Consider the following 226,231-nt stretch of genomic DNA (forward strand, 5'->3'; position numbering starts at 1 on the left):
GTGGTTCTGGGAGCCGCTGATCTCCGAGCTCGGGGAGTTCGACGTGCGCACGGTCGACCTGCCCAGCTGCACCGGATCCCCGGACGAGCTGGGCGGCCTGGAGGACGACGCGGAGACGGTGCGGGCGGCGGTCGCGGCGATCGACGGCCCGGTCGTCGTGGTCGCGCACTCCTACGGCGGGTTGCCGGTGTCGGAGGGGGTCTCTGGTTCTGCCGACGGGCAGGTCTCCCATCTCGTCTACCTCTGTGCGTTCATGCTGGACGCGGGCGAGTCGTTGCTGGCCGCGGCCGGGGGCACCCCGCCGCCGTGGTGGGAGGTGCACGAGCGGCACATCGTCGCGCGGACCCCCGAAGCCGTCTTCTACAACGACCTGGACCCCGCCACCGCGGCGTCGGCGGCCGGGCGGCTCGGGCTGCTGAGCCGGGCCGCCACGGAGACGCCCCTGACCCGGGCCGCCTGGCACGACGTCCCGAGCACCTACGTCGTCTGCGACCGCGACGCGGCGATCCCGTCGTTCGCGCAGGAGGCGATGGCCCAGCGGGCCGGGACCGTCGTGCACCTCGACGCCGGGCACTCCGCGGCCATGTCGCAGCCGCAGGAGGTGGCGTCGGTGGTGCGCGGGGCGGCGTCCTGAGCCGCCGTCAGCTCTCGTCCTCGTCGTCCTTGGCGGCGCCGCGCTTCTTGAGGAAGCCGAAGCCGGGGATGCCGTCGATGGCCTGACGCAGGTCCTTCGTGACGTCGAGCAGCTCGTGGAGGTCCGGTCCGACGCGGTCGAGGGTCGCGAGGATCGGCATGATGTCGGTGACCATGTGCTCGGTGAACTGCGGCATCTCGTCGACGAGCTTGATCAGCGCGTCGACCTCCTCCGGGCTGAGCTCGTCGACGAACCGGCCGGCCAGCGGCGCGGCCCGCTCGAGCATCGGCTGGTAGAGGCCGAGCAGCTCCTGCGCCGACCGGCTCGTCTCCCCGGCGCCCTCGACGATCCCCCGCGCGCCGTCGGTGATCTCCTTGGCGTCACCCACGACGCCCTCGGCGCCGGACGTGATGGACCGGGCGGACTCCACGACCTCGTTCGCGCCGCTGGTGATCGAGCGGGCGGAGGTGACGACCTCGTCGGCGCCGGACGTGATCGAGCGGGCCGAGGTGACGACCTCCTCGGCACCGCCGGTGATGCGACGGGCCGACTCGACGACGTCGTCGGCGCCCAGCGTGATCTTGCGGGCGCTGCCGACGACCTCCTCGGCGCCGGAGGTGATCGAGCGGGCGGAGCCGACGACCTCCTCGGCACCGGACGTGATCGACCGGGCGCTCCCGACCACCTCGTTCGCGCCCTCGGTGATCCGCCGGGCCTCGCCCAGGACGCCGTCGACGCGCTCCATGACGCCGTCGACCCGGACCACGATCCCGTCCGCGCGGTCGACCAGCCCGTCGACGCGGTCGGCGAGCGTGCCGAGCACGCCCACCAGCCGCGTCACCTCGTCGAGCAGCGCGTCCACCCGCCCGGGCAGCCGCGCGCCGACGTCGACGACCTCGCCGACCCAGCCGAGCACCGACCACCCGGTGTCCACCACCTCGCGCGGGGAGGGCACCGCCAGCGGACCGATCCGCACCAACGCCATGTCCACACTCTGCCCGCGCCTGCGGGCGATCACGCCGAAGTCGCTCGCGAGGATGTGGATTTCCTGGCGTCCAGTGCCAGCGTGGACGCAGGGCTTGCATGCCAGTGCTAGGGCGAACGGAGCAGCAGGAGGGCGTAGGCGGCGAGGGTCTGGGCGTCGGTGATCTCGCCGTCGCGGGCCCGGCGCTCGAACTCGGCGCGGGGGACCCAGGCGAAGCGCATGTCGGCCTCGGTGTCCTCGCGCGCCGGCTCGCCGGCGGTGAGGTCGGTGGCGAGGTAGGCCCGCCCGCGCTGGGACGACAGCCCGGGGGCGACGTCGAGCAGGCCGAGGTACGTCCAGCTCGCCGCCGTCAGGCCGGTCTCCTCGCGGAGCTCGCGGGCGGCGAGCTCGGGGGCGGGCATCTCCGCGCGGTCGGGCGCGGTGCCCTGCGGGAACTCCCAGCGCCGCAGGCCCAGCGGGTACCGGTACTGCTCGACCATGGCCAGCCGGTCCCCGTCCAGGGCCACGACCAGCGCGTAGTCGGGCTTGTCGACCACCCCGTAGACGCCCTCGGCCCCGTCCGGGCGGCGGAAGGTGTCCTCGCGCAGGGTCATCCAGGGGTTGGCGTAGACCTCGCGGGTGCTCGTCGTGACGGGGTGCTCCACACCCCGGGATGATCCACCTCGGCCGTCTCCTAGTGTTCGGGTCGTGCGCCTCGTCATCGCCCGATGCACGGTCGACTACGACGGCCGCCTCACCGCCCACCTGCCGAGCGCGCTGCGGCTGTTGCTGGTCAAGGCGGACGGGTCGGTCAGCGTCCACGCCGACGACCGCGCCTACAAGCCGCTGAACTGGATGAGCCCGCCGTGCTGGCTCACGGAAGCTCCCGGCGGGGCGAGCGGAGCGACGGGGATCGACAGCGTCTGGACGGTGAAGAACAAGGCCGACGAGACGCTGACGATCACCCTCGAGGAGATCCAGCACGACTCGTCCCACGAGCTCGGCGTCGACCCCGGGCTGGTGAAGGACGGCGTCGAGGCACACCTCCAGCAGCTGCTCGCCCAGCACGTCACGACGCTGGGGGACGGGTGGACGCTGGTCCGGCGCGAGTACCCCACCGCGATCGGGCCGGTCGACCTGCTCTGCCGCGACGCCGACGGGGGGTCCGTCGCCGTGGAGATCAAGCGCCGCGGCGAGATCGACGGCGTGGAGCAGCTGACCCGCTACCTCGAGCTGCTCAACCGCGACCCGCTGCTCGCCCCGGTGGCCGGCATCTTCGCGGCGCAGCAGATCAAGCCGCAGGCCAAGGTGCTCGCGAACGACCGCGGCATCCGCTGCGTCACGCTCGACTACGACGCCCTGCGCGGCGCCGTCGTGGACGAGTTCCGGCTGTTCTGATGGGAGGGCGCCTGGCGCGGGCGCTCGCGCGACGGCTCGGACGCGGACGACTGCGCGGACGACTGCGCGAACACCTGCCCGCCGAGGTCGACGGCGAGTGCGTCTTCTGCCGCATCGTCGACGGGCGCGGCGACGCGAGCGTCGTGGCGTCCTCCGACCGCGCCGTGGCGTTCCTCGACGTCCAGCCCCTCGTCCCGGGCCACGTGCTCGTCGTGCCCCGGGCGCACGCCGCGCACCTCGCCGACGTCGAGGACGTCGACGGCGCCGCGGTGTGGTCGCTCGCGGGGCGCATCGCCGCGGGCCTGCGGGCGGCGGGCCTCGCCGAGGGCGTCAACCTCATGCTCGCCGACGGCGCGGTCGCCTGGCAGACGGTGTGGCACGTCCACCTGCACGTCATCCCGCGCCGGCGCGGCGACGGGCTGCGCCTCCTGGCCGCCTGGACCCGTCCGGAGCGGGCGCGCCTCGACGCCACGGCCGAACAGATCCGCGCCGCCCTGACCTGAGCGCGGAGCGAGTGCGTGGCCCCATCGGCGTGCTCCCCCTGATCGGACACAGCTGGGTGTCTGCGACGCCACGCCGTTGACATTCCCGAACGGTCGCGCCTGACGGCTACCGGTGCGTAGATTCGCGCCATGACGAGCACCCGCGACGCGGTGTCGGTCCCCGCGAGCGAGCAGCCGGACACCTTCGACTCCCTGGATCCCCGCAACGGCCAGGTGATCGCCAGCTACCCGCGCCACACGCCCGAGCAGGTCGGCGAGGTCGTCGCGCGGGCGCGGCGGGCGTCACGGTGGTGGAACGACCTCGGGTTCGACGGCCGGGCCCGCAAGCTCGCGGCCTGGCGCCAGCTGCTCGACCGCCGGCGCGACGAGCTCGCCGCCGTGGTGAGCCGGGAGACCGGCAAGCCGCTCGACGACGCCCGCATCGAGGGCATCCTCGCGCTCGACCACCTGCACTGGGCGGCCAAGAACGCCGCGAAGGTGCTCGGTCCGCGCAACGCGGCAGCCGGCCTGCTGATGGTCAACCACAAGGCCAGCGTCGAGTACCCGCCGATGGGCGTCGTCGGCGTGCTCGGCCCCTGGAACTACCCCGTCTTCACGCCGATGGGCTCGATCGTCTACGCGCTGGCCGCGGGCAACACCGTGGTGTTCAAGCCCAGCGAGCTCACCCCCGGCGTCGGCAAGTGGCTGGTCGACAGCTTCGCCGAGGCCGTCGGCGAGGACGCGGTGTTCCAGCTGATCACCGGCGAGGGCGAGACCGGGGCCGCGCTGTGCCGCGCCGGCGTCGACAAGCTCGCGTTCACCGGGTCGACGGCCACCGCGAAGAAGGTCATGGCCACCTGCGCCGAGACGCTGACGCCGGTGCTCGTCGAGTGCGGCGGCAAGGACGCCCTGCTCGTGGACGCCGACGCCGACCTCGACGACGCGGCCGCGGCCGTCGTGTGGGGCGCGATGTCCAACGCCGGCCAGACCTGCGTCGGCGTCGAGCGGGTCTACGTCGTCGACGCGGTGGCCGAGGACCTCCTCGACCGGGTCGCCGCCCGGGCGGCGACCATCGCGCCCGGCGGGGCACCCGACGCCCACTACGGGCCGATCACCATGCCCTCGCAGCTCGGCGTCATCTCCGGCCAGATCGACGACGCGCTGTCCCGCGGCGGGCGGGCCGTCGTCGGCGGGCGCGAGTCCGTGCGCGCGCCCTACGTCGAGCCCGTGGTGCTCGCCGACGTCCCCGAGGACAGCTCCGCGGTGACCGACGAGACCTTCGGGCCCACCGTGGTGGTCAACCGCGTCCGCGACATCGACGAGGCCGTGGACCGCGCCAACGCCTCGCGCTACGGCCTGGGCGCCTCGGTGTTCGCCAAGTCCCGCGGTCACGAGGTCGCCCGCCGGCTGCGCGCCGGCATGGTGTCGGTGAACGGGGTCATCGCCTTCGCGGGCATCCCGTCGCTGCCCTTCGGCGGCGTCGGCGACTCCGGCTTCGGGCGCATCCACGGCGTCGACGGGCTGCGCGAGTTCACCCGGCCGCTGGCGATCTCCGAGCGCCGCTTCCGCAGCGTCAACGTCATGACCTTCGACCGTCCCGGCTGGGTCGTGAAGGTCCTGGCCGGGCTGGTCAGCGTGCTGTACGGACGGCGGCGCTGACGGGCACGCTCCCGCTGTGAAGCCCCTGACCGACCTCGCGCCGGGCTTCCGGACGCGGGTCCTGGACGACGGCACCGCGAGCGGCGACGCTGTGCCGCTCGTCCTCCTGCACGGCACGCCGTTCGACGCCGATGCGTGGGACGCGCTCGTGCCCCTGCTCGCCGGCCGGCGCGTCGTGCGCTTCGACGCCCGCGGCCACGGTGTCGCCGCGGCGGTGCCGGTGGCCGACGACCGCCGTCTGGCCGCGGACGTCGTCGCCGTGCTCGACCACCTCGACATCGCGCAGGCGCACGTCGTCGGCCACTCCTGGGGCGGCGAGACCGCGCAGCGGGTCGCGCTCGACCACCCGGACCGCGTCGCCCGGCTGTCGCTGCTGTGCACGCGGGCCTCGCCGTTCCCGCCCTTCACCACCCTCGCCGCCACGCTGCGCTCGGGTGGGGCGGACCTCGAGACCATGCTCGGACGGTGGTTCACCGACGCCGAGCGCGCGGAGCCCGACGGTGTCGCGGCCACCGTGCGCCGGGCGCTGCACGCCGCCGACCCCGAGCGCTGGGCCGAGGCGCTCGACCAGATCGCGGCGTTCGACGACCTCGGAGAGCTGGCGCGGATCCCGGTGCCGGTCGACGTCGTGGCCGCCGAGCTCGACGGGGTGTCCCCGCCGGAGCACATGACCCTGATCGCCGCCGCGGTGCCGTCCGGCGTCCTGCACGTCCTCGCCGGGGCCCGGCACCTCGTCCCGCTGCAGCGACCCGAGGAGGTCGCGCGGATCCTCCGCGCTCCACGGACGGGTGCAGGACTGGAACACCGGGTGCCCGAGTAGCGATGCTTGTCCGGAGACGGTCGGACGGCCGCCCCGGAGAGGACCGCGATGCCCGGCGAGCACACCCTCGGCGACCTCGTCGAGATCGACGACCGCACCGTCCTCGTGATCGGGCAGGAGCTCGACGTCGCCCACGATCAGCCGGACGTCGGCCACGCGCTCGTGCACCGGGCGGGGGACGACCTGGTCCTCGTCGACACGGGCGTGACGGACGCGTTCCGGGCCGCGCTGCGCACGGCGGTCGACCGGGTCGGACCCTGGTCGCGGCTGCTGCTGCTCACCACGCACGGCCACACCGACCACGTCGGCAACAACGACCTCGTCGACGAGCTCGCCGCCGAACGCGGGGTGCCGGCGGAGCACTGGGTCCCGGCGCGCGACCTCGCGCAGATGCGCGACCCGGTCACCTACTGGGAGCACGCCTTCGAGCGGATCGGCGGCGTGGCCGCGCTGCCGGCGCCCCCGGCGCTGTCCGCGAAGAAGATCGTCTCGCTGTTCCAGCCACTGCGACCGTTCGGCGCGACGACCCGGGCCTACGAGGAGCGCCCGCTCGAGCGCCTGACGCTCGGCTCGGCGCGGATGACCGGGTGGTCGTTCGCCGACGGTGCGGTCCGCGTGCTGCGCAGTCAGGGGCACACCGCGGGGCACGTCGTCGTCCACCTGCGCGATGCCGGGCTCGTCCACCTCGGCGACGAGGCCAACGGCGGCTGCGGGGCGATGCCCGACGCCGACCAGCTCAAGCTGCACACGGTCCTGGGCACCGTCGCCACCGCGGTCGCCGAGGGCGCGGTGTCGACCGTGACGCAGGCCCACGACGCCGCCGTCCGGCGGGGGGACAAGGCGGTGGCCCACCTCGACGAGCTCGTCGACCAGGGCGTCGCCCTGCAGGACGCCGCGCTCGAGGTCACCGCCGGTCACGAGCCGATCGATCCCCACCGGTTCCTCGGCGACTTCACCCGGAAGATCTCCGAGGTGGGCGGCGGTGGGCCGAACCCGAACCCGGTGTTCACCGGGATGATGGCGGTGAACGTGCTCGCCGAGCTCGGTCTGCGGCCCGCCCACGGCCACGACGACCAGCTCTGGTCGCGCCCCGCGTCGACGAACCCCGAGCCGGTCGCGGGGATGCCCCACGGCCTCGCCCTCCTCCCGGCCGCCGCGGCGATGGTCGGCTGGAAGCTGCGGGGACGGGACAGGTGAGCGCACCCGGGGGCGAGGCATCGCCCAAGCGGTGGCTGGTCCTCGTCGCGATGACCGGCTCGCTGTCGATGATCATGCTCGACCAGACGGTGGTGTCGGTCGCCCTGCCGACGATGGGGCGCGACCTGTCGCTCTCGCCGGCCGGCCAGCAGTGGGTGGTCAACGCCTACGTCCTGGCGCTCGCGGCCCTCGTCGCCCTGGGCGGCAAGGCCGCGGACCTGCTCGGTCCGCGGCGGGCGTTCCGCTCCGGGGTGAGCCTGTTCTTCCTCGCCTCGGTGGGCTGCGGGCTGGCCCCGGCGGGGGAGTTCGGCGAGGCGACGATCCTCGCCTGCCGGACGCTGCAGGGGGCCGGCGCGGCGCTGATGGTGCCGGTGTCGGGCGCGATCGTGATCGCCTCGTTCGGCCCGGGGGAGCGCGGGCGCGCCATGGCGATCTTCGCCGGCATCAGCCAGATCTTCGTGGCGCTCGGGCCGCTCATCGGCGGGCTCCTCACCGAGTACGTGTCCTGGCGCGCGGTGTTCTTCCTCAACGTCCCGGTCGGCATCACGACGCTCGTGCTCGTCGCGATCGCCCCGGTCCCCGCCGCCCGTGTCCGCGGCACCCGCATCCGACCCCTCGACGTGGTGCTCGTCGTGGCGGGCCTCGCGGCGACGACGTTCGGCATCCAGCTCGCGGGCACCGACGGTCTCTCGTCGCCGCTGGTCCTGGCCCTGCTCGTCGGCGGTCTCGCGACGACGGGCTGGTTCGTCGTGCGCCAGGTGCGGGCGACCGACCCGCTGATCCACGTGCGGCTGTTCACCGACCGTGCCTTCACCGGTGACACCGCCGTCATGGGTTTCGTGCAGTTCGGGCTGCTCGGACTCGTGCTCTACAGCTCGATCTACTTGCAGGAACTGCTCGGCTTCGGGCCCATGGCGGCCGGGCTCGCCGTCCTGCCGCTGATCCTGCCGCTGACCGTGGCCGCCCAGCTCGGGGGTCGCTGGTTCGACCGCGCGGGCGTCCGCGGTCCGGTGATCACCGGGCTGGCCCTCTGCGCGGTCGGGACCGTCCTCTGGCTGCTCGCGCTGCCGGGCCTGGACTACGCCCTCCAGACGCCCGGGATGGCCCTGGTCGGCGTGGGCCTCGGGCTGACGCTGTCGCCGACCAACACCGACGCGCTCGCCCGTGTCGGCGTCTCGGAGCGCACCCAGGCCTCGGGTGTCGTGCAGACGGTCCGCCAGCTCGGCGGCACGCTCGGCATCGCGGTGATCGGTGCCGTGGTGATCGCGGCGGACGGGGAGGCACCGGGGCAGACCGCCGAGCCGTCCGGGATCACCGCCGGGTTCTGGGTCGCGGCGGTGGCGTTCGCGCTCGCCGCGCTGGTCGGGGCCGCCCTGCTGGCCCGGCGCGACACGCCCGTCCCTACCGGAACGGTCAAGCTACCCGCGAGTAGAGACCCATCCCTCGGGTCGGGGTGAGACGCCGCCACGCATGGCAGGATCGCGCCCGGATAACGACTGTCGGCAGGAAGGTCTGACGTGGCGCGCGAATTCGCCCGGGTGGGAGTGGTCGGTCTCGGCACGATGGGGGCGGGCATCGTCGAGGTGTTCGCCCGCGCGGGGATCGAGGTGGTCGCCGTCGAGGTCGAGGCCGCCGCCGCGGACCGCGGCCGCGAGACCATCGAGGCCTCGACCCAGCGGGCCGTGGACCGCTCCAAGCTCGCCGTCGAGGACCGCGAGGCGCTGCTCTCCCGCGTGCGCGTCACCACCAACCTCGACGACCTCGCCGACGCCGACCTCGTGGTCGAGGCCGTCCCCGAGCGCCTCGAGCTCAAGGCCGAGGTGTTCGGCGCGCTGGACAAGGTGTGCGGCCCGGAGACGATCTTCGCGTCCAACACCTCGTCGCTGTCGATCACCGAGCTGTCGGTGCGCACCGAGCGGCCGCACCAGGTCGTCGGCATGCACTTCTTCAACCCCGCGCCCGTGCAGGCACTGGTCGAGGTCGTGCGCACGGTCGTCACCGACCCCGAGGTGCTCTCCGACGTCACCGGCCTGGCCGTGCAGCTCGGCAAGAGCCCGGTGGTGTGCGGCGACCGCGCCGGCTTCATCGCCAACAACCTGCTCTTCACCTACCTCAACCAGGCCGTGGGCATGTTCGAGGCCCACTACGCCGGGCGCGAGGACCTCGACGCGGCCATGCGCTTCGGCTGCGGCTACCCGATGGGCCCGCTCGCACTGATGGACCTCATCGGCCTCGACACGGCCTACGAGATCCTCGACACGATGTACAAGCAGTCGCGCAACCAGCGGCACGCGCCGGCCCCGATCCTCAAGCAGATGATCACCGCAGGCCTGCTGGGCCGGAAGTCCGGGCGCGGCTTCTACACCTACGCCGCCCCCGGGTCGCCCGAGGTCGTCGCCGACTCCCTGACCCCGCCGCCCCCGGGCGAGGAGGGCAGCGACCACCGCACGATCTCGACAGTCGGCGTCGTCGGCACCGGCACGATGGCCACCGGCATCGCCGAGGTGTTCGCCAAGGCCGGGTACGACGTCGTGGTCCGCGCGCGCACCGAGGCCAAGGGCGAGGGCGTCGTCGCCGGCATCCGCAAGTCGCTGGACAAGGCCGTGGTCAAGGGCAAGCTCAGCGAGTCCGCCCGCGACGAGACCCTCGCCCGCGTCCGCCCCACGACGACGTTCGACGACCTCGCGGGCGCCGACCTCGTCGTGGAGGCCGTCGCCGAGGACCTCGAGGTCAAGCAGGCCGTCTTCGGGGCGCTCGACGACGTCTGCAAGCCCGGCGCCATCCTCGCCACCACCACCTCGTCGCTGCCGGTGGTCGAGTGCGCCGCGGCGACGCAGCGCCCCGACGACGTCGTCGGGATGCACTTCTTCAACCCGGCGTCGGTGATGAAGCTGGTCGAGATCGTCAGCCCCATCACGACCTCGCCGGACGTGACGTCGACCGTGCGGGCGGTCACCGCGAAGATCGGCAAGCACCCGGTGCTCTGCGGCGACCGCGCCGGGTTCATCGTCAACGCGCTGCTCTTCCCGTACCTCAACGACGCGACGGCGATGCTCGAGGCGAACTACGCGACCGCCGACGACATCGACTCGGCCATGAAGAACGGCTGCGGCCTGCCCATGGGTCCGTTCGCGCTGCTCGACGTCGTGGGCCTCGACGTGTCGCTCGCGATCGAGCGGTCGCTCTACCTGGAGTTCCGCGTGCCCGGGTTCGCCCCGGCGCCGCTGCTCGAGCACCTCGTCACCGCCGGCCGCCTGGGCCGCAAGACCGGCCAGGGCTTCCGGGACTACCAGAAGAAGTAGGTCTCCCGCGCCCGATGGCCCGCCGCTCGCGTCGCCACCCCGCCCGCCCCGCACCGGCACCCCCGCCGCTGCGGGGCGGTTGGGTGCGCGAGGAGGACGGCTGGAGGGTGCGCTCGATCAGCGGGACGGCCGCGACCAAGACCTACCGCTGCCCGGGCTGCCACCAGGAGATCGTGCCCGGCACGCCGCACGTGGTGGCGTGGCCCGCCGACGAGGTCGACGACGACGACAACGTCGAGCGCCGGCACTGGCACACCGGCTGCTGGCGCCGGGAGCGCGGGCGGTCGGGGTCGCTCTAGCGCGAGGGCGCGCCGGTGCGCTGCTCGGGCGCCTGCGCCCCACCGAGGTCGCCGCCGTGTCCGTTGCCGGCCTCGCCGTGCGGGGTCGGTGAGGGACGCGCGGCGGAGGACGGCGGGTCGGGCAGGACCGGGCGCTGCTCGGAGCCGCCCTCGTCGGGGAACGCGTCGACGGTGGGCAGGGCGCCCAGGGCGGCGCGCAGCGTGTTCAGCTGCCCGCCCACGCGGTCACGCAGACGCCGCATCTCGGCCACCTCGGTGTCGGCCTCGCGCAGCCGGCGGCGGGCCTCCTCGGCGGCGTCCTGCACGTACTTCTCGGCGCGCTCCTTCGAGGCCTGCTCGTCGGCCTCGAGCTGGCGCATCGCCTCGCGGCGACGGGCGGCCATGGCCACCGAGAAGTCGGTCTCGACCTGCTCGCGGGTCGCCCGGCCCTCGGCGTCGAGGCGGTCGCGCTCCTGCTCGGACTCGGTGCGCAGGCGCGCGGCCTCGGCGCGTGCCCCGTCCATGAGGGTGCGGTGCTCCTGCTCCATCGCCTGGCGACGACGGTCGGTCTCGGCGAGGCTCTCGTCGTAGCGCGTGCGGGTCTGCTGCGCCTCCGCCTCGGCGCGCTCGTGCATCTCGCGGGCCTGCCGGCGGGCCTCGTCGAGCGTGCCGCGGGCGTGCTCGTCGGCCTCCGCGACGGTGGCGCGCGCCTGCTCCTCGGCCTGCTCGACGGTGCGGCGTGCGCGGTCCTCGGCTGCCGCGACGACCGTGCGCGCGTGCTCGTCGGCCTCGCCGGTCTTGCGCCGCGCGTACTCGTCGGCGTCGGCCCGCACGCTGCGCGCCGCCTCGGCGGCGTCGTCGCGCATCGAGCGGGTCTCGTCCTGCGCGAGGCGCAGCATGCGCTGGAGGCGCTCCGAGAGCCCCTCCATGGTGTCCGGGGGCGCGGAGAGCCGGTCGACCTGGGCCCGCAGGTCCTCCACGTACGCGCGGTGGTGGTCCAGCGCGCGGGCGAGCTCGGTGGCCTGGGCCACCGCGGCGTCGCGGTCGGCGGTGAGGATCCGCAGGTCGGCCTCGACGCGGTCGAGGTGCTCCTCGACCTGGCCGCGGTCGTAGCCGCGGCGCACGACGTCGAAGCCGGTCCCCAGCGGCAACAGCTCGTGCTCGTCGGACGGCATGCGGGTCACGGTACCGGCGGCGCGGGGGCCGCTCCACGTACGGGTGAGCGCGAACGGATGGTCCTCACTCCCCGCGGAAGCGGTTGATCGAGGACTCGTGCCGCGCGCGCTTCTCGGTGTCGGTGACGCCGAGGCCCTCCTCCGGGGCCAGGCAGAGCACGCCGACCTTGCCCTGGTGGTTGTTGTGGTGCACGTCGTTGGCCGCCTCGCCGGTCTCCTCCAGCGCGTAGGTCTTCGACACCGTCGGGTGGATCTTCCCCTGGGCCACCAGGCGGTTCGCCAGGTAGGCCTCCTTGTAGTTCGCGAAGTGCGACCCGATGATCCGCTTGAGGTTCATCCACAGGTAGCGGTTGTCGTACTGGTGCATGAAGCCCGAGGTGGAGGCGCAGGTGACGATCGTGCCGCCGCGCTTGGCGACGTAGACCGAGGCGCCGAAGGTCTCGCGGCCCGGGTGCTCGAACACGATGTCGGGGTCGTCACCGCCGGTCAGCTCGCGGATCTTCGAGCCGAACCGCTTCCACTCGCGGGGATCCTGGGTCTCGGGGTCCGACCAGAACTTGTAGCCCTCGGCGGAGCGGTCGATGATCAGCTCGGCGCCCATCTTGCGGCAGAGCTCGGCCTTCTCGGGGCTGGAGACGACGCAGACCGGGGTCGCGCCGCCGTTGAGCGCGAACTGGGTGGCGTAGGACCCGAGACCTCCCGACGCGCCCCAGATCAGGACGACGTCGCCCTGGGTCATGTTGGCGCCGTGCGGGCTGACCAGCTGGCGGTACGCGGTGGAGTTCACCAGGCCGGGGGACGCGGACTCCTCCCAGGTGAGGTGCTCCGGCTTCGGCATCAGCTGGTTGGTCTTCACCAGCGCGACGTCGGCGAGGCCGCCGAAGTTCGTCTCGAAGCCCCAGATGCGCTGCTCCGGGTCCATCATCGTGTCGTCGTGGCCGGCGGGGCTCTCGAGCTCCACCGAGAGGCAGTGCGCGACGACCTTGTCGCCCGGCTTCCACATCTGCACGCCCGCGCCGACCTTGAGGACGACGCCGGAGAGGTCGGAGCCGACGACGTGGTACGGCAGGTCGTGGCGCTTGGCGAGCTCGGAGATGCGGCCGTAGCGCTTGAGGAAGCCGAAGGTGGACACCGGCTCGAAGATCGAGGTCCACACGGTGTTGTAGTTGATGGCGCTCGCCATCACGGCGACGAGGGCCTCACCGGGCGCGACCTCGGGCGTCGGCACCTCGTCGAGGTGCAGCGACTTGCGCGGGTCCTTCTCGCGCGAGGCCATCCCCTCGAACATGTCGGCCTCGTCGGCGTGGACGGTGATGCCCCGGTAGGACTCGGGGACCGACAGACCGGCGAGGGCAGCGGTGTCGTCGGCGAGGATGGCGTCGCGGATGTCCTGCACGGTTCTTGCCTCCGGATGTGGGCGGTCGCCGCAGGCTACCGGTGGGTAACGTTTCGCGGGACCGGGGTGTGAGCGGGTCGGTGGCTCGGTGCTCGGCTGCTCAGTGGTGGGCTGCTCAGTGCTCGGCCGCGGGCTCGACGAGCTCGACGAGGACGCCCCCGGCGTCCTTGGGGTGGACGAAGTTGACGCGGGAGCCCGCCGTGCCGCGACGCGGGGCGTCGTAGAGCAGGCGCAGCCCCTTCTCCCGCAGCGCCGCGGCGCTGGCCTCGACGTCGGTGACGCGATAGGCCACCTGCTGGAGCCCGGGGCCGTTGCGGTCCAGGAACTTCGCGATCGTCGACGACTCGTTCGCCGGTGCCAGCAGCTGCACCGCGGGGCCCGCGTCGTCGCCGGGCGCGTGGAGCATCGCCTCGCGCACCCCCTGCTCCTCGTTGACCTCTTGGTGGGTCGCGACGAGGCCGAGGTTCTCGGCGTACCAGGCGATCGCGGCGTCGAGGTCGGGTACGGCGATCCCCACGTGGTCGATCGTCGTGATCCCGCTCGCGCTCAGGTCGTCGGAGGGCATGGCGCGCACCCTAACCATCTGAATCGAACTGCCGACCCCGTGACGCAGCGCACGCTTGATTTCCCAAGCTGCGTCCGGCGATGCGGTCCGGTCGCGGTGGGTAACGTGGCGCGCCGTGGATCTGGACCGTCTGGTGGCCGACGCACGCGAGGGCACGCCGCGGGCGGTGGGGCGCCTGATCTCGCTGGTCGAGGACGGCAGTCCCCGACTCCGGGACCTGGCCGCGGCCCTCGCTCCGCACACCGGGCGCGCCCGTGTGGTGGGCCTGACCGGCTCTCCGGGCGTGGGGAAGTCGACGACGACGTCCGCGCTGGTCTCCGCCCTGCGGGCCGACGACCGGCGCGTCGGCGTGCTCGCGGTCGACCCCAGCTCGCCGTTCTCGGGTGGCGCGCTGCTCGGCGATCGGGTCCGGATGGGTGACCACGCGACGGACCCGGGTGTGTTCATCCGATCGATGGCCACCCGCGGCCATCTGGGTGGTCTGGCCGCCGCGACGCCTCAGGCCCTGCGCGTCCTCGACGCCGCCGGGTGCGACGTGATCCTGGTCGAGACGGTGGGGGTGGGCCAGTCGGAGGTGGAGGTCGTGGCCCTGGCCGACACGACGGTCGTGCTCCTGGCCCCCGGGATGGGGGACTCCGTCCAGGCGGCCAAGGCCGGGATCCTCGAGGTGGCCGACGTCTTCGTGGTCAACAAGGCCGACCGGGACGGCGCGGACGCCACCGTGCAGGAGCTCCAGCACATGATCTCGCTGAACCGTCGCGAGGTCGACGGCCCGTCCTGGCGCCCGCCCGTGGTCCGCACCGTGGCCGCGGCGGGGCAGGGGATCGACGAGCTCGTCGCCGCGCTCGACCGGCACCGCACCTGGGCGGCCGACCACGACCTCCTCGCCGAGGGGCCCCGCCGCCGCGCGCGCGCGAGATCGAGGCCATCGCCCTGGCCGACCTGCGGGGCCGCATCCGCGACATGTCGGGCTCGGCGACGCTGCCGGCCCTCGCCGAGCGTGTGGTCGCCGGGGAGCTCGACCCCTACGCCGCCGCGGACGAGGTCGTCGCGTCGGTGCGGACCTGAGGGCCTCTCCGCTCCGACCCCGTCACTGCAGGCCCGCGGCCGGCAGCGCCGCGGAGAGCCAGGGGATGACGACGGCGACCGTCGGCACGACGACCACCGCGGCGGCCGTGAGGTAGACGCCGGTGGCGAGGCGGCGGTCGCCGCAGCGCAGGGTCCGCACGCGCTCGAGCCGGGCGGCGACCTCGGTGTCGCCGGTGACGACGAACGCCTCGAGCGCGCCGGCCATCGCGGTGTCGGAGGACCTCGTGCGGGCGGCGTCGTCGGCCAGCATCTCGAGCAGCAGGCCCACGGCGTCGCGGGCCTGCCGGCTGCGCACGAGCACGGGGAACGCCTGGTGGAGGGCCACGAAGCTCTCGCGGACGAGGTCGTGGCGGGCGTCGAGGTGCGCCTGCTCGTGGGCGAGGACGGCGCGCAGCTCCTCGGGCGCGAGGGTGTCGAGCGCCGCCCCGGTGACCACGACGCGAGGAGCGCGCCCGGGGACGCAGTAGGCGAAGGGCACGGCGCCGTCGAGGACGCGCAGCACGGCGCGGGCCCCGGAGCTGCCCACCGTGGCGCTGCGCTCGGCGCGGTCGAGCAGGTCGACCATGTCCCGGTGCCGGGCGCGGCGCCGGCGGGTGCGCACGCCCAGCAGGACGAGGACGACCGCCAGGCGCAGCACGATCAGCCCGGCGATCGTCGCGGCGACGGCGACGGCGATCAGCAGCGGGGTGCCGGTGCGCTGCTCCGGGCCCAGGGCGCGCAGCAGCTCCTCGGGCGCGGCGAGGGCGCTGCCCACGGCGGCGAGCACGGCCGCGAGCGCGACGGCCTGCCACAGCACGATCGCGGCGCGCGGCACCCGCGCGGGCCAGCGGGCGCGCGCCAGCGCGGAGGGGACGGGGCCGGCCAGCACGAGGGCCAGCACGGCCAGCCACACCGAGGCCATGGTCGGTCAGTCTGGTCCGGGAGGACACGGAGCGCAGCGGAGCCGGACCATCAGATCGCGCCCGCGATCACGAGTCGGCGGCGCGTTCGTCCCCGTCGACGCGTGGTTGGGGTACCTGCGGCATCGGCGGCATCGGCGGCATCTCAGCGTCGGGGGCAGGCGCCGGCCCGGTCTGGAGGGCCGCGCGCAGGGCGGCGGCCTCCTCCGGGCCCACGCGGTCGACGAAGGCCACGAGGGCGGCCGTGCGGTCGTCGCCGACGTCGCCCAGGGCGTCGAGCATGAGCGACGCGGTCAGCTGCTCACGGGTGGAGGCCGCGGCGTAGCGGTAGGCCTTGCCGTCGCGCTCCTGTCGGACGACGCCCTTCTTCGCGAGACGCCCGAGCACCGTCATCACCGTCGTGTAGGCGAGCTCCCGTTCGAGCCTGTCGTGCACCTCACGCACGGTCAGGGGGCCGGGAGCGGCCCACAACTGCCCCATCACTGCGCGCTCCAGCTCACCGAGGGCCACGGCACTCATCCTAGCCGTGGATCCCCTTGCCAACGCAACCCGTCGTACTACGCTTGGTCGTAGATACGACGTCGTGTCGTAGGTGGGAGGTCGTCATGACCGCACTGGAGCTGTCCCGACTGCAGTTCGCGGTCGTGACCGTGTACCACTACCTGTTCGTCCCGCTGTCGATCTCGCTGGCGACGCTGACGGCGCTGCTGCAGACGTTCGCGTACCGCACGGGCGATCCGAGGTGGCAGCGGTCGACGCTGGTCGCGGGCAAGCTGCTCATGATCACGTTCGCGGTCGGCATCGTCACCGGGCTGGTGCAGGAGTTCCAGTTCGGGCTCTCGTGGTCGGACTTCGCCCGCTTCTACGGCGACGTCTTCGGCCCGACGCTGGCGATCGAGGGGATGCTCGCCTTCTTCCTCGAGGCCACGTTCCTGGGGCTGTGGTGGTTCGGGGCCGACCGGCTGCGTCCCGCGCTGCACCTGGCGACGATCTGGATCGTCGCCGTCGGCACCCTGATCTCGGCGTACGTGATCCTCGCGGCCAACGCGTTCATGCAGCACCCGGTGGCCTACACGCTCGACCCGGTCACCGGCCGGGCGCGCCTCGGCGACTTCACCGACCTGCTGACCAACGAGGTCGTCCTCGCCGCGTTCCCCCACACGATCGCCGGCGCCTTCCTCGGTGGCGGGGCGCTGCTGCTGGCGATCGGGGGGTTCCGGCGCTGGCGCGCGGCCGGGGGCGACGCGACCGGGCAGTGGCGCCTGCTGGTGCGCGTCGGGGCCTGGACGACGCTGGTCTCGGGGACCGCCGTCGCGCTCACCGGCGACCTGCTGGGCAAGGTCATGACCAGCGTGCAGCCGATGAAGATGGCGGCCGCCGAGGCGCTCTACGCCACGCAGGCGGGGGCTCCGTTCTCGCTGTTCGCCGTCGGCGCGCCGGGGGACAAGGAGCCGTTCTTCTCGCTCGACGTGCCGTGGCTGCTCTCGTTCCTCGCGACGGGCGACCCGACGGCCACCGTCGCGGGCATCGACGACCTGCAGGCCCAGTACGTCGCGCAGTTCGGGCCGGGCGACTACGTCCCGGTCGTGCCGATGGCCTACTGGAGCTTCCGCTTCATGATCGGGTTCGGGGTCGTGGCGACGATCGTCGCCGCCTGGGTCCTGTGGCGGATGCGCCGGGGGCGTGACCTCTCGCCCCGTGACCGTGGGCTGTTCGCGCTGGTGGACCGCTGGCTGCTGCGCGGCCTGTGGGTCGTCCCGGTCCTGCCCGCCCTCGCCGCGACCGCCGGATGGCTGTTCACCGAGACCGCCCGCCAGCCCTGGCTCGTCTTCGGCCTGTTCCGCACCGCGGACGGGGTCTCGCCGGGGCTGACACCCGTCGAGATCGTCGCCTCGCTGGCCGGGTTCGCCGCCGTCTACGGCCTGCTCGCCGTGGTCTGGGTCCGGCTCGTGCTGCGGGTGGCCCGCACCGCCTCCGACGAGCCAGATGAGCCCGCAGCGGCCGTCGAGCCCGACCGTCCCCTCGTCCCGTCCTATTAGGAGCCCGCGATGGACCTCCCCACCCTGTGGTTCGCCCTGGCGGTCACCTGCTGGGTGCTGTTCTTCGTGCTCGAGGGCTTCGACTTCGGCGTCGGGGTGCTCGCGGGCGCGCTGGGTCGCGACGACCACGAGCGCGGCGCGGGGGTGACGACGATCGGCCCGGTCTGGGACGGCAACGAGGTGTGGCTCGTGGCCGCGGTCGGCGTCACGTTCGCCGCGTTCCCCGACTGGTACGCCGCGCTGATGAGCGGGCTCTACCTGCCGTTCGTGCTGATCCTGCTCGCGCTGGCCGCACGCGGGGTGGCGCTGGAGTTCCGCTCCAAGGGCGGTACCGCGCGCTGGCGCGCCGTCTGCGACGCGGTGCTCGCGGGCTCGTCGCTGCTGGTCGCGGCCCTGTGGGGCGCGGTGCTCGGGGTGCTCGCGACCGGGCTCGCGCTGGGCGCGGACGGGGAGGTCGTCGGGTCGGGCCTCGGGCGTTCGGTGGCGCCGCTGGTGTCGACGCCCGCGCTGCTCGGTGCGGCGCTGGGTCTCGGCGTCGCGCTGGTGCAGGGGGCGACGTTCCTGGGCCTGCGCACCACGGGCCCGCTGCGGGCCCGGGCACGGGTGGCGGCGCTCGGCGCGCTGGTGCCGGTGGCGGTGCTGGTCGCGGTGGTCGCGCCGCTCGGACTGGTGGCCGTCGCTGTGCTGGCCGTCCTGGTGGTGGCCGTCCTGGTGGTGGCCCGGCGCGAGGTGCTGGCGTTCGCGGCGACCTCGGCGGCCGTGGCCGGCGGCGTCGTCGCGGTGCTCGCCGCGCACCTGCCCGTGGTGCTGCCGAGCACCCTGGACCCGGCGTTCTCGCTGACCGTCGCCGGCGCGGCCGCGAGCCCCGGCGCGCTGCGGCTGATCACGATCGCCGCGGTGCTCGTGCTGCCCGGCGTGGTGGCCTACCAGGCGTTCTCGTACTGGGTGTTCCGCCGGCGCGTGGCCAGTGAGCGGGTGGCGACGTGAGGGGCCCCGTCGATCCCCGGTTGCTGACGCTCGCCCGCGGGGCGTGGCCCGGCGTGACGGGGCTGGTGCTCGTCGGGGTCGCGCAGGCGGCCGGCACCGTGGCGGCGGCGCTGGCGGCGGCCACCGTCGTCACGGCGCTGGTGACGGGCGCCGAGGGCGTCCCGCGCGGCGCGGTGGCCGTGCTCGCTCTCGTCGTGGTCGCCCGGGCGCTGCTGGCGTGGCTCGAGCCGTGGTTCGCGGCGCGCACGGGGGAGCAGGTGGTCGAGCGCGAGCGTGAGCGGCTGCTCGACCGCCTCGGCCACGACGACGCGCCCGCCGTCGTGGGGCTCGCCGGGCACGGTGTCGACGCGCTGCGCGGGTGGTTCACCGCGACCCTGCCCGCGCTGGTGCTCGCGGTGGTGCTGCCGCCGGCGGTGCTGGTGGTGCTCGCGCTCGCGGACCCGACGTCGGCGCTGGTCGTGGCCGCGACGCTGCCCCTGGTGCCGGTGTTCGCGGTGCTGCTGGGGTGGGCCGCGCGGGCCCGGGCGCGCCGCGAGTGGGCGGCCGGCGAGCGGCTGGCCGGGCACTTCCTCGACACCGTCGCGGGCCTCGCCACGCTGCGCCTGTTCGGGCGCGGGCGGCGGGCCGTCGACGCCGTCGCCGCGCTCGGTGAGCGGCACCGCGAGGCGTCGGTGCGCGTGCTGCGCGTGGCGTTCCTGTCGTCGACGGCCCTCGAGCTGCTCGGGACGCTGTCGGTGGGGCTCGTCGCGGTCGGGGCCGGCGTGCGCCTGGTCGAGGGCACGATGGCGCTCTACCCCGCCCTCGTCGCGATCCTGCTCGCGGGTGAGGCCCACCGCCCCGTGCGCGAGGCCGGCGCACGCTTCCACGACACCGCGCGGGCGACGGCGGTGCTCGACGAGCGGGACGCGGTGCTCGCGTCGTCGTCCGTGGCCCTCGAGCGTTCGGTGTCGGCAGGTCCTGCCCGCGTGGCCGTGCGGGACCTGGTCGTCCGCCACCCGGGACGTACCGCGCCGACGCCCCGCCTGGCTGCTCTCGACGGTGCCGGCGGCGAGCTGCTCGTCGTCGCCGGGCCCTCGGGGGTCGGCAAGACGACGCTGCTGCGCGCGCTCGCCGGCACGCTCGACGACGCCGCGTGGGCCATGGGCGAGGTGGACGTGCGCGGGCACCTCGTCGTGCTCGGCCAGCACCCGCAGCTCCCGCACGCCGCGACGGTGGGCGAGGCACTGGGCGACGGCTCGCCGGCCCTGCTGCGGCGCCTGGGCCTCGACCTGGAACCCGCGGCTCCGCTCGCCGAGGCCGGGCGCTCGCTGTCGTCGGGCCAGCGGCGCCGCCTCGCCCTCGCCCGGGTGCTCGGCGAGGCCGTGGTCGACCCGGGGCAGACGGTCCTCCTGCTCGACGAGCCCACGGCGCACCTCGATGCCGCGAGCGAACAGGCCGTCGTCGCCGAGCTGCGGGCCCTGTCGCAGGCGGGGGCCCTCGTGCTCGCCGTCGCCCACCGCGACGCCCTGCGCCGTGCCGCCGACCGCGTGGTCGATCTCGCCTCGGCCTCGGACCCCGTTCCTGTGGCAGCGAACGCGCCGTTCGCTGCTTCTAGGCGCGCAAACGACACTTTCGCTCCCACCGAGGGTGCGCCGGTCCACGCCGCGAACGGGGACTTCGGACGCCTAGAAGCAGCGAACCGCCCGTTCGCTGCGACAACCACGGGGATGCCTCGCGCCATCGCTCTCGGTGCCGGGGCGGCGCTGGCGGGGGTGGCGCTGACGGCGTCGGCGGCGTGGCTGATCGCGCGGGCCGCGGACCAGCCGCCGATCCTCACGCTCTCGATCGCGGTCGTCGCCGTCCGGGGCTTCGCCATCGCGCGCCCGCTGCTGCGCCACCTCGAGCGGGTCGCGGCGCACGCCGACGGTCTCGGCCGGATGGTGCGCTGGCGCCGGGACGTCGTCGCGGCGCTCGCCGAGCGCGTGCCCGGGGCGGTCGCCGGCCGCCGGGGCCACCTGCTCGCCCGGGTCACCGACGACGTCGACGTGCGCCTCGACGGCCTCGTGCGCGGCGTGCTGCCGCTCGCGGTCGCCGCGCTCGCCCTGCCCGTGCTCCTCGGCGCGGCGACGCTGATCGGGCCCGGTGTCGCCGGCGCGCTCCTGCCGGGGCTGGCGCTCGCGGTGATCGGCGCGCCCTGGTCGCCGCGGTGCTGGCGCGCCGCCACGGGCCCGCGGTCGAGCGCGGCACCGACGACCTGCGCGCCGCGGTCGTCGAGACCCACGCCGCCCGCGACGAGCTCGCCGCCCGCGGCCCCGAGGCGCTGCGCGCCGTGCCCGCGCGCGGGCCGCCGCGCTCGCCCGTGCCCGCCGTGGCGACGCCGCCGGTGGGGCCGTCGCCGCCGCGCTCGCGCAGCTCGGCCTCGGCGCCGCCGCGATCGGCGCGGCCCTCGCCGCCCCGGGCGCGGTGTCGCCGGAGCTCGCCGCGGTCGCGGTGCTCGCCCCGCTCGCCCTCGGCGAGACCGTCCTCGCGCTCCCCGCCGCGGCCGCCGCCGTGGTCCGGGGACGGCGCGCCCGGGCCCGGCTCGCCGCCCTGAGCAGGCCGACCCCACCGGCGAGCGAGCCCGAGCACCCGGCGGACGCCCCGCGCCGGGGACGCCTGGTGCTCCACGACGTCACCGCCGGCTGGGGACCCGCGCCGGCCCTGCGCCACCTCGACCTCGACCTCCCCGCCGGCCACCGCCTCGGTATCACCGGCGCCTCGGGCTCGGGCAAGTCGACGCTCGCCGCGGTGCTCACGCGACTGCTCGACCCGGCGGCCGGGAGCATCACGCTCGGCGGGGTGGACGCCGCTGCCGTGTCCGGCGACGGCTGGCGCCGCGCGGTCGCCCTCGTCGGCGAGCACGACCACGTCTTCGCGACGACCCTGCGCGAGAACCTCCGCTTCGCGGACCCGACGGCCACCGACGCCGACCTCGTCGCCGTCCTGCACCGGGTCCGGCTCGGCGACTGGTTCGCCGGCCTGCCCGACGGCCTCGACACCTGGCTGGACGGCGGGCGCATCTCCGGCGGCGAGCGCCGTCGGCTGGCCGCCGCGCGCGCGCTGCTCGTCGACCCGGCCGTGCTCGTGCTCGACGAGCCCACCGAGGGCCTCGACCCGGCCACCGCCCGCGCCCTCGTCGCCGACCTCGTCGACGGGGCGGCGGGTCGCACGGTCGTCCTGCTCGCCCACCGGGGCGAGGGCCTCGACCTCGTCGACGAGGTGGCCCGTCTCGAGGACGGGGTGCTGCGAGCGCGGGTTCAGGCGAAGTCGCCCGCGGCGTGACGCACGCTCGCGAGCAGGCTCGTCAGCATCTCGGTCTGGCCCCCGTCGAGCCCGACCAGCCCGAAATCGACGGCCGTGACCGACGCCGTCGCCGCGGCGCACAGCTCGCGGCCCGCATCGGTGATCTCCACGAGCGTCGTGCGCCCGTCCGTGGGATGCGGGCGGCGGACCACCAGGCCGGACCCCTGGAGGCGGTCGACGATGTTGGTGATCGACGTGGGGTGCAGCTGCAGCCGCTCGCCCATGATCCGCATCGGCAGCGCCCCGGCCCGCGAGAACCGCAGGAGCACCAGCGCCTCGTAGCGGGCGAAGGTCAGGCCGTGCGGGCGCAGCGCCGCGTCGACCGCCTGCTGGAGGATCTGCTGGACCCGCATGACGCTCGTGACCGCCGCCATCGCGCGCGGCTCGCCGATCCTCTCGTTCCAGAGGGACGCGGCCCGCGCGATCGGGTCGAACGGCAGCGGTGCGGACGCGGTCATGGCGTCGGCGAATTTATCAGCGCGGGCGACATGGCAGGCTGGACGCGTGATCGTGGCGTTCAGCGTCTCCCCGTCCGGTGTCGGTGTCGACGGCTCGCCGAGTGAGGACGGGTCGGTCTCCGAGGCCGTCGCGGCGGCGGTGCGCGTCGTGCGCGAGTCGGGCCTGCCGCACGAGACCTCCTCGATGTTCACGTCGATCGAGGGGGAGTGGGACGAGGTGATGGACGTCGTGCGCCGGGCCACCGAGGCGGCCGGGCGCTACGGGTCGCGCGTCTCGCTCGTGCTCAAGGCGGACATCCGCCCCGGCCACACCGGGCAGATGCAGGCGAAGATCGCGCGCGTCGAGCAACGCCTGCAGGGCTGACCACGAGGGCTCGCCGCACCTGGCAGACTCGACGTCGTGGCACGTCCCGATCCCCGCCAGGCGGCCCAGGCCGCAGCGCTCTCGTCCGCGATGGCCGGAGCCGTCGATCTGTCCGGCCTCAAGGCCCGCGCCGAGCAGCGCACCCCCGCCGGCGGCGCCCCGCAGCGTCCCGCCGACCCCTCGGGCGGCGGTGGCCCGCCCGCCGCCGGTGGCGGCGCGCCGGACGTCGTCCTGGACGTCACCGAGGAGACGTTCCAGGCCGAGGTCATCGAGCGCTCGATGCAGGTGCCGGTGGTCGTCGACCTCTGGGCCGAGTGGTGCGGGCCCTGCAAGCAGCTCTCGCCGGTGCTGGAGAAGCTCGCCGCCGAGGGCCGCGGCGCGTGGATCCTCGCGAAGATCGACGTCGACGCGAACCCGCGCATCTCGCAGGCCTTCCAGGTGCAGTCGATCCCGCACGTCGTCGTCGTGGCCGGCGGCCAGCCGGTGACGTCGTTCAACGGCGCCCAGCCCGAGCCGCAGCTGCGCCAGTGGATCACCCAGCTGCTCGACGCGCTGCGCGACCAGATGCCCGGCATCGCGGAGGCCGAGGCCCGCGCCGGCGGCGAGGTCGACGCCGAGCCCGTCGAGGAGCCCGAGGACCCGCGCATCGTCGCGGCCGAGGAGGCCCTGGAGCGCGGCGACTACGCCGCGGCCGCCCAGGCCTACGAGGAGATCCTCGCGAGCGAGCCCGCCCACGCCGAGGCACAGGCCGCGCTGGCGCAGGTGAAGTTCCTCGAGCGCGCCGAGTCGGCGGACCCGTCGGCCATCGGCCGCGCGGACGCCGCGCCCGACGACGTCGACGCCCAGATCGCCGCCGCGGACGCCCAGGTGGCCGCCCAGGACGTCACCGGGGCGTTCGACCGGCTCGTGCAGACGGTCGCGCGCACCGCGGGCGACGACCGCGACCGCGCGCGCACCCACCTCGTCGAGCTGTTCGAGCTCTTCGGCACCGAGGACGAGCGCGTCACCACCGCCCGCCGGGCCTTGGCCCGCGCCCTCTACTAGGCCGTCGCGCCGAGGAGATCGCAGAGACCCGCTCCGGCGGCGCGAACGGGGACTTCGCGCGCATAGAAGCAGCGAACAGCGCGTTCGCTGCGTCCGGCAGGGTGCTCACACCCCGCGCAGGCACGCGTCCGCGCCGCCGGTGACGCCGGCGCGGAAGACGCGGATGCGCTCGTAGCCCGTGGCCGCGGCGGCGACGCCGTCGGTGCCGCGCGAGGCGGTGTCCTCGCCGAGCAGCAGGGTCACCGACTCGTCGAGGTCGCCGGGGGACAGGCCGAACGCGCTGTCGCCCGTGCCGACGGCGGCGCTGTAGGCGCCGGCGAGGCAGAGCGCGGCGCGCCCGCCCTCGGCGCCCGTGGTGGGCCGCCCGAGCGCCGCGAGCGCGGCGGACCCGAAGCGCGAGGCGAGCAGTGTGCCCGTGGAGAAGTCGCCGATCCGGGCGTGGTCGGCGGCCAGCGTGCCACCGGTGTCGATGCGCACCGCCGACGGCTCGCCCTCACCACCGCACCAGGCCACGGGCCCCTGGACGTCGCCGTCCGAGCCGGGGCAGGTCGGGTCGCCGCGCTCGGCACCCGGGGCGGTCCACTGCCCGCCGCGACGCCGGACCTCGTCTCCGAACCAGCGGTCGAGGTCGGGGACCATCGCCCGGATCAGCTCCTCGACGCCGAGGTTGCCCCCGGAGCTCTCGTCGGCGGGGGAGCGGAACGACTGCTGGGTGAAGACCCGCTCGCGGCCCATCGACGTGCAGGCCGCGGGGTCGCCGTCGAAGCCGTCCTGGAACGACGAGACCCGGTCGAAGGCGTTGCCGTGGGCGTCGGCGTTGCGCGGGGAGGTGCCCACCGGATCGCGGAACGTGATCAGCGCGCCCATGGCCCCGTCGATGCCGTTCGCGCCCGTGCGCAGGTCGGGCAGCGCGCCGTCGCGCACGCGGCGCAGGAACACGCCCGCGTAGCAGTCGGCCTGCGCCTCGAGCAGGATCGTCGGCGCGGCGGCCAGGGCACCGTCCTGGTCGAGCCGGCCCTGCACGCTGTGCCCGAACTCGTGGGAGAGCACGACGACCACCGCCGCGTCCCCGAACTCGCGGCGCAGCTGCGGCAGCAGGTTCGTCCGGTCCCAGGCGATGACGTCGGAGCGCGGGCAGTAGAACGCCGTGCCCTCGATCTCCCGCGGGTTGGGCAGGCACGGCACCGGGCGCTCGCCGCGCCCCTGCGGGTCGACCGAGAAGTAGCCGGCCAGCGGCGCGAACGCCCGCCCGCCGGCGAGCGGCGGGAAGGCCTCCCGCCAGAAGCCCTCGAGGTCGCGCATCGTCGCGGCCGCGAGGCGGTCCTCCTCGCTGCCGTTGGTGCCCGAGATGAACGAGGGGTCGGCGCCGACCGTCACCTCGCGGCTGGGGATCGCCCGCCCGTCGACGGGGAACGCGCAGGCCGAGGTGAGCAGCACGGCCAGCACCGCACACGTCACGACCAGTGCTCGCCCGAGCGATCCCCGCACGGCGGACATCATGCCCGGCCCGTCGGCGCCGCGCGTGCGGATCCGGGTCAGAGGGACGGGGAACTGCGGTCGAGGGCCAGCCAGATCACCGCGGACGCCGGGAGGGTGACCTCCGCGGACGCCGGACGACCGTGCCACGGGCTCGACGAGGCGATGACAGCCCCGTAGTTGCCGACCCCACGCCCGCCGTAGACGTCGGCGTCGGTGTTGACGACCTCGCGCCAGCGACCCGCCTGCGGCAGGCCCACCCGGTAGTTCGGGTGGTCGACGCCGGCGAAGTTGACCAGGCACGCCACGGCGTTGCCCTCGCGGTCGTGGCGCAGGAACGACAGCACGTTGCCCGTGGCGTCGTTGGCGTCGATCCACGAGAAGCCCGCGGGGTCGGAGTCGAGCTGGTACATCGCCGGCAGCGACCGGTAGGCCGCGTTGAGGTCGCCCACCAGGCGGCGCAGGCCCCCGTGCCGGGGGTCGTCGAGCAGCTCCCAGTCCAGCGAGCGCTCCTCGGACCACTCGCGGACCTGGCCGAACTCGCCGCCCATGAACACCAGCTGCTTGCCCGGGTGCGCCCACATGTAGCCGAACAGCGCACGCACGCCCGCGGCCTTGCGGTCGTCGTCACCGGGCTGGCGCGTCCACAGCGAGCCCTTGCCGTGCACGACCTCGTCGTGCGACAGCGGCAGCACGTAGTTCTCGCTGTACGCGTACGTCATCGAGAACGTCATCTGGTTGTGGTGGTAACCGCGGTGCACGGGGTCGCGCCCGATGTAGTCGAGCGTGTCGTGCATCCAGCCCATGTTCCACTTGAAGCCGAAGCCGAGCCCACCGAGGTGGGTCGGCCGCGTGACGCCCGGCCAGGCCGTCGACTCCTCGGCGATCGTCACGACGCTCGGGTGGTGCTTGTAGACGGTGGCGTTGACCTCCTGGAGGAACGACACCGCCTCGAGGTTCTCGCGGCCGCCGTAGCGGTTGGGCGTCCAGTCGGTGCGCGAGTAGTCCAGGTAGAGCATGGAGGCGACGGCGTCGACGCGCAGGCCGTCGATGTGGAACTCGTCGAGCCAGTACAGGGCGTTCGCGACGAGGAAGTTCCGCACCTGGGAGCGCCCGAAGTCGAACACGAGCGTGCCCCAGTCGAGCTGCTCGCCGCGGCGCGGGTCGCCGTGCTCGTAGCAGGGCGTGCCGTCGAAGCGCGCCAGCGCCCACTCGTCCTTGGGGAAGTGGGCGGGCACCCAGTCGACGATCACGCCGATGCCCGCGCGGTGCAGGCGGTCGACGAAGTAGCGGAAGTCGTCCGGGGTGCCGAAGCGCGAGGTCGGCGCGTAGTACGAGCTCACCTGGTAGCCCCACGAGCCGCCGAACGGGTGCTCGGCGACCGGCAGCAGCTCGACGTGGGTGAAGCCGGTCTCGGTGAGGTACTCGGCGAGCTCCTCGGCCAGCTCGCGGTAGCCGAGACCCTGGCGCCAGGAGCCCGGGTGCAGCTCGTAGATGCTCATCGGCTCGCTGTGCGGGGCCGAGGCGTCCCGCGCGGTCATCCACGCCTGGTCGGTCCACTCGTGCGTCGACGTGGTGACCACGGACGCCGGCGTGGGCGGCAGGTCGGCGGCGTAGGCCATCGGGTCGGCCTTGTCGAGCCAGTTGCCGTCCGGGGTGAGGATGCGGAAGCCGTAGCGGGCGCCGTCACCGATGCCCGGGATGAACAGCTCCCAGACCCCGGAGCCGAGCGCGCGCATCGGCGTCGCCGTGCCGTCCCAGCCTTCCCAGTCGCCGCACACGCGCACGCCGCGGGCGTGGGGCGCCCACACGGCGAACGACGTGCCCTCGACGGGGCCCGCGGGCGTCGGCCACCGGCGGAAGTGCGCCCCGAGGGCGTCCCAGAGCCGCTCGTGGCGGCCCTCGCCGATGAGGTGCAGGTCGACGGGCCCGAGCACCGGGGAGAACCGGTACGGGTCGTCGGCGATCGTCTCGACGGTCTCGCCGGTGGTCTCGTCGGTGCGCCGGGTCGCGAGGCGGTAGCGCGGCAGCGGCCCGGGCACGCCGGCGGCGAACACCCCGGCCGCGTGCACCGCGGCGAGCGGGTAGCGCCCGGCCGTCGGGCCGTCGTCGATCACGACGTCGACGGCGTCGGCGCCGGGGCGCAGGGCACGCACGATCACGGTGCCCGGCGACTCGGGGTCACGGTGCGGGCCGAGCACCGAGTGGGGGTCGCGGTGCGAGCCCTCCATGAGCAGGTGGACGTCGAGGTCCGAGGGCGCGGGGGTCAGCGGACGGGACCGGGTCATCGCTGGCTCCGCCCCGCGGGCGTGAGCAGCCGGCGCATCGACCGGAGCGGGATCGACACCCACCCCGGCCGGTTCCGGGTCTCGTACAGCACCTCGTACACCGCCTTGTCCAGCTCGTAGGCCCGCAGCAGCTCGGGTGTGTCCCGGGGATCGGTCCCCGTGACCTCGGCGTAGCCGTCGCAGAACGCCGACCGGTTGCGGTCGGCCCACTCCTGCGCGCGGCGCTCGAGCTGCGGATCGGGATCGTCGGTGGCCTGTTCCCGTTCGGAGAGCTGGTGGAACGCGGCGTAGTCGAACGAGCGCAGCATCGCGGCGACGTCGCGCAACGGGGAGTCGGGACGCACCCGGTCGGCCAGCGACTTCGACGGCTCGCCCTCGAAGTCGATCACCAGCCAGCCGGTGGGCGTGCGCAGCTCCTGGCCGAGGTGCAGGTCGCCGTGGATGCGCTGGATCGTCGTCGGGCCCGCGTCGCTCACCCCGCGGAACACGGCGGCGATGGCGTCGCGCTGCTCGGCGACGCCCTCGACGGCGGCCGCGGCGCGGTCGAGCCGCTCGAGCATCCAGGCCTGGACCTCGGTGGCCACCTCCGCGTCGAGCGGGCGGGTGCCAAGCGCCGCGGCGAGCTCGCGGTGCACCGCGCCCACCGTCTTGCCGATCCGGTGGGCCTCGCCGGCGAAGTCACCGCCGACCTCGTCGGGGCGCAGGTCGGCCTCCGCGAGCAGGTCGCGCACGCTGGCCAGGGCCATCGACCAGCCGTCGGCCGAGTTCGCCGCGTACTCCTGCAGCATCGCCACGGTCATCGGCTCGCCGTCCAGCGAGCCCTCGATCGCCCCGAGCAGGGGCGCCACCTCGGCGCTGCCCTCGCGGCGCAGGGCCCGGTGCAGCTCGAGGTCCGGGTTGAGCCCGGTCGTCGCGCGGCGGAAGAGCTTGAGGATGGCGCGCTCGCCGTAGATCACCGAGCTGTTCGACTGCTCGCCCTGCAGCGGGCGCCCGGGGCCCACGATCACCGGCTCGGTGTCGGGCTCGGCGACGAAGCGCAGCGGCTCGCGCGTCGCGTTCTCCGTGATGAGCGCGAGGAACAGCCGGCTGATCCGCCCGTCGGCGAGGCCGTCGTAGACCACGTCGTCGCCGTGGTCGGCCGGGCGTCGGCCGATGACGGCGTGGTCGAGGTCGCCGGGCGGCTGGTGCTGCGCCCCGAGGATCAGCTGGTAGCGCTCCTCGGCGGCCCCGTCGGCGAACGACACGGTGATCACCGCGTGCTCCACGGTCGGCGTCTCACCGGGCTGCGAGATCACCGAGTGGGCGGCGGTGCGCACGCCGGCGACCTGACGGCCCTTCGCGGGGAACCAGCGCTGCGAGGGCAGCCAGGCGATGAGGGCGTCGTGGAGTCCGGCGAGCGGGTCGGGGGACCCGTCGGGCGTCAGTGCGGACATCAGCGCTCCTCGGCCGGGTGGATCGCGAACCAGTAGAAGCCGTGGCCGGGCAGCGTCAACAGGTAGGAGAGCTCACCGATCGGCGGGAAGGGCACCCCGCCGGTGAGTTCCGTGGGGACCATGCCCTTCCAGGCGATGAGGTCGAGCTCCACCGGTTGCGGGAAGCGCGACATGTTGTTCACACACAGCACGACGTCCCGGGTGCCCTCTGCGTCGGTGTGCTCACGCAGGTAGGCGAGGACGCTCGGGTTCGTGCCGCCGAGCTCGTGGAACGAACCGAGGGCGAACGCCGGGTGCTGCTTGCGGATGTCGATCATGCGGCGGTTCCAGTGCAGCAGGCTCGCCGTCGAGTTGGACTGCGCCTCGACGTTCACCGCCTGGTACCCGTAGACCGGGTCCATGATCACCGGCAGGTTGAGCCGGCCCGGGTCGCACCGGGAGAAGCCGGCGTTGCGGTCCGGCGTCCACTGCATCGGGCTGCGGACACCGTCGCGGTCGCCGAGCCAGATGTTGTCGCCCATCCCGATCTCGTCGCCGTAGTAGAGGACGGGGCTGCCGGGCAGGCTCAGGAGCAGGGCGGTGAAGAGCTCGAGCTGGTTGCGGTCGTTGTCGAGGAGCGGGGCCAGACGCCGGCGGATGCCGATGTTGGCCTTCATCCGCGGGTCCTTCGCGTACTCCGCGTACATGTAGTCGCGCTCGTCGTCGGTGACCATCTCGAGCGTCAGCTCGTCGTGGTTGCGCAGGAAGATGCCCCACTGCGCGTTCGACGGTATCTCCGGCGTCTGCGCCAGGATCTCCGAGATCGGGAAGCGCGACTCCCGCCGCACCGCCATGAAGATGCGCGGCATCAGCGGGAAGTGGAACGCCATGTGGCACTCGTCGCCGCCGATCTCGGCGTCGCCGAAGTACTCGACGACGTCAGACGGCCACTGGTTGGCTTCGGCCAGCAGCACGCGGCCCGGGTACTCGTCGTCGACCACCTTGCGCACCCGCTTGAGGAACGCGTGCGTCTCGGGGAGGTTCTCGCCGTTGGTGCCGTCGCGCTCGAAGAGGTAGGGCACCGCGTCGAGGCGGAACCCGTCGATCCCGAGGTCCAGCCAGAACCGCAGCGTGTCGAGCATCGCCTCGCACACCGCGGGGTTGTCGAAGTTCAGGTCGGGCTGGTGGGAGAAGAACCGGTGCCAGTAGAACTGCCCGCGCCGGGAGTCGTAGGTCCAGTTCGACGCCTCGGTGTCGACGAAGATGATCCGGGCCTCGGACCAGCGCGTGTCGTCGTCCGACCAGACGTAGAAGTCGCCGTAGGGCCCCTCGGGGTCGCTGCGGGACTCCTGGAACCAGTGGTGCTGGTCGGAGGTGTGGTTCATGACGAGGTCGGTGATGACGCGGATGCCCCGGGCGTGCGCCTGGTCGAGCAGCTCGACGAAGTCCTCGACGGTGCCGAAATCGCCGAGCACCTTGCGGAAGTCGCGGATGTCGTAGCCGCCGTCACGCAGCGGCGAGTCGTAGAACGGCGGCAGCCACAGGCAGTCGACGCCGAGCCAGGCCAGGTAGTCGAGCTTGTCGATCAGCCCGCGCAGGTCGCCGAAACCGTCGCGGTTGGAGTCGGCGAACGCCCGGACCAGCACCTCGTAGAAGACGGCGCGCTTGTACCAGTCCTCGTCGACGGGAAGCGTCCGCGCGTGCCGGAACGCCGCGGCGCTCGGTTCCTCGACGGCGTGGGCGCCCTTGTCCTCGGTGTGGTCCCGGACGTGGGCGCCCGGCTCCTCGTTCGCCACCGTGTCCGCCTCGGTGCTGACTCCCTCGTTCATCAGGCGTCACGCTAGTGGTCCAGCCCGGCTCGGCGCGGCACCGGGCGGACCGCGGCTCGGCGACCGTCAGGAGTCGGGGTCGTCGGCGGGTCGGGCCTCGATGACCGTGCCGCGGAACGAGCGCGTGCCGGCCGGGTCCGGGCGCGCTCCCCAGGTCGGGCCCGCGGCACCGGCGGGGCCGCCGACGCCGGCGACGGTGACCGTCGGGCCCATCCGCGCGCTACCGGCGCGCACCGCGCGATCGGCGGCGCGGCGCGCGAGCGCCCGGCGCACCGGCGGGACCAGCAGGACGAGCGCGGCGAGGGTGGACAGCAGGCCGGGCACGACCAGCAGGACGCCCGCGAGCGCCACGTACATGCCGTCGGCGACCTCGGCCTCGGCCGGCCGCCCGGAGCGCGCGGCGCGGCCGAGCTCGACCAGCGAGCGCCGGCCCTCGTGTCGCAGGGCCAGGAAGCCGACGACCGCGGACAGCACCAGGACCCCGAGCAGACCCCAGAACCCGATGGCCTGCCCGACCAGGACGAGGACGGTGATCTCCACGGCCAGACCGACCGCCAGGGCGACGAGTACGCGCACTTCTGACCTCCTACCCGGGGACCTCCCAGGGCTCTCGTCCGGTGCAACGCCCCGCGGCCCCGGATCGTGCCCGATGCGCCCGGTTCTCAGCGGGCGCACAGGGTCTGCGGGTCTCCCGGCTACCGGCGCAGCACCGAGATGACGTGCGCGACGTCGCGCCACGGCTCGAGGCGCACGTAGTTCGTCTCGCCCCACTCGAACGTCTGCCCGCTGACCTCGTCGTAGGCCCCGAACCGGTCGTGGCGCTCGAGGCCCAGGGCCGACATGTCGAGGTGCAGGTTGCCCTCCTCGATGCCGAACGGGTTGAGCGTCACGACGCACAGCACCGTGTCCCCGGTGAGCGGGTCGGTCTTCGAGTAGGCGAGCAGCGCCTCGTTGTCGGTGTCGTGGAACCGCACCGTCCGCAGCTGGCGCAGCGCGGGGTGGTCGCGGCGCAGCTGGTTGAGGCGCGTGATCCACGGCTCGAGGCTGCGGCCCTCGGCCAGCGCGCCGGCGAAGTCGCGGGGGCGCAGCTGGTACTTCTCCGAGTCCAGGTACTCCTCGCTGCCCGGGCGCACCGGCTGGTGCTCGAAGAGCTCGAAGCCCGCGTAGACGCCCCAGCTCGGGCTCAGCGTGGCCGCGAGCGCCGCCCGGATCGCGAACATGCCCGGCCCGCCGACCTGCAGCGACTCGTGGAGGATGTCCGGGGTGTTGACGAAGCAGTTCGGTCGGCACTCGTCGAGGCGGTCGCGGTGCAGCTCGAAGAACTCGCGCAGCTCGTCGCGGCCCGTGCGCCACGTGAAGTACGTGTAGCTCTGGCTGAAGCCGGCCTTGGCCAGCCCGAACAGCCGCGCGGGGCGGGTGAACGCCTCGGCCAGGAAGATCACGCCCGGGTCCCGGCGGTGCACCTCGGCGATGAGCCAGTTCCAGAAGTTCGGCGGCTTCGTGTGGGGGTTGTCCACCCGGAAGACGCGGACGCCGTGCTCCATCCAGTACAGGACGATCCGCAGGACCTCGGCGTAGATGCCCTCGGGGTCCGTGTCGAAGTTGACCGGGTAGATGTCCTGGTACTTCTTCGGCGGGTTCTCGGCGTACGCGATCGTCCCGTCGGGGCGGATCGTGAACCACTCCGGGTGCTCGAGGGCCCAGGGGTGGTCCGGCGCGCACTGCAGCGCCAGGTCCAGGGCCACCTCGAGGCCCAGCTCGTGGGCGTGGGAGACGAACGCGTCGAAGTCCTCGATCGTGCCGAGGTTCGGGTCGATCGCGTCGTGACCGCCCGCGGCCGAGCCGATGGCCCACGGGGAGCCGACGTCCTCGGGCCCCGGAGTCAGGGTGTTGTTCGGCCCCTTGCGGTTGACCGTGCCCACCGGGTGGATCGGCGGCAGGTAGGCGATGTCGAAGCCCATCGCCGCCGCGCGGTCCAGCTCGCGGGTGGCGGTGGCGAACGTGCCGTGCACCGCCCGGCCCTCGTCGTCCCAGCCGCCCGTGGAGCGGGGGAAGAACTCGTACCAGGCGCCGGCCAGGGCGAGCGAGCGCTCGACCTGGACGTGGTGGGTCTCGCCCTCGGTCACGAGCTCCCGCACCGGGTACTCGGTCATGGTGCGGTGCACCGGCACCGACAGGGCGAGCCCGACGCGCTGGGGCAGCTCGAGGTCGGTGTCGCGCAGCTCCGCGGCGGCCTTGGTCAGCGTGCGGGCGAGGTCGAGCACCGGGGGCATCGCGATGCCGCCCGTGCGCTCGCTCGCGGGGTCGTCCTCCGCGACGCGGGGGGTGTCGCGCAGGCGCTGCTCGATGCCGTCGGCCGCCCGCTCGAGCAGGCGGGCCCCGGACTCGAGGTCGTTGGACAGCTCGGCGGCGCCCTGGCCGGCCCGCGTCTTGACGTCGACGGCGTGGCGCCACGTCGCCCACGGGTCGCTCCACGCGTCGACGCGGAAGCTCCACAGGCCCTCGACGTCGGGCACCACCTGGCCGGCGAACCGGTCGGTCAGCGGGCCGGTCGGCACCATGCGCGTGCTCCGCGGGGCCTCGTCGCCACACGGGATCGTGGCGTCGGGGTCCTGCCCGTGGCTCCGGGCGGCGCAGCGCTGCCAGACCAGGGTCGCCGCGACGGCGTCGTGGCCCTCGCGCCAGACCGTCGCCTCGACCGGGACGACCTCGCCGACCACGGCCTTCGACGGGAACCGCCCGCCGGAGACCTCCGGCGTGACCTCGTCGATCCCGATCCGGCCCTGCGGCAGGGCGTGCCGGTCGATCGCGTCGGCGGGGATGGCGGCGCGGGGCGCCGGGGTGGTGGGGGCCTCCGTCGTGGCCGGGGCCTCTGTCGTGGTCGAGTCCGGGCTCGTGGCGGGCGCAGCGGCCGTGGGCGAGACCGCGCCGGCGTCCGTCGCGGGGGCGCCGGCCGGCTCCTCGGCCGGGACGTCCGCGCCGTCGGGGTCGGTCACGGTCACGTCGCCGGGGGCGTCGCCGCCGCGGAGGTCGGTATCGGCGGTCGCCGGGGTGTCCGCGGCCGGGACCTCGTCGCGCGGGTGGTCGGGGGCGAGGTGCGGCTCGGGGTGGTCGGTGGGGTCCTCGGCGGGGTCGACCGGCAGCGGTCCGATGCCGAGGGGGTCGTCGTCGTCCGGGACGACGTGACGACCGTGTCCCGAGGACACGGTCGCGGCCGGCGGGTCGGCGGGGTCGGGCGTGCTCGACGAGGGGGTCGGCGTCGGCGGGCCGACGGGCTCGTCGGTCGCCAGGGGTGTGCTCGACGACGACGGGGTCGGGTCGGAGCCGTGTCCCGGGGACACGGTCGTGGCCGGCGGGTCGACGGGGTCGGGGGTGCTCGGCGCGGGCGACCCGAGGCCCGTGGTGTCCGGCCACGGACGCGTGCGGGGCGGAGTGGTGTCCTCCGGCTCGGGGCGATCGTCGGACCTCGAAGCCGCCCTGGCCGCGAGCCCGGCGACGCCCAGGCCCGCGGCGCCCGCGGCGGCGGCTCGCCAGCCCGGGCCGGAGTCGGTGCCGGAGTCGGTGCCGGTGTCAGTGGCGTCGTCGGTCGGGGAGTCGATCGGGGGGTCCTGCGGCGCGTCCCCGGTGGTCACGGTCGTCGTCTCGGGCTCGTCGTTCGCGGGAGCCGCGGAGCCGACGGGCGCGTAGGGCGTCCGGGGCATGAACCAGGACGCGTCGTCGGCGGGGGGCTCGGGTCGATCCGTGAGGGGCCTGTCCGTACCGGGACGGTCCGGGGCAGGACGATCCCCGACCGGAGGGCTCACGCGTCCGGTCGTCTGGTCGGGATCGGGGTCCGACGACGAGGTCATGCCTGGTCCGCTACCCGCAACCGGCGGAATCGATGCGGAGGGCCGGTCGGGGGTCGACGAGGGGCGCGTGGCGGGCCGACCGGTGGCGACGCCCCAGGGCGGGGTCGCGGGCCGGCGCCACGGCGGCAGCGTCGGGGTGGGGAGCCGCCGGTCTCCGTGCCGGGCGGCATGCCGGGCATGTCCCCGCCGACCGCGTGGAAGCCGTTGGGAGGCGTCACCGGGTCGTCCGACGTCGTGCGCGCGGGCCCGTACGTCCCGAACGGCGGGACGACGGGGCGCTCGGGCCGCTCGGTGGGCCGCTCCGATCGCTCGACCGGCGACGGGAAGCCACCCGACGGCGGACCGGCGGGGCGGCCGGGCATCGGGATGCCGCCGGACGGCGGGCCGGCGGTGCGCCCGGGCATCGGGAACGGGCCGGTGGTGGGCCCGTGGGGGCGGGCGTCGGGCGGCGGGGAGGCCCGACCTCGACGTCCTCGGCCGACCCCCAGCCGCGTCGCCTGCGGCGCCAGGAACCCGACGGCGGGCCGGTCTCGACCTCGCCGGTCTCGCTGCCGGTCTCCGTCGCGAAACCGCCGAGGAAGGGCGGGCTGCTGGCCCCGTCGGACCCCACGGTGGCCTGCTCCCCGGTGACGTCGCGGGGCGCCTCCGACGAGGGTTCCGGCGGGGCCTCGTCCCGGCCCTGCGCCTCCTCGGAACGTCGTCCGGACCGCCACCATCTCCCCAACGCACTCACGCCACGCAGCGTAGTCATGGGATCGATCCAGGGAAGGTGGGCCCGCACGGCGCGTCGCGGGTCGAGCCGTAGGCTCCGGCCGCGTGAAGGCTCTGCGTCGCTTCTCCGTCCGTGCCCAGCTCCCGGCCGCTCTCGCGCCCCTCCAGGAGCTCGCGATGAACCTGCGCTGGACGTGGCACGGGCCCACGCAGGACCTGTTCGCGGGCGTCGACGAAGCGGTCTGGCGCTCGTGCGGCGGCGACCCCGTCCGGATGCTCGGCGAGGTCCGTCCCCAGCGCCTGGCCGAGCTGGCCGAGGACGCCGGGTTCGTCGGCCGCGTGCAGGAGCGCGCCGAGGATCTGCGCGCCTACCTCCGCGAGCCGCGCTGGTACCAGGGCCGCGCCTCGGAGGGCCTGCCGTCGGCGATCGGCTACTTCTCGATGGAGTTCGGGGTCAGCGAGGTCCTGCCGAACTACTCGGGCGGGCTCGGCATCCTCGCGGGCGACCACCTCAAGGCGGCGAGCGACCTCGGCGTGCCGCTGGTCGCGGTCGGCCTGCTCTACCGCTCCGGCTACTTCCGCCAGTCGCTCTCGCTCGACGGCTGGCAGCAGGAGCAGTACCCGGCGCTCGACCCCCAGGGCCTGCCGCTGCACCTGCTCGCCGACGCCTCGGGCGAGCAGGTCCTGGTCGGCGTCGCGATGCCCGGCGGCCGGACGCTGCGCGCGCGGGTGTGGGTGGCGTCGGTCGGCCGCGTGCCGCTGCTGCTGCTCGACGCCGACATCGAGGAGAACGACCCCGACCTGCGCCAGATCACCGACCGCCTCTACGGCGGCGACGCGGAGCACCGCATCCGTCAGGAGATCCTCGTCGGCATCGGCGGCGTGCGCGCGGTCCGCGCTTTCTGCGGGCTGACCGGGCACCCCGCGCCCGAGGTCTTCCACACCAACGAGGGTCACGCGGGCTTCCTCGGGCTCGAGCGCATCCGGGAGCTCGTGGCCGACGCCGGCCTCGACTTCGAGCAGGCGCTCGCGACCGTCCGCGCCGGCACCGTCTTCACCACGCACACCCCGGTGCCCGCGGGCATCGACCGCTTCCCGGTCGGCCTCGTCGAGCACTACTTCACCGCCGACATGCTCCCGGGGATCGAGCCCTCGCGGGTGCTCTCCCTGGGTCGCGAACCGGCCGGCGACATGTTCAACATGGCGCACATGGGCCTGCGCCTCGCCCAGCGCTCGAACGGTGTCTCGCAGCTGCACGGCGAGGTCTCGCGCGGGATGTTCCAGTCCCTGTGGGGCGGCTTCGACGCGCCCGAGGTGCCGATCGGCTCGGTGACCAACGGCGTCCACGGCCCCACCTGGACCGCCCGCGAGATCGGCGGGCTCACCGCCGGCGTGGAGGCCTCGGGCAGCCCGGAGCTGTTCGGCGTCTCCGACTCGCTGCTCTGGGAGCTGCGCGGGACGCTGCGCCGGCGTCTCGTCGAGGAGGTCCGCCGGCGGGTGCGGGCCTCGTGGCTGCAGCGCGGCGCGTCCGACCCGGAGCTGGCGTGGACCGAGCGCATCTTCGACCCGGACGTGCTCACCATCGGCTTCGCGCGCCGCGTCCCGACCTACAAGCGGCTGACGCTCATGCTGCGCGACCCCGAGCGGCTCAAGTCGATCCTGCTCGACCCCGAGCGCCCCGTGCAGCTCGTGATCGCGGGCAAGTCGCACCCGGCCGACGAGTCGGGCAAGGCCCTGATCCAGCAGATGGTCCACTTCGCCGACGACAACGGCGTGCGCCACCGGATCGCGTTCCTGCCCGACTACGACATGTCGATGGCGCGCTACCTCTACTGGGGCTGCGACGTCTGGCTGAACAACCCGCTGCGCCCGCTCGAGGCGTGCGGCACGTCGGGGATGAAGTCGGCGCTCAACGGCGGGCTCAACCTGTCGGTGCGCGACGGCTGGTGGGACGAGCTCTACGACGGCCGCAACGGCTGGGCGATCCCCACCGCCGACGGCGTCGACGACCCCGACCGCCGCGACGACATCGAGGCGAACGCCCTGTACGACCTGCTCACGACGCAGGTCGCCCCGCTGTTCTACGACCGTGGCGCCGACGGCGTGCCCGACCGCTGGACCGCACTCGTGCGCCACACCCTCGCGACGCTCTCGCCGAAGGTGCAGGCGACGCGGATGGTCACCGACTACGTCGAGCAGTGGTACGCCCCCGCCGCCCGGTCGGCCGCGCGCGTCGTGGCCGACGGGTGGGCCGGCGCCAAGGAGCTCGCGACCTACCGCGCCCGCCTCGACGCCGCCTGGGCGTCCGTAGCGGTCGCCGAGGTCGACGCCTCGGGCGGCGCGGACACCCCGGTGCTCGGGGCACCGATGACGGTGCGCGCCGAGGTCGTGCTCGGGGGCCTCGACCCCTCCGAGGTGCTCGTCCAGGCCGTCGTGGGCCGCGCCGACGACGCCGACGAGCTCTCGGAGTCGACCGTCCAGCCGATGACCTCGATCGGCCCGGGCCACGACGGCTCGCACCGCTTCGAGGCCGTCGTCGCCCTGCCCCACGCCGGCGTCCTGGGCTACACCGTGCGCGTGCTGCCCCGCCACGACCTCCTCGCCGCTCCCGCGGAGCTGGGCCGGGTCGTGCTGCCGGCGTAGCGGGTGGTGCGACTTCGGTGACGGGATCCGCGCTGAGCGCGGGTTTCGCCACCGAGGACGGATCCGGACGCGGTGTCCCTGCGTCGAAAGGCGTGTGAGCACCCCACAGCTGAACGCCTTCCGCCGACGTATCCGCCACCAGCACGGCGTCATCTCCCTCGACCAGGCCCTCGTGGCGGGGCTGAGCGACGACGCCGTGCGGCGCCGGGTCGCAGCGCAGGCGTGGTTCCCTGCCGGCCCGCGTGTCTTCCAGGTGGCCGAGCACGACGAGACGCCGGCGTCGCGCACTTGGGCGGCGATGTTGTCCCTCGGCGCGGACGCCGTCCTCGTCGGGCGGTCGGCCGCCTGGTGGTACGGCTTCCTCGACGTCGCCCCGGCGCGCGTCGAGGTCGCCGTCGGCCGTGATCACCAGCCGCGTCCCCGCGGTGGCGTCCGCCTGCTCCGGCGGGACGTGGAGCCGGTGGACCGCACCAGGGTGCGCGGGCTGCTCGTCACCACCCGGGCGCCCACCATCCTCGACGCGGCCGTCGGACTCGGCCTCGAGGAGGGCGCGCGGCTGATGGACCGGGCGCTCCTGCGGAAACGGGTCGACCCGACGGCGCTCCGCGAGGTCCACGAACGCCGTCGGGGTCGTCACGGCGCCGTGCTGGCCGAACGGCTGCTGGCCCTCGCCGACGGCGGCGCACGGTCCGAGGCGGAGCGACGGGGCCATCGGCTGGTGCGCCGGGCCGGGCTGCGGGGCTGGCGGGCGAACGCGGAGCTCCTCCTGCCCGGCTACGGGCCCGTCATCGCCGACATGCTCTTCACGCCGAGCGGGTGGTCGTGGAGATCGACGGGTGGGCGTACCACCGGGACCTGCGTGCCTTCCTCGTCGACGGGCCCCGCCAGTCCGCCCTGGTGGCCGCGGGCTGGGTCGTCCTGCGCACCCACTGGTACGAGCTGCACGAGGAGCCCGAGGCGTCCCTCGGTCGTCTTCGGCGGACCCTGGCGTCCCGGAGCCCACTTCGGTGACGAGACCCGCGCTCAGCGCGGTTCTCGCCACCGAAGTCAGCTCGCCGGCACCGCCCGCAGCACCAGGGCCGTGTGCGCCGGGACGGCGAGGGGCTCGCCGGCGGGCAGGGGGTCGGTCGTCGCCGGGGCGCCGCCGGGCGTGCCGGCGTCGAGCACCGGGGTCCAGGCGGCGTCGCCGAAGGCAGCGGGCAGGAGGACGTCGACGGGGGCGTCGCCGGCGTGGAGCACCAGCAGCAGCGACGGCGCCGCGTCGACGCGGACCACGAGCGTCCGGCCGTGGGCGTGGAAGTCGGGCTCGGTGAACTCGCGGCCGTCGGGGTGCAGCCAGGCGATGTCCGGGGCGGCGTCCTCGGGGTCGGTGTCCGCGCGGCCGTAGAAGAAGTCGGTGCGCCGCAGCGCCGGGGTGGCGCGCCGCAGGGACAGCGCGCGGGCGATGAAGTCGACCAGCTCGGGCGAGTCCCACGCGCGCCAGGACGTCTCGTCGTCGAGCGAGTAGACGTTGTTGTTGCCGTGCTGGGTGTGACCGAGCTCGTCGCCACCCAGGAGCATCGGGGTGCCCGCCGAGAGCAGCAACGTGGTGAGCAGGTTGCGCGCCTGCCGGGCCCGCAGCGCCAGGATCGCGGGGTCGGACGTCGGCCCCTCGACGCCGTGGTTGGCGCTGCGGTTGTCGTCGGTGCCGTCACGGCCCTGCTCGCCGTTGGCCTCGTTGTGCTTGTGCTCGTAGGACACGAGGTCGGCGAGGGTGAAGCCGTCGTGCGCGGTGACGAAGTTGACCGACGCGGCCGGGGTGCGGGCGGGCCAGTACAGGTCCGACGAGCCGGCGATGCGGGTGACGATCCCCGAGAGCGGTCCGTGGCCGCGCCAGAAGTCGCGCACGTCGTCGCGGAACCGCCCGTTCCACTCCGCCCAGGCGGGCCCGAAGCCGCCCACCTGGTAGCCCTCGCCGGTCGCGTCCCAGGGTTCGGCGATCAGCTTGACGGTGGAGAGCACCGGGTCCGAGGTGATGTCGGTGAGCAGCGGCGCGGACGGGTCGAAGCCGCCGCCGCGGGGCCGTCCCAGGGTCGAGGCGAGGTCGAAGCGGAAGCCGTCGACGCCCATCGTCGTCACCCAGTGGCGCAGGGAGTCGACGACCAGGCTCCGGACCAGCGGCGACGCCGCGTCGAGGGTGTTGCCGCAGCCGGTGAGGTCGACGTCGCGGCCCCGCGCGTCGAGGGCGTACCAGCCGGCGGCGTCCAGGCCCCGCCACGACAGCGACGGGCCGTCGGCGCCGCCCTCGCAGGTGTGGTTGAACACGACGTCGAGCACGACCTCGAGGCCCGCGGCGTGCAGGGTCGCCACCATCGCCCGGAACTCCTCGACCTCGCGGCCGGGCGTCGACGCGTAGCGCGGCTGCGGGGCGAGGTAGGCGAGCGTCGAGTAGCCCCAGTGGTTGGTGCGCCCGCGGGAGAGCAGGCTCGGCTCGTCGGCGTGGGCGAACACCGGCAGCAGCTCGAGCGTCGTCACCCCGAGCCCGACGAGGTGGTCGATCACCGCGGGGTGGGCGAGCCCGGCGTAGGTGCCGCGGAGGTGCTCGGGGACGGCCGGGTGGCGCATCGTGAGGTCGCGGACGTGGGTCTCGTAGATCACCGTGTCCGGCCACGGCACCCCGGGACGCGCACCCGGGACGGGCTCCAGCGGCGCGGTGACGATCCCGTGCGGCACCGAGCCCGCCGAGTCGTGGTCGTCGGGGCGGGCGGAGAACGGGTCGGTGCCCTCGAAGGCGCGCGCGGCCGCCAGGGAGGTGACCGACCCCTCGACGCGCCGCGTCCAGGGGTCGACGAGGAGCTTCGCGGGGTTCGTGCGCACGCCGCGACCCGGCTCCCACGGGCCGTGGACGCGCAGGCCGTAGGGGTCGCCCGCGGCGACGCCGTCGGCGGTGCCGCGCCACCACCCGTCGCCGGAACGGCCCAGCTCGATGCGCCGCTCGCCGCCCGGGCCGGGCAGACAGAGCTCCACCGCCTCGACGCTGGGCCCGGCGGGGACGCACGCGTGCAGCACCTCACCGTCGAGATGGGCGCCGGGCTGGGGAGCGGTGGTGGACATCGGAGGGGATCGTGCCCGATCGGGGGCGGGCCGTCGCCCGAAGCGGAGTGTGATCCGACAGGATGGTCGGTGACCGAGGTGGACACCGGCGCGAATCCACGGGGTGACCCAGCGAGTGACCGAGCACGTGCCCGACCCGGACACCGTGATCCGCATGACCGGCGTCGGCGTACGGCGCAGCGGCAACGACCTGCTCGCCGACCTCGACTGGACCGTCGAGCTCGACGAGCGCTGGGTGGTGCTGGGACCCAACGGGGCCGGCAAGACGACGCTCCTGCGGCTCGCCGCGGCCGAGATGCACCCGACGACGGGCACCGTCGAGCTGCTCGGCGAGCGGCTCGGGCGTGTCGACGTCTTCGAGCTGCGGCCGCGGATCGGGCTGGCCAGCGCGAGCCTCGCCGGCCGCATCCCCACCGACGAGACCGCCCACGACATCGTGCGCAGCGCCGGCTACGGCGTCCTGGGCAGCTGGCGTGAGCACTACGACCCCGAGGACGACGCGCGCGCCGCGGGCCTGCTCGACGTCATGGGCGCGGCGGCGCTCTCCGGACGGGCGTACGGGACGTTCTCGACCGGCGAGCGCCAGCGCGTGCTCCTGGCCCGCGCGCTGATGACCGATCCCGAGCTCCTGCTGCTCGACGAGCCCGCCGCGGGCCTCGATCTCGGCGGTCGCGAGGACCTGGTGGCGCGTCTCACGGGGCTGGCCGCGGACCCCGAGGGCCCGGCGACGGTCATGGTCACCCACCACGTCGAGGAGATCCCGCCCGGCTGCAGCCACGCGCTGCTCCTGCGCGAGGGCAGGGTGGTCGCCCAGGGCCTGCTCGACGACGTGATGACGTCGGAGAACCTGTCGGCGACGTTCGGGCAGCCGCTCGAGCTCGCGAGCCGCCGCGGTCGCTTCACCGCGATCCGCAGATAGGGTCGCGGCCGGATTCATGCAGATCGAGGAGGCTCATCGGTGACGGAGTTCGTGCGGCTCGAGGTCGAGGGCGGGGTGGGCACCATCCGCCTGGACCGGCCCCCGATGAACGCGGTGAACCGGCAGCTGAACCTGGAGCTGGCCGAGATCTCGGCCGAGGCCGCGGGACGCACCGACGTCCGGGCGGTCGTGGTCTACGGCGGCGAGAAGGTGCTGGCCGCCGGGGCGGACGTCAAGGAGATGGCCGCGCTCACCTACTCCGAGATGGCGGAGCGCGCCCACGAGCTGTCGCACGGCTTCGGCGCCGTCTCGACGATCCCCAAGCCGGTGGTCGCCGCGATCACCGGCTACGCCCTCGGCGGCGGCTTCGAGCTGGCGCTGTCGTGCGACCGCCGGATCGCCGGCGACAACGCCAAGGTCGGCCAGCCCGAGATCCTGCTCGGGATCATCCCCGGCGGCGGTGGGACGCAGCGTCTCGCGCGGCTCATCGGCCCGTCGAAGGCCAAGGACGTGATCTTCACCGGCCGGATGTACAAGGCCGAGGAGGCGCTGGCGCTCGGGATGGTCGACGAGGTCGTCGCCCCCGACGAGGTCTACAGCCGGGCCCACGCGTGGGCGACCCAGTTCGTCAACGGCCCGACGCGCGCGATCGCCGCCGCCAAGGCCGCCATCGACCGCGGGCTCGACACCGACCTGCGCACCGGCCTGAACCTCGAGAGCGAGATGTTCGCCGCGCTGTTCGGCACCGAGGACCAGACGATCGGCATGCGGTCGTTCGCCGAGAACGGGCCCGGCAAGGCCCAGTTCCTGGGCCGATGAGCGTGTCGCACCCGTCGCAGGCCGAGGTCGACGCGGCCCGCGACGACCCCAAGCTCGCGAACGTCCTGTACCACGACTGGGAGTCGGTCTCGTACGACGAGAAGTGGTCGATCTCGTTCGACGAGCGCTGCACGACGTTCGCGGTGGACCGCTTCCGGGCGGTGAACCCGGGAGAAGCGACCTACGACCACGCCCTCGAGCTGGGCTGCGGCACCGGGTTCTTCCTGCTCAACCTGATGCAGGGCGGGATCGCGCGCCGGGGCACGGTCACGGACCTCTCGCCGGGCATGGTCGAGGTGGCGACGCGCAACGCGTCGGCGCTAGGCCTGGACGTCGAGGGTCGCGTGGCCGACGCCGAGACGATCCCGGTGCCCGACGCGTCCGTCGACCTCGTCGTCGGGCACGCGGTACTGCACCACATCCCCGACCTCGACACGGCGTTCCGCGAGATCCTGCGGGTGCTCAAGCCGGGCGGGCGGTTCGTCTTCGCGGGCGAGCCGACGCGCCTCGGCGACCTCTACGCCCGCAAGCTCGGCCAGGCGACGTGGTGGGCGACGACCCGGTTCGCGCCGTCGTCGTGGCTCAAGCCGCAGGCCGAGCTCGACGAGTCGTCGCGGGCGGCGGCGCTCGAGTCGGTGGTCGACCAGCACGTCTTCGACCCCGACCGCCTCGAGCGCTACGCCCACGCCGCGGGGGCCGTCGACGTCCGGGTGGTCACCGAGGAGCTCTCGGCGGCGGTGTTCGGCTGGCCGGTGCGCACGTTCGAGGCCGCGGTGCCGCCCGAGAAGCTGGGCATGGGGTGGGCGATGTTCGCCTACCGCGCCTGGCAGCGTCTCTCGTGGGTCGACGAGCACCTGCTGTCGAAGGTCGTGCCCCGCTCGCTGTTCTACAACGCGCTGGTCACCGGGGTGCGGCCGGCGGACCCGGTGTCGCTCTGACGTACTCCTTCACCCTCGACGACGTCGCCTACCTGGCGTCGTCGGCGGGGCGTGAGGCCGCCCTCCGGGCGTCGGAGCTGGTCGGCGACGACCGGCTGCGGGCGGTGACGGTGCTGCGCGAGCGTCTCGGCGACCGCGCCGCGCCCGTGCTCGAGACCGCGCTGCTGCAGGCGCGGGTCCGCGGGCGCGTCCCCGACGGCTGGCTCCTGACCGCCGACGCCGCCGAGCAGGCCACCGCCGCACCGGTCGCCGCGCACCGGGCGTCACGGCTCGCGGGTCGCGACGTGCACGACGTGACCTGCTCGGTGGGCGCCGAGCTGGACGCCCTGCGGCACACGGCCTCGCGGCTGGTGGGCTCCGATCTCGACCCGGTGCGCCTGGCGATGGCGCGCGTCAACGTGCCCGGCGTGCCCCTGGTGCGCGCCGACGCCCTCGCGCCGGTCACCCGGGGCACGGTGCTCGTCGCCGACCCGGCGCGCCGCACGGCCTCCGGCCGCCGCACCTGGCGCCCCGCCGACTTCGTCCCGCCGCTGGAGGAGCTCGCCCGGCTTTGTCAGCCTGGGGGCCATGCTGGCGTTCAACGTCAGGAAAGCCCCCACGATCTCGTCGTGTCGACCGCCCCGGGCCTCGATCCGGCGCTCGTGCCCTGGGCGGCCGAGGTCGAGCTCGTCAGCCTCGACGGCCGGGTGCGCGAGGCGGCGCTCTGGTCCGCGGGTCTCGCGACGACGCACCGGCGGGCGACCGTGCTCTCGACCCGCGGCCCGGCCTGGCAGATCACCGACGCCGAGGACGACGACTGCCCGGTGGGCCCGGCGGGCGAGTGGATCGTCGACCCCGACGGCGCCGTCGTGCGCGCCGGGCTGGTGCGCCAGTACGGCGCGCGGCACGGGCTGTGGCGGGTCGACGAGCACCTCGCCTACCTGACCGGCGACGCCCCACCGCCGGGCATCCGGGCCTTCCGGGTGCTCGAGCACGGCCGCTACAGCGAGAAGACGCTGCGCACGACCCTGCGCCGGCGCGGCGTGGGCCGCGTCGAGATCCTCGTCCGCGGCCTCGACGTCGACCCGAACGCCCTGCGGCCCCGCCTCAAGCTGGCGGGCTCGCAGGAGGCGACCGTCGTCCTCGCCCGCCTGGAGACGGGGCCGGAGGCGTACGTGTGCGAGGCGGTGAGCGACCGGGTATCCGCAGCCTCCGACCCACGATGAGGAGGCACCAGCCCATGGACGCCGAGAAGGCCCGCCGCGTGCTGAGCGAGGAGCGCGACCGGCTGCGTGAGATGGGCTCGTGGTCCCGCGAGCACGCACCCTCCGCGGACGTGCAGCAGGAGGGATCGCTGGGGCAGCACCCGGGCGACTACGGCTCCGAGGTCGAGGAGGCCATGGAGCGCCAGGGGCTCGCCGACGAGAGCGACCGCCAGATCGCCGACATCGACGCCGCCCTCGCCCGTCTCGACGACGGCACCTGGGGTCGTTGCCGTGTGTGCGGCGCGGACATCGACGACGAGCGTCTCGAGGCGCGCCCACAGGTCGACACGTGCCGGGAGCACGCCGAGGTCGCGTGATGCCGTGCCCGCGGCCCGGCTCTGCGTGACGGCCGGGCCGCGGGTGGATCAGAGCGAGGTGTCGGGGACACCGGTCGCGGGGTTGACCTCGTCGTCGCGCAGACGGACGTCCGGGCCCTCGAGGCGCTCGCCGCCCGAGACCTGGTCGGCGTCCTCGGGGTCGACGATCTCGTCCTCCTCGAGGTCGTGCATCGCGGCCTCCTCGGCGGAGGCGGCACCGCCCGAGATGCCGACGTCGACGGCGGCCAGGGATCGGCCCGGTAACTGGTCGGGGTCGGGCTCCGCGGCGGTGAGACGCCCGGACCGACCCTGTCCGGCTTCGGACCCGATCTCGCCCTCGGAGAGCTCCAGCCCGGGCGCGGTGGCCGCGCCGCCGGTGTCGTCGGGGATCTCCCGCGCGAGACGCTCGTCCACCGTCTCGCGCTCACGCTGCCCTGCGGGCGTGGTGTCGGGGTCGTCGAGACCGAAGGGGCGGTTCGGCGAGACGTAGCCGGCGTCGAGGCCGTCGGTGCCGGGCGGGCCGTCCAGGGACTCGCCCGACTCCAGCTGGATGCTCGCGCCCAGGTCGGGCGACTCGGGGACGTCGTCACGGTGCTCGGGCTCGGTCATGGGTGTGGCTACCCGACCGGTCATCCGGCCATGTCGTCACCGGTCAGGGTCGTCACCGGTCAGGCGCCGGAGCAGGGCGGCGCGGACCGCGTCGACGTCGGTGCGGTCGGGCAGGGCGACGTCGACGGTCCGGCCGCCGGGAGCCCGGCCCCGGCGGTCGGCGTGCACCGTCCCGCGGCCGGGACCGAGCGACGTGTCGACCTCGACCTCCAGCGGCACCGTCGCCAGCGTCCCGGGGGCGATCGCCTCGAGCAGCGCCACCGCGTCGTGGATCGGGACGCGATCCACGCCGAGTGCCTCACCGTGCGCGTAGACGTCACGGGTCGCGGCCAGGGCCTCGCCGACCGGCCCGGACGCGGCGAGCGCGTCGAGCCAGGCGCGGTCGACGGTCACCTCGTGGGTGAGGTCCAGGGGCACGAGCGTCGTCGGCACCCGTTCCTCGACGAGGACGCGGCGCGCGGCCTCGGGGTCGGACCAGACGTTGAACTCCGCGGCCGGGCTCACGTTCCCGCCGGCGCCGATCGAGCCGCCCATGACGACGAGCCGGGCGATCCGCTCAGCGAGGTCGGGACGGGTCGCGAGCAGCAGGGCGACGTCGGTCAGCGGGCCGATGGCGGCGAGGACGACGGGTTCGGCGCTGGTCTCGAGCACGCGGGCGATCACATCGAGCGCCCGTCCGGCCGGCTCGGGACCGAGCGGCCCGAAGCGCTCGGCGACCCCGCCCAGCCCGTCGTCGCCGTGGACGTCGGCGGCCCGCCGCGTGGTGGGGTGGATGAGGGGGCGGTCGGCGCCCACCCCGAGCGGCACGTCCCCGCGCCCGAGCATCCCGAGCAGGCGGCGCGCGTTGGTCGTCGTGGTCGGCAGGTCGACGTTCCCGAAGACGGCGGTGACGGCGCGCAGGTCGACCTCGGGGGCGCGCGCGGCGAGGGCGAGCGCGTAGGCGTCGTCGACGCCGGGGTCGGTGTCGATGATCAGCGGGGCCACGGGACGTCGATCTCCTCGAAGGTCGGCAGCGACGGCTGGGCCCCGGGACGTGTCGCGGTCAGCGCGCCCGCCCGGCAGGCCCGCGTCAGGGCGCTCTCGTCGTCGACGCCGGTGGCCAGCGCGATCGCGAGCGCGGCGGTGAACGCGTCCCCGGCGGCGGTGCCGTCGACGGCGTCGACCGGAGGCGACGCGACGTGGGCGACGACCCGCCCGCGGCGGCGCAGCTCGGCCCCGCGGCGCCGTGGGTGATCGCGACGGCCACGACGTCCTCGAGGTCGGCGTGAGCGGCGAGGGCGCCGTACTCGCCGGCGTTCACGCAGAGCAGGTCGAGCCCGGCGAGCACGTCGCCGGCGACCGCGCGGGCCGGCGCGGCGTTGAGGACCGTGAACCCGGACGCCGCCATCGCCGTCGCGACGGGCTCGTCGGGCACCTCGAGCACGGTGAGCACGACGTCGGCGTCGAGGGCGGCGGGGTCGACGGTCAGGGTCGCGTTGGCGCCGGGGTCGACGACGATCGTGGTCTCGCCGTCGTCGTCGACCTGGATCATCGCGGTGCCCGTCGCGGCGTCGCGGACCCGGCGGACGGACCCGAGGTCGACCCCGCCGGCACGCAGCAGCGTCAGCGCCTCACCCGCGAGGGGGTCGGTGCCGACGGCGGCGAACAGCCGCACGCGCGCGCCGAGCCGGGCCGCGGCGAGGGCCTGGTTGGCGCCCTTCCCGCCGGGGACGCGGGTGACGCTGCGCGCGGTGAGGGTCTCCCCGGGCGCCGGGAGCTGCTCCACGCGGGCGACCAGGTCGAGGTTGACGCTGCCGACCACGGCGACGGTCGGGCCGGATCGGGGGGACGCCACGGCGCGATCGTAGGGTCACACCCGTGAGGTCGGACCCGCGCCAGCCGCGACTGCTCACCTGGGCGTCGTTGCGCTGGATCGTGCGCCACCGCGCGTGGTCGCCGTTCTACCTGGTCCGGTACTGGCGGATGATCAAGGTGCGCGTCCGACAGCCGCACATCGTGCTGCACGGGCTGGTCTTCCTGGGCAAGGGCGTGCGGCTCGAGGCGCGCGAGGGGTTCGGGCGCCTCGAGATCGGCCGGTTCGTGCACATCGGTGACAACACCCGCCTGCGCTGCCACGAGGGCTCGCTGCGCATCGGGGACAAGTCGGTGTTCGGCAACGAGAACACGATCAACTGCTACCTCGACATCGAGTTCGGCGAGGCCACCCTGCTCTCCGACTGGATCTACGTCTGCGACTTCGACCACCGCTACGCCGACGTGCACGTGCCGATCAAGGACCAGGGCATCGTCAAGTCGCCGGTGCGCATCGGGCCGGAGACGTGGATCGGGACCAAGGTGACGGTCCTGCGCGGCGCGCGGGTCGGACGCGGCTGTGTGCTCGGCGCGCACGCTGTGGTGCGGGGCGACGTCCCCGACCACTCCGTGGCCGTCGGAGCGCCGGCCCGGGTCGTGCGCGATCGCCTGGCCGACTACGAGGCCGCGGCCGCCGACCGCGCCGCGCTGGCGGACATCGCGCGCAAGACGGCCCTGGCCGCGGGGCAGGCGATGGCGTCACCGGACGGCGCGCCGGGCACGTCGGCGGGCGAGCCGGCCGTACGTGAGTGATGTTCACGGCTATAGCCGTGAACATCGCTCACGGGGTGCCGAAGACGTTGCCCGTCGGGATCTTGGGGCGGCCGAGGACGCGCGGGGGACCGGGTCTCGTCGCGGCATGGAGGGCGGCCGTCTCGGCGGCGATGGACGGCCAGGCGAAGTCGGTGTCGAGGCGCCGGCGGGCGGCGCCGGCGCGCGCACGGGCCGCCACGGGGTCGTCGAGGCAGCGTGTCACCGCGGCCGCCAGCCCCGGCACGTCGCCGGGCACGAAGGACAGGCCGGTGACGCCGTCGACGACCACCTCGCCCAGCCCGCCCGCCCGGGACGCGACCAGCGGCGCGCCGGCCGCGGCGGCCTCGAGCGCGGTGATGCCGAAGGGCTCGTAGCGGCTGGGGAGCACCGCCGCGTCGGCCCCGGCGAGCAGATCGCGCAGCGTGGCGTCGTCGACGTGGCCGAGCAGCCGCACCGCCCGTCGGACCCGCGCGACCCGTGCGCGTTCGGCGAGCCAGTCCGAGCACGAGCCGGTGCCCGCGACGAGCAGCTGGGTCCCCGGGTGGGCGCGGCGGATCGCGGGGAGGGCGGCGACGAGGTCGTGCACACCTTTCTCCCACTCGAGGCGGCCGACGTAGACGAGGCGCGGCGGGCCGTCGCGATCCGGCGTGGCGCGGCCCGCCCACCCCGAGGGGTCGATGCCGTTGTGCACGACGGCGACGTCGTCCGGGTCGAGGTCGAAGAGCCCCGAGACCTCGGCGCGCATGGCCTGCGAGCAGGTGACGACGGTGTCGGCGCGGCGGGCGAGCCACCACTCCACGGAGTGCACCTGCTGGTTGAGCGGCTGCGAGAGCCAGCCGCCGTGGCGGCCGGCCTCGGTGGCGTGCAGCGTCGCGACCAGCGGCGCCCCGGTGAGGTCCGCGACCGCGATCGCCGCGTGGGCGACGAGCCAGTCGTGGGCGTGGACGACGTCGGGTGTCCAGTCCCGCAGCAGGCCGGCCGTCGCGCGCAGCATCGCGTGGCCCAGCCCGAGGGTCCAGGCGACGAGGTCGCGGACGAACTCCAGGTGCGGCGGGTCCTCGGCCACGCGCAGGACGCGCACGCCGTCGACGCGCTCGATCGCCGTGGGGTGCGTCTCGGCGTCGGTGCCGGCGGGGTGGCGGGAGACGACGACCACGTCGTGCCCCGCGTCACCCAGGGCCGTCGCCAGCGCGTGGACGTGGCGCCCGAGCCCGCCGACCACCACCGGCGGGTACTCCCAGGAGAGCATCAGCACGCGCACGGGCGACCCCGCTCATGATCGTGGGGGGTTTGCTGACGTTGAACGTCAGCATGGCCCCCAGGCTGGTGGATCAGGCGAGCGACCCTACTCCCGAGTAGGTAGGGGCGGCGCGGCGGTCGTCGGTGGGCCGACGGCGCAGGGCGCGGGCGTCGAGGCGCCCGAAGACGTCGTCCTGGGCGGCGAACTCGGCGGCGCGGGACGCCGCGAGGTCGTGCCGGCCGGCGGGGAGCAGGTCGGTCAGCTCGCGGACGCGGTCGCGGTGCTGCGCCGCGCGACGGCGGGCGTAGTGCGCCGCGGAGTCCTTGGTGACCATGAACGCCCAGTCGCTCGAGAGCGCCAGCGCGGCCTGGGTCGCGAGGGTGTCGAGGGTGGCGTCACGGCCCGCGGACGGCGGGGCGCCGTCGATCGCCGCGAGCAGCCGGCGCGCCACGTCCTCGTTGTCGGCCACGAGGTCGCGCACCGCGAGCCCGTCCCACACCCGCCAGTCCTTGCCCGACCCCCACGACGACGCGGGCAGCACCACCGGCTCCTCGACGTGGCCGGCCTCGACCGCGCCGCGCAGGGTCGTCACGCGGACCCCGGCCGCCGGCAGCGCCGCGAGCACCGCCTCGAGCCACGCGGGGCCCTCGTGCCACCAGTGGCCGAACAGCTCGGTGTCGAAGGCGCTGACGACGAGTCCCGGCCGCCCCGCTGCGCCCGCAGCGCCTCGAGCCGCGCCCGGACCACGTCGACGAAGTCCTGCGCGTCGCGCGCCACGGCCGCGGCGGCGCGCGCGGGGTCGTAGGGCTTCTTGTCCCCGGTCACGACCCGCCGGCCGGTGACCCGCGCGGGCTTGAGGCCGGTGTCGTGGTCGTAGGTGTGGAAGTCGCGGTAGTCGGGCCCGCCCGGGTAGCCCGCGCGTGGCGACCACACCCGGTAGGTGACCTCGAGGTCGCGCGCGAAGGCCACGACGTCGGTGCCGTCGACGGGGTGCGCGGCCGCGGTGTCGCCGCGCAGCGCCGGGCCGTCGACGAGGAAGCGCTCGACGCCCGCCGCGGCGTAGTCGTGCTCGAGCCCCAGGGTGTAGCCGCACTCGGGCGCCCAGATCCCCGCCGGGCGGCGGCCCAGCCGCAGCGCGGAGTCGCGCAGGCCGGCGTCGAGCAGGAACCGTCGCACGCGCCCCGGCAGCAGCGGCGCGAACGGGTGCGTGGCGGGCCCGCCGAGCAGCTCGACGACCCCGGCGTCGGCGAGACGCCCCAGCACCGGCGAGGCGCCGTGGCGCCAGTCGCGCTCGAAGACCTCGAGCGCGTGCGCGGCGGCGCGGTGCTCGCGGGTCGACAGCGCGGGGTCCCGCGCCTCGTGTGCGCGCAGCTGCCAGTCCGCGAGCCACGTGTGCATCGACCGCAGCGCCGCGGGGTGGTCGAGCTGGGCGGCGAGCACCGGCGTCACGCCGAGGGTCAGGACGTCACGCTGTCCCCGAGCCGCCAGACGCTCGAGGGTCTCGACGACGGGCAGGTACGCGTGCGCCCACGCCTGGTAGAGCCAGTCCTCGCCCACGGGCCAGGCGCCGTGGCGCAGCAGCCACGGCAGGTGGGAGTGCAGGACCAGGCAGAACGTGCCGACCGGTTCCCTCGACACGTCCGTCCCTCCTGTCGTCCGACCCCCGACGGCAGAGTTTCCCACCGTCCCCGAACGGCGGAGCGACGGCCGGGGCCATCACGGCACCGGGCGCGCCTCGTTGGACCGTGAGCGTCCACAACGACCCCGGAAAGGGACCTCATGCGCAGCACGTCTCGGATCGTCGCCGGAGCACTCGCCACCGTCTCGGCGGGCGGTGCCCTCCTCGGGCTCGCCGGCACGGCCGTCGCCTCGCCCGTCCCGGGCGTCCCGGTGACCACCGCCGAGCAGTGCACGGGCGGCGGCGGGGAGCTCACCGGGGGTGGCCTGACCTGCACCGGCGGCGGCGACACGGGCGACGTGGTGGTCAGCGAGGCCGCGGCGGGCGCGATGCGTCAGGCGCTGCCCGAGGAGGTCGCCGACCCGGCCCTCACGGCCGTCGGACGGCGCTGACCAGCAGGTCCAGCGAGGTGGCGACGTCGTCGGCGCGCAGCTCGAAGTCCCCGGCCGTCACCGCGGCGACGTCGGCGGCGAGCTGATCCGGCCACGGTGCCCCGGAGAGCGCGAGCGCGATCTGCGCGTCGATGAGCGAGCCGCCGTGGCGCGCGTCGAGCGTCCGTAGTGCCGGGCCGTGGTGCAGGCCGGTCAGTGACTCCACGACCAGGCCGGCGTCCGCGACGAGCCCGGCGAGCTCGGGGCCGGTCAGCTCGCGGGTGTGGAACGGGTTGAGCGGACGGTCGTCGGGCCCGGCGCCGGGGGAGAAGGTCAGCCGGTTCGGGGTCGCGCAGAAGAGCCGCCCCCCGGGGCGCAGGACGCGCGCGCACTCGGCGAGGAAGCCCGGCTGGTCCCACAGGTGCTCGATCACCTGCAGCGTCACCAGCGCGTCGACCGTCCCGTCGGCCACCGGCAGGGCCTGCAGGTCGGCGCGCGTCACGCCCACGGCCGGGTAGCGCGCGGCGACGTGGGCGGCGACGGCCGCCTCCAGCTCGACACCGACCACCCGGCGGGCCGACGAGGCCAGCAGCGCCGCCCCGTACCCCTCGCCGACCCCGGCGTCGAGCACCACCGCCCCGGCGCACGCGGGCGCCAGCGCCAGGTAGACGGCCTCGTGGCGCCGGAACCAGTAGTTCTCGACGTCGAGCCCCGGCACCGTGCGCTCGCCGGTGAGGGGGAGGGCCGGCTCCCGCGCGAGATCGCTCATCGCGTCACAGTGTCCGACTCCGCCGTCCGGCCCCACCCCTCAGGGTCGGGACAGGCGGAGCAGCGCGACGCCGAGCACGACCCAGGTGACCCCCCAGATCGCGATGGCGCCGAAGTGCGGGAGGTCGCCGAGGGCCGCGCCGACGGGGATGGTCGCGATCGGCCACACCCCGGTGGCGAGGGTCGCCCACCCGGGCAGGCCGGCCGGGCCGCGGACCATGCCGATCGCCGCGACGATCAGGCTCACCGCGGCGAGCACCATGAAGACGCTGAACAGCAGGATCGCGGTCTCGGCGTCGACAAGGGCGTAAGCGTGGGCGAGGCCGAAGAGCGTCATCGCCACGGCCGCCACGACCAGCGCGACGATGACCGCACCCGAGGCTCCGACCGACCTGGCCCGGCGCTGCAGTCCGACGAGGCCGGCGGCGAACAGGAGCGCGGCCGGGACGACCGTCGCGAACCACACGGCCCCCACGGCCGACGGGGAGAGCGCCCCGATCACCCCGAGGACGGTGACGACGAGGCCCCCCAGGACGGTGACGGCGCCGTACGGACGGACGTCGCTGGCGGGGTGGATCAGGGTGTCGGTCATGACGGCTCCCGGGGTCGCGGTGGATGCGTCACCGAGCGTCGAGGGGGGCTCGTCCCGCGGGGCAGAGCCGGAACGCCCGGGTGCTGCCCGCCGGGACGGGAGGAAGTACCCGGCCCCGCCGGGCGATTCGACCGCAGACAAGCGCCCGCTCGGGTCGCAGGATGGGCGCATGGCCGACCGGGGGGACGCGGGCGGTGTCGGCGGCGACGTCGCTGGTGGGGACCGGCCGCCGTGGCCGGCCGTCGCCCTCGTCGTCCTGGCGGCCGCCGAGACGGTGGCCACGGTCGTCGGGGTGCTCGTCACCGGTGTGACCTTCGCGGCGGCCCGGGACAGCTTCCTCATCAGCAACGCCACCATCGGCACCGTCTGCGCTCTCTGCGGCGGGCTCATCGCCGTCCACCGCCCGCGCAACGCCCTCGGCTGGCTGCTGCTCGGCGTCGCCGTCGCCCAGACGGCGACCGCCGCGATCACGCCGTGGATCATTCACGCCGTCGTCACCGGCGACGCCACGGCGGTGACGTGGACGGCGACCGTGTACTCGGCGGCCTGGCCGTGGGCGGTCGGGCTGTTCCTGCCCCTCGCGGTGCTCGTCTTCCCCGACGGGCGGTTCCCGTGGCGAGCGCGCTGGCCGCTCGGGCTGATCGTCGCCAACGGCGTCCTCCAGGTCCTGACCTTCAGCGCCGATCCGTACCCGCTCGCGCCGGTCGCCGGCTTCGCGCCGGGCGAGGTGTCGCCGGCGTGGTCGCTGATCGCCGTCCCGGGCCTGGACACGAGCCCGCTGGGCGCGATCACGAACATCCTGCTCGCCGCGACCTACCTCGCGGGCGTCGTCACCCTGGTCCTGCGCTACCGCCGGGGCAATGAGCGCACGCGGCGACAGGTGCTCTGGCCGCTGCTCGGCGCGGTCACCACCGTGGTGACGGTGGCCGGGACGAGGGCCGTCTGGTCCGTGGCGCGCCCCGGCACCGGCTTCCCGGTCATCGCCACCCTCGCCGTGGCGCTGATCCCGGTGGCGATCACGATCGCGGTGCTGCGCCACCAGCTCCTCGACATCCGCCTGCTGTGGTCGCGAGCCGTCACCTACCTCGTGCTGACGCTGGCGCTGGTCGCTACGTACGCCGCGGTGGTCGATCTCGTGAGCGGGCTCGCCGGGCCGGCCTCGTCGATCGCCGCGACGGTCGTCGTCGCGGCGGCGTTCAACCCGATCCGCGTCCGTCTCCAGCGCCTCGTCGACGGCCTGCTCTACGGCGACCGGGGCGACCCGGTCCGCGCCGTCTCGTCCGTGACCGAGCAGCTGGCCACCGGGGCGGACCGGCCCCCTGACCTGCTGCCCGCGGTGTGCCAGGCGCTGAAGCTCCCGTGGGCCGCGCTCGTGGTGGCCGGCGAGCGGGTCGGCGAGGTCGGCGCGCGACCCCCGTCCACCGAGACCTTCCCGCTCCGCCACGCGGGACGGACGGTGGGGGAGCTACGGGTGGGGGTCCGCTCGGGGCAGGCACGCCTCGGCTCGTCGGACCGGGCGGTGCTCGAGCTCATGGCGCTCCCGATCGGGGTGGCCCTGCACGCCGAGACGCTGTCCGATGCGGTGCGCCGGTCCCGCCAGGAGATCGTGGCCGCGCGGGAGGAGGAACGGCGCCGCCTGCGCCGCGACCTGCACGACGGGCTCGCCTCGGTCCTCACCGGCGTGGCGTTCCAGGCGGATGCTGTGGTCACGCTGGCCGACGGGAACCGTGACGCCCGCCTGCGCATCGCCGCGCTCGGGGAGGACATCCATGCCGGCGTGACGGGCGCGCTCGCCGACGTCCGCCGCCTGATCAACGAGCTGCACCCGACGGCACTGCACGAGCTCGGCCTCGTCGAGGCGGTGCGCCGGCACGCGCGACGCCTCACGCGCGACGAGCCGGCGCCGCTGGCGTTCGCGCTCCCGGACGAGGCCGCCGACGACGTCGGCGAGCTCCCTGCCGCCGTGGAGGTGGCCGCCTACCGGATCCTGGTCGAGGCCCTCACCAACGTCGCCCGGCACGCCGGGGCGACCCACGCCGAGGTCGAGATCCGTCGCTGCGAGGCCGACCTCGTCGTCGGCGTGCAGGACGACGGTCCGGGCGGCGGCCCGACGTGGTGCGCCGGCGTGGGCCTGCGGTCGATGGTCGAGCGAGCCGAGGAGCTCGGAGGCTCGGTCAGCGCGGCGCCGACACCCGCCGGCGGACGTGTCCGCGCGCGCCTCCCGCTGGTGGCGCGATGACCGCCGGTGCGGTCCGCGTCGTCCTCGCCGACGACCACCCGATCATCCGCGACGGACTCGCCGCACTGCTGGCGGCGGTGGAGGGTATCGAGGTGATCGGCACCGCCGAGACCGGCGACGGGGCGGTGCGGGAGGCGGTGAGTCTGCACCCGGACGTGCTGGTGGTCGACCTGCACATGCCCGGCGGCCTCGACGGGGTGGAGGCGACACGGCAGGTCCGGGCGGCGGCACCCGACGTCGGGATCCTCGTGCTCACGATGCTCGACGATGACGAGTCCGTGCGCGCCGCGATCCACGCCGGCGCGGCCGGCTACGTCCTCAAGGGCGACTCGCGCCAGCAGATCGTCCGCGCCATCCACGCCGTCGCCGGCGGGGCGACGATCCTCGGCTCGGGCGTGACGCACCGGGCGCTCAAGGCCCCGGGTGAGCACCGGCCGTTCGCCGACCTCACGGCCCGCGAGCGCCAGGTCCTCGACCTGCTCGCCGTCGGCACCTCGACGGCCGCGATCGCCGCGCGGCTCGGCGTCGCCACCAAGACGGTCACGAACAACCTCTCGACGATCTTTGCGAAGCTCGGAGTGACCAGCCGCACCGAAGCTGCCCTGCTCGCCCGCGACCACGGTCTCGGCCGGCGCTGACCGGGTACCTCCCCGCGACGTCCCCGTCAGGAAGGTCCGAGACCCATGACCGCCAGCACGACCCCGCCGCTCACCCAGCAGCTGGCCCGGTGGGGGTGGGGCGCCGGCCTCATCCTCGCCGGCACCGGCCACCTCACGTTCGTCCGCGAGGAGTTCCGGTCGCAGGTCCCGCCCTGGGTGCCGATCGACGCCGACGACGTGGTGCTGCTGAGCGGCGCGGTGGAGATCTCGCTCGGTCTCGGCCTGCTGGCCCTGCCGAAGGAGCGCCGGCGGATGTCGGCGCTCGCGACCGCGTTCCTCGTCGCCGTCTTCCCCGGCAACATCGCGCAGTACCGCCAGCAGGTCGACGGCCTCGGGCTCGACACCGACCGCAAGCGGCTCGTGCGCCTGCTCATCGAGCCGGCCCTCTGGGCGACGGCGCTGCACGCCGGTGGCCTGCTCCCGGGTGTGCGCCACCGCTGACCCCGGCTCCGCCGCGCGCCTCCTCCGGGACGCCCCACCGCACCACGCGAACGGCCCACCGCACGCTGCCGTCGAGGACGAAACGTCACGAGGTGTCATCACCGGTTTCGATGCGTCACTCCGGCGAGGTCCCCTCGTTGAGTGGTGGTCGTCACCGCACGGGCCGGATCGGGCTCGCTCGGGAGCGACGGGGGGACGTCGCCGGGAGAAGGCGGCCGGGGCGTCCCGCTCCCCAGAGAAGCAGCGTCCCGAGGAGTCTCATGTTCAAGAAGATGGGTGTCGTCACCGTCGGTGTCGCGGCCGGCCTCATGGTGGCCGCCCCGTTCGCGTCGGCCACCGAGTGCCACGACGACTCCGAGCACCACTCGAGCCACGAGCGCAGCGACGACAACGACTGCAACGTCACGGGCGGCAGCGCCACGGCCAACGGCGGCATCGACGGCGACTCGGCGCTGGGCAACGTCCTCGCCCAGGCGCCCGTCGGCGGCGCCAACCTCGGCAACGTCGCCTGCAACCGGATCCTCAACGACAACCTCAGCGGCAACAACATCGCCATCAGCGTGCTCTGACGAGCTCCCGCGAGGTCCACGACGGGCCCGGCCCCTCTGATCGGGGGGCCGGGCCCGTCGCGTTCCGCGACCGGCGCTGACCCGGAGCCGGCCCGCGTCTACAACACCCCGTGAGCGTGCGACTACGCGATGTGGGAGGACTGACACCGTCGTCGCCCCCTTCGTCCAGTTAGGTTAGGGTTTCCTAACGGTCTGGTGTCGACGCCGGGGAGAACGATGAATCGCGAACCGGGATCTCCCGTGGATGTCGTGGACATCCTCGGGGTGGGGTTCGGGCCCTCGAACCTCGCGCTGGCCCTGGCGGTGCAGGAGCACAACGAGCGCGCGCCCGGCTCGTCGCGGATCCGCGCGTCGTTCGTCGAGCAGCAGGCCGCGTTCGGCTGGCACCGCGGGATGCTCCTCGACGGGGCCACCATGCAGGTGTCGTTCCTCAAGGACCTCGTGACGATGCGGGACCCGACGAGCCCACGCTCGTACCTGAACTACCTGCAGGGCCAGGGCCGGCTGGCCGACTTCATCAACAACAAGTCGCTGTTCCCCTCGCGGGTCGAGTTCCACGACTACCTCGAGTGGTGCGCCGCGGACGTCCGCCACCTCGTCTCGTACGGGACGCGGGCGGTCGCGGTGCACCCCGTCACCGGGTCCGACGGCGAGATCGACCAGATCGACGTCGTCCTGCGCGACGCCCAGGGAGACGGCGCCGGCTCCCGCGTCGTGCGCACCCGCAACCTCGTGGTCGCCACCGGCCTGGTGCCGTGGCTGCCCGAGGGCGTCCAGCGCGGCCGGAGGATCTGGCACAACAGCGAGCTGCTCTCCCGCCTGGGCGAGCTCCCGCCCGCCGGTCCGCGGCGCCGCCGCTACGTCGTCATCGGGGCGGGCCAGAGCGCGGCCGAGACGACGGCGCACCTGCACGACCGCGAGGACGCGGCCGAGGTGCACTCCGTGTTCTCCCGCTACGGCTACAGCCCGGCCGACGACACGTCGTTCGCCAACCGCATCTTCGATCCCGAGGCGGTCGACCACTTCTTCGCGGCCTCCGGCGAGGTCAAGCAGATGCTGCTCGACTACCACGCCAACACGAACTACTCGGTGGTCGACCCGGAGCTGATCGCCGAGCTCTACCGGCGCGCCTACCAGGAGCAGGTCCGCGGGCCGCGCCGCCTGCACGTCCACGGGGCGTCACGGGTGTCGAGCGTGCGCTCCCCGGACCCCGACGTCGACGGCGCCGGGCCGGGCGCGGGTGCCGACGGTCCGGACATCGAGGTCGACGTCGAGGTCCTGACCACGGGTCACCACCACACGATCACCGCCGACGTCGTCGTCTACGCCACCGGCTACCGGCCGATCGACCCGAGCGGGCTGCTCGGCGACGTCGGGGCCTGGTGCCGGCGGGCCGAGGACGGCGAGCTGCTGGTCGACCGCGACTACCGGCTGCACACCGTCGAGCCGCTCACGGCCGGCGTCTACCTGCAGGGACCCACCGAGCACACCCACGGCATCAGCTCCACGCTGCTCTCGACGACGGCCGTACGGGCGGGCGAGATCCTCGACTCGGTGCTCGGGCACCGGCGTCCGGAGCCCGACCTGCCGGTCGCCCACGAGAGCGGCGAGCCCGCCACCGTCGGCCGGCGGTGGGGCGACCCGGGGGTGGTGACGTCGTGACCGCCCTGGTGACGGGCGCCGCCGGCGGCATCGGGCTCGCGGTGTGCCGGCGCCTCGCCGACGCGGGCGCGTCGGTCGCCCTGCTCGACCGCGACGCCGAGGCCGTCGAGGCGGCCGCCGCGACGGTGCGCGAGCACGGCGGCACCGCGATCGCGGTGCCCGCCGACGTCACCGACGCCGCCGCCGTCGAGAAGGCGGTCGAGGCCGCCGAGGAGGCGCTCGGGCCGCTGGACACGCTGGTCAACGTCGCCGGCGTGCTGCACGTCGGCCGGGTCACCGAGCTCGACGACGCCGACTGGCGGCACTGCCTCGACGTCAACGCCACCGGCGTCATGCACGCCTGCCGGGCCGTCGGCGCGCGGCTCGCCGAGCGCGGACGCGGGTCCGTCGTCACCGTCGCGTCCAACGCCGCGGGCGTCCCCCGGACGGGGATGGCCGCGTACGCCGCGTCGAAGGCGGCCGCCGTGGCCCTCACCCGCGTCCTGGGCCTCGAGCTCGCCGGGCAGGGGGTGCGCGCCAACGTCGTGTGCCCGGGGTCGACCGACACCGGGATGCTCGAGGCGATGGGCGACCTGCCCGCCGACCACGCCGCCCTCGTCCGCGGCTCGGCCGAGACGTTCAAGCTCGGCATCCCGCTCGGGCGGATCGCCGACCCGCAGGACGTGGCCGAGGTCGTCGCGTTCCTCGCCTCCGACGCCGCCCGTCACGTCACCCTCCAGACCGTCTACGTCGACGGCGGGGCCTCCCTCGGGCCCTGAGCCGATCTCTCCACCACCTCCACCGCTGCCGTCCCCGCACGCCCGACCACAGCCCTCGGCCCGCATCGTGAGAGGACCCCGATGACCCGCACCCCGACCAGCGCCGGTCCGGAGATCGAGCCCGCGGGGGAGGACGTGTCGGTGGACGTCCCGCCCGGCCCAGGTTCCGGTCCGGGGGCCTTCCTCTTCTCCACCCGGGAGGTGACGCTGCGGACCACCGGGGTGCGGACCCGCGTCCCGGACGCCTCGCCGGGCTCGGTCGGCGCGATGGCCGCGGCGACGCTCGCGGCCGAGCGCGCGGCCGGGAACCCCGACCCGCTGGTGGTCGGGGCGGTCGGGTTCGCGCCCGGCGAGGCCCGCCTCGTGGTCCCGGGGCACGTCCACCGCACGCCGACCATCGCGCGTCAGGAGGGTGACGCCCCGCCCGCGCCGCCGCTCGACGCGCCGCCCTCGGCGCCCGCGTCGGTGGGCACCCGGTGGGACTTCCGTGCCGAGCCGCCGCCGCCGCGGTACGCGGCCGCCGTGCGCCGCGCGCTGGAGATGATCGCCGAGGGCGAGCTGGAGAAGGTCGTGCTCGCCCGCGCGGCGACGCTGACCGCGCCCGCGCCCCTCGACCTGGCCGTGATCCTCGAGCGTCTCGCCGCCCGCAACCCCACGGGGTACGTGTTCGCCGCGGACGTCACCGACCCGGACAAAGACGCCGCCGAGGGCCCCGTCACCCGCACCCTCGTCGGCAACAGTCCGGAGCTGCTCGCGGCCCGGCGCGGCGACCTCGTCGTGTCCCATCCGCTCGCCGGCACGGCCCCCCGCAGCCCCGACCCCGACGAGGACGCGCGCCGCGGCGAGGAGCTCGCGTCGTCCGCCAAGGACCTGCGCGAGCACGCGCTCGTCGTCGACCGGGTCGCCGAGCGACTCGCGCCCTACTGCACGTCGCTGGAGGTCCCCACCACCCCGAGCGTCACCCGGACCGCGTCCCTCTGGCACCTCGGCACCCGCATCGAGGGCACGCTGCGCGACCCCGCGCCGACCTCGCTGCAGCTCGCCGAGGCGCTGCACCCCACCCCCGCGGTGTGCGGGGAGCCGACGGACGCCGCCCGCGCGGCCATCGAGGAGCTCGAGGAGTTCCCCCGCGGCTTCTACTCCGGCCTCGTCGGCTGGTGCGACGCCGACGGCGACGGCGAGTGGGCGGTCACGATCCGCTGCGCCGAGGTCGCCGGGCGCGCGGTGCGCGTCTACGCGGGGGCCGGGGTCGTCGAGGGCTCCCGTCCCGAGGCGGAGCTGGCGGAGACGAGCGCCAAGTTCCGCACGCTGCTCTCGGCGCTCGGGCTGGAGGCGACGCCGTGACGACCACCGCCCGCCCCGTGGAGGAGGGCGTCGTCCCGTACCCGCCGGAGGTCGCCGAGCACTACCGGGCCGCGGGCTACTGGACCGGCCAGACCTTCTCCGGCCTGCTCGACGCCGCCGTCGGCGCGCACGGCCCGCGCACGGCCGTCGTGGGCACCGGTCCGTCGGGACCGCAGCGCTGGACCTACGACGAGCTCGACGCCCGCGCCCGCGGGCTGGCCGCCGGGCTGGCCGAGCTCGGCGTGGCCCCGGGCGACCGCGTCGTCGTGTGGCTGCCGAACGTGCCCGAGTACCTCGAGGTCGTCTTCGCGCTGTTCCGCCTGGGCGCCCTGCCGGTGTTCGCGCTGCCCGCGCACCGCGCCAGCGAGATCCGCTACTTCGCCGAGCACGCCGAGGCGACGGCGATCGTCACCGTCGGCCGGCACGACCGCTTCGACCACGCCGCGGCGGCGCTCGAGGTGGCCGCGACCGTCGACGCCGTGCGCCACGTGGTGGTCGCCGCGCCCTCCGCCGGCGAACTGCCGTCCGGCGTCGTCACCCTCGGCTCGCTGCGCCGCACCCCGCCCGGTGCCCTGCCCGGCGACGACGCCGACCCGTCGTCGATCGCGTTCCTGCAGCTCTCGGGCGGGACGACGGGCCTGCCCAAGCTGATCCCGCGCACCCACGACGACTACCTCTACAGCGTCCGGGCCAGCGCGGAGATCTGCGGGCTGACGCCGGACACCGTGTACCTCGCGGCCCTGCCCGCGTCGCACAACTTCACGATGAGCTCGCCGGGCCTGCTCGGCGTGGTCCACGCCGGCGGCACCGCGGTGCTGGCGCCCTCGCCGGACGCCGACACGTGCTTCGGGCTCATCGAGGCCGAGGGCGTCACGCTGGCCGCCGTCGTGCCGCCGTTGGCGGCGGCGTGGGTGCAGGCCGCCTCGTCGACCGCGCGGGACCTCTCCAGCCTCCAGGAGCTGCAGGTCGGCGGGGCCAAGTGCGCCGCGGAGCTCGCGCGCAGGATCGGGCCGGTGCTGGGGGCCCGCCTGCAGCAGGTCTTCGGGATGGCCGAGGGGCTGGTCAACTACACCCGCGCCGACGACCCGGACGACGTCGTCGTCGAGACCCAGGGCCGCCCGATCTCCCAGGACGACGAGGTCCGCGTGGTCGTGCCCGACGACCCCGAGGAGCGCGACGTCGCCCCGGGCGAGGTGGGCGCGCTGCTGACGCGCGGGCCGTACACGATCCGCGGCTACTACCGCGCGGAGGAGCACAACGCGACCGCGTTCACCGCCGACGGCTTCTACCGCACCGGCGACCTTGTCCGGCTCGACCCGGGCGGGAACATCATCGTCTCGGGCCGCGTGAAGGAGCAGATCAACCGCGGCGGCGAGAAGATCGCGGCCGAGGAGGTGGAGAACCACCTGCTCGCCCACCCGGACGTCGTCGACGCCGCCATCGTCGGCGTGCCGGACGACTTCCTCGGCGAGCGCACCCACGCCTACGTCATCCCGGTGCCCGACCGGGAGCCCCCGCGCCCCGCGGCGCTGCGCCGCTTCGTGCGCGACCGCGGCGTGGCCGCCTACAAGGTGCCCGACACCGTCGAGGTGGTCGACGCCTTCCCCGCGACCGGCGTGGGCAAGACCAGCCGCCGGGCGCTGCGGGCCGCGCTGGCCGACCACGCGCGCCGCCCGACATCCGGAGCCCCCGACCCCGACGAGGAGAGCCCGTCGTGAGCCTGCCGACCATCGCGCCCTACGCCCTTCCGCAGGCCCACGAGCTGCCGGCGAGCCGCCCGGACTGGGCGCCCGACCCCACGCGGGCGGTCCTGCTCGTCCACGACATGCAGCGCTACTTCGTGGCCCCGTTCTCCCGCACCGAGGAGCCGGTGAGCCGCTGCGTCGAGAACATCGCCGCGCTCGCGGCCCGCGCCCGGGTCCTCGGCGTCCCGGTCGTCTACACCGCGCAGCCCGGCGAGCAGCCCCCCGCGGAGCGCGGTCTGCTCGACGACTTCTGGGGCCGCGGCCCGGCCGCCGCCTACGTCGAGGACCCCGGCGTGGTGGCGATCCTCGACGAGCTCGCGCCCGAGCCCGGCGACGAGGTGCTGACCAAGTGGCGCTACAGCGCCTTCCAGCGCAGCAACCTCGCCGAGCTGCTCGCCGCCGCGGGCCGCGACCAGCTGCTGATCACGGGCATCTACGCCCACATCGGCTGCATGGTGACCGCCGTCGAGGCGTTCATGCGCGACGTGCAGCCGTTCCTCGTGGCCGACGCGACGGCCGACTTCTCGCGCGCCCACCACGAGCAGGCGATCACCTGGACCGCGCAGCGCTGCGGGGTCGTCACCTCGACCGACCGGGTGCTCGACGCGCTGGGGTGCGGGCCCGACGTCGTGGCGGCGACGGGTGCCGAGCGGGAGGCGCCGGCGTGACGCTGCCGGACGCCGACACCACCGGCGCCCGGCGCACCGCTCCCGCGCACCCTGCCGCCGCCCGGCGGACCAGCACCCGCGCGGGCGGACTGGTCCTCGCGACCGTCCTGCTGCTGGCAGCCCTGGTGGCGAGCCTCGTCGTCGGCAGCCGGGGCATCCCGCCCGCCGCCGTGCTCGAGGCGCTCCTGCACGGGCCCGCCTCGCCCACCGACACCGACGCCGTCATCGTCCTCGACCAGCGGCTGCCGCGGACCCTGCTCGGGCTGGCCGTGGGCGTCGCCCTGGGCGCGGCCGGCGCGCTCATGCAGGCGCTCACCCGCAACCCGCTGGCCGACCCGGGGGTGCTGGGCATCAACTGGGGCGCCTCGGCGGCGATCGTCGGCGGCATCGTGCTGTTCGGCATCACCACGCTCGACGGCTACGTCTGGTTCTCGCTCGCCGGTGCGGCCGCCGTCGCCGTCCTCGTCTACCTGCTCGGGGCGACGGGACGCAGCGGCGCCACCCCGGTGCGCCTCGCGCTCGCCGGGACCGCGGTCGGCGCCTCGCTGCAGGGCGTCATCTACGCGGTGGCCCTGGTGGACCCCACGACGTTCGACCAGTTCCGGGTGTGGCGCGTCGGGTCCCTCACCGGCCGGGACCCCGGCGCGCTGCTGCAGGTGCTGCCGTTCCTCGCCGTCGGGGCGCTGCTCGCGCTGGCGCTCTCGCGCGCGCTCAACGCGCTGGCGCTGGGGGAGACGACCGCCCGCGCCCTCGGCGTCCCCGTGACCCGCGTCCGGGCGCTGACCGGCGTCGGGATCGTGCTGCTCTGCGGCGGCGCGACCGCGGCCTGCGGGCCGATCGCGTTCGTCGGGCTCGCGGTGCCGCACCTCGCGCGCGGGATCACCGGACCCGACCAGCGCTGGGTCGTGCCCTGGTCGATGGTGCTCGGCGGGCTCCTCGTGGTGGGCGCCGACGTCGTGGGCCGCGTGGTCGTGATCCCGGCCGAGCTCGAGGTCGGGGTCGTGACCGCGTTCGTCGGCGCGCCCGTCTTCCTCGCGATCGCCCGCCGGCGGCGGGTGGTGGAGCTGTGACCGCCACCCCGTACCGCGTCCCGGTGCTCCGGGCGGGCGGCCTGTCGGTCCGGGTCCGGCCCCGCGCCGTCGCCGCCACCCTCGGCCTGCTCGCGGCCGCCGTGGTCCTCGGCGCGCTGGCGATGACGCTCGGGGACTACCAGCTCTCGGTCGGTCAGGTGGTCGGCGCGCTGACCGGCACCGGCTCGCGCGCCCAGCAGTACGTGGTGGTCGACCTGCGCGCGCCCCGGGTGGTGCTCGCGCTCGTCGTGGGCGCGGCGCTCGGGGTGGCCGGGGCACTGTTCCAGTCGCTGGCGCGCAACGACCTCGCGAGCCCGGACCTGCTCGGCTTCACCACCGGCGCGGCGTCGGGCGCCCTCATCGCGATCCTGCTGGCGGGCGGCGGCTCCGCGGGCACGACCGCGGGCGCGCTGATCGGCACCGTCGTCACGATGCTCGCGGTCCAGGCGCTGCTGGGCGGGGCCACCGGCGGCTACCGCCTCGTGCTCGTCGGCATCGGCGTCAACGCGGTGCTCGCCGCGCTCAACAACGTCCTCATCCTGCGCGCCGACCTGCCGGCCGCGGTTGCCGCGCAGAGCTGGCTCGTCGGCACCCTCAACGGGCGCGGCTGGACCGAGGTGCTCGCCACCGCGATCGCGCTGGCCGTCCTCGTGCCCGTCGCGGTGGGCGTGAGCGGGCGCCTCGACCTCCTCGGGATGGGCGACCTGCTCGCCCGCGGGGTGGGCGTGACCGTCGGGCGCACGCGGGTGGTGACGCTGCTGGCCGGCGTCGCGCTCGTCGGGGTGGCGACGGCCGCCGTCGGTCCCGTCGCGTTCGTGGCGCTGGCGGCCCCGCAGCTCGCCCGCAGGCTCGCCGGGACCACGGGGCCGACCGTGATCGCGGCCGGACTGATGGGCGGGGTCCTGCTGCTCGCCGGCGATGTGCTCGGCCAGCGGCTCGTCGCGCCGCTGCAGGTCCCGGCGGGGGCGATGACCGCGGCGATCGGCGGGCTCTACCTCGTGTGGTTGCTCGCCCGCGAGTGGCGGGCGGGCCGATGAGGAGTGCCGATGAGGAGTGCCGGACGACGGCGCCGTCGTCCTCGGCGACCGGTCGCTCCTGGCCCGCTGCCTGCTCGCCCCGGCGGCCCGCCGCCGTGCCCACCCCCTGAGAACCCCGACCCCGAGGAGAGCCCCTGATGGCGACCGCCACGACGTCCCGACCCACGCGCCGACCGACGGTCCGCCCGACAGTGCGCAGCGCACTGTCGCGTCGCGGCTTCCTGGCCGGCACCGGCGGCGCGGCCGCCACGCTCGTGCTCGCCGCGTGCGGCGGCGGGGACGCGGGCGGAGCGGGCGGCGCAACGCGCACGGTCACCGGCGCGTCGGGACCCGTGGAGATCCCCGCGAACCCGCAGCGGATCGTGTGCACCGACTTCTACACGACCTACGCCCTGCTCGACGTCGGCGTGACGCCCGCCGGCACCGCCCAGGCCACGGTCGGCGGGGTGCTGCCGGAGTACCAGCAGGCCTACGACGCGATCCCCAAGGTCGGCACGCCGACCGCGCTGAACTTCGAGGCGATCGCGGCGCAGGCGCCGGACCTCATCCTCGGCACCCTGGTGCCGTCGCTGCCCGCGGACCTCGGCGCCCAGCTGTCGGGGATCGGGCCGACGCTCCTGCTCCCGGCCGCGGCGAACCCGGGCAGCTGGGGCGAGCGGGCGCTGCGGACCGCCGACGCGGTGAACCGGCTGCCGCAGGGCGAGCAGCTCAAGGCGAGCTACGACCAGCACGCGACGCGGATCCGCGAGCAGTACGCCGCCACCCTGGGGCGCACGCGGTGGGCGCTGGTGCGCGGTTCCTCCGGCGGCGGGTTCTTCAGCGACTACCCGACGTCCTGGAGCGGCGTGGTCCTCGCCGACGCGGGCTTCCGGTTCGGGCAGTTCGCGGAGGGCAGGACGGGCGCCGGGGGCCGCCTGTCCTACGAGCAGGCGCCGGCCCAGCTCGAGGACTGCGACGTCGTGCTGCACCTCGCGGACACCCGGGGCGGCGTCGACGCCAACACCCAGACGCTGCTCGCCCAGCCCGCGTTCCAGCAGGTCCGCGCCGTGCGCGAGGGGCGGCTCTTCCCGCTGCCGAACTACTACTGCAGCCACTACGAGCAGGGCGAGGCCGTGCAGAGCTACCTCGAGACGATCGTGCCGCGGGTCTGAGGGAGCACCCGCGGCACGGCGATCGTCGGCGTGGGGCCGATCAGTGGTGGCCGCCGCCGCCCTGGCCGCCCTTGCCGCGGAACTTGTTGAGCATCCCCTGAGCCTTCTCGCGGTTCTTGGGGTCCGACGCGTAGCGCTTCGCCTGGTCGGTGTACTTGCGGCCCTGCGGGCTGCGCAGGAACTCCTGGACCTTCGAGAACAGACCGGGCACGACGACTCCCTGGGGGTGTCGGGGCGGTCCTGTCCGCCCCGGCGTGGGGTCAGGATATCCCCATTTCGGGCGCACCTAAGTTACCCGCCGGTAGGCGCCTACACCCTACTCACCAGTAACATGAGAGGGATACGCCACGCTGCCCTCGTCGTGCCGGCGTGGGAGAGTCGGGACAGAACGCAAGTTACCGCCGAGTAAGCTACCCGTCGGTAGCCACACGTCCGCGGGACGGATGCGAGCACAGGAGGTCGCAGGAGGCCCATGAACATCGTCGTGCTGATCAAGCAGGTGCCCGACACCTGGTCGGAGCGCACCCTCTCCGAGTCCGACAAGACCCTCGACCGCGCGTCGTCCGACGCCGTGCTCGACGAGATCAACGAGCGCGCCGTCGAGGAGGCTCTCAAGATCAAGGAGGCCGGCGACGCGGAGGTCACGATCCTCACCGTCGGCCCCGACCGCGCCACCGACGCCATCCGCAAGGCGCTCTCGATGGGCGCGGATAAGGCCGTGCACGTCAACGACGAGGCCCTCCACGGGTCGGACGCCGTGACCACCGCCAAGGTGCTGGCCAAGGCCGTCGGCACGGTCGGCGACGTCGACCTCGTGCTGGCCGGCAACGAGGCCACCGACGGCCGCAGCGGCGCGATGGCCGGGATGCTCGGTGAGATCCTGGGCTGGCCGTCGCTGACCCATGCCAACGCCCTCACCGTCGAGAACGGCACCGCGAGCGTGAAGCGCGAGACCGACGAGGGCACCTGCGACGTCACCGCGTCGCTGCCCGCCGTCGTCAGCGTCGGCGAGAAGATCAACGAGCCGCGCTACCCCTCGTTCAAGGGGATCATGGCCGCGAAGAAGAAGCCGGTGAGCGCGCTCGGCATCTCCGACCTCGGGCTCGAGGCCGGCGAAGTCGGCCTGGCCGGTTCGCTGGTGCAGGTCGACTCGTTCGCGCCGCGCCCGCCGAAGTCCGGTGGCCAGAAGGTCGAGGACGAGGGCGACGGCGGCCAGAAGATCGCCGAGTTCCTCGTGGGCCAGAAGCTCATCTGATCCGCCCCACCGACACCGCAGAGGAGAACCATGGCTGAGGTCCTGGTCCTCGTCGACCACGTCGACGGGGAGATCAAGAAGAACACGTACGAGATGCTCACGGCGGCCCGCCGCCTGGGCGAGCCGGCGGCCGTCGTCGTCGGCACCCCCGGCACCGCGGCGAAGCTGGCCGAGGGCCTCGCGGCGCACGGCGCCGAGAAGGTCTACGTCGCCGAGTCCGACGACGCGGTGAACTACCTGTCGACCCCGCAGGTCGACGCCCTGGCGGCGCTGGTCGAGCGGGTCTCCCCGCCGGCCGTGCTCATCGCCGCCGGCGCCGACGGCCGCGAGGTGGCCGGGCGTCTGGCCGTCCGCACCAACTCCGGCTGGCTCAACGACCTCGTCGAGGTCGACGGTCAGCGCGAGGGCACCCACTCGATCTTCGGTGGGGCCTTCACCGTGCAGTCGCGCGCGACCACCGACACCGCGGTGATCTCGTGGCGCTCGGGCTCGATCGAGATCGAGGAGAACGCCGGGGCGGGCACGCAGGAGAACGTCGAGGTCCCGGCCATCGACGAGGCGACGTCCGGCAAGGTGTCCAACCGCGCGCCGATCGTCGGCGGCGACCGCCCCGAGCTCACCGAGGCGAACGTCGTCGTGGCCGGCGGCCGCGGCGTCGGCTCGGCGGACAACTTCAACGTCGTCGAGACCCTCGCGGACTCGCTGCACGCCGCGGTCGGCGCCTCGCGCGCCGCCGTCGACTCCGGCTACTACCCCAACCAGTTCCAGGTGGGGCAGACCGGCAAGACGGTCTCGCCGCAGCTCTACATCGCGCTCGGCATCTCCGGTGCGATCCAGCACCGCGCCGGCATGCAGACCTCGAAGACGATCGTCGCGGTCAACAAGGACCCCGAGGCCCCGATCTTCGAGATCGCCGACTTCGGCGTCGTGGGCGACCTCTTCGCGATCAGCCCGCAGCTGACCGAGGAGGTCGGCAAGCGCAGCTCGTAGGCGCGCCCGATTCGTGACCGAAGGGCACCTTCGCTCGATCTATCCGAGCGAAGGTGCCCTTCGCTCGTTCCACGGGGCGTCGTGGAGATCAAAGGTGACGTGGTGCACTGCGGAGCGCCGTCGAGGTGGATGACGTGCTCGTGATCTCCGGCGCGGGCCGGTCTCGCCCGGGCTCCTAGCGGCGCGGCGTGAAGGTCAGCGGGAGGTGGGTCAGCGCCCAGGTCGTGCCGATCTCCTCGACGACGGCCGCCGGGTCCTCGACGGCGATGTCGTCCATCGCCGCCAGGATCTCCTCGACGGCGACCTTGAGCTCGGCGCGCGCCATGTGCATCCCCACGCACAGGTGCGGCCCGAAGCCGTAGGCCATGTGCCGGTTGGGGCGCCGGTCGACGTCGAGCTCCCCGGGACGGTCGAAGGTCCGCGGGTCGTGGTTGGCGCCCGCCCAGTTGAGGTAGACGCGCTCGCCGGCGCGCAGCAGTCGGCCGCCGATCTCGGTGTCGGCGAGCACGGTCCGCGTGTGCGAGCGCGTCGGCGTCGCGAGGCGCATGAGCTCCTCGAGGGCGTCGGGGATGCGCTCGGGGGCGCGGCGCAGCTCGTCCTGGAGATCCGGGTGCTCGGCGAGCAGCAGGAGGACGAAGCTCATCGAGCTCGCCGTGGTCTCGAAGCCCGCCGGCAGCAGGATCACGCAGTAGTCGAGGATCTCCTCCTCGGTGAGCGGGCGCCCGTCGACCGTCGCCGTGGTCAGCGCGGTGACGAGGTCGTCGGCGGGCTCGCGGCGCTTCGCGGCGGCGAGGTCGGTGAAGTACGCGTAGATCGCGTCGGCCTGGTTGCCGCCCTCGGCGCGTCCCCGGACCAGCGCGACGGCGAGGTCGGCGAGGCGCTCGCGGTCGGGGCCGGGCACGCCGAGGGCGTCCATGAGCGCGTGGGCGGTCATCGGGTTACACAGTTCGCCGAACACCTCGCAGCGTCCGCGGTGCAGGAATCGGTCGATGAGGCCGCGGGCGATCGCACGGTAGGCGGGCTCCTTGTCCGCCTGCACCGACCGCGACAGCAGCGGGGCGATGATCTGCTTGTACTGCCGATGCAGCGGCGGGTCGGACTCCATCGGGATCATCGGGCGCGTGTTGCCGAAGTGCTGGAGCAGCACCGGGAACGCGGAGAACGCGGAGTCCTCCCGGCGGTGCAGCTCCTGCAGCTCGGCGTAGCCGGAGACGGTCCAGATGCCGTCGGCGAACCCGTCGGTCCGCGTCACCGGGCACTGCCGCGCCATCTCCCCGGCGATCCGCACGTACCGGCCGCGCGTGAGGGCCTCCGACAGCGGGTCGAAGTGGTCGCGCCGGTGCTCGGCGTCGTCGTGCACGCCCGCCGCGCGCTGCGGCGCCCAGTAACCGGCTGTCTCGTCGCTCACGTCTCGCGTCATGCGACCTCCGGCGCCGGGCGGGCGTGACCGGCCGCGACGCTAGTGCCCGTGCGGCCGGATGACCACGGCGTCCTGCCCCGCAAAGGATCGGGGGAGCCGATCGTGCACGAGGGGATTACGCTGGCCGGTCGATGACCTATCTCGACCACGCGGCGACCACGCCGATGCTGCCGGAGGCGGCGGCCACCCTCACCGAGGCGCTCGGGCGCGTCGGCAATGCGTCGTCCCTGCACTCGGCGGGCCGCCGGGCGCGTCGGGCGATCGAGGAGTCGCGCGAGTCGATCGCCGAGGCCGTGGGCGCCCTGCCGTCCGAGGTCGTGCTGGCCACCGGGGGTACCGAGGCCGACAACCTCGCCGTCAAGGGCCTCTACTGGGCCCGCCGGGCCGCCGACCCCCGCCGCACCCGCGTGCTCGTCTCGGCCGCGGAGCACCACGCGGTGCTCGACGCGGGGGAGTGGCTCGCCGAGCACGAGGGCGCCACCCTCGACGTCCTGGCCGTCGACGCGACGGGCCGGGTGGACGTCGCGACCCTGCGCGAGGCGCTCGCCGCCCACCCCGGCGAGGTCGCCGTGGTCAGCGTCATGTGGGCCAACAACGAGGTCGGCACCGTCAACGACGTCCGCGCGCTGGCCGAGGTCGCGCACGAGTACGGCGTGCCGTTCCACACCGACGCCGTGCAGGCCGTCGGCGCCGTGCCGGTCGACTTCGCCGCCAGTGGCGTCGACGCGCTGTCGCTGACCGGACACAAGCTCGGCGGCCCCGTCGGCGCGGGCGCCCTGCTGCTGCGCCGCGACGCCGCCTGCACCCCGCTGCTGCACGGCGGCGGGCAGGAGCGCGACGTCCGCAGCGGCACCCTCGACGTGCCCGGCGTGATGAGCCTGGCGACGGCCGTACGGGCCGCCGTCGGCGACATCGAGCGGCGCACCGCGACCCTCTCCGCCCTGCGCGACGACCTCGTGGCCCGCGTGATCGCCGAGGTGCCCGACGCGCGCCTCAACGGCGTCCCGCTCGACCGGCCCGGCGAGCGCCTGCCCGGCAACGCGCACCTGTCGTTCCCCGGCTGCGAGGGCGACAGCCTGCTCATGCTGCTCGACGCCCGGGGCATCGAGTGCTCCACCGGCTCGGCCTGCACCGCCGGCGTCGCCCGCCCCAGCCACGTCCTGCTGGCCATGGGCCTCGACGACGACCTCGCCCGCGGCTCGCTGCGCTTCTCGCTCGGCCACAACTCCACGGCCGCCGACGTCGACGCCGTCGTGGAGGCGATCGGCCCCGTCGTCGAGCGCGCCCGCCGCGCCGGGGACGCGCTGGCGCGGTCATGACGGTGGCCTGCGGCCTTGTGAGCACTTCGGAGTGCTGGAGCACTCCGAAGTGCTCACATGCGCGGAGCGCACCATGAGGGTCCTGGCCGCCATGAGCGGCGGCGTCGACTCGGCGGTGGCGGCGGCGCGGCTGCGCGACGCGGGCCACGAGGTCACCGGCGTCCACCTCGCCCTCTCGGCGAAGCCCGCGACGATGCGCGAGGGCGCACGGGGCTGCTGCTCGGTGGAGGACTCCCGCGACGCCCGGCGCTGCGCGGACGTCCTCGACATCCCGTTCTACGTCTGGGACCTCGCGACCCGCTTCCGCGAGGACGTCGTCGAACCCTTCGTCGCCGAGTACGCCGCCGGGCGCACGCCGAACCCGTGCCTGCGGTGCAACGAGAAGATCAAGTTCTCGGCGGTGCTGGAGCGGGCCCGGGCGCTGGGCTTCGACGCGGTCGGGACGGGCCACTACGCCCGGCTCGAGGACGGCCTCCTCCGCCGGGCCGTCGACCCCGACAAGGACCAGTCCTACGTCCTCGGCGTCCTGCGCCCCGACCAGCTCGAGGGCGCGCTCTTCCCCCTCGGCGACAGCCCGAAGGCGCAGGTCCGCGCCGAGGCGGCGGAGCGCGGGCTGGTCGTCGCGGAGAAGCCCGACAGCCACGACATCTGCTTCATCCCCTCCGGCGACACCCAGGCGTTCCTCGCCGAGCGCATCGACGAGGCGCCGGGGGAGATGGTCGACCCGTCCGGGGCGGTCGTCGGGCACCACCGCGGCGTCCACGACTTCACCGTCGGCCAGCGCCACGGCCTCGGCATCGCCCGGCCCGCGCCCGACGGGCGACCGCGCTACGTGCTGGGGCTCGAGCCGGTCAGCCGGACGGTGCGCGTCGGCCCGGCCGAGGATCTCGACATCACGGAGCTCACGGCGTCCGACCCCGTGTGGCTCGTCGAGCCGCCGGTCGGTCCGCTCACCTGCGCCGTCCAGGTCCGCGCCCACGGCGGTCTCGTCGCGGCGACGGTGCGGGTGGGCGACGACGGCGTCGACGTGCTGCTCGAGCAGCCTCTGCGCGGGGTCGCGCCCGGCCAGGCGGCCGTGTTCTACCGGCCGGACGTCCGCGGGGACGTCGTGCTCGGCAGCGCCACGATCGCCGCCACCTCGCGCTGAGCCGCTCCGAGCCGCGCTGAGCCGCCCCGCCCCGCCCCGTCTCGATGATCACCAGGCGGAGAGACACGTCGGGCGGCGGGATCCGGGTGCTTGTCGACCTGGTGATCATCGAGGGGGGACGCGCGTCTAGCGTCAGGAGTAGAATCGGTCTCAGCATGAGCACGCACTGCATCGGCTGCGGCGTCGTCCTCGACGCGGAGCGCGCCGAACTCGGATACACCTACTGCACCGCCCCGGCCTGCCAGGCCGAGTACCGCCGGGGCCCGACCGTCACCGCCGTGGCCGTCAACAAGAGCGGCGACGCCTTCCGCGTCGCCGAGCCCGACGAGATCGCCGCGCGCGCCGCCGCCGGCGAGTTCGCCACGAAGAACACCGGCCTGGGGACCGTGCACGAGGCGACTCCCCACATCCCGGCACCCCGCAGGCCCCGGCAGGCGCGACCGGTCCGCGCCGCCACGCCGTCCTGGACCCCGGCCCAGGAGAACATCGTCCGGCTCTACGCCGACATGGGTCTCTCGCCCCGGAAGATCGTCGAGCGGGCCCGGCAGAACACGCCACGGCTGGGCATCACCGAGTCCCTCGCGGTGCGGATCCTCTCCTCGGCGCGGCGCTCGCCCTAGGCTGCGCGGCCATGGGCTTCGAGGCGGAGAACATCCGCGACTGGCAGGGCAGGTCCGTCGTCGACCCCACGGGCGGCAAGATCGGCAGCCTGGAGGCGATCTACGTCGACACGGTGTCCGACGAGCCCGTGTTCGCGACGGTCGTGGTCGGCATGGTCGGTCGCCGCCGGCTCGCGTTCGTGCCGCTGACCGGGGCGACGGTCGCGCCGGACCACGTGCGCGTGACGGTGGCCAAGGACCTCGCCAAGCACGCGCCGTCCATCGACACCGACGGCGAGCTCGCCGCCGAGGACGAGCCTGCGGTGTTCGAGCACTACGGCCTGCCGGCGGCGTCGGTCGGCGCCGCACGCCGCCTCGCCCGGCGCTGAGCGATCAGACGATCGCGACCGGGTCCAGCATCGAGCCGGTCGCACCCTGGATCTTGAGCGGGAGCGCCACGAAGAGGAACTCGTACGCTCCGGCCCTCGCGAGCTCCTCGAGGTAGATGGACTCGAAGAGATAGATCGCGTGCTCGATGAGCAGCAGGCTGTGGACCGGCTGCGGGTTGGCGGGGTCGCCGTAGTCGGGGGGCGGCTGGACCTCGAAGGTCTCGGTGTCGCTGCCCGCGGCCACGACCCCGCGGTCGAGTAGCCAGCGGGCGGCGGAGAGGTCGGGGCCTGCGGTGGCGTGGCGGGTCATCGCCTCGGTGTCCGGCCAGTGCCCGAGGTAGCCGGTGCGGATGAGCACGACGTCGCCGGCCCGGACCTCGACGCCCTGGTGCGCCGCGACCGCCGCCAGCTCGTCGGCGTCCACCACCGACGACCGCGGCAGGGCGTCCACCCCGCGGTGGCCCGGGACGTCGAGCAGGACGCCGCGGGAGACGAAGGGCGGCAGCTTCGAGGCGTCGCCGTGGCGCGGGCCGCTGTCACCGAGGTGCTCGCGCGGGTTGCCGCCGCCGTACCAGTGGTCGTCGTCGCCGATCGTGACGTGGGCCAGCGCGTCGACGTGGGCGCCGCTGTGCGACGTCGCGCTGAGCAGCTCGGCCATGTACCCGTACCCGACGCCGTTGCGCGGACCCCACGGCTGGGCGCCCTCGGCGCGCAGCCCGCCCGGGGTGCGCGCCATGCTCACCCGGAACGGCGGGTGCGCGCCGAACAGCGGCATGTCGGTGAACCGCGGCACCGCCAGCGAGAAGACCTCGCCGCGTGTGGGCAGTGCCAGCGCGGCGAGGATCTCCTCCGGGCGGCGGAAGGCCGCGGGTCCGCGTTCCGGGTCGGCCACGCTCACCGTCGGCCCTCCCGGGCGTCGGCGACCATCCCCACCACGCGCTCGGGCGTCATGGGCAGCTCGTCCACCCACACCCCGAGGGGACGCAGCGCGTCGTCGACGGCGCTCGCGATCGCCGTCGGGGCCACCAGCCGGCCGCCCTCCCCGGCGCCCTTCACCCCGTAGGTGGTGAACGGCGAGGGCGTCTCGAGGTGCTCGAGCACGATCTCGGGGACCTCGTGCATGCTCGGGAGCAGGTACTCCCGCAGCGTCGGGGTCTCCAGCGTCCCGTCGGTGTCGCCGTAGCGGTACTCCTCCATCAGCGCCGCGCCGATGCCCTGCACGATCCCGCCGACGACCTGCCCCTCGACCAGGGCCGGGTTCATCACGGTGCCGCAGTCGTTGACGACGTAGTAGGCGCGCAGCGTGACCTCGCCCGTCTCCGGGTCGACCTCGACGATCGGGATGTGGCAGGCGTGGGAGACCATCGGGTAGAAGGCGCCCAGGTCGCTGCGGTCGTCGGTGGGCGGCGTGAAGTACGGGTGGTCGTAGGTGTGCACCGCGACGAGGCCGCTGCTCTCGGCCTTGCTCGTGCCGTCGTTGAACAGGTGGGCCCGCATCCCGACCTCGGCCATGGTCATCGACGTGCCCGGCGCCCCCTTCGCGCGGAAGACGCCCTCGACGCACTCGACGTCCTCGGCGTCCATCTCCATGGCGCTCGCCGCGACGCGGATCATCTTGTCCTTGACGGTCCGCGCCGCGCCGCGGGTCGCGCCCGAGAGCATGATCGTCACGCGGCTGCCGCCGGGCCCGGCCGAGATCGCGCCGCTCGTGGAGTCGGCGTAGGCCACCGAGACGGTGGACGGGTCGATGCCGAACTCCTCGGCGACGACCTGACCGACGACGGTCTCGGGGCTGTTGCCCCACAGCGGGCAGCCGATCGTCGCGCGGACGCCGCCCATGGCGTCGACGTCGATCTTGCAGCTCTCCGGGGTGCTGGTCGCCGGGAGCGGTGCCTCGTCGCCGTAGAGGAACCACCACTCCGAGGCGTTGTAGCCCGAGCGCTCCTGGCAGGTCGCCAGGCCGATGCCGAGGTAGCGGCCCTCGGCGCGCAGGCGCTCCTGCTCGGTGCGCCACTGGTCGAGCCCGGCGATCTCGAGCGCGCGGTCGAGGACGGCCTCGTAGTCGCCGCTGTCGTAGATGTTGCCCGTGGGGATCTTGTACGGGAACTGGTCGGGCTGGATGAAGTTCCGCCGACGTAGCTCGACGCGGTCGATGCCCATCTCGAGGGCGGCCTTGTCGACCAGGCGTTCCAGGATGAAGTTGCCCGGGTCGGCGCCCGCGCCGCGGAAGAAGCCCTGCTGGACCTTGTTGGTCAGCACGCACGAGACGTCGTAGCGCAGGCTGCCGATCCGGTAGGGGCCGACGGGCTGGGCCACCGCGTTCCCGTGCTGGCCGTGCGCGAACTGGAAGTAGGCGCCGTAGTCGTCGATGATCCGCAGCACCAGGCCGAGCATCTCGCCGTCCTCGGCCAGCGCCAGCTCCGCGTCGTAGATCCGGTCACAGCCGACGTTGTCGTTCGCCGCGACGTTGTCGGCGCGGTCCTCGAGGTACTGCACGGGACGTCCGCAGGCCTTGCTGAGCGCACCGGTGATCGAGATGACCTTGGTGATCAGGTGCTTGCTGCCGAAGCTGCCGCCGACCGTGCACGGGATCATGCGCAGCCGGTTCGTCGAGACCCGCAGGATCCCGGCGAACGCCCACGGCAGGAAGTTGATGAAGTTGCTGTTGGAGTACACCGTCATCGACTCGCCGAACGGGTCCCAGTGGGCCACCGCCCCGGCCGTCTCGATCGGGTGCGCCCCCATCCGGTGCCACCGCGCGCTCGACCGCACGATCGTGTGCGCCCGGGTCAGGTCGGCGTCCACCTCGCCCCAGTCCAGGCTGCGGTGGAAGACGACGTTCGAGTCCAGGGTCTCGTGCACCCGCGTCGCCCCCGGCTCCATCGCCGCGACCGGGTCGACGAGGGCGGGCAGGACCTCGTACTCGACGCGGATCCGCGCGCACGCGTCCTCGGCGATGTAGCGGTCGGTGGCCGCGACGGCGGCGACGGCCTCGCCGGGGTAGCGCACGCGCTCGACGGCGATCGCGCGCTGCTCCACCGGCTCGGCGCAGAACGCCGGCATCGGGTCGACGTACTCGGTGGCCGTCGCGCCCGTCAGCACCACGACGACGCCGGGCAGCGCCTCGGCCTCCGACGTGTCGATCGAGAGGATGCGGGCGTGTGCGTGCGGGCTGCGCAGCACCGCGCCGTGCAGCATCCCGGGCGGCGACGACGATGTACTTCGACGCGGCCGAGGCGGTGTTCAACGCCGTCACCAAGGCGATCATCTCCGGTGCTCCGCCGGGGTCCGGCTTCGGCGGGCACTACGGGTCGAACATGGGCCTGTTGATGACCGGCAGCACCGCGGCCCCGCCGTCCGGTCCCCGGCGCAACGCGGGCGACGGCGTCGCGGAACGCCTCGCCGCGGCGACCCAGTCGATCCCGGTCGTGCTGGAGGACCCCACCGGGTCGGGGCGCAAGCTGTTCGTCGCGCCGATGCTGGCGCTCGGGGGCTTCGGGGCGTCCGCGGAGGGCGACGGCGAGAACTTCGTCTCGATGAGCCAGCAGAACCTCATGGACATGTCGATCGAGTCGATCGAGGAGGACCACCCCATCGTCGTCCTGCGCAAGGAGTTCGTCGCCGACACCGCCGGACCCGGCGCGCACCGCGGCGGTGCGGGCGTCGTCTACGACCGGATGCTCGTCGGTGACGCCGACGTGTACCCGATGCTCCTGCACCTGCGGATCCTTCCCTGGGGTGCGGACGGCGGGGTCGCCGGTCGCCCCGGCGGGGCCTGGATCGGGGAGCCGGACGGGGGCTCCGACGCCGCCCGGTGGCTGCACTCGTCCGACGAGGACGTCCGCCCGCTGGGCGGGTACTTCACCGACTCGGGGGCGGCCGCGGCGCCGTACGAGGGACGGTGGCACTCCGGCAACGCCGACATCGCCGCCACCCCGGGGACGCTCCTGCGCGTGCGCACGCCGGGGGCCGGGGGCTGGGGAGCGGCGTTCACCCGCGACCCGGAGGCGGTCCTGCGCGACGTGCGCGACGGCTTCGTGACGCAGGACGGCGCCCGCGTCGACTACGGCGTGGTGATCCTGGGCGACGTCGACGAGGGGCCCGACGAGCTGACCGTGGACCGCGAGGCGACGGAGGCGCTGCGGGGAGACGCCGCGCGCCGGGGTCCGACGACGGGGGACGGCTCGTGACCATGCTGTTCGGCCGGCCCGAGGAGCCGGAGCTCACCGTGACGCGGACCGACCTCGACGAGATGTGCCCGTCGTGCGGGGGCACGGCGGTGCAGGGCTACCCGCTGCTCGAGGTGACCGGCTGGTGCCTCGTCGCGCGCTGCACCGACTGCCTGCACGTGCTGCGCCGCGAACCCAGCCCGACGCCGTTCGGCTTCAGCTACGTGCCGTACAGCGTCCACCTGCGCTGACGCTCGTCCGCGCCCGCCGGGCTACCGGGGGGCCCGAACCAGACGGCGGATCCGGGCGAGCAGGGCGCCGAGGGCGAGCCGCAGCGGGCTCGTCCTCGTGGTGGGTGCCTCGCCGGTGCGGGCGGCCTCGTCGACGGCCTCGGCGAACTGCTCGAACAGCCGGCGGGAGACGTCGCCCGCGAGCGCCCGGCCGAACTGCGCGACCCGCCCCGACAGGTGCACGTCGGCGTCGGCCCACAGCACCGTCCCGCCGCCCTCCGCCGGGTCCGCGGCCAGCCGGATGACGGCCTGCGTGCTCGAGCCGCCGCGGTCGATGCCCTGCGCGAGCACCCGCATCCGGCGCGCCGCCGGGTCGTGCTCGACGACGTGCGCGAGCCCGTCGAAGCGCAGCGACACGGGCCCGAGGCCGACGGTCGCGCGGCCCCGGTAGCGGTCGTCGCCGAGGTCGGCGGTCATCTCCGCGCCGGGCAGGCAGGCCGCGAGGCGGTCGAAGTCGGCGAGCACGGCCCACACGTCGTCCACCCCGGACGCGAGCTCGCTGCGGACGTCGACGGTGGCGGTCGGCGGACCCGTGGGCGGCGTGATCTCCGGCGGGGTGTCGGCAGCGGTCCCGGCCAGCGAGGTGTCCGACGAAGCGGATTTCCTGGCGTTCACCGCAAGCGAGGACGCAGGGCTTGCACCGCCGGTGCGACCGACGAGCACCGGCGGCACGGCGGCGCGGGGTGGCGGGACGCCGTCGGGGTGCGTCTCCGCGACGTCGGCCACCGCGGCGAGGATCCCCCGGTAGCCGGTGCAGCGGCAGAGCACGCCGGACATGTCCTCGGCCAGCGTGTCGGGGGAGTAGGTGCCGCCCGCGAGCAGGTCGTAGGAGCTCATGAGCATCCCGGGAGTGCAGAACCCGCACTGCAGCGCGTGGTGGTGGGAGAACGACTGCTGGAGGGGGTGCTGATCGTCGGCGGAGCCCAGGCCCTCGACCGTGGTCAGCGAGGCGCCGTCGCACTGCACGGCGAACAGCAGGCACGCGCGCACCGCCTCGCCGTCGAGCAGGACCGTGCACATCCCGCACACCCCGTGCTCGCACCCGACGTGCGTGCCGGTGAGCCCGAGCCGGTCGCGCAGGACGTCGGAGAGCGTCGTGCGCGGTGCCACGGCGAGCGTCACCTCGCGCCCGTTGACGGTCATGCTCACGTCGACGGTGCCGTCCGCCTCGACCCTCATGCGTGCGCCTCCCGGTACGCGCGGACCAGTTCCCGCGCGGCGAGCACACCGAGCAGGCGGGCCCGATAGCCGCGCGAGCCGTGGGAGTCGCCGGCGGTGTCGACGATCTCGTCGGCCAGGGCGTCGGTCGACGGACGCAGCCCGGCCTCGGTCGGGTCGGTCCCGAGCAGCGCCGTCACGTCGCGCACCACGGGGCGGTCGGAGACCCCGAACGCGGCGAGCGTCGCCCCGCCCTCGCGGCGCACGTGCACGGCCACCCCGGCCAGCGCGTAGTCGCCGTGGCGTCGCGCGATCTCGGCGAAGCCGAACCCGTCCCCAGGCGCCGCCGTCGGGAAGCGCGCCTCGGTGATCAGCTCGTCCGGGCCCGCCGTGGTGGTCATCGCGCCGACGACGAGCTCGCGCGCCGGGACCTGCCGCGTGCCGCGCGGCCCGCGGAGCACGACGGTCGCGTCGAGGCAGGCGGCGACCGCGGGGAGCTCGGCGGCCGGGTCGGCGTGGGCGAGGCTGCCGCAGACGGTGCCGCGACTGCGCAGCTCGCGGTGGCCGACGAAGGGCATCGCGCGCCCGATCAGCGGGACCGCCCGCGCGGCCTCGGACCGCTCCACCGTGCGCTGGCGCACGGCCGCGCCGATCCGCAGGACCCCGCCCGTGACCTCCAGGTCCTCCAGCCCGGGCAGCCGGGTGATGTCGACGAGCGTCCCGGGCCGCCCGAGGCGCATCGCGAGCACCGGGACCAGCGACTGCCCGCCGGCGAGCACCTTGGCGTCCCCGCCGGCCAGCGCGTCCACGGCCTCGTCCACCGAGTCCGGCCGGTGGTAGGCGAAGGGTGCGGCCTTCATCTCAGCGCCCGGTGAACGACGGCGTGCGCTTCTCGCCGAACGCCGCCACGCCCTCGGCGAAGTCGTGGCTCGCGCGCAGCATCGCGTAGGCCTTGCGCTCGAGCTCGATGCCCGAGTAGAGCGGCGCGTCGATCCCGCGGTCGAGCACCTCCTTGGCCGAGCGCAGCGCCATCGGGGAGAAGCCGAGCAGCGTGGTGACCAGGGCCTCGGTCGCCTCGTCCAGCGCCGCGCGGTCGGGGTGGAGCTCGGCGACGACGCCCCAGTCGGCGGCCTCCTGCCCCGTGATGCGTCGCGCGGTCATGATGTGGTGCTTCGCGCGCGAGAGCCCGATCAGCCGGGACAGGCGCTGCGTGCCGCCGGAGCCGGGGATCATGCCGAGGTTCATCTCGGGCAGGGCGAAGCGGCTGCGCTCGGTCGCCAGGCGGATGTCGCAGGACAGCGCGAGCTCGAGACCGACGCCGAAGCAGTAGCCGTCGACGGCGACGACCACCGGCTTGGTGCTGCGCGCCGGGGCCGTCACGTTGTGCCCGAGGTCGGTGAAGTCGACGGGGTCAACCTCCATGAACCCCGCGATGTCGCCGCCGGAGGAGAAGTGCTCACCGTCGGAGCGGATGACCACCACCCGCACGTCGTGGTCGCGGTCGATCTCGGCGAAGCGCTCCGCCATCAGCTGGCGCATCTCCCAGGTGATCACCGTGTAGCGCCCGTGGGACAGGGTCACCTCCGCGACCCGCCCGTCGTGCGACCGCTCGAGCCGCACCTCGCCACCGGTCAGCGCCATGAGACGTCTCCTCTCAGGAGTTGGTGGACGACCTCGCCGTGCAGGGGCAGCGAGTCGATCGTGACGCCGGCGGGCGCGAGGGCGTCCGCGACGGCGTTGGCGTAGGCCACGGGCAGGCTCATGGAGCTCCCTTCGCCGCACCCCTTGGCGCCCAGTGGTGTGAGCGGGGAGGGGGACGAGATGTGATCGGAGACCAGCTCGAACGCCGTCTCGGCGCTGGTCGGGCAGAGGTAGTCCAGGAACGTCGCCGAGGTCGGCTGGCCGGCGGGGGAGTAGCGGAACTCCTCGTACGCGGCGCCGCCGAGCCCGTGGACGAGCGCGCCGAGCACCTGGCCCTCGATCAGCACCGGGTCGAGCACCGTGCCCGCGTCGTGCACCGTCGCGACCCGGTCCAGGGTGACGAGCAGGGTGTCGGGGTCGATGCGCACGCCGACCATCTCCGCGACGAAGCCGTAGCAGAGCGACGAGTTGATCCGGTCCTCCGCGGTCGCCGCGACGGCCTCGGGCGGCACGAACTCGCCCTCGGTCGCCAGCCGCGCGGGCGCCCCCGCCGGCAGCGACCCGGGGTCCCAGTGCACGACCCCGGCCGCGTGCCGGAAGAGGCACGACGCCCCGGACGACGGGTCGCGCACGGAGCCGTCCGCCAGCTCCAGCCCGGCCGGGTCGACGCCGAGCAGGACCGAGGCCCCGGCGCGCACGGTCTCCGCGAGCCGGTCCACCGCGGCGACCACGGCGCTCGTGACCAGCGGCGCGAACCGCGAGGAGTAGCTGCCCGAGGTCACCGTCCACGGCGTGGAGGCGGTGTCCATGTCGACCACCGCGCGCACCTGCTCGACCGGCAGGCCCAGCCGCCGCGCGGCCACGCGCCGGGCCACGGTGGCGTGCCCCTGACCCTGCGGGACCGAGCCGAGCAGCACCGTCACGACGCCCTGCAGGTCCACCGAGGCACGCACGATCTCGGTCGAGCCGGACTTGTCCCGCCCCGGCTTGCGCTCCGACGCCGGGGTCGCGAGCCCGACGTAGCCGATGTTGGTGCCCGACGGATCGACGACCAGCGCCAGCCCGACGCCGTAGTACGCGCCCTCGGCCCGGGCGCTCTCCTGGCGGGCGCGCAGCTCGTCGTACCCGCCCTTGGCGAGCAGCAGGTCCAGCGCGGCCGGGTAGTCGCCGGAGTCGTAGAGCCCGCCGGTCGGGGTGCGGTGCGGGAACGCGCGCACGAGGTTGCGGCGACGGACCTCGGCGACGTCGAGCCCGGTGCGCGCGGCGACCGCGTCCATCAGGCGCTCGAGACCGAAGTAGAGCTGCTGGCCGCCGAAGCCGCGGTTGAGGCCCGTCGGCGCCCGGTTGGTGACGGCGGCGCGCGCCCGGATCGCCACCGCCGGGACGTCGTACGCGCCGGTGATGTTGCCGAAGCAGCGGTAGAGCGTGCTCGGCTCCGGAGGGCGCAGGTAGGCGCCGACGTCGTCGACGAGGTCCACCCGCAACGCCTCGACGGCCCCGTCGCGGGACACGGCGGCGGAGAACGCCATCGCCCGCCCCGCGCCCGACGAGCTGGCCAGCAGGTGCTCGGACCGGTCCTCGGTCCAGCGCACCGGGCGCCCGGCGTGCTTCGACGCCAGCGCCATCAGCACGACGTAGGGGTAGATGCCCGACTTGATGCCGAAGCTGCCGCCGATGTCGGCCGGCACGTGCAGCCGGAACCGCGACACCGGCACGCCGAGCGACCCGGCCGCCACCGGCACCATCGTGAACGGGCCGTGGAAGTTCGCCCAGCACTCGACGGCGGGGCCCTCGGACTCCTCGCGCCACTGCGCCACGACGCCGTAGCACTCCATCGGCACCGAGGAGTAGCGCGGGAAGGTGTACTCGCCGTGCACGACGTGGTCCGCGCGCGCGAAGACGTCGTCGACCGCCCCGAACGAGAACGTGCGGTCGGTGGCGACGTTGGTGCCCGCCTCCGGGTGCAGCAGGACCGCCCCGGGCTCGAGGGCCGCGCGGGTGTCGACGACGACGTCGAGCGGCTCGTAGTCGACCTCGACGAGCTCGGCGGCGTCCTCGGCGACGTAGCGGTCGCCCGCGACGACCACCGCGACGGGCTCGCCGACGTAGCGCGCGGTGTCGACGGCGCTGGGCAGGTACGGCATGGGCGTCGACGTGGACAGGGGGAACGGGCGCACCGCCGCGCCGATCTCCTCGGGGCCGATCACCGCGGCGACGCCGGGGTGCGCGCGGGCCCGGGTGAGGTCGACGCCCCGGATGCGGGCGTGCGGGTGCGGGCTGCGCACGATCGCCGCCACCAGGGTCCCGGGCAGCGGGTCGAGGTCGTCGACGAAACGGCCGGCGCCGCTGACCAGGGCGGCGTCCTCGTCGCGGGCGGGCGTCCAGGTCATCACGCGGCTCCGGCCGTGTCTGCGAGGGCGACGAAGTCCCCGTCGACGAGCACGCGGCGCAGCGTCTTGCCCACTGCGGAGCGGGGCACGGCGTCGACGGCGACCACGCGCTTGGGGCGTCGCAGCGAGGGCAGGATCCGGCGGGCCCAGGCGTCCGTCGCGGCGACGGCCTCGCCGGGGGCGACGTCGGCGGCCGGGACGACGAACGCCGTGACCGCCTGGCCCCAGCGCTCGTCGGGGAGGCCGACCACGACGACGTCGGCGACCGCCGGGCAGCACACGAGCGCCGCCTCGATCTCGTCGGGATACACGTTCTCCCCACCTGTGTTGATCATGTCGTCGACGCGCCCGGAGACCCAAAGGTCGCCGTCGTCGTCGGCCAAGGCGAGGTCGCCGGTGAAGTACCAGCCGTCTCGGACCGCCCGCTCGGTGGCGTCGGGCCGCATCCAGTAGCCGGCGAAGGCCTCCGGGCTCGCCATCGACACGGCCACCTGCCCCGGCTCGCCCGCGGCGACCTCGGCGTCGGGGGAGGCCCCGGGCGACGGGTCGACGAGACGGACCCGGCTGAACATCCCCGGCCGGCCCGCGCAGCCCGGCTTCGCCGCGACGTCCGGGCCGATGGTGAACGTGTAGATCTCGGTGGAGCCGAAGTGGTTGACGAACGTCTCCGGGGCGACGGCCTCGGTGAGCTGCTGGGCCAGCACCGGCGCCATCGCCGCGCCCGCGTAGGCGAGCCGCCGGACGCCCGCGAGTCGGGCAGGGTCGGCGTCGCGCAGCAGTGACCAGAACATCGTCGGGACGAGGTAGAGCGAGCTGATCCGCTCCCGGACGATGAGCTCGGCGGCCTCGGCGGCGTCGAACCGGGCCTGGGGCACCCACGTGCCGCCCACCAGGACGGTGGCGAGCAGCGTGCGCAGGCCCATGGTGTGGAACAGCGGCATCACGCCGAGCGCCACCTCGCCGGAGCGCTGGCCGGTCTGCACGAGGTGCGCGACGGCCGCGGCGTGCTCCGCGCGGTGGGTGCGCGGGACGCCCTTCGGCCGGCCGGTGGTGCCGGAGGTGAAGAGCATGACGCTGAGGTCGTCGGGGCCCGGCGTCACGAGCGGGGCGGCGTCGGACCGGTCGGCGGCCCGGCGCTCGAGCTCGTCGAGGTCGAGGTGGGTCACGGGACGGATGCGCTCGTCGGCGAGGGCCGTCGCCGTCGCCTCGGCGGTGGCGGGCTCGCTCACGACGAGCGCGGGGGCGGCGTCGGCCAGGCAGTGCGCCAGCTCCGGCGGGCCGAACCGGTGGGACAGGGGCGCCGCGATCGCCCCGAGCCGCTGGAGCGCGAGGTGCAGCGACGCCGCGGGCTCGCCGCCGATCAGCACCAGGGCGACCCGGTCGCCGGGCCGGACGCCGAGGTCGGTCAGCGCGTGGGCGAGGCGGGCGGTGCGGGCGTCCCACTCGGCGTAGGTCATCGGTCGCGGCCCGCCGACGGCGCGACGCGTCGGATGGCGCTCGACCGCCCAGGCCCAGGCCGTCGCGAGGTCCATCGGAGCTCGCCTCCCGATCATGCTCCGGCGCATACGATCCGTTTCGGACGGTATGGCACGTATGCTGAGAGGGCAAGGATCGGTACGCTCCGTGCTCGTGGCCGACCGGCTGTCCCCGACCTCGTACGTCGTGCTCGGCACGATCGCGCTCCGCGGCCCGTCGACGTCCTACGACCTCAAGCGGGCCGTCGGGCGGTCCATCGGCTACTTCTGGCACTTCCCGCACGCCCAGCTCTACTCCGAGCCGCAGCGGCTCGTCGAGCTCGGCCTGCTCGACGCCGAGACCGAGGCGCAGGGTCGCCGTCGGCGCACGTTCCGCCTCACGGACGCCGGGCGGGAGGAACTGCGCGCGTGGCTCGCCGAGCCGACGCCCGAGCACTTCCAGATGCGCGACATCGCCGAGCTCAAGCTGTTCTTCAACGAGGTCGGCGAGCCGGGCGACGTCGCCCGGCTCGCACGCGAGCAGGTGGCCGCGCACCGCGACCGGATCGCGGTCTACGAGGACATGCAGGCGCGCTACGCCGACCTCGACGCCGTCGCCAAGCGCATGATCACCCTGCGCCTCGGGCTCGAGATGGAGCACGCCGCGCTGCGTTTCTGGTCGGCGCTGCTCGACGAGGTCGGCTAGGTCATCCCGGACGCGGCGAGCGGGTCGTAGCCCGGCGTGCGCAGGAGGTCCTGGAGCTGACGACGCCGCACGCCGATGTTGCTGCCCTCGATCACCGGGTAGGCGAGCGCCTCGTGGAGGTACTCGACGATCGGGAACGCCTCGTCGTACGCCGTCACCCCGACCAGCTTGACCAGGTCGTTGAGCACCTCCACGCCGGTCTCGGAGCCGAAGACCTTGGCGTGCAGGGCCAGCTCGGGCGCCGCGGGGTGCTGGGACATGACGGCGTCGAGGGCGCGCCAGGTCAGGAGGCGGACGGCCTCGATCTTCCCCTTGGCGTCGGCGAGGACGTCGGACACCGCCTGGTGGTCGATGATCGGGACGGCGCCGCCGCGGGTCTCGGTGGTGGCGAAGCGCAGGGCGAGGTCGAAGGCCCCGCGCATGGCGGCGACGGCGAAGATGCCGATGGACGCGCCGCTGGGCAGGAAGGCGTTGCGGGTCAGGGCCACGCCCTGGCCCTCGGCGCCGAGGAGGTTGGCGCGCGGCACCCGCACGTCGTGCAGGCGGACCCGGGACGTCAGGCACCCGCGCAGGCCCGGCAGGTCGTAGTGCTCCTCGACCTCGATGTGCCCGGCCAGGTGCTCGCGCTCGGCGACGATCAGCGAGACGCCGCCCGGGGCCCGGCAGACGATGGTCATGAGGTCGGGGCCGTCGCCGTCCCAGCCCGAGAGGTGGGACGCCCAGGCCTTGCGGCCGTTGATCACGTAGTGGTCCCCGTCGGGCGTCGCCGTCGTGCGCGTGCCGGTGGGCGCGTCGAAGTTGGCGCTGCCCTCGGGCTCGCTGAAGGCCATCGCCGCCAGCGGCGCGCCGGAGTCGGCGAGGAACGGCGCGACGAAGCGCCGGATCTGCTCCGGCGTCCCGGCCTCGTAGACGGGCGCGAGCGCGATGAGCGGGCCGGCCAGGGAGATCGTGAGGTCGGGGCTGTGCACCGCCCACTCCTCGATGAAGATCGCCGCGTCCACACCGCTGGACGCCGAGCCGCCGAACGGTGCCGGGACCAGGCCCTTGAGGAAGCCCAGCCCGACCGCCTTCTCGATCACCGGGCGAGCCAGCATCGCCCGGGTCAGCGGGTCCGGCTCGGCGCGCACCGCGGCGGCGAGGCCGCGCAGGTGCTCCTCGGCGAAGCCGCGTGCCGCGGCCTTGAGCTGCTCTTGCTCGGGGCTCAGCAGGAACGACACGGCCATGGGGACTCCTCGGGTGCGGGGTCTCCAGCCTGGGCTCCCGGGAGGTCGCCGTCTCGGCCGTGCGTGCAGCGGTGCCGTGCCGTTCGTGCACCGGCGTTCAGGGGCGGATCTCCCGCGGCGACACCCCGAAGCGGCGGCGGAACGCGCGGCTGAACGCCGTGGGGTCGTCGAAGCCGTGCGTCGCGGCGATCTCGAGCACGGTCGCCGCGGTGCCGGGGTCCGCCAGCGCCGCCGCGGCCCGCTCGAGGCGGAGGTTCCGCACCGTGGCGGCGAACGAGGTGTCCGCGTCGGCGAACAGGTTGTGCAGCGTCCGCGGGGAGATCGCGAAGCGGCGGCACACGCCCGCGACGGTGAGGTCGCGGTCGCCGAGGTGGCGCTCCACGTGGGCGAGGACCGCGGCGCGGGTGACGCCGGTGGGGGTGCTCGTCTCGGCACTCGTGGTGCTCGTGGTGCTCGCGGCGACGGCGGTGGCGAAGGAGTCGACGAGCTCGCCGGCGCCGGGAGTGGCGGCGTCGAGCGACCAGAGGGCGGGCATCAGGGCGCGCACCGCCGCGCCGGCCCCGGTCGCGGTCACGGGCCGGCCGAGCTCCGGACGCCGTCCGCGCAGGGCGGCGTCGAGGGCGGCGTGCGGCACCCGGAAGGAGAGCATCTGCCAGGGCCGGTCGAGGTGGAAGAAGTAGGGCTCGGCGGTGTCGACGACGACGATCTCGCCGCGCCGGACGAGGGTGGTGCGGCCCTCGACGGTGGTGATGCAGCGGCCCGCGAGCTGGAGGTTGACGAAGTAGTACGCGCCGTCGGTCCGTGCCACCTCGCGCGGCCCGTGGTCGGTGCGCTGGGGGCGGGAGCGCAGCCGGGCCCGGTTCATCCCCGCGAGGCGACGGGTCTCGACCTTCGCGGCGAAGCCCTCCTCGTCCAGCGTCCGGTGGGGCGTCAGCGGCACGAAGGCCTGGCAGATGACCTCGTGCCAGTAGCTGAACTGCTCCCGCTCGGGCAGGGCCGCGATGTCCCAGACGCCCACGACCCACCGTCCCTCGTGGCGATCCCGCGCGGCGGCTCGATCCGGCGCGACGGGCTCCCGGAGGACGGTACCCAGCACCCGAGCCGTGGCGGAACGGCTGCGACGGCGACGGTTCCGACGACGACGGGCACGTTGCGCATGACCGTCGGACCGGCGGGGCTGCCGAACGTGCCCCTCGAGAATCTCTCGTCGGCGGTCTCGCCGTTCCGGCCCTGGCTGTCAGGGGTCGGTCCTAGGATCGAACACATGAGCGAACGCGTGCTGGGGGTGGGGGAGCGGGAGGCGCTCGACCGCGCCCGCACGCGGATGGTCGCGTTGCGCGCCGCGCAGTACCGCCTGCTCGAGGACATCGCCGAGCTCGAGACCCTCGGTGTGGCCCAGCAGACCGGGGACCGCGCCACCCGGCGCCTGCTGCAGGACCTGAGCACCCTCGATGCGCACGAGGCCACCCGGCTGGCCGAGGAGGCCGCCGATCTCACGCCACGCCGCTCCCTGTCGGGGGAGCTGGTGTCGCCACGTCTGCCGTGCACCGCCGCCGTGGCCGCGGAGGGCGAGGTCGGACCGGGCCACATCGCGATCATCCGCACCACGATGGAACGTCTGGGACGCCTCGAGACCGTGTCGGTGGAGGACTGGGTGGCTGCGGAGCGGTTCCTGGCCGGCGAGGCCACCAGGTTGCCTCCACGGATGCTGCAGCGGGCCGCGACCCGGTTGGTGGCGACGTTCGATCCGGACGGCGCCGCGCCGCCCGACGGGGACGACTGCCGGGACGAGCTGCACGTGGTGCGCCGCAAGGACGGTCGGTTGGAGTTCAAGGGCCGGCTGAACGATCCGGTGGACGGCGACGTGTTCCTCGGGGCCATCGATCCGCTCGCAGAGCCCTGCGGACCCGACGACACCCGCAGCCTCGCGCGGCGTCGTGCTGACGCGCTCAAGGACGTCGTCGAGGGCGCGCAGCGGCCCGGGGGAGTCGCGGCCGGCGTCGGCGACGAGCAGCCGGGGTCGGACGATGACGCACCGATCCCGGCGCCCCGCCGTCCCGGACAGGAGAAGGGCCGTCCGGAGCGTCCGGGGCGGGCCCTGTTGACGATCACGATGGATCTGCGGTGGCTGCAGCTCGCCACCGGTCACGGGGTGCTGGGCTCCGAGGCACTGGTCGACCCGCGCACGGTGCGGCGGTGGGCGTGCGATGCCGAGGTCGTTCCGGTGGTCCTCGGGTCCCGCTCGGAGCCGCTGGACGTCGGGCGGCTGCAGCGCACCGTCACCGATGCGATCCGCCGGGCGCTCAACATCCGCGACGGTGGCTGCGCCTTCCCCAGCTGCGACCGAGCACCCCGGCGCTGCCACGCCCACCACATCCGTTACTGGTTCCACGGTGGGTCGACCTGCCTGGACAACCTGGTGCTGCTCTGCCGCTTCCACCACCAACTCATCCACGCCGGGCACTGGACCGTCGAGATCCGGGACGGACTCCCGTGGTTCACCCCGCCGGCCTGGATCGACCCCGACCAGCAACCCCGCCCCGGCGGACGACCCCGCGTTCCCCTGTAGATCGAGAGAGGCCGACATGACGACACCCCACGCCGACCTGGTGGCCGGCGAGCCGCGCTCCGTGCTGCGCGAGGCGCTCGCGCACATGAGCACGCACCGCCACGAGGACGGGTCGCTCGAGCTCGTCGGCGAGGTGCCGCCCGAGCTCTCGGACCCGCTCGTCCGCGCGCTCGAGACCGTCGCCGACGAGCTTCGTGCCGACGACGAGCGACGGGGGGTGCGGCCCCGCAGCGGCGGGCATCTGCACGCGGACGCGCTGATCGCCCTGCTGCTGCGGGTCACCGACACCGGAGAACCGGATCAGCCCTGACGGGCCTTCCACTGCGGGTTCTTCTTGTTGATCACCAGGACCCGCCCGTGACGGCGCACGACGCTCGATCCCGGCTTCTGCTTGAGGGCCTTCAGTGATGCGCGGACCTTCATGTCGACCTCCTCAGGTCACCAGCTGGACTAGGTCACGCCCGGCAGGTAGCCGGCGTGGGCGTACTCGCGCATCCGCACCCGCGAGAGCCCGAAGGCGCGCAGGAAGCCCCGCGGGCGGCCGTCCACGGCGTCGCGGTTCCGGATGCGCGTGGCGCTCGCGTCGCGCGGCTGGGCGTCGAGCTCGCGCCGGGCCGACGCGCGCTCCTCGTCGGACGTCGCCGGGTGCCTGATCGTCGCGACGAGCTCGGCCCGCCGCGGCGCGAACCGGGCGACGACCGCCTTGCGCCGCTCGTTCGCGGCGATCTTCGACTTCTTCGCCATCAGACACGCTCCCCGGCCGCGCGCGGGCGCGCCACGACGGCGTCGACGCGGCGGCTCATCGCTCCTCGCGGAAGTCGACGTGCCGGCGCACGCGCGGGTCGTACTTGCTGAGCACGAGGCGGTCGGGGTCGTTCCGGCGGTTCTTGCGGGTCACGTAGGTCGTGCCCGTCCCGGCCGTCGAGCGGAGCTTGACGATCGGACGGATGTCGTTGCGGGCCACCGCTTGCCTCCTACTTGAGAATGATTATCGTTCACGTTAACGCAGACGGAGGGAGCTCTATGCCCGCGGGTCCGGAGACCGAGCCGACCGAGCTGACCGTGGTGTGCGGCGTGGACCGGAGGTCCGCGGCGGGCGTCGCGGCGGCGCTGCGCGCGCGGCACACGGGGACGGCCGTGCTCGTCACCCACGACATGCGCGCGCTGGGTGAGGGCGTGGTGCGCCGGCAGATCGTGGAGAACGACGGCGAGCACGTCGCGATGCTCGAGCTGGCCCACGCCTGCGTGTCCTGCACGCTGCGCGAGGACCTGCTGCCGCTGCTGGTCCGTCTCGCCCGCGACCCGGACGTGGCGCAGGTGGTGCTGCTGCTCGACCCGGGCGTGGAGGTCGAGGCGACGTGCGAGGCCCTGCACGGCCTGGTCCCCGAGGGGCTCGACGGCCCGGTCACCGACCTGTACTCCCTGCGCGGTGTGGTCGCCGTGCTCGACGCCGCGCGCTGGCTCGACGACGCGGGCAGCGACGACGCGCTGGTCGAGCGGGGGCTCGCCCTCACCGCCGACGACGAGCGCACGGTCGCGCAGATCGTGGTGGGACAGGCCGAGTTCGCCGACGTCCTGGTCGTCGGCGGGCGCTGTGCCGGCGCCTGGGACCGCGTCCGGCTCGACGCCGTGCTCGCCCGGCTCGCGCCGCGGGGCCGTCAGGTCACGGTGGTCGACGATCCGGGGGAAGGGCGCGCTGCCGACATCGCCGCACGACTCGACGACCTGCTCCACGACCTGTCCGGCGACGCCCGCCGGGGCGCCGCCGACGACGCGCACGTGTCGCTCCTGCGCGGGCAGCCGCCCCTGGCGCGCGACGCCGGGGTCTCGTTGCTGCACGTCGGCCACCGGCGTCCGTTCCACCCCGAGCGCCTGCACGCGGCGTTCGACGTCCTCCTGCACGGCACCATCCGGGTCCGCGGCCGGGTGTGGGTGGCCTCGCAGCCCGAGCACGTGCTGTGGGTCGAGTCCGCCGGCGGCGCGCTGCAGATCGGCGTCGCGGGCCCCTGGTTCGCCGCCGACCCGACGGCGTGGGACGACGCCGACGACGAGCGTCGCGCCGCCGCGTCCCTGTCCTGGCACGAGCGCTGGGGCGACCGCGAGCAGCAGCTCGTGGCCCTCGTGCACGACGCCGACCCGGCGGGGCTCGTCGAGGCCCTCGACGCCGCGCTGCTCACCGACGAGGAGCTGGCCCTCGGCGAGCTCGCCTGGCGTCGCCTCCCCGACCCGTTCGAGCACCGGCACACCGACCCGTGCCCCGACCTCGACACCGACCTCGACACCGACCTCGACACCGGCGTCGAGAGCCGTCGGGGCGAGGGGTGGGGATGAGCGACACCGTCGGCTTCACCGCCGTGCACTGCGGCGCGGCGGGCTGTCCCCACCACCAGCGCCCGGCGCCGGACGCCGAGGCCGTCGGCGACGCCCTCCGGGGCGCGGTGCGCCGCTGCCCGCACGGGGTGCTCGTGCGCGCGTCCTGCCTCACCGCGACGGCGTGCGGCCACGGCACCGCGTCCGTGGGCGCCGGTGCCCTCGTCCTGGTGCAGCCCTGCGACCACGAGCGCACGCCCACGCGCCCGGCGGTGATGGCCGGTCCGTTGCACGAGACGGCCGACGTCGACGACCTGTGCTCCTGGCTGGCCGCGGGCGCTGCCGACCCGCTGCCGCCGCACCTCGACGCGGTCAGCCCACCGTGGCACTGAGGGGATCGAGGACGTCGAGCAGCCGCCTGCGCAGCACCCCGCCCCGCTCGGCGAAGGCGCGCTGGGCGTCGACGTAGGCGGCCTTGCCCTCGGGCGTCTCGATGCGCACCGGCGCGTAGCCGAGGTCGGCGAGGTCGTAGGGCGAAGCGCGCATGTCGAGCTCGCGGATGTCGCGGGCGAGGGTGAACGCGTCGAGCAGGAGCTCGCCGGGCACGAGCGGGCCGAGCTTGTCAGCCCACTTGTAGAGGTCCATCCCGGCGTGCAGGCACCCCGGCTGCTCGAGCTCGACCTGGCTCTCCCGCGTCGGGCGCAGGGTGTTGCGCGGCGCGGCCGTGGGCGTGAAGAAGCGGTAGGCGTCGAAGTGGGAGCAGCGGATCCGGTGGGTCTCGACGACCTCGTCGGTGCCCGCCGCCCCGAGCCGCAGCGCGACGGGGTGCCGTGTGGCGTCGTCGCGGTGCACCATCGCCCACTCGTGCAGGCCGAAGCACCCGAGCTGGGGCGCCCGGTCCGCGGTGGCCCGCAGCAGCCCGGCGACGAAGTCGACGGTGGCGGCCCGCTCGCGGAGCAGGGTCGCGTCGTCGACGCGGACGCCCTCGTCCTCCGCGACGTAGTGCCGCCAACCGGCGCGCTCGCCGGCGCCCACGAGCACGATCCCCGCCCCCGGGTGCCAACGGCGCAGCCGCGAGGGGCGGGTGGGGTAGTAGGTGTAGAGGAAGTCCTCGACGGGGTGGCTCTCGCCCCGCGCCTTCCGCGCCCGGTGCCCGGCGGTCAAGGCGTCGGCCCGGGCGGCGTGCGCGTCCGCCCGCGCCCGCCACGCCCGTTCCGCCAGCACCTCGACCACGTCGCCCATGCTGCCAGCGGTGGCGGCCGCATCGATCCAGGCGGTCGACCGGGGTGTGACGTGGGTAACCCACAGAGGTCCGCCACTCCAGGAGGTCACCGATGACCGACCAGCCCACCGACCGCTCCACCGTCGTCCCGGACGCTGCGCCACTGAGGGGCACGCCCGTGGACCCCGACCAGCCGGACCCCTCCGAGGTCCTGCCCGCCGGGAAGGCGAGCGAGGTCGAGCACCTCGTGGAGGACGACGAACGCTGACGCCGGCCTCGCTTCGGCCCATACCGCAGCGTCGCGCTCCTACGGTCGGGGCATGACCGGAGGCACCCACACCGGAGACACCCAGACCAGAGGCACCCAAACCGGAGGCACCCAGACCAGCGGAGACGTCGACATGGCCGCGGTCGGCGAGCTGCTCGCCGACCGCAGCCGCTGCCGCATGCTGCTGGCGCTCGCGGACGGCCGGGCGCTGCCGGCGAGCGTCCTGGCGTCCGAGGCGGGGGTCGCCCCGTCGACCGCCAGCGGGCACCTCGCGCGGCTGACCGCGCGCGGGCTCACCGAGGTCGTGGCCACCGGGAAGTACCGCTACTACCGGCTCGCCGGCCCCGAGGTCGCCCGGCTCGTGGAGGTCCTCGGACGGATCGCGCCGGCCCGCCCCGTCCGGTCGCTGCGCGAGGGGACGCGCGCGCACGCCCTGCGGATGGCGCGCCGCTGCTACGACCACCTGGCCGGGCGCCTCGGCGTCGCCGTCACCGACGCCCTGCGCGAGCGCGCCTGGATCGAGGGCTCCGACGGCACCGTCGACCCGACGGAGCGCGCCGGGCACCAGCTGCCCGGTCGCCTCCCCGAGGACGGCGCCTACCGCCTCACCGACGCCGGCCGCGACGGGCTCGCGCGGCTCGGCGTCCCGGTGCCCGCGGGCCTCACCGCCGTGCGCTGCTGCGTCGACTGGACCGAGCAGCGCCACCACCTCGCCGGCCCGCTCGCCGAGGGGCTCCTGGCGCGCTTCGACGCGGACGGCTGGCTGCGTTCCACCCCGGCCACCGGGCGCTGCGGGTCACCGACGACGGCGTCGCCGGGCTGGCGGCGAGCCTCGGCGTCGGCTGGCCGCCGCCGGCCGCGGACCTCGCCCGGGTGGGCGGCGGCGGTCGCTGAGTCGACTGGCGAAGGGCGTCCCTCGCCCCTCTATTCGGCCGACGGTGCCCTTCGCGCGGAACGGGCCCGGCCCGCGCGACGCACGGCCGCCCGCCGGGGAGGACGCTGGGGACGTGAGCGAGACGATCGAGCCGACCGACACCGCGGTGACCAGCGCCCCCGCGAGCCGCAGCCCGGCGACCGCGCCACCGGCCTGGGCTCGTGGCCCGGCACCGACCCCGGGAGGTCGCGCGGACGGTGGTCGGCGAGCTCCCGGCCTGCCCCACGTGCCCGAGCTGCCCGCTCGCGGCGTCGGCGCCGACATGATCGGGCGCACCGCGGCCCTCCTGGTCGACATCGCCACCGAGGTCTGGCCGTCGGGCTACCGGGTCGTGCGCCGGCCCGGCGGCGACCACCGGCGCGGGGTCGAGCTGCTCGCCCGCGACGTCGACGCCCTCGACGAGGCGCTGGGCGAGGCGGGCGCGACCCCGGTCGCGGTGAAGTGCCAGGTCGCGGGGCCGTGGACGCTCACCGCCGGCGTGGAGCTGCACTCCGGGCACCGCGTGCTCACCGACCGCGGCGCCGTCACCGAGTTCGCCGCGAGCCTCGCCGAGGGCCTCCGGGTCCACGTCGCGGAGCTCGGCCGGCGGGCCGACGCCCCCGTCGTCGTCCAGATCGACGAGCCGACCCTGCCCGCCGTCCTCGCGGGCTCGCTGCGCACCCCGTCCGGCTACGGCACCGTCGGCGCGGTGCCGGGGGCGAGGCCCGCGCCCTGCTGGCGGACACGGTCGCCGCGGCGCGGGAGGCGGGCGCGGCGCAGGTGGTCGTGCACTGCTGCCACCCCACGCCGCCGTTGGCGCTGCTCGGCGCGGTCGGGGCCGACGCGGTGGCCGTCGACCTGGGGGCGCTCGGTGGCGCGGACGCCCCGAAGGACGTCCTCGACGCCCTGGGCGAGCTCTGGGAGGCCGGCACCGAGCTCTGGCTCGGCATCGTCCCGTCGACCGACCCCGACGCGCCGCCGGCCCTGCACGACCTCGCGATGCCCGCGCTCGGGCTGGCCGACCGCCTCGGCTTCGACCGCGCGCGCCTCGCCGACCGGGCCGTCGTCACCCCGACGTGCGGGCTGGCCGGCGCGAGCCCGCGGTGGGCCCGGACGGCGACGGGCACGACCGTCGAGCTCGCCCGCGCGTTCGTCGACCCACCCGCGAGCTGGTGACCGCGCGGGCGGTGATCCACTGAGAGGCGTGCGGATCGGACTGGTGGGCGGCGGGTTCGCCGCCCTGAGCGGAGCCCTCGCCACGGCGTTCGACGACGTCGGGTGGTCGGGGATCGAGATCGTCGACGTCCCGGTCGACGTGCCCCCGGGCGGGCTCGAGCGGGTCGACGTGCTGTGCCCGATGGGCAGCTCGATCTCCGGCGCGCTGATGGACGCGACGACCCCGCGCATGGTCCAGCAGTTCGGGGTGGGCCTGTCCGGGGTGGACATGCCGGCCGCCGCCGAGCGCGGGATCCCGGTGGACAACGTCTCGGGCGCCGCGTCCGGGAACGCCGTCGCCGTCGCGGAGATCGCGCTGCTGCACCTGCTCGCCCTGCTGCGCCGGTTCACCGAGGCGCAGGCGAACGTCGCGCGCCGTGTCGTCGGGGAGCCGTCGGGCACGACGCTGGCGGGCCGCACGGTCGGCGTCCTGGGGGTCGGCGACATCGGCGCCGAGGTGATCGTGCGGCTGCGCGCGTTCGACGCCGTGCCCGTCGGCATCGGGCGTCGCCCGCGGACCGAGACGCCGCGGGCCGCGACCCTGCTCGACGACGGGCACTACCACCGCACCGCCGACCTGCTCACCGCCCTCGCCCGCTGCGACGACCTCGTCGTGGCCTGCCCGCTCACCGAGGAGACGCGGGGGATCGTCGGTGCCGAGGCGCTGGAGGCGCTCGGTCCCCGGGGTCACGTGGTCAACGTGGCGCGCGGTCCGGTGGTCGACCGCGACGCCCTGCTCGCCGCGCTGCACGCGGGACGGGTGGCCGGCGCGGGCCTCGACGTCACCTGGGTGGAGCCGATCGACCCCGACGAGGAGCTGCTCGCCGAGAACGTCGCGGTCACCCCGCACGTCGGCGGCGTCACCGAGACCTCGTACGCCGGGATCGCACGCGGCTTCGTGGCGTCGGTGGAACGCCACCTCGGGCGCGACCTCTAGCTCACCCCGAGTGGTCGACGTCCTACCGCACGCGCTCCACCTGGAACGACCAGTCCCCGGACGGCCGACCGCGCGTACTCTCCGTACGGATTGGCGGACGCCGGAGGCGGTCATGGCCCGATCGGTGCTGCGCGGCGGCGCGGTCTGCGCCCTGGCGTGGGTGGCGGCTGCGCTGAGCGCCCTGACGGCCGTCCCGCCGGGCGGGCTCGCCCTCGACACCCCGCGCGGCGCCTGGCTCGCCGTGCTGCTCGTGTCGCTCGTCGCGGTGGCCGGGCTCGCGGTGCTCGGCGTCGCGGGTGCGTCGCCGCGCACCGAACGGGCGCTGGTCCTCACCGGCGTCGTGTGCGGCATCGCGTGGGGTGCGTCGATGCGGGCGTTCATGGCCGTCGTGGCCGGGCGGGAATCGACCGTCAGCTGGCTCGGCACGTTCGGCTTCATCCTGCTCACGAGCGCCGTCGTCGGCGGCCTGCTCGGGTACGCCGAGCACCGGCGACGCCTCGGCCGCCCGGGCCGCCGCCTGACGCTCGTACCGCTGATCTTCGCCGTCGACCCGTCCGCGCTGCTCCTCGTGCTCCCGGCGATGGCGGGCGGGTGGGCCCTGGCCGGACGCGGGACTCCTGCGCGGCGACGCCTGGCCTGGGCGGCGATGATCGTCCCGGTCGCGGCCTTCGTGGTCATCGTGGCGCTGGTCGGCGACCTCTCCGGCCTCCTCACCCCCGCGGGCGTCGCCGCGACCGTCCTGCTGTTCTCCGGAGTCGGCGTCCTGACCCTCGCGTGCTCGATCCCGTACCGCGGCGCGCCCCGTCCGGGCCCCGACACGGTCGAGTCGCGGTTCACCGTCGGGGTGCCCGGCTAACCTCGGGCCCGTGACCAGCACGGAACACACCGACGTGCCGACCGACGCAGCCCAGCGCCACCAGGAGCTGTCCGAGGTCGTGGCCGACCACCAGTTCCGCTACTACGTCCTCGACGCCCCGATCGTCACCGACGGGGAGTTCGACGAGCTCTTCGGCGAGCTGCAGGGCCTCGAGGAGCAGCACCCGTCGCTGGTCACGCCCGCCTCGCCCACGCAGCGGGTGGGCGGCGGCTTCTCCACCGACTTCGTCGCGGTGGACCACCTCGAGCGGATGCTCTCGCTCGACAACGCCTTCGCGCCCGAGGAGCTGCGCGAGTGGGTCCTGCGGGTGCAGCGCGAGCTCGACCACCCGACCGAGGAGCTGCTCTACCTCTGCGAGCTCAAGATCGACGGGCTCGCGGTGAACCTGCTCTACGAGGACGGGCACCTCACACGCGCGCTCACCCGCGGTGACGGGCGGACGGGCGAGGACATCACGCTCAACATGCGCACGCTGGCCGACGTGCCCACCGAGCTGACGGGCACCGACGAGTTCCCCGTGCCCGAGCTGATGGAGGTGCGCGGCGAGGTGTTCTTCCGCCTCGCGGACTTCGAGGAGCTCAACGCCGGCCTGGTCGCGGCGGGCAAGCAGCCGTTCGCCAACCCGCGGAACTCCGCGGCGGGCTCGCTGCGCCAGAAGGACCCGCGGGTCACCGCGACGCGCCCGTTGCGGCTGATCTGCCACGGCCTGGGCAAGCGGCGCGGCTTCACCCCGGTGCGCCAGTCGCAGGCCTACGACGCGCTCGCGGCGTGGGGGCTGCCGGTGTCCACGCACACCCGGGTGCTGCACGGCGTCGACGCGGTCATCGAGCACGTCGGGTACTGGGGCGAGCACCGCCACGACGCCGAGCACGAGATCGACGGCGTGGTGGTCAAGGTCGACGACGTCTCCCTGCAGCGCAGGCTCGGGTCGACCTCGCGGGCCCCGCGCTGGGCGATCGCCTACAAGTACCCGCCGGAGCAGGCGACGACGACGCTCAAGGGCATCAGCGTCAACGTCGGACGCACCGGGCGCGTGACGCCGTTCGCCGAGATGGAGCCGGTGCTCGTCGCCGGGTCGACGGTCTCGCTGGCGACGCTGCACAACGCGGGCGAGGTCGAGCGCAAGGGCGTCCTCATCGGCGACCGCGTCATCATCCGCAAGGCGGGCGACGTCATCCCCGAGGTGCTCGGCCCGGTCGTCGAGGCGCGCACCGGCGACGAGTACGCGTTCGTCATGCCGACGCACTGCCCCGAGTGCGGCACCGAGCTGCGGCAGATGCGCGAGGGCGACAAGGACCTCCGCTGCCCCAACGCCCGCTCCTGCCCCGCGCAGCTGCGGGAGCGGCTGTTCCACGTCGCCGGGCGTGGCGCATTCGACATCGAGGTGCTCGGCTACGAGGCCGCCACGGCGCTGCTCGACGCCGGGGTGGTGCAGGACGAGGGCGACGTCTTCCGTCTCACCGAGGACGACCTCGGCCGGGTCGACCTCTTCCGCACCAAGGCCGGCAACGTCTCGGCCAACGGCCGCAAGCTGCTGACCAACCTCGAGACCGCCCGGCACCGCCCGCTGTGGAAGGTGCTCGTGGGCCTCTCGATCCGCCACGTCGGTCCCACCGCGGCCCAGGCCCTGGCGCGGCACTTCCGGTCGGTCGACGCCATCGACGCCGCGAGCGAGGAGGAGCTGGCCGCGGTCGACGGGGTCGGCCCGACCATCGCGCACGCGGTGCGCGAGTGGTTCTCGGTCGACTGGCACCGCGAGGTCGTCGAGAAGTGGCGCGCCGCGGGCGTCGAGCTCGAGGAGGAGGCCGACGAGTCGATGCCCCGCAACCTCGAGGGGCTCTCGATCGTCGTCACCGGGTCGCTGCCCACGCTCTCGCGCGACGAGGCGAAGGAGGCGATCCTCGCCCGCGGCGGGCGCGCGGCCGGCTCGGTGTCGAAGAAGACGGCGTTCGTGGTGGTCGGCGACGAGCCGGGCTCGAAGTACGACAAGGCGATCGCCGCCAAGGTGCCGATCCTCGACGAGGACGGCTTCCGGGTGCTCCTGGAGCAGGGCCCGGACGCGGCGGCCGGTGTCGCGTTGGTCACGGGAACGGACGGGACGGACGAGGCCGAGGGGGTCCCTGGGGACGGTGGGGCGTCGACGGAGGAGGACGCGAACGCCTGAGGGTCGCGGGAGATCACCCGAGGTCCGAGGGCGCCGGGGCATTCGTGGCCGCGTGCGGCACACTCACACCGACGGGTGACGAGGGATGCGACCGTCCGGGTGGCAGTGGCGATTCGGGCCGCTGACGGCGCGACGGCTCGCGGCTCGGCGTTGCCCTCGTCGCCGAGAGCGTCGAAGCTGGACACCAGCTGGAACTCAGGGTCCTGGGTCGCAGGTGGAGGGAGGGTCGCCGCGGTGCTGCAGTGCTGCCTCAACGGTGCCCGACCGGCCGACGTGTACCCCGCGGTCCCCATGAGCCCGCGCCACCTCGCCCGCGACGCCCGCGCCGTGGCCGCCCTCGGCGTCGCCAGCCTGCACGTCCACCCACGTGACCGTGACGGGCAGGAGAGCCTCGACCCACGGGTGATCGGCACGGTCGTCGACGCCATCCGCCGCGAGGCCCCGGAGATCGAGATCGGGATCACCACCGCGCGCTGGGTCGAGCCCGACCCCATGCGGCGCACCGAGATCATCGCCCAGTGGGGCCGCCTGCCCGAGCACGCCCGCCCCGACGTCGCCGCCGTCAACGTCCACGAGCGTGGCTGGCAACGGGTCTGCGAGGCGCTCGACGCCGTCGACATCGGCATCGAGCTGGGCGTCTGGACCACCGGCGACGCCGTGCAGCTCAAGCAGGCCGGCCTCCCGCGCGGCACCGCCCGCGTCCTCGCGGAGGTCACGGTCACCGATCCCGACACCGCGGTGGCCGAGGCCGTGCGCATCCTCAAGGCCCTCGGTCCCGTCCCCGCGCCGATCCTCCTGCACGGCGAGGAGGCGGGCGCCTGGCCGGTGCTCGAGTACGCCAAGCGCAACAACCTCGACACCCGCATCGGCTTCGAGGACACCCTCAAGGGCCCCGACGGCACCTGGCTCGCCACGGGGAACGAGGAGCTCGTGCGCTACGCCCTGGGCAAGGACGTGGCCGGGCGCTACGAGCGTCGCCGCAACGGCACCCGCGCGGGTGGCCTGCGGTCCTCGCCGCTCTGGCCCGGATCCCGGGCCGAGCACCGCCGCTGACGCGAGTTCTCACGGTGCGTCACCATGTCGACGCGGGCCCCTTCGTACTTCTACGTATGGGTCCTCGTCCGGCCCAGCGCGACGATACGGAGAGTCGCGCGGCCGGAGTCCGTCGGGACGCCAGGAGCCCCGGACCCAGATCGCTCCGCTGACGCGCGATCCACGGGGACGGAGCACGACCATGACCTACGTCGTTTCACGGTTCGACGAACTGCGCGCCTCGCTGTCGGGCACCGTCGTCACCCCGGAGGACCCGGGGTACGACGAGGCCCGACGGGTGTGGAACGCCGACATCGACCGGAGACCGGCCGTCGTCGCTTACTGCGCCACCACTGAGGACGTCGCCCAGGCGGTGTCCTTCGCGGGCGACTCCTCGCTCGAGATGTCGGTGCGGAGCGGCGCCCATTCGATGGCGGGGATGTGCGTCGGTGACGCCGGCATCGTGATCGACGTGAGCCGGATGAACGACGTGGACGTGGATGCGGAGGCTCGGCGCGCCACGGTCGGGGGCGGTGCGCTGCTCAGGGACCTCGACGCCGCCACGCAGATCCACGGGCTCGCCGTGCCGTCCGGCGAGGTCGGCCATACGGGCATCGCCGGGATCACCCTCGGCGGGGGCATGGGCTGGCTGACGCGCCAGTACGGGCTGACGATCGACAACCTCGTGTCGGCGCGCGTCGTCCTCGCCGACGCGCGCATCGTGCGGGCGGCGGCCGACGAGAACCCGGATCTGTTCTGGGCGATCCGGGGCGGCGGCGGGAACTTCGGGATCGTCACCGAGTTCGAGTTCGTGCTGCACGAGGTGGGCCCGCAGGTCGACATGGCCATGCTCTTCTACGGCATGGACCAGGCGGCCGACGCCTTCCGGATGGCGCGCGAGGTCATCCCCGATCTCCCGCCCGACGTGAGCTTCGAGGTGGTGGCCATGCACGCGCCCCCCGAACCCTTCGTGCCCGAAGAGCACCACTTCCGCCTCGGGATCGCCCTCATCGCGGTGGGTTTCGGCGGCGAGGAGAGCCACCGGGACGTCGTGGACCGCGTCCGGGACGGACTGCCTCCGCTGTTCGAGATGGTCGCGCCGATGCCCTACACGGCGCTCCAGCAGATGTTCGACGACGGGTTCGCCTGGGGCACTCACGCCTACGAGAAGTCCCTCTACCTCGAGACGTTCACGGACGAGGCCATCGAGGTGATCGTCGAGCGGGTCGCCGAGACCGTGTCCCCGATGTCGGCCGTCCTCTTCTACGTGCTCGGCGGGGCGTTCTCCGCGGCCGACGACGCGAGCACGGCGTTCAGCGGCGGGCGCTCGCCGCGGTTGGCCATGTTCATCGTCGGGATGGCGCCCGACGCCGACGCGCAGTCGGTCGAGCGCGTCTGGGTGCGGGGCTTCTTCGACGCGATCGCGCCCCACGCCATGGGCACGGGCGCCTACGTCAACGGGATGGGCAGCGACGACGCCCACCGCGTACCGGCGGCCTACGGTACGAAGTACGCGCGCCTGCAGCGCATCAAGGCGGCGTACGACCCGGACAACGTGTTCCACCGGAACACGAACATCCTCCCCGCGCCCTGACGGGCGGCTAACCCACGATCGTCGCCACGATCCCGGCGAGGTGGGACAGGCGGGCGAGCTCGGAGGGCCGGAACGCGGGCCCGCCGGGCCGGCCGACGACCAGCGCCCGCTCGGGGCGGCCGACGGGCGCGGCGGCCAGCTCGGTGTCGAGCGCGGTCCAGGCCTCGGGCACGACGTGTCCGCCGGCAGGATCGAGCACGGTCGCCTTGTCCAGCGGCAGCCAGGCGAGCTCGGCGGCCTCGGTCTCCGGCGCGGCGGCGCTCGAGGCCACGCGGCGCACCCTGGCCCCGGTGCCCGTGGCCTCGGTGACCAGTGCCCAGGCCGAGCGGAACAGGCCCGGCACGCCCTCGGCCAGCAGCGTCACGCCCATCTCGGGACGGGCGGCGACGGCCTCCACCAGCTCCAGCTCGCGCGTGGTGTCCAGGGCTCCCGCGAACGGCCGCACCGACTCGACCACCACGCCGTGCACGGACTCCGCGGCGGTGATGAGCACGTCGGGGGGGCGTGAGCTGGGCATGTCCACGACGAGGTCGTCCACGGCCGTCCCTGCGCCGCGCTCGACGACGTCGACGGAGAGGATGTCCGCGCCCTCGGTACCGAGCGCCGAGGCCAGGGCCCCGAGGGTGCCGGGCCTGTCGGGCAGCACCACGCGCAGCAAGTAGGTCACGGCCCTCCTCGACCCCCCGGGACTCCCGCGAGTCCCCCGACACCGACGTGGACCCCGCGTGCGCCCAGGTACCCGCCGCGGACCCGGCGCATCCTCCCAGGCCGACCCCCGCGGGGGCGAGGGACGATCACACGCCGCCTCCCGGCAAACCTCGTCGAGGCCCGGGTCGGCGCGGTCCTAGACTGGGTGTTTCGCGTGCGGGAGACGCAACGGAGCTCGCCCCGACGTCCCGGGAGACGACCTCTCACCCGGCGCCGCGCGGAGCCCGACCCGACCATCGTGCACGACCCCGGAGGGACATGTCCGACATCACCCGCGACGACGTCGCCCACCTCGCCCGCCTGGCCCGCCTCGCGGTGACCGACGACGAGCTGGACACGTTCTCGCGCCAGATCGACGCGATCGTGGACACGGTCTCGGCGGTGGGCGACATCCCGGACGACATCCCGCCGACGGCACAGGTGGTGCCGCAGACGAACGTGCTGCGTCCCGACACCACCGAGCCCTCGCTGCCGCGCGAGGCCGCCCTGGCGGGCGCGCCCGCCGCCGAGGAGGGCCGCTTCCGCGTGCCGCGGATCCTGGGGGAGGAGCTGTGAGAGGGACGGGAGGACAGAGCGAGTTGATCTCCCTCGACGCCGGTGAGCTGGCCCGGCGCATCCACGCCCGCGAGGTCTCGTCGGTCGAGGTCACCCGGGCGCACCTGGAGCGCATCGAGGCCGTCGACGGCGACGGCGGCCCCGACGGCGTGCACGCCTTCCTGCACGTCGACGCCGAGGGCGCCCTCGCGGCGGCCGAGGCGGTCGACCGCGCGCTGGCCGAGGGTGGGCCCGTCTCGCCCCTGGCCGGGGTCCCGGTGGCGGTCAAGGACAACATGACCACCGTCGACATGCCGACCACCTGCGGGTCGGCGATCCTCGACGGTTGGCGCCCGCCCTACGACGCGACCGTCGTCGCCCGGCTGCGGGCGGCCGGCCTGATCCCGCTGGGCAAGACCAACCTCGACGAGTTCGCCATGGGCAGCTCGACCGAGAACTCGGCGTTCGGCACGACCCGGAACCCCTGGGACCTCTCGCGCATCCCGGGGGGCTCCGGGGGCGGGTCGTCGGCGGCGGTCGCGGCGGGCGAGGCGCCGCTGGCCCTCGGTTCGGACACCGGCGGCTCGATCCGCCAGCCCGGCGCCGTCACCGGCACCGTCGGGGTCAAGCCCACCTACGGCACGGTCTCGCGCTACGGGCTCGTCGCGTTCTCGTCGTCGCTGGACCAGATCGGGCCGTGCGCGCGGTCGGTGCTCGACGCCGCGCTGCTCCACGAGGTGATCGGCGGGCACGACCGGCGCGACCAGACCTCGGTCGACGGCCCGCTGCCGCCCGTGGTCGAGGCCGCGCTGGCCGGTGCCCGCGGCGATCTCGCGGGCGTGCGCGTCGGGATCGTCAGCGAGTTCGCCGGCGAGGGCTACCAGCCCGGCGTGCTCGCCGCGTTCACCGACGCCGTGCGCGTGCTGGGTGAGCTGGGCGCGGACGTCGTCGAGGTCTCGTGCCCCTCGTTCTCCTACGCGCTGCCGGCCTACTACCTCATCGCGCCGAGCGAGGCCTCCAGCAACCTGGCCCGCTTCGACGCCATGCGCTACGGGCTGCGCGTCGGCGACGACGGCTCGCAGTCCACGGACGAGGTGATGTCGCAGACGCGCGAGAAGGGCTTCGGCGCCGAGGTCAAGCGCCGCATCATGATCGGGACGCACGCCCTGTCCGCCGGCTCGTACGACGCGCTCTACGGCAAGGCGCTCAAGGCCCGGACGCTGATCGTCCGCGACTTCACCGCCGCGTTCGAGACGTGCGACGTGCTGGTCTCGCCGACGACGCCCACCACGGCGTTCCCCATCGGCGAGCGCACCGACGACCCGCTGGCGATGTACCTCGCCGACCTCTGCACGATCCCGTCGAACCTCGCCGGCAACGCCGCGCTCTCGGTGCCCTGCGGCCTCGCGGCCGACGACCAGCTGCCCGTCGGCATGCAGATCATGGCGCCCGCCCTGGCCGACGACCGCGCCTATCGGGTCGCGGCGGCCTACGAGACGGCGCGGTCCTCGTCCGCCGACGCCGGCCCCCGCATCCCCGAACTCCGTGCTCTGGAGGGCTCCCGATGACGGCTGTGACGACCCCTGGCGTCGAGTCCGCGCCCTACACCGTCGAGGAGGTCTGCGAGCAGTTCGACCCCGTCATGGGGCTCGAGGTGCACGTGGAGCTCAACACCGAGACGAAGATGTTCTGCGGCTGCGCGAACGCCTTCGGCGCGGAGCCCAACACCCACGTCTGCCCGGTGTGCCTGGGCCTGCCGGGCTCGCTGCCGCGGCTGAACGGCACCGCCGTGGAGTCCGCGATCAAGATCGGCCTGGCGCTGAACTGCCAGGTCCGGGAGCGCTCCGGCTTCGCCCGGAAGAACTACTTCTACCCGGACATGCCGAAGAACTTCCAGATCTCCCAGTACGAGGACCCGATTGTCTTCGACGGCTACCTGGACGTACCGCTCGACGACGGCACCACCTGGCGCGTGGAGATCGAGCGCGCGCACATGGAGGAGGACACGGGCAAGTCCCTGCACGTCGGCGGGGCCACCGGGCGCATCCACGGCGCGGACTACTCGCTGCTCGACTACAACCGCTCCGGCGTGCCGCTGATCGAGATCGTCACCAAGCCGATCATCGGGGCCGGCGTCCGCGCCCCCGAGGTGGCGCGCGCCTACGTCACGGCGCTGCGCGACGTCCTGCGCGGCCTCGGGGTCTCCGACGTCCGGATGGACCAGGGCTCGATGCGCTGCGACGCCAACGTGTCCCTGATGCCCAAGGGCGCGACGGAGTTCGGCACCCGCACCGAGACGAAGAACGTCAACTCGCTGCGGTCGGTGGAGCGCGCGGTGCGCTACGAAATGGGCCGTCACGCCGGCGTGCTGCTCTCCGGCGGCACCATCCGGCAGGAGACCCGGCACTTCGACGAACAGTCCGGGACCACCTCGCCGGGGCGGCCGAAGGAGACCTTCGCCGACTACCGCTTCTTCCCCGAGCCCGACCTCCCGCCGCTCGAGCCCTCCCGCGACTGGGTGGAGACGCTGCGCGCCGCCCTGCCCGAGCGCCCCTGGGAGCGCCGCGCGCGCATCCAGACCGACTGGGGCCTCTCGGACGAGGAGCTGCGCGACCTCGTCAACGCCGACGCGCTCGACCTCGTCGCCGACACCGTCGAGGCGGGTGCGCCCCCGGAGGCCGCGCGCTCCTGGTGGGTCTCGTACCTGTCCCAGCAGGCCAACACGGCGGGCGTCGCCCTCACCGGGCTCGCGATCACGCCGGCGCAGGTCGCCCGGGTCATCGCGCTGGTCGAGGACGGGACGCTGACCAACAAGCTGGCGCGCCAGGTCGTCGACGGCGTCCTCGCGGGCGAGGGCGAGCCCGACGACGTCGTCTCCGGGCGGGGTCTGGCCGTGGTCAGCGACGAGAGCGCGCTGACCGCCGCGGTGGACGAGGCGCTGGCGGCCCAGCCCGCCGTGGCCGAGAAGATCCGCGCGGGCAAGACCAAGGCGGCCGGGGCGATCGTCGGCGCGGTGATGAAGGCCACTCGGGGGCAGGCGGACGCCGCGCGTGTCCAGGAGCTGGTGCTCGAGCGCTGTCAGTGACCCGGATTCGTCCGGGCAACATCTTTTTCGAGACCTCCCCGTAACTCGACCGAGATCCCTCCGTTGGGTGATTCAGGAAGCAGCGTGTAGCGGCTTCTGAACCGGGCGTCACCGTCGCTCTGTGCGGTACGACCGTCCGGTTCATCCCCCGAAGCCAGATGAACTACCCAGGAGGGTCGAATGGGTGCACACAGTGCCCGCCAGGCGAGCACGGTCGGCAAGATCGCCGGCCGGGGCGCACTGACCGCCGCCGCCGCGCTCGCGCTGACGGGCGGCACTGCGTCGTTCGCGTTCGCCGCCGAGGCGCCGAACCTCGACAACACGACGTCCACCCTCGAGGACGTGGCGTCCAGCAATGCCGAGGGCCTGCAGGAGCTCCCCGAGACGGACGTGCCCACGACCGTCAAGGGCGGCGAGGAGTTCGTCGGCGGCCACGCGTCCGCCGCCCAGCACGACGTCAACCGCATCACCTCGGCGGTGACCTCGGACCTGCAGACCGCCGCGAACGACAACGGCATTCCGGTCGGCAGCCAGGCGACCGACACCGAGCAGGAGATCTCCGGCTCGGTCAACGAGGTCTCCGGTCAGGTCCACGACGCCACCGGTTCCGGCGCCCAGCAGGTCGACGACGCGATCTCGAGCGGCTCCAGCATGCTCTCGTTCTCCTGATCCGCTCCCCAGATCAGGACGGACCCGCGGCCCCGGTCCTCCTCCCTGCCCGGGGGGAGGACCGGGGCCGCGGTGCGTCCGGGGGTCGGTTCCTTCCGAGGGCGCGCTCCTCGGGCCGCTAGTCGGCCCCGCTGGCTCCGCCCGACGGCGGGCGGATGCGCACGACGCGGTCGTCGGTGGGCGTGACGGGGCCGCCGGCGTCCTTGTTGGCCGTGGTCAACCAGATCAGGCCGTCCGAGGCGACGTCGGTGCCGGTGATCCGCCCGTAGGTGCCCGCCAGCACCGCCTGCGGCGTGCCGACGAACCCGCCCTGGGGTGTGGGGCGCAGGACGAACATCGCGCTCGAGCCCCGGAGCCCGACGACGAGAGTGCCGGGCAGCGCCGCGCACCCGGCCACTCCCGGTCGCTCGGGCCACGTCCAGGCCGGGGCGGCGGCCGCGTTCGGGCCCGGCGCGACCCCGGGCCGCACGGCCAGCAGGACGTCGCGCGGGCCGGCCCGGTCGGTGACCCAGCTGACGCCGGTCGCCGCGTCCGCGCACACGTCGCCGGGGGCGTGCAGGCCGCTGCCCACCACCGGCGACGCCGGGTCCGGCGTGCCCGGGGCCGGCCGGCCGAACGGGTCGATGCGCAGGAGCTTGCCGGCCAGCGACGTGGGCGAGGCCGCGGCCGCCCGGTCGCCGCCGTCGCCCGTGGCGACGAGCAGGGTGCCGTCGGGCTCGACCCCGACCGCGCCGCTGTTGCCCGACGCCCCGCGCGGGATGCCGCCCAGCACGGTCTTGGGCACGTCCCCGGGCGCGATCCGCAGGACGGCGTTGCCGCCCGGGGTGGTGGCGTAGGCGTAGAGGAGCTGGTCCTCCGCGTAGGAGGGGGAGAGCGCCAGCGAGGTGAGCCCTCCGTCGCCCGCCGCGTCGACGGGCACGGTCGCCACGGTCTCCGGGGTCTCCTCGGGAGCGACGCGCAGGATGCGTCCGGTCGTGCGCTCGGCCACCAGGGCGGCGGCCCCGCCCGGCAGCGTGACGACGGCGGACATCGGCGCCAGGCAGGTGGCGACGACCTGGGGATCGGGGTCGACGCACGGCGGGGGCACCGAGGGCCCGTCCGAGTTGGGTGCCGGCGTCGGCTCGCCGGTCTCGGGCAGCTGCGGCTGCGGCGCCCGCTCGGCGGAGAGGTCGGGGCGCTCGCGCCAGGGCTGCTGCCCGGCGTCGGGGAACTGCGCGCAGCCGGCGAGCAGCGCCGCGAGCGTGGTCAGCGCGGCGAGCAGCAGCACGTACCGCGACGGACCGGACACGGCTCGACACACTAGGCGTCCCCTGCTGTGCCGGCCGTGAGACGGGGGCGGCCACCGAACCGTGCGCGACGGTGTTCCCGGGGAGAGGAGGTGGATCCCGATGACCGAGGTGGCGCCCGGCGTCGTGCACCTGCCCGGGTGGCTCGACGTCGAGCGCCGGCGCGGCCTCGTCGCGGCGTGCCGCCGGTGGGCCGCGCACGGGCCCGGGGCGCGCGCGGCGCGGCTGCCCACGGGCGGGCAGATGAGCGTCGAGACGGTGTGCCTGGGCTGGCACTGGATCCCCTACCGCTACTCGCGCACCCGCGACGACCAGGACGGTTCCGCGGTCCTGCCGTTCCCGGCGTGGCTCGCCGACCTGGGGCGCGAGGCCGTGGCCGCCGCCTACGACGACCCGGAGGCCGGGGCCGAGTACCGCCCGGACATCGCCCTGGTCAACTTCTACGGCGCGGACTCGCGCATGGGCATGCACCAGGACCGCGACGAGGCCGCCGACGACCCGGTGGTGTCGCTGAGCCTCGGGGCGGCCTGCGTGTTCCGCATCGGCAACACCGAGAACCGCGGGCGCCCGTACACCGACCTGGTGCTCGACTCCGGCGACCTCGTGGTGTTCGGCCGGGAGCACCGGCTGGCCTACCACGGGGTGCCGAGGATGGTGCCGTCCTTCGCGGTCGAGGACATCGGTCTGCCCGAGGGCCGCATCAACATCACGCTGCGGGTGTCCGGCCTGCAGGACTGACGACGGCGACTACCCTCCCGCCCCGTGAGCGCCGAACCCGTGACCGTGCTGGTGCCCCACGACGAGGGCGAGGCCGCGCTCGCCGACATCGACGGCCTCGAGCTCGTCCGCTACGACGAGCAGGCCGACTCCCTCCCCGACGCCGCGGAGCGGGCCGCGGTGCTCATCCCCGGCTTCCTCGCGACGACCGACGCGTTGAAGCTGGTCGAGCGCTGCCCGAACCTGCGCCTGGTGCAGCTGCTCTCGGCCGGCGCGGAGATGTGGGTGGGCCGGCTCCCCGACGGCGTGCAGCTCTCCGACTGCCAGGGCGCGCACGGCGGGGTCACCGCCGAGTGGGTGCTCGCCGCGACCCTCGCCGTGCTGCGCGAGATCCCGCCGTTCGTGCGCGCCCAGGACGAGGGCCGGTGGGACCAGCACATCACCGACACGCTCACCGGCAAGCGCGTCCTGCTCGTCGGCGCGGGCGACCTCGCCGACCAGACCGCGCGCCGGATGGAGACCTTCGACGTCGCCACCATCACCCGCGTCGGGCGCCGGGCCCGCGAGGGCGTGCACGCCACCTCGGAGCTGCCCGACCTGCTTCCCGACCACGACGTCGTCGTGCTCCTCGTCCCGCTCACCGACGAGACCCGCGGCCTCGTGGACGCCGCGTTCCTCGCCGCGATGCCCGACGGGGCGCTGCTGGTCAACGCGGCGCGCGGGCCCGTGGTCGACACCGACGCCCTGCTCGCCGAGCTGCGCGCCGAGCGCCTGCGGGTGGCTGTCGACGTCGTCGATCCCGAGCCCCTGCCCGCCGACCACCCGTTGTGGTCCGCGCCCAACCTGCTGATCACCCCGCACGTCGGCGGCAGCGTGCCCGGACACCTCGAGCGGGCCTACCGCGTCGTGCACACCCAGCTCGAGGCCGTCGCCCGCGGCGAGGACCCGCCGAACCTGGTGATCAACGGGTACTGACGGCGCTCTTACTTGCTAGGCAGCACGCAAGTATGTAGAAAGGGTGGTACGCCCACGCGCCGAGACGTGGACGACGTCGGAGCGGAGCGGGCGATGACAGCGTGGACGAGCGTCAGCACAGGGGCGGGCGAGGAGATCGTGCGGGTCGACGTCGAGGACGGCGACCCGTTCGCGGTGATGGCCCTGGGCCGGCACACCGTCGTGCTCACGCGCGACGAGTGCCGCCGGATCGCCGACGCGCTGCGCGCGGCGTCGCACCGGTCCCCACCCCGCTGACGAGACCCCGGTGGCGAGACGTCGGTGGCGTGACCTCGGTGGCGAACCCCGCGCTCAGCGCGGGATTCGCCACCGAGGAGGCGACCTAGATCGAGCGGACCGCGCCCGTCGCCCCCGAGGTCACGAGCTTCGCGTAGGCGCGCAGGGCGCTGGTGAGGTGGCGGTGGCGCTCGACGGCGGGCTGCCAGGGGCGCTCCGAGGCCTCCATCTTGGCGCGGCGCTCCGCGAGCACGTCCTCGTCGACGAGCAGCTCGATGCGCCGCGCGTCGACGTCGAGCAGGATCTCGTCGCCTTCCTGGACGAGCCCGATCGTGCCGCCGGCCGCCGCTTCGGGGGAGACGTGCCCGACGGAGATGCCGCTCGAGCCGCCGGAGAACCGGCCGTCGGTGACCAGCGCGCACACCGCGCCGAGACCCGCGCCCTTGAGGAACGCGGTCGGGTGCAGCATCTCCTGCATGCCGGGGCCGCCGGCCGGGCCCTCGTAGCGCACGACGATCACGTCGCCGGGCTGCACCTGCTTCCCGAGGATGATCGAGACGGCCTCCTCCTGGCTCTCGACCACCCGCGCGGGTCCGCGGAAGAACCGCCCGTCCTCGGGCAGGCCTGCGCTCTTGATGACGGCGCCGTCGGGGGACAGGTTGCCGGTGAGCACGGCGAGCCCCCCGTCGGCCGAGAACGCGTGCGCGACGTCGTGGATGACGCCGTCGGTGCCGTCGGTGTCGAGCGAGGACCAGCGGTTGGTCGTCGAGAACGGCTCGACGGTGCGCACCCCGCCGGGGGCGGCGTGGAACAGCGCGAGGGCCTCCTCGGACGGCGAGCCGCCCCGGATGTCCCAGGCGCCGAGCCACGCGTCGAGCGAGGGGGCGTGGACCGCGTGCACGTCGCGGTGCAGCAGGCCGCCCCGGTCGAGCTCGCCGAGGATGGCGGGGATGCCGCCGGCGCGGTGCACGTCCTCCATGTGGTGCGAGGAGTTCGGCGCGACCTTCGAGACGCACGGCACCCGCCGGCTGACGGCGTCGATGTCGGCCAGCGAGAACTCGAGCTCGGCCTCGTGGGCGGCAGCGAGGATGTGCAGCACGGTGTTCGTCGAGCCGCCCATCGCGACGTCGAGGGCCATCGCGTTCTCGAACGCGTGCCGCGACGCGACGTTCCGCGGCAGCACCGAGTCGTCGTCCTCGGCGTAGTAGCGCCGGGCCAGGTCGACGACCGTGCGGCCCGCGTCGAGGAAGAGCTCGCGGCGCGCCGCGTGCGTCGCCAGCGTGGACCCGTTGCCGGGCAGCGAGAGCCCGAGCGCCTCGGTGAGGCAGTTCATCGAGTTCGCCGTGAACATTCCCGAGCACGACCCACAGGTCGGGCAGGCGGAGCGCTCGACCTCGGTCAGGCCCTCGTCGCTGACCTGCGACGACGCGGACGCGGAGATCGCGGTGATGAGGTCGGTCGGGGCCTGGGCGACGCCCTCGACGACGACGGCCTTGCCGGCCTCCATCGGCCCGCCCGACACGAACACCGTCGGGATGTTCAGCCGCAGCGCGGCGTTGAGCATGCCCGGGGTGATCTTGTCGCAGTTCGAGATGCAGACCAGGGCGTCCACGGCGTGGCCCTGCACCATGTGCTCGACGCCGTCGGCGATCACCTCGCGGGACGGCAGCGAGTGCAGCATCCCGCCGTGGCCCATGGCGATGCCGTCGTCCACGGCGATCGTGTGGAACTCGCGCGCGATGCCGCCGGCCTCGCGCACCGCGCCCGCGACCAGCTCGCCCATCTCCTTGAGGTGCACGTGTCCGGGCACGAACTGCGTGTACGAGTTGGCGATCGCGACCAGCGGCTTGCCGAAGTCGGCGTCGGTGAGACCGGTGGCGCGCCAGAGGGCGCGCGCCCCGGCGGCGTTGCGGCCCTGGGTGGTGACGCGCGAGCGGAGCGGCGGCACAGGTGACCTCACAGGACGATCAGGTGGCGGAAACGATCAGGCGACGACCGCCCGAGATTACGCCCGCTCGGATCCCTCGCTCGGGGTCGCGTCGGCGGCGTCCCGGTCGGTCGGCTGCTCGGTCTGCTGGTCGGCCTGCTCGGTCTGCTCGGTCTGCTGGTCGGACCGCTGGTCGGCCTCGCGGAGCCTCGCGATCCGCATCCGGGTGGCCTCGAGCTCGCGCTGGTGCGCGGCGGCGTCCTCGACCTCCTCGGGCGTCGGCATCGTGATCCGCCCGCCGCTGGCCTGTGCGACGCGTCCGAGGTCGCGGGTGCGCACGCCGACCAGCGCCAGCTCGCTCTCGTCCCCGCGGACCGCGCGCACCCACCCGCGCTCGACGACGCGCAGGATGGCGAGGTCGTCCCACGCGAGTCGCTGGGAGCCCCACGCCGAGCGCACCCGCAGGGCCTCGGTGTCGACGGTCGTGCGCGTGCGCACCACCCACCAGCCCAGGCCGAGGGGGAGGAGGAACGCCAGGAACCAGGGGCCGCCGAGGAACGCGATCGGGGAGATGCAGATCGCGACGAAGCCGACGGCGATCAGCGCCGGCATCGGGACGGCCCGGAACGTCGCCGGGCGGGCCGGCACCTCGTCGGCCGTCCCCGCCGTCGTCCCCTGCTCGGTGCTCACTCCCGCGATGGTGCCAGCAGGCCGGTGTCCGGGCGCGGTGTGCCGCCGGAGCGCTCACCCCGGGGTCCGGCGGGCGCCGTAGAGGCCGACGAGGTCGTCGGCGACGACCCGGGCGCGGGCGCACTCGAAGCGGTGGGCCGTCCCGTCGGCGGTGTGGATCGCGACGGTGGGGAAGCGGACCTGGACGACCCGGGTCCGTGCGGTCGGGGTGACCTCGACCGCCACGACCGAGCCGGCCGGGATCGCGCGGATCGTGGGCCCGGGCCGGACCGCGTCGTCGGCGGCCTCGGCGCAGAACACGATCTCGTCGGGGTAGAGGAGCAGGTGCCCCGGCACCAGGTCGGGCTCGCCGGTGCCCTCCGGGGCGCCGAGCCCGGCCTCGAGCAGTGCCGCCTGCCGCCGACGTTCCGGCCTCACCGGACGGCGCGCGCTGCGGGCCAGCGCCTCGCTGTTCTGCGCGGGCGCCGGCTGCCGGTCCGCGGCGGGCGTCGCCGTGCCCCGCGCGTGGCGTTCGCGGTACCAGCGCGGGGCGAACCACGAGGGGCCCCACAGCCCCAGGACGATCACCAGGATCGCGGCGAGCAGCAACGGCGCGGCGATCCGCGACCCGGTCCGGCCCTCCGGGAGGACGAAGGTCGCGGCGTAGTCGAAGGCGAGCAGGGCTCCGGCGGGGAAGACGAAGAGCGGCCCCGACCCCGTCGGGCCGCCCACCCAGCTGCGCCACGTGCCGCGCCAGACCAGCACCGTCACGACGACGCAGCCGAGGCCGAGGGCGAGCGCCACCCACCCCTGGACGGCCGGGGGCTCACCAGGCGTCGACGTCATCGGCCTGCTCCCCGGTCGTGTCGACGGCGTGGTCGTTGACCTCGTCCATCAGCACCGCTCCGCCCCAGCCGCCCAGGGCACCCAGGGCGAACCCGGCGACGGTGCCCGCGCCGGGGAACAGCAGCGTGCCGAGGGCGGCGCCCGCGGCGGCCCCACCGATGGCCCCGACGCCCACCGTCGCCCCTGTGCCGCGGCGCGCCCGGCGCGCTCCGCCGCACTGAAACGGGGGTTGTCGGCGTCGGAGAGCAGCTGCCCGGCGGCGGGGCCGACGAAGGCCAGCCGGTTGCCGAGCGTCGCCATGTCGGCGTACCTCGCGTCGGCCGCGGCCCTCGCCACCGGGTCCATGGCGGCCGCCGCGGCCTCCCGCAGCAGGTTCTGGTGCGCGCCGGCGGCACCCAGCGCGGTCTCGCGGCCGCGCTCGGACGCGCGGCTCCGTGCCCCGGCCCCGAAGGCGGCCAGGACGTCCTCGAGGGGCCCTCGCCGGCCGCGCTCCCGGCGACGGCGGCCGCCGCGGCGACCTCCTCGCCGAAGGCCCGCATCGTCGGCTCGGCCGCGGCCGTCGCGACGGACGCGGCGTCCACGACGACGGGATCGACCCGGAACCCGCCGCCCGGCGCGGTCATGTGGCCCTCCCTCGCCCGGTGCTGCGCGGGGTCCGATGCTACGAGCGGACCGGGCCGGTCGAGGGCGGTTTCGCGCAATCGGCGGTGCCGCCGTGGTGCCGGCCGAGAGCGGGGCGGATCACTCCGGCACGGTGGCGGGGTGGAGGACGGGCCGTGCTACCGTCCTGGCATGCAGCGAATTCTCGTACTCGCCGGGCGCGTCAGCGCCTGACGAGCCTCGTGCTCGCTGCCTAGTTCGCTGACGCGCCGGCCCTCTCCGCCTCCTGGCGGCGAGGGCTTTTTCGTGTCCGGGGCTCGTTCACACACTCGTACCTGATCCCCCAGAGGCTGATCACCGATGACCACAGCCAGACCGCGCCCGGCGCCGCGCTCCGGCGTGCCGACCGAGCAGCAGGACCAGGCCGCGCAACCCGCGACCCGTCCGGCCGCTCCTCGTCCGGCCCGCGTCGACCCCACCCCGGCGACGGGGGCCCAGTCCCTCGTGCGCTCGCTCGAGGCCGTCGGCTGCGACGTCGTCTTCGGCATTCCCGGCGGCGCGATCCTCCCGGCCTACGACCCGCTCTACGACTCCACGCTCGTGCGCCACATCCTCGTGCGCCACGAGCAGGGCGCGGGCCACGCCGCCACCGGGTACGCCCAGGCCACCGGCCGCGTCGGCGTCTGCATCGCGACCTCCGGCCCGGGGGCGACGAACCTCGTCACGCCCCTCGCGGACGCGATGCTCGACTCGGTGCCGATCGTCGCGATCACGGGGCAGGTGGGCCGCAAGCTCATCGGCACCGACGCGTTCCAGGAAGCCGACATCTGCGGCATCACGCTGCCGATCACCAAGCACAACATGCTGGTCACCGACCCGGCGGACATCCCGCGGGCGATCACCGAGGCGTTCCACATCGCCTCCACCGGGCGTCCCGGCCCGGTCCTGGTCGACCTGCCCAAGGACGTCCTGCAGGCCCAGACCACCTTCAGCTGGCCCGTCGAGACCCGACTGCCCGGCTACCGGCCGACCACCCGGCCGCACTCCAAGCAGATCCGGGAGGCCGCCCGCCTGATCGGCGAGGCGCGTCGCCCGGTGCTCTACGTCGGCGGCGGTGTGATCAAGGCCGAGGCCTCCACCGAGCTCCTCGACCTCGCCGACGAGACCGGCGCCCCCGTGGTCACCACCCTCATGGCCCGTGGCGCGTTCCCCGATGGCCACCGCCAGAACCTGGGGATGCCGGGGATGCACGGCACCGTCGCCGCCGTCGCGGCGATGCAGAAGTCCGATCTGCTGATCGCCCTCGGGGCGCGGTTCGACGACCGCGTCACCGGCGACCTCTCGACCTTCGCGCCCGAGGCGAAGATCGTCCACGCCGACATCGACCCGGCCGAGATCGGCAAGAACCGGCCGGCCGACGTGCCGATCGTGGGTGACGCCCGCGAGGTCATCATCGAGCTCACGAGCGCCCTGCGGGCCGCGGGGGAGGACGCCCGCAGCGGCCGTCACGAGCAGCAGCGGGACTGGTGGGAGCAGCTCGAGCGCTGGCGGTCCACCTTCCCGCTGGGCTACGACGACCCGCCCGACGGCACGCTCTCGCCCGAGTACGTCATCGAGCGGATCGGGGCGATCGCCGGCCCGGACGCGATCTACGCAGCGGGCGTGGGGCAGCACCAGATGTGGGCGGCGCAGTTCATCCGCTACGAGAAGCCGCGCACGTGGCTCAACTCCGGTGGCGCCGGGACCATGGGTTACGGGGTGCCCGCCGCGATGGGGGCCAAGGTCGGCCAGCCGGACACCACCGTGTGGTGCATCGACGGCGACGGCTGCTTCCAGATGACCAACCAGGAGCTCGCGACCTGCGCGATCGAGGGCATCCCGATCAAGGTCGCGGTCATCAACAACGGCAACCTCGGCATGGTCCGCCAGTGGCAGACCCTGTTCTACGAGGAGCGCTACTCGCAGACCGAGCTCGGCACCCACAAGCACCGCGTGCCCGACTTCGTCCTGCTCGCCGAGGCGCTCGGGTGCGTGGGCCTGCGGTGCGAGTCGAAGGACGACGTCGACCGGGTGATCGCGGAGGCCATGGCCATCGACGACCGCCCGGTGGTCGTCGACTTCACCGTCGGCGCCGACGCGCAGGTCTGGCCGATGGTCGCGGCCGGGACGGGCAACGACAAGATCATGGCGGCCCGCGACATCCGGCCGCTGTTCGACGACCCCGAGGCCGGCGGAGCGGACGAGGTTGCCAATAAGGAGAGGGGGACAGCATGACCACCACACACACCCTGTCCGTCCTCGTCGAGGACAAGCCCGGCGTGCTCGCACGCATCTCCGGCCTGTTCTCGCGACGCGGCTACAACATCCAGTCGCTCGCCGTGGGCCCCACCGAGGAGGAGGGGATCTCGCGCATGACGATCTGCGTCACCGTCGACGACTTCCCCCTCGAGCAGGTGACGAAGCAGCTCAACAAGCTCGTCCACGTCATCAAGATCGTGGAGCTGGAGCCGACGACCTCGGTGCAGCGCGAGCTCGTCATGCTGAAGATCCGCGCGGACGCGAGCGTGCGCTCGCAGGTCCTCGAGGTCACGCAGATGTTCCGGGCCAAGGTCGTGGACGTCGCCCCCGAGGCGGTCACCGTCGAGGCCACCGGCACCGAGGACAAGCTCAACGCCCTGCGTCGCATGCTCGAGCCCTACGGCATCCGCGAGATCGTGCAGTCCGGGATGGTCGCGCTGTCCCGTGGGCCGCGCTCCATCGCCGCGCACCACCGATAAGTTCGTCGTGTTCGTCATTCCCGGAAGGAAGTAGTACCGCTCATGAGTGCCCCGACCACCGGCAACGCCGAGGTCTTCTACGACTCCGACGCCGACCTCTCGATCATCCAGGGACGCAAGGTCGCCGTCATCGGCTACGGCAGCCAGGGCCACGCCCACGCGCTGTCCCTGCGCGACTCGGGCGTCGACGTGCGGGTCGGCCTGCCGGAGGCGTCCAGGTCCCGCGCGGCCGCCCAGGAGGAGGGGCTGCGCGTCGTCACGCCGGCCGAGGCCTCCGCCGAGGCCGACGTGATCATGATCCTGGCGCCGGACACCAAGCAGCGCACGATCTACGCCGACGACATCGCCCCGAACCTCGAGTCGGGCAACGCGATCTTCTTCGGCCACGGCTTCAACATCCGCTACGACCTCATCCAGCCGCCGAAGGACATCGACGTCGCGATGGTCGCCCCGAAGGGGCCCGGCCACCTCGTCCGCCGCCAGTTCGTCGACGGCAAGGGCGTGCCGTGCCTCATCGCCGTCGAGCAGGACGCGACGGGCGGGGCCCAGGCGCTCGCGCTGTCCTACGCCGCGGCCATCGGCGGCGCCCGCGCCGGCGTCATCAAGACGACGTTCACCGAGGAGACCGAGACCGACCTCTTCGGCGAGCAGGCCGTGCTCTGCGGCGGCACGTCCGCGCTGGTCCAGGCCGGGTTCGAGACCCTCGTGGAGGCCGGCTACCAGCCCGAGATCGCCTACTTCGAGTGCCTCCACGAGCTCAAGCTGATCGTGGACCTCATGTACGAGAACGGCATCTACGGCCAGCGGTACTCGATCAGCGACACCGCCGAGTACGGCGACCTCACCCGCGGCCCGCGCATCGTCAACAACGCGGTCAAGGAGGAGATGCGCAAGATCCTGGGCGAGATCCAGGACGGCACCTTCGCCCGCGAGTGGGTGGCCGAGGACGACAACGGCCGCCCGAACTTCACCAAGCTCGAGGAGGAGGGCAAGGCCCACCAGATCGAGCAGGTCGGCGCCAAGCTCCGCGGTCTCATGCCCTGGATGGCCCGCCCGACCACCTGAGTCGCGCACCCTGCTCCCGGAGCGAACGGGTATCTCGCTGCTTCTATGCGCGCGAAGTCCCCGTTCGCTCCGGGCGTCGGCACCCGTCCCGATCATGTGAATCGGTTCACGACGGGTCGGTAAGGTCGTCGTGAGTGCGGGACGATGCCCCGCAGCACGTCGGCGTGTGTTGACATCGGTAGGTGCAGGGCTCGTCGGCGTGGACCCACCGCCGACCCCGGGAGCGAACTCACCGATGACCACCGCCGCCAGCAAGCCCGTCGTCCTGATGGCCGAGAAGCTCGCGCCGTCGACGTTGGAGGTGTTCGGCGACGAGGTCGAGATCCGCACCGTCGACGGCACCGACCGTCCGGCCCTGCTCGAGGCCGTGGCGACCGCCGACGCCCTGCTCGTGCGCTCGGCCACCCAGGTCGACGCCGAGGTCTTCGACGCCGCCAAGCAGCTGAAGATCGTCGGCCGCGCCGGCGTCGGGCTCGACAACGTCGAGGTCCCGGCCGCGACGGCGCACGGCGTCATGGTCGTGAACGCGCCGACCTCGAACATCGTCTCCGCCGCCGAGCACGCGCTCGCGCTGCTGCTCGCCACCGCCCGGCGCATCCCCGAGGCCGACGCGAGCCTGCGGGCGGGCAAGTGGGAGCGCAGCAAGCTCTCCGGCGTCGAGATCCAGGGCAAGACCGTCGGCGTCATCGGCCTCGGCAAGATCGGGCAGCTGTTCGCCAGCCGCATCGCGTCGTTCGGCACCCACGTCATCGCGTACGACCCGTACCTGCCGCAGAGCCGCGCCACCCAGCTCGGCATCGAGCTCGTCGAGCTCGACGAGCTCCTGGCCCGCGCGGACATGATGACGATCCACCTGCCGAAGACCCCCGAGACGCAGGGCCTCATCGGCAAGGAGGCGCTCGCGAAGACCAAGCCGGGCGTCATCATCATCAACGCCGCGCGCGGCGGGCTCGTCGACGAGGAGGCGCTGGCCGAGGCCGTGCGCTCCGGACACGTCGCCGGCGCGGGTGTCGACGTCTACGTCACCGAGCCGACCACCTCGAGTCCGCTCTTCGAGCTCCCCCGGGTCACGGTGACCCCGCACCTCGGCGCCTCGACCGCGGAGGCCCAGGACCGCGCCGGCACGGACGTCGCCCACTCGGTGCTCGCCGGGCTGCGCGGCGACTTCGTGCCCGACGCCGTCAACGTCTCCGGCGGCGCGGTGGGCGAGGAGGTCCGGCCGTGGCTGGGCATCACCCAGAAGCTGGGCGTGCTGCTCTCCGACCTGGTCGGCGCCCCGCGCGAGCTGCAGGTGCTGGTGCGCGGCGAGCTCGCCCACGAGGACGTCTCGGTGCTCTCGCTCGCCGCCCTGCGCGGGGTGTTCGGCGAGGTCGTCGACGAGCCGGTCACCTTCGTCAACGCCCCGGCCCTGGCCGAGGAGCGCGGCGTCAGCGTCGCGGTCGAGACCGAGAGCGAGAGCCCCAACCACCGCAGCATGGTCACCCTGCGCGCGGTGCGCGAGGACGGCGACGCGATCTCGGTGTCGGGCACGCTGACCGGCGAGGACGAGGTCGAGAAGCTCGTCGAGATCAACGGCCGCAGCTTCGACCTGCGCGCCGAGGGCGACGTCCTGCTCTTCGAGTACTCGGACCGCCCCGGCGCCATGGGCGTCGTCGGCACGATGCTCGGCGAGTCCGACGTCAACATCGAGGCCGCGCAGCTGTCGCAGACGCGCGACAAGTCGTCGTCGATCATGCTCCTGCGTGTCGACCAGCCCGTCGCGACGGAGGTCCTCGAGCCCATCGGGGCGACGCTGGGCGCGCGGACGACGCGGTTGATCAGCTTCGGGTGACCGATTCGTCCGGTGGGGTGAGGGCCCGTGGCCCAAACCCCGCCGGGCGCAGTAACCCGGTCGGACAACGAACTCCTACGTTCCGGCGATCCGGCTGCGTGATCGACCGACACGCCTAGTAGTCTCCGCGAGTCAGCCCCGGTCACCCCGTCGCGGGGCGACCCGCTCGTGGAGGTTGTTGCGGATGCGACTCGCGGTGGTGCCCGGCGACGGCATCGGTCCCGAGGTCGTCGGCGAAGCGCTCAAGGTCCTCGACGAGGTCGCCCCTTCGGTGGAGACCACCCAGTACGACCTCGGTGCGGCGCGCTGGCACTCGACGGGTGAGCTGCTGCCCGAATCGGTGCTCTCCGAGCTGCGGGAGCATGACGCGATCCTGCTCGGCGCGGTCGGCGACCCGTCGGTGCCCAGCGGCATCCTCGAGCGCGGGCTGCTGCTGCGCCTGCGCTTCGAGCTCGATCACCATGTCAACCTGCGCCCCGCCCGGCTGTACCCCGGGGTGCGCGGGCCGCTGTCGGCGGCCCAGGAGATCGACCTCGTCGTGGTCCGCGAGGGCACCGAGGGCCCGTACGCGGGCACCGGCGGCCTGCTGCGCAAGGACACGCCGCAGGAGATCGCCACCGAGGTCAGCATCAACACCGCGTTCGGTGTCGAGCGCGTCGTGCGGGACGCCTTCACCCGCGCCTCGCTGCGCCCGCGCCGCAAGCTGACGCTGGTGCACAAGACCAACGTGCTCACCCACGCCGGCTCGCTGTGGTCGCGCGTGGTCGAGGAGGTCTCGCTCGAGCACCCGGACGTCGCCGTCGACTACCAGCACGTCGACGCGACGACGATCCACATGGTCACCGACCCGGGCCGCTACGACGTGATCGTCACCGACAACCTGTTCGGCGACATCCTCACCGACCTCGCGGCGGCGGTCACCGGCGGCATCGGCATCGCGGCGTCGGGCAACCTCGACGTCTCGCGCGCCAACCCGAGCATGTTCGAGCCGGTGCACGGGTCCGCGCCCGACATCTCGGGCAAGGGCATCGCCGACCCCACGGCGGCGATCCTCTCGGTGGCCCTGCTGCTCGACCACCTCGGCGAGCCGGAGCTGGCCCGCCGGGTCGAGGCGGCCGTGGCGTTCGACCTCGCCACCCGCGACCACACCAACCCGGGCGGCACCCACGCGGTCGGCGACCGCCTCGCCGCCCTGGTCTCCTCCGCCGCCGGGACCCGCACCCCGGCGTAGCAGTCGGGATCGCACCGGTCGGTGCAAGCCCTGCGTCCACGCTTGCACTGGGTGCGAGGAAATCCGCGTCGATCATGAGCGCGCGCCGGTGGGACCTCGTCGTCGCCGGCATGGAGCTGGCGTGCGGCATCGGGGTCGCGGCGTACTTCGTCGCTCTCGGGCTCAGCGCTGACGGCGCCCCGGACCGGTCGGCGCTGGACTGCGCGCTCCCGTTCCTGCTCGCCGCCGTGGGGCTGGCGGTGCTCGGCACGATGGCGTGGCGGAGCGTGCGGCGCGCCCGGGCCGCACCGGCTCCCGCGCATGATCGAAGCGGATTTCCTGGCGTTGAGTGCAAGCGTGGACGCAGCGCTGGCACACCCCGTGCGCCGTCCCCGCCCGACGACGTCACACCGCCCGCGCTGTCGGAGCACGGGCGAGCGGAGCTGGCGCGCATCGTCGCGGTGCTCGGGCGCGCCGGGATCCTCGCGCCCCGGCTCCCCGAACTCGCGGACCTGCAGGAGTCGGTGGCCGACGCCGGCGAGCCCGTCACCCCCGGCACGGTGCTCGGGGCGCTCCAGGAGGCCGAGTACTGGCACCCCGGCGTCGACGCCGACGAGCACCTCGCCGCCCTGGCCTTCCACGACAGCCACGGCGAGCAGCTCGCCGACACCGTGGCCGGGCAGGTCGACGACCTCGCCCGGCTCGTGGGCGACGCGCTGACCGTGCGCCTCGAGCACCTCGAGATCGGCGAGCGCCACCGCATCGGCCTCCGCCTCGGCGAGGAGAGCCACGACCTCGACTACCCCGGCGCGGCGAAGTACCTCAGCACCGTCGTCCACGTCGCCGTGGCCCGAGCCGCCCGGGCGCGGGGGCGACGCCTCGCCTGGCTCTGGGTCGACGAGGGCGTCTGGATCACGGCGTTGCACGGCGGGACGACGGTGGAGGCGCTCAACGCCGAGCTGGCGGGGAGCGAGCCCTGGGAGTGGGTCGACGAGCAGCCCCCGACGGCCGCGGGCGAGCCGTGAGACCGCGGCCGGGATAGGGTCCGCGCCCGTGCGTCTCGCCCGGATCACCCACGCGGACGGTGTCTCGTTCGCCGCCCTGCAGTCGCCCACCACCGCGGGCGGTGAGCCCGACGGCGGAGACATCTGCGCCGAGATCGCCGAGCACCCGTTCGGCGACCCGACCTTCACCGGACGGACCTGGCCGCTGGCCGACGTCCGGCTGCTCGCGCCGATCCTGCCCACCAAGGTCGTGTGCATCGGCAAGAACTACGCCGACCACGTCAGCGAGATGGGCGGCGAGGCCCCGCCCGCGCCGCTGATCTTCATGAAGCCCTCGACCACGGTCATCGGCCCGGGCGTCGCGATCCAGCTGCCGCCGGACTCGCAGCGCGTCGACTACGAGGGCGAGCTCGCGATCGTCATCGGCCGGCCGTGCCGCGACGTCCCCGAGGCCCGCGCCCGCGACGTCGTGCTCGGCTACACGGTGGCCAACGACGTCACCGCCCGGGACCTCCAGCAGGCCGACGGTCAGTGGACGCGGGCAAAGGGCTACGACTCGTTCTGCCCCCTCGGGCCCTGGATCGAGACGACCATCGACCCCGGTGACCTCGCGATCCGCACCGAGCTCGACGGCGAGGTCCGCCAGGAGTCCCGCACGCACCTGCTGCTGCACCCCGTCGAGGAGCTCATCGCCTACATCTCGCGGGTGATGACCCTGCTGCCGGGCGACGTGATCCTCACCGGCACCCCGGCGGGCGTCGGACCGATGTCGTCGGGCCAGCACGTCAGCGTCACCGTCGAGGGCATCGGCTCGCTGACCAACCCCGTCCAGGCGAGATAGGCCGCCCCGTACCCTGGACGGGATCGATTCGTCGGGACCGAAGGGGCGCGCGCAGGTGGTGGAGACGGCCGGGACACCGGAGCCGGACTGGGTGTCGACGATGGCCGACGAGGTGATCGAGGCCGCCACACGGCGCCATCCGCACCAGAAGATCGTCTGCGCGTCCGGACTGAGCCCCTCGGGCCCGATCCACCTCGGCAACCTGCGCGAGGTCATGACCCCGCACCTCGTCGCCGACGAGATCCGCCGCCGCGGGTACGACTGCGAGCACCTGATCTCGTGGGACGACTACGACCGCTTCCGCCGCGTGCCCGCCGGGATCGACCCCGCGTGGGAGGAGCACATCGGCAAGCCGCTCTCCTCGGTGCCGGCCCCGGAGGGCAGCGAGCACCCGAACTGGGCGGAGCACTTCAAGGCGCCGATGATCGCCGCGCTCGACGAGCTGGGCGTGCCGTACCGCGGGATCAGCCAGACCGAGCAGTACACGTCGGGCGCGTACCGCGACCAGGTGCTGCTCGCGATGCGCGAGCGCGCCCGGATCGACGGCATCCTCGGGCGCTTCCGCACGAAGAAGAAGGCGACCCCGGAGAACGACGACCCCGGTGATGACGACGTCGTCACCGGCACCGAGTACTTCCCGTTCAAGCCCTACTGCGGGGCCTGCGGGCGCGACGACACCACGGTCACCGCCTACGACGACGACACCACGGAGATGACCTACACGTGCGCGTGCGGGTCCTCGGAGACGGTGCTGCTGCGCGAGTTCACGCGCGGCAAGCTCGTGTGGAAGGTCGACTGGCCGATGCGTTGGGCCTACGAGGGCGTGCACTTCGAGCCCTCGGGCGTCGACCACTCCTCGCCCGGCTCCTCGTTCCAGGTCGGCGGCCTGATCGTCGACGAGGTCTTCGGCGGCGAGGCCCCGATCGGCCCGATGTACGCCTTCGTCGGCATCACCGGGCAGGCGAAGATGTCGAGCTCGCGCGGGTCGGTGCCCACGCCCGGCGACGCCCTCGAGATCCTCGAGGTGCCGGTGCTGCGGTGGCTGTTCGCCCGCCGCCGCCCCAACCAGGCGATCAAGGTGGCGTTCGACCAGGAGATCCACCGTCTCTACGACGAGTGGGACGCCCTCGGGCGCAAGGTGGCGGCCGGGAGGGCCGGCGGCATCGAGACCACCGGCCACCTCCGCGCGGTGACGACAGCCGAGCGCGCGCTGCCGACGACCCCGGAGCCGGTGGCCTACCGGACGCTCGCGTCGGTCGTCGACATCACCGCGGGCGACCCCGCCCAGCTCGAGCGCATCCTCGCCGGGCTGGACGCGACGCCCGACGGCGCTCGCCCGCGCCTCGACCGCGCGGCCGCCTGGGTCGCGTCCTACATGCCCGAGGACGCGCACACACGCCTGCGCGAGGAGCCGGACACCGGTCTGCTCGCCGAGCTCGACGAGCAGGACCGCGAGGCCGTCGCGATGCTGCGCGACCACCTCACCGACGACTGGTCGCTCGACGGCCTGACGACGCTGGTCTACGGCGTGCCCAAGAAGCAGGCGGGGCTCCCGCTCGACGTCAAGCCCACCGACGAGCTCAAGGCCGCCCAGCGCCGCTTCTTCGTCACGGTCTACCGGCTGCTGGTCGGCGCCGACACCGGCCCGCGCCTGCCCACCCTGCTCCTCGCCGCCGGCCCGGAGCGGGTGCGGCACCTGCTCGGCGGCTGATCCCGACGGCAGGGCCGCTACCGCAGGAAGCTCCCGAGCACACCACCGACGCCGCTCTGGCCGGCCTGCTGGCCGCTGCCCTGGCCGGCGATGCCGCTCCCCGGCACCTCCTCGGACGGCTGGACGATGACGAAGCCGCGGCCGGCGAAGCCCATGGTGAAGGCCTCGCCCGTCGTGCGGCCGAGCAGCGTGCCGAGGCCGAGCTGGTCGGCGCGGTGCACCCCGACCTGCAGGCCGGCCGACCAGGCGATGGCGGCCTGCGGGTCGGCGTAGGTCGGCTGGTCGACGTTGAGGACCACCGGCGCGCCCTTGCACGTGATCGCGAGCCGGCCGCGACCGCGGAACACGCAGTTGAAGAGCCCGGCCCCGGACATCGACCCGGCCCCCTGCACCATCGCGATGTCGTAGGAGAGCGACGGCTCGAACGCCAGCACGTTCTTCCCGTTGATCGTCAGCGCGTCGTCCGGGCCCTCGAGGTCGATGAGGTGCACGTCCGAGGCCGCGTCGGCGAGGAAGACGTCGCCGCGGCCGCTGATCTTCATCAGCGGCACGCCCTCCCCGGTGAACTGCTGCTTGAGGAAGTTGCCGATCCCGCCGGAGCCGAGGGCCTCGAAGTGGACCTGTCCCTGGAACGCGACCATCGAGCCCTGGCGGGCGAGGCAGTCGCCGTTGAGCTCGACCTTGAGCATCTTCCCGTTCTGGAGTCGCAGACCCGGCTGCGTGGACTCCTGCTCCTGGTTCTCCGGGGCGAACAGGTTGCTGCGCATCGGGGCTCTCCTCGTGACCTAGCGTGACAGGGAGTGCTCGCTGGGGAGAGCATCCGGCGAAATCATTCCGCTGTCGAACACGCGGAGTCAACGTCGGCGTCAGCGGGGGGACGCGAAGACGACGACGTTGTCCTCGTAGGAACGCGTCGTGCGGTCGAAGGCGCCGCCGCAGGTGACGAGACGCAGCGACGGACCGCCGGTCGCGCCGTAGACGCGGTCGGTGGGGAAGGCGTCCTTGTCGAACCGCTCGACGGAGTCGACGACGAAGTGCGCGACCGAGCCGTCGCTGCGGGGGACGTCGATCGCCTCGCCGGGCCGCAGGTCGCGCAGCCTCGCGAACACCCCGGGCCCCTGCCAGGAGTCGACGTGCCCGACGACGACGGCGGGCCCGGCCTGGCCGGGCACGGCCCCGCCGGTGAACCAGCCGAGGTCCTGCGGCCCCGCCGGCGCCGGCAGGCCGCCACGCGCGTCGAGGTCGAGGTCCTGGAGCCGGCCGGCCGCGACGCCGGCCGCCGGGACCGACAGGCCGGTGGGACGCAGCGGGGTGCGCGGCGAGGCGGGCGCGGCGACGACGGGCATCGGGCGCGCCTCCGGGGCGAGCGCGGGTCCCTGCGGCCCGCCGGCGAGGGCGCCGAAGCCCGCGGGGACGCTGCCGCTCGGGGTGCGGCGCGGCGGTGCCGTCGGGGTCGTGGGCGACGGCGTGGGGGACGGCGTGGACGGCGCGGGGGAGGCCGCCGGGGTCGCGGGCACCGCCGTCGGCGCGTCCGGCACGGCGGTGACGGCCAGCGCGCCCTGGGGATCACGGGTGACGATCACGGAGTTCACCGAGGAGCTGGCGACGGGGAGCGTGACCTGCGCGGTCTGCCCCGAGGTCGTCGCGACGTCCATGGTCCAGGTGCGCGCGTCGACGGTCGCGTAGTCCGAGGCCGCGCCGTAGAAGATGTCGTCGGCGAGGGCGCCGCCGCCCTGTGCGGTGACGTCGACCGCGCCCACCCCGGCCGCGGCGACGACCACCCGCACGAGCGCCGAGCCCGGCGCCGGCGCGGTGGTCCGGTCGGTGAGGAGCTCCGCCTGCGGCGTCCCGTTCGGCCCGACGTCGACGAACGCGGCCGTCTGGGCGGACCCCGCGCCGACGGCGACGCTCGCGGTGAGCGCCGGCGGGCTGGCGGGCGACGCCCCGGCCGGCCGCGCCTGCAGCGTGTAGACGCCGGCGGGCGCCGGGAGGTAGTCGGTCAGGCCCCGGTAGGACACCGCCGACGCCACCTTGGTGAGGGGCATCCCCGGGCCCTCGGCGTACATGTCGACCGCGCCGGTCGAGGGAGAGAGGTGGGCGACGCGCAGCAGCCCCTGCCCGGCGGGGGCGGTGCTCGTCGAGGCCGACAGCAGGGTCGGGCCGTCGGTGAGGCCGGTGGCCACCCCCGCGCCCGCGATCCCGAGGGCCGTCGTGGCGAGCGCCAGGGCCGCCGAGCCCGCTCGTCGTCCGATACCCGCTCGTGCACCCATGGGTCGTCTCCCGTGCCTCGCTGTGGTCACCCGTCCGCCCCGACGCGACACCGTTCGGCCGAACGGGCGACATGGTTCAGGAGATCGATCGACGCAGAGGTCACAACGATCACAGCGACCCGGGGTTGGTGCCTCCGGAGCGGCGCGGACGGTTGCCCTCACCCGTCCGGGTGCGCTTCCATCCGGTCCCATTCGGGACCCGGAGTCGAGGAGGACACCCGTGGCCGGCTCGCCGAGCGCACCGTCCCGCCGGAGCATCTTCGCGGCGAGCTTCATCGGCACGTCGATCGAGTGGTACGACTACTACATCTTCGGCACCGCCGCGGCGCTGGTGTTCGGGACCCTCTTCTTCCCCCAGTTCTCGTCCGTCGCCGGCACGCTGGCCGCCTTCGGCACGTTCGCGGTCGGGTTCATCGCCCGGCCGCTGGGCGCCGCGGTGATCGGGCACTACGGCGATCGCATCGGCCGCAAGGCGATGCTCGTGCTGACCCTGCTGCTCACCGGCGGGGCGACGGCGCTCATCGGCCTGCTGCCGACGTACGCGGCGATCGGCATCGGCGCCCCCCTGCTGCTCGTGCTCCTGCGTCTCCTGCAGGGCTTCGGCGTCGGCGGGGAGTGGGGCGGCGCGGTCCTCATCGCCACCGAGCACGCGTCGCCCCGTCGGCGCGCGGTCTACGGCAGCTTCGCGCAGTTCGGCGTGCCGATCGGCGTGCTGACCTCCAACCTCGCCTTCCTCGCCGTGGCGGGTCTGTCCGACGAGGCGTTCCTCTCCTGGGGCTGGCGCATCCCGTTCCTGCTGTCGATCGTGCTCGTCGTGGTCGGCTTCGTCGTCCGCAGCCGCCTGCAGGACGCGCCGGAGTTCGAGCAGGTCAAGGCGAAGCGGGAGACGAGCACGGTGCCGTTCACCGAGCTCCTGCGCCGCCACCCCCGGGTGCTGGGCCTGGCGAGCCTCGCCTCGATCGCCCCGCCGGCCGTCGGCTACACCGTGATCGTCTACATGCTCAGCTACGGCACCACCGCGCTGGACTACGAGCGCACCACCCTGCTCACGCTGATCATGCTCTCGACGGTCGTGTGGGTGGCGACGATCGTGGTCGCGGCGCTCCTGTCCGACCGCTACGGCTCGCGGCGCGTGTTCATCATCGGTGCCGTGACGGCGGTGATCTGGCCGGTCCCGATGTTCGCGCTGGTCAACACCGGGTCGGCCGGGCTCGCGGGCCTCGCCTTCGCGGTGGCCGCGGTCGTCCAGGGCATCATGGCCGGCGCCCAGGGCGGGCTCTTCAGCGAGATCTTCCCGGTGCGCGTGCGGTACAGCGGGATCTCGATCGCCTACCAGGTCGGCGGGATGGTCGGCGGGGCCATCACCCCGCTCGTCGCCACCGCGCTGTACGGCGCCACCGGCTCGTCGACGCCGATCGCGCTCTACGTCACGGCCCTGTCGCTGCTGAGCCTCGTCGCGGTCTTCGGGCTCCGGGAGGGGTCCGCGCGGTCCCCGGACCAGGTCCCGGTGCGGTAGGGGTCAGACCTCCGTCGGCGTGATGGCGACGGCGAGCGCCAGGTCGTCGGAGTGTGCCGCGGCGTCCCCGTTCACGGTGCCCTCCGTCATCGACACCGCGAGGACCTCCTCGGCGATGGTGCCCGCGTGCGCCCGCACGGCGTCGGCGACGTCGGCGCGCCCGGCGGTCCAGGTGAGGGCGATCCGGTCGGACACCTCGAGCCCGCGGGTCTTGCGGGCCTCCTGCACCACCCGCACGACGTCGCGGGCGAGGCCAGCGGCGCGCAGCTCGTCGGTGAGCTCGGTGTCGAGGCCGACCGACAGGCCGCCCTCGGAACGCACCGCCCAGCCCTCGCGCGGGCTCTCCTCGACGAGGATCTCGTCGCCGGACAGCGTGATGTCCTCGCCGTCGACGACGACGGTGAGCGTGCCGTCCACCGGAGTGTCGGTGGAGGCCTTCACGGCCTCGGCGACGACCGGGGTCCGCTTCGCGAACCGCTTGCCCAGCGCCCGGAAGTTCGGCTTGACCGTCACCTCGACGAGGTCCGCGCCGGCGGCCTCGACGCGCGCGACGTTGAGCTCCTCGGCGATCTCGGCGAGCAGGCCGTCCTCGAGGGCGCCGAACCCGTTCGCGGCCACGACGGCCCGGGCCAGGGGCTGGCGGGTGCGCACGCCGCTGGCCGCGCGCGTCGATCGGCCGAGCTCGACGATCCGGCGCACGAGCGCCATCCGGTCGGCCAGCCCGCGGTCGATCGCGGCCTCGTCGACCTCGGGCCAATCGGTGAGGTGCACCGAGTCGGGTGCGCCCTCGACCACGTCGCCCTGGAGCAGCGTCCAGAGGTGGTCGGTGGTGAACGGGGTGAAGGGCGCCATGAGCCGCGAGAGCGTCTCGACACAGTGGTGCAGCGTGGCCAGCGCCTCCGGCTCGCCCGCCCAGAACCGGCGGCGCGAGCGGCGCACGTACCAGTTCGACAGGCCGTCGACGAACGAGGTGATCGCGCGTCCGGCGCTCGAGGAGTCGAAGTCGTCGAGCGCGCGCGTGACCTCGCGGACGCAGCCCGCGAGCTCGCCGAGCACCCAGCGGTCCATCGGGTGGCTGCTCTCCACCGGCTCGCCGGTGGGCCGCCAGCCCGAGGCGTTGGCGTAGGTGACCAGGAACGACGCGGTGTTCCAGTAGGTCAGCAGGACCTTGCGGACGATCTCGCGCAGCGCCTCGTGCCCGACGCGGCGGTCGACCCACGGCGAGCCCTGCGCCAGCATCAGCCAGCGCACGGCGTCGGCGCCGTGGGAGTCGAACAGCTCGAACGGGTCGAGCACGTTGCCGAGGTGCTTGGACATCTTGCGGCCCTGCTCGTCGAGCAGCAGGCCCAGGCAGACGACGTTCTCGTAGGACGAGCGGTCGAACACCAGGGTGCCCACGGCCATCAGCGAGTAGAACCAGCCGCGCGTCTGGTCGATGGCCTCGCAGATGTACTGCGCGGGGTAGGCCTGCTCGAAGTCGGCCTCGTGGTGGTGCGGCGCGCCCCACTGGGCGAACGGCATCGCGCCCGAGTCGTACCAGACGTCGATGACGTCGGTGACCCGTCGCATCGTGCCGCTGCCCGACGGCGCCGGGAACGTGATGTCGTCGACGAACGGGCGGTGCGGGTCGAGCTCGGAGAGGTCCTCGCCGGCCCAGCGGCCCAGCTCGGCCAGCGAGCCGACGCAGACCATCTCCGACGGGTCGGCGTCGTTGCGCCAGATCGGCAGCGGCGTGCCCCAGTACCGGTTGCGCGAGAGTGCCCAGTCGACGTTGTTCTCGAGCCACCCGCCGTAGCGGCCGTGCTTGATGTGCGGCGGGTACCAGTTCGTCCGCTCGTTCTCCTCGACCAGGCGGTCGCGGATCTCGGTGGTGCGGATGAACCACGAGGGCAGCGCGTAGTAGATCAGCGGCGTGTGGCAGCGCCAGCAGTGCGGATACGAGTGCTCGTAGGACTCGGAGCGCCACAGCACGCCGCGCGCGCGGAGCTCGTCGACCAGCGTCGGGTCCGCGCCCTTGAAGAACATGCCGCCGACCAGCGGGACGTCGGCGTAGAAGTGGCCGTCCGGGCCGATGGGGTTGACCATCTCGAGGCCCTCGGCCTTGGCCACGAGGTGGTCCTCGGCGCCGAAGGCGGGCGCCATGTGCACCAGGCCGGTGCCGGCGTCGGTGGTGACGTGGTCGCCGTGGACGACGCGGTGCGCGTCTCCGAAGCGCTCGCTCTCGATGAGGTCGAGCGGGCGGCGGTAGTGGCTGCCGAGCAGGTCGGAGCCCGCGAGCCGGTCGGTCACCCGGGCGTCCTCGCCCAGCACCGCCAGGAGGTCCTCGGCGACGACGAGGTCGTCACCCTCGCCGACGGTGGCCCGCACGTAGGGGATGTCGCGGGCGACGGCGACGGCGGTGTTCGACGGCAGCGTCCAGGGCGTCGTCGTCCAGACCAGGAGGTCGGCGCCGGCCCAGGGACCGTCGGTCAGCGGGAAGCGCACGTAGACCGAGGGGTCGACGTCGTCCTCGTACCCGAGGGCGACCTCGTGGTCGGACAGCGGCGTCTCGTCGCGCGGGCAGTACGGGGTGACGCGGTGGTCCTCGACCAGCAGGCCCTTGTCGAAGATGGTCTTGAGCGACCACCAGACGCTCTCGACGTAGCGCGGCGCCATCGTCAGGTAGGCCTCGTCGAGGTCCACCCAGTAGCCCATGCGCTCGGTCATCGCGGCGAACGCCGAGACGTTGCGCAGCGCCGACTCCTTGCAGGCGGCGTTGAACTCCGCGATGCCGTACTGCTCGATGTCGCCCTTGCTCGTGAAGCCGAGCTCCTTCTCCACCGCGAGCTCGACCGGGAGGCCGTGGCAGTCCCAGCCGGCGCGACGCGGGACGCTGTAGCCCCGCATCGTCTTGAAGCGCGGGAAGAGGTCCTTGAACGCCCGGGCCTCGACGTGGTGGGTACCGGGCTGGCCGTTGGCCGTCGGCGGGCCCTCGTAGAAGATCCACGGCTCACCGCCCGCGGTGCGCTCGAGGCTGCGACGGAACACGTCGCGGTCGGCCCAGCGGGCCAGCACCTCGCGCTCGACGGCGGGCAGGTCCACGCTCGCGGGCAGGGCGGCGAACGCGGCCTTGCCGGTGGCGGGGGACGGCGGAGAGCTCACGTCTCGATCTTCCTGGTGGTGCGGCAGCCCAACTCAGCCAGCCTACCGGGGGCTCCGAGGCGGTCCTGACCTGCGGGCCCGGCGCGGTCCCGGGGGGTGTCGAACCCGCTGGGGCCGATGTCTTAGACTTGACGGCGTCGTCGAGCGCGAGGCTTCGTCACGCTCGGTGATCGCCATGGGGTATGGTGTAATTGGCAACACGGCTGATTCTGGTTCAGTTGTTCTAGGTTCGAGTCCTGGTACCCCAGCTGCGAGCAGTGCCGGACCGTGATCTAGGGTCGTCACCGTTCTCCTAGGGCCCCGTCGTCTAGCGGCCTAGGACGCCGCCCTCTCAAGGCGGTAGCGGGGGTTCGAATCCCCTCGGGGCTACACCACACCGACGCGGTGCACCGGCTCTCCGGTGCACCGCGTTCGTCGTTCTCGGGGTCATCGCGCGCCGGGCGGCTCGGAGCGCCGCAGGTGGATGATCGGGAACGGCTTGCCGTCGGCGTCCGTGGCGGAGCGCCCGACCTCGACGAAGCCCCGCCGCCGGTACCACTCGCGGGCCGCGGGGTTCTGCTCGTTGACGTCCAGCGTGAGGATCGGGTGGTGGGCGGCCACCTCCTCGAGCAACGCCGTCCCGGCACCCCGACCGTGCACGGAGGGATCGACGAACAGCCCGTCGACCTCGCCGCCGCGCGCGGTGAGGAACCCCACGACCGAGCCGTCGCCGGGATCGGTCGCGAGCCGCAGGACGAGGCGCGGGAGCTCCCGACGCAGCTGCACCTCGAAGCCGTCGACGTCGGTCGGGGCGAGGAAGTCGTGGGTCGCCTCGACCGCGCGCCGCCACACGCGGAGCACGTCCTCGAGGTCGTCGGGGCTCGCGTCGCGCAGGGTCCAGGGGGTGGGCGCCGTCATCGCCGCACCCCTTCAGACCACGCGGGCGATCGCGGCGTAGCCCCCGGTGGGGCGTTCGCCGGGGCTGGCGGTGGGCCAGTCGACGATGTCGACCATGCCGGGCGGGACCAGGTCGAGCCCGCCGAGGAGCTCGGTGATCTCCGGGCGCGAGCGCAGGACGACCTCGGTGGCGCTGCCCCGGTAGCCGTCCTGGATGGCGCGCGTCCGGGCCGCGAGATCGGGGTCGTCGTGGTCCGCGCTGCCGTGCGACATCACGTGCACGCTGCCGTGCGGCAGCGCGTCCCGGTACCGGCCCAGGATCGCGGGCAGGGTGGGGTCGGGCACGAAGTGCAGCACCGCGACCGTGAGCAGCGCGACCGGGCGGGTCAGGTCGAGGAGGTCGCGCACGCCCGGGGCGCCGAGCACCCCGTCGGTGTCGCGCATGTCGGCGCGGGTGACGCTGACCTGGTCGTATCCCGCGATCAGCTCGCGGGCGTGGGCGACGGCGACGGGCTCGAAGTCGACGTAGGCCACCCGCGCATCGGGGCGCTGGGCGAGGGCGATCTCGTGGACGTTGCCGACCGTCGGGACCCCGGAGCCGAGGTCGAGGAACTGCGCGACGCCCTGCGCGAGGCACCACTCCACGGCGCGGCGCAGGAAGTCCCGGTTCGCGCGGCAGACGTAGTCCATGTCCGGGTTCTGGGCGAGGATCTTCGCGGCCTGCTCGCGGTCGACAGCGAAGTTGTACGCCCCGCCCAGCATGTAGTCGTAGATCCGGGCGGCGTTGGCGCGGTCGAAGTCGATGCCGGCCTCCAGCGCTCGTTCGGGCTCCGGCCAACGGTGCTCGTCGCCCGTTCCAGCAGTCACGACACCCTCCGTCCCTGCGCACGCCACCCGCCGAGGTGATCGTCGCACCGGATCGGTCGGACGGGTGTGGGGCGCACCGCAGCGCCTTGAGTGTGCCGCGACGGCACGGTGTTCCGTCGTTCGCGGACCTTCTCGCACACCGAGAGGACACGCGCCGAGAGAACGGAGTGCCCGATGACCGACACCGCCCGTGTCGCCACCCTGCCGAGGCCGATCGAGGTGGAGGAGTTCTTCGCCGATCCGGCGTTCTCCCACCCGTCGATCTCGCCGGACGGGACGCGCCTCGCCTACCTGGCGCCGCGGTACGGCCGCAAACAGGTGTGGGTGCGCGGGATCGACGAGGAGCACGCGGACGCGGTGTGCGTCACGCACGACGCCCGGCGCGGCATCACGATCTTCTCCTGGACCGACGACCCGCGCTGGTTGCTCTACCTCCAGGACACCGACGGCAACGAGGACTGGCACCTCCACCGGGTCGATCTGGAGGCGCCGGACACGCCGGCCGTCGACCTGACGCCCCTCCCGGCGGGGTCACGCGTGGTCGGCTTCGAGCCGGTCCGGTCGGCGCCCGGGTACGTGCTCGTCTCGATGAACCGCCGTCCGATGTTCCTCGACCTCTTCTGGGTCGAGGTCGCCACCGGCGAGACGACGCTGCACCTCGAGCAGCCCGAGCCGCGGGGCGACTTCCTGGTCGACCGCGACGGCCGGGCGGCCTTCTACTCGTACCTCGCCGACGACGGCACCCAGGAGTTCTCCGCGGTGGACGCCGAGACCGGGGAGAAGCGCTTCCTGCGTCGGGTCGGCGGGCCGGAACACCCGACGGGGGTGCAGCCGCAGAGGGTGACGCCGGACGGGACGGGCCTGCTGGTGGGCCTCTACCAGGACTCCGACGACCTGCGGCTCGTCCGGATCGACCGGGAGACCGGCGAGGAGACCGTGGTCGCGGCCGTCGAGGGACACAGCCTGGACATCATGGGCACCGCCGCCCCGGGCATGCCGCCCACCGTCTTCACCGACCGCGCCACCGGTGAGGTCCTCGCGGCCCGCTTCGTCGGCGACCGGCCCACCATCGAGGTGGTGGACCCGCAGTTCGCCGAGGTGTACGCCGCGCTCTCGCAGCTCTCCGACGGGGTGCTGGGCACGCTGTCGTCGGACGAGAGCGGGCAGCGGTGGGTCGCGTCGTTCGTCCACGACCGCGAGCCCGGCCTGACCTGGCTCTACGACCACGGCACCGGCGAGAGCCGCCTGCTGTTCCGGCCGCTCCCGCACCTGGACCCCGCCGACCTGGCGCCCCGCACGGCGGTCGGGTTTCCGGCCCGCGACGGGCTGCCGCTGCACGGGTTCCTGACGCTGCCGGTCGGTGTCGAGCCGACGGGCCTGCCGTTGGTCCTCGTCGTGCACGGCGGCCCGTGGGCCCACGACTCGTGGTCCTACGACCCGGAGGCGCAGTTCCTGGCCAACCGGGGCTACGCGGTGCTGCAGGTCAACTTCCGCGGCTCCTCGGGGTACGGACGGCGGCACACGCTCGCCGCGATCGGTGAGCTCGCCGGCACGATGCACGACGACCTCCTCGACGCCGTCGACTGGGCCGTGGGGCAGGGCTACGCCGACCCGGACCGCGTCGGCATCTACGGCGGGTCCTACGGCGGCTACGCCGCGCTGGTCGGCGTGACGGTGACGCCCGACCGCTTCGCCGCCGCCGTGGACTACGTGGGCATCTCGGACCTCGCGAACTTCATGCGCACGCTGCCGCCGTTCGTGAAGCCCTACATGGTGGCCAACTGGTACCGCTACGTCGGCGACCCCGAGGTCCCCGAGCAGGAGGCGGACATGCTGGCGCGCTCGCCGATCACCATGGTCGACCGCATCCGCACCCCGCTGCTGGTGGCCCAGGGCGCCAACGACGCCCGCGTCGTGCAGGCGGAGTCCGACAACATCGTCGCGTCGCTGCGCGAGCGCGGGATCCCGGTGGAGTACCTCGTCGCGCAGGACGAGGGCCACGGGTTCGCGAACCCCGAGAACCGGTTCCGGCTCTACCGCGCGATCGAGCGGCACTTCGCCGAGCACCTCGGGGGGCGCGGCGGGATCGGCTGACCGATCGAGGTCCATCGGTCAGCGCAACGCGTTCGCCGCCCAGCCCATCGCCCGGCGGACCGCGGCGCGGGACGGCTCCGCCGCGTGGTCGTGCCCCTCGAAGCCGTGGACCGCGCCGGGGACGTCCACGACCTCGAGCGACGCCCCCCGGTCCCGCGCCGCGGCCACGAAGGCGTCCTGGTCCGGGACGAGCGGCGGGATCTCGTGCTCGACCCGCATCAGCAGCGTCGGGAGGTCGCGACAGGTCGCCAGCGCGCCGATGGCGTCGAAGCGCGGGATGTCGCCGTCCCAGTCCGGCGGGGGCGCGAGCACCGGGTAGGTCCACACCAGACAGCGCAGCCAGGGCGGGGTGTCGCGCATCCAGTCGACGGCCAGCGGCCCGCCCCCGGAGAAGAACCACAGGCCCACCCGGTCCGGGTCGACGACCTCGAGCGCGCGCGTCTCCTCCACGGCCGCGGCGAGGTCGTCGGCGGCGACGGGGTAGTGCTCGCCGCTGTGGAGCCGGTGCTCGATGACGATGCCGGCGAGGCCCGACGCGGCGGCCAGCGTCGCGTAGCCGACCGCGCCCGGCCAGTCGCGGGGCTGCGCGTCGGGGGCGACCGGACCGCCGTGGACGAGGACGATCGCCGGTCGCGGCCCCTCGACACGGGGCGATGTGTAGACGTCGAGGCGGTCGGTGCGGACCCGGTGCGCGGGGTCGAGGCCGCCGAAGAGGGTTCCGTCGTCGGACGACGTCGGCATGCGTCCTCCCTGCTCCGAGGTTTGGGTACACTCGTACCACAACGACCGTCACCGCGGGAGGGGAGACTCGTGCCGCGCCGCGCCGACCACGACGCCCGCCGTCTGCAGGTGCTCGCCGCCCTCGTCCGCTGTGCGCTCCGCACGGGCGTGCACGACCTCGGATACCGCGACGTCGCATCGGAGGCGGGGGTGTCGGTGCGCCTCGTGCAGTACTACTTCCCGAGCAGGCACGAGCTCCTGCTCGCCGGCCTCGAGCACGTGCGGCGGCGGATCACCGCGCGCATCGACGAGCGCCTCGACGAGCTCCCGGACCCGTCCGACGTCCGCGCGCGCCTGACCGTCGTGCTCGAGGGGCTCCTGCCGGTCGACGAGGACGGGCGGGACCTCACCGTCGTGCACCACGCCTTCGGCGCGCTCGCCCTGACCGACCCGACGATCCCCGCGTCGCCGTTCAGCGCGGTCAACCGGGACCTGCTCACGACGATGGTCGGCACGCTGACCGGGCTGGGGATCAGCGAGGACGTCGTCGAGCGCGAGGCGGCCGCGCTGATCGGGCTGGCCACCGGACTCGGGGTCGGGGTCGTCTTCGGCCAGTTCGACGTGGAGCTGGCTCGTTCGGCGCTGCACCACCACCTCGACGGGGTCCTCAGCTCGTGACCGAGCGACATGCTGTGGATCGGGGCGGACGTTGTCCCCTCACCGAAGGGCCAGTACGGTGCGCGACGGCGGGCGCCCGGATCGGCAGCGCGCCTGTTCGGCCCGGGCGGCATTCCCGCCTGCCCGGGGCCACCGTCTGCGAGCGTCCTCCCCCCGGCCGCTCGCCGGGTGGCTCCGGGTCCACCGCCCAGGGGGTGGACCGGGGTGATCGCGGCCGTGAACGGTGGCGACCCCGACCTCGACCGCTGCGACGGGTATGTCGTGCTGGTGGTCGACCCGATGACCGGCGAGTCCGACTGCTACGGGCCGTTCGTCGAGATGACCGAGGCCGGCCAGGAGGTCATGCGCTTCCGCGAGGAGTTCTCCCTGCGCGAGTTCGACGAGGTGTTCGTCGAACTGGTGCGCTGGCACCGTCGCTGACGCGCCCGCGGCACGACGGGTGGCGCCCGTCCCGTCCCACGAACCGGTGACCGCGGGCGACGAACCGCTCACCTGCTGCGAGTTTCGACCCCTGGAGCAGGGGAAATTCCTGGGGAGGACGCCCAACGATCGGTCTGGCCCCGTGCACGCTCCGGAGGTCCTCGACCGACCTACGTCGAAGAGGCACTGCGGTGCTCGACGACCGTGAGCAGTACATCCTGCGCGACATCCAGCGCCACATCGAGGCCAGCGACCCGAAGCTCGCGCGGCTCGCGCGTCGGGAGCAGGGCCACCGGACCTATTGGCTGTCGATCGCGTCGCTCGTCGTGGGCGTCGTCCTCGGCGTCGCGCTCGCCGCGCTGGGACCTGTCGGCGCCGGCCTCACGCTGATCGCGCTCGGGGCCGTGCCCATGGGTGTGTGGCACTGGCGGCGGCCCGGGACGGCGAGCCCACTGCAGTCCACCCAGATCCAGGAGCGGCGCGGGTAGGACCCGCCCGACGGGACCGCGCGGCGCTGCTGATGCGGGACTGACGCGTTCAGCCTCCCTGCAGGGCCGCGAGCATGGCGCCGACCGTGCGGGCGAAGCGGGCGTCCGCGTCCCGGTCGCCGAGACGTCGGGCGCCCAGTCCGCGAGCGGCCTCCTCCCGTACCTCGGTGGCGCGGCGGGCCACGTCCGACTCCCACACGGCCGGCCGCGGCACCGCGGGCAGGGGATGGGCGGGTACGGCGTAGCGGCGGCCCAGCGCCGCGGTGCTGGCGGCCACCGGGAGATCGGCAGGACGCGAGCCCGGGAGACGCAGGGAGCGAGTTCGCGCGAAGGCGAGGGCGAGGTCGCGACGGCGTCGGTCACGGCCGTCGACGGTCGGCGCGAAGAGGACGAGGGGATAGCCCCGCTCGCCGCGCCACCCGTCGGTCGCCTCGACGACGCGCCCCCAGAGCGCCGCGCACCCCAGGATCGCGCCGGCGCTGATGACCATGGGCGCCACGAGCCGCAGGTCGGCGGTCGCGTACAGGCCGCAGTGGCAGTCCCACGTGGGTGCCTGCGTGCAGCCGGCTCGACAGCCCGCCGTCGCCGCCACCCGGGGCAGCCACGTGAAGGGTGCGACGGGGGAGACGAGCGTCGGGCCGTCCTCGTCCCACCCCATCAGCCAGACCCGCCACCCCACGATCGGTGTCGCGAGGTCGGGGGCCTCCGTCACGTGCTGACGGGTGCGGGAATCTCCTGCGGCGCTGCGCGTCGGACACCCGACCGCGGCGTCGGGCGCGGGACGCGGGGTGCCACCTCGGCGAACCGCTCGGGGTAGTCGCCGCGGGGCACGGGGTCGACCACGGGCTCGACGGTCAGCATGCGGACGGGCTCGCCGATGTGCATGGGCGGACCACACCTTCCGTTCGCCCCGGCCACGGGAGTGGGTGGCCCGGGTCTCACTCGAATGGGTGATCCGGACTGTACGCGCCTCCGGGCGAGGACGGGCCGCCGTCCTGAGAGGACGAGCGGGCCGTGGTCCCCCGATCGGCCCAGCGGATCGGCAGTCGGCCGTGCGCGGAGAGCCGCTGGTCTCGGGAGTTGATCAGCCGTTCTCAGGTGCGTCGGATCTCCCGGACGCCGTCCCTAGCGTCGCCGTCGTGTCGAAGCGCGCGAAACGGGCCCTCTGGTCGGCGGTCGCGATCCTCGTCCTCGTCGGTCCACCGGCGGTGTTCCTCGGACGGCAGGGGGTCGGTGCGGGCTGGGAGGCGGGCGAGCTCCTCGAGCTCGCGATCGTCCTCTCCGGGATCGTCGCCTCGGTGGCGATGGTGCTGGCGACCGTCGGCGCCTCCCGCCTCCGGGCGCTGACCACGGCGCTCGGGATCGACCGGATCATGAGCGGGCACAAGTGGCTCGGGGTCGCCGCCCTCGTGCTGGTGCTCGGGCACATGGTCGCGGCGATCGTCGAGAGCCCGAAGCTGCTGAACCCGTTCGCCGCCTCGCTCGGCATCCAGTTCGGCTACGCCGCCGCGGTGGGGATGGTGCTGCTCGCCGGTGCCGCCGCCTGGGGACGACGGCGCGGGGCGCGCTACGAGTGGTGGGCGCGGGCCCACATCCTCGGGGCCGCGCTGGCGCTCGCCCTCGCCGGGATGCACGTCTTCTGGCTCGGCGACCTCCTCGAGGACCCCGTGATGCGGGTCGTGTGCTCCGCCCTGGCCCTGCTGCTGCTCGCGGTGCTCGCGCGCCGGTGGGTGTGGCAGCCGCTGTTCTCCCGGCGCGGGGCGTACGTGGTCTACGGCGTGCGCCACGAGGGGGCCGACGTCGCCACCCTGGCGCTGACCCCGGTGTTCCGTGGCCGGGCGCTGCGCTTCGCCCCCGGCCAGTTCGTGTGGCTCCGGCTGCACCGGCGGGTCGTCGGCGTCCAGGAGCATCCGTTCACGATCGCCTCCAGCGCCGAGCTGACCGACCGGCTGGAGCTCACCGTCCGCGCCACCGGCGACTTCACCCGCGCGCTGGCCCGCCTCGGTCCCGGCCAGAAGGTGTGGCTCGACGGCCCGCACGGCAGCTTCACCCCCGACGCGCCGGAGCGGGTCGACGGGCTGGTGCTGATCGCCGGCGGGGTCGGGATCACGCCGATGATGAGCATGCTGCGCACGCTCGCCGAGCGCGGCGACCGTCGCCTGCACCGCCTTGTCCTGGCCGAGCGTCCCGACCAGCCGCTGTTCGGCCCGGAGCTCGAGGTGCTGGCCCGCCGACTCGACCTCGACGTCCTGCGCACCGCAGGGCGCCGCGTCGACGCCGACCTGCTCGCCTCGATCCTGCCCCGCGCCCGCGGTCGTCTCGAGTACTACGTGTGCGGGCCTCCGGGGCTGCTCACGGGTTCGCTCGCGGCCCTCGACCAGCTGGGCGTCCCGCCGGGCCGGATCCACAGTGAGCAGTTCGGCTGGACGGGGCCGTTGCCGGCGCAGGTCCCGGCGGCTCGGTCGGCGCGGTCGGCTCGGTCGACGAACGACGCGACCTCGCCCGCCGACCAGCGCCCGACCCACCCCTCGATCCCGATCCCGCGGGTGGAGGAGCGGTCGGCCTCGACCCGGAGCGGCTGAGTCGATCGAGGGAGCAGCGCGGCCCGACCTGGAGCAGACGCTTCGGAGATCGAAGCGTCGGCGCGAGGGGTCGACGGCAACCACACCGCGTCGACCGGTCGCGGCCTGACCTGACACGAAAGCTTCGGAAACCGAAGCGTCTTGCGGGCCGGTGGCCCGAGGCGGTCGGGGTCGTCGCCGACCTGCTCGCGCGCGTCCGCGGGCCGGGGTCCCGCTCCGCCTGAGCTCACCGGGTCAGAGGTCGAGCTCCGCCCACCACTGCACGACCTGCCAGCGGTGGACGAGCGCGATCTCCGGCTGACCGGCGACGTACGCCAGGAAGTCGCGCACGGCGCTCGCCCGCGCGGCCTGTCCGCTCCAGCGCGGGTGCAGGCCGACGGTCATCAGCCGGGCCCCGGCGCCGTGGCGGGCCTCGTCGAGCAGGAAGTCCGCGGCCGCGATCAACGTCTCGGCGAAGTGGCGCGGCGTCGCGTAGGTGGGCGCGAGGAAGTAGCGGGTGTCGTTGTGCACCTTGGAGTAAGGGACGACGAGCCAGCGACGGCCCTCGACCTCCGTCCAGTACGGCAGCTCGTCGTTGACGGCGTCGCTGTCGTAGACCAGGTCGGGGTGCGCCGCGGCGAGCCGCCGGGTCCGCTCGCTCGGGAACGAGCGCACGTACCAGCCGCGCACCGGACGGCCGACGAGATCGGGCAGCACGCGCATCGCGTGCTCGAGGTCGGCGCGCTCCTCGTCCTCGCTCATCGTCGTCACCTCGGCCCAGCGGTAGCCGTGGCCGAGCACGTCGTGCCGGCTCGCGCGCAGCCATGCGGCGAAGGGCGGGTTGCGCTCCAGCGCCCGGGCGCACACGCCGAACGTCACGTCCGCGTCGAACCGCTCGAACAGGCGCACCAGCCGCCAGATGCCGACGCGGCTGCCGAACTCGAAGTGGCCCTCGGTGCCGATGTCGCGGATCGCCGGGTCGATCGGGATGGCGTACTCGCCCCAGCTGTCGTTGCCCTCGCCGTCGGGCCACGCGGCCTCGGCGCCCTCCTCGACGTTGACGACAATGTTCACGGCGACGCGCGCCCCGTTCGGCCAGCGCTCGAACGGGGCGGACAGGCCGTGGCCGACGAGGTCGCGCTCCATGGGGGAGTCCTACCCCGCCTCGCCGACCCGGCTCTCCAGTCGGCGCGCGGCGGCGAGCAGCGGCTCGGCCCAGCGGGCCCCGGGGCGGCGGCCGATCCGGTCGACGGGGCCGGACACCGACACCGCGGCGACCACCGCGCCGTCGGCGGCCCGGACCGGCGCGGACACGCTGGCCACACCGGCCTCGCGCTCGGCGACGCTCTGCGCCCAGCCGCGACGGCGGACCTCCTCGAGCACGCGGTCGGCGAACGCGGACGGCTCGGCCGACCAGGCGGCGAGCACCTTCGCCCCCGAGCCGGCGGCCATCGACACGCGGACGCCGACCGGCACGGTGTCGCGCAGCCCGCTCGCCGGCTCCGCCGCGGCCACGCAGACGCGCACCGTGGGGTCCGAGCCGTCGCGGCGGTAGAGCTGGATGCTCTCGCCGGTGAGGTCGCGCAGCCCGGGGAGGACGTCCTCGGCGGCCGTGAGCAGCGGGTCGCCGTGACCGTGGGCGAGCTCGCCGAGCGCGGGGCCGGGACGCCAGCGACCGTCGGGCTCGCGCACCAGCAGGCGGTGCGCCTCGAGGCCGACCGCGAGCCGGTGCGCCGTCGCGCGCGGCAGCCCGGTGCGCTCGCAGAGCTCGCCGAGCGTGCAGGGCGCCGCCGCGGCCGCCCGCAGGACGACCACCGCCTTGTCGAGCACGCCGATACCGCTACCCTGTCCCACAGGACGACACCATAGTCCCACTCTGTGGGATTTTGGGTGAGGAAAGAGGTAGACAGTGGGACGCACGCTCGCGGAGAAGGTCTGGGACCAGCACGTGGTCCGACACGGCGAGGGCCAGGAGCCCGACCTCCTCTACATCGACCTCCACCTCGTGCACGAGGTCACCAGCCCGCAGGCCTTCGACGGGCTGCGCCTCGCCGGACGGCCCGTGCGGCGCCCCGACCTCACCATCGCCACCGAGGACCACAACGTCCCGACGCTCGACATCCTCGCGCCCATCGCCGACGAGGTCTCCCGCACGCAGGTCGAGACGCTGCGGCGCAACGTCGAGGAGTTCGGCGTCAAGCTCTACCCGATGGGCGACGCGAACCAGGGCATCGTCCACATGATCGGACCGGAGCTCGGGCTGACGCAGCCGGGCACGACGGTCGTCTGCGGCGACTCGCACACCTCCACCCACGGCGCGTTCGGTGCGCTGGCGTTCGGCATCGGCACGTCCGAGGTCGAGCACGTCATGGCCACCCAGACGCTGCCCCTGCGCCCGTTCAAGACGATGGCGATCGAGATCTCCGGCCGCCTGCGCCCGGGCGTCACCAGCAAGGACGTCATCCTCGCGGTGATCGCCCAGATCGGCACCGGCGGCGGCGCGGGCTACGTGCTCGAGTACCGCGGCGAGGCCGTGCGGGAGATGTCGATGGAAGCCCGCATGACCATGTGCAACATGTCGATCGAGGCCGGCGGACGCGCCGGCATGGTCGCCCCGGACGACACGACGATCGAGTACCTGATGGGCCGCCCGCACGCCCCGCAGGGCGAGCTGTGGGACGAGGCCGTGGCGGCGTGGCGCGAGCTGCGCACCGACGACGACGCCGAGTTCGACAAGGTCGTGCACATCGACGCCGACGCGCTCACGCCGTTCGTCACCTGGGGCACCAACCCCGGCCAGGGCCTGCCGCTGTCCGAGGCCGTGCCGGACCCCGAGGGGATGTCCGACGACGACGCGGCCGCCGTGCGCAAGGCGCTCGCCTACATGGCCCTCGAGCCCGGCACCAAGCTCCGCGACATCGCCGTCGACGTCGTCTTCCTCGGCTCCTGCACCAACGCGCGCATCGAGGACCTGCGCGCGGCCGCCGACGTCCTCAAGGGCCACCACGTGGCCGACGCCGTGCAGATGCTCGTCGTCCCCGGCTCGATGAAGGTCAAGGCGCAGGCCGAGGCCGAGGGCCTCGACGCCGTGTTCACCGAGGCCGGCGCCGAGTGGCGCTCCGCGGGCTGCTCGATGTGTCTGGGCATGAACCCCGACCAGCTCGCGCCCGGCCAGCGCTGCGCGTCGACGTCGAACCGCAACTTCGAGGGCCGCCAGGGCAAGGGCGGGCGCACGCACCTCGTGTCGCCGCTGGTCGCGGCGGCCACGGCCGTGCGCGGCACGCTCTCCTCACCGGAGGACCTCACGCCCACCACCCTGACGTTCGCCTGAGGAGGGCCGCACCCATGGACGCCTTCACCACCCACACCGGCATCGCCACACCGCTGCGCGTGTCGAACGTCGACACCGACCAGATCATCCCGGCCGTCTACCTCAAGCGCGTGACGCGCACGGGGTTCGAGGACGGGCTGTTCGCCTCCTGGCGCGCCGACCCGAGCTTCGTGCTCAACACCGAGCCCTTCAACCGGGGGTCGGTGCTCGTCGCCGGCTCCGACTTCGGCACCGGCTCGTCCCGTGAGCACGCCGTCTGGGCGCTCATGGACTACGGGTTCCGCGTCGTGATCTCGTCGCGCTTCGGCGAGATCTTCAAGGGCAACTCGTCGAAGGCGGGCCTGCTGGCCGCCACCGTCGAGCAGTCCGACGTCGAGCTGCTGTGGAAGAAGATCGAGGAGCGCCCGGGCCTCGAGCTCACCGTCGACCTCGAGGCGCTCACGATCACCGCCGACGACCTCGTCGTGCGGTTCACCGTCGACGACTACGCCCGGTGGCGCCTGCTCGAGGGCCTCGACGACGTCGACATCACGCTGCGCTCCGCCGACGCCATCGAGGCCTACGAGGCGACGCGGCCGGCCCACAAGCCGACCACCGTCTGAGGTCTCACCAGGGGACCTCGCCGGCGTCCTCGAAGAAGCCGCCGGTGGGGCCGTCGTCGGGGAGGGTGGCCAGGCGGATGGGCGTCGCGGCGCCCTGCTGCGTGGTGCGGTGGCCCTGGTGGCCGTTGAGGTCGGTGGCCACGTAGCCCGGGCACGCCAGGTTGATCTTGATGTTCGTGCCCTCCAGCTCCCGGACGTACTGGAGCGTCACCGCGTTCAGGTAGGTCTTGGACGGCGAGTAGCCGAGCGCGATCGGGCCGGCCTGGCCGGTGCTCTGGCGCGTGAGGGATCCGACGCCCGAGGACACGGTCACGATCCGCGGGTGCTCCGAGCGGCGCAGCAGCGGCAGCATCGCGTTCGTCGTCCGGATGACGCCGAAGACGTTCGTCTCCAGCACCGTGCGCAGGATGTCGAGGTCGATGGTGCTCGGGTCCTGGGGTCTGTCGCCGGTGATGCCGGCGTTGTTGACGAGGACGTCGAGCTGGTCGAGGGAGGCCGCCGCGGCGGCCACGCTCGCGTCGTCGGTGACGTCGAGCGGCACCCCGAAGGCGTCCACACCGTCGGCCCGGAGCTTCTCGACGGCCTCCTCGCGGCGGCGGTCGTCGCGGGCGCCGACGCCGACCCGCCAGCCGAGGGCCCCGAGGCCCGCGGCGATCTCGTAGCCGATGCCCTTGTTCGCCCCGGTGATCAGCGCTGTTGTCATGCCCCCATGCTCGGCCCGGTCGGCGCCGGTGGTCCAAGACCATCTCGGTGCGCGGCGATACCGCGGGGGTATGAATGAGGGTGTGGAGACCCGGGAGCTGCGCTACTTCGTCGCGGTCGCCGAGGAGCTGCACTTCGGGCGGGCCGCCGAGCGGCTCGGGATCGCCCAGCCGCCGCTGTCCCGCGCGATCCGGGCGCTCGAGCGCCGGCTCGGGGCCCCGCTGTTCGACCGCACCACCCGCGCCGTGGCGCTCACCGAGGCCGGCGCGGTCCTCCTCACCGAGGGCCGGGCGGCGCTCGACGCGGTCGACGCCGCGGAGCGCCGGACCCGGCGGGCGGCCGGCGCGCGCCCGGTGCTCGGGCTGGTCGCGAAGGCCGGGGCGTCGCAGGAGCTCCTCGCGAAGCTGCTCGACGCGTACGCTGCGGAGCCCGGGGCGGCCGAGGTCGACGTCACGCTCTGCGGACCGGGCGAGCAGGAGCGGGTGCTGCGCGACGGCAGGGCCGACGTGGCCCTGCTGCACCGGCCCTTCGACGCGACCGACGGCTACGACACCGAGGAGCTCGCGGAGGAGGGTCAGGCCCTGTTCCTCCCGGTCGGGCACCCCCTCGCCGGCCGCGCCCAGCTGCGCACGGCCGACCTCGCCGATCTGCCGCTGCCCCGCTGGCCCCGGCCCGACGGCGGGTTCTCCGCGGGCGAGGGCCCGCAGGTCCACGACAGCGCCCAGCTCCAGCAGCTCGTCATGCTCGGGCGCGCGGTGGCGGTGCTGCCGGACTCCGTGCGCGCCGGCCTGCCCGAGGGCATCGTCGCGGTCCCGGTGGTCGACGCGGCCCGCGTGACCACGCTGTTGGCGTGGCCGCCCCAGAGCCGGGTGCGGGGCCTCGCCGACCTGGTCCGCGTGGCGTCCCGGCTCTGAACTTAGGCTGCCCTAATTTCCAGGGGTAAGGTCGGGGCATGGCTGCTCCCGAGACCCAGGCCCCCGCCGCCCCGGCGTCCACCCCGGCACCGTCCACCCCGGCACCGTCCCCACGGACCCGGAAGGGCGGCGCGGGCCACCGGCTGCGCGTGCTGCGCTCCGAGCGGCTGACGCCGCACCTGCTGCGCGTGGTGTTCGGCGGACCGGCCCTCGACGGCGTCGCCGACAACGGCTTCACCGACAAGTACGTCAAGCTCGCCTTCCCGCGGCCCGGTGTCGAGTACCCGGAGCCGTTCGACGTCCCCGCGATCCGCGAGTCGATGCCACGCGAGGCGTGGCCGATCGTGCGGACCTACACGGTGCGCGCCCTCGACCACGCCGCGGGCGAGCTGGCGATCGACTTCGTCGTGCACGGCGACACCGGCGTCGCTGGGCCCTGGGCGCTGGCGGCGGCCCCGGGCGACGAGCTCACGATGATGGGGCCGGGTGGGGCCTACGCGCCCTCGCCGGAGGCCGACGCGCACGTCCTGGTGGGCGACGAGGCGGCCCTGCCCGCCATCGCCGCGGCACTCGAGAGTGTCGCCTCCGGCGTGCCCGTGCACGCGTTCGTCCAGGTCGACGGGCCGGACGACGAGATCGCCCTCGCGACGTCCGAGGCCGTGACCCTGCGCTGGCTGCACCGCGACGCCGGCGAGGACCTCGTCGAGACCGTCCGCGGCGCCGAGTGGCCCGCGGGCACCGTGCACGCCTTCGTCCACGGCGAGACCGGCGACGTGAAGGCCCTGCGCTCCCACCTGCTCGAGGAGCGGGGCCTCGACCGCGCCTGGCTCTCGATCTCCGGCTACTGGCGCCGCGGCGCCGACGAGGACACCTTCCAGGCGGAGAAGAAGGCCGCGAAGGGCTGAGGTGGCCTCCGGCCATGTGAGCACTTCGAGGTGCTGCAGCACCTCGAAGTGCTCACATGCGCGAAGCGCACCTCAGTCCGCCAGCGCCCGCCCGCCGGGTTCGACGTCGAGCATCCTGCCCACCGACGGCACGCCGCGGTCGTCGACGAGGAAGAGCATGTACGGGCCCGGCGGGGTGAGCCCGGGCTCCTCGGGGACGGTCACCGAGAGGCCGCCGGCGGTCGGCGCGGTGTCGAGGGCCACCGAGCGCATGTCGGTGGTGGTGACGTGGGTGGCGGTCGAGGCCTTGATCAGCCGGGCGCTGCGGATGTGCTCGGGGTCCGGCGTCGGGATCGTCGCCGTCTGTCCGCGCGCCAGCGTCGGGGGCGCGTTCGTGATCGTCGGCCGCCCGCCGCCCTGGTAGAGGTAGGGCGGGCTGTAGATCTCGATGCGCTGCTCGAAGGTGCCCGGCACGAGGTTCTGCTGGTCGTCGAACAGCGGGTCGGAGCCGGCGGTGAGCACGCGTCCGTCGGGGAGCAGCAATGCCTCGGTGTGGTAGTCGCGCCCGACCGCGGGGTCGGCGGCGGCGGTGATCTGCCCCGTGTCGGGGTGCAGCAGGCGCGCGATGTGGTTGTTGGTCCCGCCCTTGCCGCGGTAGTCCCGCGAACCGCCCGAGATCAGCATCGTGTCGTCGGGCAGGTTGACGAGGTTCGGGTAGCGCACGCCCTCGGGCAGGCTCGGTCCGGGGGTGAAGTGCGGCGCCGGGTCGCGCAGGTCGAGGTAGTCGATGCGCCCGGTGGACCGTGGGCTCTCGCCGACCCCGCCGCCGCCGACGACGGCGAGGCGCTGGTCGTTCACGGGCCCGACCCAGGCGGAGCCGGCCGTCTCGAGCAGGTCGGGGTCGCGCATGCCGGGGATCGCGGCGAAGGCGCCGGTGTCGGTGTCCCAGAACCCCGGCTCGCGTCCCTTCTCGGCGGGCCCGTAGCCGGCGTTGGCCCCGGTGTAGACCATCCGCCCGGCCTGCGCGGTCTCGAAGATCGCGGGGTAGGTCGGGAAGTAGCGCGTGAGGTCCTTGCGCTCCGAGAAGGCGTTCGTCGTGGGATCGAAGATCTCGGTCTGGCCGTTGAGGACCTCGCCGGCGCCGTCGAGGCCGGCCACCGTCAGCACGCGGCCGTCGGACATCGGCGTCAGCGTCGCGTACCAGCGGTGGAACGCCATGTCGGAGACCTGCGACCACGTCTCGCTGACGGGGTCGAACGTGTAGGCCTTGTTGGTGCCCTGGTAGTCCTGCTTGCGCAGGGTCATCTGCTGACCCTGGCCGTAGACGTTGCGGGCGACGCCGGGCGCGAGGCCCTCGACCTGGTACTGCGCGGGCTCGGTGGTCAGCCCCCCGGGACCGGGGTCGACGGCCTCGACGAAGACCGGCTCCTCCGCCGCGACCACCTGCGTGCGGCGTCCCTGGCCGTTCTTCTGCGCCGGCGGGAGCCGCGTCTCGGCGTCGGCGCGGTAGCGCACGCCCGTGGGGGAGACGAACACCGTGCCCGCCGGCAGCACCATCGGGGCGTTCGGGTCCTCGTTCTTCACCGTCATCGTGCCGGCCGCGTTCGTGACCGCGCCGTCGAGCCGCTCGTAGCGCTGGGTGCCGCCCGCCACGAGCAGCCGCCCGTCGGGCAGCGTCGTCTGCCCGCCGCAGAACATGTCGTCGGGGACCGGGATCATCCGCGACTGCCCGGTGGTCGGGTCGTAGAGCAGGCTCTTGAGTGCCCGCGTCGCGAACATGTCCTCCTTGTTGCCCGACCCCGCGATCAGCAGGACCTTGCCCGAGGAGAGCAGCGCGGCGTGGATCGCGTTGACCCGGCGGTCGTCCGGCACGTCGATCGTGTCCCAGTGCCCGAACGCGCGCTCGTAGTCCGGGCTGTTGATCAACTGCTCGTGACGCCACTCGTCGATGTAGGAGAACGCCGGGGGCACGTTGACGCCCAGCAGGACGACCGCGCCGAGGACGACGAGGACGATCTGGCGGACGCGACGGGTGTTCGCCACACGCACCGGGCTGGGCTCCTGGCGGGTCGACGACGGGGTCGGCGCGACGTTAACCGAGGTCAGCGTCCCGTCTGAACGCGCCCCGATCCGTGCCCGGCTGTCCCGCCGCGGGCGATTCGTCCTGTGAGATGGATCCTCAGAAGGCCGCGTCGCGGTGGTAGTCGGCCGCGGCGAGGGTGCCGTCCGGGCCGAACGACAGGACCCACACGCTGCCCTTGCGGGACGGCGGGTCCGCGAGGTCGCGGTCCGAGAGCGGGGCGCACCCGGACCGCGTCGCGGCCGTCGCCAGCACGCGCACCAGGTGCGGGATGCCGTCGCCCTGCGCGCACACCGCGGCCACCACGCCGCCGGTCCCGCCCGCGGTGAGCCGCTCGAGGAGTGCGAGCGCGGGCCCGTCGTCGCGCGCGACCGCACCGTCGCCCAGCTCCGGCGCCTCGTGGATCGTCACGCCCGCCGCCTCGGCGTAGGGCGCCAGCGTCTGGCGGCAGCGGGCCTTGGGCACCGCGTGCAGCGCGGTCACCCCGAACCGGGAGAGGAACACGGCCAGGCGCTGCGCCTGCTCGTACCCCTCCTCGACCAGCGGACGGTCGGCGTCCGGGCCGTCCCACTCCGAGCGCTTCCCGGCGAGCGCGTGCCGCACGAGCAGCAGGGTGCGCAGGGCCGGCGGGCGGGCGGTGAAGGCGTCGACGACGTCGCGGTCGGACTCGTAGGTCAGCAGCGCCACGGCCTCGGGCGGGGAGAGCCAGCGCAGCTCGTCGGTCTCGTCGCCGGGCGTGAACCGGCCCTCGCCGGCGCGGGCCGACCAGAACTCGACGACCTTGTCCTCGGCGCCGACCATGTAGTGCACCGTCCGCAGGTGCCGGCCGAGCACGGCGGCGAACCCCGTCTCCTCGGCCAGCTCCCGCACGGCCGCGTCGACCCGGGTCTCGCCCGGATCGACCTTGCCCTTGGGCAGGCTCCAGTCCTGGTGGTGCGGGCGGTGCACGACCGCCACCTCGACGTCCTGCCCGGTGCCGTCCGGGCGCCAGAGGACCGCTCCCGCGGCGTACACCGTCATCGGGTCGACTCCCGCTCCGCTCCGTCTCCCTGCACCGTCACTTCCGGCTCTGCCGCTGCTGCAGCAGCCGGAGCTGGTGATCGTGCACCGACAGGCCCTCGTGACCCTCGCCGGCGGCGACCGGCCACGGATCCCAGGACCCGTCGGGTTCGAGGATCCAGCTGCGCGTGCCCGGGTCGGTCGCCGAGTCGAGGATCGAGGCGAGCTCGGCGGACAGACGCGGGTCGGTGACGGGCACGAGCGCCTCGACCCGGCGGTCGAGGTTGCGGTGCATCATGTCCGCGCTGCCGATCCAGTACTCGTCGGCACCGACGAAGTGGAAGATCCGCGAGTGCTCGAGGAAGCGGCCGAGGATCGAGCGCACCCGGATGTTCTCCGAGAGGCCCGGCACGCCCGCCCGCAGCGAGCAGAGCCCGCGGACGATCAGGTCGACGGGCACGCCCGCCCCCGACGCGCGGTAGAGCGCGTCGATCACCTGCTCGTCGACGAGACCGTTGACCTTGATCCGGATGCCGGCGGTCTCGCCGCGCTCGGCGCGCTCCCGCTCGTGGTCGATGCGCTCGACGATGCCGCGCCGCAGCCCGTACGGGGCGACCAGCAGCTTGCGGTACGAGGTGCGCCGGGCGTAGCCGGTGAGCACGTTGAACAGGTCGGTGAGGTCGGCGGCGATCGTCTCGTCGGCGGTGAACACGCCGATGTCCTCGTAGAGACGGGCGGTCTTCGGGTTGTAGTTGCCGGTCCCGAGGTGGCAGTACCGCTTGATCGCCGAGCCCTCCTGGCGCACGACGAGCACGGCCTTGCAGTGGGTCTTGAGGCCCACGAGGCCGTAGACGACGTGGACGCCCGCGCGCTCGAGGGCACGGGCCCACCCGATGTTGGCGCGCTCGTCGAACCGGGCCTTGATCTCCACGACGGCGACGACCTGCTTGCCGGCCTCGGCGGCGTCGATCAGCGACTCGACGATGGGGGAGTCACCCGAGGTGCGGTAGAGCGTCTGCTTGATCGCCAGGACCTTCGGGTCCGCCGCGGCCTGCTCGATGAAGCGGTGCACGCTCGTGGAGAACGAGTCGTACGGGTGGTGCACCAGCACGTCGCCCTCGCGCAGGGTGGCGAACACGCTCTTCGGGGTCTCGCCCTCGCTGAACGCCGGGTGCTTCGCCGGGACGAACACCGGGTCCTTGAGGTCCGGCCGGTTCAGGCGCAGCAGCTCCATGAGCGCGGAGAGGTCGAGGCGTCCCGGCACCTGCACGACGTCGTGCGGGTCCACGTCGAGCTCGCGCAGCAGGAGCTCGAGCATGTGCTCGCTCATGGTGTCGGTGATCTCCAGACGCACCGGCGGGCCGAAACGCCGCCGCGCCAGCTCCCGCTCGAGGGCCTGCAGGAGGTCCTCGTCGCGGTCCTCCTCCACCTCGAGGTCGGCGTTGCGCGTCACCCGGAACACGTGGTGCTCGACGACGGTCATGCCCTCGAAGAGCTGGTCGAGGTTCTCGGCGATGAGGTCCTCGATGGGCAGGAACCACGCCTGCTTGTCGCTGTCGGCGGGGGAGTCCTCGTCGGGCTCGGGGCCGACGCGCACCAGACGCGGCACGTTGTTCGGCACCTTGACGCGGGCGAAGTGCTCGGTGCCGGTCTGCGGGTCGTGCACGGCGACGGCGAGGTTGAGCGACTGGTTGGAGATGTAGGGGAACGGGTGCGCCGGGTCGACGGCCAGCGGCGTGAGCACCGGGAACACCTGACGGGCGAACCAGTCCGAGAGCCGGGGCCGGGCCCAGTCGGTGACCTGCGACCAGTCGATGAGGTGCACGCCGGCCGCGTCGAGCGCCGGGGCGATCTCGTCGAGGAACACGCGGGCGTGCTTGTGGGCCAGCTCCTGGGTGCGTGCGGAGATCCGGGTGAGCTGCTCGCGCGGGGTCAGGCCGTCGGCGCCGCGCACGGCGAGCCCGGCCTGGTCACGGCGCTTCAGGCCCGCCACGCGGACCATGTAGAACTCGTCGAGGTTCGACGCGAAGATCGACAGGAACTTCGCCCGTTCGAGCAGCGGCTGGCTCGGGTCCTCCGCCAGCGCGAGCACCCGGGCGTTGAACTCCAGCCACGACAGCTCCCGGCTGTCGTAGCGGTCCGGCGGCAGGTCGCCGGGTGCCGCGGGGCCGGCCGTCGGCGCGGCGGGGGCCCCGGGCGTGCGGCCCCGCGCCCCGCGGCCGTTCTCGTCGGCGGCGGCGGGGGGACGTGGGCCGGTCAGCTCGTCGACAGGGGTGTCGGCGGGAATGTCGGCAGGAGCCGCGGTCCCGTCGCTCGACCCGGTCTCGGCGGACGTGGACGACGTGGAAGGGCTCACGACGCCCGATCGTGCCCGAGGTGCCCGGGCACCGCGAGGGACCCGCGACGCGGACCACCCCGGTCCATCCCGTCGACGGACGTCGTTCAGCAGGCCGTCTCGCGTGCCGGGGCCCCGACGGCCGTGGCGGTCGGGGGGTCGGGCCAGGCCCGGGTGTGCGGGCCGACGCCGAGGTCGCGGGCCCGGGCCAGGTCGCCGGGGGTGTCGACGTCGCCCCGGAGACCCGGCCACGCGCCGTCGAGGGCCACGGCCCCGGAGGCGGCGTGCGCGGCCGCCGACCCCGGCCCGAAGCGCGGGCGCAGCGGGTGCCGCGGCGCGGCGACCAGCAGCGTCGTCCCGGTGCCGGCGTGGTCGGCGACGAAGGCCGACGTCGCGCCCTCGGCGAACCGGGCCGCCGCGCGGGCCAGGGCCTCGTCGAGCTCGTCGGGACGCAGGGCGGGCAGGTCGGCCTGCAGGACCGCCAGGGCGTGCTCGCGGGAGCCGGTGCGGCGCAGGTGATCCGCACCACGGCGCAGCGCCGCGTTGAGGCCGCCGCCGGTGTCGCGGACGGTCTCCCACGGCCCGCCCGCTCCCAGCTGCTCGGCGGGCTCGGTGGTGACGACGACCAGCCGCCCGGTGCGCTCCGCGGCGCGGGCGGCGCGCAGCGTGTCGCGGGCCAGGGCGTGGGCCAGGGCGCGGTGGGCCTGCTCACGGGACGCGTCGTCGCCCGGCAGGTCGGCGACGGCCGGGGCGAGTCGCGACTTCGCGCGGCGCAGCTCCTTGACCGGCACCACGAGGTCGACCAGCACGTCCACGGCTCCAGTCTGCCCCTCGCCGACCACCGGGGGGCAGGTGATCGGACCGGGCGGGCCCCGCTGGACCGCCCTCCCCGGTCGGGAGAGACTTCCCGCGACGGGACGGGTGGTCCGGACCCGTACGAGCGCGGACGCGGAGGTGGGCGAGCCGGTGGCACGGGCGCGCGAGAAGGGCGGGCCGTGGGTGGCCCTGGCCGCGGCGGTCTTCTACCCGATGACCCTGCTGCTGGCGAAGCGCCGCATGGAGGGCCTCGAGAAGGTGCCGGAGCGCGGCCCGGCGATGCTGGTGTGCAACCACATCTCCTACCTCGACCCGGTGTACACGGCGGTGTTCGTCCACCGGGCGAAGCGCGTGCCGCGGTTCCTGGCCAAGGCGTCGCTCTGGGACGTCCCCGTGCTCGGCCGGACCCTGAGCGGGAGCCGCCAGATCCCCGTCAGCCGCGGCTCGGTCGAGGCCGGCGCGAGCCTCGACGCGGCCCGCACGTCGTTCGCGGACGACGGCGTCGTCGTCATCTACCCCGAGGGCACGATCACCCGCGACCCGGAGGGCTGGCCGATGAACGCCCGCTCCGGTGCCGCCCGCCTCGCCCTCGACAGCGACGTGCCGGTCATCCCGGTGGTGCACTGGGGCACGTTGTCGGTCTACGACCACTACCAGCGCCGCTTCCGGCCCTCGTGGCGCACCACGATCACCGTGCGGGCCGGCGACCCCGTGCCGCTCGACGACGTGCGCGCCCGCGCCCGGGAGGCCGGCCCCGACCGCGACCGGTCCACCGAGGTGGCCCTGCTGCGCGAGACGACCGACCGGATGATGTCCGCGGTGCGCGACCTGCTCGCCGACGTCCGCGGCGAACCGGCGCCGGAGCCCACCCGGCGGCCGCGAGGCTCCGGCACGTGAGCGGCACCCCCGTGCCCCCGCGGCGCGTGGCGGTGCTCGGCGCAGGCACGTGGGGCACGACGTTCGCCAAGGTCCTCGCCGACGCCGGGACCCCGGTGACGCTGTGGGCCCGGCGCGCCGAGGTCGCCGAGAACGTCGCCCTGGACCGCTGCAACCACGAGTACCTGCCCGACGTGACGCTGCCCGCCGCGCTCGCCGCCACCGCCGACGCCGACGAGGCCCTCGACGGTGCCGACACCGTCGTGCTCGCCCTGCCCGCCCAGCGGCTGCGCGAGAACCTCGAGCGCTGGACCGGCCACCTGCCGCGCGGTGTCACCCTCGTGAGCCTCGCCAAGGGCGTCGAGCGGGGCTCGCTGCTGCGCATGAGCGAGGTGATCCGTGAGGTCACCGGGGCCGCGGCGGACGAGGTCGCGGTGGTGTCCGGGCCCAACCTCGCCGGGGAGATCGCCCTCGAGCAGCCCACCGCCACCGTCGTCGCGTGCTCCGACCACGAGCGCGCGGTGTCGGTGCAGCACGCCTGCTCGACCGGCTACTTCAAGCCGTACACGAACGCCGACGTCGTCGGCTGCGAGCTCGGCGGCGCGTGCAAGAACGTCATCGCGCTGGCCTGCGGCACCGCGGCGGGCCTCGGCTACGGCGACAACACCACGGCCTCGCTCATCACCCGGGGCCTGGCGGAGATCTCGCGGCTGGCGGTGGCGCTGGGCGCCGAGCAGATGACCCTCGCGGGCCTCGCCGGGATGGGCGACCTGGTCGCCACGTGCTCGTCGCCGCTCTCGCGCAACCGGCGCTTCGGCGAGGCCCTCGGCCGCGGGCTGAGCATGGCCGAGGCGGAGGAGGCCAACCACGGCCAGGTCGCCGAAGGCGTGAAGTCCTGCGACGCGATCGGCGAGCTCGCCCGCCGGCACGGCGTCGACACCCCGATCGTCGACGCCGTGCGCCGGGTCTGTGCCGGCGAGGTGACGGCCAAGGAGGTCGGCGACGAGCTGATCAACCGGGAGCTCAAGGTCGAGTGAACTCGCGGTGGCGAGGTCACGTTTGCGGGTCCGGGGCCCGGGAACACTGGCGGCGATGGACGTGCTGCAGCGGATGGGCCCGCGGACGGTGCCGAGGACGGCGGTGGCGCCGCTGGAGCTCTGCGCGCTCGCCGACACCGGCAACGCCGCCATCCTGCGCCGTCGCTTCCGCGCCTGGGTCGACCCGCTGGCCGATCTCGACACCGCCGACGACCTCGCGCTCGCGGTGTACGAGGCCCTCGCCAACGTCGTCGACCACGCCTACGTCGAGCGCGGCACGCCCGGCCTGATGACGCTCTGGGCCGCGGTCTCCTGCCCGCTGCTCACCGGGCGCGACCTGGTGGTGACCGTCACCGACGAGGGCGCCTGGCGCCCGAGCAGCGGGCCGGGCTGGCGCGGCCGCGGGCTGCCGCTGATGCGCGAGCTCACGCACGCCACCGCCGTGCTCCCCGGGGACCACGGCACCACCGTGCAGCTGCGCCGACGCATCCGGACCGCCGACGACCGCACGGCGGCGCTGGTCTAGCTCGTCCGGTCTCCTCGTCGCGGCACGTGCGGGGGCACCGGCGTGCCCCCGGGTAGCGCGGGGCAGGTCGTCACACCGGTCACGCGCATCTCGAGGCCGACCACGCCCGCCCACCGGTCGTCGCCCGCCGCGACGGCGTCGCCGTCACCCGGCGGCCCGGTGCGCGCCTTCACGCTGGCCTCGGTGAGGTCGAGCGCCACGATCGACGTCGCGGCCATCTCCTTGCGGCTCGGCGGGTCGGCGTGGTCCTCCTGGCCCGGCGCGACCTGGCGGACGAGCGCCCGCATCGCGGCGAGCGCCTCGTCGGGGTCGGTGACCTTGCGGGCGTGGCCGCGGACCACGGCGCTGCGGTAGTTCGCGGACTGGCTGAACCAGCGCCGCGCGTAGACCAGCCCGTCGATGATCGTGACGGTGACGCACACCGGCTCGTCGCCGCGCAGGCTCGCCGCGCCGCTGGAGCCGTGCAGGTAGAGCGTCTCGCCGATCCGCGCGTGCAGCGTGGGCAGCACGACGGGCTCGCCGTCGACGACCCGGCCGACGTGCGCGACGAGGGCCTCGTCGAGCACGGCGTGCAGCTCGGCGCGGTCGGCGCGCTGGCGGTCGCGGTGCCGGCGGACGGTGGAGCGGTCGGTGGGGGAGAGCGGTGGTGCGGTCACGTCCTCCATCGTCGGCGACGCAGTGGCATCCTCGAACGGCCACTTCCGTCCGACTCCAGGAGGCCACTCGTGCGCGGCCTGCCTCCCGAGCTGGCGCTCCCGCTCGACCGGGCGACGCCGACCCCGCTCGCGACCCAGCTGGCCGACGGCCTGCGCGCCGCCGCGGCCTCGGGCGCCCTGCGCGTCGGCGAGCGGGTGCCCTCGACGCGCGTGCTGGCCGGCGAGCTGGGCGTCAGCCGCACGGTGACCGCCGCCGCCTACGACCAGCTCGTCGCCGAGGGCTGGCTCGGCCCCGCCGGGGCGCGGGCACCTACGTGCTGGCGACGTCCCACGTGAGCGAAGTTCCCGGCTATAGCCGGGAACTTCGCTCACGGGCACCGACCTGCTCGACCTGCGGCCCGGGTCCCCGTGCCTCGCGGTGCTCGACCGGCAGGCGTGGCGGCGGGCCTGGCGCCACGCGGGCGACCGCGAGCCCGCGCCCCGCCCCGAGCACGCCGGCGTGCCCGCCTTCCGCGACGCCGTCGCGCGCCTGCTGCTGCACCACCGCGGGCTGGCCGCGACGCCCGGGGACGTCCTCGCCACCGCCGGCACCACCGACGGGTTCGCCGAGGTCGTGGCCATGCTCCGGGCCCGCGCCGGGCGCGCCCCGCGGGTCGCCGTCGAGGACCCCGGCTACGTCCGGGCCACCGAGGTGCTGCGCGATGCCGGCGCCACCGTGGTCGGGGTGGGTGTGGACGACGAGGGCCTGCGGGTCGACGACCTCCCGGCGGGACTCGACGCGGTGTACCTCACGCCCGCGCACCAGTACCCGCTCGGCGCCCGCCTGCCCGTGGCCCGACGGACGGCGCTCGCGGAACGCGCCCGCGACGAGGGGCTCCTGCTCGTCGAGGACGACTACGACGGCGAGCTGCGCTTCGACGTCGCCCCGCTGCCGCTGCTCGCCGGCCTGGCCCCCGACGTCACCGTGCACCTCGGCACCACCAGCAAGATCCTCTCGCCGACCCTGGGCGCGGGGTGGATGGTGGCGCCGCCCGCGGTGCGCGACGCCGTGCTGGAGCGCCGCCGACGCACCGGGGTGCGCCCGGCCCCGGCCGGCCAGCAGGTCGTGGCCGCCCTGCACGCCGACGGCGCCCTCGCCCGCCACCTGGCCCGGCTGCGCCGCGAGCTGGGCGCCCGCCGGGCGCGGGTCGTCGACGCCGTGACCGCGACCGGGCACGCCGTGCGCGGCGACCGGGCGGGCGCGCACCTGCTGGTCCCGCTGCCCGACCGGGCCGCCGAGCGGGCGACCGTCGACGCCGCCGCCCGCACGGGCCTGCAGATCGGCGGCATCGGCGAGCACCACCTCGACCCCGACGGGCCGGGGGCGGCGTGCGGCGTGCTCGTCGGATGGGCCGGGCCGTCGGCGGCGGAGCTGGACGACGCCCTGGTGCGACTGGCGGACGTGCTCGCCGGGCGGACAGGATCGTGCCCGTGACCCAGCCCCTGACGTACGGGCGATACCTGCACCTCGACGCGCTGCTCACGGCGCAGGCCCCGCTCTCGCGCCCCGAGGCCCACGACGAGCTGCTGTTCATCATCCAGCACCAGACCTCGGAGCTGTGGCTCAAGCTGGCCCTCCACGAGCTCACCGGCGCCTGCGACGACCTGGCGGGCGACGACCTCCCGCTCGCGCTCAAGCGCCTCGCCCGCGTGAAGCACGTGCAGAAGCAGCTGATCGAGCAGTGGACGGTGCTGGCGACGCTCACGCCGAGCGAGTACCAGCGCTTCCGCGGGTTCCTCGGGTCGTCGTCGGGCTTCCAGAGCTACCAGTACCGGGCCGTCGAGTTCGTCCTCGGCGCCAAGGACCCGGCGATGCTCGAGGTGTTCGCCGACGACGAGGCGGCGCTCGCGGTGCTCACCGCGGCGCTGGACCGGCGCAGCCTCTACGACGAGTTCCTCCGCCTGCTCGCGCGGCGGGGCCTCCCGGTGCCCGACGACGTGCTGCGCCGCGACGTGCGCGAGCCCCACCGCGAGGACCCGCGCCTGGTCGAGGTGTTCCGCGCGATCTACGACGCCCCGGAGGAGCACTGGGACGTCTACGAGACCTGCGAGGAGCTCGTCGACATCGAGGACAACCTGCAGCTCTGGCGCTTCCGCCACCTCAAGACCGTCGAGCGCACCATCGGCCTGCGCACCGGCACCGGCGGGACGAGCGGAGCGTCCTTCCTGCGCCGCGTCCTCGACCTGTCGTTCTTCCCCGAGCTGTACGCGGTCCGGACCGCCCTCTGAGCCCCGCGTAGGCTCCGCCGCCATGACGGGCCAGGGAGCAGGCCAGGGAGAGGGAGCAGGCCGGGGGGCAGGCGAGTCGCAGGACCGCCCCCGTGTCGTCGTCCTCTTCGGCGGGCGCAGCAGCGAGCACCGCATCTCGTGCCTCTCGGCCGGCAGCGTGCTCGCGCATCTCGATCCCGCCCGCTACGACGTGCTGCCCGTCGCGATCACGCCCGACGGCGCCTGGGTGCTCGGCCCCACCGACCCCGAGGTGCTCCGGCTGCACGGCCGCGAGCTGCCCGAGGTCACCTCCGGGCGGCCCGTCGCGCTGCCCGCCGACCCGACGCGCCGCGAGCTCGTCGCGCTCGACGACGGCAGCTCTCTCGGCCGCGTCGACGTCGTCGTGCCCGTCCTGCACGGCCCCGGCGGCGAGGACGGCACCGTCCAGGGGCTGCTCGAGATGGCCGGCGTGCCCTACGTCGGCGCGGGGGTCTGCGCCAGCGCGGCGTCGATGGACAAGGACGTGACCAAGCGCCTGCTGCGCGACGCCGGGCTCTCGGTGGGCGACGCCGTGGTGCTCCGCCGCGGTACCGACACCCTCACCGGGGCCGAGCGTGCGCGTCTCGGGCTGCCGGTGTTCGTCAAGCCGGCCCGCGCGGGCTCGTCGGTCGGCATCAGCCGGGTCGCCGACTGGGCCGACCTCGACGCCGCCGTCGCGAAGGCCCGCGTCGAGGACCCGAAGGTGCTGGTCGAGGCCGCGATCGTCGGGCGCGAGATCGAGTGCGGGGTGCTCGAGCGCACCGACGGCCGGGTCGAGGCGAGCGTCCCCGCCGAGGTCCGCGTCGTCGGCGGGGACGCCGGCTGGTACGACTTCGACACGAAGTACCTCGACGACGCCTGCGAGCTCGACGTGCCCGCGAAGCTCGACGACGAGGTGGCCGACACGGTGCGCGCCACGGCCGTCGAGGTCTTCCGCGTCATGGACGTCGAGGGCCTCGCGCGCGTCGACTTCTTCCTCACCGCCGACGGGCGGCTGCTCGTCAACGAGCTCAACACGATGCCTGGGTTCACGGCGACGTCGCTGTACCCGCGCATGTGGGACACCGCGGGCGTCGACTACCCGACGCTGCTGGAGACCCTCGTCGAGACCGCGCTCGCGCGGGGCGTCGGGCCGCGCTGAGGCGGGTCAGCGGCTCACCAGCGCGATCTTGACGCCGCGCGAGACGTCGAGCAGCGGGGCCTCCCCGAACGCGTCCGGCACCGTGAGGCCGATGTGCACGGCCCGGTCGACGGTCACCCAGGTGGTGCTGCCGGGCGTGTCGGCCGCGACCGCGACCCAGTCGACGCCGACGACGTCGCGCAGCGGCCTGGTCGCGCCCTCCGGGGGACGGGGGAGCCCGCAGCGCAGGACGATCGGCGTGGCCCCGTCCTCGCCGCCCCACGCGACGGTGGCCGCCGGGACCGGGTCGGCCAGGATCCGGCGCGGCAGCATCCCCGTGTCGGTCCGGATCTCGCCGGGCAGCCCGGAGAGCAGGCGGGAGCAGTCGGCGCTCGCCGCGGCCGGGGTGGGCACGGCCCGCACGGTGAGCCGCACGGTGTCGACGTCGGGCACCGGGTCCCGCACGAAGACGACGGAAGCCAGCAGGACGCCGCCGACGAGCAGCACGGGCAGCGACAGCACGATCCCGACGAGCACACGGGGGAGCCGGCGCGCCACGTCCGGCGCGCGCCAGGGAGCCACCGTTCAGTCGGTGGACACGACGGGGCAGGTGAGCGTCCGGGTGATGCCCGGGACCTTCTGGACGGCGCCGACGACATCACGCCCGAGCGAGTCGACGTCATCGGCCTCCGCACAGACGATGACGTCGTAGGGTCCGGTCACGTCCTGCGCCCGGGTCACCCCGCTGATCCCGGCCACGTCCGAGGCGACCGCGGAGGCACGACCCACCTCGGTCTGGATCAGGATGTAGGCCTGGACCACGGACATGCCTCCTCGGGGAACGGGCCGACGGGTGGTGGGAGCGTCGGCACTCAGGTGGCAGGCAAGGTACCGCAGGGAGTCGAGGGGTGAGCCGGACGGCGAACGGGCGCGGGGGACACGGACGACCCGAGGGGTCTGTCCGACGCATCGGCGGCACGTCCGGTGGGTCGGCGCCCGATCGGGCGACGCCGTCTGCCGCGGCGACGGTCGGGGAGCTCGGCGAGTTCGGGCTGATCGACCGCCTGACCGAGGGGCGCTTCCAGCCCGAGCAGACCCTTCTGGGGCCCGGCGACGACGCCGCGGTGGTCGCCGCACCCGACGGCCGGGTCGTGGCGACCGTGGACACGCTGGTCGAGGGCGTGCACTTCCGTCTCGACTGGTCCGCGCCCGAGCAGGTGGGGCAGAAGGCGGTGGCCGCGAACCTGTCCGACGTGGCGGCGATGGGCGCGGTCCCGACCGCGCTGCTGCTCTCGCTCGCCTGCCCCGGGACGACGAGCACCGAGGTGCTCGACGGCCTCGCGTCGGGCGTGTGGGACGCGGCGGCGGACGCGGGCATCGGCGTCGTCGGCGGCGACACGGTGTCCTCCGACACCATCGTGGTCTCGATCACGGCGCTCGGTTCCCTGGAGGGCCGGGAGGCGGTGACCCGCTCGGGCGCACGGGCGGGCGACGTGGTCGCGGTCTGCGGGCAGCTGGGCTGGTCGGCGGCCGGGATGGCCGTGCTGCGCCGGGGCTTTCGCTCGCCGGTGGCCATGGTCGCCGCGCACCGCACGCCGCGCCCGCCCTGGCGCGCGGGCCCGGTCGCCGCGCGGGCCGGGGCCACCTCGATGATCGACACCTCGGACGGCCTGCTCGCCGACCTCGGGCACGTCGCCCGGGCCTCCCGCGTGCACATCGACCTCTCCTCGCGCCTGGTGCCGGTGGCCGACAAGCTGCGCGACGTCGCCTCGGCCCTCGGCGGCGACCCGCTGACCTGGGCGCTCACCGGCGGCGAGGACCACGCGTTGGCGGCCACCTTCCCGAGCGAGGCCGCGGTCCCGTCCGACTGGGTCGTCTGCGGCGAGGTCCGCTCGGGCACCGGCGTCACCGTCGACGCCGACCGCTGGGGCGGCGCCGGCGACCCGGGCTGGCGGCACTTCCGCTGACCCGTGAGCGAAGTTCCCGGCTATCGCCGGGAACTTCGCTCACGTAGGGGTCGTCAGCCCATCTCCGGCGGCCGGACGCCGCGGATGGAGGCGTCGATCAGCTGGATCGGGTGGAGCATCGGGAGCTCGCCCTCGAGGTACTTGCGGATCTGCAGCAGGCAGCCGGGGTTGGCGGTGACGAGCACGTCGGCCCCGGTGCCGCGGATGTTGTCCGCCTTGCGCCGCCCGAGATCGCCCGCGGCCTCGGGCTGGAGCATGTTGTAGATCCCCGCGGACCCGCAGCAGATCTCCGCCTCCGGCAGCTCGGTGAGCTCCACGCCCGGGATGGCGCGCAGCACGCGCCGGGGCTCGGTACGGATCTTCTGGGCGTGCCCGAGGTGGCAGGCGTCGTGGTAGACGACCTTCGCCTCGATCGGGTGCCGGCGGGCGCGGGGGTCGGCGAGCGTCTCGTCGACGATCTCGGAGATGTCGCGGACCTTGGCGGCGAACGCGGACGCCCGCTCCGCCCACTCCGGGTCGTCGGCGAGCAGCTCGCCGTACTCCTTCATCGACGACCCGCAGCCGGCGACGTTGGTGGCGATCGTATCGACCTCGGCGCGCTCGAACGTCGCGATCAGCTTCTTCGCGCGCTCCGCGGCCTCCGCCTCGCGGCCCGCGTGCAGGCCGAGCGCCCCGCAGCACGCCTGCTCGCGCGGCGCGATGACGTCCCAGCCCTCGGCCGCGAGCACCCGCACGGTGGCCTCGTTGACGGGGTGGAAGAAGACGTCCTGCACGCAACCGGTGAGCAGGCCCACGCGCCCGCGCCGCGGCCCGACCGCAGGGGTGCGGGGCGCGATGCGCGCGAAGGCGTCGCGCACCCGCACCGGGGGCAGGAGCGACTCCATGGCCACGAGGCGCTCGAAGCGCTGCGGGACCCGCGCCATGAGCTTGTCCATGCTCTTCGGGCGCAGCTTCTGGTAGAGCGCGCCGCCGATCGACGCCGCGCGCAGCCGCCGCTTGTAGGGGAAGAGCGTGAAGATCGCCTCGCGGAACCACCGATCGGCCCGCGTGCGCGTCACGTGGCGCTCGATCTGCGGCCGGGTGGCCTCGAGCAGCCGGTCGTACTGCACGCCCGACGGGCACGCGGTCACGCACGCCATGCAGCCCAGGCAGCGGTCGATGTGGGTGGTGAACGCGCCCTCGAGCGGGATCTCGCCCTTCGCCGCCATCTCCATGAGGTAGATGCGCCCGCGCGGGGAGTCCATCTCCTCGCCCCACAGCGCGTACGTCGGGCACGTCGGCAGGCAGAAGCCGCAGTGCACGCAGTCGTCGAGCAGCTCCTGCGCCGGCGGGTGGTGGTCGTCGAACGACCCGAAGTCGCCGCCGAGGAGGTCGGCGCGCTCGGGGGAGACCTTCTCGCCGCGCTCGGAGGAGAAGTCGGGCCCGGGGCCGGTGGTGGGGTGCGTGGTCATGCGCTCACTCCGGTGGGCTCGGGGATCCAGGGGGCGAGGCGTCCGCGCCCCAGGCGCTGCTCGGGGTCGAGGGACGCCGCGACGGCGCGCAGCAGGACGGCCGAGGCGGGCGCGGGCCCGAACGCCGGCAGCGACGCCCCGTCGGGACGCTGGCGCAGGGTCGAGGTGCCGCCCGCCTCGCTGATGCGACGGTGCGCGGCGGCCACGAGGTCGGCGTCGGCGGGCAGCGCCACGGTCGCGATCCCGGTGCGGGGCGACGCGGTCACGTCCGTGAGCCCGCCGGCGTCGGCCTCGAGCCCGTCCAGCACACCGGGCAGCGCTGCCGGGATGACGCCCAGGCGCAGCACCGCTCGGCCTTCGGGCCGGGCGCGCACCGCGGCGCCGTGCGCGTCCCAGGCGGAGGTGGCGTCGTCGGGGGAGAGCACCTCGCCCCCGACCGTCTCCACGAGCTTCCGCGCCCGTGTGTCGGCGCCCTCGTCGGAGCCCTCGAACAGGACCAGGAGCTGGTCGGCGTGCCACTGCACCGCCACGGCCTCGACGGGGCTGTCGGCCACGCGGCGGGCGACGTCGGCCATCCCCGCCCGATCGGTCGGCACGGCCACGGTGGGCGTGGACCGCGGGGCCGGGTGCAGGCGCAGGACGAGCCCGGCGATCACCGCGAGGGTGCCGTGCGCGCCGTGCAGGACCTTGGTGAGGTCGTAGCCCGCGACGTTCTTGATGACGTGCCCGCCGGAGCGGGCGGTGGTCCCGTCGGGCAGGACGACCGTCGCGCCGATGACGAGGTCGCGCAGCGAGCCGTACTGCAGCGACCGCGGGCCGGAGTCCGCGGTGGCGAACAGCCCGCCGAGCGTGGCGCCCTCGGCGGCGCGGGCGGGGTCGACGGCGACGCGCTGGTGGTGCTGCGCGAGCTCGTCCTGCAGCGCGGCGAACGGCGTGCCGGCCCGGACCTCGACGGTCATGTCGCCGGGGTTGTGGGTGACGATCCCGCTGAGCCCGGTGACGTCGAGGACGGTGTCGGCGGGCGCGGGCGTGCCCGCCCAGTCGGCGGCGGTGCCGGCGCCGGCGACCCGGAGCGTGCCGGGGTGGTCGAGGACGGCGTCGCGGAGCTCGTCAACGGTGGTGGGCGTGACGGTCGTGACCGCTGGGGTGCTCACAGTCGCTCGATCACTCCGGCTTCCTCGAGGGGATGGGGCTGGTACTTGCCCGGACGCTCGCCGCACAGCCGGGGCGTCGGGAAGAGCTTGCCGGGGTTGCAGCGGGAGTCCGGGTCGAACGCGAGCCGCACACGGTGCATGACCGCGAGGTCGTCCTCGGAGAACATCGCCGGCATCGAGCACGCCTTGTCGGTGCCGATGCCGTGCTCGCCCGAGAGCGACCCGCCCAGCTCGACGCACAGCTCGGCGATGTCGGTGGAGAGCTTCTCGGCGGCGTCGTGCTCGCCCGCGGCCTCCGAGTAGAGCACCAGCGGGTGCAGGTTCCCGTCGCCCGCGTGGAAGACGTTGGCGACGCGCAGGCCGGCGTCGCGGCCCATGTCGGCGATGCGCGTGAGCACCTCGGCCAGCCGGGTCCGGGGGACGACGCCGTCCTGGACGATGTAGTCGGGGCTGATCCGCCCGACCGCGGCGAACGCGGCCTTGCGCCCCTTCCACACCTTCTGGCGCTCCTCGGCCTCCTGCGGCACGTGCAGCCGCGTGGCGCCGTGGCGCTCACAGATGGCCGTGAGCTGCTCGAACTCCGCCTCGACCTCGTCGGACGGGCCGTCCAGCTCGATGATCAGCGCGGCGGGGGAGTCGACTGTGAGGCCCGCACCGGTGGCGGCCTCGGAGGCCTCCATCGCCAGCGAGTCCATCATCTCCACCGCGGCCGGGATGATCGCGGCGTCGACGATGTCGCCGACGGTGTCGCCGGCGGCCTCGATCGACGGGAAGTCGGCGAGCACGGTGCGCACCGACTGCGGGGTCTGCAGCAGCCGGACGGTGACCTTGGTGCAGACGCCGAGCGTGCCCTCCGAGCCGATGAACAGCCCGCGGAGATCCGGCCCGGCCTGCTCGCCGGTCGGCCCCCCGAGCGTCACCACCGAGCCGTCGGCGAGGACGACCTCCATCTCCAGCACGTGGTTGGTGGTGAAGCCGTACTTCAGGCAGTGCGCGCCGCCGGAGTTCTCCGCGACGTTGCCGCCGATGGTGCAGACCTGCTGGCTGGACGGGTCGGGCGCGTAGTAGAGCCCGTGCGGGGCGGCGGCCTTGGAGATCTCGAGGTTGTAGACGCCGGGCTCGAGCACCGCGCGCCGGTTCTCGACGTCGATCTCGAGGATGCGGCGCAGCTTCTGCAGCGAGATCACGACGCCGTCGGCGACGGGCATCGCACCGCCCGACAGGCCGGTGCCCGCGCCGCGCGCCACGAACGGCATCCCGTACTTCGCGCAGAGCCGGACCGCGCCCGCGACCTCCTCGGCGTCGCGGGGGAGCACGACGAGCGCCGGCACCTGCCGGAACCCGGTGAGGCCGTCGCACTCGTAGCTGCGCAGACCCACCTCGTCGGTGATCACACCGTTCGCCGACAACAGATCGGTGAACTCCCGGACCATCTGGGCGTCGACCATCAGCCACCTCCCCGACTCGCTGCGTGACGATCCTCGCGCGCCGATCGCACGACCGCCACCAGACGGCCGGGGTCGGCGAGGTCGGCGAAGACGTGTTCGGCGCCCGACGCGTGCAGCTGCGCGAGGGTTGCCCCGCCCGTGGCCACTCCTACCGCGATCGCGCCGGCCCTGTGCGCGGCCTCGACGTCGAGCGGGGTGTCGCCGACGACGACGAGCGTCGGCGAGGTCCCGTAGCGGGCCGCGAGCGCGTCGCGGGCGGCGGTGACGACCCGGACGCGCTCGCCCGGTCCCTCGCCGTAGCCGCCGAGCGCGAGGTCGATCGGGCCGTCGGTGAGCCCGACGGCCGCGAGCTTGGCCCGGGCGCCGGCGCGGACGTTGCCGGTCGTGAGCGTCTGCACGACGCCCGGCTCGGCGGCGAGCGCGGCGATCGTCTCGGGGATGCCGGGCAGGGTGTGCGCGACGTCCGCGAGGTCGGGCTCGCGGCGTCCCCACTCGGCACCGACCTCGGCGATCATGTCGTGGCCGAAGGCGTCCCCGCGCCCGCGCAGGGAAGTGGCGTGCTCGTCGGGCAGGGCGTCGCGCAGCGCCTCGCCGATCAGCCAGTCGGTGCGCCCCGGCATCAGGACCTGCTCCTCGGGGGCCGGGTGCCCGGTGACGGTGGTGAACGCCTGCTCGAGGACCTCGCGGCCCACGACGCCGCCGCGCAGGAGGGTGCCGTCGACGTCCCAGCAGACGGCCACGTCGGGCGGGGTGTCGGGCGGGGTCATCGCAGCTCCTCGTCGGGCAGTCCGGCCAGCTCCTCGCCCAGGCGTACGGCCGCGGCCACGACCGCCGGGCCGGCCTCGGCGGCCTCGCCGGGCCCGAAGCGCGCCGCCGGGCCGGACACCGACACCGCGCACGGCGTCGGTGCGCCGGGCACGGGCGCGGCCACGCAGCGCACGCCGACCTCCTGCTCGCCCTCGTCGAGCACCCAGCCGCGCGTGCGGGCGTCGTCGAGCTCGGCGCGCAGCCGGCCGGGGTCGGTGAGGGTGGCCGGGGTGCGCGCGGGCATGCCGGTGCGGGCGAGCGCCGCCTCGACGTCACCGGGCGACATGGCGGCCAGCAGCGCCTTGCCGACGCCCGTGGCGTGGAGGGGCACCCGGCGGCCGATCTCGGTGAACATGCGCATCGGGTGCGGCGACGGGGCCTGGGCGAGGTACACCGCGGCGTCACCGTCGAGGCCCGCGAGGTTCGCCGACTCGCCCGTGGTGGCCACCAGCTCGCGCAGCACCGGGCCGACGCCCTCGCCGAGCACGTGGCCTGCGACGTCGCCGAGACGCACGAGCCGGGGCCCGAGGGCGTAGCGCCGGCCCGCCTCGCGGCGCACGTGGCCCTGTGCGACGAGCGTCGCGAGCAGGCGGTGGACGCTCGCGGCCGGCAGGCCCGAGGCGGCGGCGAGCTCCGAGAGCGTCGCGCGCCCGCCGGCGTCGGCGAGGTGGTCGAGCAGGTCGAGCGCCCGCGTCAGGGACTGCACCGACGGCATCGCGCTCCTCCTCCCCGGGTAGGCCTGTGAGCTGGAGCGCGGTCACTCCACCATTCCGCATTGCGGAAGTCAACTTCCATGATGTAGAAAAGCGCCTGCACCACCGTCTCGTTCGAGGAGCGTTCACGCATGGCCACCGGTGTCGAGGTGTCGGGTTACACCGTCGATCGCCAGGAGGAGGTGCTCACCGACGAGGCGCTCGCGTTCCTGGCCGAGCTGCACCGGCACGTGCAGCCCACCCGGCGGCAGCTGCTGGAGCGCCGCAAGGAGCGCCGCGAGGAGATCGCGCGCACCGGGACGCTGGACTTCCTGCCGGAGACGAAGGACGTCCGCGACGGCGACTGGACGGTCGCCGAGGCGCCGGCCGACCTGCGCGACCGCCGCGTCGAGATGACCGGTCCCACCGACCGCAAGATGACGATCAACGCGCTGAACTCGGGTGCGAAGGTCTGGCTGGCCGACCTCGAGGACTCGCACAGCCCCACGTGGGAGCTCGTGGTCTCGGGCCAGGTCAACCTCATCGACGCCCAGTCCGGCGACGGCAAGCTGACCTACGACAGCCCCGAGGGCAAGCACTACGAGGTCACCGCCGACGAGCAGCCCACCGTCGTCGTGCGCCCCCGCGGGTGGCACCTCGACGAGAAGCACATCACCGTCGACGGCGAGGAGATCGCGGGCGGCCTCGTCGACTTCGGGCTCTACTTCTTCCACAACGCCCGCACGCTCGTCGACCGCGGCAGCGGGCCGTACTTCTACCTGCCGAAGATGGAGTCGCACCTCGAGGCGCGGCTCTGGAACGACGTCTTCGTCACGGCCCAGGACCTGCTCGGCATCCCGCAGGGCAGCGTGCGCGCCACGGTGCTCATCGAGACGATCACGGCGGCGTTCGAGATGGACGAGATCCTCTACGAGCTGCGCGACCACGCCTCGGGCCTCAACGCCGGTCGGTGGGACTATCTGTTCTCGGTGATCAAGAACTTCCGGTCGCAGGGCCGCGACTTCGTGCTGCCCGACCGCAACTCGGTCGGCATGACGGTGCCGTTCATGCGTGCCTACTCCGAGCTGCTCGTGCGCACCTGCCACCGGCGCGGCGCGTTCGCGATCGGCGGCATGGCGGCCCAGATCCCGTCGCGCAAGGACCCCGAGGCCAACGACAGGGCCATGGCGAAGGTCCACGAGGACAAGGCCCGCGAGGCCGGCGACGGCTACGACGGCTCCTGGGTCGCGCACCCGGACCTGGTGGAGATCTGCCGCGAGGAGTTCACCAAGGTCCTCGGCGACCGGCCCAACCAGCTCGACAACACCCGCGAGGACGTGTCGGTGGGCGCCGCCGAGCTGCTCGACGTGAGGTCGACGCCGGGCGACGAGACCGAGGCGGGCCTGCGCAACGACGTGTCGGTGGGCCTGCAGTACCTCCAGTCCTGGCTCTCGGGCACCGGCGCGGCCGGCATCTTCAACATGATGGAGGACGCCGCCACCGCCGAGATCTCGCGCTCGCAGATCTGGCAGTGGCTGCACAACGACATCGAGCTCGACAACGGGCAGAAAGTCACGGCCGGCTACGTCCGCCAGGTCGTCGGCGAGGAGCTCGACAAGATCAAGGACGCCGTCGGCGAGCAGACCTTCGAGAAGGGCCGCTGGCAGGAGGCGCGCGACGTGTTCGAGTCGGTGGCCCTGGCCGACGACTACGTCGAGTTCCTGACCCTCCCGGCCTACGAGCTGATCGACTGAGCCGGCCGACGTTCCGGGTCGCGGCCTACGACGACCCGGAGAGCGTGCGCTTCGTCGACGCTGTCCAGGCGTTCTACGTGGAGCGCTACGGCGGGGCCGACCGGACGCCGGTCGACCCCGCCGAGTTCGCGCCGCCGCGCGGGATCTTCCTGCTCGGGAGCCTCCCGGGCACGGGGCCGGTGTGCTGCGGGGGCTGGCGTCGCCACGAGGCGTCCACGATCGACGCCGCCGACCGGGACGTGCTGCGCCCGGGCGACGCCGAGATCAAGCGCATGTGGGTCGACCCCGCGCACCGTCGGCGGGGCCTGGCCGGCGCCCTGCTCGACGCGCTCGAGCGGGCCGCGACGCGGGCTCGGTGCCCGCGCACGGTGCTCGAGACCGGCACCGAGCAGCCCGAGGCGCTCGCGTTCTACCGTGCCCGCGGCTACGTCGCGATCCCGCGGTTCGGCGTCTACCGCGACGAGCCGAACAGCCTCTGCTTCGCGCGCGGGCTCGCCCGTCCCTGATCAGCAGACCGGGAGGCACGTCGAGCGACCCGTTCGGCGTGCCTCTCCGCCCGGTGATCACGGCCGGGGGCCCGGGTGGGTGCGGGACGTCGGTGCCCGGGCGTTAGCGTCGGTCGACCGTCCGCCCGCCCGTTCCGGAGGCTCCCCGCGTGGCCCGTTCCCTCTCCGAATCCGTCGAGGCCGGATGGGCCGAGGCGCTCGAGCCGGTCGCCGACACCGTCGCGGCGATGGGCGACTTCCTGCGCGCCGAGGTCGCCGCGGGCCGCAAGTACCTGCCGGCGGGCGCGAACGTGCTGCGGGCGTTCCAGCAGCCCTTCGCCGACGTGCGGGTGCTCGTGATGGGTCAGGACCCGTACCCGACGCCCGGTCACGCCGTCGGGCTCTCGTTCTCGGTGGCCCCGGACGTGCGCCCGCTGCCGAAGAGCCTGCAGAACATCTTCCGCGAGTACCAGAGCGACCTCGGCCATCCCGCGCCGAGCACCGGCGACCTCACGCCGTGGGCGGAGGCGGGCGTCCTGATGCTCAACAGGGTGCTCACCGTGGAGCCCGGTGCGCCCGGGTCGCACCGGAACAAGGGCTGGGAGAAGGTCACCGAGGCCGCCGTGCAGGCGCTCGTGCTGCGCCCGGACCAGCCGCTGGTCGCGGTGCTGTGGGGGAAGGACGCGCAGACGGTGAAGCCGCTGCTCGGGGACGAGGTGCCCACCGTCGAGTCGGCGCACCCGAGCCCCATGTCGGCCGACCGCGGGTTCTTCGGGTCGAAGCCGTTCAGCCGCGTCGACGAGTACCTCACCGAACTCGGTGACGACCCGCTGGACTGGCGGCTGCCCTAGACGCCGGGGGGTCGGGGTGTCAGCGCCGTCCCCAGCGCCGCGGCGCGCGGCGGCCCGGGGGGCGCTGCGGCGCGAACATGCTCCACCCCTGCGGCGGGGTGGTCTCCGGGCGGTGACGTCCGGCGCGGCGGCGGGCGAACACCAGGCGCCAGAGCTCCCCGAACCGGCGGCGCGGGCGCGGGGCGACCACCGGCAGGGACGGGCGGGCGACGACCGGCGCGGACGAGGACATCCGCTGGTCAGGGGCGGGCCGGTCGGGAGCAGGGGGCGGTACGGGGACCGGCCCCGTGGGGGCGATCGTGGCGGCCGCCCTCGCCGTGGAGGCGGCGCGGGCCTCGTCGTCCGAGAGCCGCTCGGAGGTGACACGGAGCGGCGCAGGGGTCTGTCCGGGAGCGTTCCGGTATCCCGGCTGGCTCACGCGGACCTCCGTTCGTCGCTCCACCCGACGTCGGCGACGACCCCCACCCTGACCGACGTACTGTGCAGATGCAAGAACATCTGCACTGCGGATCTGCACCGCAGAGCGCTGTTGCAGGACCGGGGGGAGTCCACATGCCCGAGTTCGTCGACGCGCAGGCCGTGGCCGAGGGCGACGTCACGTGGCGCAAGAGCCGTCGCAGCAACCCGAAGGGGAACTGCGTCGAGGTGGCGCCGCTGCCCGACGGGGGCGTGGCCGTGCGCCACTCGCGCCACCGTGAGGGACCCGTGCTGGTCTACACGCGCGCGGAGATGACCGCCTTCATCCTCGGGGCGAAGGACGGCGACTTCGACGACCTGCTGGCCGAGGGCGCCTAGCCTCGCCGGACGGCCCGGAGGCACCGTCCGGGCCACGCCCTGCTGCTACGGTCGTGCCCCTGTCCGGGCGCGCTCCGGCGTGCGGGCGACGTCAGGCTGATGGAGGTCCCGCCGTGGCACCGGAGGGGGAGCCCGCGGCGACGGACCCGGTGCCGGCGGTCCGGAGCATCCGCGACGTCCCCGGCGGCGGCCCGACGGTGCTGCGCATCGTGCTCGGCCAGCAGCTGCGCGCCCTGCGCGAGCGGGCCGGGGTCACGCGCGAGGCGGCGGGCCACCGCATCCGGGGCTCGCACGCGAAGATCAGCCGGCTGGAGAACGGGCGCACCGGGTTCAAGGAGCGCGACGTCGCCGACCTGCTCAGCCTCTACGGCGTCCACGACGCCGACGAGCGCGCGCAGATGTTCGCCCTGACCCTGCGCGCGAACGCCCCCGGGTGGTGGCACCGCTACTCCGACCTGCTCCCGCCCTGGTTCGAGACCTACGTGGGCCTCGAGCAGGCGGCCGCCCAGATCCGCACCTACGAGCCCCAGTTCGTCCCCGGCCTGCTGCAGACCGAGGCGATGGTGCGGCACGTGACCGCCCTCGGGCACGGGTCGATGTCCGACGAGGAGCTGGAGCGCCGCGTCGAGCTCCGACTCCGTCGCCAGCGGGTGCTGGACGCCGAGGACCCCCCGACGCTGTGGGCGGTGATCGACGAGGCGGCGCTGCGCAGGCTGACCGGCGGCGCCGGCGTGATGCGCGCCCAGGTCGACCACCTGCTGGAGGTCTCCGACCGGCGTCACGTCGTCGTGCAGATGGTGCCGTTCCACCTCGGCGGCCACGCGGGCGCCGGTGGACCGTTCAGCATCCTGCGGTTCGCGCGCGAGTCCGAGGTGCCCGACGTGGTGTACCTCGAGCAGCTCACGAGTGCGCTCTATCTCGACAAGCGCAGCGACGTCGACGACTACCTGGCGACGATGGAACTGCTCTGTGTGCAGGCACTCCCGCCGCACGCGACCCGCGACGCGCTGGTCGCGCTCCGGGACGACCTCGGGGAGTAGCGGGGACTCAGCCCCGGCTGACCTTGCCGGCCTTGAGGCACGAGGTGCAGACGTTCATCCGCTTGCGGTTGCCACCGGCCACGCGGGCGTGGACGGTCTGCACGTTCGGGTTCCAGCGGCGGTTCGTCCGCACGTGCGAGTGCGACACCGACTTCCCGAACCCCGGGCCCTTCGCGCACACGTCACACACGGCACTCACGGCGGAACTCCTCATTCGTACTGGCGATATCCGTACAGCGATGCGGCGCACTCCCACCGCGGACGGCGGTGCGCTCCTGTCACCAGCGTAGCCGAGGCGTGACGGCCGCGATCCCGGCGGGGTGCGCGTGGGTCGCGCGGCGCCGCTGTCGGGGTGGGATGACATCGTGGTCCCCGTGGTGGGGATGGAGACGCCGCTGCCCACGGCCCTGGGCGACAAGACCGCGAGGCCGCTCGCCCGCCAGCTCGAGCTGCACACCGTGGGCGATCTGCTGCGCCACTACCCCCGTCGCTACATCGCGCACACGCAGGTGACGCATTCCTCCGACCGCGAGGACCAACGGTTCCGCGACAAGGAGCACGTCACGCTGCTCGGCACCGTCCACAGCGTCTCCGGGCGGCGGATGCGCCACCGCAAGGGCCACATCACCGAGGCGACGGTGGTGATCGGCGCCCAGCGCCTCACCTGCACCTTCTTCAACCAGCCCTACCGCGAGCGCGATCTGCAGCCCGGCACGCGCGCCCTGTTCTCGGGCGACCTCAGCCGCTACAAGGGCGGCTGGCAGCTCGCCGCCCCCGAGTTCATCGTGCTCGGCGCCGGTGTCAGCGCCGATCTGCCGGGGCTCATCCCGATCTACCCGGCCACCAAGAAGCTGCGCTCCTGGGTGGTGATGATGGCCGTGCGCCAGGTGCTCGACCTCCTCGCCGACCCCGAGGACCCGCTGCCCGAGGTGCTGCGCGCCGCCCACGGGCTCGCGACGCTCGGCGACGCCCTGCGCCGGGTGCACCTGCCCGACACCTGGGAGGAGCAGAAGGCCGCCCGGCGGCGCCTGGTGTGGGACGAGGCGTTCGGCCTGCAGCTCGCGATGGCCGGACGCCGGGCGAGCGCCACCAGCCGCCCGGCGCCCGCGTGCCCCCGTCGCGAGGACGGTCTGGCCGCGGCGTTCGACGCGCGCCTCCCGTTCGCCCTCACCGGCGCCCAGACCACGGTCGGCGAGTCGCTCGCCGAGGTGCTCGCCGGCACGGAGCCGCTCAACCGCCTGCTGCAGGGCGACGTCGGCTCGGGCAAGACGATCGTCGCGCTGCGGGCGATGCTCCAGGTCGTCGACTCCGGACGGCAGGCGGTGCTGCTCGCGCCGACCGAGGTCCTCGCCGCGCAGCACGCCCGGTCACTGCGCGCGATGCTCGGGTCGCTCGGACGGGCGGGCGAGCTGGGCGCGGATCCCGACGGGCACGCCACGCGCGTCACGCTGCTCACCGGGTCGCTGGGCGCCAAGGCCCGTCGCGAGGCGCTGCTCGACGCCCAGTCCGGGGCCGCGGGCATCGTCGTCGGCACCCACGCGGTCATCCAGCAGGGCGTCGGCTTCGCCGATCTCGGCCTCGTCGTCGTCGACGAGCAGCACCGGTTCGGGGTGCACCAGCGCGACGAGCTGCGCTCGCGCCCGGGCACCACGACGCCGCACGTGCTGGTGATGACGGCGACGCCGATCCCGCGCACCGTCGCGCTGACCCTCTACGGCGACCTCGACACCTCGGTGCTCGACGAGCTCCCGGCCGGCCGCCGGCCGATCGCCACCACCGCGGTGCCCGCGGGCGTGAAGCCCCGCTGGCTCGAGCGGGCGTGGGAGCGCGTGCACGAGGAGGTCGCGGCGGGCCACCAGGTGTACGTCGTCTGCCCGCGCATCGGCGAGGAGGGCGGCGAGCCGGGCACCGAGGACGACGAGCCGGCCCGCGCCGCCGACGACCTGCTCGATCCCGAGGCGGACGCCGACGAGGAGCCCGGCCCCGAGGCGCGCCCGCCGCTCGCGGTGGCCGAGGTCGCGCCGATGCTCGCCGCGGGACCGCTCGCCGGGCTGCGGCTCGAGGTGCTGCACGGCCGGATGCCCGCCGACGAGAAGGACGCCGTGATGCGCGCGTTCTCCGAGGGCAAGGTCGACGTCCTCGTGGCCACGACGGTCATCGAGGTCGGCGTGGACGTCCCGAACGCCACGATGATGATCATCATGGACGCCGACCGGTTCGGCGTCTCGCAGCTCCACCAGCTGCGGGGGCGGGTCGGCCGCGGGTCGGCGTCCTCGTCCTGCCTGTTCGTCACCGAGGCGCTCGAGGGCTCGCCGGCCCTGACGCGCCTCGAGCGCCTCGCGGCGACGCCCGACGGCTTCGAGGTGTCGCGGCTCGACCTCGAGGTGCGCGACGAGGGCGACGTGCTCGGCGCGCAGCAGTCGGGACGTCGGTCGGGGCTGCACATGCTCTCGGTGCTCAAGCACGCCGACCTCGTCGCGGAGGCCCGTGACGAGGCCCGCGAGGTGGTCGGCGCCGATCCCACGCTCGCCCGTCACCCGGGTCTCGCCGGGTTGGTGCGCTCGGTGGTCGACGAGGCCTCGGCGGCGTTCCTCGACCGGCTGTGACCCCCGTCCGCACCAGCCCCGACCGGCCGCACTCCGGCGACCGGGGGTGAGTGGGGCCGCTCGTCGTCACCGTTTCGGGTGTACGTCGCGGCGAGCGGTCCCGGGTTCCGGGCCCAAACCGATGAGCGCGGTGCAACGACCGCAGAGCGCGCTGTGACGGCGTGGTGTGGCGTCGCGGGGTCACGGATCGGTTACGTTTCGGTGGTCGCTGAGCATCAGCCCAGCGGCGCGCTCGGCCGCAACGTCCGACTCCCCGTCCGGCGGCCACCCCGGAGCGCACGACGTCCCAGGACGGGGCGGGTGACCGACGTCGAGCCGCAGCTCCCCAGCGGCCCGCCGTCCGCGGACCCGGGGTCGTCCCCACGAACCCCGGTCCGTCGAGCGCCGCCCGGCGGGCGATGGAGATCGCGCATGACGGCTGTGCTCCCCGAGATCGCGGACGCCTCCACCACGCGTCCTGTCGGACGTCACCGTGCCCCCGAGGACGCGACGACCGGCTCGATGGGCATCGTCCCGGACGACCGTCGCGCCCGGTCGGCGCACGGTCGCCACGGTGGCCGCCCGGTCACGGACACCGGTGCCCACCCGCTCTCGCGGGCCGCGAAGACCGCCGGGCTGTCGCTGGCCGCCCTCGGCGCCGTCGCGACCGCCGGCGGGATGGCCACGCACGGCCTGATCGGCGACCAGGAGCCGCCGGCCACCGGCGAGACCGCGCTGTCCCCGCAGCTGGCCTCGGCGAACCTCGCCGTCGCCCCCGCGGCGCACCCCACCGACGCCGCGACCTCCTCGGTCCTGCCGGTCGTCAACTCGGGTGCGGCCTCCGCCTCGTCGATCAAGCACGACTCGCCCGACTCCCGCGCCGCCGCCCAGCGCACGGCGCAGCAGACGACGGAGCGCCAGTCGGTCTCGCAGCGGGGCGCCCAGGCGGCGTCCTCCGACGACCAGGCCTCGGCCTCGTCGGCCGGGTCGTCCGTCGCGCGCCAGGCCATCGCCGCCGCGCGCGGCCAGCTGGGCGTCCCGTACGTCTGGGGCGGCACGAGCCCCGACGGCTTCGACTGCTCCGGCCTCACGCAGTTCGCGTTCGAGAAGGCCGGCATCGAGCTGCCGCGCACCTCGCGCGCCCAGGCCCAGGAGGGCCAGGAGGTCGACGCCGACAGCATGAAGCCCGGCGACCTCATCTTCTTCAACAGCCCGGTCAGCCACGTCGGCATCTACATCGGCGACGGCAAGATGATCGAGGCGCCGAACTCGGGCTCCGACGTCAAGATCTCGGATGTCCAGCGGCGCATGGACGACCTCAACACCATCCGTCGCCTGGCCTGAGGCCGGAATCGACCGCGAGGTGGAGTCCGGGCCCGCCGCCCCGAACGGCGGGCCCGGACCATGCGGTGTGCGGAGGCTCCCCAGCTCCCACTCACCAGGTCTGCGCACGTCGGATGCCCCGTCGACCGTCTGGCAAACCCCGATCCCGGGGTGATCGGTCGGTTTCCCGGGTCGACCGGTCATCCTCGATGGCGTGGCCCCGCACCTCCGACCGCTCGGCCTGCGCCGAACGGTCGTCATGGCGTTGGTGCTCCTGGTCGTCGGCTGTGCGCCTGTGCGCCAGGACGCGGCACCCGATCCGTGCGCTCCGGCGGTCGCCGGCGGGGACGTCCTCACCCGGGACGTCGCCGGGACCTCCCTGCACGTGACGGTCGCCGGCCCGGTCGGCGCCCCGGCCGTCGTGCTGCTGCACGGCTTCCCGGAGACCGCGGCGACGTGGCGGGCGGTCGCGACCGACCTGGCCGTCGACCACCGCGTCGTGGTCCCCGACCTGCGCGGGGCCGGCTGCTCGGGCTTCGCCCCGCCGGGCACCGACGCCTACGCCACGGCCGACCTCGCCGCGGACCTCGCGGGCCTCGCCGTCGCCCTGGACCTCCCGCCCGCCACGGTCGTGGGCCACGACCTGGGCGCCATGACGGCCGTGGCCTGGGCTCGCGCCCGCCCGGAGCAGGTGGCCTCGCTGGTGCTCTCGGGCGGCGGGGTGCCGGGCTTCGGGCTCGCCGAGCGCGGGCCGCCACACCTGCGGGCCTTCGGCGACGCGCCGCCCGGGGCCGTCGAGGCGGCGCAGCGGGCCGGGTGCGGAGTTCCTCGCCGGGTTCACCGGCTCGCCGGCCTTCCCGCTCGACGAAGCGGTGGCCGCCTACGCCCCGCCCGGCCGCCTCGACGCGGCGATGGGCCGGTACCGGGCGCTCGACCGCGACGCCGTCGCCCAGCGCGCCGACCCGCGCCCCCTGGCGATGCCGGTGCTCGTCGTCGCCGGCGGGGCGCCCGACCTGGCGGCGGACACGGTGACGGCGTTGCGCCCGGATCGCCGGGTCGTCGTCGTCCCGGACGCCGGGCACTACGTGCTCGTCGAGAGGCCGGTGGGGTTCGCGCAGGCTGTGCGCGTCGAGGCGCGGTGATCAACGGGGAGTTCGCGCGCGTAGAAGCAGCGAACCGCGCGTTCGCTCCGTCTCGGGTCAGGCGCGCAGGCGGTCGCGCAGGTCGCGGGCCCCGCGGGCGGCGGCGCGGCGCACGGCGTCGGCGGCCTGGGTGTACTCGGACCCGGGCGGGCGACCCGCGGGGGCGCCGGGTCGACGGCGCGGGTCTCGCGGCCAGGAGAGCCGGCAGGACCGGACGGGCCCGACGCGGCGGCCGGCCCCGCGTCGCCGGGGTACCCGGCCCGCCAGGCCTCGGCGAGACCCTCCGCGACGCGCTGGGCGTCCTCCCACGCCGCGGAGGCGCGGTCGACGGCGGCGGTGAACTCGGCGCGACGGGGCGGGGCGGGCTCGGTGTCGGTGGCCAGGAACTCGGCGTCGCCCAGGGCCTGCACGAACCGGGCGGTGGCCGGCACGGTCACGTCGGCGAGCGCCGGGCGGGCGGCGACGGCGGCCCGGCTCGCCTCGAAGGCGGCGTACTCGGCCTGGAGCTCCCGAAGCGCCGGCGCGCGAGGTGCCACCGCGCCGCGTCGTGCTCGGCCATGCGGCCCGCCCGGCCCTGCGGGTGGCCGTGGACGACGGTGCGCACGCGGGTGACGCCCCGCCGGACGGCGAGGACGGTCGCCGTGATCGCGGCGATCGTCGCGAGGACGAGGTCGGCCACGCCGGCCAGCAGGGCGACACCGATGCCCTCGAGGTCGCCCGCGGCGACCCAGACGGCCAGGAAGATCACCGGCGAGAGCAGCGCGAGCAGAGCGGCCAGGCCGAACAGCCAGGGGGCCGCCGAGCGCTTCTGTCGGTCCACGGTGTCCTCCTCCGGACTGTCGCTCCTTGATACCGCACACCGACAACGTCCGTCGCCTCCGCGATGCTCCCGACACCGACGATCAGCGCGGTAACCTGCGCCGTCCCGGTCGCCCGAGTGTGGGGGTTCGATGTTCCGCAAGGTCCTCGTGGCGAATCGCGGCGAGATCGCCATCCGGGCGTTCCGCGCCGCCTACGAGCTCGGCGCCGCCACGGTGGCCGTCTTCCCGCACGAGGACCGCAACTCCGAGCACCGGCTCAAGGCCGACGAGGCGTACCAGATCGGCGAGGTCGGCCACCCCGTCCGCGCCTACCTCTCGGTCGAGGCGGTCATCGACGCGGCCCGCCGGTCGGGCGCGGACGCGATCTACCCCGGCTACGGCTTCATGTCCGAGAACCCGGGGCTCGCCACCGCCTGCGAGCAGGCCGGCATCACGTTCATCGGGCCGCCCCCGCGGGTGCTGGCGATGGCCGGCAACAAGCACAAGGCCGTCTCCGCGGCCCGCGAGGCCGGGGTCCCGGTCCTCGACTCGACCGACCCCTCCGACGACATGGACACGCTCCTCGCCGCGGCCGAGGAGATGACCTACCCGATCTTCGTCAAGGCCGTCGCGGGCGGCGGCGGGCGCGGGATGCGCCTGGTGAAGGAGCCCTCGGCCCTGCGGGAGTCGCTGCAGGCGGCCATGAACGAGGCGTCGAGCGCCTTCGGCGACGCGACGGTGATCCTCGAGCAGGCCGTGATCGACCCGCGGCACATCGAGGTGCAGATCCTCGCCGACGGCGCCGGGCACGTCATGCACCTGTTCGAGCGCGACTGCTCGGTGCAGCGCCGGCACCAGAAGGTCGTCGAGATCGCGCCGGCCCCGCACCTGTCGGCGGAGACCCGCGAGGCGATCTGCGCGGACGCCGTGAAGTTCGCCGAGCAGATCGGCTACGTCAACGCCGGCACGGTCGAGTTCCTGCTCGACGGCGACGGCAACCACCACTTCATCGAGATGAACCCCCGCATCCAGGTGGAGCACACGGTCACCGAGGAGGTCGCCGACGTCGACCTGGTGGCGTGCCAGATGCGCATCGCCTCGGGGGAGACCCTCGAGGACCTGGGCCTGTCGCAGGACTCGGTCGCGCTGCACGGCTTCGCGCTGCAGTGCCGGATCACCACCGAGGACCCGTCCAACGAGTTCCGCCCCGACATCGGGATGATCTCGGCCTACCGCTCGGCGTCGGGGTCGGGCGTGCGGCTCGACGGCGGCACGGCCTACGCCGGCGCGCAGATCAGCGCCCACTTCGACTCGCTGCTGGTCAAGGTCACCTGCCGCGGGCGCGACTTCACCACCGCGGTGCGCCGGGCCCGTCGCGCCCTGGCCGAGTTCCGCGTGCGCGGCGTCTCGACCAACATCCCGTTCCTCATGGCCCTGCTCGACGAGCCGGACTTCCGCGAGGGCCGGGTGACGACGTCGTTCATCGCCGAGCACCCGCACCTGCTCTCGGCGCGCGCCCCCGCCGACCGCGGGACGCGCCTGATGAGCTACCTCGCCGACGTCACCGTCAACAAGCCCAACGGCGACAAGCCGCACCTCGCCGACCCGCGCGAGAAGCTGCCGGTGGTGGACCTGGACGTGGCGCCGCCCGACGGGTCCAAGCAGCGCCTGGGCGAGCTCGGCCCGGAGGGCTTCGCCGCCTGGCTCCGCGAGCAGACAGGAGTCGGGGTCACCGACACGACCTTCCGCGACGCCCACCAGTCGCTGCTCGCCACCCGTGTGCGCACCCGCGACCTGCTCGAGGTCGCCCCGTACGTCGCGCGCACCACCCCGGAGCTGCTGTCGCTGGAGTGCTGGGGCGGCGCGACCTACGACGTCGCGCTGCGCTTCCTCGCCGAGGACCCGTGGGAGCGGCTGGGTCGGCTGCGTGAGGCTGTCCCGAACATCTGCCTGCAGATGCTGCTGCGTGGGCGCAACACCGTCGGCTACACGCCCTACCCGACCGAGGTCACCGACGCCTTCGTCGCCGAGGCCGCCCGCACCGGCATCGACATCTTCCGGATCTTCGACGCCCTCAACGACATCAGCCAGATGCGGCCGGCGATCGACGCGGTGCGCCAGTCCGGCGGGGCGATCGCCGAGGTCGCCCTCTGCTACACCGGCGATCTGATGAACCCCGGCGAGAAGCTCTACACGCTGGACTACTACCTCGGTCTGGCCGAGCAGATCGTCGAGGCCGGCGCGCACGTCCTGGCCATCAAGGACATGGCCGGGCTGCTCCGTCCCCCGGCCGCGCGCAAGCTCGTCACCGCGCTGCGCGAGCGCTTCGACCTGCCCGTGCACCTGCACACCCACGACACCGCGGGTGGCCAGCTCGCGACGCTCACCGCGGCGATCGATTCCGGGGTGGACGCGGTCGACGGCGCCGTCGCCTCGATGGCCGGGACGACCTCGCAGCCGTCGCTCTCGGCCCTGGTCGCCGCGACCGACCACTCCGAGCGCGAGACCGGCCTCTCCCTCGACGCCGTCAACGCGCTCGAGCCCTACTGGGAGGTCGTGCGCAAGGTCTACGCGCCGTTCGAGGCCGGGCTCGCCTCGCCGACCGGCCGCGTCTACCACCACGAGATCCCCGGCGGGCAGCTCTCCAACCTGCGCCAGCAGGCCGTCGCCCTCGGGCTGGGGGACCGGTTCGAGCAGATCGAGGACGCCTACGCCGCCGCCGACCGGATGCTCGGGCACCTCGTGAAGGTGACGCCGTCGTCCAAGGTCGTCGGCGACCTCGCGCTGCACTTCGTCGGCGCCGGGGTCGACCCCGCCGACTTCGAGGCCGACCCCACGAAGTTCGACATCCCCGACTCGGTGATCGGCTTCCTGCGCGGGGAGCTCGGCGACCCGCCCGGCGGCTGGCCCGAGCCGCTGCGGACCAAGGCGCTCGAGGGCCGTGCCGAACGTCCCGGGCTCGCCGAGCTCACCGACGACGACCGCAAGGGCCTCGAGTCCGACCGCGCGGCCACGCTCAACGAGCTGCTCTTCCCCGGCCCGACCAAGGAGTTCCGCGAGCACCGCACCGCCTACGGCGACACCTCGGTGCTGCGCAGCCAGGAGTTCTTCTACGGCCTGGAGCCCGAGCTCGAGTACGCCGTCGACATCGACACCGGTGTCCAGCTGCTCATCGAGCTCGAGGCGATCAGCGAGCCCGACGAGCGCGCGCTGCGCACCGTCCTGATGTCGCTCAACGGGCAGCTGCGCCCCGTGCAGGTGCGCGACCGCTCGGTGGACACCGACGTCAAGGCGGTCGAGAAGGCGGACAAGAACGAGCCGGGCCACGTCGCCGCACCGTTCGCCGGGGTCGTGACGCTGCAGGTCTCGGAGGGCGACGAGGTCGCCGCCGGCGCCACCGTCGCGACGATCGAGGCCATGAAGATGGAGGCGTCGATCACCGCCCAGAAGGGCGGCACCGTCGAGCGGGTGGCCATCGGGTCGGTCCAGCAGGTCGAGGGCGGTGACCTCGTGGTGGTCCTCGCGTGACGCGGCTGATCGGCGGCGTCGCGGGCGGCCGGCGGATCGCCGTCCCGCCGACCGGCACGCGGCCCACGTCCGACCGGGTGCGCGAGGCCCTGTTCTCGATGCTCGAGGCGCGCGGGGCGCTCGAGGACGCCGAGGTCCTCGACCTCTTCGCGGGCTCCGGCGCCCTGGGGATCGAGGCGCTCTCGCGGGGGGCGTCCACCGCGGTCCTCGTCGAGCGCGACCCCCGCGCCTGCACGGTGATCACCAGCAACGTGGGCGTCGCCGGCGTGCAGGGTGCGCTCGTGCGGCGGAGCGCGGTGCTCGCGTACCTGCGGCGGACCCCGGGGCCGGTCGACCTCGTCTTCGTCGACCCGCCCTACACCGACGCCGTCGATGACGTCGTCGCCCTCCTGCCGCGCTGGACGCGCACCGACGCGGTGGTGGTGGTCGAGCGCGACGGGCGGTCCCCGGCCCCGACCTGGCCCGAGGGCCTCGAGCCCGAGGAGCCGCGGGTCTACGGCGAGACGACGCTCCACGTCGCCACCAGGACGTGAAGCTCCTCCTGGTGGTCGTGCTCGCGCTGCTGGCGGGGTGCGCGGTCACGCCCGAGCGCGCGGCGCCGCCCGTCCCGGAGCTCGGGCAGGCGCTGCGCTTCGCCGCCCTCGCCCCGCTGCCGGCGGAGGCGACGGTGCTGCGGCTGGAGTCGCAGGGCGGGATCGACACGCTCGTCACGCTCACTGTGCGGCTGCCGGTGGCGGCCGTGGCGCCCTGGCTGAAGGCCTCGGGGGTGTCGGCGCTCGGCGCCCAGCAGCGGGTCGCCAACCCCGACGGCGCGGTGATCTACCGGACGGCCACCGCCGCCGGCACCGACGTCACGGTCCGGGCGTTCACGACCTGAGCGGGCGCACCTCGGCGCACCTCGGCGCAACGACGACGCGATCCTCGGCGCACCGCCTCCCGGTGGTGGGGCGTACCGACTGCACCGCCCGGAGTCACTTCGGCCCGATGGCCGCCGACCCCGCATCCCGCACCTCCCGCCCGGGGACACCGGCCTCCCACGCGACGGGCCGCCCCCCTCGACCCGCGCCCCTGGCACCCCGGGAAGGACCACCACACCATGACCGAATCGCTCATCGAATCGATCGACCTGCACGGCACGCTCGTCATCGGCGGCCGGACCGTCCGGATCGACATCACGACCGACGAGTTCGAGGACGACACCGACGAGCTCCTGGACGCCGACGAGGAGCTCGGCGAGGAGAGCGACGACGACCTGCTCGAGGACGTCGAGGACGACGCCGAGGATGCCGACGCCGACGCGCCCGCCGAGGACGTCGCCGAGACCGAGGACGTCGCCGACGCCGAGGACGCGCCGGTCGAGGACGACGGCGTCGAGGACGCCGACGAGGACGCCGACGAGGACGCCGACGACCTGGACGAGGACGCGCCCGCCGAGGCCGAGGCCGAGTCGGCCCCGTCGCGGAAGTCCTCGTCGCGATCCCCGCGCCGCCGCCGCCGCTCGAGCGACGCGAGCAGCTGACCGTCAGCCCGCCCGCCCGGGCGGGTCAGCCCTCCAGGGCCGCGAGGAACGGCTCCACGCCGTCCACGTCGACGTCGGGCAGGCGCCGGCGTCGCCAGGCCGCCGGGGTGAGTGAGGCGTGCACCTCCAGGACGCCGTCGGGCCCGCGGATCTCGTCGATCTCCCGGTAGCCCAGCCGCTTCGACACCGCACGGGACGCCGCGTTGTCCCGGCTCGCGGCCGTCACGGCCCGCGAGGCGCCCAGGTGCCCGAAGGCGAGCTCGAGCAGCATCGCCCGGCAGCGCCGCCCGAGCCCGTGGCCCTGGTCGGATCGCGCGATCCACGCCCGCGTGTCGACCACCCGCTCGCCCGGCCACCGCGGCGCGCCCAGCCCGACGACGCCGACCGCGCGCCCGCCCGACACCACGGCGAACGGCAGCAGCCAGCCCGCCGCCGACGGGCGCACCCGCAGCGACCAGTGGAAGCGCAGGAAGCGGTCGACGGCGTCGGCGTCCCCGGTGGGCCAGGTGAGGAAGTGCTCCTCGCCGTCGTCGACCACCCCGCCCGGCTCGCCCACGATCGCGGCCAGCTCGAAGAGCTCGACGTCGGTGGGCGGGACGAGCACGAGGCCCGCGTGCGCCAGCCGCAGGCCGAACTGCGGGTAGACCGCCGCGAGGTCCGCGCGGAGCATCTCGTCGTCCACGCACCCGATCCTGCCCGTTCTGCCATGATCCGCACCCATGGCGATCGCGGTCTGCCCCGGCTCGTTCGACCCCGTCACGCTCGGGCACGCCGACGTGGTGGCGCGCGCGGCCGCGCTGTTCGACGAGGTCGTCGTCGCGGTGGCGATCAACCCCGCGAAGAAGGGCCTGTTCAGCGTCGACGAGCGGCGCGACCTGCTGGCGACGGCCCTGGACGGCCTGGACAACGTGCGCACCGACGCGTTCGAGGGGCTCGTCGTCGACTACTGCCGCAGCATCGGCGCCGCGACGATGGTCAAGGGCCTGCGGTCGGCCACCGACCTCGGGTTCGAGGAGCCGATGGCGCAGATGAACCGTCACCTCACCGGCGTCGACTCGGTCTTCCTCATCACCGACCCCGCCCACTCCTTCGTGTCCAGCTCGCTGGTGAAGGAGGTCGCGCGCGGGGGCGGCGACATCAGCGCGTTCCTGCACCCCGAGGTGCACCGCCGGCTGCTCGAGCGCCTGGGATGAGCTGCGCCTGAGCAGGGTTCGAGCCGCGACGACACGCCCGGCAGGCGGCCGAATTCCGCGCCCCCGGCCCCGGTGGCGGCAGACTCCACGACGTGTACCGCGTGTTCGAAGCTCTCGACGAGCTCGTGACCCTCTGCGAGGAGGCGCGCGGGCTGCCCATGACCACCAGCTGCGTGGTGCCCCGCGGCGACGTGCTCGAGCTGCTCGACGACGTCCGTGAGGCCATCCCCGGCGAGCTCGACGACGCGCAGGACGTCCTCGACCACCGCGACAAGATCATCGCGGAGGCGACCGAGGAGGCCGGGACGGCCCGGGCCGACGCCCGCACCGAGGCCGACCGGATGCTGGCCGAGGCGCGCGAGCAGGCCCAGCAGATGATCGCGGAGGCCGAGCACGAGGCCGAGCGCACCGTCGCACGCGGGCGGCGCGAGTACGCCGAACTGACCGAGCGCGCCGAGGCCGAGGCCGAGCGCATGAGTGAGGCCGGGCGCCAGAACTACGAGCGCGCGGTGGCCGAGGGCCGCACCGAGCAGGCGCGTCTCGTCGACGCCCACGAGGTCACCCGCGCCGCCCACGTCGAGGCCGAGCGCCTCGTCGACGCGGCCACCGACGAGGCCGACCGCCGTCGCTCCGAGTGCGACCACTACGTCGACGGCACGCTCGCCGACTTCTCCGAGACGCTCGAGTCGGTGCTCGACACCGTCGGGCGCCACCGCCACCAGCTGCGCATGAGCGCCCCCACCGGCTCGGCCGGGACCGGGCCGTCCCGCGGTCGCGAGGAGGACGAGCCCGAGGTGCGCGACGAGCCCCGCGAGGGCCGGCGCTTCCGGTGGAGCGAGCGCCTGGGCGCCTGATGGCCCTCGCGTAGACTCGTCGGTCGAGATGACAGGCGAGAAGAAGCACCCCGAACCCACCGTCGACGCCGCGAGCCCGTGGGTGGTCGACGTCGCGCGCGAGCTCCTGCGCCGGCCCGGCCAGATGAAGCCGTTGCGCCGGGACGTCGCCGCGCCCGAAGGGTTCGGCCTCGAGATGATCGGCGTGCCCGTGGGCGAGCCGATCCACCTCGACCTGCGCCTGGAGTCGGTGATGGAGGGCGTGCTCGCCTCCGGGACGGTCCAGACCGACGTCGTCGGCGAGTGCTCGCGGTGCCTCGAGTCGTTCACCGACCACATCGACGTCGACCTCACCGAGCTCTACGCCTATCCGGACTCGGTCACCGACGACACGGCCGACGAGGACGAGGTCAGCCGGATCGTCGACGAGCGCATCGACCTCGAGCCTGCGGTCCGCGACGCGGTCCTGCTCGAGCTGCCGGTGACCCCGCTCTGCCGCGACGACTGCCCCGGCGTGGAGTCCTCGGACCCCGACGCGTGGGCCTTCGTCCCGGCCGGAGAGGCTCGTGAGAGAATCGATCCTCGCTGGGCCGCGCTTCAGGAGAAGTACGGCGGCGCCGGCCGTAGTACCGAGAACTAGAGGAGAGCTGACCACCGTGGCCGTCCCGAAGCGCCGGATGTCCCGCGCGAACACCCACGCCCGCCGCTCGCAGTGGAAGGCGTCCGTGCCGCAGCTGGTGGCGTGCCAGAACAAGGCGTGCGCGAAGCCGAAGCCGCCGCACGTGGCGTGCCCGAACTGCGGCCAGTACGCCGGTCGCCGGGCCGTCACCCCGGCCTGAGGGCCGCGTACGCGGTGACGGCGATGAGCGCGGAGCCGGTGGAACCCCAGGTCGAGCAGGTCGACTCCGACGGGTCGACCCTCGGTGAGGTGCTGCAGGTCGACCTCAGCCCCGAGCTGGTCGAGCTCGCCCTGACCCACCGCTCGTACGCCTACGAGCACGGCGGGCTGCCCACCAACGAGCGCCTCGAGTTCCTGGGTGACGCCGTGCTCGGCATCATCGTCACCGAGCGGCTCTACCGCGAGCACCCCGATCTGCCCGAGGGGCAGCTCGCGAAGCTGCGCGCCAGCGTCGTCAACATGCACGCGCTCGCCGGCGTGGCCCGCGAGCTGGGCCTCGGCGAACGCCTGTACCTGGGTCGCGGCGAGGAGCTCACCGGCGGCCGCGACAAGCCGAGCATCCTCGGCGACGCCGTCGAGGCCGTGCTCGGCGCGGTGCACCTCCAGCACGGCATCGAGACCTCGCGCACGCTCGTCGAGCGCCTCTTCGGCGAGCTGCTGCGCACGGCGCCGCTGCTCGGCGCAGGCCTCGACTGGAAGACGAGCCTCCAGGAGCTCACGGCGGCGCGGGACCTCGGTGTGCCCGAGTACCGGATGACCGACGAGGGTCCCGACCACCTCAAGGAGTTCACCGCGACGGTCGTCGTGGCGGGCCAGGAGCTGGGCAGCGGGATCGGGCGGACGAAGAAGGACGCCGAGCAGAAGGCCGCGCGCACCGCGTATCAGCACCTCGACGGCGGGGGCGAGCCCTCCAGCGGTGCCTGAGCTCCCCGAGGTCGAGGTCGTCCGGCGGGGTCTCGCCGACCACCTGACCGGTCGGCGGGTGAGTGACGTCGAGGTCTTCCATCCCCGCTCGGTGCGCCGCCAGGCCGGCGGCGCCGCGGAGCTGGTCGACCGGCTGAAGGACCGTCGCCTGAACGCGGTGCGGCGGCGCGGCAAGTACCTGTGGATCGAGCTCGGCGACGCCGAGGCGGCGCTGCTCGCCCATCTCGGCATGAGCGGCCAGATGCTGGTCCAGCCCGCCGAGCGACCCGATGAGGTGCACCTGCGCATCCGGGTGCGCTTCGACGACGACGGCCCCGAGCTGCGGTTCGTCGACCAGCGGACCTTCGGCGGCCTCACCGTCACCGACGTCACCGGCCCCGAGGACCTGCCCGTGCCCGTCGCGCACATCGGGCGCGACCCGATGGACCCGGCGTTCGACGCCGAGGCGGCGGTCGGGGGCCTGCGCCGCCGCCGCACCGGTCTCAAGCGCGCGCTGCTGGACCAGACGCTCGTGTCCGGGATCGGCAACATCTACGCCGACGAGTCGCTGTGGCGCGCGAAGCTGCACTACGAGCGCCCCACCGCGACGCTCACGCGCCCCGAGGGCCGGCGCGTGCTGACGGCGGCCCGCGAGGTGATGGACGAGGCGCTGGCCGCCGGCGGCACGTCGTTCGACGCGCTCTACGTGGACGTGCACGGCGACTCCGGCTACTTCGACCGCGCGCTGGCCGTCTACGGGCAGGCCGACCGCCCGTGCCCCCGCTGCGGGACCCCGGTGGCGCGGGCGCCGTTCATGAACCGGTCGTCGTACTGGTGCCCGACCTGCCAGCCGCGTCCGCGGCGGCGCCACCCCTGATCAGGGGGTCTCCGCTCAGGGCGCTCGGTTCAGGGGGTCTCCGCGCGCACGACCTCGAGGTTGTGGAAGGTCACCGGACCGTCGCAGAGGGCCATCATCTTGCCGGCGAAGGCCGTCGTCGCCGGGCTGTCGGAGTTGCGCTGGGCGGCTTCCGCGCTGGGGAACTCGACGACCTCCATGTAGGTGCCGTCCCGGTCGCGATCGCGGCCCATGACCATCCACTCCGCGGTCCGGTCGGCGCCGATCTCGGCCTTCCAGCCGTCGATGAGGGCATCCATCTGGTCGTACTGCTGGGTCTGGAACTCGATGAGCTGCACGAAGGCGCCCGGTCCGGTGGCCTGCGGCGCGTCGCGCAGGCCGGCCCGCAGCCCGGCGCGCAGCTCCTCGCCGTCGGTGTGGCCGTGCACGGCGACGGCGTGGGCGGCGCCGGCCTCGAGGACCTCGTCCTCCTCGCCGGTGAGGGTGAGCGTGCACCCGCTCTCGCTGGGCATCTCGCGGCAATCGAGCATCTTGCGCGGCATGACGGTTCTCCTCGGCTGGACACGAACGGCAGCAGGACCAGTCAAGACCCCTGCGGTGCGCGTCTTCGATACGGAAGCTTCCGTAGGCCGGACGAGTGACCCGCCGCCGAACGGTGCTGGTGCGGGGCCGCGAAGCGGTCGACACTCGGTGACCCGCCGACGGGAGTCGAGCCATGACATCGGAGCGCGCGCTGGCCGCGGCCCTCGACCTCGCCGCGGGCGCCGCCGCCGTGCTCTCCGTGCGCGACCTGGACGCGGTCGTGTGGCCGCCGTTGGCGGCGCTGGTCGGGAGCGACGGGCTGGCCGTGACCGGGTTCGACGGCGCCGCGCTGTCCTGGCCGCCGGGCGGCACGCCGCGAGGGCGCCACCAGATGGCCGCGGTGCTCGGGCACGGTCTCGCACGGGCCCGCGTCGCGCTGGTCCGCGCCGACCGGGCGTTCACCGACCGCGACCTCGCCCTGCTCGGCCTCGTCCGCCCGCACCTCGCGGACGCCCTCTGGCGCGCCGCCCACGAGCCGGAGCCGTGCCCGCTCACCGCTCGCCAGCGCGCGGTCCTCGCCGGGGTCGCGCAGGGCGCCACGAACCGCGCGATCGCCCACGACCTCGGCATCAGCCGCCGGACCGTCGGCAAGCACCTCGAGAACGCCTACGCGGCTCTCGGCGTGCACGACCGGACCTCGGCCGCGCTCCTGGTCGGCGAGTCGGGTCCCTGACTCAGCCGTCGCCGCGCAGCGAGCGCCGGATCTCCTCGAGCTTGTCCCGGGCGTCGCTGTCGTGCTTCGCCTCGCGCTCGGCCTGCGCCTGCCCCTCGGGGCTCTCGGAGACCAGCTCCTCGTAGCCCGCGGCCGTGGTCGAGCGACGCTCGATCGTCTCGCGGACGTGCTCGAACGTGGGGACGCCGTCCTCGGTGTATCCCGGCTCGGTCACGTCGTCGAGCGTAGCCGCCACGGACCGCCGGCGGAGACGCGTCGGGCCCCGCATCGCAGCGCAACGCGGGGCCCGGACGACGGAGCGGGGAGGCTCAGACGTTCTGCGAGGAACGCTCCATGAGCTGCTTGAACTCCTCGAGCGCCTTCTCGATCTTCTTCTGCGGGTCGGCGAAGAGCTTCGCCGCGGCGTCGCCCGCGGCGCCGCCGGGGGTCTCCACGTGGAGGCTGACCTCGACGCCGGTGGAGTCACCGTGCGGGTCGAAGCGCACCGCGCCGCCGGTCTCGACGTGGTTGTTGCTCTCCTCGAGCGACTTCCACGCGATCTTGCGGTCGGTCTCCTCGTCGATGATCTTGGCGTCCCACTCGACGGTCTTGCCCAGCGGGCCGTCGACGACCCAGTGCGTCACGTCCGCCGAGCCGTCCTTGGGATCGACCGACTTCACGTCGTCCATGATCTGCGGCAGGTTGGTCAGCGGGCGCCACCACTGGTAGCACTGGGCAGCCGGGGCGTTGATCTCGAGGTAGTGCGTTGCGGTTGCCATGTCGGTCGGGTCACCGGTGGTCCTCGCCCGTAAACGGTGGGTGACCGCTCCGACGTTCGGGTTTCGGCCGGTCCGTCCCCCTGTCGGGTCCCACGGGTAGCGTCCCGGGGCACCGGCGGGGGAGGGACGTCCGCGTGCACCTGAAGAGCCTGACGCTCAAGGGCTTCAAGTCCTTCGCGTCCTCGACGACGCTGCGCTTCGAGCCGGGCATCACGTGCGTGGTCGGGCCCAACGGGTCGGGCAAGTCCAACGTGGTCGACGCGATCAGCTGGGTGCTCGGCGAGCAGGGGGCCAAGGCGCTGCGCGGCGGCAAGATGGAGGACGTCATCTTCGCCGGCACGTCGGGGCGCGCCCCGCTGGGCCGCGCCGAGGTCACGTTGACGATCGACAACTCCGACGGCGCGCTCCCGATCTCCTACGCCGAGGTGTCGATCACCCGGCGGGTGTTCCGCTCCGGCGCCGGTGAGTACGAGATCAACGGCAGCAGCTGCCGCCTGCTCGACGTCCAGGAGCTCCTCTCGGACTCCGGCATCGGGCGCGAGTTGCACGTGCTCGTCGGCCAGGGGCAGCTCGACGCGATCCTGCAGTCCCGGCCCGAGGAGCGGCGGGCGTTCATCGAGGAGGCCGCGGGAGTCCTCAAGCACCGCAAGCGCAAGGAGAAGGCGCTGCGCAAGCTCGAGGCGATGCAGGCGAACCTCACGCGCCTGTCCGACCTCACCACCGAGCTCCGCCGCCAGCTCAAGCCGCTGGGCCGCCAGGCCGAGATCGCCCGGCGCGCCCAGACCATCCAGGCCGACCTGCGCGACGCCCGCCTGCGCCTGGCCGCCGACGATCTGGTGACCCTGCGCGGGCAGATCGAGCGCGAGCAGGCCGACGAGGACGCCGCCCGGGCCCGGCGCGACGAGACCGAGCGCGCGCTGGCCGAGGTGGGCGAGCGGGTCGCGGCGCTCGAGGCCGCGGTCGAGGCCGCGACGCCGGCGCACACCCGCGCACAGGAGGGCTGGTACCGCCTCTCGGCGCTGCAGGAGCGCCTGCGCGGCACCGTGGCGCTCGCCGCCGAGCGGCACCGTCACGTCGCGACGGCGCAGGACGCGCCCACCGGCCCGGACCCCGACGACCTCGAGCGCCAGGCCGACGAGGCCGCGGGGCACGAGGCGACGCTCGAGGAGGAGGTCGCCGAGGCCCGCGCGATCCTCGAGGGGCACGCGGAGCAGCGCGAGACCGCGGAGGACGCCCTCACCACCGCCGAGCGCCGCCTCGCCGCGGCTACCCGGGCCGCTGCCGACCGCCGCGAGGGCGTGGCGCGCCTGGCGGGGCAGGTCGAGACGCTGCGCGGGCGCCTGGCCTCGTCCACCGAGGAGCTCACGCAGATCGCGGCGTCGCTCACCGAGGCCCACGAGCGCGCCGGGGCCGCCCGCGAGGAGCTCGCCGCGGCCGAGGAGGAGTCCGGTCCGGCGACGGAGCCCCGCGACCACGACGTCCCCGGAACCGAAGTTGACGACCCGGACGCCCCGATCCCGAGGCCGCGCTCGACGCCGCCGTCGAGCGCCACGAGGCGGCGCGGGCCGAGGTCGACCGCGCCGGCGCGGCCCACCGCGACGCCGAGCGCGACCGCGCGCACTGGCAGGCGCGCACCGACGCCCTCGCGCTCGGCCTCACCCGGCGCGACGGGGCCGGCGCGCTGCTCGGCGCGTCCGACCGCGTGCCCGGGGTGCTCGGGTCGGTGGCCGCGCTGCTGCGGGTCACGCCGGGCCACGAGGACGCGGTCACCGCGGCGCTCGGCCCGGCCGCGGACGCGGTGGCGGTGACGGGCACCGACGCCGCCGCCGACGCGCTCGCCGAGCTGCACGCCGCGGAAGGAGGGCGCGCGGGGCTGCTGGTCGGCGGGGAGGTGCGGCCGAGGCGTCCCCGGGCGATCCGCCCGCCGGGGCCCGCTGGGCCGTCGACCTCGTCCGCGCGCCCGACGACCTCGCCGGCGCCGTCGCCCGCGTCCTGGCCGGCACGGTGGTCGTCGACGACCTCGCGGCTGCCCGCACCGTCGTCCGCGACCACCCCCACCTGCGGGCGGTGACGCGCGCCGGCGACCTCCTCGGCGCCGACTGGGCGGAGGGCGGCCCGTCGGGCAACCAGAGCCTGCTGGAGATGCAGGCGGCCGCGGACGAGGCGGGCGACCGGCTCGCCGCCGCCGACCGCCGCATCCGCGAGGTCGACGCCGGCCTCGAGGCCGCCAAGGAGGTCGAGTCGGCCGCGCGCGCGGAGGTCGGTGTCGCCCGGCAGGTCCGCGACGACCGTCGTCGCGCCGACACCGAGGCCCGCCGGGCCGCCGACGCCCGCCGCGCCGCCGACGACGCCGCCCGCGCCGAGGCCGCCCGGCGCCTGGGCCGGCTCACCGAGACCGTGCGCGGCGCGGAGGCCGAGGCCCAGCGCCTCACCGAGCGCCAGGCGGCCGTCGAGAGCGCCCGCGACGAGCGGCGCGCCGAGCTCGACGAGCTCACCGAGCGCCTCGCGATGGCCCAGGACGAGGCCGCCGACGACGCGGCGGGCGCCGACGCCGACGACCATGCCGCCGAGCGCGACGCGGCGTCCGCCGCGCTGACGGCGGCGCGGTCGGCCGAGGTCGACGCCCGGCTCGCCCTCCGCACCGCCGAGGAGCGACTGCGCGCGGTCACGGGCCGCGCGGAGGGCCTGCGCCGCCGCGCGGCGGGCGAGCGCGAGCAGCGCGCGCGGGCGCAGGAGCAGGCCCGCGCCCGGGCCCGGGCCGCGGCGCTCACCGAGGAGGCGGTGCGCCACGGGCGCGACGCCCTGGAGCGTCTCGAGGGCTCGCTCGCCCAGGCGGCGGCGGCCCGCGACGCGGCGGCGTCGGTGCGCACGGCGCGTGCGGGCGAGCTCGAGACCGCCCGCGAGCAGCAGCGGGAGCTCCAGGCGGGCCTCGAACGCCTCACCCACGCGGTGCACCGCGACGAGGTCGTCCGCGCCGAGCAGCGCACCCGGTTGCAGCAGATGGAGTCCGGGATCGGCGAGCGCTTCGGCATCGGGCTCGACGACCTGGTCGGCGAGTACGGCCCGGACGTGCCGATCCCGCCGCCCGCGGGCGAGGTGGCCGAGGTCGAGGCGGCCCGCGAACGCGGCGAGCAGGTCGTCATGCCGCCGTCCGAGCCCTTCGACCGCGCGACCCAGCAGCGCCGGGCCACCCGTGCGGAGAAGGAGCTGGGCACGCTCGGCAAGGTCAACCCGCTCGCGCTGGAGGAGTACGCGGCGCTCGAGGAGCGCTACCGCTTCCTGTCGACGCAGCTGGAGGACGTCAAGAACAGCCGCCGCGACCTCCTCGAGGTCGTCTCGCAGGTCGACGCCACGATCCTCGACGTCTTCGCGGGCGCGTTCGCCGACGTCGCCCGCGAGTTCGAGGCCGTGTTCCCGGTGCTCTTCCCGGGTGGCGACGGCCGGCTCGTGCTCACCGACCCCGACGACCTGCTGGCCACGGGCGTCGAGGTCGAGGCCCGCCCGCCCGGCAAGAAGGTCAAGCGGCTCTCGCTGCTCTCCGGCGGGGAGAAGTCCCTGACGGCGGTCGCGATGCTCGTCGCGATCTTCCGCGCACGGCCGTCGCCGTTCTACGTCCTCGACGAGGTCGAGGCCGCGCTCGACGACGCCAACCTCCGCCGGCTCATCGGCCTGCTGGCCGAACTGCGCCGCAGCTCCCAGCTCGTGATCATCACGCACCAGAAGCCGACGATGGAGATCGCCGATGCCCTCTACGGCGTGAGCATGCGCGGCGACGGCATCACCGCGGTCATCTCGCAACGGCTGCGCGGGACCGATGCCCCCGGCCCGTTCGCGGAGACCCCCACCCCGACCTGACCACGTTCCGTGCCTCAAGGTCGCACTCTGTAGTCGAAGACGCCCGGTTCGGGCGAGCCGGATGACGCCCTCGTGGGCTCCCCGCGGGCGCGCGGCGCCTCTACCGTGCTGGTCAGAGGGCTGACGACGGGGGGCGGACATGACGGCGGTGCGACACGGTCCAGCCCACCCGGCACACGCCGCTCCCGCCGGCGCCCCGGTGCTCTCGCCCATTCCGGACGGGCCCAGCACCGGCCGGCACGCCCGTGTCGGCTCCGGCGTCCCGTCCGGGCCGCTCGTGCGCCTGCGGACGGTCGTCCCCGCGCCCGAGCCGGCGCCGGAGCCCAGCGGCCGTCTGGTGATCGACAGCTCGTACTGCCGCCTGAGCCCGCACCTCGGTGCCCGCAAGGTCGCGGTGAGCGTCGACGGCCTGCCCTGGCGGTTCGCCTGGGGCCGCACGCCGATCGACCTGCCGGCGGGGCGCCACCTCGTGGAGATCGAGGTCGAGGGCGGGCGGAACGGCTGGGGCCACGTCGCCGACGCCGTGCCGGTCGCCGCCGGCCACACCGTCGAGGTGTTCTACCGCGCTCCCGCGCTGCCACGGCTCGCCGGCTCGCTCGGGCCGGCCCGCCAGCGCACCGCGGGCCTGCCCGTGTGCGCGGCGCTCCTCGCCCTCGGGGGTCTGGCGGTGCTCGCGCTGCTCGTCGCCGCGCTCGTCCTGCTCGCCGCCTGACCGCGCTGCCGGGAGTCGGGTCGGCGGATCCCTTGCGGGAGATGCTTCGGTTTCCGAAGCGTGCTCAGGGCGGGAGACGACCGGGCCGGACGCCGCGGCCGGTCGGCCCCGCGACCCGGTGGTCCTGTCCTGGAGATGCTTCGGTTTCCGAAGCATCGCCGGCGAGGGCGACGACCCTCCGGCCCGGGTGACCCGGTGGCGCGCCGCCACCACGCCCGGCTGGGAGACTGGCCGTCGTGTCGTTCCGGAGCTCGCCGCTGACCTCCCTGCCCGACCCGACCTCGCCCGACCCGGTGTCGCACGCGGTGCTCGCCGCCGGGACCGGGACCCTGCCACCGGGCGTGCTCGCCGCGATCGTGGCCGCGGCCGTGGTCGTGCTCCTGCTCATCGTCCTGGGCATCGGCCTCTACCTGCGCCGTCGCCGGCGGGTCTCCCTCGCCGAGCAGGAGGAGGCCGCCAAGCCGAGCAAGGGCACCTATCAGGCCGGCGGCGGCTTCAACTTCAGCGCGGGCAGCGGCACGTCCACCCTCGCCCCGCCGCGCCCCGAACCGACGCCCGAGCCCACGCCGGAGTCCACACCCGAGCCGACCCCGGATCCCGCGGAGCGCCTCGACGCCGCCGGCCCCCAGGCCACGGCACCGGAGGCCGCCCCGGACCTCGACGCGGACCTCGACACGGACACCGACACCGGCACGGACACCGGCTCGACGGGCCCGGGCGTCACCGTCGAGCCCGGCGTGGCCGGTCCCCAGGCCACCGCGCCCCCGGAGCCCGTGGAGCCCGAGGCCGCCGAGCCGGAGACCGTCGAGCCCGAGACCGTGGGGCCCGTGGTCACCGAGGCCGCGACCGCCGAGCCCGTGACCGCCGAGCCGTCCACCACCGAGGACGCGACCGAGACCGTCGCCCCGCCCACCGGTGCGACCGTCGCCCCGGCGGCGCCCACCGAGGAGATCCCGTCGGCCGAGGGCCGGCTGGAGCGCCTGCGCGGGCGGCTGGGCCGGTCGCGCTCGACGCTCGGGCAGGGCCTGCTCGGTCTGCTCGGTGCGGGCGACCTGGACGAGGACTCGTGGGAGGAGGTCGAGGACACGCTGCTCATGGCCGACCTCGGCTCCTCGACCACGCAGGAGATCGTCGCCAAGCTGCGCGAGCGCATCGCGTCGCGGGGCGTCCGGACCCCCGACCAGGCCCGTGAGCTGCTCCGCGAGGTCCTCATCGAGTCCCTGGGCCCGGACATGGAGCGCTCGGTGCGCGCGCTGTCCCACGACGGCCGGCCCGCCGTGGTGCTCGTGGCCGGGGTCAACGGCACGGGGAAGACCACGACGACCGGCAAGCTCGCCCGGGTCCTCGTCGGCAGCGGGCACGTCGTGCTCCTCGGCGCCGCCGACACGTTCCGCGCCGCCGCGGCCGAGCAGCTCGCGACCTGGGGCGAGCGCGCCGGCGCGGAGACCGTGCGCGGCAAGGAGGGCGCCGACCCCGCCAGCGTCGCCTTCGACGCCGTCAAGCGCGGCACCGACGCGGGCGTCGACGCCGTCCTGCTGGACACCGCGGGCCGCCTGCACACCAAGACCGGGCTGATGGACGAGCTGGGCAAGGTCAAGCGGGTCGTCGAGCGTCAGGCCGAGGTCGACGAGGTCCTGCTCGTCCTCGACGCGACCACCGGCCAGAACGGGCTGACCCAGGCGCGGGTGTTCGGTGAGGTCGTCGACGTCACCGGCGTCGTGCTGACCAAGCTCGACGGCACGGCCAAGGGCGGCATCGTGTTCCAGGTGCAGCGTGAGCTGGGCGTCCCGGTCAAGCTCGTCGGCCTGGGCGAGGGCCCGGACGACCTCGCGCCCTTCGAGCCCGAGGCGTTCGTGGACGCGCTCCTGCGCTGACGGTCCCCGCCCCTAGCCTCCGGGGGCATGTCCGGCATCGCACGCCTGCAGCTGACCGTCCTCGACACCCCCGAGCCGATGGCGCTCGCGCGCTTCTACTCGCGGCTCGTGGGGCTCCCCGTCGCCGAGTCCGAGACCGACCACGACTGGGTGGAGCTCGACGGCGGCGGCGGGCCGTCGCTCGCTTTCCAGCTCGCGCCGGCCAGGAGAGCCCCTGCGTGGCCGCAGGAGGGCGCGCTCCAGTTCCACCTCGATCTCGAGGTCGACGATCTCGACGCCGGCGAGGCGGCCGTGCTGGAGGCGGGCGCGACGAAGCACGAGCACCAGCCGGGGGAGTCGTTCCGGGTGTTCCTCGACCCCGAGGGCAACCCGTTCTGCCTCGTCCGGAGCGCGCCGTAGACCGGTCGGGGATGTCATGATCGCTCAGCGTCATGACCGAGGTCTCACCGGCACCCGTAACGTCCGGTCGGGAAACATGAACGTCACATCGAACGGACCCGTGTTAACTGCGGTGAAACGGAACGCGCCGCTGCGCGAAACACGCGCTCTTCATTCTCGCTCTTCGAAACCGGTCTCACCGCGACGAAGGGAATCTGCTGACCGTGGAACTCGACAGCGGAACGATCGCCTGGATGTTGACCAGCACGGCGCTGGTCCTGCTCATGACGCCGGGCCTGGCGCTGTTCTACGGCGGCCAGGCCCGCTCGAAGAGCGTCCTCAACATGATGATGATGGTGTTCAGCACGACCGCCACCGTGGGCGTGCTGTGGGTCATCTTCGGCTACTCGATGTCGTTCGGCGACGACGTGGGTGGCGGCCTGCTCGGCAACCCCGGCCAGTACTTCATGCTCTCGAGCCTGCTGTCCGAGACGGTGCAGACCGACGGCCTGCCCGACATCGCCTTCGTGGCCTTCCAGGCCATGTTCGCGATCCTGACGGTCGGCCTCATCGCCGGTGCCGCCGCGGACCGCATGAAGTTCAACTCGTGGATGGTCTTCTCCATCCTCTGGGCGACGATCGTCTACTTCCCGATCGCCCACTGGGTGTTCGACCTGGACGCCGGGTGGATCGCCAACGGCATCGGCGCGGTGGACTTCGCCGGTGGTACGGCCGTCCACATCAACGCCGGTACCGCGGCTCTCGTGCTCTGCATCGTCCTGGGCAGGCGCCGTGGCTGGCCGCGTGAGGCCATGCGTCCGCACAACCTGACGATGGTCATGCTCGGTGCCGGTCTGCTGTGGTTCGGCTGGTTCGGCTTCAACGCCGGCTCGGCCGCCGTGGCGAACTACTCGGCCGCGTACGCCTTCCTGAACACCGTGGTCGCCACCTGTACCGCGATCTGCGGCTGGCTGATCATCGAGCAGATTCGCGACGGCAAGGCCACCTCGCTCGGCGCCGCCTCGGGCATCGTCGCGGGCCTCGTCGCCATCACCCCGGCCTGTGCCGCGGTCACCCCGCTCGGCGCCATGGCCATCGGCTTCATCGCCGGCATCGGCTGCGCCTACGCCGTCGGCCTGAAGTACAAGCTGGGCTTCGACGACTCGTTCGACGTCGTGGGCGTCCACCTCGTCGGTGGTCTGCTCGGCACGCTGCTCATCGGCTTCTTCGCCTGGGACGGCGCGCCGTCCGCGGCGTCCGGCGTCTTCTACGGCGGCGGCTTCAGCCAGCTCGGCATCCAGGCCATCGCCGCCGTCGCGGTGATCGCCTACTCGGGTATCGCCACCGCGATCATCGCCCTGATCATCAAGGCGGTCATGGGCCTGCGCGTCGACGACGACAGCGAGGCCACGGGCGTCGACGAGGGCGAGCACGCCGAGTCGGGCTACGACTTCTCGAGCCTGCGCAGCGGTGGCACCTTCGGGTCGTCGCACTCCACACTGTCCGCCCCGACGCAGGTCACCGCGACTGCCGGTAAGGAGGGCTGAACGAGATGAAGATGGTGACGGCGATCATCAAGCCGTTCGTGCTGGAGGACGTCAAGGGAGCCCTCGAGCAGCTGGGGGTCCTGGGAATGACCGTCAGCGAGGTCCAGGGCTACGGCCGCCAGAAGGGCCACACCGAGGTCTACCGGGGTGCCGAGTACTCCGTGGACTTCGTCCCGAAGGTCCGCATCGAGGTCGTCACCGACGACACCGCCGCGGAGAAGGTCGTCGACGCGATCGCCGAGACCGCCCGCACCGGCAAGATCGGTGACGGGAAGGTCTGGGTGACCCCGGTCGAGACCGTGGTGCGCGTGCGCACCGGCGAGCGCGGGGCCGACGCCCTGTAACCGCCGGACGACGACGGCGCCGGGCCCCCTCCACGGGGACCCGGCGCCGTCGTCACCCGCGTGCTCGGTGGGACCCGCCCGTTTCCCGGTGCGGGGCACGAACGCAGGCCGCCGTCGAGCGCGCCGGAGAGGACGTGGGGGCGGATGGCGACGGACGCGCAGCGGAGCGGGACCGGACCCTCGGGCACCGACGCGCGGATCGGCACCCCGAGCGGCCACGGCGACGCCTCGGACCTGGTCCGGGCGCGGGACGCGCTGCTCGACCCGCCGCCGGGGGCGCGGCGCCTGGGACCGAGCGCGCTGCGCGAGGCGTTCGTGGAACTGCACGACTTCTGGCTCTCCTCGCGCGCCGCGTCGGTGGGCGTGGGGGAGGGCTCGGCGCTCGTGGCGGTCGGTGCCCTCGGGCGCCGGGAGCTCGCGCCGCACTCCGATCTCGACCTCGTGCTCGTGCACGACGGGCGTGGCCGGCGGGGGGACAAGGAGCGCATCTCCCGCGTCGCGGACGCGCTCTGGTACCCGCTCTGGGACGCCGGGATCGGGCTGGACCACTCGGTGCGCACGGTCGGCGAGGCCATCGAGGTCGCCACCACCGACCTGCGGGTGGCGCTGGGCCTGCTCGAGGTCCGCCACCTCGCGGGCGACCCGGACCTCGCCGAGCGCCTGGCCGCGACGGCCCGCCAGGCCTGGCGCGCGGGCATCCGGAACCGCTTCGACGACCTCGTCGCCACCACGGCGACGCGCTGGGAGCGCTCGGGCGAGGTCGCGCACCGCATCGAGCCCGACCTCAAGAACGGCCACGGGGGTCTGCGCGACATCCAGCTGCTCGACGCGCTCTCCGCGGCGCAGCTGGTGGACCGGCCCACCGTCGACGTCCAGGACGCGCGGCGGCTGATGCTCGACCTGCGCGTGGAGCTCCACCGCCGCGCAGGCCGGGCCCGCGACGTGATGCAGGCGGAGGACGCCCACGAGGTCGTGGCGGCCGCCGCGGGCGATCTCGGCGTCACCGACCGCTTCGACCTCGCGCGCGCCCTGTCCGGGGCGGCGCGCACGGTCGTCTTCGCGACGGACACCGCCCTGCGCTCGGCGCGCTCCGCGCTGCCGCGCCGGGGCCTGGCCGCGCTGCGCCGCCCGCCGGCGCGCCGACCGCTCGACGACGGAGTGGTCGAGCACGCGGGCGAGGTGGTGCTCGCCCGCGACGCGCAGGTCTCGCGCGACCCGGCCCTGGTGCTGCGCCTCGCCGCGACGGCGGCGCGCACCCAGCTGCCGATCGCCGCGGGCACCCTGCACCGCCTCGCGGACGCCGCGCCGGAGCTGCGCGAGCCGTGGCCGCGCGCCGCGCTCAGCGAGCTCCTGGCCCTGCTGGGCGCCGGCGAGGGCACCGTCGACGTCATCGAGGCACTCGACCGCACCGGCCTGTGGGGCCGCCTGTTCCCCGAGTGGGGTGCGGTGCGCGACCTGCCCCCGCGGGACCGCTCGCACGTCTGGACCGTCGACCGCCACCTCGTCGAGGTCACGCGCCGCGCCGCGGAGCTGACGACGCAGGTGTCGCGCCCGGACCTCCTGCTGCTCGGCGCCCTGGTGCACGACATCGGCAAGGGACGCGACGAGGACCACTCCGAGGTCGGCGAGCGCCTCGCCCGCCACATCGGTCGGCGCCTCGGCCTCTGGCCCGCGGACGTGGACACGCTCGCCGCGATGGTGCGTCACCACCTGCTGCTGCCGCACACCGCGTCGCGCCGCGACCCGGAGGACCCGGCGACCGTCGAGCGCGTCGTCGAGACCCTCGGCGCCGATCCGGTCCTGCTCGAGCTGCTGCACGCGCTCGCCGAGGCCGACTCGCTCGGCACCGGGCCGGGGGTCTGGACGTCGTGGCGGGCGACGCTGATGGGCGACCTGGTGCGCCGCTGCCGCGTCGTCATGTCCGGGGGACCGGTGCCCGGGCCGTCGCCGCTGTCCGACGAGGCGATCGCCCTGGCCCACGCCGTGTCCGAGAGCGGGCGCCCGGAGGTCTCGATCTCCGGGGAGGGCGACCTGACGACCATCACGATGACCGTCGCCGCGCCCGACCGCCCGGGCCTGCTCTCGCGCGCCGCCGGCGTGCTGGCGCTGCACTCCCTGCAAGTGCACACCGCCGACCTCGGGGAGCACGACGGCGTCGCGGTCGACGCGTTCACCGTCTCGCCGCGCTTCGGGCGCCTGCCGGAGGCGTCGCTGCTGCGCGAGGACCTCGTCCGCGTGCTGCGGGGCTCGCTCGACCTGCCCGCCCGCCTCGAGGCCAAGGAGCGCGACTACGACCGGCCCGGCCCCGCGCCCGCGCCGAGCCGGGTCGTCTGGTTCGACGACGAGGCGACGGGGGCGGTGGTGCTCGAGCTGCGCACCAGCGACCGCATCGGCCTGCTGCACCGCGTGGCCGCGGTGCTCGAGGAGCAGGAGCTCGACGTCCGGTGGGCGCGGGTGTCGACGCTGGGCAGCTCGGTGCTCGACGCCTTCTGCCTCGAGACCGCGGAGCACCGGGGCCTCGACACCGAGCGCCGCCGCAAGGTGGAGGAGGTCGTGCTGGCCGCCGCCGCGACCGGGCCCTCGACCCGGCCCTCGACCCCCGTGCCGCCCGCGGGCTGAGCCCGACATCGGCTGGCAGCGGTCGGACCGCCGCGAGCCGCCGGTTAGGGTTGTGACGAGGACGCCGGGTCGCACAACGGGCCGCGGCGCGCGATTCCGGGAGTGGGTCCAACCGTGTTCGACACCCTGTCCGACCGTCTCACGTCGGTCCTGTCCGACCTGCGCGGCAAGGGCCGGCTCACCGAGAACGACATCGACACCACGTCGCGCGAGATCCGCATCGCGCTGCTCGAGGCGGACGTCGCGCTGCCGGTGGTGCGCGCGTTCGTCCGGAAGGTCAAGGAGCGGGCGCTCGGTGCCGAGGTCTCCGAGGCCCTGAACCCGGCCCAGCAGGTCGTGAAGATCGTCAACGAGGAGCTCGTCGGCATCCTCGGTGGGGAGACCCGACGGCTGCGGTTCGCCAAGAACCCGCCGACGGTGATCATGCTCGCCGGCCTGCAGGGCTCGGGCAAGACGACGCTCGCGGGCAAGCTCGCGCACTGGCTCAAGGGCCAGGGCCACACCCCGATGCTCGCGGCCTGCGACCTCCAGCGCCCGAACGCGGTGAACCAGCTCCAGATCGTCGGCGAGCGCGCCGGCGTCGAGGTCTTCGCCCCCGAGCCCGGCAACGGCGTCGGCGACCCCGTGGACGTCGCCCGCCGGGCCGTCGCCGACGCGAAGAGCCGCCAGTACGACGTGCTCATCGTCGACACCGCGGGCCGCCTCGGTGTCGACGAGGAGCTGATGCGCCAGGCCGCGGACATCCGCGACGCCGTCAGCCCGGACGAGACCCTGTTCGTGCTCGACGCGATGGTCGGTCAGGACGCGGTCACCACCGCCGAGTCCTTCCGCGATGGCGTCGGCTTCTCCGGCGTCGTGCTCACCAAGCTCGACGGCGACGCCCGCGGTGGCGCGGCGCTGTCGGTCCGCGAGGTCACCGGCCAGCCGATCCTCTTCGCCTCCAACGGCGAGAAGCTCGACGAGTTCGACGTCTTCCACCCCGACCGGATGGCCTCGCGCATCCTCGGCATGGGCGACGTGCTCACCCTCATCGAGCAGGCCGAGCAGGCCTTCGAGGAGGGCCAGGCCGAGGCCGCCGCCGCGAAGATGGGCTCCGGCGAGCTGACCCTCGAGGACTTCCTCGAGCAGATGATGGCCGTCCGCAAGATGGGCCCGATCGCGAACGTCCTGGGGATGCTTCCCGGCGCCGCGCAGATGAAGGACCAGCTCTCCGGGCTCGACGAGAAGCACCTCGACCGCGTCCAGGCGATCATCCGCGGCATGACCCCGGCCGAGCGCGCCGACCCGAAGATCATCAACGGGTCGCGCCGGCTGCGCATCGCCAACGGCTCGGGCGTCGGCGTCACCGACGTCAACCAGCTGGTGGAGCGGTTCTTCGAGGCCCGCAAGATGATGAAGAACATGGCCGGCCAGTTCGGCCTACCCGGCATGGGCGGCGGCCGCAAGGGCAAGCGCCAGGCCGCGAAGGCCGGCAAGCAGGTCCGCAAGGGCCCGAAGTCGATGCCCGCGATCGCCGGCATCGCCTCGGAGAGCACCGCCGACCGCGGCGAGCGCTCCGTCGGCAGCTACCAGACCCCGGGCCTCAACCAGCTCCCGCCGGCGCTGGCCGGCATGAACGAGCTCCCGGCGGGCTTCGACCCGGGCGCGCTGAGCTTCCCCGGCACGGGCGGTGGCGAGGGCTCGCGCAGCTCGAAGAAGGGCAACAAGAAGAAGCGCAAGTAGTCAGCGCTGCTGCTCGGCGAGCCATCTCTCGCGGCGGCGGTTCGAGGCACGGGCCAGCCAGGCGTCCTGGACGATCTCGGTGAGCTCGTCGCGCGAGAGCCGGTGCAGGTCCGCCGCGCGCAGCAGCACCGAGAGGTGCCCGTCGAAGTGGGGCGTGGTGAAGAACGGGCTGGACGGGTCGCGCACGAGGGCGTCCTTGTCCTCCTCCGACTCGACCCAGAACATGATCACGTCGGTGTACCGCTCGCCGGTCACGGGGTCGGCGGCGTCGGGCCGGGGCGTCCGGAAGAACACGAACGACTTCCCGCCGACCTGGTAGACGGCGTTGCCCTTCGGTCCCTCGACCACCGTCACGTGGGGCATACCGAGGGCCAGGGCGTGCACGTCGTCGACGCCGGGGGAGTCGGTCACGGCGTCGCCAGCCGCGCGGCGATGTCGTCGACGAGCCGGCCCAGCAGCAGCCCCAGCGTCCGCTGGTCCTCCGGGGACCACTCGGCCATCGCGTCGGTGAAGAACCCGAACACGGTCTGCACGTAGCGGTCGGCGGCGGCCGCACCCTCGTCGGTCAGCTCGACGAGGCGGGCCCGCTGGTCGTCGGGGTCGGTGACGCGGTGGACCATGCCGCGCTGCTCCAGGCCGGTGACCGTCCGCGTCACGTGCGGCCCGGCCACCTGCTGGTTCTCGGCGATCTCGCCGATCCGCATCGGGCGGGCCGCGAGACGCAGCGCCGTGAGCACCCCGATGCCCGGCCGGTCGAGCGTGGCCCCGGCCGCCCGCTGCGCGTCCTCGATCACCGGGCTGCGGGTGAGGACGGCGGAGAGCCGTGTCAGGCGGGGCAGCAGCTCGCCGAGCAGCTCGGACTCCGGCGGCACGACACCTCCTCGTCAGATACCTACGTTAGGTATATGGTCGGCTTGTCGGGAGAAAGATACCAAACGTAGGTAAAGGAGTGTGTCATGGCGACATCACGGGTCCTCGTGTCCGGGGCGAGCATCGCCGGGCCCACGCTCGCGTACTGGCTGCACCGCCACGGCTTCGAGGTCACCGTGGTCGAGAAGGCCGCCGGGGTGCGCGGGGGCGGCTATCCGATCGACATCCGGGGCACCGCGCTGGACGTCGTCGGGCGCATGGGTCTGCTCGGCGCCGTCCGTGCCGCCGACGTCGACTCGCGGCGGATCACCTTCCTCGGTCCCGACGGCTCCCTCGTCGCGTCGCTCGAGCCCGAGACGGTGACCGGCGGCGTTGCGGGGCGCGACGTGGAGCTGCCGCGCGGCGCGCTCACCGGGCTCCTGTACGACGCCGTACGCGAGGACGTCGAGTTCGTGTTCGGGGACTCGATCGCCGCGCTGGACGACGACGGCGACGGGGTCGACGTGACGTTCACCGGTGGCGGCCGCCGCCGCTTCGACCTCGTCGTCGGGGCCGACGGGCTGCACTCGGCCACGCGTGCCCTCGCGTTCGGGCCCGAGGAGCAGTTCCACCGCTACCTCGGTTACTGCTTCGCCGGCTGGACGATGCCGAACTCCTTCGGCATGTCCCACGAGGGCACCCTCTGGAGCGTGCCCGGTCGCGGCGCGGTGATCTACGCCGTCGGCGACACCGACCAGGTGCACGGCTTCCTCAGCTTCACCCGCGAGACCCCGCCGTTCGAGGCCTTCCGCGACCCGCACGCCCAGCGCGACCTCGTCGCGGCGCGGTTCGCCGGGGACGACGTGTGGGAGGTGCCGGCCCTCGTCGCGGGGATGCGGGCGGGGGACGACGTGTTCTTCGACGTCGTGAGCCAGATCCGCATGCCGCACTGGTCGACGGGGCGGGTCGGGCTGGTCGGCGACGCGGCCCACGCGCCGTCGTTCCTCTCCGGGCAGGGCTCCAGCCTCGCGCTCGTCGGCGCCTACGTGCTCGCCGGCGAGCTCGCGGCGGCCCCGACGCCCCGCGAGGGCTTCGCGCGCTACGAACGTCGGCTGCGCGACTTCGTGACGCAGAACCAGGCGCTGGCCGACGGTGGTCAGACCGTGATCGTCCCGCGTACCGAGGAGGACATCGTCCGGCGCGACGCGGCGCTGCGGGGCTCGGGGAGCCTCGTCGCGGACGGGGGCCGCCCGGAGCACACCGCCCTCGCCCTGCCGACCTACGCGGCGGCCTGAGCGTCGCTACCCTCCCCGGCATGTCGTCGCCGACCTCTCCGGGACCCCTGCACCTGCGCGGCGTGCTGCTCGACGGCACCGCCGAGGGCGAGCGGGTCGGCGAGCTGTGGGTCACCGCCGAGGGCCGGATCAGCCTCGACCCGGTGCCCGACGCGCCGACGGTGGCCGACGGGGCCTGGATCCTGCCCGGTCTCGTCGACGCCCACTGCCACGTCGGCATCGGGCCCGATGGCCCCGTCGACCTCGAGGAGGCCCGCGAGCAGGGGCACACCGACGCCGCGTCCGGGGCGCTGCTCCTGCGCGACTGCGGCACCCCGGTCGACACCCGCCCGCTGGACGACGACCCGCGGATGCCCGAGATCGTCCGGGCCGGCCGTCACCTCGCCCGACCCAAGCGCTACATCCGCGGCCTGCCGATCGAGGCGGACTCCCCGGAGGAGCTGCCGGCCCTGGTCGCCGAGCAGGCCCGCACCAACCCGTGGGTGAAGCTCGTCGGCGACTGGATCGAGCGCGAGGCGGGCGACCTCGCCCCGCTGTGGCCCGACGACGTGCTGAAGGCGGCCATGGACGCCGCGCACGCCGAGGGCGCGCGGGTCACGGCCCACGTGTTCGGGGAGGACGCGCTGCCCGGGCTGATCGGGGCGGGTATCGACGGCATCGAGCACGGCACCGGCCTGGACGACACGACGATCGCCATGATGGTCGAGCGCGGGACCGTGCTGGTCCCGACGCTGATCAACGTCGAGAACTTCCCGGCCTTCGCCGACGCGGCCGGCGAGAAGTTCCCGCGCTACGGCACCCACATGCGCGAGCTGTACGCCCGCGCCTCGGCCACCGTCGCGTCCGCCATCGAGGCCGGCGTCCCCGTCTTCGCCGGCACCGACGCCGGCGGCGGGATCGTGCACGGCCGCATCGTCGACGAGATCGCGGCGCTCGCGCAGGTGGGTCTCGGGCCCGCCCGGGCGTTCGAGGCGGCCTGCGGCGCGGCCCGCGACTGGCTGCGCCGTCCCGGCCTCGTCGACGGGGCGCCCGCCGACCTCGTCGTCGTCGACCGCGACCCGCGCACCGACACCGACGCCCTCCGCAGCCCGTCGCTGGTCCTGCGGGCCGGGGTCCGGCTGTCCTGACTCAGGTCCGTCCGGGCAGCCTGCGGGACAGCAGGATCGCGACGACGAGGACGCCACCGACGACGAGCAGTGCGTCGGAGAACGCCCCGCCCGCGCCGTCGTGCAGCGGGTTCCACGAGTCGCTCCCCGAGCTGGTGCGGGCCGCGAGCACCGTGCCGAGCACCGCGGCGCCCGTGCCGCCGCCGAGGAAGAACGCGCCCTGGTAGAGCCCGAGGCCGACGCCCGCGTGCTCGGTGGGCACCGCGGCGGCCACGGCGTTGATCAGCGGTGACGTGATCGACGCGAGGCCGACACCGAGCGCGAACGTCACGGCGGACAGGGCCACGGCCGACCCGCCGGCGGCCGTCGAGAGCGTCAGCGCGGCGGCAGCGAGGACGCCCAGGCCGATGCCGACCAGCCGGCGCGGGCCGAGGCGGTCGGAGAGCCGCCCCGCAGGCGAGGAGAGCAGGGCGACGGCGAGCGCCCCGGGCAGCAGCACGAGGCCCACCTGCCCCACCCCGAGCCCGTTGACGGTCGCGATGAGCAGCGGCACCAGCAGGATCGTGCCGAGGTAGCCGAACATCGCGAGGAACCCGACGCCCACGGCGTTGACGAACGGGGCGTGGGTGAGCAGGGCCGGCGGCACGAACGGCCGCGGCGTGCGGCGGATGCGGACGACGAACCCGACCGCGAGCAGGACGGCCGCGAGCGCCGCGCCCCAGGACGACACCGCGCCGAAGCCCACCTGCTGGCCGCGCGTGAGCCCGAAGAGCCCTAGGCCCACGGCCGCCCCGAGCAGGACGCCGCCGATCAGGTCGATCTGGCGCCATGTCGCGTCGGCGTCCGGGCGCCCGTCGGGCAGGACCCGCGGCGCGAGGAACAGCAGCGGCGTGATCAGCAGCGCGGCACCGAGGAACGGCCACCGCCACCCGGCGACCTCGGCGACGAAGCCCGCGAGCGGCGGGCCGAGCGCCTGTCCCGCACCGACCCCGGTGCCGACGATCCCGAAGCCGAACCCGCGACGTCCCGGCGGCAGCGCGCGGGCGATGGCCACCGAGCCCAGCGCCGGCACCGCCGCGCTGCCCCCGCCCTGCAGGACGCGGCCGACGAGGTGCCAGCCGATGTCGGGCGCGAGCCCGGCGAGCAGCGAGCCGGCGATGAACACCGCGAGCCCGAACGCGAACACCCGGCGGACCCCGAAGACGTCGGCGACCCGGCCGTAGAGCGGCGTCGTCACCGCGAACGTCAGCGAGAACGCGGTGACGACCCAGGCGAGGCCGCCGGGGGAGGCCACGAAGTCCCGGCCGATCTCGGGGACCAGGACGAGCACCATGCTGTTGGCGAGCACGGCCACCGTGACCGAGACCAGCAGCACCCCGAGCAGGAGGCCGACGCGGACGGGCGGGTCCTCCCCGTCGGGCGGGGAGGGCTCGACCGTCGCCGGCCGTCGATCGGTCATGGGCACAGCCTGCGCCCTCGATCACGCTCCAGGTCAAGGGACGGTCCGTCCTAGGCTGCGGGGTGTGAGCGCGACCCTCGACCTCAACGCCGACCTCGCCGAAGGGTTCGGGATCTGGTCGCTGACCGACGACGACGCCCTGCTCGAGGTCGTGACGTCGGCGAACGTGGCCTGCGGGTTCCACGCCGGCGATCCGGCGACCATGCGCCGGGTCTGCGCGCGGGCGGTGGAGCGGGGCGTGGTGATCGGCGCGCAGGTCTCCTACCGCGACCTCGCGGGCTTCGGGCGCCGCTTCGTCGACGCCGACCCCGCGGAGCTGACCGCCGACCTGCTCTACCAGGTCGGCGCGCTGCGGGAGTTCGCCCGCATCGCCGGGGGCGAGGTCGCGTACCTCAAGCCGCACGGCGCGCTCTACAACGCCGTCGTGCACCACGACGCCCAGGCCCGTGCCGTCGTCGAGGCGGCGCGACAGGCCGGCCTGCCGGTGCTGGGCCTGCCCGGGTCGCGGCTGCTCGCGCGGGCGGCGGAGGCGGGCCTCACCACGCACGCCGAGGCGTTCGGCGACCGCGGCTACACCCCGGAGGGGACGCTGGTGCCCCGCTCCGAGCCCGGCGCGCTGCTGCCCGACACCGACGCCGTCGTCGAGCGCGCCCGGCGCCTGGCGGCCGACGGCGTGATCGTCGCCGTCGACGGCACCGAGCTGCCCACCGCCGCGGCGTCGCTGTGCCTGCACGGCGACAGCCCCGGCGCCGTCGCCTCGGCCCGTCGCGTCGCCGACGCCCTGCGCGCGGCCGGGGTCACCCTCGCGGCGTTCGCCTGAGTCGTCGTCTGGCACAATTCACGGGTCACCGTGGCCGCCTCGCGCAGGCGGTCACCTCTCATGCACGAGCGGGCACGCCGTCCCCGAGGTCCCCACCCGGCCGGGCGGCCCCGAGCACCACCGACCGAGGAGCACTCAGAGCAGTGGCTGTCAAGATCAAACTGGCCCGCATGGGCAAGATCCGCGAGCCCCACTACCGCATCGTGGTCGCGGACGCCAAGAACCGCCGGGACGGTCGCGTCATCGAGCAGATCGGTGAGTACCACCCGAAGAGCGAGCCGAGCGACATCAAGATCAACTCTGAGCGCGCGCAGTACTGGCTCGGGGTCGGCGCCATCCCCACCGAGCCGGTGCACAGCCTGCTGAAGGTCACCGGCGACTGGCAGAAGTTCAAGGGCCTCCCCGGCGCCGAGGGCAAGCTGAAGCCGCAGCCGCAGAAGGTCGACAAGCAGGCCCGCTTCAACGAGGAGCTGGCCAAGGTTTCCGGCTCCGCGGAGTGAGCGAGCTCGCCGAGGCGCTCGAGCACCTCGTGCGCGGGATCGTCGCCCACCCCGATGACGTCGCCGTCGACCTCGTCACCAACCGCCGTGGCCGCACCCTCGAGGTCCGGGTCCACCCCGACGACCTCGGCAAGGTGATCGGCCGCAACGGGCGGACCGCCACCGCGCTGCGCACCGTCGTGAGTGGCATCGGCGGCCGTGGTGTGCGGGTCGACGTGGTCGACACCGATCGCTGACCCGCCGACGATGACGGACGCCGCGTCCGACGACCGTGTCGTCGGCCGGGTCGTCAAGGCCCACGGCCTGCGCGGCGAGCTCGTCGTCGAGCCCCGCACCGATCACGTCGACGCCCGGTTCACCCCGGGTGTCGTGCTCTCGGTGCGGGGCCGACGCGTGTCCGGGGCCGGGCAGCTGACGGTGATCGCCGCCCGCCGCCACGGGGAACGGCTGCTGGTCACGGTCGAGGAGATCACCGACCGCGACACCGCCGAGGCCCTGCGTACTGCGGAGCTCACCGCGCCGCCGCTGGCCGAGGAGCCCGACGACCCCGACGAGTTCCACGACCACCAGCTCGAGGGCCTCGCCGTGGTGCTCGCCGACGACACACCCGTCGGCACCGTCACCGACGTCCTCCACGGTGCGGGCGGCGAGCTGCTGGCCGTGCGGCGCCCCGAGGGCGGCGAGGTGCTGATCCCGTTCGTCGCCGCCATCGTCACCCAGGTCGACGTGCCGGGCGGCCGCCTGGTCCTCGATCCGCCGGAGGGCCTGCTCGAGGACTGAGCGGCACGCCCGGGGAGGCTCACTCCTCCTCGGTCGGCACCCCGACGGCGAGCACGCCCGGCAGCTCGGAGAGCTCGCCGGACAGCGGTGCCAGCGAGCCCCGTCCCGCGAGCGACAGGGTCACCGAGGCGACGCGGGTGGTGCCCTCGACGCCGTCGGTGGAGTCCTCGCGGTCGACGTGCATCCCCGCCACCACGAACCCCCGCTCGGTGCAGATCGACAGCACCGCGCGCAGCACCCCGCGCCCGTCGGCGTAGGAGAGGTGCAGGTCGCGGGGCACGGTCGACGAGCGCGTGATCAGCCGCGCCAACGGCCGGTAGCCGCGGGTCACGAGGTAGTGCACGGCCGTGCCCGCCACCGCGAGCAGCGGCAGGCCTGCGCCGCACGCGGTGCCGACCGCGGCCGCCGTCCAGACCGTCGCCGCCGTCGTCAGGCCGCGGACGGCGTCGCGGCGCACGAAGATCAGGCCGCCGCCGATGAACCCGATCCCGGAGACGATCTGGGCCGCGACCCGCGAGGGGTCCAGGTCGATGTCGGGGGAGGAGAGCAGGTCGTCGAAGCCGTACTTCGAGATGAGCATGAAGGCGGCCGACCCGACCCCGACCAGCGTGTGCGTGCGCAGCCCGGCGCTCTTCGCCGCCAGCTCGCGCTCCAGGCCGATGAGCGTGCAGAGCACGACGGCCAGCCCCAGCGGGGCCAGCAGGCGCCACTGGTCGGGATACGACAGGAACTGCTCCACCCCTCGGGACCCCCTTCGCGACCGGCAGGGGCAGGATCGTGCCCGATGCGCATCGACGTCGTCACGATCTTCCCGGGCTACCTCGCCCCGCTCGACGAGGCGCTCGTCGGTCGGGCGCGCCGTGCGGGCCGTCTCGACGTCCGGGTGCACGACCTGCGCCGGTGGGCCACGGGCGTGCACCAGGCCGTCGACGCCTCCCCGTACGGCGGAGGGCCGGGGATGCTCATGACCGCGCCGGTGTGGGGGGCGGCGCTCGACGAGGTCACGACCTCCGGCTCCCCCGGTGAGGGCGTGCCCCGGCTGCTCGTGCCGACCCCGGCGGGCGAACCCCTGACCCAGCGCCGCGCCGCCGGGTGGGCCGCCGAGCCGTGGCTCGTCATCGCCTGCGGCCGCTACGAGGGGATCGACGCCCGCGTGCTCACCGACGCCGCCCGCCGGATGCCCGTCGAGGAGGTCTCGCTGGGCGACTACGTGCTCGCCGGCGGGGAGGTCGCGGCCCTCGTCGTCGTCGAGGCCGTGTCCCGGCTGGTGCCCGGCGTGCTCGGCAACCCGGCGTCGGCCGAGCTCGACAGCTTTGCGGAAGGTACTGGCGGTCTCCTCGAGGCTCCCGCCTACACCCGCCCCGAGACATGGCGCGACCTGCCGATCCCGCCGGTGCTGCGCAGCGGCGACCACGGCGCTGTCGCGCGGTGGCGTCGCGACCGCTCGCTGGAGCGCACGGCGGCGACGCGACCCGATCTGCTCGACGCGCTGCTGGCCCGCGACGGGGCCGCGGCGTTCGACGCGCGGGACCGCGAGGTCCTGACCGCCTGCGGCTACGACCCGGTCCACGGCGCGCGAGCAGCGGCATGGCAGACTGGGGAGGTTGCCACGGACGGCGCACGACCTGATCGAGGTCGGTGAGCCGCCGGCCGTCGGCCCGAGAACCGATCCACCTCGGCTGCACGGACACCCGCCCCACGGGTTCCGGCGCCGGCCTGTGAGACGACCGCGAGGACGCTGACGATGAACGCCCTGGACGAACTCGACGCCAAGTCGCTGCGCTCCGACATCCCGGACTTCCGCGCCGGGGACACCGTGAAGGTGCACGTCCGGGTCATCGAGGGTTCACGCTCTCGTGTACAGGTCTTCCAGGGTGTCGTCATCCGCCGCCACGGTGGCGGACTGCGCGAGACGTTCACCGTCCGCAAGGTCTCCTTCGGCGTCGGGGTGGAGCGCACCTTCCCGGTGCACACCCCGAACATCGATCACATCGAGGTCGTCACCCGCGGTGATGTCCGCCGGGCGAAGCTCTACTACCTCCGTGATCTGCGGGGCAAGGCCGCGAAGATCCGCGAGAAGCGCGAGACGACGCCGGCCGGCTGAGCCGGCCGCCTCGGTCTCCTAACCTGAGTCGCGTGCGCCCCCAGGAGCCCTCCCTCCCGCCGTACCGGAACACCGGCACGGGTGGCGAGACGACCCGTGCCGGACGGCACGCGGGGCGTGACGACGCCGCCGACCACGAAGACCCGTACGGCGACGTCCCGGCGCCGCCCGCGTCCTCCGGACCCGGCGTCCAGGCGCCGTACGGCTCCTCGGGGTGGAGTGGATCGGACACCCACGCGCCCGGTCCGTCCTCGTTCGGTCCCTCCGGCTTCTCCGGCGCCGACGGGCTCGGCCCCCGGCCGGAGGGTTACCCGGGCTACGGCGCCAACGGGTCGTCGGTGTCCTACGGGTACGGCAACTCCTCGGGCAACGGCGACGCGCTCGGCCCGCCGGCGGCGAGCGGGAACGGCGCCTACGGCAACGGCACGCAGGGCTTCGGGACCTACGGCAACGGCTCGTCCGGCAACGGGTCGTCCGGGTCCGGCACCTACGGCAACGGATCGCACGGGGTTCCCGGTCAGGGCGCGCCCCTGCCCCCGGGCCCGGCAGGCCCCTCCTGGGGTCCGTCGCCCGCGTACGGCACACCGCCCCCGGACGGTCGCCCCGCGGGCCCGCCGGGGCCCTCCGCAGGAGGACCGCCTCCGCCCGGCTTCGGTGCCCGCCCGGTGTCGCCGCCCCCGGTGCGCCCCGGCCCGCGCCCGCACCGGGCGCCCCGTCCCCGGGTGCGCCACCCCAGGGCGCCCCATCTCCGGGTGCGCCGCCCCAGGGCGCGCCGTCGCCGAGCGCCGAGCCCGCGCCGTCCGCGCCCTCCGAGGGCACCGACAGCGGCCTCGCGGGCGCCGACACCGGCCTCGCGGGTGCCGACGGCTTCGCCTCCCGCCCGCCCCGCCCGTCGTCGCGCGACACCGGCACCACGGCGACCACGGAGGTCACCCGCGGCGCCGGCGCCAGCCCCGGCCGGCACCGCCGCGCGGGCACGGGCCCCGGTCGTGACGGCGACGAGCCCGAGGACGGCGACGACGCCGCGGGCAGCGGCCCCGGTCGCCGCGCGGCCGGCACCGGCGGCACGAAGGGCAAGGGCAAGAAGCCCAAGCGCAAGGGGTCGTTCTGGCGCGAGCTGCCGCTGCTGATCGTCGTCGCGGTGGTGCTGACGTTCGTCATCCAGACGTTCCTGGCCCGCATCTACGTCATCCCGTCGGCGTCGATGGAACGCACGCTGCACGGCTGCAACGGCTGCAACAACGACCGCGTCGCCGTCGACAAGATCACCTACCGGTTCTCGGAGCCGTCGCCCGGCGACGTCGTGGTCTTCCGCGGGCCGCCGACCTGGGGCGACAACGGCGAGTCCGGGGGCGGCGGTGGCCAGCGCTCCGAGAACGTCCTCGTCCGGGGGCTGCAGGGCGGGCTCTCGCTGGTCGGGCTCGCCCCGCCGGACGAGAAGGACTTCGTCAAGCGCGTCGTCGCCACCGGCGGTCAGACCGTGGCCTGCTGCGACCCGCAGAACCGCGTCACCGTCGACGGGCAGCCACTCGACGAGCCGTACATCTACTACCAGCCGAACCTCGGCCGCACCCAGGCCGACTTCGCGCCCGTGCAGGTGCCCCAGGGGCAGCTGTGGGTCATGGGCGACAACCGCAACAACTCGGCCGACGCCCGCGTGCACGGCCCGATCGGCGTCACCGACGTCATCGGCAAGGCCCGGGTCATCGTCCTCCCCGTCGGCCGCTGGGGCGGGGTGCCCGACACCGATCCACAGGCGCAGGTCTCCGCCCTCGGCGCCCCGACCTGGACGTCCGGGGTTCCCCTGGCGGCCGGGGTGCTCGGTGCGGTCCCGCTGGTGTGGGTGTCCCGGCGGCTGCGGGCGCGCTACCGGCAGGCCGACGCCGACGACCCGCCCCTCGACGCCCCGGGACGGGCGACACCGCCCCGCCTCCCGGACCGGTGACCGCCGGCTACGACGCGGGCCGTCGACGCGCCGCGGGCACCGGCCGGCGTCCCACCCGCCGGCGGGTGGCGCTGCCCCCGCGGACCGGTGTGCAGCCGCCCCGCGCGATCGTGCGCCGCAGCACCGAGAGCTGGGCGCTGCAGTCGGCGCTGGAGCGTCACGGCCTCGGGCCGGTCGTCGGGGTGGACGAGGCCGGGCGCGGTGCGTGCGCCGGCCCCCTGGCGGTGGCCGCGTGCATCCTGCGTCCCGGCGACGCGCGGAAGTTCGAGGGGCTCACCGACTCGAAGCTCCTGACCCACGAGGAGCGGGAGCACTTCGCCCGGGTGATCAAGCGACGCGCGGTCGACTGGCACGTGGTGCTCATCGACCCGCCCGAGGTGGATCGCCGGGGCGTCCACGTCGCCAACATCGACGGGATGCGCCGGGCCGTCGCCCGGCTCGAGACGCGGCCCGGCTACGTGCTGACCGACGGCTTCCCCGTCTCCGGCTTCGGCGTGCCCGCGCTCGCCGTGCCCAAGGGTGACCTCGCGGCCGCGTGCGTGGCGGCGGCCTCGGTCCTGGCCAAGGTGACGCGGGACCGGCTGATGGCCGACCTCCACGAGCGCCGTCCGGAGTACCGCTTCGACCTGCACAAGGGCTACTGCACGCCGACGCACAGCGCAGCGCTGGCGGAGCACGGGCCCAGCGACGACCACCGGTTCAGCTTCGTCAACGTCGCCGCCGCCGCGCGGGGCCGGAGCCCGGGCGGACTCCCGGCCGGCGTGCGACACAATGGTGCCGTGACCGTGGACGAGGCGTCCGCCGAGAGCGGGGAGGCCGACGAGCTGGTGGAGTTCGACAGCGGGCCGGGGTCCGGTCTCGAGGACGAGCCGGACGTCGCGGACGAGGCCACGCCGGAGGGGGGAGAGGCGCGATGAGCGCGGAGGATCTCGAGAAGTACGAGACCGACATGGAGCTCTCGCTCTACCGCGAGTACCGCGACATCGTCGCGCAGTTCTCCTACGTCGTGGAGACCGAACGCCGCTTCTACCTGGCGAACACGGTCGACGTCGCGGTGCGCAACGCCGACGGCGAGGTGTACTTCGAGGTCACGATGTCCGACGCCTGGGTGTGGGACATGTACCGGCCCGCGCGCTTCGTCAAGAACGTGCGCGTCGTGACGTTCAAGGACGTCAACGTCGAGGAGCTGGAGAAGCCCGACCTCCGCCTCGACGAGGGGCCGTTCAGCGGCTGACGCTGCTCTGCCCGGGCGCCGACCGGCCTCAGCACCGCAGCGCTCCATCCACACCCCCGCCGGTCGTCCCCAGGCGCGACGCCGACGCTCCCGCCCGGACGGTCGCGCCCGCCACTCTCGATCCCGCCGCCGGAGCGCCCGGACGGCGTGGACGAGGGAGCCGGCCATGGCCACCACGCGCGGGAGACCGGACCGGGAGACGCTGGGGCGGCGCGGGGAGGACCTCGCGGCCGACCACCTCGCGGCCCGCGGGCTGGTCGTGCTCGACCGCAACTGGCGCTGTCGCGAGGGCGAGCTCGATCTCCTCGCCGCGGCCGGTGACCGTCTCGTCGTCGCCGAGGTGAAGACGCGCTCGGGGACGGGCTACGGCACGGCCGAGGCGGTCACGCACGCGAAGGCGGCCCGCATCCGGCGTCTCGCGCAGCGCTGGCTGGCCGAGAGGCACGCCGCCGGGGGCTCCGGGTTCGCCGAGGTGCGCTTCGACGTCGTCGCGGTGCTCCTGGCCCCGGGCGCGGCCCCGCAGGTCGAGCACTACGAGGGGGCGTTCTGAGGTGGCGCTCGCGTGCGCGTGGTCGATCGGGCTGCGTGGGGTCGACGGCGAGGTCGTCGAGATCGAGGCCGACATCGGCCAGGGCCTGCCCGGGGTGTCGCTGGTGGGGCTGCCGGACGCGGCGCTGGCGGAGTCGCGCGACAGGGTGCGGGCGGCGGTCGTGAACTCCGGGGAGACCTGGCCGGCGCGGCGCATCACGCTGGCCCTCTCCCCGGCGACGCTGCCGAAGCAGGGCAGCGGGTACGACCTGGCGCTGGCCTGCTCGGTGCTCGCGGCGGCGGGTGCGGTGCCGCTCGCCCGGCTGCGCGGGGTGGTGCTGCTCGGCGAGCTGGCGCTCGACGGGCGGGTGCGCGGCGTGCGCGGGGTGCTGCCGGCCCTGCTCGCGGCCCGGCGGCTCGGGGTGGAGCGCGTGGTGGTGCCCGCGGCCGCGGCCGTCGAGGCGGGCCTCGTGGAGGGCCTGGAGGTGTTCGGGGCCGAGCACCTGTCCGACGTGCTGGCCTGGTTGCGCGGCAAGCAGGGGACTCTCGGCGCGGTCCGGGCCGGCGCGCGTCCCCGCGGCGGCGCCCCGCCGGACGACCTCGCCGACGTCGTCGGGCAGCTCGCGGCCCGCCGCGCGGTGGAGATCGCGGCGGCCGGGGGCCACCACCTGCTGATGGTCGGCCCTCCCGGCTCGGGCAAGACGATGCTGGCGCGCCGGATGACGGGGCTCCTGCCCGACCTCGACGTGGACGCCGCGCTCCAGGTGGCGGCGGTGCGCTCGCTGGCGGGGGCGCTCGATCCCCAGGAAGCCCTGCCCGCCGCGCCGCCCTTCGTGGCCCCGCACCACTCGGTGTCGTCGGCCGCGCTCGTCGGCGGCGGCAGCGGCCTGGCGCGGCCGGGCGCGGTGTCGCTGGCCCACCGCGGCGTCCTGTTCCTGGACGAGATCTACGAGTTCGCCCCCCACGTCCTCGAGATGTTGCGCACGCCGCTCGAGGACGGCGAGGTCCGCCTCGCGCGCACCGACGGCGTCGTCCGCTACCCGGCCCGCTTCCAGCTCGTGATGGCGGCCAACCCGTGCCCCTGCGCCCCGCCCCGGGACACCGACTGCTCCTGCTCGAGCCTCACCAAGCGCCGCTACGTCGCGCGCCTGTCGGGCCCGATGCTCGACCGTGTCGACCTGCGGGTGTCGTTGCGGGCGGTCGAGGGGCTCTCCTGGGCGGGCGGGCCCACCGAGGGGCTCGAGGAGGTGCCGGAGGACACCGCGGCCGTCCGGGCGCGGGTCCTCGCGGCCCGCGCGGCGGCCCGCGAACGGTGGCGCGACGCGGGGTGGCCCACCAACGCCGAGGTGCCCGGGCCCGAGCTGCGCCGGCGCGGGCGGCTCCCGCACGACGCCACCGCGGTCCTCGAGCGCCAGCTGCGCTCCGGGGCGATGACCGCCCGCGGGGCGGACCGTGCGCTCCGGGTCGCGTGGACGATCAGCGACCTGCGCGGCGCTCCCGGACCCGAGATGCCCGACGTCGTCGAGGCGATCGGGTTCAAGGGCTTCGTGAACGACCCCGACGGCGAGCCGGGCGGGGAGGCCGTCGCATGAGCACGACGACGGCGACGGACGCCGCGGTGGTCTCCCCGGTGCCGATCGAGGTCCTGCGGGCCCGCGCCTACCTCTCCCGGGTCGCGGAGCCACCCGCGCCGGCCCTCGGCGCCCTCGTCGAGGCGATCGGGCCGGTCGATGCGGCGCAGCTGGTCCGCGAGGGCGCCGCCGACGGACCCCACGCGCTGCCCCCGGCGGTGGCCGCCGAGACCGCGGCCCGGCGGGGCACCGACCGCGCCGCGGCCGACCTCGCACTGCTCGCCGCCCGTGGCGGGCGGCTCATCGTCCCCGAGGACCCGGAGTGGCCCGCGGCGGCACTCGCGGGCCTCGGGGTGGCCGCCGGTCCGGACGGGACGGTCGGGCTCGAGGGCGCCCCGGTGCGCGACGGGCTGGCGGTGCCCCTGGCCCTGTGGGCGTGCGGTCCGCGGCGTCTCGACGACGCGCCGCGGCGCTGGGTCGGCATGGTCGGGGCCCGGGCGGCCGGCGAGTACGGCCTGTGGGTCGCGCGCGACTGGTCGGCGGAGCTCGCCGACCACGGCGTCACGGTGGTCTCGGGGGCCGCGCTCGGGGTGGACGGTGCCGCGCACCGCGGGGCCCTCGCCGTCGGCGGGCGGACGGTGGCGGTCCTGGCGTGCGGCATCGACCGGTCCTACCCGCCCACCCACGCCACGCTGATCGACCACATCGCGCGCACGGGCCTGGTGCTCACCGAGTACCCGCCGGGCGCGACGCCCGCACGGCACCGCTTCCTCGTGCGCAACCGCCTGGTCGCGGCGCTGAGCGCCGGCACCCTCGTCGTCGAGGCGGCCGCCCGGTCGGGGGCGATGCGCACGGCGCTCGTGGCCGAGGCGCTCGGGCGGGCCGTCATGGTCGTGCCGGGGCCGGTCACGTCGGCGCTGTCCCTCGGGTGCCACGAGCTCGCCCGGCGTCCTGCGGTGTCGGTCGTGGGCCGGGCCGCGCACGTCCTCGAGGAGGTGGGGCCGGTGGGGGAGGCGCTGGCCCCGCCGCCGGCGACGCCGTACCGGCCGACCGACGGTCTCGACGCCGGCGCCCTGCGCGTGCGCGAGGCCCTGCCGCTGCGCGCGGCCCGTACCCCGGAGCGCCTCGCCCACGACAGCGGTGTGGACCCCGCGGAGGTCGTCGGTCATCTGTGGGTGCTCGCGGCGCGGGGGCTCGTCGTCGAGGAGAACGGGCGATGGCGCCGGCGACCCGCCTGACGACCCGGCTGAGTGCCCCGCGGCGTGGGGGCCCTGTGGGGGACACCCCGACCCACCACCGGGTGGCACGCCGGCCCCGACCAACGGTCGGACCCCGGGCGCCCCCGGGCCTCCGCACGTGGTCCGGTCCGGACGGCGCGCCCAGCGGTACGTCCGGCCCATGGTCACCGCGCGGATCTCCCGGGTCTCATCACCCGCTCGAATGATCTCCGGGGCGCCGACTCCCCGGCGGGGACGGTCGACGAGCACGGAGTCGACCCGGGTGAACAGGCACAGAGCGACGAACGGTTGCAGAGCGCGACGAGTGGAACCGCTCCTCGATGGTGGCCCACGGTCACCGCACGACACGCGTCGGTGCTTGACCGGGGCCTGCCGTATCGAGAGTCTTCACCGCGATGACCGGCACGTTCTCTCCCGACGACTCCACCGGAGGCCCTCGTGGGCCGCGCCGGTCACCCGGTCGAGGGCGCTCTCGTGGGTTCCCCTTCGACCCGGTCACGTCGTCACGCTCCGCGTTCACCGAGACGGACGCCGACGGCGCGTCGGACCCCGCGCGTCGGGCCCCGATGGACGCCGCCGGTGACGATCAGTCGGTGGTCCCCGGGCCCCGTGTCGGTGGATCGGCGGTCGAGGCCCCGGTCGTTGCCCCGGTCGTTCCGGCGGTGCCCGCGGCCGAGCACCTCGCGGCGTACGAGGCGCACCTGCGCTACGAGCGGGCGCTCTCCCCGCACACGGTCCGGGCCTACCTGGGCGACGTCACCACGCTGCTCGACCATCTCCGCGTCCAGGTCGACGGCCCCGAGGCCGCGGGGGACACCCCGCTCGACCTCGCCGGCCTCGATCTCCCCGGGCTGCGCTCGTGGCTCGCCGCGGGCCGTACGCGCGGCGCGAGCCGCACCACGCTGGCTCGGCGCGCGGCCGCGGCCCGCACGTTCACGGCCTGGGCGGTGCGCACCGGGCGGGCGCCCACCGACGCCGGCGCCCGTCTCGCCTCGCCCCGCGCGCACCGGCGGCTGCCCGAGGTGCTGCGCGCCGACCAGGCGGCCGACGCCCTGCGCGCCGCGGCGTCCGGGGCGGCGGAGGGCGACCCGGTGTCGCTGCGCGACCACCTGCTGCTCGAGCTGCTCTACGCCACCGGCGTGCGCGTCTCCGAGCTCTGCGGCCTCGATGTCGACGATGTCGACGACGGCCGTCGTACGCTGCGCGTCCTGGGCAAGGGGGGCAAGGAGCGCACCGTCGTCTACGGCGTGCCCGCGGCCGCGGCCCTCGACGCCTGGCGACGTGGAGGACGGCCCGCGCTCGCGGTCCCGACCTCCCCTCCGGCGCTGCTGCTCGGCGCCCGCGGGGGACGACTCGACCCGCGCATCGCGCGCACGGTCGTGCACGACGCGGCGGGGGCGGTGCCGGGGGCACCCGACATCGCGCCGCACGGTCTCCGTCACTCGGCGGCCACGCACTTGCTCGAGGGGGGAGCGGATCTGAGGAGCGTTCAGGAACTGCTGGGTCATGCGTCGCCCGCGACGACCCAGCTCTACACCCACGTGTCCGCCGAGCGACTGAGGGCCATCCATGACACCGCCCACCCCCGCGCCTGAGCCGCGGCGCGACGGCGCGTCGGTGGCGACCACGGAGGCCCCGCCCACCGGCCCGCTGCCGGCCCTGCCGGGCATCGACTCCGACGCCGCCGTCCGTGCCGCCGGCGCGGCCGCCCGCACCCCGCGCCGGGCACCCCGACGCGAGCCTGCCGGCCCGGTGAGCGACGGCGCCACCGCGCTGGCGCCGGTGCCCGCACCCGCCGACGGGTCGCGCGACACCGCGCAGGCCGCCGTGCACGCCGTCCCCGCCACGCTGGGTCGCGTCGCGGCCGGCGCCCCCGACGAGGAGGCGCTGGTCGAGGCCGGCATCGCCGAGCTCTGGGCGGCGTTCGAGGCCGACCCGCGCAAATCGACCAAGGACCGGCTGGTCCTGCACTACGCGCCGCTGGTCAAGTACGTCGCGGGGCGCGTGGGCACGGGCCTGCCGTCCCACGTCGACGTCGCCGACCTCATCCAGTGCGGGATCTTCGGGCTGGTCGACGCGATCGAGCGCTTCGAGCCCGACCGCGGGCGCAAGTTCGAGGTCTACGCGATGCAGCGCATCCGTGGCGCGATCCTCGACGAGCTCCGCTCCCAGGACTGGGTGCCGCGCTCCGTGCGCTCGCGGGCCCGGGAGATCGAGCGGGCGATCGAGCGCCTCGAGGGTCGCGAGCAGCGGTCCTGCAGCGACTCCGAGCTCGCCCAGGAGCTCGACACGTCGACCGAGGACCTGCGTTCGACGTTCGGGCAGATCGCGATGACCAGCGTCGCCGCCCTCGACGAGCTCGTCGCCGCGGGCCGTGCCGGCGGGGGCGACGGCGGGTCCGCGCCGTCGCTGGCCGACTCGCTGCCCGACACCGACGCCGAGGACCCCCTCGCCGCGATGGAGGACCGCGAGACGCGGCGCCTGCTCGCCGAGGCGGTCGGGCAGCTCGCCGAGCGCGACCGCACGGTGGTGGGCCTCTACTACTTCGAGAACCTCACGCTCGCCGAGATCGGGCGGGTCCTCGGGGTCACCGAGTCCCGCGTGTGCCAGCTGCACACGCGCGCCGTGATGCGCCTGCGCGGGCGCCTCGCGGAGCTGCAGCACGCCTGAGCTCCTCACGGGTCGGTCGGCAGCAGCCGCACGCGCCCGAGGCCCAGGAGCAGCAGGGGGTCGAGGTACTCCAGGGCGCCCACCGCGCCGGTGGTCGACGGGCGGCGCAGGCCCCAGTGCAGACACGCTGCGACGGGGCAGCCGCGGTGCCCGGGGTCGAGGACGCCGAGCGGGTCGCCGCGTCGCACCGGCGTGCCCGGCGCGACGCTGACGGTGAGCGGCTCGTAGGTCGTGCGCAGGCCGTCACCGTGCTGCACCGAGACGACGCCGCGCCCGGCCAGGCGGGCGGCGTGGACGACGACACCGTCGCCGGCGGCGAGCACCGGGAGCCCGGGACGCCCGGCGAGGTCGGCGCCCCGGTGCCCGCGTCCGTAGTAGTGCGGCGGCGGGTCGAACAGGCGCGTCGCGGCGCCCGGCACGCCGGCCCGGGCGGGCGCGCCGTCGCCGTCCACCCCTGCCAGCGGCCAGCCGTAGGCCCCGACGGGGACCACCGGCGGGGGAGCGGGCGCGCCGACGGCGGGGGAGCCGGTGGCGAGGAGCGCAGCCGCCAGCACGGACAGGGCCAGCGCGCGGAGCACGAGGGACGTCGTCACACGGTGTTCGACGCAGCGGACCCTGCCCCGGCTCCCTCGGCGTGCGACGAAGCGGATTTCCGCGCACCCAGTGCCAGCGTGGACGCAGGGCTTGCACCGCAGGTGCACCCACCGCAGGAGGGCGCAGGTGGGCCGGGAGTAGACTCGTGACCAGCGGTCCGTCCTCTCCCCGTCCGCGGGGAGCAGATCGGGCCGACTTCGCGTGTCCTCTCAAGTGCCCGCACGCCCAGGCGCTGCCAGAGCCGCATCCGGGCGGTCCCGCCACCGGCGGGTTCCGGATCGGTCACGAGGACACCAGGGCGGCGGCCCGACCCGGGACCGCCGCAGCAAACCGCCGGGCCCGAGCACGTGTCGGGCCACCGAGAGAGGTAGTTCCACCGCATGGCCGTCGTCACGATGCGCCAGCTGCTGGACTCCGGTGTCCACTTCGGACACCAGACCCGCCGCTGGAACCCCAAGATGCGCCGCTTCATCTTCACGGAGCGCAACGGCATCTACATCATCGACCTGCAGCAGACGCTGTCCTACGTCGATCGCGCCTACGAGTTCGTGAAGCAGACCGTCGCCCACGGCGGCACGGTGCTCTTCGTCGGCACGAAGAAGCAGGCCCAGGAGGCCATCGACGAGCAGGCGCGTCGCGTCGGTATGCCGTTCGTCAACCAGCGCTGGCTGGGCGGCATGCTCACCAACTTCCAGACCGTGCACAAGCGCCTCCAGCGGCTCAAGGAGCTGGAGGCCATGGAGCAGAGCGGGGGCTTCGAGGGTCGCACCAAGAAGGAGATCCTCATGCTCACCCGCGAGCACGACAAGCTCGAGAAGACGCTCGGCGGTATCCGCGACATGGGCCGCGTGCCCAGCGCGGTGTGGGTGGTCGACACCAAGAAGGAGCACATCGCGGTCGGTGAGGCCCGGAAGCTCAACATCCCGGTCGTCGCCATCCTCGACACCAACTGCGACCCCGACGAGGTCGACTACCCGATCCCGGGCAACGACGACGCGATCCGCTCGGCGGCCCTGCTGACCCGCGTGGTCGCGCAGGCCTGCGCCGACGGCCTCCAGGCCCGCGGCCAGCGCAACGGCGGCGGCGACGGCGAGCGCGGCGAGGACGAGCCGCTGGCCGAGTGGGAGCAGGAGCTCATGGCTTCCGGCGGGGACGGCGCGAGCGCGCCGACCGGCCTGGAGCAGGGCAGCACCAGCTCCGCGGTCGACGCGCCCGGCGACTCGCCGGTCGCGACGCCCGAGGCCGAGGCCACCGCCGCGGCCGCCGGGGACGACACCACGCCGGTGAGCCGCCCCGAGCGGACGGCCGGCACGGTCGACGCCAACTCGGAGAGCGACGACAACGCGATCGCCGCGGCGCCGGAGGCCGGTCAGGTCAACGGCACGCCGCAGGGCTGACACGCCCCGCAGGCGACACGACAACGACGACGAGGACGGACGAGAGCCGCACCATGGCGAACTACACCGCTGCGGACGTGAAGAAGCTCCGGGACCTCACCGGGTCCGGGATGATGGACTGCAAGAAGGCCCTCGAGCAGTCCGAGGGCGACCTCGACGCGGCCGTCGAGGCGCTGCGCATCAAGGGCGCGAAGGACGTGGGCAAGCGGGCCGGCCGCACCACCGCCAACGGCATCGTGGCGGCCCGTGACGGCGCGATGATCGAGCTCAACTCCGAGACCGACTTCGTGGCCAAGAACGCCGACTTCGTGCAGCTCGCCGAGGACATCCTCGGTGCCGCGCTCGAGAACAGCACCAAGGACCTGGAGTCCCTCAAGGCCGCCACCCTCGGGCAGGGCACGGTCGACGAGAAGGTCCAGGAGCTCTCGGCGCGCATCGGCGAGAAGCTCGAGCTGCGTCGCGTGGCCGTGCTCGACGGCCCCACCGCGACGTACCTGCACCGGCGGTCCTCGGACCTGCCCCCGGCCATCGGCGTGGTCGTCGCCTACACCGGCGACGGCGACGAGGCGTCGGAGGCGGCCCGCGGCGCGGCCATGCAGGTCGCTGCGGCGCGCCCGCTCTACACCACGCGCGACGAGGTCCCGAGCGACGTGGTGGAGAACGAGCGCCGCATCGCCGAGGCCACCGCCCGCGAGGAGGGCAAGCCCGAGAAGATCCTCGAGAAGATCGTCGAGGGTCGCCTCAACGGCTACTACAAGGACACCGTGCTCCTCGAGCAGGACTCGGTGTCGGTGGACAAGAAGTCGGTCGGCAAGGTGCTGGAGGAGGCGGGCGTCACCGTCCGCACCTTCGCGCGCTTCGAGGTCGGCCAGCCCTGACGAACCGCTCACGGCGCCGGCGCCCGGGAGACCGGGCGCCGGCGCCGTGACGGCGGCACCGCCGGAACCCGTGGTGGAGGAGAGCGTGGCGAGTCCCCAGACCGTGTCCGACGCCGACCCGGAGGCCCGCCCCGGTCATCGCCGGGTCCTCCTCAAGCTCGGCGGCGAGATGTTCGGCGGCGGCGCCGTCGGCGTCGACCCCGTGGTCGTGCGGACCGTCGCCCGCCAGATCGCCGACGTCGTGGCCTCCGGCGTCGAGATCGCCGTCGTCATCGGCGGCGGCAACTTCTTCCGCGGCGAGGAGCTGCACCGCTACGGGATGCAGCGCCAGCGTGCCGACTACATGGGCATGCTCGGCACGGTCATGAACTGCCTGGCCCTGCAGGACTTCCTCGAGCGCGAGCACCACATCGACACCCGGGTGCAGACGGCCATCACGATGGGCCAGGTCGCCGAGTCGTACATCCCCCGGCGCGCGATGCGCCACCTCGAGAAGGGCCGCGTCGTCATCTTCGGCGCCGGCGTGGGCATGCCCTACTTCTCGACCGACACGACCGCGGCGCAGCGTGCCCTCGAGATCGAGTGCGAGGTCGTCCTGCTGGCCAAGGGCGTGGACGGTGTGTTCACCGCCGACCCGAAGATCGACCCCACGGCGACGATGTTCCACGAGATCTCCCACCGCGAGGTCCTGGAGAAGGGCCTGAAGGTCGCCGACGCGACCGCCTTCAGCCTCTGCATGGACAACAACATGCCGATCATGGTGTTCAACCTGCTCGTCGAGGGGAACATCGCCCGTGCGGTGCGGGGTGAGAGGATCGGGACGCTGGTCCACACCCCCTCCGGCCCCTGAGGAGAGCCCTACATGATCGACGAGACGCTCCTCGATGCCGAGGAGAAGATGGAGAAGGCGGTCAGCGTCGCCAAGGACGACCTCGGCGGTGTGCGCACCGGCCGAGCCAGCCCGGCGATGTTCAACCGCATCCAGGTCGAGTACTACGGCGCGTGGACCCCGCTCAACCAGCTCGCCTCGGTGCAGGTCCCCGAGGCCCGCATGGCCGTGATCAAGCCCTACGACGCCAGCCAGCTGCAGAGCATGGAGCGCGCGATCCGCGACTCCGACCTCGGCGTCAACCCCAGCAACGACGGCCAGCTCATCCGCGTCGTGTTCCCGCAGCTCTCCGAGGAGCGCCGCAAGGACATGGTCAAGGTCGCCCGCAGCAAGGGGGAGGACGCCAAGGTCTCGATCCGCAGCGTGCGCCGCACCGCGATGACCGAGCTGCAGCGCATCGTCAAGGACGGCGAGGCCGGCGAGGACGAGACCGGGCGGGCGGAAAAGGAGCTCGAGACCGTCACGTCCCGCTACGTCGCGGCGGTGGACGATCTGGTGAAGAACAAGGAAGCCGAGCTCCTCGAGGTCTGACGTGCCCTCCTCCGCGTCGCGGCCCCGACGGCCCGCCCCCACCGAGTCCCCGGCCTCCCCGGCGGACGCGACCCCGGGCGACGCCGTCGAGCCGCAGGACGACGACAGGCCCGACGACGCCCAGCCGGAGAAGGCTCCGCCGGAGAACGCCCCGCCGGAGAACGCCCAGGCCCAGGACGCCCAGGCCCAGGACGCGCCGAAGCGCAGCTCCAAGGCCGGCCGCAACCTGCCCGTCGCCATCGGGGTCGGGCTCGCGATGGGGGCCGTCATCCTCGTCGCGCTGCTCACCGTGCGGCAGGCGTGGATCGCGATCGTGGCGGTCTCGGCCGTCATCGGCACCTGGGAGCTCTTCGGTGCCCTGCACCGCGGCGCCGGCATCCGCCTCTCGCGCGTCCCGGTGCTCGTCGGGGGCCAGGCGATGATCTGGCTGGCCTGGCCGTTCGACACCGAGGGCATCCTCGGCGCCCTGCTCGTCACGGTGATCGGCTGCTTCCTGTGGCGCATGCGCCTCGGCGCCGGCGGGTTCGTCCGTGACGTCGGCGCCTCGATGCTCGTGCTCTGCTGGATCCCGCTCTGCATGGCGTTCGCGACGATGCTCGTCGTCCCCGCCGACGGCGCCGCGCGCGTGCTGGTCTTCCTCATCGTCGTCATCTGCTCCGACACGGGCGGCTACGCCCTGGGCGCCCTGATCGGCAAGCACCCGATGGCGCCGAAGGTCAGCCCGAAGAAGTCCTGGGAGGGCTTCGCGGGCTCGATCATCGCCGGCTCGACGGGCGCGTGCCTCTCGATCGCGCTGCTGCTCGACGCCCACTGGTGGTTCGGCCTGATCGTCGGCCCGCTGCTCGTCGCGACGGCGGTCACGGGCGACCTGGTGGAGTCGCTCATCAAGCGCGACCTCGGCATCAAGGACATGGGCTCGGTGCTGCCGGGCCACGGCGGCCTCATGGAGCGCCTGGACTCCCTGGTCACCTCGGCGCCGGTCGCGTGGCTGCTGCTGCTCGTGCTCGTCCCCCTCCCGGGGACGTGACGCGCTTCCGGAGGGGGGACGTCGTCGAGTCCCCCAACATCTGGCGCTGGCCCGAGGTCTACGAACGCGAGAACGCCGCGCAGGACGCCACGGGCGCGCTGTGGGACGCGGTGTGCGAGCTGGCCCCGCACGACGGCGCGGACGTCGTCGACGTCGGGTGCGGCGACGGCTACCACTTGCCGCGCTTCGCCGAGCGTGCCCGCTCCGTGGTCGGCGTGGAGCCGCACCTCCCGCTCGTGGCGCGGGCCCGCGAGCGCGTGACCGACGACCCCGCGTGCCGGGTCGAGCAGGGGAGCGCCGCCGCCCTGCCGCTGGACGACGACTCCGCCGACGTCGTCCACGCGCGCACCGCCTACTTCTTCGGCCCCGGGTGCGAGC

210 protein-coding genes, 2 tRNA genes and 11 pseudogenes (2 of these 223 only partly in view) are annotated in these 226,231 nt (G+C 74.5%); 143 read left to right on the forward strand and 80 right to left on the reverse strand.

Annotated features, from left to right (window positions below; genetic code table 11):
• Positions 1-634: the 3' portion of an alpha/beta hydrolase gene (locus ACQPYN_RS09730; protein ID WP_433036313.1), read on the forward strand. 47 nt of this gene lie to the left of the window's left edge; only the last 634 of its 681 coding nucleotides appear in the window; the start codon falls outside the window, past its left edge; its stop codon occupies positions 632-634.
• Positions 635-641: 7 nt separating this feature from the next.
• Here the strand turns inward: ACQPYN_RS09730 and ACQPYN_RS09735 are convergent, their stop codons facing one another.
• Together ACQPYN_RS09735 and ACQPYN_RS09740 are read right to left on the reverse strand one after the other, a co-directional pair.
• Complete coding sequence (locus ACQPYN_RS09735) at positions 642-1,619, reverse strand: hypothetical protein (RefSeq protein ID WP_433036315.1); 978 nt, start codon at positions 1,617-1,619, stop codon at positions 642-644.
• Positions 1,620-1,726: 107 nt separating this feature from the next.
• Positions 1,727-2,212 carry an NUDIX domain-containing protein gene (locus ACQPYN_RS09740; protein ID WP_433038808.1) on the reverse strand — a complete coding sequence of 162 codons (486 nt, stop codon included), beginning with the start codon at positions 2,210-2,212 and terminating at the stop codon, positions 1,727-1,729.
• Positions 2,213-2,306: 94 nt separating this feature from the next.
• On the opposite strand from ACQPYN_RS09740, the gene nucS reads away from it, so the two are divergent.
• The 8 genes from nucS to ACQPYN_RS09780 all read left to right on the forward strand — a co-directional run bounded on the left by nucS (position 2,307) and on the right by ACQPYN_RS09780 (position 10,755).
• Entirely contained in the window at positions 2,307-2,996 is a 690-nt protein-coding gene (nucS, locus tag ACQPYN_RS09745; RefSeq protein ID WP_433036317.1) for an endonuclease NucS, read from the forward strand.
• Positions 2,996-3,499 (forward strand): HIT family protein, encoded by a 504-nt coding sequence (locus ACQPYN_RS09750; RefSeq protein WP_433036319.1) that lies wholly within the window; start codon positions 2,996-2,998, stop codon positions 3,497-3,499. The genes nucS and ACQPYN_RS09750 overlap by 1 nt, the downstream gene beginning before the upstream one ends.
• Positions 3,500-3,628: 129 nt before the next feature.
• On the forward strand, positions 3,629-5,137 hold the full coding sequence (locus ACQPYN_RS09755) for an aldehyde dehydrogenase family protein (RefSeq protein ID WP_433036321.1): 1,509 nt from the start codon (positions 3,629-3,631) through the stop codon (positions 5,135-5,137).
• A 16-nt stretch (positions 5,138-5,153) separates the two neighbouring features.
• Positions 5,154-5,957 carry an alpha/beta fold hydrolase gene (locus ACQPYN_RS09760; protein ID WP_433036323.1) on the forward strand — a complete coding sequence of 268 codons (804 nt, stop codon included), beginning with the start codon at positions 5,154-5,156 and terminating at the stop codon, positions 5,955-5,957.
• A 48-nt stretch (positions 5,958-6,005) separates the two neighbouring features.
• Complete coding sequence (locus tag ACQPYN_RS09765) at positions 6,006-7,154, forward strand: MBL fold metallo-hydrolase (protein WP_433036325.1); 1,149 nt, start codon at positions 6,006-6,008, stop codon at positions 7,152-7,154.
• A complete protein-coding gene (locus tag ACQPYN_RS09770; RefSeq protein WP_433036327.1) occupies positions 7,151-8,611 on the forward strand; it encodes an MFS transporter in 1,461 nt (486 codons plus the stop codon). Before ACQPYN_RS09765 ends, ACQPYN_RS09770 begins: the two co-directional genes overlap by 4 nt.
• Before the next feature lie 60 nt (positions 8,612-8,671).
• Entirely contained in the window at positions 8,672-10,456 is a 1,785-nt protein-coding gene (locus ACQPYN_RS09775) for a 3-hydroxyacyl-CoA dehydrogenase family protein (RefSeq protein WP_433036329.1), read from the forward strand.
• Positions 10,457-10,470: 14 nt separating this feature from the next.
• Positions 10,471-10,755, forward strand: a complete 285-nt coding sequence (locus ACQPYN_RS09780) for a hypothetical protein (protein WP_433036331.1) — start codon at positions 10,471-10,473, stop codon at positions 10,753-10,755.
• On the opposite strand, the gene ACQPYN_RS09785 is transcribed toward ACQPYN_RS09780, so the two are convergent.
• The 3 genes from ACQPYN_RS09785 to mce all read right to left on the reverse strand — a co-directional run bounded on the left by ACQPYN_RS09785 (position 10,752) and on the right by mce (position 13,870).
• Positions 10,752-11,909: a DivIVA domain-containing protein gene (locus ACQPYN_RS09785; protein ID WP_433036333.1), complete on the reverse strand. Its 1,158-nt coding sequence runs from the start codon at positions 11,907-11,909 to the stop codon at positions 10,752-10,754. The genes ACQPYN_RS09780 and ACQPYN_RS09785 overlap by 4 nt on opposite strands.
• Before the next feature lie 64 nt (positions 11,910-11,973).
• Positions 11,974-13,305 (reverse strand): crotonyl-CoA carboxylase/reductase, encoded by a 1,332-nt coding sequence (gene ccrA / locus ACQPYN_RS09790; RefSeq protein WP_328309560.1) that lies wholly within the window; start codon positions 13,303-13,305, stop codon positions 11,974-11,976.
• A gap of 115 nt (positions 13,306-13,420) precedes the next feature.
• Positions 13,421-13,870 (reverse strand): methylmalonyl-CoA epimerase, encoded by a 450-nt coding sequence (gene mce / locus ACQPYN_RS09795; protein WP_274193232.1) that lies wholly within the window; start codon positions 13,868-13,870, stop codon positions 13,421-13,423.
• Between the two features lie 115 nt (positions 13,871-13,985).
• On the opposite strand from mce, the pseudogene meaB reads away from it, so the two are divergent.
• Positions 13,986-14,938, forward strand: a pseudogene (meaB, locus tag ACQPYN_RS09800) (methylmalonyl Co-A mutase-associated GTPase MeaB).
• A 22-nt stretch (positions 14,939-14,960) separates the two neighbouring features.
• Here the strand turns inward: meaB and ACQPYN_RS09805 are convergent.
• Positions 14,961-15,860: a M56 family metallopeptidase gene (locus ACQPYN_RS09805; RefSeq protein WP_433036336.1), complete on the reverse strand. Its 900-nt coding sequence runs from the start codon at positions 15,858-15,860 to the stop codon at positions 14,961-14,963.
• Positions 15,861-15,927: 67 nt separating this feature from the next.
• Positions 15,928-16,377: a BlaI/MecI/CopY family transcriptional regulator gene (locus tag ACQPYN_RS09810; RefSeq protein ID WP_433036338.1), complete on the reverse strand. Its 450-nt coding sequence runs from the start codon at positions 16,375-16,377 to the stop codon at positions 15,928-15,930.
• A gap of 86 nt (positions 16,378-16,463) precedes the next feature.
• Between ACQPYN_RS09810 and ACQPYN_RS09815 the strand changes: the two genes are divergently transcribed.
• From ACQPYN_RS09815 to ACQPYN_RS09830, 4 genes and pseudogenes are all read left to right on the forward strand, one after another.
• The gene (locus ACQPYN_RS09815; protein WP_433036340.1) at positions 16,464-17,897 is read left to right on the forward strand and encodes a cytochrome ubiquinol oxidase subunit I; all 1,434 of its coding nucleotides are present in this window, start codon (positions 16,464-16,466) and stop codon (positions 17,895-17,897) included.
• Between the two features lie 9 nt (positions 17,898-17,906).
• Entirely contained in the window at positions 17,907-18,884 is a 978-nt protein-coding gene (gene cydB / locus ACQPYN_RS09820) for a cytochrome d ubiquinol oxidase subunit II (protein WP_433036342.1), read from the forward strand.
• Positions 18,885-19,078: 194 nt separating this feature from the next.
• Positions 19,079-20,299 (forward strand): annotated as a pseudogene (locus ACQPYN_RS09825) (ATP-binding cassette domain-containing protein); the annotation flags it as partial.
• 1,027 nt (positions 20,300-21,326) lie between these two features.
• The gene (locus ACQPYN_RS09830) at positions 21,327-22,184 is read left to right on the forward strand and encodes an ATP-binding cassette domain-containing protein (protein WP_433036344.1); all 858 of its coding nucleotides are present in this window, start codon (positions 21,327-21,329) and stop codon (positions 22,182-22,184) included.
• On the opposite strand, the gene ACQPYN_RS09835 is transcribed toward ACQPYN_RS09830, so the two are convergent.
• The gene (locus tag ACQPYN_RS09835; RefSeq protein WP_433036346.1) at positions 22,160-22,663 is read right to left on the reverse strand and encodes a MarR family winged helix-turn-helix transcriptional regulator; all 504 of its coding nucleotides are present in this window, start codon (positions 22,661-22,663) and stop codon (positions 22,160-22,162) included. The two genes, ACQPYN_RS09830 and ACQPYN_RS09835, sit on opposite strands and share 25 nt — an antisense overlap.
• A 46-nt stretch (positions 22,664-22,709) precedes the next feature.
• On the opposite strand from ACQPYN_RS09835, the gene ACQPYN_RS09840 reads away from it, so the two are divergent.
• Positions 22,710-23,027: a thiamine-binding protein gene (locus tag ACQPYN_RS09840; protein ID WP_433036348.1), complete on the forward strand. Its 318-nt coding sequence runs from the start codon at positions 22,710-22,712 to the stop codon at positions 23,025-23,027.
• A 90-nt stretch (positions 23,028-23,117) separates the two neighbouring features.
• Complete coding sequence (locus tag ACQPYN_RS09845; RefSeq protein ID WP_433038810.1) at positions 23,118-24,071, forward strand: tetratricopeptide repeat protein; 954 nt, start codon at positions 23,118-23,120, stop codon at positions 24,069-24,071.
• Positions 24,072-24,176: 105 nt separating this feature from the next.
• Here the strand turns inward: ACQPYN_RS09845 and ACQPYN_RS09850 are convergent, their stop codons facing one another.
• The 6 genes from ACQPYN_RS09850 to ACQPYN_RS09875 all read right to left on the reverse strand — a co-directional run bounded on the left by ACQPYN_RS09850 (position 24,177) and on the right by ACQPYN_RS09875 (position 33,868).
• Positions 24,177-25,559, reverse strand: a complete 1,383-nt coding sequence (locus tag ACQPYN_RS09850) for a neutral zinc metallopeptidase (protein WP_433036349.1) — start codon at positions 25,557-25,559, stop codon at positions 24,177-24,179.
• A gap of 47 nt (positions 25,560-25,606) precedes the next feature.
• Positions 25,607-27,835, reverse strand: a complete 2,229-nt coding sequence (gene glgB / locus ACQPYN_RS09855; protein WP_433036350.1) for a 1,4-alpha-glucan branching protein GlgB — start codon at positions 27,833-27,835, stop codon at positions 25,607-25,609.
• Entirely contained in the window at positions 27,832-29,268 is a 1,437-nt protein-coding gene (locus ACQPYN_RS09860) for a maltokinase N-terminal cap-like domain-containing protein (protein WP_433036352.1), read from the reverse strand. Before ACQPYN_RS09860 ends, glgB begins: the two co-directional genes overlap by 4 nt.
• Complete coding sequence (gene treS, locus ACQPYN_RS09865; protein ID WP_433036354.1) at positions 29,268-31,076, reverse strand: maltose alpha-D-glucosyltransferase; 1,809 nt, start codon at positions 31,074-31,076, stop codon at positions 29,268-29,270. Before treS ends, ACQPYN_RS09860 begins: the two co-directional genes overlap by 1 nt.
• 66 nt (positions 31,077-31,142) lie before the next feature.
• Positions 31,143-31,652: an FxsA family protein gene (locus ACQPYN_RS09870; RefSeq protein ID WP_433036356.1), complete on the reverse strand. Its 510-nt coding sequence runs from the start codon at positions 31,650-31,652 to the stop codon at positions 31,143-31,145.
• 119 nt (positions 31,653-31,771) lie between these two features.
• Positions 31,772-33,868: an alpha-1,4-glucan--maltose-1-phosphate maltosyltransferase gene (locus ACQPYN_RS09875; protein WP_433038812.1), complete on the reverse strand. Its 2,097-nt coding sequence runs from the start codon at positions 33,866-33,868 to the stop codon at positions 31,772-31,774.
• A 1,872-nt stretch (positions 33,869-35,740) separates the two neighbouring features.
• Here ACQPYN_RS09875 and glgP point away from each other — a divergent pair.
• Together glgP and ACQPYN_RS09885 are read left to right on the forward strand one after the other, a co-directional pair.
• A complete protein-coding gene (gene glgP / locus ACQPYN_RS09880) occupies positions 35,741-38,278 on the forward strand; it encodes an alpha-glucan family phosphorylase (protein WP_433036358.1) in 2,538 nt (845 codons plus the stop codon).
• An 816-nt stretch (positions 38,279-39,094) separates the two neighbouring features.
• Positions 39,095-39,289 (forward strand): hypothetical protein, encoded by a 195-nt coding sequence (locus tag ACQPYN_RS09885; RefSeq protein WP_433036360.1) that lies wholly within the window; start codon positions 39,095-39,097, stop codon positions 39,287-39,289.
• Between the two features lie 36 nt (positions 39,290-39,325).
• Here ACQPYN_RS09885 and glgX read toward each other — a convergent pair whose 3' ends face one another.
• Positions 39,326-41,371 carry a glycogen debranching protein GlgX gene (gene glgX, locus ACQPYN_RS09890; RefSeq protein ID WP_433036362.1) on the reverse strand — a complete coding sequence of 682 codons (2,046 nt, stop codon included), beginning with the start codon at positions 41,369-41,371 and terminating at the stop codon, positions 39,326-39,328.
• A 154-nt stretch (positions 41,372-41,525) separates the two neighbouring features.
• Here glgX and ACQPYN_RS09895 point away from each other — a divergent pair, with 154 nt between their 5' ends.
• The 5 genes from ACQPYN_RS09895 to ACQPYN_RS09915 are packed head-to-tail and all read left to right on the forward strand — an operon-like array spanning position 41,526 to position 45,608.
• On the forward strand, positions 41,526-42,290 hold the full coding sequence (locus ACQPYN_RS09895; protein ID WP_433038814.1) for an ABC transporter ATP-binding protein: 765 nt from the start codon (positions 41,526-41,528) through the stop codon (positions 42,288-42,290).
• Positions 42,291-42,329: 39 nt separating this feature from the next.
• On the forward strand, positions 42,330-43,109 hold the full coding sequence (locus ACQPYN_RS09900; RefSeq protein WP_433036364.1) for an enoyl-CoA hydratase/isomerase family protein: 780 nt from the start codon (positions 42,330-42,332) through the stop codon (positions 43,107-43,109).
• On the forward strand, positions 43,106-44,047 hold the full coding sequence (locus tag ACQPYN_RS09905) for a class I SAM-dependent methyltransferase (RefSeq protein ID WP_433036366.1): 942 nt from the start codon (positions 43,106-43,108) through the stop codon (positions 44,045-44,047). The genes ACQPYN_RS09900 and ACQPYN_RS09905 overlap by 4 nt, the downstream gene beginning before the upstream one ends.
• On the forward strand, positions 44,044-45,252 hold the full coding sequence (locus ACQPYN_RS09910) for a THUMP-like domain-containing protein (protein ID WP_433038816.1): 1,209 nt from the start codon (positions 44,044-44,046) through the stop codon (positions 45,250-45,252). The genes ACQPYN_RS09905 and ACQPYN_RS09910 overlap by 4 nt, the downstream gene beginning before the upstream one ends.
• 14 nt (positions 45,253-45,266) lie before the next feature.
• On the forward strand, positions 45,267-45,608 hold the full coding sequence (locus tag ACQPYN_RS09915) for a TraR/DksA family transcriptional regulator (RefSeq protein ID WP_433036368.1): 342 nt from the start codon (positions 45,267-45,269) through the stop codon (positions 45,606-45,608).
• 48 nt (positions 45,609-45,656) lie between these two features.
• Here ACQPYN_RS09915 and ACQPYN_RS09920 read toward each other — a convergent pair whose 3' ends face one another.
• The 4 genes and pseudogenes from ACQPYN_RS09920 to ACQPYN_RS09935 all read right to left on the reverse strand — a co-directional run.
• Entirely contained in the window at positions 45,657-46,217 is a 561-nt protein-coding gene (locus tag ACQPYN_RS09920) for a DUF5709 domain-containing protein (RefSeq protein WP_433036370.1), read from the reverse strand.
• 36 nt (positions 46,218-46,253) lie between these two features.
• Positions 46,254-47,201 carry a nucleoside hydrolase gene (locus ACQPYN_RS09925; protein ID WP_433036372.1) on the reverse strand — a complete coding sequence of 316 codons (948 nt, stop codon included), beginning with the start codon at positions 47,199-47,201 and terminating at the stop codon, positions 46,254-46,256.
• On the reverse strand, positions 47,189-47,521 hold the full coding sequence (locus ACQPYN_RS09930; RefSeq protein WP_433038818.1) for a PfkB family carbohydrate kinase: 333 nt from the start codon (positions 47,519-47,521) through the stop codon (positions 47,189-47,191). Before ACQPYN_RS09930 ends, ACQPYN_RS09925 begins: the two co-directional genes overlap by 13 nt.
• Positions 47,464-48,051 (reverse strand): annotated as a pseudogene (locus ACQPYN_RS09935) (PfkB family carbohydrate kinase); the annotation flags it as partial. The pseudogene ACQPYN_RS09935 and the gene ACQPYN_RS09930, both read right to left, overlap by 58 nt.
• Before the next feature lie 23 nt (positions 48,052-48,074).
• Between ACQPYN_RS09935 and ACQPYN_RS09940 the strand changes: the two are divergent.
• Entirely contained in the window at positions 48,075-48,821 is a 747-nt protein-coding gene (locus tag ACQPYN_RS09940) for an acyltransferase (RefSeq protein WP_433036374.1), read from the forward strand.
• A 28-nt stretch (positions 48,822-48,849) separates the two neighbouring features.
• Here the strand turns inward: ACQPYN_RS09940 and ACQPYN_RS09945 are convergent, their stop codons facing one another.
• Complete coding sequence (locus tag ACQPYN_RS09945; protein WP_433036376.1) at positions 48,850-50,082, reverse strand: glycosyltransferase family 4 protein; 1,233 nt, start codon at positions 50,080-50,082, stop codon at positions 48,850-48,852.
• Positions 50,083-50,152: 70 nt separating this feature from the next.
• Positions 50,153-51,699 (reverse strand): annotated as a pseudogene (locus tag ACQPYN_RS09950) (1,4-alpha-glucan branching protein domain-containing protein).
• A gap of 141 nt (positions 51,700-51,840) precedes the next feature.
• On the opposite strand from ACQPYN_RS09950, the gene ACQPYN_RS09955 reads away from it, so the two are divergent.
• Positions 51,841-52,131: a hypothetical protein gene (locus ACQPYN_RS09955; RefSeq protein WP_433036378.1), complete on the forward strand. Its 291-nt coding sequence runs from the start codon at positions 51,841-51,843 to the stop codon at positions 52,129-52,131.
• On the opposite strand, the gene ACQPYN_RS09960 is transcribed toward ACQPYN_RS09955, so the two are convergent.
• A complete protein-coding gene (locus ACQPYN_RS09960; RefSeq protein ID WP_433036380.1) occupies positions 52,109-52,879 on the reverse strand; it encodes a class I SAM-dependent methyltransferase in 771 nt (256 codons plus the stop codon). The genes ACQPYN_RS09955 and ACQPYN_RS09960 overlap by 23 nt on opposite strands.
• A 39-nt stretch (positions 52,880-52,918) precedes the next feature.
• The gene (locus ACQPYN_RS09965) at positions 52,919-53,470 is read right to left on the reverse strand and encodes a hypothetical protein (RefSeq protein WP_433036382.1); all 552 of its coding nucleotides are present in this window, start codon (positions 53,468-53,470) and stop codon (positions 52,919-52,921) included.
• A gap of 169 nt (positions 53,471-53,639) precedes the next feature.
• Here ACQPYN_RS09965 and ACQPYN_RS09970 point away from each other — a divergent pair, with 169 nt between their 5' ends.
• From ACQPYN_RS09970 to ACQPYN_RS10025, 12 genes are all read left to right on the forward strand, one after another.
• Complete coding sequence (locus tag ACQPYN_RS09970; protein WP_433036384.1) at positions 53,640-55,709, forward strand: sensor histidine kinase; 2,070 nt, start codon at positions 53,640-53,642, stop codon at positions 55,707-55,709.
• Positions 55,706-56,347: a response regulator gene (locus ACQPYN_RS09975; protein ID WP_433036386.1), complete on the forward strand. Its 642-nt coding sequence runs from the start codon at positions 55,706-55,708 to the stop codon at positions 56,345-56,347. Before ACQPYN_RS09970 ends, ACQPYN_RS09975 begins: the two co-directional genes overlap by 4 nt.
• 45 nt (positions 56,348-56,392) lie before the next feature.
• Positions 56,393-56,809, forward strand: coding sequence for a DoxX family protein (locus ACQPYN_RS09980; RefSeq protein ID WP_433036388.1), 417 nt, complete (start codon positions 56,393-56,395; stop codon positions 56,807-56,809).
• 260 nt (positions 56,810-57,069) lie between these two features.
• A complete protein-coding gene (locus ACQPYN_RS09985) occupies positions 57,070-57,378 on the forward strand; it encodes a hypothetical protein (protein WP_433036390.1) in 309 nt (102 codons plus the stop codon).
• A 216-nt stretch (positions 57,379-57,594) separates the two neighbouring features.
• Positions 57,595-59,040 (forward strand): lysine N(6)-hydroxylase/L-ornithine N(5)-oxygenase family protein, encoded by a 1,446-nt coding sequence (locus ACQPYN_RS09990; RefSeq protein ID WP_433036392.1) that lies wholly within the window; start codon positions 57,595-57,597, stop codon positions 59,038-59,040.
• Complete coding sequence (locus ACQPYN_RS09995; protein WP_433036394.1) at positions 59,037-59,798, forward strand: SDR family oxidoreductase; 762 nt, start codon at positions 59,037-59,039, stop codon at positions 59,796-59,798. The genes ACQPYN_RS09990 and ACQPYN_RS09995 overlap by 4 nt, the downstream gene beginning before the upstream one ends.
• A gap of 81 nt (positions 59,799-59,879) precedes the next feature.
• The gene (locus ACQPYN_RS10000) at positions 59,880-61,142 is read left to right on the forward strand and encodes an isochorismate synthase (RefSeq protein WP_433036396.1); all 1,263 of its coding nucleotides are present in this window, start codon (positions 59,880-59,882) and stop codon (positions 61,140-61,142) included.
• The gene (locus ACQPYN_RS10005) at positions 61,139-62,860 is read left to right on the forward strand and encodes a (2,3-dihydroxybenzoyl)adenylate synthase (RefSeq protein WP_433036398.1); all 1,722 of its coding nucleotides are present in this window, start codon (positions 61,139-61,141) and stop codon (positions 62,858-62,860) included. Before ACQPYN_RS10000 ends, ACQPYN_RS10005 begins: the two co-directional genes overlap by 4 nt.
• Positions 62,857-63,555: an isochorismatase family protein gene (locus tag ACQPYN_RS10010; protein ID WP_433036400.1), complete on the forward strand. Its 699-nt coding sequence runs from the start codon at positions 62,857-62,859 to the stop codon at positions 63,553-63,555. The genes ACQPYN_RS10005 and ACQPYN_RS10010 overlap by 4 nt, the downstream gene beginning before the upstream one ends.
• Entirely contained in the window at positions 63,552-64,625 is a 1,074-nt protein-coding gene (locus tag ACQPYN_RS10015; protein ID WP_433036402.1) for a FecCD family ABC transporter permease, read from the forward strand. Before ACQPYN_RS10010 ends, ACQPYN_RS10015 begins: the two co-directional genes overlap by 4 nt.
• The gene (locus ACQPYN_RS10020) at positions 64,622-65,662 is read left to right on the forward strand and encodes a FecCD family ABC transporter permease (RefSeq protein WP_433036404.1); all 1,041 of its coding nucleotides are present in this window, start codon (positions 64,622-64,624) and stop codon (positions 65,660-65,662) included. Before ACQPYN_RS10015 ends, ACQPYN_RS10020 begins: the two co-directional genes overlap by 4 nt.
• A 137-nt stretch (positions 65,663-65,799) precedes the next feature.
• The gene (locus tag ACQPYN_RS10025; RefSeq protein WP_433036406.1) at positions 65,800-66,813 is read left to right on the forward strand and encodes an ABC transporter substrate-binding protein; all 1,014 of its coding nucleotides are present in this window, start codon (positions 65,800-65,802) and stop codon (positions 66,811-66,813) included.
• Positions 66,814-66,853: 40 nt separating this feature from the next.
• On the opposite strand, the gene ACQPYN_RS10030 is transcribed toward ACQPYN_RS10025, so the two are convergent.
• On the reverse strand, positions 66,854-67,024 hold the full coding sequence (locus ACQPYN_RS10030; RefSeq protein ID WP_433036408.1) for a hypothetical protein: 171 nt from the start codon (positions 67,022-67,024) through the stop codon (positions 66,854-66,856).
• Positions 67,025-67,285: 261 nt separating this feature from the next.
• On the opposite strand from ACQPYN_RS10030, the gene ACQPYN_RS10035 reads away from it, so the two are divergent.
• Positions 67,286-68,068 (forward strand): electron transfer flavoprotein subunit beta/FixA family protein, encoded by a 783-nt coding sequence (locus tag ACQPYN_RS10035; protein ID WP_433036410.1) that lies wholly within the window; start codon positions 67,286-67,288, stop codon positions 68,066-68,068.
• Between the two features lie 30 nt (positions 68,069-68,098).
• Positions 68,099-69,058, forward strand: coding sequence for an electron transfer flavoprotein subunit alpha/FixB family protein (locus ACQPYN_RS10040; protein WP_433036412.1), 960 nt, complete (start codon positions 68,099-68,101; stop codon positions 69,056-69,058).
• 175 nt (positions 69,059-69,233) lie between these two features.
• Here ACQPYN_RS10040 and ACQPYN_RS10045 read toward each other — a convergent pair whose 3' ends face one another.
• Complete coding sequence (locus ACQPYN_RS10045; RefSeq protein ID WP_433036414.1) at positions 69,234-70,466, reverse strand: cytochrome P450; 1,233 nt, start codon at positions 70,464-70,466, stop codon at positions 69,234-69,236.
• Between the two features lie 143 nt (positions 70,467-70,609).
• On the opposite strand from ACQPYN_RS10045, the gene ACQPYN_RS10050 reads away from it, so the two are divergent.
• The 4 genes from ACQPYN_RS10050 to ACQPYN_RS10065 all read left to right on the forward strand — a co-directional run bounded on the left by ACQPYN_RS10050 (position 70,610) and on the right by ACQPYN_RS10065 (position 73,932).
• Positions 70,610-71,797, forward strand: coding sequence for a cysteine desulfurase family protein (locus ACQPYN_RS10050; RefSeq protein WP_433036416.1), 1,188 nt, complete (start codon positions 70,610-70,612; stop codon positions 71,795-71,797).
• A 73-nt stretch (positions 71,798-71,870) separates the two neighbouring features.
• A complete protein-coding gene (gene mnmA, locus ACQPYN_RS10055; RefSeq protein WP_433036418.1) occupies positions 71,871-72,944 on the forward strand; it encodes a tRNA 2-thiouridine(34) synthase MnmA in 1,074 nt (357 codons plus the stop codon).
• A 155-nt stretch (positions 72,945-73,099) separates the two neighbouring features.
• On the forward strand, positions 73,100-73,564 hold the full coding sequence (locus ACQPYN_RS10060) for a hypothetical protein (protein ID WP_433036420.1): 465 nt from the start codon (positions 73,100-73,102) through the stop codon (positions 73,562-73,564).
• An 11-nt stretch (positions 73,565-73,575) separates the two neighbouring features.
• Positions 73,576-73,932, forward strand: a complete 357-nt coding sequence (locus ACQPYN_RS10065) for a PRC-barrel domain-containing protein (RefSeq protein WP_433036422.1) — start codon at positions 73,576-73,578, stop codon at positions 73,930-73,932.
• A gap of 4 nt (positions 73,933-73,936) precedes the next feature.
• On the opposite strand, the gene ACQPYN_RS10070 is transcribed toward ACQPYN_RS10065, so the two are convergent.
• Both ACQPYN_RS10070 and ACQPYN_RS10075 read right to left on the reverse strand, forming a co-directional pair.
• Positions 73,937-74,830 carry a cyclase family protein gene (locus ACQPYN_RS10070; RefSeq protein ID WP_433036424.1) on the reverse strand — a complete coding sequence of 298 codons (894 nt, stop codon included), beginning with the start codon at positions 74,828-74,830 and terminating at the stop codon, positions 73,937-73,939.
• Positions 74,827-77,130, reverse strand: a complete 2,304-nt coding sequence (locus tag ACQPYN_RS10075; RefSeq protein WP_433036426.1) for a xanthine dehydrogenase family protein molybdopterin-binding subunit — start codon at positions 77,128-77,130, stop codon at positions 74,827-74,829. The genes ACQPYN_RS10070 and ACQPYN_RS10075 overlap by 4 nt, the downstream gene beginning before the upstream one ends.
• Before the next feature lie 17 nt (positions 77,131-77,147).
• Here ACQPYN_RS10075 and ACQPYN_RS10080 point away from each other — a divergent pair, with 17 nt between their 5' ends.
• Positions 77,148-78,122, forward strand: coding sequence for a hydantoinase B/oxoprolinase family protein (locus ACQPYN_RS10080; protein WP_433036428.1), 975 nt, complete (start codon positions 77,148-77,150; stop codon positions 78,120-78,122).
• Complete coding sequence (locus ACQPYN_RS10085; RefSeq protein WP_433036430.1) at positions 78,119-78,352, forward strand: hypothetical protein; 234 nt, start codon at positions 78,119-78,121, stop codon at positions 78,350-78,352. Before ACQPYN_RS10080 ends, ACQPYN_RS10085 begins: the two co-directional genes overlap by 4 nt.
• Before the next feature lie 21 nt (positions 78,353-78,373).
• Here the strand turns inward: ACQPYN_RS10085 and ACQPYN_RS10090 are convergent, their stop codons facing one another.
• The 5 genes from ACQPYN_RS10090 to ACQPYN_RS10110 are packed head-to-tail and all read right to left on the reverse strand — an operon-like array spanning position 78,374 to position 85,112.
• Entirely contained in the window at positions 78,374-79,570 is a 1,197-nt protein-coding gene (locus tag ACQPYN_RS10090; RefSeq protein ID WP_433036432.1) for a xanthine dehydrogenase family Fe-S subunit, read from the reverse strand.
• On the reverse strand, positions 79,567-80,409 hold the full coding sequence (locus ACQPYN_RS10095) for an FAD binding domain-containing protein (RefSeq protein WP_433036434.1): 843 nt from the start codon (positions 80,407-80,409) through the stop codon (positions 79,567-79,569). Before ACQPYN_RS10095 ends, ACQPYN_RS10090 begins: the two co-directional genes overlap by 4 nt.
• Position 80,410: 1 nt before the next feature.
• Positions 80,411-81,190, reverse strand: coding sequence for an enoyl-CoA hydratase/isomerase family protein (locus ACQPYN_RS10100; protein ID WP_433036436.1), 780 nt, complete (start codon positions 81,188-81,190; stop codon positions 80,411-80,413).
• The gene (locus tag ACQPYN_RS10105; protein ID WP_433036438.1) at positions 81,181-83,580 is read right to left on the reverse strand and encodes a xanthine dehydrogenase family protein molybdopterin-binding subunit; all 2,400 of its coding nucleotides are present in this window, start codon (positions 83,578-83,580) and stop codon (positions 81,181-81,183) included. Before ACQPYN_RS10105 ends, ACQPYN_RS10100 begins: the two co-directional genes overlap by 10 nt.
• Positions 83,580-85,112: a class I adenylate-forming enzyme family protein gene (locus ACQPYN_RS10110; protein ID WP_433036440.1), complete on the reverse strand. Its 1,533-nt coding sequence runs from the start codon at positions 85,110-85,112 to the stop codon at positions 83,580-83,582. Before ACQPYN_RS10110 ends, ACQPYN_RS10105 begins: the two co-directional genes overlap by 1 nt.
• A 97-nt stretch (positions 85,113-85,209) precedes the next feature.
• Between ACQPYN_RS10110 and ACQPYN_RS10115 the strand changes: the two genes are divergently transcribed.
• A complete protein-coding gene (locus tag ACQPYN_RS10115) occupies positions 85,210-85,740 on the forward strand; it encodes a PadR family transcriptional regulator (RefSeq protein WP_433036442.1) in 531 nt (176 codons plus the stop codon).
• Here ACQPYN_RS10115 and ACQPYN_RS10120 read toward each other — a convergent pair.
• Entirely contained in the window at positions 85,737-86,963 is a 1,227-nt protein-coding gene (locus ACQPYN_RS10120) for an acyl-CoA dehydrogenase family protein (protein WP_433036444.1), read from the reverse strand. The genes ACQPYN_RS10115 and ACQPYN_RS10120 overlap by 4 nt on opposite strands.
• Before the next feature lie 97 nt (positions 86,964-87,060).
• Positions 87,061-87,981: a helix-turn-helix domain-containing protein gene (locus ACQPYN_RS10125; RefSeq protein ID WP_433036446.1), complete on the reverse strand. Its 921-nt coding sequence runs from the start codon at positions 87,979-87,981 to the stop codon at positions 87,061-87,063.
• Positions 87,982-88,227: 246 nt separating this feature from the next.
• Here ACQPYN_RS10125 and ACQPYN_RS10130 point away from each other — a divergent pair, with 246 nt between their 5' ends.
• Positions 88,228-89,532: a DUF222 domain-containing protein gene (locus ACQPYN_RS10130; RefSeq protein WP_433036448.1), complete on the forward strand. Its 1,305-nt coding sequence runs from the start codon at positions 88,228-88,230 to the stop codon at positions 89,530-89,532.
• 16 nt (positions 89,533-89,548) lie between these two features.
• Entirely contained in the window at positions 89,549-89,842 is a 294-nt protein-coding gene (locus ACQPYN_RS10135) for a hypothetical protein (protein WP_433036450.1), read from the forward strand.
• On the opposite strand, the gene ykgO is transcribed toward ACQPYN_RS10135, so the two are convergent.
• Genes ykgO through rpmG form a run of 3 tightly spaced genes read right to left on the reverse strand, consistent with a single transcriptional unit; the run spans position 89,833 to position 90,496 of the window.
• Positions 89,833-89,955, reverse strand: coding sequence for a type B 50S ribosomal protein L36 (ykgO, locus tag ACQPYN_RS10140; RefSeq protein WP_274193297.1), 123 nt, complete (start codon positions 89,953-89,955; stop codon positions 89,833-89,835). The genes ACQPYN_RS10135 and ykgO overlap by 10 nt on opposite strands.
• A 27-nt stretch (positions 89,956-89,982) precedes the next feature.
• A complete protein-coding gene (rpsN, locus tag ACQPYN_RS10145; RefSeq protein WP_433036452.1) occupies positions 89,983-90,276 on the reverse strand; it encodes a 30S ribosomal protein S14 in 294 nt (97 codons plus the stop codon).
• Between the two features lie 55 nt (positions 90,277-90,331).
• Positions 90,332-90,496 carry a 50S ribosomal protein L33 gene (gene rpmG / locus ACQPYN_RS10150; protein ID WP_274189482.1) on the reverse strand — a complete coding sequence of 55 codons (165 nt, stop codon included), beginning with the start codon at positions 90,494-90,496 and terminating at the stop codon, positions 90,332-90,334.
• Between the two features lie 59 nt (positions 90,497-90,555).
• On the opposite strand from rpmG, the gene mrf reads away from it, so the two are divergent.
• Positions 90,556-91,863: a ribosome hibernation factor-recruiting GTPase MRF gene (gene mrf / locus ACQPYN_RS10155; protein ID WP_433036454.1), complete on the forward strand. Its 1,308-nt coding sequence runs from the start codon at positions 90,556-90,558 to the stop codon at positions 91,861-91,863.
• Complete coding sequence (locus tag ACQPYN_RS10160) at positions 91,860-92,234, forward strand: hypothetical protein (protein ID WP_433036456.1); 375 nt, start codon at positions 91,860-91,862, stop codon at positions 92,232-92,234. The genes mrf and ACQPYN_RS10160 overlap by 4 nt, the downstream gene beginning before the upstream one ends.
• Here the strand turns inward: ACQPYN_RS10160 and ACQPYN_RS10165 are convergent.
• Complete coding sequence (locus ACQPYN_RS10165; protein ID WP_433036458.1) at positions 92,215-93,084, reverse strand: 3-methyladenine DNA glycosylase; 870 nt, start codon at positions 93,082-93,084, stop codon at positions 92,215-92,217. The two genes, ACQPYN_RS10160 and ACQPYN_RS10165, sit on opposite strands and share 20 nt — an antisense overlap.
• Positions 93,085-93,176: 92 nt before the next feature.
• On the opposite strand from ACQPYN_RS10165, the gene ACQPYN_RS10170 reads away from it, so the two are divergent.
• The 8 genes and pseudogenes from ACQPYN_RS10170 to ACQPYN_RS10205 all read left to right on the forward strand — a co-directional run bounded on the left by ACQPYN_RS10170 (position 93,177) and on the right by ACQPYN_RS10205 (position 102,064).
• Positions 93,177-93,332 carry a hypothetical protein gene (locus tag ACQPYN_RS10170; protein ID WP_433036460.1) on the forward strand — a complete coding sequence of 52 codons (156 nt, stop codon included), beginning with the start codon at positions 93,177-93,179 and terminating at the stop codon, positions 93,330-93,332.
• Positions 93,333-93,510: 178 nt separating this feature from the next.
• Positions 93,511-93,579: pseudogene (locus tag ACQPYN_RS10175) on the forward strand (hypothetical protein); the annotation flags it as partial.
• An 840-nt stretch (positions 93,580-94,419) separates the two neighbouring features.
• A pseudogene (locus tag ACQPYN_RS10180) lies at positions 94,420-95,421 on the forward strand (methionine synthase).
• Between the two features lie 28 nt (positions 95,422-95,449).
• Positions 95,450-96,397 (forward strand): NAD(P)-dependent oxidoreductase, encoded by a 948-nt coding sequence (locus ACQPYN_RS10185; protein WP_433036462.1) that lies wholly within the window; start codon positions 95,450-95,452, stop codon positions 96,395-96,397.
• 112 nt (positions 96,398-96,509) lie between these two features.
• Entirely contained in the window at positions 96,510-97,253 is a 744-nt protein-coding gene (locus ACQPYN_RS10190) for a hypothetical protein (RefSeq protein WP_433036464.1), read from the forward strand.
• A gap of 10 nt (positions 97,254-97,263) precedes the next feature.
• On the forward strand, positions 97,264-99,438 hold the full coding sequence (gene ligA / locus ACQPYN_RS10195) for an NAD-dependent DNA ligase LigA (protein ID WP_433036465.1): 2,175 nt from the start codon (positions 97,264-97,266) through the stop codon (positions 99,436-99,438).
• Between the two features lie 234 nt (positions 99,439-99,672).
• Positions 99,673-100,491, forward strand: a complete 819-nt coding sequence (locus ACQPYN_RS10200; RefSeq protein WP_433036467.1) for a 3-keto-5-aminohexanoate cleavage protein — start codon at positions 99,673-99,675, stop codon at positions 100,489-100,491.
• Positions 100,492-100,672: 181 nt separating this feature from the next.
• On the forward strand, positions 100,673-102,064 hold the full coding sequence (locus ACQPYN_RS10205; RefSeq protein WP_433036469.1) for an FAD-binding oxidoreductase: 1,392 nt from the start codon (positions 100,673-100,675) through the stop codon (positions 102,062-102,064).
• Positions 102,065-102,071: 7 nt separating this feature from the next.
• Here ACQPYN_RS10205 and ACQPYN_RS10210 read toward each other — a convergent pair whose 3' ends face one another.
• A complete protein-coding gene (locus ACQPYN_RS10210) occupies positions 102,072-102,731 on the reverse strand; it encodes an ACT domain-containing protein (protein ID WP_433036471.1) in 660 nt (219 codons plus the stop codon).
• 299 nt (positions 102,732-103,030) lie between these two features.
• Here ACQPYN_RS10210 and gatC point away from each other — a divergent pair, with 299 nt between their 5' ends.
• The 4 genes from gatC (at position 103,031) to ACQPYN_RS10230 (ending at position 107,060) form a co-directional block, all read left to right on the forward strand.
• A complete protein-coding gene (gene gatC, locus ACQPYN_RS10215) occupies positions 103,031-103,327 on the forward strand; it encodes an Asp-tRNA(Asn)/Glu-tRNA(Gln) amidotransferase subunit GatC (RefSeq protein WP_328309414.1) in 297 nt (98 codons plus the stop codon).
• Between the two features lie 23 nt (positions 103,328-103,350).
• Positions 103,351-104,874, forward strand: a complete 1,524-nt coding sequence (gene gatA, locus ACQPYN_RS10220; RefSeq protein ID WP_433036474.1) for an Asp-tRNA(Asn)/Glu-tRNA(Gln) amidotransferase subunit GatA — start codon at positions 103,351-103,353, stop codon at positions 104,872-104,874.
• Positions 104,871-106,391 carry an Asp-tRNA(Asn)/Glu-tRNA(Gln) amidotransferase subunit GatB gene (gene gatB, locus ACQPYN_RS10225; RefSeq protein WP_433036476.1) on the forward strand — a complete coding sequence of 507 codons (1,521 nt, stop codon included), beginning with the start codon at positions 104,871-104,873 and terminating at the stop codon, positions 106,389-106,391. The genes gatA and gatB overlap by 4 nt, the downstream gene beginning before the upstream one ends.
• A 180-nt stretch (positions 106,392-106,571) precedes the next feature.
• Positions 106,572-107,060, forward strand: coding sequence for a hypothetical protein (locus ACQPYN_RS10230; RefSeq protein WP_433036478.1), 489 nt, complete (start codon positions 106,572-106,574; stop codon positions 107,058-107,060).
• Positions 107,061-107,178: 118 nt separating this feature from the next.
• Here the strand turns inward: ACQPYN_RS10230 and ACQPYN_RS10235 are convergent, their stop codons facing one another.
• Positions 107,179-108,348: a PQQ-dependent sugar dehydrogenase gene (locus tag ACQPYN_RS10235; RefSeq protein ID WP_433036480.1), complete on the reverse strand. Its 1,170-nt coding sequence runs from the start codon at positions 108,346-108,348 to the stop codon at positions 107,179-107,181.
• Between the two features lie 100 nt (positions 108,349-108,448).
• On the opposite strand from ACQPYN_RS10235, the gene ACQPYN_RS10240 reads away from it, so the two are divergent.
• From ACQPYN_RS10240 to ACQPYN_RS10250, 3 genes are all read left to right on the forward strand, one after another.
• Positions 108,449-109,084: an alpha-ketoglutarate-dependent dioxygenase AlkB family protein gene (locus ACQPYN_RS10240; protein ID WP_433036482.1), complete on the forward strand. Its 636-nt coding sequence runs from the start codon at positions 108,449-108,451 to the stop codon at positions 109,082-109,084.
• Between the two features lie 24 nt (positions 109,085-109,108).
• On the forward strand, positions 109,109-110,038 hold the full coding sequence (locus ACQPYN_RS10245) for a 2-hydroxyacid dehydrogenase (RefSeq protein WP_433036484.1): 930 nt from the start codon (positions 109,109-109,111) through the stop codon (positions 110,036-110,038).
• A gap of 93 nt (positions 110,039-110,131) precedes the next feature.
• Entirely contained in the window at positions 110,132-110,314 is a 183-nt protein-coding gene (locus ACQPYN_RS10250) for a hypothetical protein (protein WP_433036486.1), read from the forward strand.
• An 85-nt stretch (positions 110,315-110,399) separates the two neighbouring features.
• On the opposite strand, the gene ilvD is transcribed toward ACQPYN_RS10250, so the two are convergent.
• The 4 genes from ilvD to ACQPYN_RS10270 are packed head-to-tail and all read right to left on the reverse strand — an operon-like array spanning position 110,400 to position 113,910.
• Positions 110,400-112,241 carry a dihydroxy-acid dehydratase gene (gene ilvD, locus ACQPYN_RS10255; RefSeq protein ID WP_433036488.1) on the reverse strand — a complete coding sequence of 614 codons (1,842 nt, stop codon included), beginning with the start codon at positions 112,239-112,241 and terminating at the stop codon, positions 110,400-110,402.
• 57 nt (positions 112,242-112,298) lie between these two features.
• On the reverse strand, positions 112,299-112,910 hold the full coding sequence (locus ACQPYN_RS10260; protein WP_433036490.1) for a PH domain-containing protein: 612 nt from the start codon (positions 112,908-112,910) through the stop codon (positions 112,299-112,301).
• 54 nt (positions 112,911-112,964) lie between these two features.
• Positions 112,965-113,735 (reverse strand): hypothetical protein, encoded by a 771-nt coding sequence (locus ACQPYN_RS10265; RefSeq protein ID WP_433036492.1) that lies wholly within the window; start codon positions 113,733-113,735, stop codon positions 112,965-112,967.
• Complete coding sequence (locus ACQPYN_RS10270; protein WP_433036494.1) at positions 113,716-113,910, reverse strand: hypothetical protein; 195 nt, start codon at positions 113,908-113,910, stop codon at positions 113,716-113,718. The genes ACQPYN_RS10265 and ACQPYN_RS10270 overlap by 20 nt, the downstream gene beginning before the upstream one ends.
• Before the next feature lie 785 nt (positions 113,911-114,695).
• Here ACQPYN_RS10270 and ACQPYN_RS10275 point away from each other — a divergent pair.
• The 8 genes from ACQPYN_RS10275 (at position 114,696) to lysS (ending at position 124,774) form a co-directional block, all read left to right on the forward strand.
• Positions 114,696-116,609, forward strand: coding sequence for an acetolactate synthase large subunit (locus ACQPYN_RS10275; RefSeq protein ID WP_433036496.1), 1,914 nt, complete (start codon positions 114,696-114,698; stop codon positions 116,607-116,609).
• Positions 116,606-117,112, forward strand: coding sequence for an acetolactate synthase small subunit (gene ilvN / locus ACQPYN_RS10280; protein WP_433036498.1), 507 nt, complete (start codon positions 116,606-116,608; stop codon positions 117,110-117,112). The genes ACQPYN_RS10275 and ilvN overlap by 4 nt, the downstream gene beginning before the upstream one ends.
• 42 nt (positions 117,113-117,154) lie before the next feature.
• Complete coding sequence (ilvC, locus tag ACQPYN_RS10285; RefSeq protein WP_433036500.1) at positions 117,155-118,177, forward strand: ketol-acid reductoisomerase; 1,023 nt, start codon at positions 117,155-117,157, stop codon at positions 118,175-118,177.
• A 235-nt stretch (positions 118,178-118,412) separates the two neighbouring features.
• A complete protein-coding gene (serA, locus tag ACQPYN_RS10290; protein WP_433036502.1) occupies positions 118,413-120,008 on the forward strand; it encodes a phosphoglycerate dehydrogenase in 1,596 nt (531 codons plus the stop codon).
• 184 nt (positions 120,009-120,192) lie between these two features.
• Positions 120,193-121,239: a 3-isopropylmalate dehydrogenase gene (locus tag ACQPYN_RS10295; RefSeq protein WP_274189508.1), complete on the forward strand. Its 1,047-nt coding sequence runs from the start codon at positions 120,193-120,195 to the stop codon at positions 121,237-121,239.
• Between the two features lie 74 nt (positions 121,240-121,313).
• Positions 121,314-122,243: a hypothetical protein gene (locus ACQPYN_RS10300; RefSeq protein ID WP_433036505.1), complete on the forward strand. Its 930-nt coding sequence runs from the start codon at positions 121,314-121,316 to the stop codon at positions 122,241-122,243.
• A 28-nt stretch (positions 122,244-122,271) separates the two neighbouring features.
• The gene (locus ACQPYN_RS10305) at positions 122,272-123,063 is read left to right on the forward strand and encodes a fumarylacetoacetate hydrolase family protein (RefSeq protein WP_433036507.1); all 792 of its coding nucleotides are present in this window, start codon (positions 122,272-122,274) and stop codon (positions 123,061-123,063) included.
• Between the two features lie 55 nt (positions 123,064-123,118).
• Positions 123,119-124,774 (forward strand): lysine--tRNA ligase, encoded by a 1,656-nt coding sequence (lysS, locus tag ACQPYN_RS10310; protein WP_433036509.1) that lies wholly within the window; start codon positions 123,119-123,121, stop codon positions 124,772-124,774.
• A 17-nt stretch (positions 124,775-124,791) separates the two neighbouring features.
• Here the strand turns inward: lysS and ACQPYN_RS10315 are convergent, their stop codons facing one another.
• Both ACQPYN_RS10315 and ACQPYN_RS10320 read right to left on the reverse strand, forming a co-directional pair.
• A complete protein-coding gene (locus tag ACQPYN_RS10315; protein WP_433036511.1) occupies positions 124,792-125,541 on the reverse strand; it encodes an AIM24 family protein in 750 nt (249 codons plus the stop codon).
• A 99-nt stretch (positions 125,542-125,640) separates the two neighbouring features.
• Entirely contained in the window at positions 125,641-127,044 is a 1,404-nt protein-coding gene (locus ACQPYN_RS10320) for a class F sortase (protein ID WP_433036513.1), read from the reverse strand.
• 220 nt (positions 127,045-127,264) lie between these two features.
• Between ACQPYN_RS10320 and ACQPYN_RS10325 the strand changes: the two genes are divergently transcribed.
• Positions 127,265-128,560: an MFS transporter gene (locus ACQPYN_RS10325; protein WP_433036515.1), complete on the forward strand. Its 1,296-nt coding sequence runs from the start codon at positions 127,265-127,267 to the stop codon at positions 128,558-128,560.
• Positions 128,561-128,563: 3 nt separating this feature from the next.
• On the opposite strand, the gene ileS is transcribed toward ACQPYN_RS10325, so the two are convergent.
• Entirely contained in the window at positions 128,564-131,701 is a 3,138-nt protein-coding gene (ileS, locus tag ACQPYN_RS10330; RefSeq protein WP_433036517.1) for an isoleucine--tRNA ligase, read from the reverse strand.
• Between the two features lie 176 nt (positions 131,702-131,877).
• Here ileS and ACQPYN_RS10335 point away from each other — a divergent pair.
• Positions 131,878-131,949: transfer RNA gene (locus ACQPYN_RS10335), tRNA-Gln, on the forward strand.
• Positions 131,950-131,997: 48 nt separating this feature from the next.
• A tRNA-Glu gene (locus ACQPYN_RS10340) sits at positions 131,998-132,070 on the forward strand.
• Between the two features lie 57 nt (positions 132,071-132,127).
• Here ACQPYN_RS10340 and ACQPYN_RS10345 read toward each other — a convergent pair.
• Both ACQPYN_RS10345 and ACQPYN_RS10350 read right to left on the reverse strand, forming a co-directional pair.
• Positions 132,128-132,598 carry a GNAT family N-acetyltransferase gene (locus ACQPYN_RS10345; protein ID WP_433036519.1) on the reverse strand — a complete coding sequence of 157 codons (471 nt, stop codon included), beginning with the start codon at positions 132,596-132,598 and terminating at the stop codon, positions 132,128-132,130.
• Positions 132,599-132,610: 12 nt separating this feature from the next.
• Positions 132,611-133,444, reverse strand: coding sequence for an SAM-dependent methyltransferase (locus ACQPYN_RS10350; protein ID WP_433036521.1), 834 nt, complete (start codon positions 133,442-133,444; stop codon positions 132,611-132,613).
• Positions 133,445-133,618: 174 nt separating this feature from the next.
• On the opposite strand from ACQPYN_RS10350, the gene ACQPYN_RS10355 reads away from it, so the two are divergent.
• Positions 133,619-135,538, forward strand: coding sequence for a S9 family peptidase (locus ACQPYN_RS10355; RefSeq protein ID WP_433036523.1), 1,920 nt, complete (start codon positions 133,619-133,621; stop codon positions 135,536-135,538).
• Between the two features lie 18 nt (positions 135,539-135,556).
• Here the strand turns inward: ACQPYN_RS10355 and ACQPYN_RS10360 are convergent, their stop codons facing one another.
• A complete protein-coding gene (locus ACQPYN_RS10360) occupies positions 135,557-136,279 on the reverse strand; it encodes an alpha/beta hydrolase (RefSeq protein WP_433036525.1) in 723 nt (240 codons plus the stop codon).
• 69 nt (positions 136,280-136,348) lie between these two features.
• Between ACQPYN_RS10360 and ACQPYN_RS10365 the strand changes: the two genes are divergently transcribed.
• The 3 genes from ACQPYN_RS10365 (at position 136,349) to ACQPYN_RS10375 (ending at position 137,844) form a co-directional block, all read left to right on the forward strand.
• Positions 136,349-136,936: a TetR/AcrR family transcriptional regulator gene (locus ACQPYN_RS10365; protein WP_433036527.1), complete on the forward strand. Its 588-nt coding sequence runs from the start codon at positions 136,349-136,351 to the stop codon at positions 136,934-136,936.
• Between the two features lie 204 nt (positions 136,937-137,140).
• Positions 137,141-137,356 carry a hypothetical protein gene (locus ACQPYN_RS10370; RefSeq protein ID WP_433036529.1) on the forward strand — a complete coding sequence of 72 codons (216 nt, stop codon included), beginning with the start codon at positions 137,141-137,143 and terminating at the stop codon, positions 137,354-137,356.
• A 191-nt stretch (positions 137,357-137,547) separates the two neighbouring features.
• Entirely contained in the window at positions 137,548-137,844 is a 297-nt protein-coding gene (locus ACQPYN_RS10375) for a DUF3040 domain-containing protein (protein ID WP_433036531.1), read from the forward strand.
• 49 nt (positions 137,845-137,893) lie between these two features.
• Here the strand turns inward: ACQPYN_RS10375 and ACQPYN_RS10380 are convergent, their stop codons facing one another.
• Positions 137,894-138,556: a hypothetical protein gene (locus ACQPYN_RS10380; protein WP_433036533.1), complete on the reverse strand. Its 663-nt coding sequence runs from the start codon at positions 138,554-138,556 to the stop codon at positions 137,894-137,896.
• Positions 138,553-138,729, reverse strand: coding sequence for a hypothetical protein (locus ACQPYN_RS10385; RefSeq protein ID WP_433036535.1), 177 nt, complete (start codon positions 138,727-138,729; stop codon positions 138,553-138,555). Before ACQPYN_RS10385 ends, ACQPYN_RS10380 begins: the two co-directional genes overlap by 4 nt.
• A gap of 254 nt (positions 138,730-138,983) precedes the next feature.
• Here ACQPYN_RS10385 and ACQPYN_RS10390 point away from each other — a divergent pair, with 254 nt between their 5' ends.
• Positions 138,984-140,426, forward strand: a complete 1,443-nt coding sequence (locus ACQPYN_RS10390) for a ferredoxin reductase family protein (RefSeq protein ID WP_433036537.1) — start codon at positions 138,984-138,986, stop codon at positions 140,424-140,426.
• 234 nt (positions 140,427-140,660) lie between these two features.
• On the opposite strand, the gene ACQPYN_RS10395 is transcribed toward ACQPYN_RS10390, so the two are convergent.
• Both ACQPYN_RS10395 and ACQPYN_RS10400 read right to left on the reverse strand, forming a co-directional pair.
• Positions 140,661-141,551, reverse strand: coding sequence for a polysaccharide deacetylase family protein (locus ACQPYN_RS10395; protein ID WP_433036539.1), 891 nt, complete (start codon positions 141,549-141,551; stop codon positions 140,661-140,663).
• A 9-nt stretch (positions 141,552-141,560) separates the two neighbouring features.
• Positions 141,561-142,259, reverse strand: coding sequence for an IclR family transcriptional regulator (locus ACQPYN_RS10400; protein WP_328309349.1), 699 nt, complete (start codon positions 142,257-142,259; stop codon positions 141,561-141,563).
• Positions 142,260-142,314: 55 nt separating this feature from the next.
• On the opposite strand from ACQPYN_RS10400, the gene leuC reads away from it, so the two are divergent.
• Both leuC and leuD read left to right on the forward strand, forming a co-directional pair.
• Positions 142,315-143,736 (forward strand): 3-isopropylmalate dehydratase large subunit, encoded by a 1,422-nt coding sequence (leuC, locus tag ACQPYN_RS10405; protein WP_433036541.1) that lies wholly within the window; start codon positions 142,315-142,317, stop codon positions 143,734-143,736.
• A gap of 14 nt (positions 143,737-143,750) precedes the next feature.
• Entirely contained in the window at positions 143,751-144,338 is a 588-nt protein-coding gene (leuD, locus tag ACQPYN_RS10410) for a 3-isopropylmalate dehydratase small subunit (RefSeq protein WP_433036543.1), read from the forward strand.
• A gap of 4 nt (positions 144,339-144,342) precedes the next feature.
• Here leuD and ACQPYN_RS10415 read toward each other — a convergent pair whose 3' ends face one another.
• Positions 144,343-145,041 carry an SDR family oxidoreductase gene (locus ACQPYN_RS10415; RefSeq protein ID WP_433036545.1) on the reverse strand — a complete coding sequence of 233 codons (699 nt, stop codon included), beginning with the start codon at positions 145,039-145,041 and terminating at the stop codon, positions 144,343-144,345.
• Between the two features lie 70 nt (positions 145,042-145,111).
• Here ACQPYN_RS10415 and ACQPYN_RS10420 point away from each other — a divergent pair, with 70 nt between their 5' ends.
• Positions 145,112-145,954 carry a LysR family transcriptional regulator gene (locus tag ACQPYN_RS10420; RefSeq protein ID WP_433036547.1) on the forward strand — a complete coding sequence of 281 codons (843 nt, stop codon included), beginning with the start codon at positions 145,112-145,114 and terminating at the stop codon, positions 145,952-145,954.
• Between the two features lie 38 nt (positions 145,955-145,992).
• Positions 145,993-146,859, forward strand: a complete 867-nt coding sequence (locus ACQPYN_RS10425) for a siderophore-interacting protein (RefSeq protein ID WP_433036549.1) — start codon at positions 145,993-145,995, stop codon at positions 146,857-146,859.
• A 72-nt stretch (positions 146,860-146,931) separates the two neighbouring features.
• Here the strand turns inward: ACQPYN_RS10425 and ACQPYN_RS10430 are convergent, their stop codons facing one another.
• From ACQPYN_RS10430 to cofC, 4 genes are all read right to left on the reverse strand, one after another.
• Positions 146,932-148,887, reverse strand: coding sequence for a galactose oxidase-like domain-containing protein (locus ACQPYN_RS10430; protein ID WP_433036551.1), 1,956 nt, complete (start codon positions 148,885-148,887; stop codon positions 146,932-146,934).
• Positions 148,888-149,017: 130 nt separating this feature from the next.
• Positions 149,018-149,938, reverse strand: coding sequence for an NUDIX hydrolase (locus tag ACQPYN_RS10435; RefSeq protein WP_433036553.1), 921 nt, complete (start codon positions 149,936-149,938; stop codon positions 149,018-149,020).
• Positions 149,939-149,975: 37 nt separating this feature from the next.
• Entirely contained in the window at positions 149,976-152,273 is a 2,298-nt protein-coding gene (locus ACQPYN_RS10440; protein ID WP_433036555.1) for an RNA degradosome polyphosphate kinase, read from the reverse strand.
• A gap of 86 nt (positions 152,274-152,359) precedes the next feature.
• On the reverse strand, positions 152,360-153,067 hold the full coding sequence (gene cofC, locus ACQPYN_RS10445; protein WP_433036557.1) for a 2-phospho-L-lactate guanylyltransferase: 708 nt from the start codon (positions 153,065-153,067) through the stop codon (positions 152,360-152,362).
• A 139-nt stretch (positions 153,068-153,206) separates the two neighbouring features.
• Here cofC and ACQPYN_RS10450 point away from each other — a divergent pair, with 139 nt between their 5' ends.
• Genes ACQPYN_RS10450 through ACQPYN_RS10460 form a run of 3 tightly spaced genes read left to right on the forward strand, consistent with a single transcriptional unit; the run spans position 153,207 to position 155,507 of the window.
• Positions 153,207-153,965, forward strand: coding sequence for a lysophospholipid acyltransferase family protein (locus ACQPYN_RS10450; protein WP_433036559.1), 759 nt, complete (start codon positions 153,207-153,209; stop codon positions 153,963-153,965).
• Entirely contained in the window at positions 153,962-154,981 is a 1,020-nt protein-coding gene (locus ACQPYN_RS10455; protein WP_433036561.1) for an NAD(P)H-dependent glycerol-3-phosphate dehydrogenase, read from the forward strand. The genes ACQPYN_RS10450 and ACQPYN_RS10455 overlap by 4 nt, the downstream gene beginning before the upstream one ends.
• A 55-nt stretch (positions 154,982-155,036) precedes the next feature.
• Positions 155,037-155,507 carry an ATP-binding protein gene (locus ACQPYN_RS10460; protein ID WP_433036563.1) on the forward strand — a complete coding sequence of 157 codons (471 nt, stop codon included), beginning with the start codon at positions 155,037-155,039 and terminating at the stop codon, positions 155,505-155,507.
• On the opposite strand, the gene ACQPYN_RS10465 is transcribed toward ACQPYN_RS10460, so the two are convergent.
• On the reverse strand, positions 155,504-156,172 hold the full coding sequence (locus ACQPYN_RS10465; protein WP_433036565.1) for a pyridoxamine 5'-phosphate oxidase family protein: 669 nt from the start codon (positions 156,170-156,172) through the stop codon (positions 155,504-155,506). The two genes, ACQPYN_RS10460 and ACQPYN_RS10465, sit on opposite strands and share 4 nt — an antisense overlap.
• Before the next feature lie 60 nt (positions 156,173-156,232).
• On the opposite strand from ACQPYN_RS10465, the gene ACQPYN_RS10470 reads away from it, so the two are divergent.
• The 4 genes from ACQPYN_RS10470 (at position 156,233) to ACQPYN_RS10485 (ending at position 159,590) form a co-directional block, all read left to right on the forward strand.
• Complete coding sequence (locus tag ACQPYN_RS10470; RefSeq protein WP_433036567.1) at positions 156,233-156,499, forward strand: GntR family transcriptional regulator; 267 nt, start codon at positions 156,233-156,235, stop codon at positions 156,497-156,499.
• An 82-nt stretch (positions 156,500-156,581) separates the two neighbouring features.
• Complete coding sequence (locus tag ACQPYN_RS10475) at positions 156,582-157,637, forward strand: PLP-dependent aminotransferase family protein (protein ID WP_433036569.1); 1,056 nt, start codon at positions 156,582-156,584, stop codon at positions 157,635-157,637.
• The gene (locus ACQPYN_RS10480; protein WP_433036571.1) at positions 157,634-158,431 is read left to right on the forward strand and encodes a tryptophan 2,3-dioxygenase; all 798 of its coding nucleotides are present in this window, start codon (positions 157,634-157,636) and stop codon (positions 158,429-158,431) included. Before ACQPYN_RS10475 ends, ACQPYN_RS10480 begins: the two co-directional genes overlap by 4 nt.
• 22 nt (positions 158,432-158,453) lie before the next feature.
• Entirely contained in the window at positions 158,454-159,590 is a 1,137-nt protein-coding gene (locus ACQPYN_RS10485; RefSeq protein ID WP_433036573.1) for a D-alanine--D-alanine ligase family protein, read from the forward strand.
• Positions 159,591-159,596: 6 nt separating this feature from the next.
• Here the strand turns inward: ACQPYN_RS10485 and ACQPYN_RS10490 are convergent, their stop codons facing one another.
• Complete coding sequence (locus ACQPYN_RS10490; RefSeq protein ID WP_433036575.1) at positions 159,597-160,151, reverse strand: DUF3515 domain-containing protein; 555 nt, start codon at positions 160,149-160,151, stop codon at positions 159,597-159,599.
• A gap of 3 nt (positions 160,152-160,154) precedes the next feature.
• Complete coding sequence (locus ACQPYN_RS10495; protein WP_274189592.1) at positions 160,155-160,391, reverse strand: Lrp/AsnC ligand binding domain-containing protein; 237 nt, start codon at positions 160,389-160,391, stop codon at positions 160,155-160,157.
• 146 nt (positions 160,392-160,537) lie between these two features.
• On the opposite strand from ACQPYN_RS10495, the gene ACQPYN_RS10500 reads away from it, so the two are divergent.
• Positions 160,538-161,536, forward strand: a complete 999-nt coding sequence (locus ACQPYN_RS10500) for a thiamine-phosphate kinase (protein ID WP_433038821.1) — start codon at positions 160,538-160,540, stop codon at positions 161,534-161,536.
• 53 nt (positions 161,537-161,589) lie between these two features.
• Here the strand turns inward: ACQPYN_RS10500 and ACQPYN_RS10505 are convergent, their stop codons facing one another.
• The 5 genes from ACQPYN_RS10505 to ACQPYN_RS10525 are packed head-to-tail and all read right to left on the reverse strand — an operon-like array spanning position 161,590 to position 167,111.
• Positions 161,590-162,987: a (Fe-S)-binding protein gene (locus ACQPYN_RS10505; RefSeq protein WP_433036577.1), complete on the reverse strand. Its 1,398-nt coding sequence runs from the start codon at positions 162,985-162,987 to the stop codon at positions 161,590-161,592.
• Positions 162,984-164,141: an FAD-binding oxidoreductase gene (locus ACQPYN_RS10510; protein ID WP_433036579.1), complete on the reverse strand. Its 1,158-nt coding sequence runs from the start codon at positions 164,139-164,141 to the stop codon at positions 162,984-162,986. Before ACQPYN_RS10510 ends, ACQPYN_RS10505 begins: the two co-directional genes overlap by 4 nt.
• Positions 164,138-165,589, reverse strand: a complete 1,452-nt coding sequence (locus ACQPYN_RS10515) for an FAD-binding oxidoreductase (RefSeq protein ID WP_433036581.1) — start codon at positions 165,587-165,589, stop codon at positions 164,138-164,140. The genes ACQPYN_RS10510 and ACQPYN_RS10515 overlap by 4 nt, the downstream gene beginning before the upstream one ends.
• Complete coding sequence (locus ACQPYN_RS10520) at positions 165,589-166,356, reverse strand: HAD family hydrolase (protein WP_433036583.1); 768 nt, start codon at positions 166,354-166,356, stop codon at positions 165,589-165,591. Before ACQPYN_RS10520 ends, ACQPYN_RS10515 begins: the two co-directional genes overlap by 1 nt.
• A complete protein-coding gene (locus ACQPYN_RS10525) occupies positions 166,353-167,111 on the reverse strand; it encodes an IclR family transcriptional regulator (protein WP_433036585.1) in 759 nt (252 codons plus the stop codon). Before ACQPYN_RS10525 ends, ACQPYN_RS10520 begins: the two co-directional genes overlap by 4 nt.
• 129 nt (positions 167,112-167,240) lie before the next feature.
• On the opposite strand from ACQPYN_RS10525, the gene aceB reads away from it, so the two are divergent.
• From aceB to ACQPYN_RS10540, 3 genes are all read left to right on the forward strand, one after another.
• Positions 167,241-168,842, forward strand: a complete 1,602-nt coding sequence (gene aceB, locus ACQPYN_RS10530) for a malate synthase A (RefSeq protein WP_433036587.1) — start codon at positions 167,241-167,243, stop codon at positions 168,840-168,842.
• A 44-nt stretch (positions 168,843-168,886) separates the two neighbouring features.
• A complete protein-coding gene (locus ACQPYN_RS10535) occupies positions 168,887-169,348 on the forward strand; it encodes a GNAT family N-acetyltransferase (RefSeq protein ID WP_433036589.1) in 462 nt (153 codons plus the stop codon).
• 149 nt (positions 169,349-169,497) lie between these two features.
• A complete protein-coding gene (locus tag ACQPYN_RS10540) occupies positions 169,498-170,178 on the forward strand; it encodes a uracil-DNA glycosylase (RefSeq protein ID WP_433036591.1) in 681 nt (226 codons plus the stop codon).
• 19 nt (positions 170,179-170,197) lie between these two features.
• On the opposite strand, the gene ACQPYN_RS10545 is transcribed toward ACQPYN_RS10540, so the two are convergent.
• The gene (locus ACQPYN_RS10545) at positions 170,198-170,596 is read right to left on the reverse strand and encodes a hypothetical protein (RefSeq protein WP_433036592.1); all 399 of its coding nucleotides are present in this window, start codon (positions 170,594-170,596) and stop codon (positions 170,198-170,200) included.
• A 134-nt stretch (positions 170,597-170,730) separates the two neighbouring features.
• Between ACQPYN_RS10545 and ACQPYN_RS10550 the strand changes: the two genes are divergently transcribed.
• Together ACQPYN_RS10550 and ACQPYN_RS10555 are read left to right on the forward strand one after the other, a co-directional pair.
• Entirely contained in the window at positions 170,731-170,973 is a 243-nt protein-coding gene (locus tag ACQPYN_RS10550; protein ID WP_433036594.1) for a DUF397 domain-containing protein, read from the forward strand.
• A gap of 113 nt (positions 170,974-171,086) precedes the next feature.
• On the forward strand, positions 171,087-172,013 hold the full coding sequence (locus ACQPYN_RS10555) for a helix-turn-helix domain-containing protein (RefSeq protein ID WP_433036596.1): 927 nt from the start codon (positions 171,087-171,089) through the stop codon (positions 172,011-172,013).
• Positions 172,014-172,020: 7 nt separating this feature from the next.
• Here ACQPYN_RS10555 and rpmB read toward each other — a convergent pair whose 3' ends face one another.
• On the reverse strand, positions 172,021-172,212 hold the full coding sequence (gene rpmB / locus ACQPYN_RS10560) for a 50S ribosomal protein L28 (RefSeq protein WP_274189554.1): 192 nt from the start codon (positions 172,210-172,212) through the stop codon (positions 172,021-172,023).
• A gap of 184 nt (positions 172,213-172,396) precedes the next feature.
• Here rpmB and recG point away from each other — a divergent pair, with 184 nt between their 5' ends.
• The 4 genes and pseudogenes from recG to ACQPYN_RS10580 all read left to right on the forward strand — a co-directional run.
• A complete protein-coding gene (gene recG / locus ACQPYN_RS10565) occupies positions 172,397-174,619 on the forward strand; it encodes an ATP-dependent DNA helicase RecG (RefSeq protein ID WP_433038823.1) in 2,223 nt (740 codons plus the stop codon).
• 411 nt (positions 174,620-175,030) lie between these two features.
• Complete coding sequence (locus tag ACQPYN_RS10570) at positions 175,031-175,942, forward strand: C40 family peptidase (protein WP_433036599.1); 912 nt, start codon at positions 175,031-175,033, stop codon at positions 175,940-175,942.
• Positions 175,943-176,180: 238 nt separating this feature from the next.
• Positions 176,181-176,681, forward strand: a pseudogene (locus ACQPYN_RS10575) (alpha/beta fold hydrolase); the annotation flags it as partial.
• Between the two features lie 76 nt (positions 176,682-176,757).
• Positions 176,758-177,063 (forward strand): annotated as a pseudogene (locus ACQPYN_RS10580) (alpha/beta fold hydrolase); the annotation flags it as partial.
• On the opposite strand, the gene ACQPYN_RS10585 reads toward ACQPYN_RS10580, so the two are convergent.
• Complete coding sequence (locus ACQPYN_RS10585; RefSeq protein ID WP_433036601.1) at positions 177,003-177,599, reverse strand: hypothetical protein; 597 nt, start codon at positions 177,597-177,599, stop codon at positions 177,003-177,005. The pseudogene ACQPYN_RS10580 and the gene ACQPYN_RS10585 sit on opposite strands and share 61 nt — an antisense overlap.
• Positions 177,497-177,883, reverse strand: a complete 387-nt coding sequence (locus ACQPYN_RS10590) for a hypothetical protein (RefSeq protein WP_433036602.1) — start codon at positions 177,881-177,883, stop codon at positions 177,497-177,499. Before ACQPYN_RS10590 ends, ACQPYN_RS10585 begins: the two co-directional genes overlap by 103 nt.
• 130 nt (positions 177,884-178,013) lie before the next feature.
• Here ACQPYN_RS10590 and ACQPYN_RS10595 point away from each other — a divergent pair, with 130 nt between their 5' ends.
• The 4 genes from ACQPYN_RS10595 (at position 178,014) to ACQPYN_RS10610 (ending at position 182,910) form a co-directional block, all read left to right on the forward strand.
• The gene (locus ACQPYN_RS10595) at positions 178,014-181,391 is read left to right on the forward strand and encodes a pyruvate carboxylase (RefSeq protein WP_433036604.1); all 3,378 of its coding nucleotides are present in this window, start codon (positions 178,014-178,016) and stop codon (positions 181,389-181,391) included.
• Positions 181,388-181,924, forward strand: coding sequence for a 16S rRNA (guanine(966)-N(2))-methyltransferase RsmD (gene rsmD, locus ACQPYN_RS10600; RefSeq protein WP_433036606.1), 537 nt, complete (start codon positions 181,388-181,390; stop codon positions 181,922-181,924). Before ACQPYN_RS10595 ends, rsmD begins: the two co-directional genes overlap by 4 nt.
• The gene (locus ACQPYN_RS10605) at positions 181,921-182,268 is read left to right on the forward strand and encodes a hypothetical protein (RefSeq protein ID WP_433036608.1); all 348 of its coding nucleotides are present in this window, start codon (positions 181,921-181,923) and stop codon (positions 182,266-182,268) included. The genes rsmD and ACQPYN_RS10605 overlap by 4 nt, the downstream gene beginning before the upstream one ends.
• A gap of 219 nt (positions 182,269-182,487) precedes the next feature.
• The gene (locus ACQPYN_RS10610; protein WP_433036610.1) at positions 182,488-182,910 is read left to right on the forward strand and encodes a hypothetical protein; all 423 of its coding nucleotides are present in this window, start codon (positions 182,488-182,490) and stop codon (positions 182,908-182,910) included.
• Positions 182,911-182,935: 25 nt separating this feature from the next.
• On the opposite strand, the gene ACQPYN_RS10615 is transcribed toward ACQPYN_RS10610, so the two are convergent.
• Positions 182,936-183,592: a GNAT family N-acetyltransferase gene (locus tag ACQPYN_RS10615; protein ID WP_433036612.1), complete on the reverse strand. Its 657-nt coding sequence runs from the start codon at positions 183,590-183,592 to the stop codon at positions 182,936-182,938.
• A 37-nt stretch (positions 183,593-183,629) separates the two neighbouring features.
• Here ACQPYN_RS10615 and coaD point away from each other — a divergent pair, with 37 nt between their 5' ends.
• The 6 genes from coaD to mutM all read left to right on the forward strand — a co-directional run bounded on the left by coaD (position 183,630) and on the right by mutM (position 187,395).
• Positions 183,630-184,103: a pantetheine-phosphate adenylyltransferase gene (gene coaD / locus ACQPYN_RS10620; protein ID WP_274193381.1), complete on the forward strand. Its 474-nt coding sequence runs from the start codon at positions 183,630-183,632 to the stop codon at positions 184,101-184,103.
• Positions 184,104-184,195: 92 nt separating this feature from the next.
• Positions 184,196-184,957: a DivIVA domain-containing protein gene (locus ACQPYN_RS10625; RefSeq protein ID WP_433036614.1), complete on the forward strand. Its 762-nt coding sequence runs from the start codon at positions 184,196-184,198 to the stop codon at positions 184,955-184,957.
• 28 nt (positions 184,958-184,985) lie between these two features.
• Positions 184,986-185,576 carry a YceD family protein gene (locus tag ACQPYN_RS10630; protein WP_433036616.1) on the forward strand — a complete coding sequence of 197 codons (591 nt, stop codon included), beginning with the start codon at positions 184,986-184,988 and terminating at the stop codon, positions 185,574-185,576.
• A gap of 16 nt (positions 185,577-185,592) precedes the next feature.
• Positions 185,593-185,775: a 50S ribosomal protein L32 gene (gene rpmF / locus ACQPYN_RS10635; RefSeq protein ID WP_274189568.1), complete on the forward strand. Its 183-nt coding sequence runs from the start codon at positions 185,593-185,595 to the stop codon at positions 185,773-185,775.
• 23 nt (positions 185,776-185,798) lie between these two features.
• Entirely contained in the window at positions 185,799-186,539 is a 741-nt protein-coding gene (gene rnc, locus ACQPYN_RS10640; protein ID WP_433036619.1) for a ribonuclease III, read from the forward strand.
• Positions 186,532-187,395, forward strand: coding sequence for a bifunctional DNA-formamidopyrimidine glycosylase/DNA-(apurinic or apyrimidinic site) lyase (mutM, locus tag ACQPYN_RS10645; protein ID WP_433036621.1), 864 nt, complete (start codon positions 186,532-186,534; stop codon positions 187,393-187,395). The genes rnc and mutM overlap by 8 nt, the downstream gene beginning before the upstream one ends.
• A 29-nt stretch (positions 187,396-187,424) precedes the next feature.
• Here the strand turns inward: mutM and ACQPYN_RS10650 are convergent, their stop codons facing one another.
• Positions 187,425-187,916 (reverse strand): DUF1059 domain-containing protein, encoded by a 492-nt coding sequence (locus tag ACQPYN_RS10650; RefSeq protein WP_433036623.1) that lies wholly within the window; start codon positions 187,914-187,916, stop codon positions 187,425-187,427.
• 173 nt (positions 187,917-188,089) lie between these two features.
• Here ACQPYN_RS10650 and ACQPYN_RS10655 point away from each other — a divergent pair, with 173 nt between their 5' ends.
• Positions 188,090-188,629, forward strand: coding sequence for a response regulator transcription factor (locus tag ACQPYN_RS10655; RefSeq protein WP_433036625.1), 540 nt, complete (start codon positions 188,090-188,092; stop codon positions 188,627-188,629).
• A 1-nt stretch (position 188,630) separates the two neighbouring features.
• Here ACQPYN_RS10655 and ACQPYN_RS10660 read toward each other — a convergent pair whose 3' ends face one another.
• Together ACQPYN_RS10660 and ACQPYN_RS10665 are read right to left on the reverse strand one after the other, a co-directional pair.
• Positions 188,631-188,843 (reverse strand): hypothetical protein, encoded by a 213-nt coding sequence (locus ACQPYN_RS10660; RefSeq protein WP_433036627.1) that lies wholly within the window; start codon positions 188,841-188,843, stop codon positions 188,631-188,633.
• Between the two features lie 94 nt (positions 188,844-188,937).
• Positions 188,938-189,387, reverse strand: coding sequence for an SRPBCC family protein (locus tag ACQPYN_RS10665; protein WP_433036629.1), 450 nt, complete (start codon positions 189,385-189,387; stop codon positions 188,938-188,940).
• Between the two features lie 134 nt (positions 189,388-189,521).
• Here ACQPYN_RS10665 and smc point away from each other — a divergent pair.
• The 8 genes and pseudogenes from smc (at position 189,522) to ffh (ending at position 202,438) form a co-directional block, all read left to right on the forward strand.
• Positions 189,522-193,242 (forward strand): annotated as a pseudogene (gene smc / locus ACQPYN_RS10670) (chromosome segregation protein SMC).
• Between the two features lie 139 nt (positions 193,243-193,381).
• Positions 193,382-193,954 carry a hypothetical protein gene (locus tag ACQPYN_RS10675; protein ID WP_433036631.1) on the forward strand — a complete coding sequence of 191 codons (573 nt, stop codon included), beginning with the start codon at positions 193,382-193,384 and terminating at the stop codon, positions 193,952-193,954.
• Positions 193,955-194,283: 329 nt separating this feature from the next.
• On the forward strand, positions 194,284-195,828 hold the full coding sequence (ftsY, locus tag ACQPYN_RS10680; RefSeq protein ID WP_433038825.1) for a signal recognition particle-docking protein FtsY: 1,545 nt from the start codon (positions 194,284-194,286) through the stop codon (positions 195,826-195,828).
• Positions 195,829-195,855: 27 nt separating this feature from the next.
• Positions 195,856-196,227, forward strand: a complete 372-nt coding sequence (locus ACQPYN_RS10685) for a VOC family protein (RefSeq protein WP_433036633.1) — start codon at positions 195,856-195,858, stop codon at positions 196,225-196,227.
• Positions 196,228-196,460: 233 nt separating this feature from the next.
• Positions 196,461-197,753, forward strand: coding sequence for an ammonium transporter (locus ACQPYN_RS10690; protein ID WP_433036635.1), 1,293 nt, complete (start codon positions 196,461-196,463; stop codon positions 197,751-197,753).
• A 5-nt stretch (positions 197,754-197,758) separates the two neighbouring features.
• Complete coding sequence (locus tag ACQPYN_RS10695) at positions 197,759-198,097, forward strand: P-II family nitrogen regulator (protein ID WP_133824904.1); 339 nt, start codon at positions 197,759-197,761, stop codon at positions 198,095-198,097.
• Between the two features lie 144 nt (positions 198,098-198,241).
• Positions 198,242-200,716: a [protein-PII] uridylyltransferase gene (locus tag ACQPYN_RS10700; protein WP_433036638.1), complete on the forward strand. Its 2,475-nt coding sequence runs from the start codon at positions 198,242-198,244 to the stop codon at positions 200,714-200,716.
• 114 nt (positions 200,717-200,830) lie between these two features.
• Entirely contained in the window at positions 200,831-202,438 is a 1,608-nt protein-coding gene (ffh, locus tag ACQPYN_RS10705) for a signal recognition particle protein (protein WP_433036640.1), read from the forward strand.
• On the opposite strand, the gene ACQPYN_RS10710 is transcribed toward ffh, so the two are convergent.
• Both ACQPYN_RS10710 and ACQPYN_RS10715 read right to left on the reverse strand, forming a co-directional pair.
• Entirely contained in the window at positions 202,439-202,849 is a 411-nt protein-coding gene (locus ACQPYN_RS10710; RefSeq protein WP_433036642.1) for an MmcQ/YjbR family DNA-binding protein, read from the reverse strand.
• On the reverse strand, positions 202,846-203,310 hold the full coding sequence (locus ACQPYN_RS10715) for a MarR family winged helix-turn-helix transcriptional regulator (RefSeq protein ID WP_433036644.1): 465 nt from the start codon (positions 203,308-203,310) through the stop codon (positions 202,846-202,848). Before ACQPYN_RS10715 ends, ACQPYN_RS10710 begins: the two co-directional genes overlap by 4 nt.
• Before the next feature lie 84 nt (positions 203,311-203,394).
• Between ACQPYN_RS10715 and ACQPYN_RS10720 the strand changes: the two genes are divergently transcribed.
• Together ACQPYN_RS10720 and ACQPYN_RS10725 are read left to right on the forward strand one after the other, a co-directional pair.
• On the forward strand, positions 203,395-204,582 hold the full coding sequence (locus ACQPYN_RS10720; RefSeq protein ID WP_433036646.1) for an FAD-dependent monooxygenase: 1,188 nt from the start codon (positions 203,395-203,397) through the stop codon (positions 204,580-204,582).
• A gap of 20 nt (positions 204,583-204,602) precedes the next feature.
• A complete protein-coding gene (locus ACQPYN_RS10725; RefSeq protein WP_433036648.1) occupies positions 204,603-205,709 on the forward strand; it encodes an amidohydrolase family protein in 1,107 nt (368 codons plus the stop codon).
• Between the two features lies 1 nt (position 205,710).
• Here ACQPYN_RS10725 and ACQPYN_RS10730 read toward each other — a convergent pair whose 3' ends face one another.
• Positions 205,711-207,147 carry an MFS transporter gene (locus ACQPYN_RS10730; RefSeq protein WP_433036650.1) on the reverse strand — a complete coding sequence of 479 codons (1,437 nt, stop codon included), beginning with the start codon at positions 207,145-207,147 and terminating at the stop codon, positions 205,711-205,713.
• A 64-nt stretch (positions 207,148-207,211) separates the two neighbouring features.
• On the opposite strand from ACQPYN_RS10730, the gene ACQPYN_RS10735 reads away from it, so the two are divergent.
• The 4 genes and pseudogenes from ACQPYN_RS10735 (at position 207,212) to rimM (ending at position 209,247) form a co-directional block, all read left to right on the forward strand.
• Positions 207,212-207,967, forward strand: coding sequence for a LamB/YcsF family protein (locus tag ACQPYN_RS10735; protein ID WP_433036652.1), 756 nt, complete (start codon positions 207,212-207,214; stop codon positions 207,965-207,967).
• 143 nt (positions 207,968-208,110) lie between these two features.
• A pseudogene (rpsP, locus tag ACQPYN_RS10740) lies at positions 208,111-208,443 on the forward strand (30S ribosomal protein S16); the annotation flags it as partial.
• A 20-nt stretch (positions 208,444-208,463) separates the two neighbouring features.
• The gene (locus tag ACQPYN_RS10745; RefSeq protein ID WP_274189061.1) at positions 208,464-208,703 is read left to right on the forward strand and encodes an RNA-binding protein; all 240 of its coding nucleotides are present in this window, start codon (positions 208,464-208,466) and stop codon (positions 208,701-208,703) included.
• Positions 208,704-208,713: 10 nt separating this feature from the next.
• On the forward strand, positions 208,714-209,247 hold the full coding sequence (rimM, locus tag ACQPYN_RS10750; RefSeq protein ID WP_433036654.1) for a ribosome maturation factor RimM: 534 nt from the start codon (positions 208,714-208,716) through the stop codon (positions 209,245-209,247).
• A 19-nt stretch (positions 209,248-209,266) separates the two neighbouring features.
• Here rimM and ACQPYN_RS10755 read toward each other — a convergent pair whose 3' ends face one another.
• Positions 209,267-209,986 carry an MgtC/SapB family protein gene (locus ACQPYN_RS10755; RefSeq protein WP_433036656.1) on the reverse strand — a complete coding sequence of 240 codons (720 nt, stop codon included), beginning with the start codon at positions 209,984-209,986 and terminating at the stop codon, positions 209,267-209,269.
• A 45-nt stretch (positions 209,987-210,031) separates the two neighbouring features.
• Here ACQPYN_RS10755 and trmD point away from each other — a divergent pair, with 45 nt between their 5' ends.
• The 10 genes from trmD to ACQPYN_RS10805 all read left to right on the forward strand — a co-directional run bounded on the left by trmD (position 210,032) and on the right by ACQPYN_RS10805 (position 220,537).
• A complete protein-coding gene (gene trmD, locus ACQPYN_RS10760; RefSeq protein ID WP_433036658.1) occupies positions 210,032-210,889 on the forward strand; it encodes a tRNA (guanosine(37)-N1)-methyltransferase TrmD in 858 nt (285 codons plus the stop codon).
• Between the two features lie 102 nt (positions 210,890-210,991).
• The gene (gene rplS / locus ACQPYN_RS10765) at positions 210,992-211,351 is read left to right on the forward strand and encodes a 50S ribosomal protein L19 (RefSeq protein ID WP_274193403.1); all 360 of its coding nucleotides are present in this window, start codon (positions 210,992-210,994) and stop codon (positions 211,349-211,351) included.
• Positions 211,352-212,492: 1,141 nt separating this feature from the next.
• Positions 212,493-213,296, forward strand: coding sequence for a signal peptidase I (lepB, locus tag ACQPYN_RS10770; protein WP_433036661.1), 804 nt, complete (start codon positions 212,493-212,495; stop codon positions 213,294-213,296).
• An 89-nt stretch (positions 213,297-213,385) separates the two neighbouring features.
• Complete coding sequence (locus tag ACQPYN_RS10775) at positions 213,386-214,213, forward strand: ribonuclease HII (protein ID WP_433038827.1); 828 nt, start codon at positions 213,386-213,388, stop codon at positions 214,211-214,213.
• Positions 214,210-214,530 carry a DUF2469 domain-containing protein gene (locus ACQPYN_RS10780; RefSeq protein WP_274189066.1) on the forward strand — a complete coding sequence of 107 codons (321 nt, stop codon included), beginning with the start codon at positions 214,210-214,212 and terminating at the stop codon, positions 214,528-214,530. The genes ACQPYN_RS10775 and ACQPYN_RS10780 overlap by 4 nt, the downstream gene beginning before the upstream one ends.
• 166 nt (positions 214,531-214,696) lie before the next feature.
• Positions 214,697-215,080, forward strand: coding sequence for a YraN family protein (locus tag ACQPYN_RS10785; protein WP_433036663.1), 384 nt, complete (start codon positions 214,697-214,699; stop codon positions 215,078-215,080).
• A 1-nt stretch (position 215,081) separates the two neighbouring features.
• Positions 215,082-216,650: a YifB family Mg chelatase-like AAA ATPase gene (locus ACQPYN_RS10790; RefSeq protein ID WP_433036665.1), complete on the forward strand. Its 1,569-nt coding sequence runs from the start codon at positions 215,082-215,084 to the stop codon at positions 216,648-216,650.
• On the forward strand, positions 216,647-217,867 hold the full coding sequence (gene dprA / locus ACQPYN_RS10795; RefSeq protein ID WP_433036667.1) for a DNA-processing protein DprA: 1,221 nt from the start codon (positions 216,647-216,649) through the stop codon (positions 217,865-217,867). The genes ACQPYN_RS10790 and dprA overlap by 4 nt, the downstream gene beginning before the upstream one ends.
• Positions 217,868-218,433: 566 nt before the next feature.
• Positions 218,434-219,462 (forward strand): tyrosine-type recombinase/integrase, encoded by a 1,029-nt coding sequence (locus tag ACQPYN_RS10800; RefSeq protein ID WP_433036669.1) that lies wholly within the window; start codon positions 218,434-218,436, stop codon positions 219,460-219,462.
• Complete coding sequence (locus ACQPYN_RS10805) at positions 219,437-220,537, forward strand: FliA/WhiG family RNA polymerase sigma factor (RefSeq protein WP_433036671.1); 1,101 nt, start codon at positions 219,437-219,439, stop codon at positions 220,535-220,537. The genes ACQPYN_RS10800 and ACQPYN_RS10805 overlap by 26 nt, the downstream gene beginning before the upstream one ends.
• 5 nt (positions 220,538-220,542) lie before the next feature.
• On the opposite strand, the gene ACQPYN_RS10810 is transcribed toward ACQPYN_RS10805, so the two are convergent.
• Positions 220,543-221,130, reverse strand: a complete 588-nt coding sequence (locus ACQPYN_RS10810; protein WP_433036673.1) for a M23 family metallopeptidase — start codon at positions 221,128-221,130, stop codon at positions 220,543-220,545.
• A gap of 381 nt (positions 221,131-221,511) precedes the next feature.
• On the opposite strand from ACQPYN_RS10810, the pseudogene rpsB reads away from it, so the two are divergent.
• The 6 genes and pseudogenes from rpsB to ACQPYN_RS10840 form a co-directional block, all read left to right on the forward strand.
• Positions 221,512-222,274, forward strand: a pseudogene (gene rpsB, locus ACQPYN_RS10815) (30S ribosomal protein S2); the annotation flags it as partial.
• A 307-nt stretch (positions 222,275-222,581) separates the two neighbouring features.
• Positions 222,582-223,406, forward strand: a complete 825-nt coding sequence (tsf, locus tag ACQPYN_RS10820; protein WP_433036675.1) for a translation elongation factor Ts — start codon at positions 222,582-222,584, stop codon at positions 223,404-223,406.
• 103 nt (positions 223,407-223,509) lie between these two features.
• A complete protein-coding gene (gene pyrH / locus ACQPYN_RS10825; RefSeq protein ID WP_433038829.1) occupies positions 223,510-224,256 on the forward strand; it encodes a UMP kinase in 747 nt (248 codons plus the stop codon).
• A 12-nt stretch (positions 224,257-224,268) separates the two neighbouring features.
• Positions 224,269-224,826 (forward strand): ribosome recycling factor, encoded by a 558-nt coding sequence (gene frr / locus ACQPYN_RS10830; RefSeq protein WP_433036677.1) that lies wholly within the window; start codon positions 224,269-224,271, stop codon positions 224,824-224,826.
• 1 nt (position 224,827) lies between these two features.
• The gene (locus ACQPYN_RS10835) at positions 224,828-225,853 is read left to right on the forward strand and encodes a phosphatidate cytidylyltransferase (RefSeq protein WP_433036679.1); all 1,026 of its coding nucleotides are present in this window, start codon (positions 224,828-224,830) and stop codon (positions 225,851-225,853) included.
• Positions 225,850-226,231 carry the 5' portion of a class I SAM-dependent methyltransferase gene (locus tag ACQPYN_RS10840; protein WP_433036681.1) on the forward strand. 341 nt of this gene lie beyond the right edge of the window, so 382 of the gene's 723 nt are visible here — the first part of the coding sequence; its start codon is at positions 225,850-225,852; its stop codon lies off the right edge, out of view. The genes ACQPYN_RS10835 and ACQPYN_RS10840 overlap by 4 nt, the downstream gene beginning before the upstream one ends.

Source organism: Actinomycetospora sp. CA-053990 (assembly GCF_050948445.1).
Lineage (GTDB): Bacteria > Actinomycetota > Actinomycetes > Mycobacteriales > Pseudonocardiaceae > Actinomycetospora > Actinomycetospora callitridis.

Coding starts and splice junctions, on each gene's coding strand:
- mce (WP_274193232.1), bottom strand. CDS start 13,870: ATGCCCTCCGACGACCTGAGCGCGAGCGGGATCACGACGATCGACCAC.
- ACQPYN_RS10135 (WP_433036450.1), top strand. CDS start 89,549: ATGACGACACCCCACGCCGACCTGGTGGCCGGCGAGCCGCGCTCCGTG.
- ACQPYN_RS10050 (WP_433036416.1), top strand. CDS start 70,610: ATGACCTATCTCGACCACGCGGCGACCACGCCGATGCTGCCGGAGGCG.
- ACQPYN_RS10570 (WP_433036599.1), top strand. CDS start 175,031: ATGACGGCTGTGCTCCCCGAGATCGCGGACGCCTCCACCACGCGTCCT.
- ACQPYN_RS09750 (WP_433036319.1), top strand. CDS start 2,996: ATGGGAGGGCGCCTGGCGCGGGCGCTCGCGCGACGGCTCGGACGCGGA.
- ACQPYN_RS10230 (WP_433036478.1), top strand. CDS start 106,572: ATGGGTGCACACAGTGCCCGCCAGGCGAGCACGGTCGGCAAGATCGCC.
- ACQPYN_RS10110 (WP_433036440.1), bottom strand. CDS start 85,112: ATGGACCTCGCGACGGCCTGGGCCTGGGCGGTCGAGCGCCATCCGACG.
- ACQPYN_RS10725 (WP_433036648.1), top strand. CDS start 204,603: ATGTCGTCGCCGACCTCTCCGGGACCCCTGCACCTGCGCGGCGTGCTG.
- ACQPYN_RS10685 (WP_433036633.1), top strand. CDS start 195,856: ATGTCCGGCATCGCACGCCTGCAGCTGACCGTCCTCGACACCCCCGAG.
- ACQPYN_RS10730 (WP_433036650.1), bottom strand. CDS start 207,147: ATGACCGATCGACGGCCGGCGACGGTCGAGCCCTCCCCGCCCGACGGG.
- ACQPYN_RS10780 (WP_274189066.1), top strand. CDS start 214,210: ATGAGCGCGGAGGATCTCGAGAAGTACGAGACCGACATGGAGCTCTCG.
- tsf (WP_433036675.1), top strand. CDS start 222,582: ATGGCGAACTACACCGCTGCGGACGTGAAGAAGCTCCGGGACCTCACC.
- ACQPYN_RS10425 (WP_433036549.1), top strand. CDS start 145,993: ATGGCTGCTCCCGAGACCCAGGCCCCCGCCGCCCCGGCGTCCACCCCG.
- ACQPYN_RS09960 (WP_433036380.1), bottom strand. CDS start 52,879: ATGAGCGATCTCGCGCGGGAGCCGGCCCTCCCCCTCACCGGCGAGCGC.
- ACQPYN_RS09780 (WP_433036331.1), top strand. CDS start 10,471: ATGGCCCGCCGCTCGCGTCGCCACCCCGCCCGCCCCGCACCGGCACCC.
- ACQPYN_RS10395 (WP_433036539.1), bottom strand. CDS start 141,551: ATGGAGCGCGACCTCGTCGGCCACGGCCTGTCCGCCCCGTTCGAGCGC.
- ACQPYN_RS10345 (WP_433036519.1), bottom strand. CDS start 132,598: ATGACGGCGCCCACCCCCTGGACCCTGCGCGACGCGAGCCCCGACGAC.
- ACQPYN_RS09765 (WP_433036325.1), top strand. CDS start 6,006: ATGCCCGGCGAGCACACCCTCGGCGACCTCGTCGAGATCGACGACCGC.
- ACQPYN_RS10040 (WP_433036412.1), top strand. CDS start 68,099: ATGGCTGAGGTCCTGGTCCTCGTCGACCACGTCGACGGGGAGATCAAG.
- gatB (WP_433036476.1), top strand. CDS start 104,871: ATGACGGCTGTGACGACCCCTGGCGTCGAGTCCGCGCCCTACACCGTC.
- ACQPYN_RS10065 (WP_433036422.1), top strand. CDS start 73,576: ATGGGCTTCGAGGCGGAGAACATCCGCGACTGGCAGGGCAGGTCCGTC.
- ACQPYN_RS09860 (WP_433036352.1), bottom strand. CDS start 29,268: ATGTCCGCACTGACGCCCGACGGGTCCCCCGACCCGCTCGCCGGACTC.
- ACQPYN_RS10485 (WP_433036573.1), top strand. CDS start 158,454: ATGACGGGCCAGGGAGCAGGCCAGGGAGAGGGAGCAGGCCGGGGGGCA.
- ACQPYN_RS10265 (WP_433036492.1), bottom strand. CDS start 113,735: ATGACGTCGACGCCTGGTGAGCCCCCGGCCGTCCAGGGGTGGGTGGCG.
- ACQPYN_RS09915 (WP_433036368.1), top strand. CDS start 45,267: ATGGACGCCGAGAAGGCCCGCCGCGTGCTGAGCGAGGAGCGCGACCGG.
- ACQPYN_RS09895 (WP_433038814.1), top strand. CDS start 41,526: ATGACCGGCGTCGGCGTACGGCGCAGCGGCAACGACCTGCTCGCCGAC.
- ACQPYN_RS10720 (WP_433036646.1), top strand. CDS start 203,395: ATGGCGACATCACGGGTCCTCGTGTCCGGGGCGAGCATCGCCGGGCCC.
- ACQPYN_RS10675 (WP_433036631.1), top strand. CDS start 193,382: ATGACGGCGGTGCGACACGGTCCAGCCCACCCGGCACACGCCGCTCCC.
- ACQPYN_RS09905 (WP_433036366.1), top strand. CDS start 43,106: ATGAGCGTGTCGCACCCGTCGCAGGCCGAGGTCGACGCGGCCCGCGAC.
- mrf (WP_433036454.1), top strand. CDS start 90,556: ATGCCCGCGGGTCCGGAGACCGAGCCGACCGAGCTGACCGTGGTGTGC.
- ACQPYN_RS10320 (WP_433036513.1), bottom strand. CDS start 127,044: ATGGGTGCACGAGCGGGTATCGGACGACGAGCGGGCTCGGCGGCCCTG.
- cydB (WP_433036342.1), top strand. CDS start 17,907: ATGGACCTCCCCACCCTGTGGTTCGCCCTGGCGGTCACCTGCTGGGTG.
- ACQPYN_RS10610 (WP_433036610.1), top strand. CDS start 182,488: ATGACCGAATCGCTCATCGAATCGATCGACCTGCACGGCACGCTCGTC.
- ACQPYN_RS10435 (WP_433036553.1), bottom strand. CDS start 149,938: ATGACGGTGTACGCCGCGGGAGCGGTCCTCTGGCGCCCGGACGGCACC.
- ACQPYN_RS10550 (WP_433036594.1), top strand. CDS start 170,731: ATGCCCGAGTTCGTCGACGCGCAGGCCGTGGCCGAGGGCGACGTCACG.
- dprA (WP_433036667.1), top strand. CDS start 216,647: ATGAGCACGACGACGGCGACGGACGCCGCGGTGGTCTCCCCGGTGCCG.
- ACQPYN_RS10785 (WP_433036663.1), top strand. CDS start 214,697: ATGGCCACCACGCGCGGGAGACCGGACCGGGAGACGCTGGGGCGGCGC.
- ACQPYN_RS10075 (WP_433036426.1), bottom strand. CDS start 77,130: ATGCTGCACGGCGCGGTGCTGCGCAGCCCGCACGCACACGCCCGCATC.
- ACQPYN_RS10805 (WP_433036671.1), top strand. CDS start 219,437: ATGACACCGCCCACCCCCGCGCCTGAGCCGCGGCGCGACGGCGCGTCG.
- ACQPYN_RS09755 (WP_433036321.1), top strand. CDS start 3,629: ATGACGAGCACCCGCGACGCGGTGTCGGTCCCCGCGAGCGAGCAGCCG.
- ACQPYN_RS10170 (WP_433036460.1), top strand. CDS start 93,177: ATGACCGACCAGCCCACCGACCGCTCCACCGTCGTCCCGGACGCTGCG.
- leuD (WP_433036543.1), top strand. CDS start 143,751: ATGGACGCCTTCACCACCCACACCGGCATCGCCACACCGCTGCGCGTG.
- ACQPYN_RS10190 (WP_433036464.1), top strand. CDS start 96,510: ATGGCCCGATCGGTGCTGCGCGGCGGCGCGGTCTGCGCCCTGGCGTGG.
- ACQPYN_RS10800 (WP_433036669.1), top strand. CDS start 218,434: ATGGACGCCGCCGGTGACGATCAGTCGGTGGTCCCCGGGCCCCGTGTC.
- glgB (WP_433036350.1), bottom strand. CDS start 27,835: ATGACCCGGTCCCGTCCGCTGACCCCCGCGCCCTCGGACCTCGACGTC.
- ACQPYN_RS10695 (WP_133824904.1), top strand. CDS start 197,759: ATGAAGATGGTGACGGCGATCATCAAGCCGTTCGTGCTGGAGGACGTC.
- ACQPYN_RS10130 (WP_433036448.1), top strand. CDS start 88,228: ATGAGCGAACGCGTGCTGGGGGTGGGGGAGCGGGAGGCGCTCGACCGC.
- ACQPYN_RS10385 (WP_433036535.1), bottom strand. CDS start 138,729: ATGCACATCGGCGAGCCCGTCCGCATGCTGACCGTCGAGCCCGTGGTC.
- ACQPYN_RS10505 (WP_433036577.1), bottom strand. CDS start 162,987: ATGACCACGCACCCCACCACCGGCCCCGGGCCCGACTTCTCCTCCGAG.
- recG (WP_433038823.1), top strand. CDS start 172,397: ATGGAGACGCCGCTGCCCACGGCCCTGGGCGACAAGACCGCGAGGCCG.
- ACQPYN_RS10105 (WP_433036438.1), bottom strand. CDS start 83,580: ATGACCTGGACGCCCGCCCGCGACGAGGACGCCGCCCTGGTCAGCGGC.
- ACQPYN_RS10000 (WP_433036396.1), top strand. CDS start 59,880: ATGACCCGCACCCCGACCAGCGCCGGTCCGGAGATCGAGCCCGCGGGG.
- ACQPYN_RS10420 (WP_433036547.1), top strand. CDS start 145,112: ATGAATGAGGGTGTGGAGACCCGGGAGCTGCGCTACTTCGTCGCGGTC.
- ACQPYN_RS09835 (WP_433036346.1), bottom strand. CDS start 22,663: ATGACCGCGTCCGCACCGCTGCCGTTCGACCCGATCGCGCGGGCCGCG.
- glgX (WP_433036362.1), bottom strand. CDS start 41,371: ATGTCCACCACCGCTCCCCAGCCCGGCGCCCATCTCGACGGTGAGGTG.
- rpsN (WP_433036452.1), bottom strand. CDS start 90,276: ATGGCGAAGAAGTCGAAGATCGCCGCGAACGAGCGGCGCAAGGCGGTC.
- ACQPYN_RS09955 (WP_433036378.1), top strand. CDS start 51,841: ATGCGCAGCACGTCTCGGATCGTCGCCGGAGCACTCGCCACCGTCTCG.
- ACQPYN_RS09815 (WP_433036340.1), top strand. CDS start 16,464: ATGACCGCACTGGAGCTGTCCCGACTGCAGTTCGCGGTCGTGACCGTG.
- treS (WP_433036354.1), bottom strand. CDS start 31,076: ATGAACGAGGGAGTCAGCACCGAGGCGGACACGGTGGCGAACGAGGAG.
- ACQPYN_RS09920 (WP_433036370.1), bottom strand. CDS start 46,217: ATGACCGAGCCCGAGCACCGTGACGACGTCCCCGAGTCGCCCGACCTG.
- ACQPYN_RS10460 (WP_433036563.1), top strand. CDS start 155,037: ATGGACGTGCTGCAGCGGATGGGCCCGCGGACGGTGCCGAGGACGGCG.
- ACQPYN_RS10100 (WP_433036436.1), bottom strand. CDS start 81,190: ATGGCGCTGACCGGTGGCGAGGTGCGGCTCGAGCGGTCGCACGACGGG.
- ACQPYN_RS09740 (WP_433038808.1), bottom strand. CDS start 2,212: ATGACCCTGCGCGAGGACACCTTCCGCCGCCCGGACGGGGCCGAGGGC.
- ACQPYN_RS10205 (WP_433036469.1), top strand. CDS start 100,673: ATGACCTACGTCGTTTCACGGTTCGACGAACTGCGCGCCTCGCTGTCG.
- ACQPYN_RS09975 (WP_433036386.1), top strand. CDS start 55,706: ATGACCGCCGGTGCGGTCCGCGTCGTCCTCGCCGACGACCACCCGATC.
- ACQPYN_RS10415 (WP_433036545.1), bottom strand. CDS start 145,041: ATGACAACAGCGCTGATCACCGGGGCGAACAAGGGCATCGGCTACGAG.
- ACQPYN_RS09980 (WP_433036388.1), top strand. CDS start 56,393: ATGACCGCCAGCACGACCCCGCCGCTCACCCAGCAGCTGGCCCGGTGG.
- ACQPYN_RS09985 (WP_433036390.1), top strand. CDS start 57,070: ATGTTCAAGAAGATGGGTGTCGTCACCGTCGGTGTCGCGGCCGGCCTC.
- ACQPYN_RS09785 (WP_433036333.1), bottom strand. CDS start 11,909: ATGCCGTCCGACGAGCACGAGCTGTTGCCGCTGGGGACCGGCTTCGAC.
- ACQPYN_RS10300 (WP_433036505.1), top strand. CDS start 121,314: ATGAGCGCGCGCCGGTGGGACCTCGTCGTCGCCGGCATGGAGCTGGCG.
- ACQPYN_RS09805 (WP_433036336.1), bottom strand. CDS start 15,860: ATGGCCTCGGTGTGGCTGGCCGTGCTGGCCCTCGTGCTGGCCGGCCCC.
- ACQPYN_RS10525 (WP_433036585.1), bottom strand. CDS start 167,111: ATGCCGTCGGTGCAGTCCCTGACGCGGGCGCTCGACCTGCTCGACCAC.
- ACQPYN_RS10095 (WP_433036434.1), bottom strand. CDS start 80,409: ATGAAGGCCGCACCCTTCGCCTACCACCGGCCGGACTCGGTGGACGAG.
- ilvC (WP_433036500.1), top strand. CDS start 117,155: ATGAGTGCCCCGACCACCGGCAACGCCGAGGTCTTCTACGACTCCGAC.
- mnmA (WP_433036418.1), top strand. CDS start 71,871: ATGAGGGTCCTGGCCGCCATGAGCGGCGGCGTCGACTCGGCGGTGGCG.
- ACQPYN_RS09990 (WP_433036392.1), top strand. CDS start 57,595: ATGAATCGCGAACCGGGATCTCCCGTGGATGTCGTGGACATCCTCGGG.
- ACQPYN_RS10650 (WP_433036623.1), bottom strand. CDS start 187,916: ATGCCGCGCAAGATGCTCGATTGCCGCGAGATGCCCAGCGAGAGCGGG.
- ykgO (WP_274193297.1), bottom strand. CDS start 89,955: ATGAAGGTCCGCGCATCACTGAAGGCCCTCAAGCAGAAGCCGGGATCG.
- ACQPYN_RS10355 (WP_433036523.1), top strand. CDS start 133,619: ATGACCGACACCGCCCGTGTCGCCACCCTGCCGAGGCCGATCGAGGTG.
- ACQPYN_RS10120 (WP_433036444.1), bottom strand. CDS start 86,963: ATGGCCGTGTCGTTCCTGCTGAGCCCCGAGCAAGAGCAGCTCAAGGCC.
- aceB (WP_433036587.1), top strand. CDS start 167,241: ATGGCCACCGGTGTCGAGGTGTCGGGTTACACCGTCGATCGCCAGGAG.
- ACQPYN_RS10035 (WP_433036410.1), top strand. CDS start 67,286: ATGAACATCGTCGTGCTGATCAAGCAGGTGCCCGACACCTGGTCGGAG.
- ACQPYN_RS10080 (WP_433036428.1), top strand. CDS start 77,148: ATGTACTTCGACGCGGCCGAGGCGGTGTTCAACGCCGTCACCAAGGCG.
- ACQPYN_RS10655 (WP_433036625.1), top strand. CDS start 188,090: ATGACATCGGAGCGCGCGCTGGCCGCGGCCCTCGACCTCGCCGCGGGC.
- frr (WP_433036677.1), top strand. CDS start 224,269: ATGATCGACGAGACGCTCCTCGATGCCGAGGAGAAGATGGAGAAGGCG.
- ACQPYN_RS10520 (WP_433036583.1), bottom strand. CDS start 166,356: ATGACCCCGCCCGACACCCCGCCCGACGTGGCCGTCTGCTGGGACGTC.
- ACQPYN_RS10025 (WP_433036406.1), top strand. CDS start 65,800: ATGGCGACCGCCACGACGTCCCGACCCACGCGCCGACCGACGGTCCGC.
- ACQPYN_RS09965 (WP_433036382.1), bottom strand. CDS start 53,470: ATGACCGACACCCTGATCCACCCCGCCAGCGACGTCCGTCCGTACGGC.
- ilvN (WP_433036498.1), top strand. CDS start 116,606: ATGACCACCACACACACCCTGTCCGTCCTCGTCGAGGACAAGCCCGGC.
- ACQPYN_RS10690 (WP_433036635.1), top strand. CDS start 196,461: ATGTTGACCAGCACGGCGCTGGTCCTGCTCATGACGCCGGGCCTGGCG.
- ACQPYN_RS10160 (WP_433036456.1), top strand. CDS start 91,860: ATGAGCGACACCGTCGGCTTCACCGCCGTGCACTGCGGCGCGGCGGGC.
- ACQPYN_RS10275 (WP_433036496.1), top strand. CDS start 114,696: ATGACCACAGCCAGACCGCGCCCGGCGCCGCGCTCCGGCGTGCCGACC.
- rnc (WP_433036619.1), top strand. CDS start 185,799: ATGAGCGCGGAGCCGGTGGAACCCCAGGTCGAGCAGGTCGACTCCGAC.
- trmD (WP_433036658.1), top strand. CDS start 210,032: ATGCGCATCGACGTCGTCACGATCTTCCCGGGCTACCTCGCCCCGCTC.
- ACQPYN_RS10515 (WP_433036581.1), bottom strand. CDS start 165,589: ATGGTCGACGCCCAGATGGTCCGGGAGTTCACCGATCTGTTGTCGGCG.
- ACQPYN_RS10090 (WP_433036432.1), bottom strand. CDS start 79,570: ATGAGGGTCGAGGCGGACGGCACCGTCGACGTGAGCATGACCGTCAAC.
- ACQPYN_RS10700 (WP_433036638.1), top strand. CDS start 198,242: ATGGCGACGGACGCGCAGCGGAGCGGGACCGGACCCTCGGGCACCGAC.
- ACQPYN_RS10630 (WP_433036616.1), top strand. CDS start 184,986: ATGACAGGCGAGAAGAAGCACCCCGAACCCACCGTCGACGCCGCGAGC.
- ACQPYN_RS10060 (WP_433036420.1), top strand. CDS start 73,100: ATGAGCACGCACTGCATCGGCTGCGGCGTCGTCCTCGACGCGGAGCGC.
- coaD (WP_274193381.1), top strand. CDS start 183,630: ATGGCGATCGCGGTCTGCCCCGGCTCGTTCGACCCCGTCACGCTCGGG.
- ACQPYN_RS10315 (WP_433036511.1), bottom strand. CDS start 125,541: ATGCGCAGCAACCTGTTCGCCCCGGAGAACCAGGAGCAGGAGTCCACG.
- ACQPYN_RS09970 (WP_433036384.1), top strand. CDS start 53,640: ATGGCCGACCGGGGGGACGCGGGCGGTGTCGGCGGCGACGTCGCTGGT.
- ACQPYN_RS09845 (WP_433038810.1), top strand. CDS start 23,118: ATGGCCGGAGCCGTCGATCTGTCCGGCCTCAAGGCCCGCGCCGAGCAG.
- ACQPYN_RS10665 (WP_433036629.1), bottom strand. CDS start 189,387: ATGGCAACCGCAACGCACTACCTCGAGATCAACGCCCCGGCTGCCCAG.
- ACQPYN_RS10240 (WP_433036482.1), top strand. CDS start 108,449: ATGACCGAGGTGGCGCCCGGCGTCGTGCACCTGCCCGGGTGGCTCGAC.
- ACQPYN_RS10595 (WP_433036604.1), top strand. CDS start 178,014: ATGTTCCGCAAGGTCCTCGTGGCGAATCGCGGCGAGATCGCCATCCGG.
- gatC (WP_328309414.1), top strand. CDS start 103,031: ATGTCCGACATCACCCGCGACGACGTCGCCCACCTCGCCCGCCTGGCC.
- rimM (WP_433036654.1), top strand. CDS start 208,714: ATGACGGACGCCGCGTCCGACGACCGTGTCGTCGGCCGGGTCGTCAAG.
- ACQPYN_RS10360 (WP_433036525.1), bottom strand. CDS start 136,279: ATGCCGACGTCGTCCGACGACGGAACCCTCTTCGGCGGCCTCGACCCC.
- ACQPYN_RS09810 (WP_433036338.1), bottom strand. CDS start 16,377: ATGAGTGCCGTGGCCCTCGGTGAGCTGGAGCGCGCAGTGATGGGGCAG.
- ACQPYN_RS10250 (WP_433036486.1), top strand. CDS start 110,132: ATGACAGCGTGGACGAGCGTCAGCACAGGGGCGGGCGAGGAGATCGTG.
- serA (WP_433036502.1), top strand. CDS start 118,413: ATGACCACCGCCGCCAGCAAGCCCGTCGTCCTGATGGCCGAGAAGCTC.
- ACQPYN_RS10465 (WP_433036565.1), bottom strand. CDS start 156,172: ATGGAGGACGTGACCGCACCACCGCTCTCCCCCACCGACCGCTCCACC.
- ACQPYN_RS09735 (WP_433036315.1), bottom strand. CDS start 1,619: ATGGCGTTGGTGCGGATCGGTCCGCTGGCGGTGCCCTCCCCGCGCGAG.
- rplS (WP_274193403.1), top strand. CDS start 210,992: ATGAACGCCCTGGACGAACTCGACGCCAAGTCGCTGCGCTCCGACATC.
- ACQPYN_RS10165 (WP_433036458.1), bottom strand. CDS start 93,084: ATGGGCGACGTGGTCGAGGTGCTGGCGGAACGGGCGTGGCGGGCGCGG.
- ACQPYN_RS10295 (WP_274189508.1), top strand. CDS start 120,193: ATGCGACTCGCGGTGGTGCCCGGCGACGGCATCGGTCCCGAGGTCGTC.